Raw genomic sequence first — 230,686 nt, 5'->3', positions numbered from 1 at the left:
TGCCGGTCTTCGGCGGGGCCACGATCAGACCGCGCTGGCCCTTACCGATCGGCGCGACGAGGTCGATGATGCGGGTGGTCAGCACGCCCGGGTCGGTCTCCAGGCGGAGCCGGTCCTGCGGGTACAGCGGCGTCAGCTTGGTGAACTCCGGGCGGCCGCGGCCGTGTTCGGGCGCCATGCCGTTGACGGAGTCGAGGCGGACCAGCGCGTTGAACTTCTCGCGGCGCTCACCCTCCTTGGGCTGACGGACCGCACCGGTGACGTGGTCACCCTTGCGCAGGCCGTTCTTGCGGACCTGGGCGAGGGAGACGTACACGTCGTTGGGACCCGGCAGGTAGCCCGACGTACGGATGAAGGCGTAGTTGTCGAGGATGTCGAGGATGCCCGCGACGGGGATCAGGACATCGTCCTCGGCGAGCTGCGGCTCGGCGATCTCGTCACGGCCACGACGGCCACGACGGTCCCGGTAGCGCCCGCGCCGGCCGCGGCGGCCGCCCTCGAAGTCGTCGTCCTCGTCGACCCGCGGTCCGTTGTCACGCTGCTGCTGACGGTCCTGGCGGCCACCGCCACCGCCCTGCTGCTGACGGTCCGGACGCTGCTGGCCGCCGCCCTGCTGCTCGTCGCCCTTGCCGCGGCGGTCACGGCCGCCCCGGTCGCGGTCACGACGGTCGCGACGGCCCTGACGGCCGTCGGTGCCCTCGGCGGTGTCGGTCCTGGCCTCGCCCTGCGTCTCGGCCTTCGCCTCGGCCTTCGGCTCGCCCTTCGCCTCGGCGGCGACCGTCTCGGGGCTGCCGGCCTCGGCGGTGGCACGGCGACGACGGCGCTCCACGGGGGCGTCCTCGCTGGCCGGCTGGCCGGGAATCTCGATCTGCTGCTGAGCCACGGCCTTCTCGGCGGCGGGCTTCTCGGCCTTCTTCTCGGCCGGAGCGGCGGCGTCCTCGCCCGTACGAGCCTTCGAGGTGCTCCGGCGCTTCGGCTTGGTCTCGGTGGCGGCCTCGGCCTTGGCTGCCGGAGCACCCCCGGCCTGCGCCTCCTTGATGACCTCGATCAGCTGGCTCTTGCGCATGCGCGCGGTGCCCCTGATGCCGAGGCCGGATGCGACCTGCTGCAGCTCGGCCAGCACCATGCCCTCGAGGCCGGTACCGCGGCGCCGCCGGGAGCCGGCACCGGTGGCAGGCGCGGAGGCGTCCGTGGCGGGCGCGGCAGCGGTCTCCTCGACACGTGCGCCCATCAGATCGGTGGTGTCGCTCACGAAGGGTCCTTCCCTGGAGCGGACGTCGGCCTGTCTGGCTCGGCGACCGGTTGTGCTGTCCGACGTTGGTCCTTGCTGTGTGGACCGTGCCGGGGCGGTGGTCCGCCAAAGCGGCGGAAGACATATCTGGTGATGACGATTCCGGGCCCGTGGCACTGAATTGCGGTGTCATCGGCTCGGTCACGCCGGTTCCGGAGCGTGCTCAGCACTGCTCAGCGCATAGCACCCAATGCATGGCACAAAGCAGTTTGGGAGGCTCCCGGAAGAATGGTTGTCCCGGACGGGGACACGAAGCACCTCGCCATGGTGGGGTCGGGTGCAGACTTGAGGTTAACACTACCGGATCCAACAAACATTCCCCCTCTCCAAATCCGGCAACCGTGCGCCGTCAATTGACCCCGACAGGCGCGAGCGGCAACACGCTCGCCCCTTGGGCGTCGAGGTCCAGCCGGTTGGCGGCCCAGCCCTGACCTGCGAGATCGGCGACCTTGTCGGCCGACGCCCGGTCCGCCAGAGCGAGGACTGTGGGGCCCGCGCCGGAAATCACCGCGGGAATTCCGTCCGCGCGCAGACGCTCCACCAGTGCCGCGCTCTCCGGCATCGCCGGGGCCCGGTACTCCTGGTGCAGTCGGTCCTCGGTCGCGGGCAGCAGCAGCTCGGGGCGCCGGGTGAGGGCCTCGACGAGCAGCGCGGCACGGCCCGCGTTGGCGGCGGCGTCGACGTGCGGCACGGTGCGCGGCAGCAGTCCGCGCGCGGTCTCGGTGAGGACCGGCTTTCCCGGTACGAAAACCACCGGAACGATGGAATCGGCGGGATCCATCCTGATGGCACGGGCCGCGCCGGCCTCCATCCAGGAGAGCGTGAAGCCGCCGAGCAGACAGGCCGCGACGTTGTCGGGGTGTCCCTCGATCTCGGTGGCGAGCTCCAGGAGCGCGGTGTCGTCGAGCTTGGTGTCCCCTCCTATGGTGACCGCGCGCGCGGCGACGATGCCGGCGCAGATGGCGGCGGAGGAGGAGCCGAGGCCCCGTCCGTGCGGGATGCGGTTGGCGCAGACGATCTCCAGTCCGCGCGGCTGTCCGCCCAGCAGGTCGAAGGCGGTGCGCAGGGAGCGTACGAGGAGGTGGCTCTCGTCGCGCGGCAGGGTGTCACTGCCCTCACCTGCGATGTCGATGTGCAGCCCGGAGTCGGCCACCCGGACGACCACGTCGTCGTAGAGCCCCAGTGACAGGCCGAGGGCGTCGAAACCCGGGCCGAGGTTGGCACTGGTGGCGGGGACGCGCACCCGGACGGCGGCGGCGCGGAACGCTGGACCGGCCATCGCTCGATGACTCTCCTTGAGCTGCGTGATGTGCGAGATTCTCGATGAACTGCGATACGTACCGAAGACCCGGAGGCCGCAATGACGGCGCGGCACCGCGGCATATGCGGCGGGCGGGTTCGGTACAGCCTATCGAAGGAAGGTTCTGTGGCGACATAGGGCGCACAGGAGGCGCACGATGCGTGTCGTAAGCCCCCTGTGCACCCCCTGTCGGGTTGCCACGAGGGTGACCCCTTCGTCGGGCGGTTTCCGTCGGCTTCTGGCGATTTTCCACCCGTGCCCGAGGGGATCCGCCCGTTTCCCGGGCCTCCCGGCGCCGTTTCGGCGACGACGTGGCGGCTTTACGCCAGGCGGCTTTCCGCCAAGTCGGTCCGCGAGCGCCTTTCGGCCGGTGCACGCACCCGCTTCCGCCCGGTGCGTGCCCCTGCTTCCGGCGGGTGCGCACACCCGCATCGGGCCTGCGCCCGCACCCGACGGCCGGTACGGGCCGGACCACGGCCGGCGGGGGCGGACCAGCAAGGACCGGCCCCCGCGGGCGGGGTCACGCCAGGCCGAGCCGCTCCGCCGCCGTCGCCGCGTCCACGGGGACGGTGACCGGCTGCGGGGCGCCCGCGACGGCCCAGTCGGGGTCCTTGAGGCCGTTGCCGGTGACCGTGCAGACGATCGTCTGGCCGGGGTCGACCATGCCCTGCTCTGCGGCCTTCAGCAGACCGGCGACGGACGCGGCGGACGCGGGCTCCACGAAGACGCCCTCCTGCGCGGCCAACAGCCGGTAGGCGCGCAGGATCTCACGGTCCGTCACCTCGTCGATGAGACCGCCCGACTCGTCCCGGGCCGCCAGCGCGAACTTCCACGAGGCGGGGTTGCCGATGCGGATCGCGGTGGCGATGGTCGACGGGTCCTTGACCACCTCGCCGCGCACGATGGGCGCGGAACCGGAGGCCTGGAAACCCCACATGCGCGGGGTCCGCTGCGCGACGCCGTCGGCGGCGTACTCCGTGTACCCCTTCCAGTACGCGGTGATGTTGCCCGCGTTGCCCACCGGGAGCACATGGATGTCGGGCGCGTCGCCGAGCATGTCCACGATCTCGAAAGCGGCGGTCTTCTGGCCCTCGATACGCACCGGGTTGACCGAATTGACCAGCGCCACCGGGTAGTTGTCGGACAGCGACCGGGCGAGCGTGAGGCAGTCGTCGAAGTTGCCGTCGACCTGGAGGATCTTCGCGCCGTGCACGAGGGCCTGGCCCATCTTGCCGAGCGCGATCTTGCCCTGCGGCACCAGGACGGCGGAGACCATCCCGGCGCGTACCGCGTAGGCCGCGGCGGAGGCGGACGTGTTGCCCGTGGAGGCGCAGATGACGGCCTTCGCGCCCTCCTCCTTCGCCTTCGTGATGGCCATGGTCATACCGCGGTCCTTGAAGGACCCGGTCGGGTTGGCGCCCTCCACCTTGAGGTGGACCTCGCAGCCCGTGCGCTCGGAGAGCACCTGCGCGGGCACGAGCGGCGTACCGCCCTCACGGAGCGTCACGACCGGCGTGCTGTCGGATACCGGCAGCCGGTCCCGGTACTCCTCGATGATTCCGCGCCACTGGTGGGTCATTGCTGGTTACTCTCCTTCAACCCGCATGATGCTGGCGACACCCCGCACGGTGTCGAGGCTGCGCAGCGCCTCGACGGTCCCGGTGAGGGACGCGTCGGACGCACGGTGGGTGACGACGACGAGGGAGGCCTCGCCGTCCTTGCCCTGCTGGCGAACCGTATCGATCGACACACCGTGCTCGGCGAAGACGGTGGCGACCTGGGCGAGAACACCCGGCTTGTCGGCCACATCGAGGCTGATGTGGTAGCGGGTGACGACGTCGCCCATGGGCGAGACCGGCAGCGCGGCGTATGCGGACTCACCCGGTCCGGTCGCGCCGTTGAGCTTGTTGCGGCACACGGCGACCAGGTCGCCGAGGACCGCGGAGGCCGTGGGGGCGCCGCCCGCACCCGGCCCGTAGAACATGAGCTGCCCGGCCGCGTCGGACTCGACGAACACGGCGTTGTACGCGCCGCGCACGGAGGCGAGGGGGTGACTCAGCGGAATCATCGCGGGGTGCACGCGCGCGGTGACCGACCCGCCGTCGGCGGCCCGCTCGCAGATGGCGAGCAGCTTGATGGTGCAGCCCATCTCCTTCGCCGAGGCGAAGTCCGCGGCGGTGACCTCGGTCATGCCCTCGCGGTAGACGTCGTCGAGGCGCACGCGCGTGTGGAAGGCGATCCCGGCGAGGATGGCGGCCTTGGCGGCCGCGTCGAACCCCTCGACGTCGGCGGTCGGGTCGGCCTCGGCGTACCCGAGCGCGGTGGCCTCGTCGAGGGCCTCCTGGTAGCCGGCGCCGGTGGAGTCCATCTTGTCGAGGATGAAGTTCGTCGTGCCGTTGACGATGCCCATCACGCGGTTGATCTTGTCGCCGGCGAGGGACTCGCGCAGCGGGCGGATCAGCGGGATGGCACCGGCGACGGCGGCCTCGTAGTAGAGGTCCCTGCCGTGCTCGTCGGCCGCGGCGTGCAGAGCCGCGCCGTCCTGGGCGAGGAGCGCCTTGTTCGCGGAGACGACGGAGGCACCGTGCTCGAAGGCGGTGGTGATGAGCGTACGGGCGGGCTCGATGCCGCCGATGACCTCGACGACGACGTCGAGGTCCCCGCGTTTGACGAGCGCGGTGGCGTCCGTGGTGACCAGCTCGGGCGCGATGCCCTCCCGGACCTTCGAGGGGCGCCGGACGGCGACACCCGCGAGCTCGACCGGGGCTCCGATCCTGGCGGCGAGATCGTCGGCGTGCGTCGTCATGATGCGCGCCACCTCTGAGCCGACAACCCCACAGCCCAGCAGCGCCACCTTCAGCGGACGCGTACGCATCATCCGACCTCGTTTCCTCATACCGTTCTCGGTTCGACCAGTCTCACTCACCGGACTGGAGTTTCTATCCATCGTCCGGATCGTGAGACGTCTATTTCATTTTTCCGGCGGCGGACCGCAGGAGATCTTCCGCCGCAGGTCAAGCTTCTCAGCCGGCGTCCCCCGATGTCGGCCGAGTTCCCGGACAGGCCACCGCTCGGCCGACATCACCGACACCGGTTCGAACGCCGCTCAGCCCACGTCGAGGCGCAGCAGGTCCTCCTCCGTCTCGCGCCGCACGATCACCCGGGCCGCCCCGTCCTGCACGGCGACGACCGGCGGGCGCAGCGCGTGGTTGTAGTTGCTGGCCATGGAACGGCAGTACGCCCCGGTCGCCGGCACCGCGATGAGATCGCCCGGAGCCAGGTCGGAGGGCAGGAAGGCGTCCTTCACGACGATGTCGCCGCTCTCGCAGTGCTTGCCGACGACACGGGCGAGCATCGGGTCGGCGTCCGAGGTGCGCGACACCAGCGCGACGCTGTACTCGGCGTCGTACAGCGCCGTACGGATGTTGTCGGACATGCCCCCGTCCACCGAGACGTACGTACGCAGCCCGTCGAGGGGCTTGATCGTGCCGACCTCGTAGAGCGTGAAGGCGGTCGGGCCCACGATCGCCCGGCCCGGCTCCACCGAGATCCGAGGCGTCTGAAGCCTCGCGGCCTCGCACTCCCGCGTCACGATCTCGCTCAGCGCCTTGGCGATCTCGTGCGGCTCGCGCGGGTCGTCCTCACTGGTGTACGCGATACCGAGACCGCCGCCGAGGTCGATCTCGGGCAGCTCGATGCCGTGCTCGTCACGGACGGCGGCGAGCAGCCCCACCACGCGCCGGGCCGCGACCTCGAAGCCCGCCATGTCGAAGATCTGCGAACCGATGTGGCTGTGGATCCCGACGAGTTCCAGGCCGTCCAGATTCAGGGCCCGGCGCACCGCCTCCGCGGCCTGCCCGTCGGCGAGCGCGATGCCGAACTTCTGGTCCTCGTGCGCCGTGGCGATGAACTCGTGGGTGTGCGCCTCGACGCCCACGGTGACACGGATCTGCACCCGCTGCCGCTTGCCGAGCGACTGCGCCATGTGCGAGACCCGCACGATCTCCTGGAAGGAGTCGAGGACGATGCGCCCGACCCCGGCCTCGATCGCCGCGCGGATCTCGGTCTCCGACTTGTTGTTGCCGTGGAAGGCGATGCGGTCGGCGGGCATGCCGGCCGAGAGCGCGGTGGCCAGCTCGCCGCCCGAGCACACGTCGAGGTTGAGGCCCTCCTCGTGCAGCCAGCGCACGACGGCACGCGACAGGAAGGCCTTCCCCGCGTAGAAGACGTCGGCGTCGTGCCCGAACGCGGTACGCCAGGCACGGGCGCGCTCCCGGAAGTCGGCCTCGTCCAGGAAGTAGGCGGGCGTGCCGAACTCCTCGGCGAGCCGGGTGACTTCGATACCGCCGACACTGACGACCCCGTCGGCCGTACGGGTCACGGTGTGGGACCAGACCTTCGGGTCGAGGGCGTTGAGGTCGGCGGGCGGCGCGGTGTAGTGGCCCTCGGGAAGCACATCGGCGTGACGGGGCCCGGCGGGGTGTGCGGAACGGCTCATCTCAGGTGTCGGCTTTCTGCGGTGTCTGAGGCAGTCAGAGGTGGTCGGGTGCGCTGATGCCGAGCAGGGACAGGCCGCCGGCCAGCACCGTCCCGGCGGCGTCGGCGAGCGCCAGCCGGGCGCGGTGGGCGGCCATGGGTTTCTCGTCGCCGAGCGGCAGCACGGTGTGCTGGACGGCGAGCAGGGCATCGGCGGTGACGACGAGGTGCCGGGCGAGCCGGTCGGGGGTGCGGTCGGTCGCGGCGACGCGCAGGGCGTGCGGGTACTCGGCGAGGGCGCCGAGCAGGTCCCCGGCCCGGTCCAGGTCGTGTACGTCGCCGGGGGCGCCGGTGTAGCCGAGCGCCGCGGCGTTGCGAAGCAGGGCCCGGGTGCGGGCGTGGGCGTAACGGACCCGGAAGAGAGGGTTGCTCTCGCGCTGGACGAGGTGGTCCGCGCTGATCCGGGGCCGGTCGTGCGGTGCCGGGTGCAGCAGGGCCCAGCGGGCGGCGTCCGCACCGAGCGGAGCGGGGTCCTCCGGGGCGGGCACGGGGCGCAGGTTCACCGGGGCGGCGTGGTGGTGCACCTCGGCGTGCCGCACCTCGGCGCGACCGGTCGGGGTGCCGACGGCGTGACCGTTCTGGGTGGCGATGACACGGCCGCCCTGGGGGGCGACGCCACGACCATCCTGGGCGGCGATGACACGACCGCCCTGGGGGGCGACGCCACGACCGTCCGGGGTGCCGGCGATCCGTGCCCGGTCCTCCGGTGCGGGCACCGGTCGCAGGTTCACCCGCTCGACGTGGCGTACCTCGGCGCGACCGCCCTGGGTGGCGACGATCCGCACCAGCGCGTCGGCGACGACCTCGGCACGGGTGTCGAACGGCACGCGCAGCTCGACGACCTGTCCGGCGAGGGCGTCACCGTGTCCGTACTCGGCGCCCCGTGCCAGCACGTCCGCCACCAGGGCGGCGGAGGCCTCGCGGCCGAGGCTGATGTTCAGGAAACCGGGCCCGGTGATCTCGACGCCCGCGACGCCGGGCGCGCCGCCGATGTGCGGCCGCAGGATCTCGGCGACCTGCCGCGCGGGCCGCCCGGCGGGCCGCGCGAGCTGCAACGCGACGTTGGTCGCGTAGTCCCCGCACCCCCCGGGCCCCGGCACCGTCACCACGACCCGTGCGGGCACGGCCACATTCAGCTCCCCCGAATCGACAGCACGCCGCACCGCGCACAGCACGGTCCGGGACAGCTCGACGGGGGTCACGGGACAAGCGTATGGGAGGAGGGGGGTGGGGAGGCTAATGGGTTTGGGGTGGGGTCCGGGATGTGGACGGGGTGGGGGTTAGGGGTCGGGGGTGGGGGTGGGGGTCGGGTGCGGTCTCGGGGTGGGGGCGGGTGCCCGCGGCGGGGCGGGGGCTGTGCCCGGCGGGGGTATCGGTGTGGTCGTGGGGCGAGGAGGCTGAGGGCCTGCAGCGGCTGGGGCTGGCGCCGGGATCTTGGCTCTACGGGCAGGCTGGTGGGGCTGGGGTCCTCGGTTGACCGGAGCCACCGCAGCCACCGCAGCCACGGGAGCCACGGGAGCTACGGGAGCTACGGGAGCTACGGGAGCTACCGACGACGATCAGGACGACGGCGCTGATCAGGTGAGGGTGCCGAGCAGGAAGAGCGGCACTGATCAGGGCGGGACGCTGATCAGAACAACAGGCGCCCTCGGTCAGTGCCCGGCGCGTCCGGCGCGCTCGGTTTCGTCGAGGCCGAGGCCGGCGTCGGGCCCGCTGCCCGTCCCGAAGGCGTCGTCGAAGCGACGCCCGCCGAAGGGATCCGCGTCGAAAGAGGAGTCCTCGAAGGACGGGTCGGGTGAGGCGCCCTCACGACCACCGCCCGCAGTCCCCTCGTGGCTCCCCACACTCATGGCACGCTCGCGGTCGGGCTCACGTCGGTCCATCAACTGCCGGACGACCCGTACGAGTTCGGAGGGTTCGAACGGCTTCGCGAGGAAGGCGTCGACGCCGACGTCGAGGCCGCTGTCGACCTCGTGCTGGGTGCAGGCGCTCACGATGGCGAGGGGCACGTTCCGCGTGCGCGGGTCGGCACGGAGACGGGCGGCGGTCCGGAGTCCGTCGAGCCGGGGCATCACGACGTCGAGGGTGACGACATCGGGCTGCACCTGATGGATGACGTCCAGGCATTCGGCACCGTCGGCCGCGGTCACGACCTCGAGACCCTCCAGTTCGAGGTTGACCCTGATCAGCTGCCGGATGACCTTGTTGTCGTCCACAACAAGCACCCGGCCGGACGCGCCTGGCACAACTCGAGAGTAGGTCCGCGCCCACCGCCGCGTCCGGGTTTTCCCGACTTCCACCCCTGCGGGACCCGCACCGCTCCCCCAGCCAGCCCTCCCGGACACCCCCGGCCTGCCCACCCGACCCCTCACAACACGACGCCTCCGACCACCAAAACCCGTGGCAATCACCCCCGAAAGAGCTGGTAGGGTTCTACCCGTCGCCGCGAACACCGCGCCCGACACGCCCCCGTAGCTCAGGGGATAGAGCAACGGCCTCCGGAGCCGTGTGCGCAGGTTCGAATCCTGCCGGGGGCACCCTGTATGAGGTGCCCAAAGACCCCGTCACCAGCGGAAACGCTGAGGCCGGGGTCTTCGCGTATGTGCAGACGAGTGCAGCCCGAAGCGGCTTCATGTCAGGGTCTATGGACGAGGCGTGGACGGGATCTTGAGGCATTGCCGCAGGTGAGCCCCGCCAAAGCAACGCGACCCCGGACGAGCGCGGGGCCGCATCGCGAAGCGGTATCGGCCCCCCTTGAGTCTGTCCCGTCAATAATCTCGCGGCTGACCCCAGGCCCAGCCTCGCCCCACCGCGTCGCCACCCTCGCACCGCAGTGCGGCAACCAGCCTGGTGAACTGCCGCGGGCCGAGCCCGGTGAACGGGGTTGTCCAGGGCGACTCCGGCACCGTGATCACGCCAGCCATCCCAAGATCGTGGCATCAATCTTCACTGAGCTTCTTCAGCATTGCCGCTCCAGGGTGAGGATGGCTTTGGCGATTGACGTCATGCGGTTTGGGCTGCATCGGGATCTGCGGAAGATCCGCCAGGACTTCAGTCGTGCGACGCCGCGTTCGACCGATGCCCGTGTCGCGGCCAGGGCTCGGTTGACGGTCTTCTCGGTGAGGGTGAGTTCTTGCAGGGGTCTGCGTTTGATGCCCGTGGTCAGCCAAGGGCCGCCGCCCTGGTAGGCGAGGTCGGCCAGGACGGGAACGCCCTGGCGCTCGCAGATGCGGATGATCCGGTGTGTACGGGCAGCGGTCAGGTCGTGAGCTCGGCCCGGCAGGGCGGGTGACAGCCACAGCAGCCGGCCGTCCGGGTCGGTGACCACCTACACGTTCACTCCGTGTCGGCGGTGCTTGGCCGAGTAGTCGGCCCGTCCGTCGCCGATCCGGTCGCACTCGGCGAGCGTGCCGTCCAGCAGGACGAAGTCCACATCGGCCTCGCGCAGGACCTTCAGCAGACCTGGCGCTCGTTCGGCGAGCAGGTGGATGACTGCGCTGGTGTAGGCGTGAGCGGTGGACTCGCTGATCCCGAACCCAGCAGCGATCTTCGCCAGGGTCGTGTGTTCGCGCAGGTACACCACCAGTGCCACCGTCGCGCGTTGGGACGGGCGGAGCTTGCACCGCCGGTCACCCTCGCGGGTGACGAGAAGCATGGTGACCCACTCCACGAGCGCATGGGGCAGGTCGAGTGCGGCAGGATAGATGACCAACGAGGCCCCCGAGCAGCGTGGTTGAGACGTCAGACATCTCGATCAACAGCTCGGGGGCCTCGCTCGTTGCGGTTCATCGACCGTCACCTGATCGGTGGCCAGCTCGAAGAACCTCACCGACTGCAAGATCTGTCAGAGCGGTCGCCCCAGGGGCAGCAGGGCATCCTCTGGCAGACCGTCCTTCAGGAGCGGGAAGCTTCTCTCGGGGTCCTGAAGGACGCCGCCGCCGTCCCCCGGCAGCGGGTGCGGGACGACGGCTGAGCGGCCTCCGGACGAACAGCGCGCCGATCGGGCCGCGGACGGCGCGTCCGCGGCCCGATCGCCATGTCACCGTCAGGCCGACGGCCGGCAGGGCGAGCTGAGGTAGCAGGTGCCGCAGGAGGTGTAGCCACCGACCACATGGCAGATCTGCCGGTAGTAGAAGCTGTTGCGCTGGCTGCAGTAGCAGATCTTCTCGAAGGTGGTGTCCGCCTGGGCCACGGCCTTGGGCACGAGCCTGCCCAGAATCTTGTCGCCCATCGTCCCCATGAATCCCATCACTGCCGTTTCCTTTCGAGTACGCACTGCCGGAAGAAGCAGATTCGACCGTAGCAACGGCAGATACGGCGCTTCGTACAGTTCGGATACAGCGAGCGGAAGAGACCGGTCCGCAAACCGTGTCCAGCGAACCGCCCGATACACCCATAGCCACCCAACTTCCACGCGAATTGCAAAGGGGGCGAACAGGGCGCGACGCACCCCCGGGTTTCCCGCGAGGGCAAGAAGAAATACATTGACAGGCAATACGGCGGGCGGGCACGATCACACCGACCGGCGGAACCCACGGGGGGTGTCTGTGCCTGTTCTGTTGATTGCCGTTGGGTTCCTTGTCGGCCTCGCCGGCGCCGTCCTTGCCGCGCTCCGCATACGCGGCCGATACACCGTGGTCACCGTGGAAGGCACCAGCATGGCGCCGACGCTTTCGCCCGGCGACCGGGTGGTGGTGGAACGCCGCACCGTCGACCAGGTGCGGACCGGGGACATCGTCGTACTGCAGCCCCCGCGAAGGACGGGCGACTACGAACCGCTGAGCGACCGCGCATGGAACATCAAGCGGGCCGCCGCGCTTCCCGGGGACCGTATTCCGGAAGGAATACCGGGAGGCGGAGACCTCACCGAGGTCCCGGACGGGCGGCTGGTGGTGCTCGGCGATAATCCGGACAGTATTGATTCCCGTCATCGGGGATTTTTCGAGGCCGACCGGATCATGGGCGTAGCGGTCCGCCGACTGGGCGGCAGTGCTTTGTAAAAATCACATACCGGGGGACAGCCACAAGCATGACCGTCGAGTTCCGGGCCCTCGGCCCGCTGGAAATCGTGGACGGTGGCCAGACCGTCCGTATAGCCGCTGACAAACAGCGCACCATTCTCGCGATGCTGGTCGCCCACCGGGGCGGCGTCGTCTCCGTGCCCGCCCTCGTGGAAGAACTCTGGGGCGGCACCCCGCCCCGGTCGGCGGTGCCCAATCTGCGCACGTATGTGATGCAGTTGCGCCGGCTCCTGCCGCCCGCCGCGGACGGCACGCACCCCCGGCTGATCACGTCCCGCTCCGGCTACGCGCTCCGGACGGACGACGGCGAGACCGACATCGCCCGCTTCGAGGCCCTCGTCGAGCGGGCACGGCAGGCGGCGGCCGGGCACGACCTGGCGGGGGCCACCCGCGCACTGGGCGGCGCCCTGGCACTCTGGCACGGGGCGCCACTGGAGAACGTCGTCAAAGGACCCGCCCTGGAGGGCATCGCGGCGGACCTCACCCAGCGGTACCTGAGCGCGATCGAGGCACAGGCGGACGTGGAACTCGCGCGCGGTACCGGGGCGGCCGTGGTCGACACCCTGCGCCGGGCCGTGCGCCGGCATCCCCTGCGCGAACGGCTGCGCAGCCGCCTGATGCTCGCCCTGCACCACAGCGGCGACACGGCCGGCGCGCTCGCCGCCTTCACCGACGCCCGCGAAACGCTGCGCAACGAACTCGGCCTGGACCCGGGGCCGGAGCTGTGCCGCACCCAACAGGCCGTGCTGCGCCGGGAACCGGATCCGATGTCCGTCCCGGAGGTCACCGCTCTGACGACGGCGCGGCCCGCGCACCCGGCCACCGGTACGGTGCCGCGCCAGCTCCCCCGGGCTCCCGGGCCGTTCACCGGACGGGCGCACGAGACGTCCCTGGTGCGGGACGCCCTGCGCACCCGGGACGGGACGACCGCCGGGGCGCCGGTCGTGGTACTGCACGGGCCGGCCGGACGCGGGAAGTCGGCGCTGGCCCTGCACGTCGCCCACCGGGCCGCCGCGGACTACCCCGACGGCCAGCTCTACGTCGATCTCGACAGCCCGCGGGCCGGCGCCGGCCCCCTGACCCCGGTCACCGTGCTGCGCCACTTCCTCCGCTCGCTCGGCATGCCCAGGGCGGACGTGCCGACCGCCCTCTCCGAGGTCTCGGCCTACTACCAGTCCATGGTCGCGGGCCGGCGCGTCCTCGTGGTCGTCGACAACGCCTTCCACCGCGGCCAAGTCCTTCCGCTGCTGCCCGCAGGCCCGGGGTGCGCGGTGCTGGTCACGAGCCGGAGCGTCCTGCCCGCGCTGGACGCGGTGCATGTGCCGGTGGACCCCCTGGACGAAACGAACTCCGTCCGCCTGCTGTCCCTGCTGGCCGGGGACCCGCGCGTCACCGCGGAGCCCCGGGCGGCGCGGGAGATCGCACGGCTCTGCCACGGAAACCCCCTCGCGCTCAGCATCGCGGGCGCCCGCTGCGCCGGCCGCCCGCAGGGGAGCCTCGCCGGACTCGCCGCCCGGCTGCGCGACCCGGCGCGCACTCTCGACGAATTACGGGTCGCCGACCTGACGATGCGCTCGTCGTACGCCAGGAGCTACCGGGAGCTGTCGGCCCACGACCCCGAACACCGCGCCGCCGCACGGGCGTTCCGCCGGCTGTGCACCCTCGAGGCGCCCTTCAGCGCGACGCGCGCCGCCGAGGCCATCGGCGCCGCCCTGCCGGCCACCGAGCGGGCCCTGGACTGCCTGGTGACCGTCGGGCTGCTCACTCCGGTGGCGCGCGAGGGGTTCCGGATGCCTGATCTCGCGGGCCTGTACGCGAGAGAGCTCGCCGCCCGCGACCAGGTCCGCTACAGGGAGCCGGTGCTCAGCCGATCGGCGATATGACCGCGTGCGACGGCTCCGCCGCCGGTGCCCCGGGCCGGTCCGCCACGTCCGGACGAGCCGGTGCGTCCGGGGCCTGCGGTGCGTCCGGGGCGTCCACGGCCTCGGGTGCGTCCGGGGCGCGATAGCCCTCGGCCTGGATGGCGAACAGACGCGCGTACTCGCCCTCCCCGGCCATGAGCTGCTCGTGCGTTCCCCTTTCCACGATCCGGCCGCCCTCCAGCACGACGATCGCGTCCGCCTCTCGGACCGCGCCGAGCCGGTGGGAGACGAGCAGGCTGGTGCGCCCCGCCCGGTGTTTGCGCAGCCGGGCGTGGATCTCCGCCTCCGCCTGGGCGTCCAGGCCGGCACTGGGCTCGTCCAGGATCAGCAGGTCCCGGTCGTCGCGCAGCAGGGTGCGGGCGAGCGCCAGCCGCTGCCACTGGCCGCCGGAGAGCACGACCCCGGACTGCGGGTCGTCCTCGGCCTGGTCGGCGAATATGCGGCTGAGCATGGTGTCGTAGCCACGGGGCAGCCGCTCCACGGTGCCGTCGGCATCGGCGAGCCGGGCGGCCTCGCGCAGTCGCGGGCGGTCGTCGAGCGCCTGGAGTTCCCCGACGCCGATGTTCTCCGCCGCCGTCAGGTCGTAACACATGTAGTCCTGGAACAACACGCCTATACGACGGCGCAGTTCGGCCGGCGGCACGTCGCGGATGTCCACTCCGTCCCAGTAGATCGCCCCTTGGGTCGGATCGTAGAAACGGCAGAGCAGTTTGATCAGGGTGCTTTTCCCCGCGCCGTTCAGCCCGACGAGGGCGACCGCGGTTCCGTGCGGGACGGTCAGGTCGACGCCCTGGAGAATCCACGGATGGTCCTCGGCGTACCGGAACCAGACGCCGCGCAGTTCGATGCCCCGGCGCAGGGCCGGCAGTCGCCCCGAAGGGTCCGCCGACGGCAGGTCGTCGGGGAGCGACATCACCTTGTCGTGGTACCCGAAGACGAGCAGCGCCTCGTGCGCCATCGCGACGTTGTCCACCAGACCGGTCAGGGCGGCCTGGGTACCGGCCACGGCGGCGACGAACGCCGTCACGTCGCCCACGCTCAGGGCCCCGGTCGTGGCGGCCCGCACCGCCCACACGAGTCCCAGTCCCGCGACCACCGTGGACAGCAGCGCGAGGAGGGACTGCGTCCGCGCCTCCTGGCGGTCGAGCCGCTGTTCGCCCTCCTGCCGGATCGCGAGCTCCGTGAGCATGCGCCCCTTGAGGAAGTCGCCGAGGCCGAACAGCCGGGTCTCCATCGCGCTGCGGACGTCGGTGAGAAGCAGCGAGTAGAAGACCTGGCGGCGGACCGCGGGGGAGACTCCCGCGAGCATGCCGACCCTGCGCCGGGACAGGGAGAGCCGCGCGAGGAGCGCGGGGACGGCGGCCACCGTGACGAGTGCGGCCATCGACGGGCTCAGCAGCGCCAGCGTCCCGAGCAGGCTCACGAGCGTGATGACGTTGCGCGCGGTGTCGAACAGGCCCGTGGTGACGGGGCCGAGCCCGCCCCCGGACGCCTGCATGGCCATGTTGAGGTCGTTACGGAACCCGGGGTTCTCGAACCGGGACAGCCCCTGGAGCCGGTTGACGGCGCCGTACAGGCGGTCCTGCATCAAGCGGTCCAGCCGGCGGCCCAGTTCGTTCTGCAGGTAACCGCTCAGGTGCGGCAGCACACCGGCCGCGAGGCCCACGGCGGCCAGGCCCGCCGCCAACTCCAGCATGTGTTCCGGTCGTCCGCCGGCCAGGTCGTCCACGACGAGTTTCGTCAGCCATGCCGTGGCGGTGGGCAGCAGGCCGAGGACGACGGTGACGAGCGAGTACGCCAGCGCGTGCCACGGTCCCGCCCGCCAGCACATCGACCAGGCGACCCCGAGGTGCCGCACGGTCCGCCTCGGCCCCGCCGTGACCGCCCGCCCGGCGGGCCCGGCCTGCGGTCCGTTCTCCACGCTCACGCCGCCGGGGCCGGCTCGGGCAGCTCGGCCAGCTCGGTGGACGCCTGCACCACGGAGCCCTCCCCGTCGACCAGGACGAAGGTGGGGAAGGCCTGGATGCCCATGTCGTCGGCCACGGCGTGGGCGTCCTCACCCCGGATCACCGCCGCGTCCGGACCCACCGCGGCGACCAGCTCGTCGGCGCGCGCCCCGTCGCCCGACACCACCGCCAGCGCCCCGTACCGGCGGGCCCGGACGGCGAACTTCGGCGCGTGGTCGTGGCAGGTGTCGCACTGCGCGTCGAAGAAGGCCACGAGGGTGGCGCCGGATGCCCGGGCGGCTTCCGGAAGCCGGTGGCCCACCAGCATGCCCGGGTCGTACGAGGAGAAGCCGGGCCGACCCGCCAGCCGTTCGAGTTCCGCGGTGTGCTCGCGCAGCCGGCGCAGCACCGCGAAGGTGAGGAGCAGGTCGAACAGGCACAGCACACCGACCAGGACGACGGCGGCAATCAGAAAAGGCATGAAGGGGACCTCACTTGTGGACGGCGCGTGGACGGGCGGCGACCGGGGCTGGCCGGCCGGTGCGGAAGAGGGCGGCCAGGTCGTCGAGCCGGGCGACCAGCAGGGCCGCGACGATCGCCGCGACCGCCGCGACCGCGCCGCCGCCGGCGTGAGCCGGCCATCCGGCAGCGGGCAGCGCGGTCATCACCGCGAAGCCGGCCGCGCCCGTTCCGGCCAGGATCAGGTTGCGGACCACGTGCAGCGGTCCCAGCGGAGTGGCCGATGCTCCGAAGCAACGGCACGGGGCGCGGCGTCCGCCGCGCAGTGCCACCACGATGCCCGCGGTGAAGGCGAGCAGCAGGAGCACCGCGGCCGCCAGCCCCAGGGGCGCCGTTCGCGGGGGCACGAGCAGCAGAAGTACCGCGACTTCTCCGGCGATCACCGCAGCGGCCGCCGCCCTCGACACCTTCCGGGGAAAGAGCCGCAGGTCAGTGATCGACCGGGCGAACGAGGCGAAGGCGGTCCTGCTGCGCACCTTTCCGGCGAGCGCCAGCAGAAAGACACCGAACAAGAGAATCCGGCATGCGAAAGCAACGTAGGTCATGCGCGAAGTCCTCGTATGTGGGGCACGGGAGCGGACGGCCCGGACGCGTGCCAGCGCCGCCCGCCCCGCACTCGTGTTCTGTCAGCAGCCGATGTAGCGGACGTTCTCGCACTTTCCGCACGAGGTCCGTCCGCCCACCACGTGACACAGGCGGTAGATCTTGCGCCAGTCGGCGGTGCAGTAGCAGTACTCCCACCAGCTGGTGTCCGCGGACGCGGACGCCTTCGGCACGAAACGCTCGAGCACCCGGTCGGCGACCTTGCTCAATGACGGCATCATGAGTTCCCCTCCTCCTTTCGGCAGACGGTACGCACGCGCCATAGACCGGCCCGTACAGCGGACATACAGCGGCCGCCGGGCCCGCGCCGGTACGGGAGTCCCGGGCGGGGCCCGGGGCCGGCTCCTCAGCTTCCGGCCGGGGGCGCCTGTCGGCGACGCTTGAATTGTGGTTCTGGATCACTTTCAGTGCAGGAGCCACGGAGGGTCACCGAACCCGTGATCATGAACGGCCTCATGCCGCGAGGAGGACACGCTTGCGCAGGAGGTCGAAGTTGGCGCGGCCGAACATCTGGCGCTTCAGCATCTTGATCTTGTTGTTGTGGCCTTGGACAGCGCCGGAGCTGTAGCGCAGGCTCAGGCCAGCAACGACGGCGTCGAGGTCCTGGCCGAGACCGTTGACGAAACTGTGCAGGGCGGGCAGGTCGTCGGCCTGGACGCGGTCGATCCACTGGCCGAGGTGCCGGCCTTCCCGGTTGTTCATCAACTCGGCGAACGCCCGGATGTGTTGGGCGGTCTGCTCCAGCTCCGGGCAGCGGGCCAGGACGGCTTTGAGTTGCTGGGCCTGGTCGTCGTCGAGGCGGTCGGGGTGCCGGGTGATCCAGCTGGTCACGTCCCGCACCCAGGGATTCCTGCGGGGCGGATCGTCGTGAGGGAAGGCTTCGCGGAGCTTTCGCACGTACTCCTTGACGACGCTCTCGCCGCCTTCGTATCCGCGCTCGCGGAGCTCCTCGAACAGACCGCGGGCCGTGGTGCAGCCCTCGCTCCACCGTTGGTGCAGGTAAGGCTTGTAGGCATCGAGGATGCTCGTGCGGCCCGTCCACCGTCCGACGAGGAGTTCATCCGCGGTCGCCGCGTGGGCGAGGCGGCGGACGGTATTACGTGCCAGTCCCAACTGCCGGGCGATAACGCGCAGTCCGATGCCCTGACCAAGTAGGTCGTGGACGGCCTCGTGCTGATTGCGGACCCGGTCAGAGAGACGGCCGGACCGCCGAGGCCCGGCCGCAGCGCCGGGTGCTGGCTCTGCCACGTCCGGGACCGCGACGGCCTGGGAGCTGTTCTCCTGCGGTTCGCGCAGCAGGGCACGGTGGCGGACGACGGCCTTCTCCGCGGCCTCGGCGAGGTTCTTCCAGATGTGCCACCGGTCCGCGACCTGGATGGCGTTGGGGGCGCCGAGCCGTCCGGCCTCGGCGAAGGCGAGGGAACGGTCGCGGCAGATCACCTCGACACCGGGATGGTCGGCCAGCCACTTGGCCACCGTCGACACGTTCCGGTCGGGCAACAGATCCACCGGGCGCCTGGTCTCGACATCCACCAGCACGGTGGCATAAACATGCCCCTTGCGCAGCGCGAACTCGTCCACCCCGAGCACCCTCGGCGTGTGCGGTGCCGGTTCGGGCAGCGCCCGTATCAGGCGCAGCAGCGTGGAACGGCTCGCCGGAACCGCGAGCGTGTCCACCAGCCGGGCCCCCGCCCGGCCGGCCAGCATCAGCGCCAGTTTCTCCAACACCACCTGCAGACCGGCACTGCGCCGACCATAGCGGAAGGTCAGCCCGCTGACCTGCTCTGCGAAGGTCCCCTGCGGACACGCGCCCTCACCGCAGCGGAACCGACGGACCTGTAACTCGATCACCACCCGGCGGTGCCCGACCGCACTGTCCGCAAGGCGGCGTACATACCGGCTGTGCACCCGCGCGGACCTCACCCCGCAGCCAGAACACCCGGCCCGCTCCGCAGTCGCCCGGGCCCGCACAACCACCAACTCGCCTTCCACCACTACGTTTTCGATCCGAATACCATCGACCCGGTGAAACCACAGGCCCTCAAGGAAGACGTCACCCACGGCCGTTCATGATCACGGGTTCGGTGACCCTCCGTGGCTCCTGCACTGAAAGTGATCCAGAACCACTTTTCAGCCGTCGCCGACATTGGGAGTCGTAGCGGCCCTCGCGCGGCCATCCTCTCGCCAGATTCGCCCACGCAGCCAGCTGGAGACAGCGAACAACCTGGTCACTGTGCCTTGGCTCATGCCTTTTGGGCGGTCTTGAAAACCGACGCTGCTTGAGCAAGAAGGACCACTCTTCGGGCGCCCCTGCATCCGGGGAGCTGCCGGCGGACGGCGATTGTGGCGGGGCCGGGCACAGGGAGGCTCGTAGTAGGCGTTCCGAGAACGGTGAGCTGCGGACTGCTGGGGCATTGCCCTGGATTCGGCGCGCTGTTGACGAGGCACCGGTTGTGCAGATGCGAGCCGGGCAGAATCACCGATGTCGTGAAGGCCGGTGCAGGGGAGTTGTATGCGTGCGGAAACGGTCATTGCCGTTGCGGCGACGGTGATAGCGCTCGGCTCGCTCTGGGTCTCCCATTCGCAAGGCAGGGCAACCCGTCTGCACAACCGGCAGTCGGTCCGGCCCATCTTGCAGATACGGCGCATCCACGAGGACGGCAGGGTTGGGCTCCAGGTGATCAACGCCGGGCTCGGTCCTGCCATTGTCACGGACACAGTGGTCAGGCTGAACGGTGAGGTCGTGGGCAGGTGGGACCGCGACGTCAAGAGCCGAATCTTCGCGGCCTCGGACTGGCCCATGACGTATTCGCTGCGGCAGGGGGCTGTGGTCCTCAATGGTGAGCAGACTTTTCTCGTACGGTACGACTCCGACGTCCCGGACCGACTAGAACGTTTCTGGGACCTCGTCAGCAGTCGTCTGGCGATCGACGTCCATTATGAGTCCGTGTATGGCGGTGAGCGGTTCATTGTCTCGTCGCTGCCCCGGGGTGACCAGGCCCGGTAGTTGGACCCCTGGAAGCCGATCGCGCGCTGAGACCATATCCATAGGCTCTGACAACGGGCCTGCCACTGATCGACCGTTAGGCGCAGTCATTCCGCCTCGCACCACAGCCGCATTAGTTCGAGCGGGGAACAGCGGGGAATCACGGGCGACGGAGGCACCGCCGACGACGCCGCAGTCCAGGCGTTCGACCAGGTCAGCAACCAACCCGGCCGCGAATCACGGTAGCTTCCCCAGCTGACGGCTTCTCTCTGATGACCTGCGCAAGGAGGCCAGCCTCACCGCGCGTGCTGGTCTGCCGCTTCGTCCGGGCTGCGGCGCTGGGGCGCCCGTCCCGCCGAGAGCAGACCACGACTCGGCGAGGCACCCTGCACAGCAGAGAGCCCAGCGCATAAGCCGTCCGGGGAGCGGTGGCGTACGGTGCCACGCTGGCCGGTAGTGGGAGCCTGCTCGAACCGCGAGCGACCTGCCTCTGAGGCAAAGTGGTCAGGAAGCCGACGTGTTGGGGCGGGCCGCCCGCCTTGCTTCATACGGCAGAGTCTCGGTCTGTATCGGCTTCTCCGCCGCGGCCCGATTTAGACGTCGTTTCACTTGGTGAGTCGGCGGTGATTGATGAGGCTGGTGGCGATGGCGGTGAAGGCCAGGAAGTGCTCGGGCTTGCGTTCGTAGCGTCGGTGGAGCCGACGGCATCCGCCGAGCCAGGACATGGTGCGCTCGACCACCCAGCGTAATCAGCTCGGCCAGTACCAGAGCCGCTTCGGGCTGGACGCTGCCAAGGCGCACCACGCCGTCACCCCAGACGTTCACGTTTGCTGTGAGGCCCGGAAGGATCGACTCCAGCTCCAGAGCCCTCCAGCATTATAGGCCGCTCCACCTTTAGTGGTTGGGGGCGGTACCAGGAGAGTGGGTGTAGAAACTGAATCGCGATAGGCGTGGGATCCAGGATCGGTAAGCAACCAAGTCCGGTGGAATGAGTTCCTGCTGTTCCGCCGTAAGACTACTGATCGGCCCATCCAGGAGATCGGCAAGGCCGTGCCGGAAACGGCGGCTTGCAGGTACCTCAATATCGGAAGGAAGCCCCTCACGGAGAAGGCTGACCAGACTATTTGCACCGCCGTCGTGATCGAGAACGCGCGCGTAGAAAGTGCGAGCATATTCAGGGGCTGATACGAGGACGAGTAGGAGGACCTGCACCGCTGAGAAATCTGGAGGGCGGCCTGTCTCTGAGTGGGGACCAGTGAATTTAGGCAGATCGTCATCGGGGATTCCGATTCGGATCAGCCGGTACAGGTTGGTGAGCTTCTTCGCTGCGCGTGGTGTCGGAGTGAGCCCAGCAAAGGAGGCAAGCAGCTCAGCTTCTTCACGCCTCAGCCGCAGGCTGACCGGTTGCAGGTCAAGCCCTGGCTGGCTCTGCTCGGCGACGATCGGTCCCAATTCGTCCAGCAATTGAGTCGAGTAGCCTTCCGGATCCGACGATGCGTTGTCATCCCCTGTTGACATAGGTGCTTGGGGCGGTGTCGGCTCTCGATCCTCGCCAGCAGCTTCATCGTCGGTGTGGGCCGAGAGGAGTTGCCGAGCGTATGTGCGAGCAGTTTCACTGTTGAAAGCTGCGACGGCGAAAGGAATCTGGAAGATCTTGTCCAAGTAATTCAACGGAGTGGCAAGGTCATCGCCTTCATCACCGTCATCGGTACCGAAATACTCTCGATGGTGGGCGCGGAGTGCGCGGAGCAACCAGCGCGGGTCAACTGCAACGACCACAACGAACAGCGGGAGCGACAACATGAGATGAACAGCCTCAAGAACCTCAACGACCCGCGCGGGCGGGCATCTGTCCAAATCATCTACGTAGAGCACAATCCGTTGGAGCGGAGGCTCGCCCGTGGGAGCGTCACGCCACTGACGGTGTGCAGCGTCTAGATCTTCTCCAAGCTGCGCCAAATCGCGGTGCACCTCGCCCAGAAGCCCTCGGCGCTGGCGGTAGCCGCTCGGTCCGGCACGGTCGTTAATGAGTTGCTCGAGTCGATGGGCTGCATCGATCTCGGCAAGCCGCCCGTTGAGAACAGCGGCCTCGGCCTTGAGTACCTCACGACGCTGCTCAGCAGTCGTTCGCAAGCTCTTGGCAGTTCTTTCCGCTTCGGCCCGCCAGTGCCGCAGTCGTGCGAGAGCCACAGCAACCGGGGTCGCGACGATACCAAGCAGACCTCCCAGAGACGCCCACATCGGTTGGCTCCAGCGCATTAGGAGCGCGATCGCCACGAGAACTGCAACCCAGCTGGCAACGACCACCACCCGGGCGCGAGCATCACGCGCCAGGCTCTTACCAACCTCCGCCGCCAGTCTGGCCACGGCGCGCGGACTGCCCCAGCCGCCCACTGACCGCGCGGGGGTTCCTCGAGACTGGTCCAACAGACGATCGAGTCTGTCTTCCTCGTCCGCAAGTTCTCCCCGGCGCTCCCTCAGTCGGTGGCGTTCAGCCTGTTCACCGCCTGCGGTCGTCGCCGAGATTGAGTCAGGGGTGCGCAGTTCTCGGAAGAGGTGTTCGATCATGCCAGTCCACACCTCGCCGTCGCAGTAGTGCCAGGCGTTGAAACTCACCTGGCGCACATGCGCATTGAATGCGCTGTCATTGCCGAGCGATTGGTCGGCAAGTTGCTGTACGTGGGAGGCAATCTGCAACATCAGGCTCGATTTTCCCGCCCCCCAAGCGCCCAGTAGGGCAATCGCAAGTGGAGGTTGTGTGCCGCGCGCTCCGATCAATTCAGCGAGCACAGCGGCATCTGCGCCGTCGCCCAGCAGGTCCGACCTACTTGGAGCGTCGCTGCCCAAACCTGCGAGCGGCCGCCCCGCGCCACGCAACCTTCCCAAGCCGCTAGCAACATGCTGGTCCCACCGACGCAACAACTCATGTGCACCCGCTAAAAATTGGACGACCCTGCCCTGACTAGCCTGTTCTACAGCTTGCGCGAGCCGAGGGTCGCTCTCAGCCAAATTCGCGAGAGTCACCAGATCAGTCTCGGTGAACGCGGAGGGCACGTGCACGGTGTGGCCGTCTAGCAAGGCGCGGGCTTGGGCATGGGAGTCATTCGCGCTGCGGATAGAAGGTTGGGCACTCAGAGCGGCAAGATGCGAGGGCCAGACAGTGCCCAGAATCAATACTGGTGCCCTGCTGTGGTCGTAGAGCAGGGAACGCAGTTCAGCCGCAACTCGCTCACCGTGGTCAGATGATGTGCTCAGGTACTCCTGAGTTTCGTCGAGCCAGACCACGGTCCGAGGTCCGACCTGCGAAATTCCCTCCAGAACGGCCTCAGTGCGGGTAGGGGCAAAAGGGTGCCAAAGTCGCCAACTGCTGGGCAGTTGCCTAATCGCTTCCCAGCACGCCCGAGTCTTGCCTGTACACGATTCTCCTACGAGCACCACCAGCTGGCTCACCCCGCCAACAGCATCTGCAACCGTCTGCCGCAGCACAATGTCGTGATCGCGAATGACATAGACGGGCAGAGCTGATACGCCTGCACCGTCAGCCACGAGGCCGGGATCGAATGCCCGATGCACTTGAAGGGCGAATGGATCTGAGATTTCGGCAAGCGGCCTGCCGGCGGGAACTGCCATACGAGCCTTGACCCACAAGCTGCGCACACGTGCCGCCACATCATCGGCGTCCCAGGCCGCCATACGGGCAAGCACGATGGCGGTCGACACGACGTCGACCTGACGGGCTGGAAGGTCCGGTTCGCTGATGGAACGACGGATAGAGTCTCGACCCGGCGCTGCGGCAAGGTGATCGTCGTCTGCTACTGCAGAAGCGATGGCATCGAGAGAAGGCGCGCCTGCCGCCACGTACAGCTCGTAGAGAAGATCTTTCAGCTCCCTCAACGGCCCCGGTCCCAACCGTGGTCGCTGTAGTCCTCGTGCGTGTCTTCTTGGACCGTCCCCCGAGTCGCCACTCATCCGGACCATCCTCCCCCAACTCGTCCTCGGCGGAGCATAGAACGCTTGGATCGAAGACCGCTGGCCCATCTGAGTCTGCACACCACGTGCCGATGCGGTGGTTTCCTCCTCGGCAGCCCCTACTCGAGCTATCCCCCTCTACTTCTAGGGTCTTTGCGATCTTCACGTTGGCGGCTCCCTCCTGGCCACCGATGCAACCGTGATAGCGCCGGTGAATCACTTCAGGCGAGTTACCGACACGAAGTGCCACCTCAGCAATCGGCGCTCCTGCGTTCGACCACCGGATTGGGGACTGGGCGGTCCGACATCGCTGCGGACTCGGCGGCACTACTGCCTCGGAACGGCTTCACGGCTTCCAGGCTTCATCGATCTGGAACCACACGACGGTTCCACCGAAGCGGCTGGGGCCGGCTGCCCAGGAGTCCGCAAGCGCGTCCACCAGGCAGAGACCCCTGCCATGCGCGTCGTTGGCGGCGGGGGTTCGCAGTCGAACGTCCGCCGGGAACCCAGGATTGTGGACGTCGACCCGCAGGGCCTCCCCCAGGCGCGACCACTCCACTCGAACGCGCCACGGCTCTTCGGCCTCCCCGTAGAGAACCGCGTTCGTCACCAGCTCGGAGAGCATCAGGACACAGTCGTCGATCGGGCAGGCCAGGTTGTACGGGGCGGTGAACTTCCGGAACCATCGCCTCGCCCGAGCGACTGACTCGGGCACGGGATAGAGGGTCATCCCCCCGATCGGCGATGCTCCGCCTACCGCGGTTTTGGACTCTTCACGCGGATCCGCCATGAGCGCCACTACTCCCTACCGGTGCCGTCACAGTCGAGACAGCGCCGCTTGGACGTAGCACGGGCGCGAGCGTCAGCGACGGAGAGCGCCAGGGCGGAGCGGGAGCTCACGCGCTTCCAGCCTCGCCCCCGGCACCCACGGCAGACCGCATCCCGCGAGACGTGCCGTAACTCCCCGCACTCCTGGCTCACGCCCATGCCCCTTCCGGTCAAGTGGCCTTAGCCACTTACTGGATAGTGGCATTAGCCACTCGAAGCCACAAGCGGTTCACCGAGAGAAGCGCGACTTTCTAGCTGATCGGGTAGCCCTGCTCGAAGGCCCAACGCCCAGGCGGGTACGTGGCCTCGGCGAACTCGAGAGGCCGATCCTGCATGTCATAGACCACGTGATGGACGATCAAGACAGCCGCACCGGACTCAAGTTCGAGGTCAGCGGCCTCGTCCTCGGTGGCCAGCCGAGCGCACATCCGATCTTCGGCGTAGCTCCCTTGGCGCCCCGTGGCACTCTCGACGTACATGAGCGTCCCCTCCTGAATCCGGTCAGGATCACAGAGCTTGGGGGCCCGCTCACCGACATCAGCGCCGAACCACGAGGTGGAGATGGTGATGGGCCCCGACTCGTTCTTGGTCACACGACGACGATGAACAGCTCGGGCTCCACCCGTCAGACTCAGCGCCTCAGCCACATAGTCGGGGGCCTCCAGCCAACCGGCGGAGGTGATCACCGCGTACTCACCCGGCGTGTAGATCTTGCCGGTCTGCTTGGCGCGGCCGTAGAGCTCCCGGGCACGCCGGTTCACCGCGAGACCGCGCACGTAGGTGCCCGAGCCCTGACGCTTCTCCACCAGCCCCTGGTGGCTGAGGGCTTCCAGCGACCTCGCCGCCGTGGGGCGTGAAACGCTCCAGTCGGCGGCCAGTTGACGCTCCGACGGAACCTCATCACCAGGCCTCAAGTCGCCTCGCAAGATCTGATCGCGGATGTGGTGTGCGATCTGGAGGTACTTGGGCTGGGTCTCTTCGATCTGCGGCATCGGAACCCCTCCCTAAGTGGCTATTACCAGTAGCCACTATAGGGTGAGTGGCCAGCAGCGGACCCCGTACGCTGACGCGGGTGACCCGCTTGACCGTGGCAGCAGGAGGAGGGGGCGACGCAGTCGCCGCCGCAATGCTCGACGCCGCCCTCTATGGGGGTGGAGAGAGTCCGGCGGTGATCCTCACGTACGCGTGGGACCGTCTCCTGATCGATCCGGTGCCAGGACCGCGAGGGCCAGCGAACTTCACTGGTCTACGGCCCCTCACGCGAAGCGTCTGGACCGTCCCGGCCGACGCAAGGCCGGTCGCACCAGCGGGCTCTACGCTCCCCCGACTGGCAGCCGAACTCCCCCAGGCCTTCGCCCTGATCGATCCCCAGCAGGGCGCCGAAGGCATCACACGTCAGCTCGAAGAACTCATCGAGCACCTGGCTCCCGAGTCGATCGACCTCCTGGACGTGGGCGGCGACATCCTCGCCCAGGGTGACGAGCCCACCCTGCGCAGCCCACTGGGTGATGCCCTCACGTTGGCCGCATGCTGCCAAGTCGACGCGCCCGTACGGCTCTTGGTCGCCGGTCCCGGCTTGGACGGAGAGCTCCCGGCCGAGGTTCTGGCCGACCGGATGGGTCCGGCAACCCTGACACTCACAGCGGAGCACGTCGAACCGATCGGCTCCGTCCTGGAGTGGCACCCGTCCGAGGCGACAGCGATGCTGGCCGCCACGGCCCGCGGAGTCCGCGGGCTGTGCGAGGTCAGGGACGCCGGCCTCCCAGTCCCCCTCACCGACGAAGGTCCCACCGTCCACGAAGCGGATCTGGACGACGCCCTCAACCGGAACGAGCTCGCGCGCGCCATCCTCGCGACCGAGACTCTTACCGAGGCGGAGCAATACAGCCGCGAGGTCTGCGGATATTCAGAGATCGACTACGAGCGAAACAAGGCCAGTTGGCTGGGCAGCCAGCCCAAACAGAAGCTCGCCCCGGAAGCAGCACTCCGCCAACTCGCCCAGTTCGAGGCCAAGGCCCGCGGTCGAGGCATCACACACACGACGTTCCGCAGGATCACCGAGGCCCTGGGCCTCAACGGCAAGCAGCGTCAGGACCTGAGAGCTCTCCTGCTCAGCAGCCGGCCGGAGCAGTACGCCGCTCCGCTGTGGCGCATCCCAGCCGAAGAGGTCCAGGTTTCAGTCGATGCTTGACGGGTCGGCGTCAGGTGATGTTTGACGCCGACCCCGGACGATCTTCTGTCAGGCGATCATCAAGATCGACTAGTGAGTTCCCACCCGACAACACGCCTGGGCGCGCGACGAGTGGGAACGCGATCAGTTCCAGAGCGTGCGGTGGTGCGAACGCCACGGACCGTGACCCGGCCCCACGGGCCATGACGGCCATCCAGCGCTCGGGCCGCCAGCGGACGGATTCCCTGTGCCCGGGGCCACGGACGGTGCCGACGGTGCAGCACTCGGGCCGCCACCGGACTGGCTCCCCGTACCCGGAGCCACGGACGGTGCCGACGGCGCAGTACTCGAGCCGCCACCGGACTGGCTCCCCGTACCCGGAGCCTGCGCGCCTCCGCCGGCCCACAGCTCATCGACACGCGCACGCTCGGTGGCGTTCGGCTGGCGGTTGGTACAGGACGGGCCAGGGCCGCCGCCCGACATCAGCTCACTGCACGGCCCGCTGTAGTCGTCCGGCAGGCCCAGCACGTGCCCGGTCTCGTGGGTGACGACGCGGATCGAGTCGTACTGCTGGATCTGCGTGTAGTCGAGGAAGATCTGGCCGCCTCCGTGGCCGTCGGTGGAGGCGTGGGACCCGCGGGGATCGTTGCCCTCGGTGTAGGAGAAGTCGGCGCTGCTCGAACCGCTCGAAGCCTCCTCGAGCTTCACGTTGGACTCGGCGCTGTTCCAGATCTCGGCCGCGCTCGATATCTGCGAACGGAAGCTCGGCGCCTTGGAGGCGTCGTAGTGGAGGGTCACCGCCTGCCCGCTGGGCTGAGCGGCGCTCTTCGCGGCGACCGACTTGAGCACAGCCTCGAAGAACGCCTTGTTGTTCGCAGCCTCCCCAGCCGACCCGTCGTACCCCGCCACGGAGGTATCGCCGGAATCAGAAGGGGTGGCGGCGGGCTGGGCGCTCGCCGGCACCGCCACGGCCAGCGCACTGGAGGCCAGACCCAGGCCGAGAGCGAGGGCGAGGAATCTCGGAGACATTCGGGACGACTTCATGTGTGGGGGGCTCCTACTCACTCGGTGACGCCGAGCGCCACAGCGCGCGGTCGACTCGGCGTGAACACCGGTTCCGAACTGCAGCGACGTCCTGTGGGTCGACATTCTTAGAACGGCCCTACAAGGCACGCAATGGGCCCCACCACTACGCCGCTTCGTAGATCTCAGGACCTCGCCAGGGCCGTACGCGGGCCTCCGGTCCCCACACAGCGACAGGAGGAAAAGCTGTCGCCGCGTCAGAAGCCTTACAGCGCACGGCAGTGGGCGTGCGGGGAGGCTGGGCAGAATTCCCCACACACACCGCAGGATCCACATCCAGCTCAAGACGGACAAATACTCAGATGTACGCAATGCCTCATCTACTAAGTGCACCGGTTGATTCGTAGAGCACTGTGACTGACGTCACGAAATAAATGGCTTCTGATCCTTTTGCGCCCCCGTTGGCCCCGAGTCGCCCACCCCAGGAAGTCACTCTCAGCGCAGGGCGGAGCCCCTCATCCCTGAGCCGCCACCGGTCAGCCCTGATCAGGACGGAAGCCGGGCCCGCCGTGCATCCCAGCGAGCGTCACAGGAAGGGGTCGGCCGGCTCCTCGCCCGCCTCTAGCAGCGCGTCCGCCGCACCCAGCAGCGCCGGGACTTTGAGGCCAGGCTGTCGGCAGCCACACGAACGAGGCCCATGTCCGGGCGTAGGCGCCATAGCCGGGCTGAGGCCCTAAAGCAGCTATCCGCCGGGTTTGATGGCGGACGCCGAAAAGCACCCCCGGACACAGACTCAGCTGAAAGGTCCGCCACATCACGCTCAGTGCCGCCACAGAAGGAGCGAACCTCAGTTGATCAGTACCGGCTCCGGCGCTACGACACTGGTCGAGCATTTGGCCAGTGAACATACCCCTACGGAATGTAGTGGAAGTGGGCTGGCCCAGGGCACGCGAGGTGTCCACGTGACTCAAGACGAAGGGGTCGGCGCAGCCTCGGCGGAGACGGCGCCGTGGCGACGGTTCAGTCGAGGCTGTGCGCGATGGGGTGCAGCGGCTGGTACAGGGGCAATTCACTGCCGCTGGGGAGGCGTACGGCGGTAAGGCGTCCCCACCGCTCTTCGGTCACCTCGCCGGTGAGCTCCGCTCCGCGCTCTGCGAGCTGGGCGCATACGGCGTCCAGGTCATCGCACATCAGGTAGAACTCATGCTTCGGCGCGCCATCGGTGGGGTGCACGGCGACCTCGGCGGGCGGCAGCTTGAAGATCAGCCAGCCATGTCCCGCATCAACGTGGGCGAAGCCGAGGACATCTTTGATAAAGGCCCGGTCGGCCTCAGCGTCCTGGGAGTAGAGGATCACGTGTGCGCCTGTGAGCATGCCCCCGATGCTCGCATGCCCACCGTCAATGTTGATGGCACCGCGCCCGCGCCTGTCAGACGCACACAGCCAAGCCGAGGCAAGGTGCCAACCATCAGTTGGGACCGAGCCGCCAAGCAACTCCCGGGACCGGCCACACTTCCTGCAGCCCAGTGAGTTACAACTTTCCTTACTGGTTCAGGCGGCTCGCTCCGCTCCCCGCGCGCGGCCCGGCCCCCGGCCGGGCCTGCGCTCCTGTCTCCGCCCCACTCCAGCCCGGTCGGCGCCCGTGCCGCGCCCTGAGCAATCAGCTGGCTGTGTCCAGAGAAGAGGTACATCGTCGCTGGGGCGGTCGGCTCCGCGATTTTATCGAGCCACTCTGGCGCGGGCCTCGAAGAACACGGCCCCAACGACCTGCCTTACCGGGCAAATCCACAGACTTCCCGACGCGCCGGAGCTCGCGGGGCGTGATCACTCGCGCCAAAGCAGCTCCAAGCCAAAATCACACTGCCGACCTGAAATACCTGGAGATATGCCAGAGGTCACGAGAGCCATTTCTTAATTGCGCCGACCTGACGATTACTTGGACTCCCGACACTACGCAGCCTCTTAATCGTCCAAATCGCATAGATGGACTTGACCTCATCCGCCGACAAAGGGCGGCCCAAATTGCCGGAAAACAGAAGGGACTTTGCGATGTAGTCAAGGTGCGTTCGCGAAATTGAAAGATCTTCCGAGTTCAACTCACGAGCCCTACGAGTCATCTCGTTGAGGCGTCCAATATCGTTTGTTGTTTCATCAGCCCAGTTGATCCTTTGCGACGCTTCAGCAAGCTGCCTATAGGCCGCATTCAAGCGATTCGAATCAAGTAGCGGGAAAGATCGATCGACATCCCTGAGGACCATTGCCGCAGGCGGAACCCCGGGCGGCGTTGAAGCTTTGGAAGTCTCACCGCTCCGATAGTCTCCAGGAAGAACGTAAGAGGGGGGCTCATCCGTCACCCTGACGTTCGGAATTGACTCCTTGAGGAAGCTCTTAAAATTCCCGAGGCCGAACCATCCTTGACTCACCTCTTGACCGAATTTCCTGCTCAATTCCCATGCCAGGCTCGCTAGGTCCATTGGCCTCTGAAGCTGTGTCACACGGTTGCGAAGATACTCCGATGCTGCATCCCGGATAGCGGGCTGAAATGCGAATACATCCGGACTCCCAGCGGTCGAAGCGGCTACAGGAATTTCCGGCGAAGTTTCAATGTCCTTCGTGGACAGACGGTCTAGCTCCTGCCTTAGATCCTGCGCAATGTCGTCAACCGCAGCCAGCAGGTCAGCCATCCGTCGGCTCAGTGTTTTAACGAGTGCAGGAGGCGTACTCCCGGGTTTATACGTATCCTCGTGGGTCAGCTCACCCCAACCATCTTGAAGCAGGGTTCGAATCTGTAGTTCACATGTAATTACCTTTCGCTTCAATCCGGCCGGCACCGACGTACACAGGTTTATGTGAATCGCGCGATAGCCGCTTGGTTTCGGCTGCTCTAGGTAATCGCGAAAAGAATCATCCTGCTGCTCCAGTACGGGCTCCTGACCCGCTTGAAAAACCCTTAGAGCTCTTACGAGATCGACTACACGCTGAACATCAGATTTATTATTACAGGTAACCCTCAAACCAACCAGATCATCAATTACTTCAGGAACCTCCTCCAGAGATTTAACCCTGTCTTTATACTTGGCAAGCTCAAGCTTCTTCCAGGCCCTCTCCTTCCCCTTTACTCGCCCGGGCGATACCTTTAGTCGAACTCGCTCAATTTCTGGCAGCTCTCCATCCAAGTGTTCACTCAAAGCTCGCGAGGCAGAGTCTTTCGCCGGTTCAAGATACTTCCTGGAATAGACATCAAACCACTCACTGAACTCTTCGTATGTGAAAGGCAGCCCGCTCACCGATCCCCCTTGCGCAGAATTCTGTCACGAAGATTGCACGGACTGTAAGAGTATGGGAAGAGCCTGCCGCGTCACCACAACTTCGGAAACATCCACCTTCATAGGCTGACAGCGGTTTGCTACTGCCGAGTAGGGACACGGATGATACGGCGAGGTAGTGATGCGGGAACGGAACAAGCGACGTCGCGGCGAGCGCGAGGGCTGTGCGGCACCGACCACATATCGCGTAGGCCATCGTTGTCGCCGTACTGGCGGTCCCAGACTCGGCCGGCACCTCCCAGGAGACGGAGACAGAGTGTCGAAAGCCGCGCGGCCTTATCGCTGCCTGGTCGTGCCCTTGCCTGAGGAGACACCACTGCCGCACCGCAACCACACAAGATCGTGCGGGGAACGGCGGGGAATCACAGTGAAAGTGAAAGGGCGCAGTCCGAAGAGGCTCCAGATCCAGTCATCCGCCCAGGTCAACGTTCGAACCAGCTGCAGATGATCGCCGCTTCCCAAGCTCATGGTCCTGAGGAGGCGGATCCTGAGGGCCAACGGCCAGCCGACGCCGCTTGCTGTGGTCGACGACAACACAGCGTGGCTTAGGTCGGCGGGGGTGCAGCGAGGCATACGCGAGCGTGGTCGGATGGCGCCCCCGCCATCGTGGCTGACTGCCGTCGGCCGAGGTTCAAGCAGGGCGCATCGAAGGTGCTGGTGTCAGCTGACCGCGCCGAAGGCGAGCCGTCTCTGGGCCGCCCTGGGTGGCTCGACGACGGCCAAGGACGACCACTAGGCGCACGAGTCCACTGCTCCTGAGCAGCGGAAACGCAGGTCAGTAAGATCCCCAACAAAACTCAGGGCTATAAGACACCTAGGTTGTGTCTTGCAGCGCACGTACGTTCGCTGAGCCCCGGCAGCGGGGCGGGTGGTCCGTTCATCGGCATGCGAGCAGCCCCAAAGGTCCCCATTCCGCGCGGACATGAAGGTGTGCTGGGCAGAAAGGCACTTTCGTCGTATGAGCAACCAGAGTCCAGGCAGGCGACCGCCGAGGAGGTGCCGCCGCACGGATCCAGAAGGCCGCGCTCGTCACCCACATCCAGCGGACGTTCATCAGTGATCAGGGGAGGCCTGTGAAGACGGCGGACACACGGTGCCCGCCGTCTTCACGATCGGAGGAAGATCCAAAGGCGTCTGCCCCACGATGCTGCTACTAGCCGATCCAGCCGGATGTGGCTGTCGCGGCTCTTCGCCTTGCCGGGCCCGCACGGGATGTCTCAGAACACCCGGACCTACGGCTAATGGCTCCCGTACCATCGGTTTTGGGTGGGGGCCTGTCGTGTGCAACGAACCGAGCGCGCGGTGGGGCGTCTCCCAAATGGGGGGGGTGCTTGCCCGCTCGGTACCGCTGGGTTCCCGGGACAACTGCACTCCGAGAAATGCTCGTAACGGGGAAGCAGGGCTGGAACCACCCATGACGTACGACATCGCGGCCCCTGAGCCCGCGGGAATGGTGGCATCGCTCAGCTCCCTGGGGTACTCACTGCCGGCAGCCGTCGCGGACCTCGTAGATAACAGCATCTCGGTAGAAGCCCAGAACATCGACGTCGAGTTCGCCTGGGCAGGACGTGACTCATGGATCGCGGTGGTCGACGACGGCTGGGGCATGACCGCTGAAGAGCTCGTCACGGCGATGACCGTGGCCGCTCGCGGGCCCTCGACGTCGCGCTCCTCCACGGATCTGGGCCGCTTCGGCGTCGGCCTGAAGTCGGCCTCGTTCTCGCAGTCGAGGCAACTCACCGTGGCTACCGCCAAGGCTGGTTGTGAATGGCACACACGGACCTGGGACCTAGACGTCGTCGAGGCGTCCGGCGAGTGGCGATTGCTCCATGGAGCCGACGGCGAAACGACAGCGGTGTTGGACAGGGTCCGGAGTGCCGCCGGTCACGGCACGATCGTGCTCTGGCGCCGGCTCAACGGCTACCACGGCGGCGACGTCACCGAGGGCGACGAAGGCACCCAGAAGCAGTTTTACGCCGAGGCGGCCCGCACGGAGTCGCACCTCGGAATGGTCTTCGCCCGCTTCCTCACTGGGAGCCGACGCCGGAATCTGCAAGTGTCCGGGACCCCGGTGCAACCCTGGGATCCGTTCATGGGCAACCACCCCTCGGTACAGCGGCTCCCCACCGAAGAACTGCTGCTCGATGGACATCCCGTACGGGTCGAGGCGTTCATCCTCCCCAGTGCCCACCGGCTCACCCCCGAGGAGTACGCCAGAGCCGCAGGACCACAGGGCTGGCTCGACCAGCAGGGGTTCTACGTCTACCGCAGGAACCGTCTGATCCTGGCGGGTGACTGGCTGGGCCACCGTGGGATGCGCCGTGAGGAGAAGTACAACCTGGCTCGCATCGCAGTCGACATCCCAGCCGAGACGGACGCCGAGTGGGGCGTCGATGTGAGGAAGTCGAGCGTCGTCCCGCCCGTCGGTCTCCGCCCACACCTGAACCGCATCGCGCGGCAGGCGCGGGCAAGGGCCGCGGATGTGCTGCGACATCGAGGACAGGTCGCTGCGCGTACACATGGTGATCCTCTGTCCTACGCCTGGACCGTGCGTCGGCCTGACGGCAGGGTCACCTGCAGGATCAACCGCAACCACCCACTGGTTCAGGCCGCGCTGAGACCCAGCGCCAACAGCACAGCCGACGTACGTGCGTTGATCCGTCTCTTGGAGGAAACAGTGCCGGTCGCCGCTCTCCGAGTAATGCACGAAACGGACACCAGCGACGATCCTGAACCGTTCGGTGGACCTGGGCCCGCCGATGAGGCCGCGATCGAGGTCGCACAGCGCATCTACGAGTCGCTGGTCTCCGGCGGCCGCTCACCGGCTGCCGCACGCGACAGGTTGCGGACCATGCCACCCTTCGACCAACTACGGGGCTTCTGGAGCCGGTAGAGCCATTATCGGTGGTCGACTCTACTCCCCTCGATACCGTCCTAGTCCAGCTGGAGGTCCCACGTGACAGCCGTACCCGACGACCCCATCGCCAAGGCCAAGCGCTTGGTTCTCGGGTTTCTGCCACAGGACCGTCAGCCGAAGACGGAGGAGGTACAGAACGCGGTCAACGCCATCTTCGGGATGCTGGCCGCACAGGGTGAATCCCTGGACCGGGACCAGCTGGCCAAGGAGATCGAGGCCATGACCGCCGTGTTCCAGGAGCGGTCCTCAGGCCTCACGGACTCCAAGGGCCATGAGCCCTGGCTGCCGGAGGCGAAGAACGACCGTGATTGGGACTTCTGGGAGCGCTATCGGCGCTACCTCGAGGACGTGGTGAGCCTTCCGCCCTGGGTCGTGAGGCGGCTGGACCAGAGTTCCGACGAGGTGTTGAGCCAGCTGGAGGATCCACGCCGCCCGGGTTCCTGGAGCCGCAAGGGGCTAGTAATCGGCCAGGTTCAGTCGGGCAAGACCGGTCAGTACATCGGGCTCGCCGCAAAGGCGGTGGACGCTGGCTACCGGCTCATCGTGGTGCTTGCCGGCATCCACGACGACCTCCGCAGCCAGACACAGCTGCGGATCGACGAGGGACTCCTGGGGTTCGACACCCAGCACTACAGGCGGTCCAACGAGGTCGGAAAGTCCCGACTCATCGGCGCAGGACGGATGCCCTTCGCGAAGAAGCTCGACATCGCCTCACCGACGAACAGCACCGCGAAGGGGGACTTCGGCAAGAAGACGGCTTCCCACACCAACTTCCCGCTGGGCAGCTTCCCAGTGGTGCTCGTCGTGAAGAAGCACTGGAAGCTTCTCGAGTACGTGCGTAATTGGGTGATCGACGTTCATGGGACAGAGGACGAGAACGGCAAGAAGGTCGTGAAGGATCTTCCCTTGCTCGTCATCGACGACGAGGCCGACAACGCCTCGATCGACACGACCAAGGACGACGACGCAGACCCGACTAAGACCAACGCCGCTATACGTGACCTCGTCAACGTCTTCGACCAATCCGCTTACGTCGGATACACGGCCACGCCGTTCGCCAACATCTACATCAATCCGGAGGCGAACAACGAGAAGGTCGGGCAGGATCTCTTTCCGGCGAGCTTCATCCGCAGCCTCCCCTCGCCCTCCAACTACCTTGGCCCCGAGCGGGTCTTCGGCCTCCAGGTCGACGACGATGACGAAGAGGACACGCCGCCTCTGCCGCTGGTGCGCCACGTGAGGGACGCCGAGGTCTGGCTTCCCGCCAAGCACAAGGCGGGCCACGTTCCCCGCGCCGAGCTGCCTAGGTCCCTGCGCGAGGCGATCTCCTCGTTCGTGCTAGCTTGCGCGGCTCGGCGGGCCAGGAGACAGACGAAGGTGCACAACTCGATGCTGGTGCACGTCACCCGCTTCACCTCGGTGCAGGGGCTGGTGCGGGACCAAGTCGACGACCACCTGCGTCTCTTGGTCGACACACTCAGGGACCGGTACGGCAAGGGCCCCGCGCTCCGCGAGGAACTCCGGGCGCTCTGGGAGCGGGAATTCGTCCCCACCACGGAACATTTCCCTACCGACGAGGCCGAACGCCTCACGTGGGATCAGGTTTCAGCGGGACTCCTGGACGCCATCCGGAAGATCCAGGTCAAAGCGGTAAACGGCACGTCCAAGGACGCACTCGACTACTACCTGAACCGCAAGGACGGTCTCTCCGTGATCGCCGTCGGAGGGCAGAAACTCTCCCGCGGCCTCACCCTGGAAGGTCTGACGGTCAGCTACTACCTGCGCTGGTCGAAGTCATACGACGCCCTTCTCCAGATGGGTCGGTGGTTCGGGTACCGGCCGCATCACGAGGACCTGTGCCGTCTGTACACGACCCCCGAGCTCCAAGCCGCTTACGTGGAGGTTACCGCCGCCACTGACGAACTGCGCCGGGAAGTCGAGGAGATGGCCACACTCGGTCTCGAGCCGACGGCGTTCGGGCTGAAGGTACGGTCCTCGTCACTGGGGCTGACAGTGACCGCACCCAACAAGATGCGCAAGGGCAAGAAGATCCTCCTCAGCTACTCCGGCGAAGGGCCGGAAACCGTGATCTTCAAGCTCGCCGACCGGACCGTCGCTCACAACTTCAGGATCCTTGAGGACCTCGTCCGACGACTCGACAGCGCCGAGGGGCTCAAGATGACACCCAAGGGCGGCAACGTGCAGTGGGAGGGTGTCGCTCCCGAGCTGGTCTCGGGGTTCCTTTCCGACTACGAGACCGACCCCATGGCGCAGCGGGTCCGGCCAAGGCTCATTGCGAAGTACATCGACCAGTGCGCGAAGGTGAAGGAGCTGACCGACTGGACGGTGGTTCTGGTCAGCAGCACGACGTCGAAGTGGCCCAAGGAGATCGCCGGACACACCGTCGGCTCCGTGAAGCGAGCCGCCCTCAAGGACGACTTCGTGAGCGAGGGCAGATACACGATCCGCCGGGTCATCAGCCCTCAGGACGAGCTGATCGGCCTCGACAAGATCCAGGTAGGGAGGGCACGCGAAGCCGCTCGAAAGGCTGCGGAGGAGGCGGAGAAGGCAGCACCCCCGCAGAACCCGTCGGGCGCGTACATCCGGCGGCAGCGTCGCCCCGAACAGGGCCTGTTGTTGATCTACCCCGTCATGCCCGTCGATTCCGATGGCATCGCGGCGTCGACCACGCCTCTCGTGGGCTTCCAGGTGAGCTTCCCTCACTCGAAACACCAGTCCAAGACCGAGTACGTTGCCAACTCCGTCTGGCTCCAAGAGGACATTTTCTCGATCGTCGAGGAGGACGGGGCGTGACCGTGACGGAGGAGGCATGGCACGAGCTGGAGAGCCCCCAGGAGACCCCGGGACGGTCCAGTCTCCGCCTGCATCCGGAATCCCCTCTCGACATCTTCCTCACCGTTTCCCATCCCGGTAGGCAGCGCATGCTCGTGCTGAGGACCGACGCCCGCTCGGCGGACCCCGTCATACGGTCGGTGGGCCGTCTCCCGCGAGCCGCTGGCATCGAGATGAACCTGAGTGCTGTGTCCCGCTTGGAGTACGAACTCCAGGTAGTCCTGACCACGAACGAGCTCCGAGAGGTCTTCAACCCTCTCGTGGCCGACGTCGCCGACACTGTCAGAGCCGCTTCGGCGGCCCCGGAGGCTCTGATTGCCGCCGTGGAGAGGTTCGGTAGGTGGCAGGACCTACTGCGCACCGTTAGCCGGGACGGGCTGAGCGCCGAGGCGCGCCGCGGTCTCCACGGGGAGCTGTTGGTGCTAAATAACATACTCATGGCCTCGCCATCCCAGTCCGAGGCCGTCGAGGCATGGACCGGTCCCACGGGGAGCAACCAGGACTTCCAACTGCCCGAGGTGGCAATCGAGACCAAGGCCAGCATCGCGAAGCGCCCCCGCAGCATCCGCATCGCGAGCGAGAGACAGCTAGATGACACGGGCACCCCTGCTCTGCTGCTCACGCTCGCGCTGCTCGACGAACGACGCGGCGGATCTGGAGAGAGCCTGAACCAGCAGGTGGACGAGATACGGCGGCAGCTGGCGAACCCCGCCGCCCGTGCCCGCTTCGACGGTCTGCTTATCCAGGCCGGGTACCTCCCCGGGCATCGCGATCTGTACGACGAGCCTCGCTACACCCTCCGCGAGCTTCGGTTCTGGCATGTACGGGAAGGCTTCCCCAGGCTGGTCGAGTCGGACTTGCCGGAGGGCGTCGGCGATTGCACGTACCACGTGAGCGCGTCGGGCCTGGACGCTTACCGTGCCACGGCCGACGAGGTGAAGAAACTGATCGGGGGATCCCATGGCTGAGCTCGACCTGACCGAGTTCTCGCGGAGCCTCGTCGCCGACGTCCAGGCGACGGCTGACGCCGAGGGGACGACCACCCCGGAGGCGTTCACACGGCGGGTCTTCGAGGACTTGGAGCAGGCCGGCGTCGTGTCCAACACCTTCACCGCCTACCACAAGATGCACGGCCACGAGGTACACGGTTACGGCATCGGAGAGTCAGGCGAGTCCCTGGACCTGTTCGTGACGGACTTCCAGCTGGCACCGCTGGAGACAAAGCTCACGAAGGCACAGACCGAGACGTCCTTCCGACGGCTTCTGGCGTTCGTACAGCGTTGCCGGGACGGGCTGCAGCAGCACATCGACGAGTCGTTCGACGTGTACGACATGTGTGCCGCGGTCGAGAAGGCCCTCACCGAGGTACAGCGGATCAGGCTCTTCCTGCTCAGCAACCGGGTGAGCACCTCGACCGAGGTCCCGGTTTCGCATTTCGACGGCCTCCCGGTGACCCACGAGGTGTGGGACCTGGCGCGACTTCACCGTCACGCGACGTCCGGCGCCCTCGGCGAGCCCATCATGGTGCCCTTCAGCCCTCCGCTTCCCTGTGTCTCCGCACCGAGTTCGGAAGAGGACCACTCCGTGGTCCTGGCAGTCATACCCGGGGAGATGCTCGCCGAGCTATACGCGGAGTACGGCACCCGGCTCCTCGAGCTCAACGTCCGCTCCTTCCTCCAGACCCGCGGAGCGGTCAACCGGGGTATCCGGGAGACCCTGCTGCACGCACCGGGCAGGTTCCTGGCCTACAACAACGGAATCACCGCGACCGCGTCGCAGGTCGACTTCGTGAGGGGCCCGGACGGCGAGCCCACCCACATCTCCGGGGTGCACGGCCTCCAGATCGTGAACGGCGGCCAGACAACCGCCTCGCTCCACTACGCGCTGAGCCGCGACAAGGCGGACTTGTCCCACGTCCGGGTCCAGATGAAGCTGACGGAGGTGGCACCGCAGCGGCTCGCGGAGATCGTCCCGAAGATCTCGGAGTACTCGAACACGCAGAACCGGGTGACCCAGGTCGACTTCAGCTCCAACCACGACTATCACGTGGACATGCAACGGATCACCCGCTCCCTGTGGGCGCCGGCGACGGACGGCAGCGGCCAGGAGACCCACTGGTTCTACGAGCGTGCGCGCGGCCAGTACACAGACGAGCTGGCGAAGGTCCGCACGCCCGCCAGGCAACGGCAGTTCAAGAAGCTGAACCCGACGAAGCAGAAATTCACGAAGGCGGACCTCGCCAAGTTCGTCCACTCCTGGAACCAGCTGCCGTACCACGTGAGTCGTGGAGCGCAGAAGAACTTCGTCGAGTTCATGTTCAACATCGACAAGGCGCCGCCTCGAGTCGACGTTCAGTACTGCCAGCGGGTGATCGCAATGGCCATCCTGTTCAAGGCGGTAGACCGGATCGCCGCCATCCACGGAGCAGGAAGCCACAAAAGCGTGATCACCACGTACACCGTGGCTCGCCTGTCCCTGGGGACGGACCGCCGGATCGATCTAGACTGGATCTGGCGAGAGCAGGGCGTCTCACCGGTGCTAGAGGCCGCGATCCACGATCTGTGTCCCCGCATCATGCGGGCGGTGACCTCTCCGCTCGAGGGGAATCACGTGGGCGAGTGGGCCAAAAAGGTAGCGTGCTGGGACGCCGTGTCCCGGGTGCCCTGGACGCCTCCTCGCGCTCTGACGACGGAGCTGCTCGACCATTCGCTCGACGAGGCGGCACTCGCCGGCGGTACCGGAGCTGAGGAGGGAGCGGGCGAGGAGGCAGCCCTGATCCACGCCGACGAGTGGTACGCGATCGAGCGTTGGGCCAAGGAGACCCGCAACCTCGAGCCCTGGCAGCGCCAGCTGGCCCAGTTCGTCGGAAGGCGTCTCGAACTGGAGCAGGAGGTTCCTGAGACGCAGGCCGTCCAGGCCCTGCACGCCCGTACCGAGGCGCTGCGGCTGGGGTTCACGCCCCACCCGTAGCGCGTGGTCCGCACGCACCTTGGGCGCGAACCACCGACATGTCAAAGGGCAGTTCGCCAAGATAGAGGCATGATTCCCGAGTTCGATGTGGACATCCGTCGCGACTACGATCTGGAAACGCTACGTACTGGCCTGAGCGTAGAAGACGTGGCCAGGGGCTTCACGGATCACCACGGGTACGAATGCCTAGGGCTCCCGAGGTGGGAAGAGGCCTCAGTATGCCTGACGGAGGAGGCCGCCCTCCTGGAACGGGCGGGGAGGTCTGACGTGCCCGACGGGGTGCCGGCGATCCTTGACGAGTTGCAAGACGCCGATGACGTCGGCTACGCAGAACTGATGGCGTACACGTTCCACTGGAACGACGTCGGGGTGGCGGGCCTCAGTCTGGCGCTCAGCGCCGCCCGGATCGCCACCTTCTACTCCTGCTCGAGTGGGCTCGACAAGCGTCATCACGCCGAGTATCCAACGGTCGGCGCTGTGCCCGATCATGAACGCGCTGGCCTACTCGCCAGGCTGATCGAAGAAAACGGCTGCGGCGTCGATCAGAAGTTCGGGCGATGGTACATCTACGGGAACTCCATCAAAGACATGCACGGCCTCGGTAGGGCAGTGCTGGCTGCGCGTGATGCCTTCGATGCGCTGCCCCAGCCACCGTGGACCGAAGGGCTCGCTGAGTTACTCGAGGAGCTCGCAGACGAGTAGAGCCGCTGGCAGCCTTTGCGACCTTTGCAGCGGGGGCTGGCCAATTCGGCGGACAGCGACTCGGACTTGACGAGGCGGTCCCAAGACGCAAACCCCAAAGCCCTGCATGCCCGCGCCGAGGTACTACCGCTGCGATTCAGCCTCGTCCGGGTGTGCGACGCTCAGGCTCACGAGCCTGAGCGGGCGCCAGGGTCTGGCTTTGTGTCTCGCTCAACGCGTGGGTGAACAGGTCACCCGAGGCTTCGTCTCGTCCAGCGCAGTACCTGCTCAGGGGGCACTCGTCGCAGAGCGGCTCCTTCGCACGGCACAGGGTGGTCCCGATCAGGCGCAGCGCCGCCATGCGCAAAGGCGCATCCTCCCCGGCGCCAACCAGCTTCACTAGGTCCACCCGGCCGTCGCTGAGCTTGTTCGTCCGGTCCGAGTCGCTATCGTTCAGACGAGCAGCGACCCTCAGCGCCCCCTGTCCCACCCAGAGGAGATCCTCACCGGTCAGAAGTCGGTAGAGAGTCCGTTCAGCCGGCTTCATCTCCAGATGTGCGGGGATGCTTTCCGGGTTCTTCCACACAGCCGACTTAGCCACCACGGCCGCCAGTCGGTCGACCCGAGCACGCGCGGCCGTACTGGGAGCCGCCTCGATGAGGGACGAGAAGGCGGTCTTGGTCAGGATCCTGCATTCCTTGACGACCTCGGCCATCGCCTCGATCTGGTCGGGCCGCAGCTTCGTACCGGAGAGTATGGCCACGACCGCCGCGGAGAGCGGGGACATCCCCTCACCCGGCAGCTGGTACCAGGCGCCCGTGTCGCGCTGGTGCTCCGCCCATGCGGTCAGGTCCCTGCGCACCGTGCGCCAGTGCGGCTTGAGCACAACTCCGTCACGCTGTTTCTCGTCCGAGGGCAGCAGCGCTTCCGCGGCGGCTTGGCCGAGCAGGGGCGGTACGGCGTTGCCGATCTGCCGGAAAGCGTCACTGCGGGTCCCGGCGAACCGGAACCGGTCAGGGAACGTCTGAACCCGTGCCGCCTCGCGGACGGTCAGCGTGCGGTTCTGTTCCGGGTGGATGTACCAGTAACCGTCCTTGGCGATGTGTGCCGTGATCGACCTGCTCAGATCACCCCAGTCAAGCTTCTTGTACTTATCCGTGAACTGTTCGGCGCTGTACCGCTGGAGCTTCGGGTCGATGTCCGAGTACAGCGTCTTGGAGTCCATCTCAGAGAAGATCTCCAAGTCGTCCTCCCTGACCCGACGGGTCATGTGGTCCCAGACGTGGTCCTTCGGTGCGCGCTTCCGCATCTCTGCAGCGAAGGCAGGCAAGTCTTCAGGCTCGCTGTAGGGCCACTCACGCTGCCCGACACGTTCCGTGGCCACGACGGGCAGTTCCGGCAGGTCACCGATGGCGTCTCGCAGCGTGGTGCGTTCTTTCACCTCGGGACGCCACTGGAACCTCTCCACATCGTTCCGCGCCAGAAGGATCAGCCGCTTGCGGTGCTGGGGCACTCCATAGCGCCACGCGTCCACGAGCCGCACTTGCGTCGCGTAACCGAGCTCCTCCAACTGCTGCTCGATCGTGCGAACCACGAAGAAGTCGTCACCAAGCCCCATGTCGGGCACGTTCTCCATGAGCACCACGCGCGGCCGTATCCGCTTCACGACGTCGAGGTAGGCGCTCCACAGTTCCTTGCGGCGGTCATGGGGGTCACGCCCATGATGCTCGACAAGGCTGCGGATCTTGCTCCGCCCTGCCCTGCTGAACGGCTGGCACGGAGGCCCTCCGGCTACTAGGTCGATCTTGGCCGGTGCCAGCAGGTCCACGAGCCTGTCTCGCTCGTCGGGATTTCCGAGGTCCATGTGGAGGCTCATGCCGGGGAAGTTCGCGGCGTGCGTCTCCAGAGCTCGCTCGTCGAAATCGACCGAGGCCGCAACGGTCCAACCGGCCCGTTGGAGCCCAAGGCTCAGCCCGCCGGCTCCAGAGAAGAGGTCGACCGCGAGCCGTTTTCCACTACCGAACCCTTCGAGCCACTTGGTGAACCCCTCGGGCTTGCAGCTGTTTTTGTTCGGCTTGAGCTTCAGATAGTCGCTCCGCTCGAGAGGTACGCCGTAGTACTGCTTCGCCACAGCACGAACCTCCACACCAACGAGACGACAAGAACGAGCACCAGGAGATCACGGACGCGCTGGTGGAGGCAAGGATTCCGGCCATGGGGACACCGAGGAAACCGGTGATCACCTGACGCGTTCCCCCAGGTGCCTGCGCCGATCCGCGAGGCTCCCAGGCCCTGGCCCCGAAACGGTGTTCTGGTGCAGTCTGAGGCGGTCAATGATAAGCGATGACACAGACAAGATCACGAGGCGGCTCCTGTCCTCCTTCACGTCACACACGGAGAACGACGGAGCCGGCCGGGAAGACACACTCAGGTGTTCGCCTCCCACAGCTCCTTCAGCCGTCCTAGCCGACTCCAACAAGGATATGGCGTGGATCACTTCGGCCGCGGATAGAATCGCCCCCCACCCACTTACTGGTGGGGCCGACTGACGATCACCAGGAGCGGGAGCACGGGTGGAGTCCGAGGACGCGAAGGCGTATCTCCGGCCACGGGCGCGACTGATGAGCACCCTGGGCGAGGAACTGATCAGTAACGAGCGAGTCGCTCTCACCGAACTCGTGAAGAACGCCTACGACGCCGACGCAAGTCTCGTAGTGATCCGTTTCGAAGCTCCCCTCGAGGAGGGCGCGGGTTCCATCGAGGTCTGGGACGACGGCCATGGCATGTCCCCGGAAACGGTTCGCGGAACCTGGCTGGACATCGCCACTCCCCATCGGCACCGGACACCCCGCAGCGAGAAGCTGGGGCGCAGGGTCTTGGGGGCCAAGGGCATCGGGCGGTTCTCCGCCGCCAAGCTGGCGCACGTGACGTCGGTCACCACGCGTCGCAGTGGCGGAGAGGAGGTGGCCCTACGCATCGACTGGGGTGACTTCGCCCAGGAGGACGCCTACCTCGACCAGGTACCCATCGAGTGCATGGTGGGGTCTCCTGAGGTCTTCACGGTCGACGGGAAGTCTCAGGAGTTGTTAGACGGTGCCATACGGGAGTTGCACGCGGGTGGTAACTGCACGTCGCCCGCCCCATCCGCTCCCACGGATCCTGAGATCGGCGAAGGCCCGCACGGAACCGTCGTACGTCTCGAAGGGCTGCGCCAGAACTGGGACGTCGATTCCATCCAGGCCCTGAAGAGGACCCTCTCCAGGCTGCTCCCTCCCCCGCCTCCCACTGAGCTCCAAGTGTCAGACCAGCCTGAGTTCGCGATCTATGTGAAGACTCCGCCAGGCGAACTGCAACACCTCTCAGGATTCGTCAGCGCGAGCGAGGCTCTGGCCCATCCCCACTACCAACTGATCGGGACCGTCGACGAGGGCGGCTTCGCCCGCCTAACTCTTCGTGCGGCAGAAGACGTTCCCGAGGTCTTCGTCGAACGGAGCCTCCGTCAAGACCAGAAGCGACCTAGCTGCGGCCCTATCAAGCTCGACATCCGCGCATGGGACCTGGACAGCCGATCACTTCTACAGCTCCTCAAACTGGACTTCGGCGCCCGCAACATCTCGGAGATCCGAAGCCTCATCCGGGCCAACAGCGGAGTGACCCTGTACCGCGACGGATTCCGCGTCCAGCCCTTCGGCGAGCCCGAGTTCGACTGGTTGCGGTTCGATCAGCGACGGGTCAACAACCCCACCCTCCGTCTGTCGAACAACCAAGTCGTCGGCTTTGTCTACATCACAGCAGACGGGAATCCACTCCTCCAAGACCGCTCCCACCGTGAGGGACTGATCGACACACCGGAGTACGAGGAACTTAAGACCCTCATACACCACGCTGTGACCGAGATGGAAACCTGGCGGTACAAGCTCCGGCGCCCTGCGTCCCCTGCCGGTCCGATAGACGAGCCGTTTGTGGTGTCGGCCGGGGGTCGTGGACACGGCGTCTTTGAGACCTTCGACCTCGGCCCACTCCGTGACGTCGTCGCCCGGCGCCACCCTGACGACGCAGTCCTCGGCCGCGCCCTCGACGAGGCCACCGAGACGATCAACGAGGGCGTACGCAAGGTCCAGGAGATCCTCTCCCAGTTCTCCCGGCTTGCCACCCTCGGTACTCTCGTGGACGTGGTCCTGCATGACGGCCGCACCGCCCTGTCCCACATCGCCTTCGTGCTGAGAAGCCTCAAGAAGTTGGTGGAGAGGACGCGGGACCAGGACGCGGACCTTTCCGCGGCGCTCGAGAAGACCCACACCGACTTCAGTGCGCAGGAAAAGGCCCTTGACCGGTTGTTCACCCGTATCGAACCGCTGAGCGGGAGACGCCGTGGGCGACCACGGGAGATCTCACTGCACGAGACCATCGCCGAGGCGGTCTCCGTCCACGAGGCGGACATCAGGCGTCAGGGCATCACCGTCACGATCGGTGGAGACGACGTAAGGGTGACGGCTGAGCCAGGTGACATCACCCAGGTGATCATCAACCTCGTTGGTAACTCCGTCTACTGGCTGTCCACCGTTTCCGAGGAAGCCGAACGCTCCATCCTGATCGAGACCGAGCGCACCGCCGAAGGCGAGGTCGACATCAACGTGAGTGACAGCGGGCCGGGGGTCCGTGAGGAGATCAAGGACCTGATCTTCGACACTTACTTCAGCGACAAGCCCGACGGGATTGGTCTCGGGCTAAGCATCGCCGGAAGCGTCGTCAAAGACTTCTATGACGGCGACCTGTACCTAGTGCCTCCGGGACGACTACCCGGGGCATGTTTCAAGGCGCGTCTGCGAAGGAGAGTCGGGTGACCACAGGGGCGGGGGCGTTCCGCCTGCTCATCGTCGATGACGAGCAGGAGATAGCGGAGAGGCTCGAGTCGATGCTGGGGGAGGACCTCGTCGACCTGGGAACCATCGCCTTCGAGATCGAGCAGGACTTCGACGAGGCGGAACGAAGACTCAGTAACGAGCAGTTCGACCTGGTCATCCTCGATGTCAGGGACTCGTCACAGGGCGGCGCGGCCCATGCCATCGAGGGACGGGGACGGGAGCTGTACGAGCGGATCAAGAAGACCCGTTGGATCCCGGTCATCTTCTTCACGGGCGTGCCAGAGCAGGTACGACATCTCACGGCACCCCCGCTCGTCGAGGTTGTCGCCAAGAATAGGCTCGAACAAATCACCGAAGCAGTCCGTGCCGGCCTCAACTCAGGCGTGCCGTCACTGACCCGTCGCCTCGGCGAACTCGTCGACCAGCAGATGCGCTCGTTCCTTCGAGACGTCATCGCGCCCCAGTGGGAGCAGATGGCGGAAGGCGACCAGAGGGAGATCGCACCCGTCTTGGTCCACCGGCTCGCCGCATGGCTCAAGGAGAACGCGATCCAGGAGCTGGATGGCGTTCTTGCGACTTCCGGAGGCGTTGCGGTCGGTCACTCGTCAGCCGCTCGGGTGTATCTCAAACCGCCCGTGACGCGTCATCTCACCGCTGCCGATCTGCTTCGTGATCCAGACGGACAGTGGTGGCTCGTGCTCACTCCTGCCTGTGACCTGTACGAGGACCCGCCGAATGTTGCCAAGCCAAGGACGGCAAAGGCTGGATACGTGCGGCTGGCCAAGGCCGACTTCGTGAGCGAATCCCCCCTCGCCGTCGCCTCACAGGCGAGTGGTTTGAGCAAGGACAGGGACGCTTTCAAAGCCGCCTTCGGCCCTGACCACAACAGGTTTCGAGCCCTTCCCAAGTACCTTGACATCCCAGACCTGATGGTCGACTTCGAGAACATCAGGTCTGTCCAGCTCAAGGATCTCAGGATCTGGCTCAGCGAGGAAGGCGACTGGACCAGGATCGCGACGCTCGACAGTCCGTTCGCCGAGGCAATGTTGACAGGGCACAGCCGTGCCGTTGGCCGTATCGGCACCCCGGACATCAACTGGCAGGGGCTGCACGAGGAACTCGGAATCGGCAAGGGAAAGAAGCAGACAGAAGCACAGCCTGCAGTGCCATCGACCCACGGGACTGCCCGAGAGCCTCTGAATGAACAGATTCCCTCACCTAGTGCCGCCCCGATGGAGCGGGACGGACAAGAGGTGTGACGCGGCGCCACCTGTCGTGACTCCTTGACAACGGTCTAAGGCCTCGCCCGCAGCGCTGGAATGAGCGGACCGTGCAGTGTGTGTCGGATTGTGCGGGGAGCCGCTCCCCCATAGGTCACACGCCCAACTCTCCCTAGATCAGTCGAGCTTCCCGAGCTAAGAGCACCTATGATCGCGCCGCGAATGGGGGTGTACGTCTTGACGGATGTCGCAGGTGGTAAGGCTTGGTCCTTCCTCGTCGCTGGTGAGGAGCGACAATTCCAAGGAAACGACGGCTACGAGGACATAGCCGAGGAGTGCTACAGCTACGACTCCACCGTAGGCAACCACCGACGGGTGAAGTCTGGCGACTTGGTGGTCGTCCGGAACAGCCACGAGGCCCTGGGCATCGGCTACATCGAGGAGCTGGAGACAGTACCGCATCAGGAAAAACTACGGAGTCGCTGTCCAACCTGCCGGAGTACTAACTTCAAAGTGCGGACCACGGAGAAGCCTCGCTTCCGGTGTAGCCCGTGTGGCACCAAATTCGACCAGCCAGAGGAAGAACTCATACGGGTTACCACCTTCCGGGCTCACTATGGAGGGTCGTGGCAGCCCTTGGAGGGTTGCCTCGACAAGATTCAGCTGGCTGAACTCAGTCTGAGCCGGTCCGATCAGCAATCGATCAAGGCGATGGACGTGGAACGAACCCTGGCTGCCATTGCTGCACGTGGTGTCCGCCTCCCGCCTCAGCAGGGCCCAGCGAAACCAAACCGCCAACATCCAATGGAACTGCCCGGCGGTCGCCGACGCACGACAATGGCCGCTAGGCATGGTCAAAATGCATTCCGTAGAGCTCTCGTTCGCCAATACGGGATGATATGTGCCGTCACTGGACCTACCCCAGCAGAAGCTCTTGAAGCTGCACATATAAGGCCATTCGCCAGCACTGAGCGGCATCGAGTTGAGGAAGGACTATTGTTGAGGGCCGACATCCATCGTCTCTTCGACAGCGGTCTACTGACCTTCAGTACCGACCTCGAGGCGTGTATCGCCCCAAGCCTCTTCGGCCATCCAACGTATAAGGCATTGCAGGGCAGCCGAATGCACCTTCCAACGGACGCCGTTCTTGATCGAGACGCGGTCAAAGAGCATCACAGCATGACTACCTCTACTTGGTGACGGGGCCCCGTCCCTTCAATGGCTTTTCTGAAGCAGATTCAGCAAGGCAAGCCCTGCCAGCTAGCGGGCCAGTTGTGGACGAGTTCCGACCCATCCCGGGTACTTACTTCGCTGACCAGCGAGGCTCCACAAGGGGCGATCGGCCCCCGGAACCTTCAACACTGTCACGGTGACCAAAGACCGGTGCTCACACGTCTCTACGCCATCTCGCGAACCTCGCACGCAGGCACACGGTCCAGCCAGAGGAGTGGGTCATGAATACTGTTCAGGCAAGGCTTTGGCGCTTTGGGGTGATTCCTGGAGCAGACGGGGCCGAGGTTGAGGCCGAAGAAATTGGCAGGGGATCCTTGCCCGTCGATCTCGCTCGACTCGTACACATCAACGCCCTAGCGTGCGATAGTTACAAGGTAGTCGACCACCGAGTGATCGAACACGAGGCCCGGATTCTAACTAGCTACCTAGCAGGTAGAGGCGCCCATAGCCCCCTCACGGTCGACTACCCTGCCTTTCGTGCCAGCTCTCTGCATATCCGGCGTCTCGTCAGCGAGTGTTCGGGGCTAGGCGTAATGACGGCCAGTAGCAAGGCGTTGTTTAGGTGGAGGAACAGATCCGGAGCACTGCACAGCTTTGACGTCCTTCCCGGCCACCTTGTTCCAAGGTACGGGAGCGCCGGCGTCAGGCCGGACCTACTGTTCCACGCGCCGGGCGGGCCGATCGCTGGGGAGGCTCGCGGTCGCCACCGCACAGCGAAGAAGAAAATATTCCCAGACAACCCAGATAGTCAGCAGAAGAACCGTCTGCTTCAACTCGCAGAATGGTCCGTTAACAAGCAAGACCATCCTTACTTCATGAGTTGGGTCTGGATTAGCCGGTCGGGGGTCGCTGCCGACATCTTCGTACCATGGATCGACGATCGTCATGGCGCTTCATTACGCGTTAACCTCGATTGGCTTCAGGAGCCCGGACGTAAGCGCTGGTATATTCGCACTGCAGAGCACCGGTCGCGGCGTGACACCCAGCCAATGAACCGTGAGGAAGACCTGGAGCAAGCACGGATGTTCGCCGCGCCTCCGGTCGCCATCGCAGGAGCAATCGAGCGAACAAGGACGGAATTGCAGGCTACGGTGAAGAAACTTTACGAAACGGCACCTCCGCCAAGCCGAACCCTGCGGGGCGTGAGCGTCCGCGGAGAGTGGAAGCCCGCAGATTCGCTGGGCACACCGACCCATGAAATTTTTGTAGGCATTTTGGCTGAACAGCTGCCAACAACTCAGCTGAGCCGTGACGAGATGAACAGAGAAGATAACGGCGTAATCGCAGCCCACCTCGAAGGGCGGCTCTTCACTGCCATTCGTCCAGTCGATAGTGATTACGCCAGCTGGGAATGGTTTGAGGAAAACCTAGTTGACTAGCCAGGGCGGAGATCAGCGGCCGTGCGAGTACCTGCCGCCAGCGTATTCCCAGTCTGGTCACTGCAGGCTGCGTGGCGTCACAGTAGCGCGGACCACCTGTGGACAAGAGGGCAACGAGTAAGCCGGACCGGCGCTGTGACCAGTAGCAATCCCACAAGCCTCATCGGCCTCCGGAGTCGTTCACCTCGCCCTGCCGGACCGCAGCATCCGTACAAGAGCGAACCTCGCTGAACCCTCCAGCCAGGACGCCGCATCTGGAGGGCAAACGGGCGCACAACGGCTTCCCGCGGGCTCAACGGCAACCAACGCCAGCGAACGTCAAATTGCCTGGTCAGCGACGTAGCTTGACAGCCCCCGCAGGCCATGCCCGAAAGGGCGGCACCCCCGCACAAGGGTGCAAGACCCTGACCAGGGGGACCCCCGGGAACTGAGTGAGGCCAGCTCCGGGCGATGTGAAGCCGAGCGCGCTCCAGCCCTCGGGGACCACAGCCCCGATCCCGGTGCCGGGCTGCATTGGGTCGGCGTAGAGCATGACGTCGTGGGCGCGGCCTGCTGCTGCGACCATCACCGACAGCTTCCGTCCCTGACCCGTCCGGGGCCCCTCCGGACCCCCGGACGACGTGTCAGTTCCAGCCGCGGGACCGTCGGGAGAGCGCTACGGCCGCACCACCGGTCAGCAACAGCGCGCCGGCCGCCCAGACGATCCAGCCGCCGCCGAATCCGGTGTCGGCCAGCGGTCCGGACCCTGCGGAAGGGCCGCCCGAAACGGAGCCGGACGCTCCGGCCGCGCCGCCGGAGCCGGACCCGCCGGGCGTACCGCCGCCCCCCGACCCGCCGGCCGTGCCGCCGCCCGCGGAGCCGCCCTGCGCCAGCCGCAGGGTCAGCGCCGCGCTGTCGTTGGAGGCTTCGGGGTCGAGCCCCTTCATGATCTCCAGCGTGCGGACCTGGCCCGTGGAGACGGCCGGGGTACGGGGGCCGATGGCGACGGTGAACGACAGGACGTGTCTGTCCCCCGGGGCGGGGTCGCCGAAGTAGCACTGGTAGGTGGACCGGCCCATCCGGGGGCCGGGGTCCGACCCGTCGTCCGTGGGCGGCGGCTGGCAGTTGTCCGGGATCTTCGTGGCCTTCGTGCCCGGCGGCAGCTTGACGAGGACCGGGAGGAAGATGTCGTCGTCGAGGAGGTCTTGCACCACCGCCGGCCCCCGGTCGATCACCGTGGCGTGCAGCGTGGCGTGACCGCCGCGCCGCCCGGTGACGGTGTCCCCGGTGACGGCGAAGTCGGCGTGGTTGACGCTGTTGACGTAGGTGGTGAAGTACGGGTCGATGTTCCCGTCGGACGGCATCGCGCCCTTCGGGACCAGGGTCAGCGGGGTTCCGGGGCCGTTCGCCGGGGCGGCGCCGGTCAGCGGGGTGAATTCGTAGAAGATCTTGTCGCGCAGGGCCTCGTCGCCGACCTTGACGCGCAGCGGCGACGACAGCGCGTACTGCCGGCCGGGCTCCACCGGGGTGGGGAAGTCGCACAGGGTCTCGCGCACGATGTGCCCCCCGCGGTCGCCCGCGGGCACGTCGCGGCAGTTGGCCCAGGAGCCCTGGAGGTGCAGCCCGGCCGTGGTGTCGATCCGCAGCTGCACCCCCTTGGCCGCCGGGAGTTGGCCGTTGTTCCACACGTCGAGCGGAAAGGTCAGCGTGTCGCCCGGCACCTGGTGCAGCTGCTCGGCGGACGCGCTCACCTTCAGCTGCGTCTTGCCGTTGGTCAGGGTGAGGTGGTCGCCGGTGACGGTGGCGTCCGACGCCGTGCCGGAGACGGTCACGGTGCCGCTGCTGCCGACGGCCGCACCGGGCTTCGGCACCAGCGTGATGGCGTGGAAGTCCGAGGTGGCGGACGCCAGGTCCAGCGTGCAGAGGTTGCCCTCGCAGTGCTCCGACGGTGCCGGCTCGGCGAAGTCGGCCACTCCGGACAGGTCGACGGTCAGGTGGACGTGGTGTGCCGTGCCCCCGCCGGCCACCTTCCACCGGTAGGACAGGTTCACGCTCGCCGGCTCCGTCCCGATGAAGAGCTCGTGCTCGGCGAACCGGACCGTCATCTCTCGTGCGGCGTCCGCCGTGTCGGCGCGGGCCGGACCCGTGCCGAACACCCCCGCCACCAGCGCCACCGCGCCCGCCGCCGCCGTTGCGACCGCGCGTACCCGTGATCGTCGTGCCATCCGACCGAAACCTTCCCCGTGCGCCGGGAGGTCCCGGCCCGCCGTGCTTCACAGGTGTGACCCGCGAGGCGCGGAAATGGTTGCGGCCGGCCGGGCTCAGGTGTCCGCGCTGCCGGGCACGAGGTGACGTGATCCAGGAGGCCGGACACGGATGATCACAGTCGTCGACCTGTCGCGCTCAGGCTCAATCGCCCACAACACCGTCGGTGACAACCATCGTGCCTATGTGACAACCATCGTGCTGCGGCTCACAAACTGGGCCGCAGTTGGGCGTCCCTGGTGTCCGACTGCACGGCCTAACCCCTGGTCTGAACGAAGGGATACAACACCGTAGCCGCAACTGTCCTACTGTCCGGCGGAATGCTGCGCGTGAGCAGCGCGTGAGTCTCATCGCTGTGGGCGCATTCGTGGGAGAACATGCAGGTCAGCGCCATCAGTGAGCGCGTCATGAGCATGCTCTCCGGAACCGTGTCGGCCGGCTGAGGGAAACGCACGTGCGCTAGGCCTCGTTTGGGTGTGCCGACGCTTGATGTGCCGCATGACCAGGTACGACCGCGCCACAACGTGTCGTCACCGGCGACAGGAGCGCTCAGCACCGCTGCTGATACGGCGCTCAAGCTCGCGAAGCATCAGCCTATTGCGGGAGGTCAAGCGCTGACGCCGCGCCTATGCACAGCATCAGCAGGCACCTCAGACCCGTGTAGCAGCATGGCCTGTTGCGAGTCCCCTGACGTGGAATCCGTAGCGTGCTCGGAGGTCTGGCGAGTTGCCCGGCGCGCGCTCCAACAAGCGTCGCAAGGGCCAAGCGTCTTCTGAGCGCGTCCGCGCCTTGCAAGTCCCGAAGCATCAGGCACGTCTGCGCACGGTTGGACAAGAGAAGCCCGGATCCCTGCCGCAGTAGCGAACTCAGTCGGCTGAGCACGCTAGGTGGCCGCCGCGCACCCCAGTTGGCCCATCCGGTGCTGCCGACGATTCCCGCTCCTTGGTCGAACACCAGGCGCAATATCCATATCCTCCGGCCATGAGACTCTTCCGATCGCGCGCCAAGCGGACGACTGAACCCCCTGTGTCGCGGGCCATGGCCCTGTACAGGGCCGGGCGCTACGCAGAGGCGGTGACCGAGGCCCGCGCCGTGGCCCGGTCGCTGCCACTCGCTGACACGTACGCACCGCTGGCACTGAGCATCACCGCTAACGCGACGGGCGCCCAGGGCCGCCACGCCGACGCTCTCGCCATCTACGACGAAGTGCTGCCGGCCGTCGGAAAGACTTTCGGAGCTGATCACTGGCAGACCCTGAAACTGCGCTCCGACCGCGCCCAGACACTGGCCTCGCTCGGTCGGTACGCCGAGTGTGCGGCAGAGTGCGCGGCCGTCGCTCAGATCGCGAGCCGCGGTACAGGGGAGCTGCAAAACGTAGCAAGGGCCGCCAGCAACGGGCTGGTCTTCGCTCTCAGCGCGCAGGAGCGCCACCCGGAGGCCGAGGCACGCGCCCGCGAGGCCCTGGGCGCCCATCCTGAACCGGACCGGCTGACACTGTCATTGCGGCTCAACCTGGCACGCAGCCTCAACGGCCAAGCCCGCCACGAGGAGGCCCTCGCCGAGGCGGAGCGCGCCCTTGAGCTGCGCCGTAGCCTGCCCGCGGCAGAGAGCCGCCAAGAGACCGGCGCCATCGAACTGGCGGTAGCCACCGCCCTCCTGGGACTGCGCCGCGGCACCGAAGCTCGCCTTCAGGCCGCGGATGCTCACGATGCCTGTCTGGCCTCATTCGGCCCGGACCATCGCCGCACAGTCGAGGCTCAGGCTCTGCTCGACCGAATCGATGGCGCTTGATCGGACGCGCACCGCGACTCCGAACAGGGGTGTCCCAGGTGTCCGACTGACCGGTTATGGCCCTGAACTGCACGGATACCCCGGACAGCCCGATGGACAGCTGTCCGGGCTGTCCCTTCACAGACGGCTGCAACCCCCGGGCAGGTGTTGCAGCCCGTCGGCGGAGCCGACCTCTCAATGGGCGCAGGAGCCGGAGGCCACATCCGACTTCGCACTACCTGCGATACACGAGGGCACCGGACGCCTCCTGGGATCAAGGAACCCGCTGATCAGAGCCGATTCACAAGCCGAACTCCGATTGTGCTCCGGAGCCGTTCTTACACGAGGCGGTGAGGGTGGCGCGACCACGCCCCTGCCCGCAAGCACAAGAGCCCCGGCGCCCCAGAGCAGCAACCCGAGCCGTCCCACCTTCACCTGGACCTCTCCCCACGCGCCCCCGGGCGTCACCAAGGCGAAACCGGTGAGAATCCACGCGAGTTGACGCGCACCGGTTCCAGGCACGTTCGATCGAGGGCACCAAAGGACACCGAGGGACACCGACGGACGAGGAGTCGCCATGGCGCCAGTGATCAGCGGCAGCGATGACATCCGGGCCCTGGCGGCGGGCGCCCTGGCGCGTTGTGGGGTGGAGGTCTCCGCGGTCAAAGGCGATGGCTTGGTTGCGCGTACGCCGGTGACCGGTGCGGAGCTGTTCGGGCTGCGCGGGAACTCCCCCGCGGATGTCGACCGGGCCGTCGAGGTGTGATCGTGCACGAGGTCGTCGCCGACACCGTCGTGGAGCGGCTCGGCGCCGCCTACGGCCGGCTCCCGGTCGGTGACCCGTTCGACGGGGCGACGCTCGTCGGGCCGTTGATCGGCGAGACGGCGTACGACCGGATGCGTCCGCCCTCGGTCGCGCGGTCGAGGAGGGCGGCACCGTGTGCGCGGGCGGCGAGCGGCGGCTCGCGCAGGAGGCGCCGGGTGCCTACTACGTCGGTCCCGCTCTCGTGCGCATGCCGGCGCAGACCCCCGTGGTGCGGGAGGAGACCTTCGCGCCGGTCCTGTACGTCCTCACGTACCGCGATCTCGACGAGGCGATCGCGCCGCACAACGACGTACCGCAGGGGCTGTCGTCGGGAATCTTCACCGGCGACCAGGGCGAGGCCGAGCGGTTCCTCGCGGCGGGCGGCGCTGACTGCGGCATCGTCAACGTGAACATCGGCACGTCGGGCGCCGAGATCGGGGGCGCGTTCGGCGGTGAGAAGGAGACCGGTGGCGGCCGTGAGTCCGGCTCCGACACCTGGCGCGCGTACATGCGCCGGGCGACCAACACCGCGAACTATTCAGGGCGGGTGGCGCTGGCGCAGGGCGTGGGCTTCTCCCGATAGGCTCCAAGTACGGTTTCGGGGAACGGAAATGACAGGGTGTTTGCTGGGTGGACGGTGAGATGTCGCTGCCGTTTACTGCGGTGGTAATTCTCTTTCCGTCGGATCTGCGGGCAGGTGGGGAATTGCAGCCCGCGTCAACATATGTCAGTGGCATATTCCGTGCGGTACTTCGCCATCCCTGGCGGTACGGGAATTGAGTACGCGGCATTCGTGACCTTGCGCACTACCGGGCACGGAAACCTAGGCAACTGGCGAATCATCGTCGACAGTTGATGCCGACATTCCCCCCATGCACCGAAGGCTCCGCCATGCGCGATTCGTCCGACGTCCCCGTACAGCCCCACGCCGTCACCGTCGCCGAAGTGATTCCCGGTGATCTCCTCGCCCTCTCGGAACAAGAGGTGGCGGAGGACACATGGCACGTGGTCATGCACACACTTCCGGAAAACCCGAACACCATCAGGCTCACGCTGCGGCCGCCCCTCGGGGGAATCGATCACGATCAGGTGCTCGAGCGCGGGCACCGGGTGACGGTGGCCTGCCGTCGCATGGACGTCTCCGGAATTCCGCGGATCACGTCGGCCGATCTCACCGAGGTGGAGTTCCGTGACGGCGATCGCGTCACCTCGCTGCGCACCGTCGATCCCCAGGCCGTCGAGGAGTCGTACACCCGCCGGTGGGGCCGTTGGCACCGGGACCTGGAGAGCCGGGCCGAGGAGCCGGTGGCGGACGTCGTGCTGCGCGAGCGCCTCGACGCCGCGGCCCAGGACGGTTGTGTCGTACGGCATTTCCCCCGGCCGCGGCGTGACGCGGCGGGCGGGGGCCTCGCGCCCCGGCGGGTCGTCGTCACCGGCCTGGGGGCCGTCACGCCGCTCGGCATCGGCGTCGAGGAGCTCTGGCAGGGGCTGGTGGAAGGCCGCTGCGGGATACGGGAGCTGGAGGGCGAGGAGTTCGCCGAACTGCCCGTACGGGTGGCGGGCAGCGTCCCCGTCGACCCGGCCGGGCTGCTGCCGCGGCCGCAGGCACGGCGGATGAACCGCGCCGCCCAGCTGGCGGTGCTCGCCGCGCGCGAGGCCTGGCAGAACGCCGGGTTCGACGTGGCCGGCACGGCCGAGAGCGGGCTGGACCCCGAGCGGGTCGGGGTGAGCGTCGGCGCCATTCTCGGCGACGCCTCCGTGCTGGTCGGCGGCGACCGCAAGCTCCGCGACAAGGGACCGCGTGCCGTGTCACCGCTGACCACGCCGATGACGGTGCCCTCGCAGGCCGCGTCCCAGGTGTCGCTCGCGCTGCGGATCACGGGCGAGGCCCGCACGGTGACCAGCGCGTGCGCGTCCGGCACCGAGGCCATCGGGCAGGCCATCGACCGCATCCGGTACGGGCACGTCGACGTGGCCCTGGCCGGCGGCGCGGAGGCCGTGGTCACCCCGGCGATCATGGCCTCGTTCGCGGCGATGCGCGCCCTGTCCACCCATGAGCTCGGCGCCACCAGCCCCTCGCGGCCCTTCGCCAAGGACCGTGACGGCTTCGTCAACGGCGAGGGTGCGGGCTTCCTGCTGCTCGAGTCCGAGGAGCACGCGCGGGCCCGGGGCGCGCGGATCTACTGCGAGGCCGCCGGCTGGGGGCTGTCGGCCGACGCCCACCACATGGCGGCGCCGGACCCTTCGGGCAGTGGTGTCGCGCTCGCGCTGCGCCGGGCGGTGCGGGACGCGGGCGCCCACGCGGTGGACGTCGTGCACGTCAACGCCCATGCCACCGCCACCACCGACGGCGACCTCGCCGAGGCGAGCGCCCTGCGTGCCGTACTGGGCGGGGACGTCCCGGTGACCGCGCTCAAGGGGCACCTCGGTCATCTCCAGGGCGCGGCGGGCGGGGTGGAGGCGGTGGCCACCGTGCTCACGCTCCATCACGGCCTGATCCCGCCGACCATCGGCTGCGAGGAGCAGGACGACGCCATCGAACTGGACGTGGTGACCAAGGCTCCGCGCGCCCTTCCGGCCCTCGGTGACCTGGCGCTCAGCAACTCCTTCGGGTTCGGCGGCCACAACGCGGTACTGGCCCTGCGCCGTACGGCCTGACCCCGGGGCCCGCCGGTCCCGCTGGATCCATCGGCCCTTTCGAACCCCTCGGACCCGTCTACGAGGGCGGGCGCTCGGGCGCATGGGGCGCCCACCTGCGAGGACGGGTCCTCCGGCATACGGGGCCGGTCGCTCCGGAGAGGCTCACGCTCCGGCCCGCCGGGCCACGGGAGCAAGTGCCCCGGGCCTCTGGAACGGGCCCCGTGGCAACGGTCTCCACTGGGCCTCGGCAGCCCAAGGCCGGTCTCCGAGCAGCTCCATCCGCGGCGCGTCCGCCGAGGTCACCGACCCCGCCCTCAGGCGGAAGCCCGCTTGCGCCCCGTCGTCTTCTTCGCGGCCGTCTTCTTGGCGGCGGTCTTCTTGGCCGTCGCCTCCTTGCCGGTGCTCTTGGCGGTCTTGGACGTGCTCTTGGCCGTGCTCTTGGACGCCGTGCCGGACGCCGTCCTCTGGCCGGCCGTCTTCTGGGCCGTCGACTTGTGCGCCGCCGACTTCTGGGCCGTGGTCTTCCTGGCCGCCGTCCGCTTCGTCGACGTGGACTTCTTGCCGCCGACCTCCTTGGGGGCCGTACGGGCGGGCTTGCGGCGGGCCGGGAGCGGGGTGACCTCCGCCTCCCCGCCCTCTTGCACCCCGCCCTCTTCCGCCGCGCCCGCTTGCTCCCCGCCCGCTTCCCCGCCCGCCGCCTCGCCTCTCGACTCCTTGGCCGCGCGCACGCTCTTCTCCAGCGCGGCCATCAGGTCCAGCACCTTGCCGCCGCCCGCCTCGCGCTCGGGCACGCTGGGCGTCTCCGCGCCGGACGCCTTGGCGGTGATGAGTTCCTCGACGGCCTCGCGGTAGTCGTCGTGCAGGTCGTCGAGGTCGACCTCGCCGAGGGTGTCCATCAGCGCGTCGGCGAGGTCCAGTTCCTGCTCGCGGACGGTGACGCCGGTGTCCGGGGCGACCTCGTCCGTGGCGCGGATCTCGTCCGGCCAGAGCAGGCCGTGCATGGCGATGACGTCGTCGACGACCCGCAGCATGCCCAGCCGCTCGCGCCCGCGCAGGGCGAACTTGGCGATGGCGACCTTGTTGCTGCGCTTCAGGGCCTCGCGCAGCAGGGTGTAGGGCTTGGCGGCGGGCACGCCGTTGGCGGAGAGGTAGTACGCGGTGTCCATCTGGAGCGGGTCGATCCGGTCGGCCGGCACGAAGGCGACGATCTCGATGGTGCGGGCGGTGGGGATCGGCAGCGAGGCCAGGTCCTCGTCCGTGATCGGGATGAGCGTGCCGTCGGCGTCCTCGTACGCCTTGCCGATCTCCGGGGTCGTGACCTCGCGGTCCTCCAGTTCGCAGACCTTGCGGTAGCGGATCCTGCCGCCGTCGTCGGTGTGGATCTGGCGGAAGGAGATCGAGTGGCTCTCCGTGGCGTTCACGAGCTTGATGGGGATGCTGACCAGGCCGAAGGAGATGGCGCCGTTCCAGATGGATCGCACGTGCGGCATCCTTCCGATCGATATCCGATATCAGCCGGTTTCGTGGGATTCTCATCGTATGACGCCGATCACGGAGGTGGAGGGGCGAAGGCTCGCGCTCAGCAACCTGGAGAAGGTCCTCTATCCCGCCACCGGCTTCACCAAGGGCGAGGTGCTGCACTACTGCGCGACGGTGGCGGACGCCCTGCTCCCGCACCTGCGCGACCGGCCGGTGTCCTTCCTGCGCTATCCGGACGGGCCCGAGGGACAGGTCTTCTTCACCAAGAACGTGCCGCCGGGTACGCCCGGCTGGGTCACGACCGCCGAGGTGCCGCGCATCGAGGGGCCCGCCCGCATGGTCCTGGTCCAGGACCTCGCCTCCCTGATGTGGGCGGCGAACCTGGTGACCGAGTTCCACACGCCGCAGTGGACCATCGGCACGCCCGGGATCGCCGACCGGCTGGTCCTCGACCTGGACCCGGGGGCGCCGGCGACGGTGGTCGAGTGCTGCGAGGTGGCCCTGTGGCTGCGGGAGCGGCTGGGCGCGGACGGGATCGAGGCGTACGCGAAGACGTCCGGGGCGAAGGGGCTGCATCTGCTCGCCCCGGTCGCGCCGACGCCGTCCGAGGACGTCAGCGCGTACGCGAAGGGACTCGCCGTCGAGGCCGAGCGGGCGATGCCGGGGCGGGTCACGCACCGTATGACGAAGAACCTGCGGCCGGGGAAGGTGTTCGTCGACTTCAGCCAGAACGCGGCGCGCAAGACCACGGCGACGCCGTACACGCTGCGGGCGCGGCCCGAGCCCACCGTGTCCACGCCGGTGACGTGGGACGAGGTCGCGTCCTGCACGCGGGCGTCACAGCTCGCCTTCCTCGCTCCGGACGTCGTGCCGAGGCTGGAGCGGTACGGGGATCTGCTGGCGCCCCTGTTTGAGGCGGGGCGGGCGGCCGCCCTGCCGTGACGGCCCGGGGTGGCGCCTCGCATGGCCGTGGGCGGCGCTTTCGCATGGCCCGGGGTGGTGCCTCGCACGGCCCGGGACGGCTCCTCGCCCTCGCTGCCCTAGACGCGCAGCCATGTGTGGCGGTCGCGGGCCATGGCGTGGAGGGCCTCGACGTCGGCCGGCTTCAGGACGCCGCCGAGGCGGGCCAGGTTCGGCAGGTCGGTGTCCAGGAGGATGCGGATCTCCCGCGGTGGTGCCACGACGTCCAGGGTGGCGGGGCCCGCCACGGCCAGCACGGGGTGGACCTCGGCGGTCAGCGCGTACGCGGCGCGGTCGGCGTCCGCGCGGAGCCGGCGCAGCAGCGGACGCGGTTCGTGGCGGCCGACGGTGACCATGGGGTCGGTGACGAGGACGCGCTGTTTGCGCGCGTAGAGGGTGTGCACGGCGAAGATGCCGGCCGGGCCGACGACCAGGTGGTGGATGCGTTCGCCGCCGGGCAGGGGCACGGAGTGGAGGGTGTGCCACCCCGCGCCCTCCATGCGGTCCAGGGCCTCGCCGACCGTCTGCTCGGCGGCGAGCGCGCGGCGCCGCGGGTCGGGCCGCAGGCGGCGTGGCGGGCCGGGGTCGCGGTCGAGGGCGACCACCAGGGCCTCGCCGGGCCGGTTGGGCGCGAGGTCGTCGTCGGGGTGGAGGGTCAGCCGGGCCAGTTCGGCCGGGGTCGGGACGGGCGGCGGGCCCACGGTCACGGGGCCGGACAAAAACGGGCCGAGCGCGTCGAGCACGTCCTCGCGTCGGTCCTCGCTGAGCAGGTTGACCCGGGCCGTCTCGCGGTCGTACCAGGCGACGTTCCTGCCGTCCGTCAGGCACACGTACAGCCGCTCCTGACCGTGCCGCCAGGTCGGTACGACGCGCAGTCCCTTCATGCACCATCACCCCTTGACCATGGGAACAGGCGGGGTGCTCCAGGGGCAAGAACCCGGATACCTTTGTGGACAGCTGGGGAGTTGGGTGGGAGGCGCCGTTGCGGACCCGCAGGACACAACCCGATGTACCGGCTCCGGACAGCCCGTGGAGCGAGATCGTGCCCGGCCTGTGGATGGGCGGGCACGCGTTCGCGGGCCGCGCCGGGCAGCCGGAATTCGCCGTCGTGCACGACGAGTTCGACCTTGTGCTCACGCTGCTGCGACTGCCGGGGCACGGGCCGGACCCGGGGGTGGAGCACCATGTATGGCCGATTCCGGACGGCCCCCTCGACGGTACGCAGCTGGCGGGCGTGATCCGGCTCGCGCAGGCGGCGGACGATGCGCTGGAGGCGGGGCGCCGGGTCCTGGTCCGCTGCTACCACGGTTACAACCGTTCGGGACTGGTCGTGGCGCACGCGCTCGTCCTGGCCGGGCACACCACCGACGAGGCGATCCGTCTGATACGGAGCCGGCGCTCGCCCTGGGCACTGCACAACGAGCTCTTCGAGGAGTACCTGCGCGCCGGGCTCGCCACCGCCCGGCTCCTGGAGGAGCTCGCGGAGCCGTGAGCCGGCGGGAGGCTCGCACGCGACCGCACCCACGGGGCACCCTCGGGGATCGCGCGTGGCCCGGCCGGGAGGGTGAACCCGATGCCGCCACCGGACGGGCACACCGCCTGGCAGGAGCGCGCGGCCCGCAGGGCAGCGGGCACAGTCCGCGGGAGGACGGGTGCGGCCCGCGGGAGGACGGGCGCGACCCGTCAGGACTCGGCGGGAGCGGCCCGGCAGAGCTCGGCGGGCACGGCCCGCGGGACGGCGGGCGCGACCCCGCGAGTGAACAAAAAGGACTTCCATACGAATAAGGTGTATACGGCGATCGATCTCTCCGCGCCGTGTCCGCACACCCGTCGCGAACCGGCCGCGGACGGTCACCGCTTCGACGACATCGTTCTCCATGCCGACCCCGTGCCGGAGCGCCTGCGGGCCGGGGTGGCCCGGACGCGGGAGTGCAGTGATCCACAGCCGCCGTGCGCGCACGGCCCTCGGTGCCGCCGCCGCGACCGCCCTGCTGGTGGCGGCAGCGGCCGGCTGCGGCGACTCCGGTGACCTGCGCGGCGCGGGCGCGACGCCCACCGCCGTCGGCCCGACCCGGCTGTGGCCCGAGCTGCCGCCGGCCTCCACGCCCGCCATCGACTACGGGGAGGCCGACACCGAGACGGTCAAGGGGATCACGGCGCCCGGCGACGACATCCACAAGGTGGACCCGCTCGCCGTGGTGCGCGCGGAGGTCGCCGCGCACCCGGCCGAGTACAACGGTCCGCACGCGGCGTACGCGCAGACGGCCGACCGGCTGAAGGACTGCGGCAAGAAGGGCGCGACCGGCGAGAAGTGCCCGGTCCTGCAGGCGTACTACCGCGATCTGACCGGCGACGGCAAGGACGACATGGTGCTCGGCATCCGCTTCCCCGCGGACCAGCTCGCGGTGCGCGTCTACACGTTCCTGGACCACAGGCTGGTGCAGGTGATGGGGACCTCGGACAGGGTGGTCAGCGTGGAGCTCGCGGGCCGCGAGGTGATCATCCGCTCGCCGTCGACGCTGCCGGGCTACGAGTTCCGCACGGTCTGGAGCTGGGATCCGCACCAGAACGCGATGCTCGCGACGCGCGACGAGATCCTCCGCGTCGGGCCTCCCTCCGGGACCGTCATCACTACGCCCTCAGCCACTCCCACACGCTCAGCCACCCCCACGCCGTCCGCCGCGCCTCCGGCCCCGCCGTCCGCGTCGGCGCCGTCGTCCTCGCCGTCCGGGTCGGCACGCACGCCCGTACCGTCCGCGAGGGCCTCATGAGGCGGCCCCTCCTGCGGCTGCCGCGCTGGACCGCCACCCTCACCTGGAAGGCAGCCGCCTTCATCACGGTGATCTGCTGCGGACTGGCCGCGCTCCTCGGGATCCTCGTGCACGTCTCGGTGACCAACCAGACGGTCGGCGAGGCACGCGGGCGCGCGCTCGACCGGCTCGACGACGTGACGGCCGCGTACGAGGCGGGCGACCGGCTGCCGCCCGGCGCGGGCGTCGACCCGCCCGGACTGCCGGTCACCCTGCGCGCGCTGGCGGCGGGCGGCAAGCGCGGCACGATGGTCGCCGACCGGGCCGCACACCCCACCATGTGGGCGGCCGGGCCCGCGGACGGGGGACGCGCGCTCGCCGTCCAGTACGACTACGCGCAGGGCGCCCACACCATCGAGACCCTGGACCGGTCGATCGTGTGGTCGTCGGCGCTGGCGATCGGCGCGACGCTGCTGGTGGGCGCGTTCGCGGTGACGCGGGTGACGCGACGGCTGCACGCGACGGCCCTGGTGGCGCGGCGGATCAGCGCGGGTGATCTGGACGCCCGCGTCAACGACCCGTGCGCGCAGGACCCCACGCGCCCGCAGGACGAGGTGGCCGCCGTCGCGGGGGCCCTCGACACCATGGCGTCGTCGCTCCAGAGCAAGCTGCTGAGCGAGCAGCGCTTCACCGCCGACGTGGCGCACGAACTGCGCACCCCGCTGACCGGGCTGCACGCGGCGGCCGAACTGCTGCCGCCGGGACGGCCGACGGAGCTGGTGCGCGACCGGGTGGCGGCACTGCGCACGCTGACCGAGGACCTGCTGGAGATCTCCCGTCTGGACGCGCGCAGCGAACGCCTCGACCTGGACTCGGAGCAGCTCGCCCCGTTGGCCGAGCGGGTGGTGCGCGCGTCCGGGACGGACACCGAGGTCAGGGTCGTACGGGACGCGCGGGTGGAGACCGACCGGCGGCGGCTGGAGCGGGTGCTCGGCAATCTCGTGGTGAACGCGCACAACCACGGCGCGGGCCCGGTGGTGCTGACGGTCGACGGGCCGGTCGTCACGGTGCGGGACCACGGCGAGGGCTATCCGGACTACCTGGTGGACCACGGGCCGCAGCGCTTCCGCACGGAGGGCGGGGCGAAGGGACACGGGCTCGGGCTGACGATCGCGTTGGGCCAGTCCGAGGTGCTGGGCGCCCGGCTGCTGTTCGCCAACGCGCCCGACGGCGGCGCGGTCGCGACGCTGATGCTCCCTCAGTCCGGTCCCGTCTGAGTGCCGCACCCGTGCCGGGCCCGGCGGACGACCGTACGGAGCAGCCCGGGCCGCTCCCGGTCCCCGATGGCTCAGCGTGACCTGCGTGCGCCCGACTCCGCTCCTAATGTGGCGATAAGTCAGATCCGCGCCTACTCGGAGGAGTCCCCCATGTTCCTGCGGTCCACGTGCAGCAGGCTCGGCATAGCGGTCGCCGCCGCGAGCCTCTTCGCCCTCGCCGGAGCCGGCCCCGCTCTCGCCGACGAGGCGACGGTCTCGGGGCTCGACGTCGCCGGCAGCCTGGAGGCCGGTGCCGACTTCGACACGGGCATCGGGCGCAGCATCGGCTTCGACGACGAGTTCGGCTTCGGGTTCAGCGGCATCGACGCGGGGTTCGTGACCCGGGGCAGGGTCGACGCCCCTCGCGGGCTGGCGCTGCGCAGCGACCCGTTCCGCGGCGGGCGGCTGATCCGTATCGCCCGGCACGGCGAGCCGGTCGGGATCTTCTGCAGGACCAATGGCGAGCCGGTCGACGGCGACACGCTCTGGTACCTGCTCGCCGACGGCACCTGGTCCTGGGCTCCGGCCCGTTCCATCGAGACCTTCGGCGTCACGCCCCCGTGGTGCTGAGGTCCGGCTCACCGGTGTACCTCACCGGGATCGCACCCCGTGAGGTACACCGGAACAGCCCGTTTATCACTACATAACGGGACATCAGGTTCACCGCTTGCTACGTTCCGGACATGATCCAGCCCGGACTGCCCGGAACGACCGTGGTGGCGGACCCGCCCGCCCCGGCCGTACGCCTGCCCCGGCGCCGTGGCATCGAGTTCACCCTCATCGTCGTAGCCGTCCTGCTCTGCGTGTGCGGCTACTGCGCCGTGGGTCTCGCACGGAACGGCACCGTCCCGCCCGGCGCCGCCGGATACGGCGCCGGGCTCGGCGTGCTCGCCCTCCTCGCGCACGTGGCCGTGCGGTTCCGGGCGCCGTACGCCGATCCGCTGCTGCTCCCCATCGCCGTCCTCCTCAACGGTCTCGGACTGGTCCTCATCTACCGGCTCGACCTCGACACCCCGGCCGACCAGGCCGCCCCCATCCAGCTGATCTGGTCGACGCTGGGCGTCGCGTTCTTCATCGCGGCCGTGCTCTTCCTGCGCGACCACCGGGTGCTCCAGCGGTACACGTACGTCTCCGTGGTCGCCGCGCTGGGCCTGCTGACGCTGCCGATCTTCTTCCCGGCGGTGAACGGCGCCCGCATCTGGATCAGGATCGCCGGATTCTCCATCCAGCCGGGCGAGTTCGCGAAGGTGCTGCTGGCGGTGTTCTTCGCCGGATACCTCGCCGCCAACCGCAACGCGCTCGCCTACGCCGGCCGCCGGATCTGGCGGTTCGAGCGGCTCCAGCTGCCGACCGGCCGGGTGCTCGGACCGATCGTCGCGATCTGGCTGCTGAGCGTCGGCGTGCTGGTGCTGGAGCGGGACCTGGGGACGTCCCTGCTGTTCTTCGGACTGTTCGTGATCCTGCTGTACGTCGCCACCGGCCGCACCGGCTGGATCGCCGTCGGGCTGCTGCTGGCCTGCGCCGGCGCGATGGCCGTCGGCCGCCTCGAACCGCATGTGCACGGCCGGGTGCAGGACTGGATGCACCCCTTCGCCTCGATCGAGGCGGGCCAGGGGCCCAACCAACTCGCCCAGTCCCTCTTCTCGTTCGCCGCCGGAGGGGTGACCGGTACCGGTCTGGGGCTCGGCCACTCCATCCTGATCGGCTTCGCCGCCAAGTCGGACTTCATCCTGGCGACCGCGGGCGAGGAGCTGGGGCTGGCCGGCCTGTCGGCGATCTTCCTGCTCTACGCCCTGCTCGTGGAGCGCGGCTACCGGGCGGGCCTCGCGCTGCGCGACCCGTTCGGGCGGCTCCTCGCGATCGGCCTGGCGTCGATCGTCGCGCTCCAGGTGTTCGTGATCGCGGGCGGGGTGACCGGCCTGATCCCGCTGACCGGGATGGCGATGCCCTTCCTCGCGCAGGGCGGCTCCTCGGTCGTCACCAACTGGATCATCGTGGCGCTGCTGATCCGGATCAGCGACGTGGCCCGCAGCCAGTACGACGGGACGGCGGCGCCGTGAACGGCCGGGAGGTCGCGCCATGACCAAGTACATCCGCCGGGCCGCCGGACTGTGTGCCGTGCTGCTCGTCGCGCTCCTCGTGAACGCCGCCCGCGTCCAGGTCTTCCTGGCCTCGTCCTACGACGACAACGTGGCGAACCGCCGTCAGGCGATCGCACGCTACGAGCAGCCGCGCGGGGACATCCTCGTCGACGGCAGGACGATCACCGGTTCCGCGGACACGGGCGAGCAGCTGCGCTACGAACGGACGTACACGGACGGCCCGTTGTACGCGCCCGTCACCGGCTTCGCCTCCCAGCTGTACGGGACGACGTTCCTGGAGAACGCGGGAGACGAGATCCTCTCCGGCACCGACCCGATGCTCGCCCCGCTCCCCCTGTGGAACGACGTCACCCGCGCCCAGAACCCCGGCGGGAAGATCGTCACCACCCTGAACTCGGCGGCGCAACGGGCGGCGTACGACGGGCTCGCCGGGCGCCGGGGCGCGGTCGCCGCGGTCGAGCCGGCCACGGGGAAGATCCTCGCGCTGGTGTCCACGCCGTCGTACGACCCCGCGGAGCTGTCCGGGACGGGACCGGCGGCGACGCGGGCCTGGAACCGGCTGAACGACGCGCCGAGCAAGCCGATGCTCAACCGGGCGATCCGGCAGACCTATCCGCCCGGGTCCACGTTCAAGGTGGTGACCGCAGCCGCGGCGCTGGACGCGGGCGTGGTGAGGGACCTCGACGCGCCGACCGAGTCGCCCGACCCCTACCGGCTCCCCGGCACGACGACCTCGCTCACCAATGAGGTCGACGGCTGCCAGAACGCCTCCGTGCGGTACGCCTTCGAATGGTCCTGCAACTCGGTCTTCGCGAAGCTGGGAGTGGACATCGGCCTCGGCGACATGACGCGCACGGCGACGGACTTCGGCTTCAACGACCGGAAGCTGAAGATCCCGTTCTCCGTCTCGCCGAGCAACTTCGACCTCACGCTCGACAGGGCGCAGCTGGCGCTCTCCTCCATCGGGCAGTTCGACACCCGGGCGACTCCCCTCCAGATGGCGATGATCTCGTCGGCCGTCGCGGGCGGCGGCTCCGTCAAGGCGCCGTACCTGGTGGAGCGGACGACCACACAGGGGGGCCGCACGATCGCCACGACCGGGCAGCGGACCCTCCACCAGGCGATGAGCCCGGCGACCGCGCGGCAGATGCGCGAGCTGATGACCGACGTCGTGCGCGAGGGCACCGGCAGGAACGCCGCCATCCCCGGCGCCACCGTCGGCGGCAAGACCGGCACCGCCCAGCACGGGATCGGCAACTCCGGGGTGCCGTACGCCTGGTTCATCTCCTGGGCGCAGGCCGAGGGCTCGCTGGAGCCGGCGGTGGCCGTCGCGGTCGTCGTCGAGGACGCGGCCGCCGACCGCGGGGAGATCAGCGGCGGCGGGAACGCGGGGCCGATCGCCAAGGCGGTGATGAAGGCGGTGCTCGGGTTCTGAGACGGGGGTGTCGTCCGGCGCCCAGCCGACCTAACGTTCGGTCATGACTCGGTCCACTGCCGCGCACGAGCTCGCCCAGGTGAACATCGCCCGTCTCAAAGCCCCTTTGGACTCGCCTCAGTTGAAGGACTTCGTGGAGGCGCTCGACCCCGTGAACGCCGTCGCGGACGCGGCGGACGGCTTCGTCTGGCGGCTGCAGAGCGAGTCGGGCAACGCGACGGACGTCCCCGTGTTCGGGGACGACTGGATGATCGTCAACATGTCCACCTGGCGCGACACGAACGCGCTGACCGCGTTCATGTACCAGGGGCAGCACCGTGAGCTGCTGGCCCGCCGCCGCGAGTGGTTCGAACGCCTCGACGAGGCGATGACGGCGCTGTGGTGGGTCCCGGCGGGCCACCGGCCGACCGTGCGGGAGGCCGAGGGCCGTCTTCTCCACCTGCGTGAACACGGGCCGACGGCGCACGCGTTCACCCTGCGGACGTCGTTCCCTGCGCAGGGCTAGGGAGTTTCGTTCGTATCGGGCCGGCCGGGACCGGCCCGGTCCGGCCGGTCAGGACCGCCCGCCCTGCTCGATGGCGTCCGCCACCTCGGCGACGCGTTCCTTCTCCTCCTCGGCGAACCGCCGCGCGTCCAGCTGTTCGGCGATCTCCTCGTCCTGGGCCATCAGCAGGTCCAGGTTGGAGTCGCCCATCTCGAATACGCCCATGTCGACGTAGGCCTGCTGGAGGCGCTTGCCCCACAGGCCGATGTCCTTGACGCAGGGGACGATGCGGCTGAAGAGCAGCCGGCGGAACAGGTGCAGGAACTCCGACTGCTCGCTGTACTCCTCGGCCTCGGCCCTCGGGATGCCGAAGTTCTCCAGGACCTCGGTGCCGCGCAGCCGGTCCCGCATCAGGTAGCAGCCCTCGATGACGAACTCCTCGCGCTCGCGCAGTTCGGCGTCGGAGAGCTGCCGGTAGTGGTCGCGCAGGGCCATGCGGCCGAAGGCGACGTGGCGGGCCTCGTCCTGCATGACGTAGGCGAGGATCTGCTGCGGCAGCGGCTTGTCGGTGGTGTCGCGGATCATGCCGAAGGCGGCGAGGGCCAGCCCCTCGATCAGGACCTGCATCCCGAGGTACGGCATGTCCCAGCGGGAGTCGCGGAGGGTGTCGCCGAGGAGTGCCTGGAGGTTGTCGTTGATCGGGTAGAGCATGCCGATCTTCTCGTGCAGGAAGCGCGCGTAGATCTCCGCGTGCCGGGCCTCGTCCATCGTCTGCGTGGCCGAGTAGAACTTGGCGTCGAGGTCGGGGACCGATTCGACGATGCGCGCCGCGCAGACCATCGCGCCCTGTTCGCCGTGCAGGAACTGACTGAACTGCCAGGAGGCGTAGTGCATGCGCAGTTCGCCCTTGTCCCGGTCGGTGAGCTTCGCCCAGTACGGGGTTCCGTACAGCGTCATCGACTCGTCGGGGGTGCCCAGCGGGTCGTGCGGGTCGACCTCCAGCGCCCAGTCGATGCGCTTCTGGCCGTCCCACTGCTTGTCCTTGCCCTTCTGGTAGAGGGCGAGCAGCCGGTCGCGACCGTCGTCGTACTCCCAGCTGAAACGTGCCGCCCCGGAGGCCGGAACTTCCCAGTGGGGATCCCCCGCGTCCTTCGCGTACAGCTCATGAGTGGACATACATCGCAGGCTCACACGGGGTAGACGCGTCGTCAACAAGTCGCGCGCAAGGGATTGACGAGCTTGCTGACAAGCAGTCTCATAAGACGTGACCGCCGGTAACTCCTGTAGATCCCGTACGACGAGGTGGGAACAGTCATGACGACGGTGACGGAAGACGCACTCGATGGTCTCCGCGACGCGCTCGGTCGGCTCAAGGACCGGGAACAGGTGGCCGAGCGGCTGCTCGACTCTTCCGCCAAGCACTCCTTCGATCCGGACAAGGAGCTGGACTGGGAGGCGCCCTTCGAGGAGGGCAAGTGGTTCTGGCCCCCGGAGCTGGTGTCCCTGTACGACACCCCGCTGTGGCGGCGGATGAGCGAGGAGCAGCGGATCGCGCTCTCGCAGCACGAGGCCGCGGCCCTGGCGTCGCTGGGGATCTGGTTCGAGATCATCCTCATGCAGCTGCTGGTGCGGCACATCTACGACAAGGCGGCGACGAGCGCGCACGTGCGCTACGCGCTGACCGAGATCGAGGACGAGTGCCGGCACTCGAAGATGTTCGCCCGGCTGATCACGCGCGGTGGAACGCCGTACTACCCGGTCAGCCGCGCCCATCAGAACCTCGGGCGGCTCTTCAAGACCATCTCGACCACGCCCGGGTCCTTCACGGCCACGCTGCTCGGCGAGGAGATCCTCGACTGGATGCAGCGGCTGACCTTCCCGGACGAGCGGGTGCAGACCCTCATCCGCGGCGTCACCCGCATCCACGTGGTCGAGGAGGCCCGGCACGTGCGGTACGCGCGGGAGGAGCTGCGGCGGCAGATGGTGACCGCCCCGCGCTGGTCCCAGGAGTTCACGCGGCTCACCTCCGGCGAGTTCGCGCGCGTCTTCTCGGTCGCCTTCGTCAATCCCGAGGTCTACACGAACGTCGGGCTCGACAAGCGCGAGGCGTTGGCCCAGGTCAAGGCCAGTGGCCACCGCCGCGAGGTGATGCAGACCGGCGCCAAGCGGCTGACGGACTTCCTCGACGACATCGGCGTGCTGCGGGGCGCCGGACGCCGGCTGTGGAAGTCGTCCGGCCTGCTGGCCTGACGCCCGTCCGCCCGGCGTACGGGCGCCCGCCCGGGCGGCCACGGGCCTGTACGCCCGCGCCGGCGCCCCGGCCCGGGGTGGTCGCGGGCGCGTGAGGGCCGTCCGTCGCTGTCCGGTTACGCTGCCGGACATGACCTCGCAGGCGCCCACCCCCGCATACCGTCGGCTCAGCGTCGAGGAACGGCGCAGCCAGCTCCTCGACGCGGCGCTGTCGCTGTTCGCCCAGCGAGCGCCCGAGGAGGTCTCGCTGGACGACGTGGCGGAGGCGGCCGGGGTGTCCCGGCCCTTGGTGTACCGGTACTTCCCCGGCGGCAAGCAGCAGCTGTACGAGGCCGCCCTGCGGTCCGCCGCGGAGGAGCTGGAGCAGTGTTTCGCGGAGCCGCCGCAGGGGCCGCTCACCCAGCGGCTCGGGCGGGCCCTCGACCGCTATCTCGCCTTCGTCGACGAGCACGACGCCGGGTTCAGCGCCCTGCTCCAGGGCGGCAGCGTCGTGGAGACCTCGCGGACCACCGCCATCGTGGACGGGGTGCGCCGGGCCGCCGCCCAGCACATCCTCGACCATCTGGCCGTCCGCGACCCCGGGCCGCGGCTGCGCATGACCGTGCGGATGTGGATCACCGCCGTGGAGGCCGCCTCGCTGATCTGGCTCGACGAGGACAAGGAGCCGCCGCTCGACGAGCTGCGGGACTGGCTCGTGGAGCAGTTCGTCGCGACGCTCGCGGCGGGTGCGGGCAGGGACGCGCAGACCGCGGCGGTGGTGAAGGCGGCGCTGGCCATGGAGACGGCGGACGGTGCGGTGGGCTCGCTGGCCCGCCGCGTGGTCCCGGTGCTCGGGGACGCCGCGCACCTGCTGTGACGCGCGTACCGCCGCGGCCGGGGCTCATGGGCCGGTGCCACCGCGACGTTTGTGACACTGGGGACGTGAAGAGCCAAGACACCCCCTTCGTGGGCGGCCCCCTCGACGGGCGGGTGCTGCCGATCCTGCTCGGGCCGACCGGACATCCGCCGAAGACCTACCGGGTCCCGGTGCCGGACAAGGACGGCGGCCCGCCCACCGTGCTCGTCTACCGGCGCGTGGAAGCGGGGCGCAGCAAGCGGCTCGGACTGCACCAGGGCTGGAAGTACGAGTACGACCCCGAGGGGAAACGGGGACGCGGGCCGGTCTGGCCGTGGTCCAGGAACAAGGGCGGGACCACGTCCGGGGCCGGGGGCGGAAGCGGGGAGACGGCCGGCGGCGCCACGCCGGGCCCCCACGCCGACGAGTGACCTTCTTGGGCCGAAGCGGCCAGTCTGCGCGCGATCGGGATGCGCTCGTCCCATCCTGCCGGTGCGAGGTGGAGGTACCACCCCGGCACCGGAGGTGATGACGTGTCAGGAAGGCTTCTGCGTCTGGTCTGTACGGCGGCGGTCGCGGCCGGGACGCTGCTCGCGCCCACCCCGGCGGTGGCCGTCCCGGAACCGGGCCCGGGTACGGGCGCCCAGGCGGGTGGCTCCGGACAGCGCTCCGTCGCCCAGCTGCTGACGGACCTTCAGCGGCTGTACCGGGACGCGGAACGCGCCACCGAGACGTACAACGCGACCGAGGAGAAGCTGAAGAAGCAGCGCGCCGAGGTCACCCGGCTCGACGCCGACCTCGCGCAGGCCCGCCTGTCCCTGCACGACAGCCGCGGGGAGGCGGGGCGGCTGGCCCGCCAGCAGTACCAGGGCAGCGGCGAGATCTCCTCGTACGTGCGGCTGCTGCTCGCCCGCGATCCGCAGCACGCCCTCGACCAGGGCCACGTACTCGGGCAGCTGTCGCTGGAGCGCGCCGAGACGGTGCGGCGGGTGACCGGGAGCGAGCGGCGCACGGAGACGCTGGCGCTTGCGGCCCGCAAGGCGCTCGACACCCAACTCGGCCTCGCCGAACGGCAGAAGAAGGACCAGGACGATGTGCACAAGCGGCTCGACGCGGTGCAGGACGTGCTGGCCTCGCTGACGGCCGATCAGCTCGCCGAACTCGACCGGTTCGAGAAGTCGGGCGTGGCCGAGGCACAGAAGAAGTTCCTGGCCTCGGGCTCGCTCAGCAGCGCGAAGCCGCCGTCGCGGGAGGGCGAGAAGGCGGTGCGGTACGCCGTGCGGCAGATCGGGAAGCCGTACGTGTGGGGCGCCGAGGGCCCGAAGTCGTACGACTGCTCGGGGCTGACCTCGCAGGCGTGGGTCCACGCCGGGGACCCCATCCCCCGGACCAGCCAGGAGCAATGGGCGCGGCTGCCGCGGATCCCGCTGAGCGAGCTGCGCCCCGGCGACCTGGTGATCTACTTCCCCGAGGCCACCCATGTCGCCCTCTACCTGGGCGACGGCATGGTGGTGCAGGCGCCGCGCCCGGGAACCAACGTGAAGGTGTCACCGATCGCGGCGAACCCGCTGCTCGGCGCGGTCCGCCCGGACCCCGCCGGGAAGCCCCTGCGGCACTACACCCCGCCGAAGCTGCCGGCACCGGCAACGAAGGGCTCGGACACGGGCAACAACAGGTCGTTGTAGCCCACGACCGACGATCGGGCGACTCCGGCGACCGACGCCAGGGTCGCCTCGGACCGTGGGCGCGAAGGCGCGCGCCCACGGCCCTGTAGGCCGTTCACCGGCAAGATGTCCCCAACAGGAGACTCATTGCGGGCCGTGGGCCGCCTATCGCGCACATTGGGCCAAAAGTGGACACGGCACCCACCCCTCGTTAGGCTCGAATGACGAACGCCACGCCCGAAGAAGCACGGGGCACACAAGGAAGTTGGCGTTGAAATCCGGAGTCAACCGGTTCACCAATGACATTCAGCGTCATCCAGCGCGATGCAACGCTGCGGCCTGCGTCTTACGTAGCCCGACACTCTCGACAAAGCTGTCTGAATTCAGTACGGGAGTCTGAAATGCGGAATTTCAGCAGCATCAGAAGAAAGGCACTCGGCCCCGTCGCGGTCGTGGCCTCGCTGACGCTCGCCGCTTCCCTGGCAACAATCGGCACAGCGCATGCCGCCGTGAAGGTCACCGTCACCGGAACCGTGAGCTGCGCCAAATTCCCTGGTTCAGCACCGCAGACGGTGACCATCACCCCCAAGAAGGGGGCCGCCGACTCGGACGAACCGCCTGGCGAGGCCAAGGTCGAGAAGTACACCGTCAGCCTCGGAGGCATTCCGAAGGGCGGCACGGTCGGCACCGCCAAGGTTGTCTGCGTCGACGATGAAGGCGACACGAACACGTACAAGGTCGGCAACATCCCGATCAAGAAGCCCGCGAACGGCTCCCTGACCGTCAACCTCGCATGACCTGATCAAGACTCGACCCAGACTCGGAAGCCCCCGGACGCAAGGTCCAGGGGCTCTGAGTCTCGTACGTGACGGGTCACGCCGGCCGTCCGTGGGCCGTCCGAGCGTGACCGGCGGCAACCGGCAGCGAACGGCCGGGTCGCCGGTCAGGCGGATGTCACGCCCCGGCGACCGACGCCAGGTACGCCTCCGCCTTCTCCGGCTCGAAGAAGAAGTTCTCGAAGTCGGCCGGGTTGTCGAAGCCGTTGGCGAAACGGTCCGCCACCGGCTGGAGCTGACCGGCCGCGCCGATGAGGTTCAGGACGTGCTCCGGCGGCACGCCCAGCATCGCGTTGGTCCACTTCGTGACGTGCTGGGCGGTGTCCCAGTAACGGTCGAAGGTCGCCTGCATCCACTCCTCGTCGAAGGGCTTGTCACCCTGTTCGAGGATCGAAGCGAGGTACGCGGCCGCGCACTTGGAGGCCGAGTTGGAGCCCTGGCCGGTGATCGGGTCGTTCGCCACGACGACGTCGGCGACGCCCAGCACCAGGCCGCCGCCGGGCAGCCGGCCGATCGGGTTGCGCACGGTCGGGGCGTAGCGCCCGGACAGCGTGCCGTTCGCGTCGGTCAGTTCGACCTTGGTGGCGCGCGCGTACTCCCAGGGCGTGAACCGCTCCATGAGTTCCAGGGTCAGGGAGAGGTGCTCGGCGGGGTCCTTGACGCCGTTGAAGGCGTCGAGCGGGCCACCGGGTATGCCCTCCCAGAAGAGGATGTCGGCGCGGCCGGAGGTGGTCAGGGTCGGCATCACGAAGAGCTCGCCGACGCCCGGGACCAGGTTGCAGCGGACCGCGTCGAAGTCCGGGTGCTCGGGGCGCGGGCCCAGACCGTGGACGTAGGCGACGGCGAGGGCGCGCTGCGGCTCGCTGAACGGGGAGCGCGAGGCGTCACGGCCGAACATCGACACCAGCTCGCCCTTGCCGGCCGAGACCAGCACCAGGTCGTAGGTGCGGGAGAAGTAGTCGAGGTCGGAGACCGCGGCGCCGTGGATGACCAGCTGGCCGCCGCGCTGGGCGAACGTCTCCATCCAGCCGGCCATCTTGACCCGCTGGTCGACCGACTGGGCGTACCCGTCGAGCTTGCCCACCCAGTCGATCGCGCGCTGCGAGGGGCCCGGGTCGAAGGAGCCGGGGGCGGCGACCGAGACGCCGAGCCCTTCGATCTTCGGGGCCTGGGACTCCCAGAAGTTCAGCTGGAGATCGCGCTCGTGCTGCAGGGCCGTGTCGAACATGCACTGCGTCGACATGACACGGCCGGTCCGGATCTCGTCCGCCGTCCGGTTCGACATCAGGGTGACCTCGTACCCGTGCGACTGGAGGCCGAGGGCGAGCTGGAGTCCGGACTGACCGGCTCCGACGACGAGTATCTTCCGCATGCGGCTTGTTTCTCCTAGGACCTAGGCGTCCCTATTCGGGGCTTACTTCGAGCGCGTGGCCGACCAGGGCCAGCAGGGTCTCCACGACCGAGATCCGGCGACGCGCGTCCATGATCATGACAGGTATGTGCGGAGGCACCGTGAGGGCCTCGCGCACGTCCTCGGGCTCGAACCGCTCGCTGCCGTCGAAGTGGTTGACGGCGACGACGTACGGCAGTCCGCAGCTCTCGAAGTAGTCCAGTGCGGGGAAGCAGTCCGACAGGCGACGGGTGTCGGCGAGGACCACCGCGCCGATCGCGCCGCGCACCAGGTCGTCCCACATGAACCAGAACCGCTGCTGACCCGGCGTACCGAAGAGGTAGAGCACCAGGTCGTCGTCGAGCGTGATACGGCCGAAGTCCATGGCCACGGTGGTGGTCAGTTTGTCCGGCGTACCGGTGAGGTCGTCGGTTTCCTCACTGGCCTGTGTCATCAGCGCCTCCGTCTGGAGGGGCTGGATCTCGGAGACCGCGGTGACCAGCGTGGTCTTGCCCACGCCGAAGCCGCCCGCGACGACGATCTTGGTGGCGATCGGGGCGCGGGTGCGGTCCGTCTGCCAGGCCTGCAGATTCTCCTCTTCGTCGAGGAGAGGGGCGACGCCAGGGGCGGCGTCAGAGACGACGGAGTCCACTCAGCACCCTTTCCAGCAGAGCGCGGTCCGGCTGTCCCGGGCCGTGACCTGTTCCGTACACGCGGATCTTTCCCTGGTCCGCCAGGTCGCTCAGGAGGACCCGGACCACGCCGAGCGGCATCCTGAGGAGGGCGGCGATCTCGGCCACCGTCCGCATCCGGCGGCAGAGTTCGACGATGGCACGCATCTCGGGCATCACCCGGTGCGCGGGCCGGCCGTCGGTGAGTTCCTTGCGCTCCTCAGGAGCTTCCAGCGCCGCCACGAACGTTTCGACGAGCAGGACGTGCCCGAAGCGGGTCCGGCCGCCCGTGAGCGAATAGGGCCGTACGCGGGCGGGCTTGCGATCGCCGCCGCGCACCGGGAGCCGGGCGGCGGCGGACGAACTGCTCGACGTACTCATCGGGTACTCCCCATCGAGTCGGACTCAAGGGATTTTCGGAGTTCACTGCGCAGTTCGGGGGTCAGCACATGTCCGGCACGGCCCACGAAGAGCGCCATGTGGTACGCCACCACGCTCATGTCGCAGTCCGGCGAACCGTGCACCCCGAGCAGCGAACCGTCGCTGATCGACATGACGAAGACGCTGCCCTCGTCCATCGCGACCATCGTCTGCTTCACCCCGCCGGCGTCCATCAGCTTGGCGGCGCCGATGGTGAGGCTGCCGATGCCGGAGACGATGGTGGCGAGGTCCGCGGAGGATCCCTTGGGGCCGCTGGGGCGCTCCGTGTCCGCCGTCCGGGCCTCGGCGTTCCTGCCGGGGTCGGAGGAGAGCAGCAGCAGACCGTCGGAGGAGACGACCGCGACCGACAGGAGTCCCGGCACCTCCTCGACGAGGTTCGTCAGCAGCCAGTGCAGATTGCGGGCCTCACTGCTCAGGCCGAAGGTACTGGGCGCGGTCAACTGCTTGCCTCCTCGACGGTGCCCCCCGATGTTTCTGCGTCTCGCGCGTTGAGCGTCTGTGGCGCGTCGGTCTCCGTGGTGCGTTCGGCGATCTCCGCCTCCACGTCGCGGCGGCCCTCGACGGCGCCCCGGTGGAAGCCGCCGAGCCTGCGCCGCAGTGCCTCGGCGTCCACACCCCCGGTACGCGGGCGCGGGGCCGGGGCGGGCGCGGAGATCTTCGGCGTCCGCTTGGGCAGGCCCTTGTCGGTGATCCGCGGGGTCTCGTCCGGGACCCGCTCGTGGGTGTCCGGGCCTATGGCGTACGGGTCCGGGGCTGCCTCGGCGGTTCCGTCCGCGTCCTCGGCGGTGCCGGCGGGGCCGGTGAACCGGGGGGCCGTTCCCGTGGTCCGGGAGGTCTCCGCCCGGGGCTCGGACACCGGCTCGGACACCGGCTCGGTCTCCGGCTCGGGTGCCATCGGACCGGGCTCCGGCGCGAGGGCCGCGGTCTCCGGCGCTCCGGTCCCGGGCGTGGCCGGTCCGGGCGTGGCCGGTTCCGGCGCCGCCGGTTCGGCCGGGGGGAACGGGAGCAGGAGCTCCATCGTGGTCTCGGGTGCCGACGTGTCCGCGAAGTCCGCCTCGGGCGCGGTCCGGGGCTCGGCCTCGCGCCGGGGTCCGGGCACGCGGTGCGGCTCGGCGGCGGCCGGCGCCTCGGGTGCCTGCTCCGGCTCCGGCGTCCGCTCCGGCTCCGGAGCGACGGCGTCCTGCGACAGGTCGGTGGCCCGCAGCAGGTCGGTGTCCTGCATCCGGCCGGTGTCCTGGGGCTGATCGGTGTCCTCGGGCCTGGGTTCGGTGTCGGCCTCGCGGACGGCCGCCTGGGCCGCGGCGATCAGCGGGTCCTCGTCCCCGGCGGGGTCCGAGGCAGTGAGCGCCGCACGCCCCCGCAGCACGTTGGAGTTGGCCTCGGCGTCCGCTCCGGGGAGGGTCACCGAGGGGGCGCCCCCGACGTGCCGTGCGGTCGTGGGGACGGCCGCGGAGGGCGCGGCGGCGAGCAGTGCCTTCGGGAGGACGGCCACGGCGGCGACGCCGCCCTGCTTCTGCTCGCGCAGCTGCACCCGCACGCCGTGCCGGTGCGCGAGCCGCGCCACCACGTACAGGCCGAGTCCGAGGCCCTCGCCGCTCTCCTGGTCGTACGTGTCCTCGGGGTCGAAGGCGGCGAGGCGGTCGTTGAGCTGGGTCATCCGCTCCGACGTCATGCCGATGCCCTCGTCCTGCACGGAGAGCATCACCTCGCCGCTCTCCAGGAGCCAGCCGGAGACCTCGACGGGGAGGTCGGGCGGCGTGAACGACGTCGCGTTCTCCAGGAGTTCGGCCAGCAGGTGACTCATGTCGTCGGCGGCGAAACCGGCGATGTGGGCGTGCGGCGGCAGCGCGGCGATCCGGACACGCTCGTAGCGCTCGATCTCGCTGACCGCGGCACGGACGACGTCGACGAGCGGGACCGGGCCCGCGTGGTGCTGGACGTGCTCGGCGCCCGCGAGGACCAGCAGGTTCTCGCTGTGCCGCCGCATGACGGTGGCGAAGTGGTCCAGCTTGAAGAGCGTGGAGAGGCGGTCCGGGTCCTGCTCGCGGTCCTCCAGGCCCTCGATGACGCCGAGTTGACGCTCGACGAGGCCGAGCGTGCGCAGCGCGAGGTTGACGAAGGTGCCGTGGATGGTGCCGCGCACCTGCTCCAGGTGGGTGGCGGCCTCGGCGAGTTCGCCGCGCAGCCGGTCGCGTTCGTCGGCCATCAGCTGGCGCTGGCCGATGAGGTGCTTGCGGTCGCCCTCGAGGGTGGCGAGTCGCTCGTGGAGTCCGGACGCGTGCGCGTGCAGCGCGTTGACGGAGCGGACCACCTGGGCGAACTCGTCGTTGCGGCCGGTGAACTTGACCGGTTCCTCGGTGCCCGGGTCGGCGGCGAGCCGGGCGGAGCCCAGACGCAGCACGGCCAGCGGGCGGGTCAGCGAGCGGGCCATGGCCATCGAGACGCCGACCGCGACGAGCAGCAGCGTGCCGATCAGCGCGATACGGATCTCCAGCGCGGTGACGTCGTCGTCACGCAGCTGTTCGAGGTCCTCGGTGCGGTGCTCGTTGAGGGAGGCCTCCGCGCCGCGCATCAGCTCGATACGGGCGGACAGCGCGGCGTCCAGCTTCTTCACGGACGTGTCGAGTTCGGCGCCGGACAGCGTCGGCTGGTCGGTCAGGCGCGCGAGGTACCGGTCGGCGGTGCCGACGTCGGGTCCGGTGACCGTGGAGTCGTAGGAGGCCTTGGCGCTCTTCGGCGCCGTCTCCCGGAAGTCCGCGAGGGCCGCGTCCGAGCGGAGGCGGGCCTGCTGGGCCGCCGCGCTCAGCGCGTCCCGCTGCTTGGTGTCGGCGGCCGACGACGTGCTGGTCGTGGTCGGCAGACCGGTGGCCGGATCGATGACCGTCTGCGTGGAGCGCGGGACACCGAGGGCCGCGAGGAGCAGGCCCCGGGCGGCGGCGGACTGCTGGACCGCGGAGTCGAGTTCGGCGAGGGCGTGCGCGCCGGAGCCCGCGCGAGGCGGCAGCTGGTCGGCCAGGTCCTCGGCGAGGGCGTGGAGTTCGGTGATGGCGGCGGAGTACGCCTGGTGCGCTTCGAGGGCGGTGCTCTTGCCGGTGAGCGCGGACCTGCGCAGGGCGGAGATGCCGTCGAGGTCCTTCAGGAGGGTCGCGGGCGCGTCCTCGTCCGCCCGCAGCTCCTCGACCTGCCGGTCGACCCGGGCGCTGCGCTGCTCCGAGGGCGCCTTGTCCTTCGGCCGGCCCGCGGCGACGTAGGAGGTGACCTCGTCGCGCTCGTCGGCCAGCGAGTGCGCGAGGGTCAGCGCCTGCTGGGTCCGCTGGGCGAGCGTCACGAGGTTCTGGGAGTCGTTCAGTTGCTCGGAGGCGGCGAGCACGGTCGGGGCTCCCGCGCCGGCGATGGCAGCCGCGACGACCGCCACGGCGACGATCAGCCGGTTGCGTACGTGGGCGCGCCTCCCCCGGCCCGCCGAGTCGGCGCCGTCGCCGGTGGCGGCCCCTGCCGATGGGCCCGCGGGCCCCGAGGGCCCGGTGGCCGTCTGCTTGCCTGTGCGCCTCGGCCGCGTCTTCTGCACCGGTGCTCGCATTCCTGACTCGTTAACCCATGGGCCCGGGTGACATCCCGTCAACTGCGGCGTCCGCCCGGTACGGCCCCGACCCTCCCAGTGCCGGTGGGCAGTGGTCCCGCATCATCTGACCCGCCACTCGAAGGAGTGAACCCCGGACGGGAGTTGGCGGGCAAGTTCCTCCGGCGCCCGCCGACGCCTCGTGCGGCGGGCCGGTTGGACGTCGGCGACGCCCTTTGGCAGTATTCGCCGCCACGCATTCCCGGAGTCGATCATTCCATGCCAAACCCGGCGCCTGAACTGCTGGTCCGCAGGTGTTCGGCAACCGATGTCGCCCTTTCATGGGCCTTGTGAAGGGCTCGTGCAGACTGGCTGGATGCGCACTGAACTCGTCTCGGAGCCGGGCGACCCGGGCCGCCCCAATGAGGACTTCGCATCGGTCGGACTTCCCGCCTCGGGACAAGGGGGTTCACTGGTCGTCCTCGACGGAGTGACACCTCCCCAGGGGGAGTACGGCTGTCTGCATTCCGTCTCCTGGTTCTCCGCCCGGCTCGGCGGCGCCCTGACCGAACTGTCCGTTTCGCTCAGGGATTTGACCCTGAGCGAGGTCCTGTCGTGTGCCATTCGGAGGGTGGCCGAGACCCATGCCGACACATGTGACCTTTCTCACCCGCGCACGCCCCAGGCAACCGTGGTCCTCGCCCGGTGGTCCGCGACCGAGGTGGAGTACCTGGTCCTCTCGGACTCGGCCCTGCTGGTGGAGTCCCACGCCGGCGAGGTGACGGCGCTGCTGGACGACCGGTTGTCCCGCCTGCCGCGCGCCTCCCTCGCCACGGACACCGTCGCCGACGCGACCGTGCGCAACAAGGAGGGCGGCTTCTTCACGGCGGCCGCGGATCCTTCGGTGGCCTCCCGCGCGGTGACGGGCACACTGCCGCGGGACTCCGTCCGCGCCCTGGCCGCACTCACGGACGGCGCCACCCGCTGGACGGAGAAGTTCCGCGCGGGCGGCTGGCCCGAACTGCTCGGCCTCGTGCGGAAGGAGGGCGCGCAGGCCCTCGTCGACCGCGTACGGGCCCTGGAGGCCGCGGACGCGAAGGAGCGGGTGCATCTGCGCCGCAGCAAGACGCACGACGACGCGACGGTCGTGTACGTGGAGCTGTGAGCGGGGCCGGGCGGGCCCGCGGGCGGGGTGCGGGGCCCGGGCCAGGCCGGACCGCGGGCGGGGTGCGGGCCCCGGGCCGACCCGGGACAGCCCTCAGCGCTGCTCCATGCCCGTGTTCAGCTGGTGCAGCAGACGGGCGAGTTCGGCGACCTCGCGGGGGTCCCAGTCCGCGAGCTGGCGGACGTAGCGCGCCCGGCGGGCCTCGCGGACCTTGCGGAAGCGTTCCCGCCCCTCGTCGGTGAGGTGGACGAGCCAGGCGCGGCCGTCGGCGGGGTCCGGCTCGCGGCCGACCAGGCCGAGGTCTTCGAGGGCCCGGAGCTGCCGCGACATCGTGGCCTTGCCGACGCCGATGTACGCGGCGAGTTCCGTGGCGCGCTGCCGGCCGCACTCCTCCAGCCGGAACAGCAGCCCGTACGCCGAGGACTCCAGGTCGGGATGGACCTCCCGGGCCATCTCGCCGGAGGAGGCGCGGGCGCGCCGCAGGAACACCGTCAACTCGCGTTCCAGTGCCGGGAATTCCTGGTCCACACCACTTCCCGACGCCGCGGATTCGACACGCTGCCCGCCGCCGTTTCCGTTGTCGTGCACGTCAGCACCCCTGACCCGGTTTCCCGATCCTGAAAGTTTCCGCCAGAACTCGCCATTGCCGCAGCTCCGTCAGTATTTCGCAGGCGTAGACCAACGGCAGCCTCCGGCCCCTCTTCCCACGCCGCGCTCTACGTGCGTAGCTTCTTTACCAGGCACTTACTGGCATGCGCACGCCACTCCAGGTCGACGAAGACCTGACTCCCCAGTGCCACGGCGGCGCGCATGCCCGCGCACTCCCCCCACCGAGCTCCACCGAGCCCTTCGGAGGCACGCACATGCCCGTGCACAGATCCGGAACGGCCCACCGCCTGCGTCTGCTCGCGGTAGGAATCCTGCTCGCCGCGTTCTCCTCGCTCAGCACACTCCCCTCGTCCGCCGCCGACACCCCGGCGCGGGGCACCGCCCGTATGGGCATGGGTGTCGTCGCGCACGACGGCCAGGGCGGCACCCCCAACAGCGGCGACGCCACCCAGACCGAAGGCGTCGACGTCTCCGGCCATCAGGGCAACGTCGCCTGGTCGACCCTGTGGAACAGCGGGGTCAAGTGGGCCTACACCAAGGCGACCGAGGGGACGTACTACACGAACCCGTACTTCGCCCAGCAGTACAACGGCTCGTACAACATCGGCATGATCCGCGGCGCGTACCACTTCGCGACCCCCGACACGACGACCGGCGCCACCCAGGCCAACTACTTCGTCGACCACGGCGGCGGCTGGTCCCGTGACGGCAAGACGCTCCCCGGTGTCCTCGACATCGAGTGGAACCCGTACGGCGCCGCCTGCTACGGCAAGACGCAGAGCGCGATGGTCAGCTGGATCAGCAGCTTCCTCGCCCAGTACAAGGCCCGCACCGGCCGGGACGCCGTGATCTACACGGCCACCAGCTGGTGGGTCGACTGCACCGGCAACTACGGCGGCTTCGCCTCGGCGAACCCGCTGTGGATCGCCCGGTACGCCTCCGCGCCGGGCACCCTGCCGGCGGGCTGGTCCTACTACACGATGTGGCAGTACACGTCGTCCGGACCGACGGTGGGCGACCACGACAAGTTCAACGGAGCGCTCGACCGGGTGCAGGCACTCGCCAACGGCTGACACCGCGGGCGGACATGGGGAAGGCCCGGGCTCCCTCACGGACCCGGGCCTTCCCGTACCGGACGCACCGGCGGCGGCCGTCACGCCACCACCGGTGCCTCCGGGGTCATGCCGCGAGCGGTACCCGCGGGCTCGCGCCGTTCGTCGCCGGGGCGAGGGCCAGTTCGAGGACCTGGCGGACGTCCGTGACGGCGTGGACGTCGAGCTTCTCCAGGACCTCGGCCGGGACGTCGTCCAGGTCGGCCTCGTTGCGCTTCGGGATGATCACCGTGGTGACACCCGCCCGGTGCGCGGCGAGCAGCTTCTGCTTCACGCCGCCGATCGGCAGCACCCGACCGGTCAGGGAGACCTCACCGGTCATCGCCACGTCCGTGCGGACCAGCCGGCCCGACAGGAGGGACGCCAGCGCCGTCGTCATGGTGACGCCCGCGCTCGGCCCGTCCTTGGGGACCGCGCCCGCCGGGAAGTGGATGTGCACACCCCGGTCCTTCAGGTCGCCGACCGGCAGTTCCAGCTCGGCGCCGTGGCTGCGCAGGAAGGACAGCGCGATCTGCGCCGACTCCTTCATCACGTCGCCCAGCTGACCGGTCAGCGTCAGCCCGGCCGCGCCCGTCTCCGGGTCGGCGAGCGACGCCTCCACGAACAGCACGTCGCCGCCGGCGCCCGTGACGGCCAGACCGGTCGCCACGCCGGGCACCGCGGTGCGGCGCTCCGCCGGGTCCTGAGCGGACTCGGGCACGTGGTGCGGCCGTCCGATGAGACCGCGCAGGTCCGCCTCGGTCACCGTGAACGGCAGCTCGCGCTCACCCAGTTCGTGCTGGGCCGCGACCTTGCGCAGCAGCCGCGCGACGGCCCGCTCCATGTTGCGCACGCCCGCTTCCCGCGTGTACTCGCCGGCCAGCTTGCGCAGCGCACCCTCGTCGAGGGCGACCTCGTCCGGCTTGAGACCGGCCCGCTCCAGCTGGCGCGGGAGCAGGTGGTCCCGGGCGATGACGACCTTCTCGTCCTCGGTGTAGCCGTCGAGGCGGACCAGCTCCATACGGTCGAGCAGGGCCTCCGGGATGGCTTCGAGCACGTTGGCCGTGGCCAGGAACACCACGTCGCTGAGGTCGAGTTCGACCTCCAGGTAGTGGTCGCGGAAGGTGTGGTTCTGTGCCGGGTCGAGCACTTCGAGCAGGGCCGCGGCCGGGTCGCCGCGGAAGTCCGACCCCACCTTGTCGATCTCGTCCAGCAGGACCACCGGGTTCATGGACCCGGCCTCCTTGATGGCACGGACGACACGGCCGGGCAGCGCTCCGACGTAGGTACGCCGGTGGCCGCGGATCTCCGCCTCGTCCCGGACGCCGCCGAGGGCGACACGGACGAACTTGCGGCCCATCGCGTGCGCGACGGACTCGCCGAGCGAGGTCTTGCCGACGCCGGGCGGGCCGACGAGGGCGAGCACGGCACCGCCGCGACGTCCGCCGACCACTCCGAGACCGCGCTCGGAGCGCCGCTTGCGCACGGCGAGGTACTCGGTGATCCGCTCCTTCACGTCCTCCAGACCGGCGTGCTCGGCGTCCAGCAGCGCCTTCGCGCCCTGGATGTCGTACTGGTCCTCGGTCCGCTCGTTCCACGGCAGCTCGAGGACGGTGTCGAGCCAGGTCCTGATCCAGCTGCCCTCGGGCGACTGGTCACTGGACCGCTCCAGCTTCTCGACCTCCTTGAGCGCGGCCTCACGGACGTTCTCCGGAAGATCGGCGGCCTCGACGCGGGCACGGTAGTCGTCGGACTCGTCCTCGGCGGACTCGCCCTTCAGGTCGCGCAGCTCCTTGCGCACGGCCTCCAGCTGGCGCCGCAGCAGGAACTCGCGCTGCTGCTTGTCCACGCCCTCCTGCACGTCCTTGGCGATGGACTCGGCGACATCCTGCTCTGCGAGGTGCTCGCGGAGCTGCTCGGTGGCCAGCTTCAGCCGGGCGACCGGGTCGGCGGTCTCCAGCAGCTCCACCTTCTGTTCGATGGACAGGAACGGGGAGTAACCGGAATTGTCGGCAAGGGCGGAAACATCGTCGATCTGCTGTACGCGGTCCACGACCTGCCAGGCGCCGCGCTTGCGCAGCCAGCTGGTGGCGAGGGCCTTGTATTCCTTGACCAGGTCGGCGACCCGGCCGGGCAGGGGCTCGGGCAAGGTCTCGTCGACCCGGGTGCCCTCCACCCACAGTGCGGCACCGGGGCCCGTCGTCCCCGCGCCGACCTTCACACGCCCGCGCCCGCGGATCAGCGCGCCCGGGTCGCCGTCGGCCAGGCGGCCGACCTGCTCGACGGTGCCGAGCACGCCGGTGCCCGCGTACGTCCCGTCGATCCGTGGAACCAGCAGCACCTGCGGCTTGCCGGGCGTCGAACGGGCGGCGGCCTGGGCGGCCTCCACCGCGGCGCGTACATCGGTGTCGTTCAGGTCCAGCGGAACCACCATTCCGGGCAGCACAACCTCGTCATCGAGCGGCAGCACGGGCAAGGTGAGCGGTGTGGACGTCGAAGCCATGATCTCCCCTTCGGCAGTCAAGTTGAGCTATGCCGACTCAATGCTGGGCGCGCTCCGATTGTTCCCCGGGTTCCGTTCGCTGTGAGCGATCGCTCATTTCCGGGCCCGGCCCGGGGGCCCGGCGGGGGCCGTTCGTCCGGAGAGTGCCTGGTGAGGCCGGTGGTCGACGCCGGGCGAGGACCATGGTCCCGATCAGGCGAGGGCCGGGGCCGGCGGCACGGGCGCCTCCGGTGCCGCCCGTGCGCGCCGCACCAGGGGCCAGGTGGCGATCCCCACGGCGAGGGCCATCAGGTGCCCCCACTCGGTCATGGGGTCGGTGAAGGCGATCAGGTCCGCGACCAGCATCGCGCCGAAGCCGGTCAGGAGCGGCAGGCGCAGCCACGGGGACAGCAGTCCGGCGAGCGCGCCGGCGCTCGTGGCGACGCCGAAGCTGATGCCGTAGTCGAGGCGGTGCAGAGAGCTGCCGGGCAGGTGGCCGGCCAGGACCGCGAGACCGACGGGCACCTCGGTGGCCAGCGTGGCGGCCATGTGTCCGAGCAGGAAGACACCGGCCGCGCGCAGGCCGCCGGTCCGCCGCTCCAGCGCGGTGAGGACGAGGAGGAAGCCGATCGCGTACGGGGAGGTGATGCCGCCGGCGATCCACAGGGCGCTGGCGATCAGCACGAGCATCGGGTGCACCGCGAGGTGTGCCACGTCCGTGCTGGAGCCCTGGTGCAGCGCGTGCACGAGAGAGGGGTCCGCGTGCCCTGCGGCGACCGAGACGGCCGCCAGGACGACCGCGTACGTGAAGGTGAAGGGCGTACCGGCGGGCGTGGGGAACAGTTCCCGCAGTTCCCAGAGGCGCGGGGCTCGGACCGGTGCCCCAGCCCCGTCGACCGCGGCCTCTGCCGCAGCCGGTTCCGTCGCCGTCGCGGTCGGCGCGTCCCGTCCGGGCGCCCGGGCCGGGACCGGCGCCGACGCCGACGCCGACGCCGCACGGTGGCCGGCGCGCTGGTGGGGCAGGCCGTCGAGCACGTCGCCGAGGGGTGCGCCGGCCTCCGGGTGGGCGAGCGCGGTGTCGGCCCGCTCTGTCGTGCTCCGTTCCACGGCTGTGCTCCGGTCCACGGTGCGGCGCTCCTTCCGTCGCACCCCACCCTTCGCGTCCCGGGCGCCCCTGTCCATGACCGTCGCCACGCGCGGGCCCGCCGACCGCACGCCCCTCGGCGTTCCGCGCGAAGTCCCGGCCCGCGGGGTCACCGGGGCCGACCGCCGGGACCGACCGCCGGACCGGGTGGCCCGCGCCCCGCCGGGACACGTTCGGATGAATCCCGCGGGCGGCCCCGGCGGGCTGCCGCGCCGGAGGGGGCGCCGGCACCCCTCGCCGGAGGGTCCGGCGCCGGGCGTGCCCCGCGGGCACCGCCCCGGATACAAATATTCGGATGCCTGTCCCGGCGGACCTGCCAGGATGGGCGCCATGACCACCTCGTACGACGCTCCTGTAGTCATCGACCGCAGCGAGGGCCCCTACGGCGAGGTCGTGCTGCGGCGACACGGTGCGCTGCTGCAGATCATCGCCAACGGATGCTTCCTGATGGACACGTCCGACGGCCGCTCGGAGCGTCTCCTCGTCGACGCCGCGTACGACGCCCTCGACGGGCGCCGGGATCCGGACGTGCTCATCGGGGGTCTCGGCGTCGGGTTCTCGCTCGCACACGCCGCCGCCGATCCGCGCTGGGGGCGCATCACCGTCGTCGAACGCGAACCCGCCGTCATCGGCTGGCACCGGGCCGGTCCCCTGGGCGAGTTGTCCGCGGCGGCCCTCGCCGACCCGCGCACGGACATCGTCGAGGCCGATCTGCTCACGTACGTCAATGAGACATCCGACACGTACGACGCGCTCTGCCTGGACATCGACAACGGGCCCGACTGGACGGTCACCGAGAGCAACGAGGGGCTGTACGCGAACGCCGGACTGGCAAGCTGCGCAAGGGTTTTGAAGCCCGGCGGAGTGCTCGCGGTCTGGTCGGCCCAGCCCTCTCCGGAATTTGAAGGAACCTTGCGGAATGCCGGGTTCCAACGGGTGCGTACCGAAGAGATCCCGGTTGCCCGGGGCGTTCCGGACGTCGTGCATCTCGCGGTCAGGCCTGGATAGCCGCGGCACGGTGACTGCCCGTACTCTGCTTCCCTGACGCGGATCATTCAAGCGTCAAGCGCAGTCATGGGATCACCCCACGGATTCCGGAAAGCACACCTCAGGGGCGGGCGATGGAGCAGACACACACCTCCCAAAACGGCACGGCGGCGACTCCGGGCGCTCAACGCCGGGTGCTGGTGGTCGAGGACGACCCGACGATCGTCGACGCCATCGCGGCCCGCCTGCGTGCCGAGGGATTCCTGGTGCAAACCGCGGGCGACGGCCCGGCCGCCGTCGACACCGCCGAGGCCTGGCAGCCCGACCTGCTGATCCTCGACATCATGCTGCCCGGCTTCGACGGCCTGGAGGTCTGCCGTCGCGTGCAGGCCCAGCGCCCGGTGCCGGTGCTGATGCTCACCGCGCGCGACGACGAGACGGACATGCTGGTCGGGCTCGGCGTCGGCGCCGACGACTACATGACGAAGCCGTTCTCGATGCGTGAGCTGGCCGCCCGCGTGCACGTCCTGCTGCGGCGGGTCGAGCGCGCCGTGGTCGCGGCGTCGACGCCGCGCAGCGGCATCCTGCGGCTCGGCGAGCTGGAGATCGACCACGCGCAGCGCCGGGTTCGGGTCCGTTCCGAGGACGTGCACCTGACGCCCACCGAGTTCGACCTCCTGGTCTGCCTGGCGAACACCCCGCGCGCGGTACTCTCGCGCGAGCAGCTGCTCGCCGAGGTGTGGGACTGGGCGGACGCTTCCGGGACCCGCACCGTGGACAGCCACATCAAGGCCCTGCGCCGGAAGATCGGCGCCGAGCGGATCCGCACGGTCCACGGTGTCGGCTACGCGCTGGAGACCCCGACTCCCTGAGCCGGGTCGTCGGGACCTTCGAGGGGGCTGATGTGATGAGCGGGCTCGGTCAGCGCGGAGCCGGCCGGCGCGAGTTCGGCCGGCACGAGTTCGAAGAGCGCAGGAGCGTGAGCCCCTGGGGCGGCCTGCGGCCCTTCTCGATCAAGACGAAGCTCGGCACGCTCGTCGTCGTCTCCGTGTTCATCACGACCGGGCTGTCGATGATCGCGGTGCACACCAAGACCGAGCTGCGCTTCATCACGGTCTTCTCGATGATCGCCACGCTGCTGATCACGCAGTTCGTGGCGCATTCGCTCACCGCGCCGCTGGACGAGATGAACGCGGTCGCCCGGTACATCTCGCACGGCGACTACACGCGCCGGGTGAGCGACAACCGCCGCGACGAGCTCGGCGACCTGGCCGAGACGATCAATCTCATGGCCGACGAGCTGGAGGCCCAGGACCGCCAGCGCAAGGAGCTCGTGGCGAACGTCTCGCACGAGCTGCGCACCCCCATCGCGGGTCTGCGCGCCGTCCTGGAGAACGTCGTGGACGGCGTCTCCGCCGCGGACCCCGAGACGATGCGTACGGCCCTGAAGCAGACGGAGCGGCTGGGGCGGCTCGTGGAGACGCTGCTGGACCTGTCGCGGCTGGACAACGGCGTGGTGCCGCTGCACATGCGGCGCTTCGAGGTCTGGCCGTATCTGTCGGGCGTGCTCAAGGAGGCCAACATGGTCTCCTCCGCGCGCGCGGGCATCGCCTCGGGCTCCGGCAGCCACACGCGCACCGACGTGCATCTGCACCTCGACGTGTCCCCGCCCGAGCTGACCGCGCACGCGGACCCGGAGCGGATCCACCAGGTGGTGGCGAATCTCATCGACAACGCGGTCAAGCACAGTCCGCCGCACGGCCGGGTGACGGTCAAGGCGCGGCGCGGCGACTACCCGGAGTCGCTGGCCCTGGAGGTCCTGGACGAGGGTCCGGGCATCCCGAAGTCGGAGTGGCACCGCGTCTTCGAGCGGTTCAACCGGGGCGGGGTGCCCGCGCCGCACGGTCCGGGCAGCGACGGCGGCACGGGACTGGGCCTGGCGATCGCGCGCTGGGCGGTCGATCTGCACGGCGGCCGGATCGGTGTGGCCGAATCTCAGCGGGGTTGCCGGATCCAGGTCACCCTTCCGGGGCTCCCCTCTCTGCCAAGTTGACGTAAAGTTCGAACCGGAGCCGCAAGATCCATCCGTGTCGGCGCTGGCGGACACGTGTGATCAGGCAGAGGGCCGCGTGAGGACTGCCGCGACCCTGAGTCGCCGTACCCATTCCGTACCGGAACCTCGCTTGTTTCCCGCCATTTCCATGCCCGAAACACGCTTTCCGATGTGACTTACACGACGTTGGACGGGCCCGGCCTGACCTTCTCGGCCATGGGGGCGTAGCCTTTATTTCCGCTGTCCATCACCTTGTGAAGCGGAAGAGGGCGGTTGCCGCCGTGTCGCCACAGTCCCCCAGTAACTCGAGCATCTCCACCGACGACCAAGCCGGGAAGAACCCCGCTGCTGCGTTCGGTCCCAATGAGTGGCTCGTCGACGAGATCTATCAGCAGTACCTCCAGGACCCGAATTCGGTAGACCGTGCCTGGTGGGACTTCTTCGCCGACTACAAGCCGGGGGCGGCTGCCGCCTCGGCTCCGGCGGGTACTGCGGCCGCGGGGGCCGCAGGGACCACGATCACGCCGGCTCCGGCCGCTCCCGCGGCCCCTGCCGCGCCCGCCGCCGCCGCGCCCGCGGCTCCGGCCAGGACCGCTCCGGCGGCTCCCGCGCCCGCTCCCGCGGCCCCGAAGCCCGCGGCCGCCGCCCCGGCTCCCGCGAAGGCCGCCGCCAAGCCGAAGGCCGCCGAGGCCACCGCGGCCGCCGGAGGCCCCGAGCTCGTCACGCTGCGCGGCCCCGCCGCCGCGGTCGCGAAGAACATGAACGCGTCCCTGGAGCTGCCCACGGCCACGTCCGTGCGCGCGGTCCCGGTGAAGCTGCTCTTCGACAACCGCATCGTGATCAACAACCACCTGAAGCGTGCCCGGGGCGGGAAGATCTCCTTCACCCACCTCATCGGCTACGCGATGGTGCAGGCCATCAAGGCCATGCCGTCGATGAACTACTCCTTCGCGGAGAAGGACGGCAAGCCGACCCTGGTCAAGCCGGAGCACGTCAACTTCGGTCTCGCCATCGACCTGGTGAAGCCCAACGGCGACCGCCAGCTCGTCGTCGCCGGCATCAAGAAGGCCGAGACGCTGAACTTCTTCGAGTTCTGGCAGGCCTACGAGGACATCGTCCGCCGCGCCCGTGACGGCAAGCTGACGATGGACGACTTCACCGGTGTCACGGTCTCCCTGACCAACCCCGGCGGCCTCGGCACCGTCCACTCCGTGCCGCGTCTGATGCCCGGACAGTCGGTCATCATGGGCGTCGGCTCCATGGACTACCCGGCGGAGTTCCAGGGCACCTCCCAGGACACCCTGAACAAGCTCGGCATCTCGAAGGTCATGACGCTCACGTCGACCTACGACCACCGGGTGATCCAGGGTGCCGCCTCCGGCGAGTTCCTGCGCATCGTCGCGAACCTACTGCTCGGCGAGAACGGCTTCTTCGACGAGATCTTCGAGTCGCTGCGGATCCCCTACGAGCCGGTCCGCTGGCTCAAGGACATCGACGCCAGCCACGACGACGACGTCACCAAGGCCGCCCGTGTCTTCGAGCTGATCCACTCCTACCGGGTCCGCGGCCATGTCATGGCCGACACCGACCCGCTGGAGTACAAGCAGCGCAAGCACCCCGACCTGGACATCACCGAGCACGGGCTCACCCTGTGGGACCTGGAGCGCGAGTTCGCCGTCGGCGGCTTCTCCGGCAAGTCGATGATGAAGCTGCGCGACATCCTCGGTGTGCTGCGCGACTCGTACTGCCGCACCACCGGCATCGAGTTCATGCACATCCAGGACCCGAAGCAGCGCAAGTGGATCCAGGACCGCGTGGAGCGCCCGCACGCCAAGCCCGAGCGCGAGGAGCAGCTGCGCATCCTGCGCCGGCTGAACTCCGCCGAGGCGTTCGAGACGTTCCTGCAGACCAAGTACGTCGGCCAGAAGCGGTTCTCCCTGGAGGGCGGCGAGTCCGTCATCCCGCTGCTCGACGCGGTGATCGACTCCGCGGCCGAGTCGCGCCTGGACGAGGTCGTCATCGGCATGGCCCACCGCGGCCGCCTGAACGTCCTCGCGAACATCGTCGGCAAGTCGTACGCGCAGATCTTCCGCGAGTTCGAGGGCAACCTCGACCCGAAGTCGATGCACGGCTCCGGCGACGTGAAGTACCACCTGGGCGCCCGGGGCACCTTCACCGGCCTGGACGGCGAGCAGATCGCCGTCTCGCTGGCCGCGAACCCGTCCCACCTGGAGACGGTCGACCCGGTCATCGAGGGCATCACCCGCGCCAAGCAGGACATCATCAACAAGGGCGGCACGGACTTCACGGTCCTGCCGGTCGCCCTGCACGGTGACGCGGCCTTCGCCGGCCAGGGTGTGGTCGCCGAGACGCTCAACATGTCGCAGCTGCGCGGCTACCGCACGGGCGGCACGGTCCACATCGTCATCAACAACCAGGTCGGCTTCACCGCCGCCCCGGAGTCGTCGCGCTCGTCCATGTACGCCACCGACGTGGCCCGCATGATCGAGGCGCCGATCTTCCACGTGAACGGCGACGACCCCGAGGCCGTCGTCCGCGTCGCTCGCCTGGCCTTCGAGTTCCGCCAGGCGTTCAACAAGGACGTCGTCATCGACCTGATCTGCTACCGCCGCCGCGGACACAACGAGTCCGACAACCCGGCGTTCACGCAGCCGCTGATGTACGACCTGATCGACAAGAAGCGCTCGGTGCGCAAGCTCTACACCGAGTCCCTGATCGGTCGCGGCGACATCACGCTGGAAGAGGCCGAGCAGGCGCTGCAGGACTTCCAGGGCCAGCTGGAGAAGGTCTTCACCGAGGTCCGCGAGGCGATCTCGGCCCCGGCCGAGGCGCACGTGCCCGACCCGCAGGCCGAGTTCCCGGTGGCCGTGCAGACCGCGGTCTCCCAGGAGATCGTGAAGCGGATCGCCGAGTCCCAGGTCAACATCCCCGACCACGTCACGGTCCACCCGCGTCTGCTGCCGCAGCTCCAGCGCCGGGCCGCGATGATCGAGGACGACACGATCGACTGGGGCATGGGCGAGACCCTCGCCATCGGTTCGCTGCTCCTGGAGGGCACCCCGGTCCGCCTGTCGGGCCAGGACTCCCGCCGCGGCACCTTCGGCCAGCGCCACGCGGTGCTGATCGACCGGGTCACCGGCGAGGACTTCACCCCGCTCCAGTACCTGTCCGACGAGCAGGCCCGCCTGAACGTCTACGACTCGCTGCTCTCCGAGTACGCGGTCATGGGCTTCGAGTACGGCTACTCGCTGGCCCGCCCGGACGCGCTGGTCATGTGGGAGGCGCAGTTCGGCGACTTCGTCAACGGCGCGCAGACCGTCGTCGACGAGTACATCTCGGCCGCCGAGCAGAAGTGGGGCCAGACGTCCGGCGTCACCCTGCTGCTCCCGCACGGCTACGAGGGCCAGGGCCCGGACCACTCCTCGGCCCGCATCGAGCGCTTCCTGCAGCTGTGCGCGCAGAACAACATGACGGTCGCCCAGCCGACCCTGCCGTCGAACTACTTCCACCTCCTGCGGTGGCAGGTGCACAACCCGCACCACAAGCCGCTGGTGGTCTTCACCCCGAAGTCGATGCTGCGTCTCAAGGCCGCCGCGTCGAAGACGGAGGAGTTCACCACGGGCGCCTTCCGCCCCGTCATCGGCGACGACTCGGTCGACGCCTCGGCGGTCCGCAAGGTCGTCTTCTGCGCCGGCAAGCTGTACTACGACCTCGAGGCCGAGCGGAAGAAGCGCGGCGTCACGGACACGGCGATCATCCGCATCGAGCGCCTGTACCCGCTGCCGGGTGCCGAGCTCCAGGCGGAGGTCAACAAGTACCCGAACGCCGAGAAGTACCTGTGGGCCCAGGAGGAGCCGGCGAACCAGGGTGCCTGGCCGTTCATCGCGCTCAACCTGATCGACCACCTCGACCTGGCGGTCGGCGCGGACGTCCCGCACGGCGAGCGCCTGCGCCGGATCTCGCGTCCGCACTCCTCCTCCCCCGCCGTCGGTTCCGCGAAGCGGCACCAGGCGGAGCAGGAGCAGCTGGTCCGTGAGGTGTACGAGGCCTAGTCCTCGGAGCACGACAGCCCGAAGGGCCCGGTGCCCGATCCCCGTCCGCGGGGTTCGGCACCGGGCCCTTCGGGCTTTTCGCGCGCGGTCGCGGCCATCGGCCGCCGGGCGTCCCGGGGAGCCGCCCCGGCACACATGCGGAAGCAGCCCACCCTCTTGACAAGAAACTTGACTGAGGATGACCGCGACTGTTGAAATTGATGCATCGGGAAGTCGGTCGAGGAGACAGGACAGCGATGGGGGACGACAGCACAGTCGGCATCATCCTGGCCGGCGGCCGGGGGGAGAGGGCGAAGCCCATCACCCTGCAGTCCGCCGACTACATCCGCAGCAAGGCACTCATCCCGTTCGCCGGCAGACCGCTCATCGAGTGGATCGTCGAGTCCTGCCGTGACCAGGGCATCCGTTGCTTCTACGTAGTGGCGCAGGGAGCGGAGAACCGCAGTCAGATCAAGCTCGTCCTCGGCCACGGCGAGCGCTACGGCGTGGAGATCGACTACTCGCGGGCCCGCTTCGACCAGTACAACGTGGGCTCCGGAGCGGCCACGCTGCACAATCTGGAGCAATGGAACCTGACCGGCTCCGCGCTTGTCATGCCGGTTGACTCGCTGTTCGACTACTCGCTCGACGACCTGCGGGCCACCCACGAGGCGACCGACGCGGTGGTCACCGTGGCGGCCGTCCCCCGCACCCCGGAGGAGATCGCGGGGAAGTACGGCGTCATGCGGACCACCCGCGACGGCCTCGTCTCGGGGTTCCTGGAGAAGCCCCGACTGGGCCGCATCCACGAGGAGTTCGCCGGCGCCGGCCTTCCGTGGGCGTCGTCCACGCTGCCCACCAACGCCGGGATGTACCTGATCGACTGCGCCCGGCTGCGGCTCGCCGCGCGCACCCCCGAGCTGATCCGGCTCGCCCAGCAGCGTCTGGACTGGGGGCACGACCTGCTGCCCTGGCTGGTGGGTCACGATCAGCCGGTGGCGGTCGAACCCATCGCCCGCCTGGGCGACCTGGGCAGCATCGGCGACTACCTCGGCACGCTCGGCGAGGCCCTCAACGGCCTCTACCCGTACCTGAACCGCGCACTCGGCGACCCGCTCAGCGAGAAGCCGCGCTACTGGATCCACGAGACGAGCCTGCGCACCAAGGACAGCGTGAGCGGGACGACCCTCGCCCAGAAGATCGCCGAGGGCAGCGTCGTCCTCGGCCCCGGGGTGCGCATCGGCCGGCACGCCGAGATCGGCACCGGCGTCCACCTCCAGTACACGGACATCGGCGACGGTGTCGACGTCGCCGAGGGCGTACGGCTGGACCGGACCGTCATCGGGGACGGAGCCGTCATCGGCCCGCACGCGCACATCAGCGACTCCTACGTCGGCCCGATGGTCCAGGTGCAGTCGGACCGCCGTGCCCCGGTCCGGCTGGAACAGCACAGCGCGGTCGGGGACGGCGCGCACCTGTGGCCGGGCACCCGGCTGTCCGGGGTCAGTGTCTATCCGCGGCTGCGCGTCCCCGCCCTGTCGGGGGTGCCCGCCGGCACCCAGCTCACCAGCTCGGACGACGTGTTGCAGTGGATATGAAGCCTGCTCGGGAGAGTTCCGTGAAGAGTCCCATCGCCGTCATCGGCGGCACCGGCAGCGTGGGCCGGCTCGTCACACGCGAGCTGATGGCGCGGGGTGAGACCATCCGCGTCATCGGCCGCAGCACCCTGCGCGCCCACCGTCATCTGCCGCCCCTGGCCCAGTACTTCCTTGCCGACCTACGGCGGCCCGAGACCCTGCGCACCCCGCTGCACGGCTGCGGCGCCGTCGTCTACGCCGTGGAGCCGGGCCCCGACGCCCCGGGGGACTCCATGGAGACCGGGGTGGTCAACACGCTGGACGTGCTGCGGAGCGGGGCCGTCCCCGGGAGACCGCGGTTCGTCCTGCTCAGCCGTGCGGGCGAGGCCGCGGTGCGCGCGTCGGGGCTGCCCTGCACGGTGGTGCGGCCCGGCCGGCTCACCGGGCAGGACCTCGCCGAGGCCTGCGTCGAAGCCGTGTACAGCCCTGCCGTCTGAGAGTTCCGACCGGCCCGGTTCACCCCGGGCGTCACGCGACCAGCGCGACCGACCATCCGCACACCAGCGAGGCAGATGACCAGGGGTGACTCGACATCCCTGTCATGAGACCGGGGAGAGATCATGACCGAGGCGCCGGACATCACAGCAGGACGTCCGCAGCCGCTGGGCAGCACCGTGGACGCGGACGGCGTCAACTTCTCCGTCTTCTCGGAGCACGCGACACGTGTCGACCTGCTGCTCTTCGACCACTGCGACGACCCCGAGCCCTCCCGCACCGTCCAGCTCCACGCGGAGACCCACCGCAGCTTCCACTTCTGGCACTGCCACGTCGGCGGCATCGGCGCGGGGCAGGTCTACGCGTACCGCATGGACGGCCCCCATGACACGAGCAGGTCGGGCGCGCGGTTCGACCACCGCAAGGTGCTGCTGGACCCGTACGCCCGCGCCAACATCAACAGCCGCTGGGACCGCACCGCCGCCATCGGCCTGGAGGACAACGTCGCGCACTCCATGCGCAGTCTGGTCGTCGACCTCGACGACTACGACTGGGAGGGCGACCGGCCGCTGCGGCTGCCGATGGCGGAGACCGTCCTGTACGAGATGCACGTGCGCGGTCTGACCGCGTCGTCGACCTCGCGCGTGGCGAGCCCCGGCACCTTCTCCGCGGTCGTCGAGAAGATCCCGTACCTGAAGGAACTGGGCATCACCGCGGTCGAGTTGCTGCCCGTCTTCGACTTCGACGAGACGCAGGTGCTGCGCGTCGGCCCGGACGGCGAACGGCTGCCCAACTACTGGGGCTACGACCCCTACGGCTTCTTCGCGCCGCACACCGGCTACTGCACCTCGCCCCATCTGAACACGCACATCAGCGAGTTCAGGGACATGGTGAAGGCCTTCCACAAGGCGGGCATCGAGGTCATCCTCGACGTCGTCTTCAACCACACCAGTGAGGGCAACGAGTTCGGCCCGACCATCAGTTTCCGCGGCCAGGCCAACGAGGCGTACTACCACCTGTGGCCGCAGGACCGCAGCCACTACATGGACTTCACGGGCTGCGGCAACGCCGTCAACGCCAACCATCCCTTCGTCTCCAAGTTCATCGTCGAGTCCCTGGAGTACTGGGTCACCGAGCATCACGTCGACGGCTTCCGCTTCGACCTGGCCTCCGAACTGTCCCGCGGCGACAAGGGCTACGAGATGGCCGTGCCGCCCGTGCTGTGGGCGATCGAGCTGTCGAAGGTGCTCGCCGAGACGAAGATCATCGCGGAGCCCTGGGACGGCGGCGGGCTCTATCAGGTGGGCCGGTTCCCCGGGAAGCGCTGGTCCCAGTGGAACGGACCGTTCCGCGACGACGTGCGCCGCTTCGTCCGCGGCGACGCCGGACTCGTCGGAGAGGTCGCCAAACGGCTCGGCGGCTCGGAGGACCTCTTCGGCCCGCAGAACGAACTGCCCACCAACAGCATCAACTTCATCACCTGCCATGACGGCTTCACGCTCAACGACCTGGTGTCGTACGACCACAAGCACAACTACGCCAACGGAGAGGCCGAGGCCGACGGCGCGAACGAGAACTTCAGCTGGAACTGCGGGGTCGAGGGCCCCAGCGAGGAACACGACGTCGAGCGGCTGCGGGTACGGCAGATCAAGAACCTGCTGTCCGTGCTGATGCTGAGCCGCGGTGTGCCGATGCTGCTGGCCGGCGACGAGTTCCGCAACAGTCAGGGCGGCAACAACAACGCCTACTGCCAGGACAACGCGACGTCCTGGCTGGACTGGGACCAGGCCGAGAAGGAGCAGGAGACCAAGGACTTCACCCGCCGGATCATCGAGCTGCGCCGGCGCTACCGCACCTTCCGCGAGGCCCGGTTCTTCAACGGGCACCTCAACGCGCGACGGCTGCCCGACGTCACCTGGCACGGCACCCGGCTGGAGCAGCCCGGCTGGGAGGACACCAACGCCCGGGTGCTGGCGTGCACGCTCGGCGGGTTCGAGGGCGATCCCGACCTGCATCTGGTCCTGAACATGTACCACCTGGGGCTGGACTTCGAGCTGCCCCTGATACGCGGCCACCGGTGGCACCGCGTCCTCGACACGGCCTGCCGCGGACCGCACGACGTCCTCGCGGAGGGCCGGGAGGAGCCGGTCGACGGCCACTCCCTGCACGCGCACGGCCGCAGTGTCGTCCTCCTCGTGTCCCTGCCGGACGACACGGACGGCTCCCGGTGACGACCTGAGGGGGTGCCCCCGGCGGCGGTTCCTCAGCCGCCAGGGGCACCCTTCACCCAGCCGACCTTGGCGAAGTCGATGTCGCCGAGTCCCGGGACGCCGAAGTTGGCGAGGCCCTTGCGCACGGCCATCACCTGGGGGCGCTGGTAGAGCTCGACGTCGTGGCCGAGCCGCCATATCTCGGCGTCGGCCTGGTTGTAGAGCTGGGTGGCGCGGGTCCGGTCCAGGGTGCCGGCGGCCTGCTTGAGCAGGTGGTCCAGCTTGGCGTCGGAGACCCGCCCGTAGTTCAGGTAGGCCTGGTCGCCCTGGGGCTGCTGGTAGATCGACACGGTGGAGCTGGGGTAGACGAGCCCGGTGAAGCGGAAGATCACCATGTCGAAGTTGCCGGTGAACAGGTACTTCGGGCCGTAGTCGTTGGCGGGCACCTTGATGATGTCCACCCTGATGCCCACTTGGGCGAGCATCTGCTGGACCAGCTGGGCGAGGTCGAGTCCGAGGCGGTTGGTGGCGTTGCTCAGCACGAACCGCAGCCGCAGTTCCTTGCCGTCCTTGACCCGTGGCCGGCCCTCGCCCCGGTTCTTCCAGCCCGCCCGGTCCAGGATGCGCCCGGCCTCCGCCAGGTCGTACTTGCCCCACGGCGCGGAGTGGTCGACGTAGCCGGGCTGGTTGGTCATGAAGATGTGGTTGCCGAGCAGCGGGACGCCGACGGGCAGCCCTTCGGCGGCGACGTCCGCGAGGGCCTGCCGGTTCACGGCCCGCTGGACCGCGTGCCGGACGTCGATGTCGGCCAGCGGACCGCCGGCGCCGTTGAGGGACACATGGACCTCGTCCCAGGCGGAACCGATCCTGATGTCGCTGTTCTTGGCGCCCTTGAGCTTCCCGTAGTCCTCCGTGGTCGCCGCGTTGACCGCGTCGATCTCTCCGTTGAGGTAGGCCTGCTGGGCGGCGGCGGGCAGCAGCGTACGGAAGATGACCTTGTCGAGCCGCGGCGGCGTGCCCCACCAGTGCGGATCGGGCACCGCGGTGACGGTCTGCTCCGTGCGGTCGATCGACGCGATCCTGAAGGGGCCCGCGGTGACCGGGATCCGGTTGACCCAGCCCTTGTTGAACTGCTCCGGGGTGCCGATGGCGGAGGCCGGGAAGAGCGGTGTGAACAGCCGCTGCCAGTCGGCGTACGGGGTGCGGAAGACCACCTTCACCTCGTGCGGTCCCTCCCCCTCCCGCACCTCCTTGATCCGGTCGTACCCGGACGGATCGGCGATGTCGTACCGTTCGTCGCCGGTGCCGAGGGCTCGCCACTGGGCCTGGAAGTCCGTCGCGGACAGCGGCCTTCCGTCGGACCAGCGGGCCTTGGGGTTCAGCCGGTAGGTGACGGTCTGCGGCGAGGTGGAGGTGAGGGCCGCGGAGGTGAGGTAGTCCGGGTTGGCGTGCGGGACGCCCTTCGCGTCGAGGTGGAAGAGGACCGGTTCCACCAGGCTGTCGATCTGTGCGACCTGGTCGAGTGCGCCACTGGTCTGATTGAAGTTGTACTGCGTCGCCCACTGCGGGTTCGCCAGGGTGAAGGTGCCGCCTGCGCGCAGCTCGCTCGCGGGGCGGGCGTTGATGTCCTGGGTGCCGAATTCGACCGGCTTCGACGGGGTCCCTCCGTCGGGATGCGCTCCTCCGGAGGACGTACATCCCGCCAGCAGCACCGTCATCGCCAGACCGAACGCGAGCCACACCCGACGCAAACGCCCCACACCAGCTCCTTCACTGACATTGAGGTGAACTGGGCGAACTGATCTACGATTTACGCGCGGAGACCATAGCATTGCCGAGTGTCACACCGGTGAAGCCCATGACCCCCACTGACCATGAGGAGTCGCATGGTCGGCCGCCTGTCCCAGCGTCTCATCCACAGCGCCATCCTGCTCGCGGTCTCGGCCCTTCTCTCGTACCTCGTCAGCTCCGCCGCACTCGACCCGCGGGCCTACTTCGCGGACCGTCAGCCGCCGCCTCCCGCGGCCTCCGTCGACCGCGAACTCGCCTCTGTGGGGCTCGACGAACGGGAGCCGGTCCTGCACCGGTTCGCGCACTGGTCCTGGCACGCACTCCACGGCGATCTGGGGCGAACCATCGACGGGGACTCGGTCAACGACGAGTTCGGCCGCCGGGTGGGTGTCTCGGCACGGCTGCTGCTCATCGGCACGCTCGTCGGCACCGGACTCGGCGTCCTCGCGGGTGTGTGGGCCGCGGTGCGCAGAAGCCGGCTGCCGGACCGGATGCTGACGGTCTTCTCCTTCCTCGTCCTCTCGGTGCCCACCTTCGTGCTGGCGCTGCTGCTCAAGGACGGCGCGCTCCAGCTGAACCAGGCCGTGGGCCATACGGTCATCCGCTACACGGGAGAGAGCACCCCGGGACGCTCCGGCGGTCTCCTCTCCCATCTCCAGGACAGGGTGGGCCACTTGGTGCTGCCGACGGCCACGGTCGCGCTCGGCTCGATCGCGTCCTACAGCCGCTACCAGCGAGGGGCCACCCTGGACGTGCTGGGCTCCGACCACCTGCGTACGGCCCAGGCCAAGGGACTCACCCCCGGCCGGGCCCTGCTGCGACACGGGCTGCGGACCTCGCTCATCCCGATGACGACCTTCTTCTCCTTCGGGTTCCTGACCCTGTTCACCGGTTCGGTCTTCGCCGAGCAGATCTTCGGCTGGCCCGGCATGGGCAGCTGGTTCATGGACGCGGCGCAGAAGGGCGACGTCAACTCGGTCGTCGCGGTCAATCTGTTCGCCTCCGTGGCGGTCCTGCTCGCGGGCCTGGTCGCCGACGTCCTGCTCGTCGTGCTCGACCCGAGGGTGCGACGCGGGTGACGCCGGGACTGCGCGGCCTGGCGCACTCACCGCGTGCCGTCGCCGGCGCGGTGCTGATCGTCGCCCTCTTCCTGCTCGCCTTCGTGGGTCCTCACCTGACCTCCTGGAGCCACACCGACGTGGACTACGGCGCGCTGCGGTCCGCACCGAGCGCGCGGCACTGGTTCGGCACCAGCCGGATCGGCCAGGACGTCTTCGCGCAGACGGTCCGCGGGCTGCAGAAGTCGCTGCTCATCGGTCTGTTCGTGGCCCTGTTCAGTACGGGGCTGGCCGCGGCGGTCGGCACCTGCGCGGGGTATTTCGGCGGCTGGACGGACCGCCTCCTGATGTTCCTGGTCGACCTGCTCCTGGTGATCCCCGGCTTCCTGGTCCTGGTCGTGGTGGCGCCGGCCCTGCGCGACGCGGGCTGGATGGCCATCGTGGGGCTGCTCGCCGCGCTGGGCTGGATGCTCACGGCGCGGGCCGTGCGCGCCATGACGCTCTCGCTGAAGGAACGCCCCTACGTCGTCGCCGCACGGCACATGGGCGTCCGGCCCTTCCTGATCATCCGGCGCCATGTCGTGCCGCACATGGCGTCCTTCCTGATCACCCACGCGACCATCGCGGTGGCCGGCGCGGTGATCAGCGAGACGGGCCTTTCCTACTTCGGCTTCGGGGTGCAGCCGCCGGACGTCTCCCTGGGCACGCTGATCGCCGACAGCACGGACGTGGCCCTCACCTATCCGTGGATGTTCTTCTTCCCGACCGGTCTGCTGCTCTGCTTCGTCCTCGCCGTGAACCTCGTGGGCGAGGCACTGCGTGACGCGCTCGACCCGGTGGCGGTCCGCGCGGAGGTACGCGCATGACGGGGGGCGCGATACTCGAAGTCCGTGACCTGCACGTCTCGTTGCCGGGCGGGCGCCGGTCCGCGCCCGTTCCGGTCGTCCGCGGTGTGAGCCTGACCCTGCGCGCCGGCGAGGTCCTCGGCATCGTCGGGGAGTCGGGGGCCGGCAAGACCATGACGGCGCTCTCGCTGCTCGGGCTGACCCCGCCCGGTGCCGTCGTCCGCGGCTCGGTCCGGCTGCTCGGCACCGAACTCGTCGGGCTCCCCGTCCGGGAGCTGGCGCAGCAGCGCGGGCGCCGGATCGCCATGGTGTTCCAGGATCCGCTGACCGCCTTCACCCCGGTGCGGCGCGTCGGGGACCAGATCGGCGAGGCGCTCCGCATCCACCAACGGCCCCGGCCCACCCGGGAGTCGGCCCTGCGCCGAGCCGTCGGGCTGCTGGAGAGCGTGGGGGTGCCCGAGCCGGACCGGGCCGCCCGCGCGTACCCGCACGAGCTGTCCGGCGGCCTGCGCCAGCGGGCCATGATCGCGATGGCCGTCGCCAACCGCCCCGACGTCATCGTCGCGGACGAACCCACCAGCGCCCTCGATGTCACCGTGCAGGCGCAGGTGCTCGACGCCCTCGCGGTGGCCCGCAAGGCGACGGGCGCCGCACTGCTCCTGGTCAGCCACGATCTGGGGGTGATCGCGGGCGCGGCCGACCGGGTCGCGGTCATGTACGCGGGACGCATCGTGGAGTCGGCGCCGGTGGACGACCTGTTCGCCCGCCCCCGGATGCCCTACACCCTCGGCCTGATCGGCTCGGTCCCCCGGCTGGACGACGTGGGGACGCTGACCCCGGTCCCCGGCACGCCCCCCGCGCCCGGCGCCGCACCGCCGGGCTGTTCCTTCGCGCCGAGGTGCCCGATCGCGGACGCGCGCTGCGAACAGGCGGAGCCCCCGCTCGCCCGCGTGGCCGAGGCGGCCGCCGTGCCGGAACCGGCGGCCGGGGGCGGGCATCTGGCCGCCTGCTTCCACACCGCGACGACCGCCCGGCACACCGCGCAGGAGCTGTTCCCCCCGTCGGTGCTGACCGACCGGTCCGGCGGGCCGGTCGCCGGGGCCGGACCGGGGTCCGGCGGGGCCAAGGCGGCGGTTGCCGGAGCGAAGGCGACGGCCCCGGGACTGAGACCCGGGGCGGACCAGGTACTGCGCATCACCGGGCTCAGCAAGAGCTACCCGCTCCCCCACCGGTCCGGGCTGCGACTGCGCCGCAGGCCCGCGGACGCCCTGCACGCCGTGGAGCGGGCGGACCTGGACGTCCGGCGCGGCGAGACAGTCGCCTTGGTGGGCGAGTCGGGCGCCGGCAAGTCCACCACCCTGTCCGAGGTCATCGCATTCGCGGCACCCGAGGCGGGCCGCATCGAGATACTCGGCCACGACACGGCCCACCTGCGCCGGGGGGACGTACGGCGGCTGCGCGGCCGCGTCCAGCTGGTCCTCCAGGACCCCATGGCCGCCCTCGACCCGCGGATGACGGTGGGCGCCATCATCGCCGAACCGCTGCTCGCCCAGCGGACCGACAAGGCGCGGGCCGCCGCCCGCACACCGGAGCTGCTCCGGCAGGTCGGCCTGGACCCCTCCGCCGCCGGACGCTATCCCCACGAGTTCTCCGGCGGCCAGCGCCAGCGCATCGCCTTCGCCCGCGCCCTGGCCGTCGAGCCGGAACTGCTGCTCCTCGACGAGCCGGTCTCCGCGCTCGACGTCTCCGTGCAGGCCGGCATCCTCGACCTGCTGCGCCGGCTGCAGCGGGAACTCGGCCCGGCCTGCCTCTTCGTCACGCACGATCTGGCGGTCGTCCGACAGATCGCGGACCGGCTGGTGGTGATGTACGGAGGCCGCACCATCGAATCCGGGGGCGTCAACGAGGTGTTCACCCGGCCCCGGCACCCGTACACCAAGGCCCTGTTGTCCGCGGTCCCGCTGCCCGACCCGCGTGCCGAACGGGCCCGGCAGCGAATCATCCTGCCCGGTGACCCGCCCAGGGCCGGGGAACGCACGGCCGGCTGCCTGTTCCGTGCGCGCTGCCCGGTGTACCAGGCGGCGGCGCCCGAAGCGCGTGCCCTGTGCGAGCGGGAGACGCCCGAGCCGGCCGGCCGGAGCGCCGACGACCCGCACGTGGCCGCCTGCCATTTCCCCCACCCGGACGTCAAAGTGCCCCTCCGACACCGGCCGGCGTCGAAGGGGCATCTCTGAAGCATCCGGCGGGGCGCCTGGCCGGCGCCCCTGGTCACCGTGCGGAGAGGACGTCCTGGTAGACCTCCATCGTCCGCTCGGCGGCGCGGTCCCACGAGAACTCCTCGACCGCCCGCGCCCGGCCCGCTGTCCCCAAGGCAGCGGCCCGTACGGGATCGTCGAGCAGTTCACCGATCGCCGCGGCCAGTCCGGCCGCGAACTTCTCCGGATCCCGTGGCTCGCCCGAGGCATCGGAATGTGCCTCGAAACCGACCAGCGTTCCGGTCGTCCCGTCGTCGACGACCTCCGGGATCCCGCCTACGGCGGACGCCACCACGGGCGTACCGCACGCCATCGCCTCCAGGTTCACGATGCCCATCGGCTCGTACAGCGAAGGGCACACGAACACGGTGGCGTGGGTCAGCAGTTGTCGTACCGACGTCGTGTCCAGCATCCCGTCGATGCGGATCACGCCGTCCCGTTCCCTGCGCAGTTCCTCTACGAGCGCCGCCACCTCGGCGGCGATCTCCGGTGTGTCCGGCCGGCCGCAGCACAGCACGAGCTGGGTGTCCGGCGGCAGGTCGAACGCCGCACGCAACAGGTGCGGCAACCCCTTCTGCCGGGTGACCCTCCCCACGAACAACACCGTCGGCCTGTCCTCGGCGATCCCGAAGCGGCGGAGCGCCTCGGTGCCGTGATCGGCTCTGCACTCCCTTGTGTCGATGCCGTTGTGGATCACCCGGACCCGCGCCGGCGACACCTCCGGGTAGACCCGGAGGATGTCCTCCCGCATCGCGGCGGAGACCGCGACGACCTGGTCGGCAGACTCGACGGCGGTGCGCTCCATCCAGCACGAGAGCGCGTACCCGCCGCCCAACTGCTCGGCCTTCCAGGGGCGTAGTGGTTCCAGGCTGTGCATCGTCACGACGTGCGGTACCCCGTGCAGCAGTCCCGCGAGATGGCCGGCCATGTTGGCGTACCACGTGTGGCTGTGCACGACTCCCGTACCGGCACAGTCACCCGCCATCGCCAGGTCGGCCCCGAGGAACTTCAGCGCCCCGTCGGCGTAGGCGAGTTCCTCGGGTGGTCCATACGCTTCCACGTCCTGTGCCGTCCTGGGGGCTCCCAGGCATCGCACCCTCACATCGGTGAGCCTGCGCAGGCTCCTGGTCAGTTCGGTGACGTGGACACCCGCTCCGCCGTAGATTTCGGGCGGGTATTCGCGGGTGAGGATGTCCACACGGGGCCGCGACGCGGTCGTCAGCAGCAACCCGAAGCACCGCCGACGCCTTGCGGTGTGTACGACGTCTCCACGGACTCGGCCTTCCCGTGCGACCCAGCGGCCATTATCCCTAATGCGCTGAAAAGAATCCCGACTACGAAAGTCAAGGCCGCGACGAGCAGAAAGATCCGTCCCCTCATTACTTCACCTCTCGAAAATCACGCGGTGAATTGACTCCATGAGTCAAGTTCAAATTACTCGCTCAGTCAAGTCTTGATTTGGCAAAAGATGATCTTTGACTGGAATCGGAATACCTACATCCACTTCGAATGGTCACCCCCGCTTTGCCCGGGAGTCCTCCGAGTTAATTGTCAAATGCAAACCTTCTTGGTCTGTTGACTTTTTGACAGAGGGTGGTCAAGCTGGTAACTTAGCTTTGTAATCTGGACTGTGATAGCTCCGGAAGGAGTCCAGGTGGACTACACCGAGGCGCACGCCCCCACAGGCCTTGGCGATCGCATAAGGACGCTCCGCACGAGGCATGGACTAAAACAGCAGGACCTGGCTTCCCAGGACGTGTCGATCAGCTACATCTCCTTGATCGAAGCCGGGAAGCGCACTCCGTCGGACGGCGTGCTGGCCACCATCGCGGCCAAACTCGGGAGCTCCGTCGAATACCTCCGCACCGGCCGAAATGGTGAGGAACTCGGCGAGACGCACCTCAAGCTGGCCTTCGGCGAGATGGCCCTGCGCAACGGTGCCAACGGCGAGGCTCTGCAAACCTTCAGCGAGGTGCTGGCGCGCCGCTCCGCCCTGGACGCTGCGGCGGTCCGCCGCGCCCTGATCGGACAGGCCACCGCGCTCGAGAAGCTCGACCGCCTGGAAGCCGCGATCCCGATCCTCGACGACGTGTTCAACGACTCGGCGCTGGCCGCCGGCTCGGACGAGTGGTGCCAGGTCGCCGTCGCCCTGTGCCGGTGCTACCGCAACGCAGGGGACATCGCTGTCAGCATCGAGATCGGCGAGCGGGCTCTGACCAAGCTCGACTCGCTGGGGCTCGACGTGACGATGGATCACATCCAGCTGGGCTCGACACTCATGGCCTCGTACCACATGCGGGGCGACCTCACCCGGGCCCACCTCCTGGGCGAGCGCCTGATCCCGGCCTCCGAAGCGGAGGGCTCCTACGCCGCGCGCGGCGCCGTCTACTGGAACGCCGGGCTCGTCGCCAACTCACGAGGCAGGCTGAACGAGGCGCTCGCGCTCGTCGAACGGGCCCTGGCGATGATGGCCGAGGGCGACAACCAGCGCCATGTCGCCTCGCTCAAGATGAACTTCGGCTTCCTGCTGCTGCAGAGCGGCCACCCCGATCCCGACCGGGCCAAGGGCATGCTCGAATCCGCCCAGCAGTCCCTCGCCGAGGTCGGCAACGCCGACGAACTCGCCCGCTGCGAGATCCTCCTTGCCGACGCGGAGAAGGCTCGCGGCCAGTGGGACGAGGCGCTGGCCCACGCGGAGCGCGCACTCGGGCTGCTCGGCACCGAGCCGCGCGTCCTGTCGGCCGCCGCACGGGCGACGCTCGCCGAGGTCCACTTCCTGCGACAGGACGCCGACCGGGCACTCCCCTACCTTCGGGCGGCCGCCCGGCATCTGCATCACTTCCCCCCGTCCCGGGAGACCGCCCTCAACTGGCGCTACATCGGCGACCTGTGGCAGCGCCACGGCGGGGACGTCAAGGAAGCGCTCAAGGCCTACGACATGGCGCTCTCCTCGGCGGGTATGGCCCGCACCCCCCACATCCAGGCGTCCCTCGCCGACGACCGGGGATAGCGGCCGTCCCGCACCGGCCCGCAACACCCCTTGCGTCACTGCTCACGACCGGCTCCCCCGCCGCCGTCCGAAGAGGCGGGCGACAGCCACATCACCCCGAGCGGCGGCAGCGTCAGCGCCGCGCTCCGCGCCTGCCCGTGCCAGGGCAGCGGCTCCGTCCGGATCACCCCGCCGTTGCGTACGCCGGTTCCGCCGTACGCGACGGCGTCGGTGTTGAGGGCCTCCCGCCACGGGCCGGCCTCCGGCAGCCCGACGCGGTAGCCCGTGCGCACCACCGGGGAGAAGTTGCAGACGGCCACCAGCGAGCGCCCCTCCGCGTCACGGCGGACGAACGACAGGACGTTGGCCTCCGCGTGGGACCCGTCGATCCAGGCGAAGCCGTCCGGTGAGGTGTCCAGTTCCCACAGGGCGGGGGTTGCCGCGTAGACCCGGTTCAGGTCGCGGACCAGGGACTGGACGCCGCGGTGGTCGTCGTGCGCGGGCCAGTCCTCGTCCAGCAGCCACCACTGCGGGCCCGCGTCGTGGTCGAACTCGGCGCCCTGGCCGAACTCTTGTCCCATAAACAGGAGTTGCTTTCCGGGGTGGGCCCACATGAATGCCAGACAGGCCCGCAGATTCGCCCGCTGCTGCCACCAGTCCCCCGGCATCTTGGCCACCATGGCGCGTTTGCCGTGCACGACTTCGTCGTGGGAGAGCGGCAGCAGATACCGCTCGCTATAGGCATAGACCATGGCGAAGGTCATGTCGCCGTGATGATGGACCCGGTGCACAGGGTCACGTTCCAGATAGCCGAGCGTGTCGTGCATCCAGCCGAGGTTCCATTTCAGATCGAAGCCGAGTCCGCCGAATCCGTCGGCTCCGACGTCGAAAGTGGGCCGGGTCACTCCCGGCCAGGCGGTGGACTCCTCGGCGATCGTGAGGGCGCCCGGCACCCGGCGGCGGACGGTGTCGGTCAGCTCCTGGAGGAAGGCGACCGCGGCAAGGTTCTCCCTGCCCCCGCGCTCGTTGGGGGCCCAGCCGCCCTCCGGGCGCGAGTAGTCGAGGTAGAGCATGGAGGCGACCGCGTCCACCCGCAGCGCGTCGATGTGGAACTCGGAACACCAGTAGACCGCGTTCGCCACAAGGAAATTGCGGACCTCGCGGCGGCCGTAGTCGAATTCGAGGGTGCCCCAGTCCGGATGATTCGCGCGCCGCGGGTCGGAGGGTTCGTAGAGGTGCTCTCCGTCGAATCGGGAGAGGGCGAAGTCGTCCCGGGGGAAATGCGCGGGGACCCAGTCGGCGACGACTCCGATTCCGGCTGTGTGAAGCGCATTCACCAGATGCCGGAAATCGTCGGGGCCGCCCATCCGCGCGGTGGGGGCGTAGAAACCGGAGACCTGATATCCCCAGGAGCCGCCGAAAGGGTGCTCCATCACGGGCATGAACTCGACATGGGTGAATCCCATGTCGGCGAGATAGGCGGGGAGTTCCTCGGCGAGTTGCCGGTAGGTGCGTCCGGGGCGCCAGGACGGCAGGTGCACCTCGTACACGGACATCGGGGTGAGCCGGCAGTCCTGCCCGCCGCGGCTCGCCATCCACTCCGCGTCCGTCCACTCGTACGTGGAGGTGTGGACGACGGACGCCGTGGCCGGCGGGCACTCGGCGGCGCGGGCCAGCGGATCGGCCTTCTGGATCAGCCGTCCGTCGCGGGTGCGGATCTCGTACTTGTACCGGGTGCCGGCGCCCACCGCGGGTACGAACAGCTCCCAGACCCCGCTGGACCCGAGTGAGCGCATGGGGTGGGCCACGCCGTCCCAGCCGTTGAAGTCACCGACGACGCGCACCCCTTGGGCGTTCGGCGCCCAGACGGCGAAGGCGGTGCCCGTGACGCCGTCGAGGGTCAGCACCCGGGCGCCGAGGACACGCCACAGCTCCTCGTGGCGGCCCTCGGAGATGAGGTGCAGGTCGAGCTCGCCGAGGGTGGGCAGGAACCGGTAGCCGTCGTCGTGCGCCTCCTCGCCCTCCCCGTACGTCACCAGCAGGCGGTAGCGCGGGATCTCGGCGATCGGCAGCCTGCCGGTGAACAGCCCCGCCGACTGGTGGACCAGGTCGATCCGGGCGCCGCGGTCGGTGAGCACGGCGACGGCGCCGGCGAGCGGACGGAGCACGCGTACGACGACGCCGGAGCCGTCCTCGGCCCGGTGGGCGCCGAGGACCGCGTGCGGGGCGTGGTGCGCCCCGGCGAGCAGCCGGTCGAGCTCGGCGTCGGCCATCCGTGTCCCGGCGAGCCCGGGTCCGGCGGTGAGGGCGTCGGCGTCCCGTGTCTGCAGCAACGGTGGGGGTCCTCTCGTTGTCGGTGGCTACCGGTACCGGTCGGGGCGTGGCGCCGGGCCGGTGCCGGGCGAACCGTCGGATCGGCGTGACTTCCGTGCGGGGGGTCCTCCAGGGCGGCCCGGGTCGGGCGACGCGGCACTCAGCCGCGCACTCCGGCGAGACGGTGGACGGCGGTGAGCGGGATGCCGAGCCAGTCCGGGCGGTGCCTGGCCTCGTACACCGCCTCGTACACCGCCTTGTCGGCCTCGAACGCGCGCAGCGGCACCGGGTGGCAGCGCGGGTCGGCGCCCCCGGCACCGGCGTATCCGGCGACGAACGCGCGCCGGTTGCGGATCGCCCAGGCCTCCGCGCGGCGGGCGTGCCGCAGGCGGAGAGCCGGGGTCCGGTCGGCGGACCGTTTCAGCGCGGTGGCGAGGCCGGTCTGCGCGGCGTAGTCGAAGGAACGCAGCATCCCGGCGACGTCCCGCAGGACGGGCTGGGGCTCGGCGCGCTCGGCGGCGGAGCGGTCCGGCTCGCCCTCGAAGTCGATCAGGCGCCAGCCGTCCGCCGTGGGCAGCACCTGCCCCAGGTGCAGATCGCCATGGACGCGCTGGGCGATGACAGGGCAGCCGCGTCCCGCGTGGCGGGCGTAGTCGTCGTAGAGGGCGCCGATCCGGCCGCGGTAGCGGTCGAGGGCGGGCACCTCCTCGGCGGCCAGCCTCAGCCGCTGCTTCATCAGCCGGGCCTCCTCGGCCACCTCCTCCGGCGTGACCCTGGTCCGCGGGAAGGCGTCGGCGAGCACGGCGTGCACCTCGGCGACGGCCTCGCCGAGGGCGCGGGCGTGCGCCGTGAAGCCGCCGGTGGCGGGGGCCGCGCCGTCCCGCCCCTCCAGGCAGTCGCCGACCCGGCGCAGGGCGGTCTGCCACCCGTCCGCCTCGACGGGCAGGAACTCCTCGAACATGCCGAGGACCAGGCCTTCGCCGCCGGGGGCGCCGGTGTACAGCGTGCCGTGCAGCGCGGGGGTACGGGCGCAGTGCCGCTCGGTGAGGGCACGCAGGGCCTCCACCTCCAGGTGCGGCCCCGGCTCGGGACGCCGGTAGATCTTGAACAGCAGCCGGTCGCCGTACACCACCGCGCTGTTGCTCTGGTCGGCGGACAGCGGGCGGGGCACCAGACCGACGGGCAGGGGGTGCGCGGAGGTGCGCTCCAGGCGGGGGCCGTCGCGTCGGCCGCGGACGGCGAGGGAGCGCAGCAGCACCCCCATCAGCGCGGCGTCCTCCGTGGCCTCGTACAGCGTCCAGCCCTGCCAGCGGCCCTCGGGCACGGTGGCGATGGCCGCGCCCGCGAGGCGTGCCGGCAGCGCGGGGCGCAGGCCGAGGAAGAGCTGGTAGAGCTGTTCGGTGCCGTCCGGCCGCGGGACGCCGAGCACGGCGTGCACGAGGACGGGCGCCTCGTCGTGGACGACCGAGACCACGACGGGCCTGACGGCGGCCGGGTCCCCGCCGCCGGCGCCGAACCAGCGGCGGGTGCGCAGCCACGGAGTCAGCGCGGGCAGCAGGGGTTCGAGCACGGGCTCCGCGACGGCGACGGTCATGACGCCTCCCCGGATCCGGCCGGGACCAGCAGGTGGGCGGGCGTCAGCCCGGGTTCCAGGCGTACGTAGGTGTGGCGGCCCCAGCTGTGGATCTCGCCGGTGAGTTCGTCGCGCACCTTCAGCGAGCCGTCCTCGGGCAGGCCGAGCGCGGCGAGGTCCACGTCGACGGTGGTCTCGCACATGCGGTGCGGATCGAGGTTGACGACGACGATCACGGTGTCGGTGTCGCCGTCGGGCCGCACCACCTGCTTGGAGTAGGCGATCACCTGGTCGTGGCCGGTGGGGTGGAAGCGCAGGTTGCGCAGTTCCTGCAGGGCGGGGTGGGCGCGGCGCAGCTGGTTGAGGCGGGTGATGAGCGGGGTGATGGTGCGTCCCCCGGCCTCGGCCGCGGCCCAGTCGCGCGGGCGCAGTTCGTACTTCTCGGAATGCCGGTAGTCCTCGGTGCCGCCCCTCAGCACGTCGTTCTCGCACAGCTCGAACCCGGCGTAGACGCCCCAGGTGGGCGCGAGGGTCGCGGCGAGCACCGCACGGGCCTCGAACGCGGGCCGGCCGCCGTCCTGGAGGTAGGCGTGCAGGATGTCCGGGGTGTTGACGAACAGGTTGGGGCGCAGGAAGTCGGAGCTCTCGTGGGCGAGTTCGGTCGCGTACGCGGTGAGCTCCCGCTTGTCGTTCTTCCACGTGAAGTAGGTGTACGACTGCTGGAATCCGGCCTGGGCGAGGGCGTGCACCATGGCCCGGCGGGTGAACGCCTCGGACAGGAACACCACGTCGGGGTCGGTCAGCGCGATGTCGCCGATGACCCGTTCCCAGAAGGCGACCGGCTTCGTGTGCGGGTTGTCGACGCGGAAGATGCGCACGCCCTGGTCCATCCAGTGGCGCAGCAGCCGCAGCGTCTCCTCGACCAGCCCCTCGAAGTCCGTGTCGAAGGAGAGGGGATGGATGTCCTCGTACTTCTTCGGCGGGTTCTCGGCCGGGGCGAGGGTGCCGTCCGCGCGCTGGGTGAACCACTCGGGGTGCTCGGCCAGCCAGGGATGGTCGGGCGAGCACTGCAGCGCGAAGTCGAGGGCGATCTCCAGGCCCAGCTCCCCCGCCCGGGCGACGAACCGGCGGAAGCCGTCGAGGGTTCCGAGGTCCGGGTGCACGGCGTCGTGCCCGCCCCGGGCCGAGCCGATGGCCCAGGGCGAGCCCACGTCGTCGGGCCCGGCGGTGAGCGTGTTGTCCGGCCCCTTGCGGTGCGTGTGCCCGATGGGGTGGATGGGCGGCAGATACACCACGTCGAAGCCCATGGCGGCGATCGCGGGCAGCCGCCGGGTGGCGGTCTCGAAGGTGCCGCTCACCGGGGGCGCGCCGGGCCGCAGCACGGCGCCCTCCGAGCGCGGGAACATCTCGTACCAGGAGCCGACCAGGGCGCGCCGCCGCTCGACGAGCAGGGGCAACGGCCGGGAGACGGTGACCAGTTCGCGCAGTGGGTGGCTCTCCAGCGCGGCGACCACCTCACGGCCGGTGGTCGCTTCGAGCCGGCGGGGGGAGGGGCTCGCTTCGTCGCGGAGCGCTCCGGCCACTGCCGTCACCGCCTCCCGGCGGTCCTTGTCCGGGATGCCGAGGGCGGCCCGCTCGTGCAGCAGGGCCCCCTCCGCGAGCATCAGCTCGACGTCGACCCCGGCGGGAATCTTCAGATGTGCGTCACGACGCCAGGTGGTGATCGGGTCGGCCCAGGCCTCGACGGTGTACGTCCACAGTCCGGTGCGGCCCGCCCCGACGACGACCGTGGCCTCCCAGCGGTCGGAGTCGGCGTCCACGAGGGTCATCGGGGTCCAGGGGCCCCGGCGGCCGGCCGGGTCGTAGAGGACCACGTTGGCGCCGACCGCGCCGGCGCCCTCACGGAAGACGGTGGCACTGATGGTGAGGGTCTCGCCGCGCACCGCCTTGGCGGGCACCTGCCCGCCGCGCACCTGGGGGCGGATGTCCCTGATCGGGATGCGTTCCCGTGTCGTCGGGTGGGCGTGCGAGGGCACGATGGCGGTCATGTCCCGCTCCTCACCGGTGTCCGGCGCCCCGGGACGCCCGGCCTCTCCTTGCTCGCGAGGAGGTCGATGATGGTGCGGGCGAACACGTGACAGTGCTGGCCGGTGCGCGCGGTGACCAGGTCGTCGTGGACGACGACGTCCTCGTCGACGTACTCGCCGCCCATGTTGCGCAGGTCGCCGAGGAGGTTGTTGTGGACGACGGCGCGCCGCCCGCGCACCAGGGAGGGCAGCGGCGCGGTGAGCCACATGCCGTGGCAGATGATGCCCTTGACGATGGCCGGGTCCTGGAAGGCGCGGCGCAGGAATGCGGACGCGGGCGGCAGTTTGTCCGGGTCCTCGGTGTAGCGGAGCCGGTCGGAGACCATCCCCGAGGGGACGATCACGGCGGAGAACTCCTTGAGGGCGAACTCGTCGATGTCCTCGAAGGACTCGGAGACCTCGAAGGGCATCCGGTGCTCATGTCCCTGGAAGGTCATCGAGTCCTGGCCCCAGAGCCGGGACAGGAAGTGGACCTCGGCGCCCTCCTCCGGGAAGCGGAACTGGTAGTAGAGAATCTCGGGCTCGTAGAAGTCGCTCTCCATCAGGACGGCGATCTTGTGGCCGGAAAGCCGCACGGCTAGTCCCTCCCCCTGCCGGTGACCAGGTCGATCAGGAACGGCCCGTCGGTGCCCAGCGCCTCGGCGACGGCCGCCTCGACCTGATCGGGCTTCTCGACACGCACGGCGGGTACGCCGAGCGAGCGGGCGAGTCCGACGAAGTCGATCGCGGGCTGCGAGAGGTCGAAGATCTCCGGCTGCTCGTGCGCGTCGATGGACTGCGACTTCCAGTACTCCTCGATGTTGAGTTCGAGGAGCTTGTAGCTGCTGTTGTTGCAGATGACGAACTTGGCGCCGATGCCGTGGCGGGCCGCCGTCCACAGCGCCTGGATGGTGTACATGGATCCGCCGTCGCCGGTGAAGCCCACGACCGTACGGTCCGGGTGCGCGAGCCGGGCGCCGAGCGCGCCGGGGATGCCCACGCCCAGGGAGCCGCCGCGGGTCTGGAACCAGTGGCCGGGGCGGTTGGGCGGTAGGTGCCGCGAGATGTCGGGCGAGGCGGTCAGCGCCTCGTCGAACACCATGGTGTCCTCGGGGAGCCGGCGGGCGAGTTCGCGCAGGAACGCCGTGGTCGGCAGGGCGGTGGGGGCCAGTTCGCCGTCGTCGGGGCGGCGGGCGTCCGCGATCTGCCGCTCCCGCTCGGCGGTCCTGCGGCGCAGCCACTCCCCGGCGCGTGCGCGGCCCGCGTCGTCCATGCGGGTGCCGAGCGCACGGGTGAGTGCCGCGAGGGTCCGCCGCGGGTCGGCCACCAGGCCGAGGTCGACGGGGAAGTTCTTCGCGATCGCGTCCGTGTCCAGGTCGATGTGGACGACCGGGGCGCCGTCGGCGAAGACCCCGTCGAGCAGCGGGTAGACCTCGGGCAGCGTGTACGTGCCGACGACGAGCACGGCGTCGGCCGCGGCGGTGACGCGCCTGCTGGACTCGCCGAACATGTGGCCCAACTGGCCCGCGTAGGCGGGGTGTTCGGCCGGCAGGTTGACCTCTGCCCAGTCCGCGCCCCACACCTCGGCGCCCCATGTCTCGGCGAGGTCGCCGAGTTCCTTCTCGGCCCCGGCGAAGTGGACGCCGTCGCCGGCGATGACGATCGGCCGCTCCGCGCCGGCGAGCAGCCCCGCGGCCCGGTCGAGCGTCTCCGCGTCGGGGACGCTGTCCGTGACCGGGTACGACGTCGGTACGGCCGCCTCGGAGGTGTCGCGGTCCATCACGTCGGCGGGCAGCACCACGAGGACGGGCCCGTACGGCGGTGTGGCGGCCACCTTGAAGGCGCGGCGCAGGACGCGCAGCGTGGACTCGGGGTCGACGACCCGGGTGGCCCACTTGGTGACCGGCTCCGCCATGCCGACCAGGTCGGCGGCCATCTGCGCCTCCATGGCCTCGTAGCGCAGGCCCGACTCGCCGACGAGCACCACCAGCGGGGCGTGTCCGCGCATCGCCTGGTAGAGCATGCCGATGCCGTTGCCGAGGCCGACGCCGGTGTGCAGCTGGCAGACGGTGGGCGTGCGGGTGGCCCGTGCGTGGCCGTCCGCCATGCCGACGGCGGTGGCCTCCTGCAGCGCGAGGACGTATTCGAGTTCTGGGAAGTTGCGCAACTCGTCGAGGAAACCCTGCTCGACCGTGCCGGGGTTTCCGAACATGTACCGGACCCCGTCGGCCCGCAGCTGTTCGAGGATCGCGACCCGCGCGGGCCTGCTGACCATGATGCGTCCACCTCTCGATCGACTGTGCCTTCCGGAGGTCCCCCGGACCCCCGGCCGTGCCCGGTCCGTCAGCCGGCGGCCCTGAAACCCCACTGACGCAGGCCGTTCTCCAGCACCTCGACGACCTTCTCGCCGGTCAGGTACGAGTCGGGCGTCGAACGGCCGGTGATGAACGGGTAGTCGACGATGACGGAGGTCGTCCTGCCGAAGTTGCCGTGGAAGGCGCCGTCGGGGCCGGTCGCGTCGCGCAGGATGTACTCCAGCGGGTACGGCGGCGGGCCGATCACGAAGTCGGTGCCCATGAAGCCGGTGCCGTCCTTGTAGTCGTACTCGATGCAGTGCCCGGTGACGTGCTTGCCGCGGATGATGGAGCGGCGGTCCTCCTGGTCGCGGGCGAAGGCCAGCGCGGCCACTCCGTAGCACTCGGCGGCGATCGGCAGGTCGAGGGCGTGGAAGGCGAGAATCAGGTCGTGGACCCGCCAGTTGTTGGCGAGGTCGACGATCGGGCCGCTGCCGCCGACGACGAGCAGCGCGTCGTAGCGGCCCGCGATCTGCTCGCGGATCTGCTCCAGGCGGGTGTTGTACGCCTCCCAGTCCCGCAGGAAGTACGGCTTGCTGCGGTAGGGGCGGTCGGGCAGCCAGGACGACAGGTCGAGCGGGTCGTCGAGGCGGGAGGAGCTGTCGATGGCCCGGACCTTCGCCGCCATCTCGGGCGTCGTGACCGAGCGGCCGAGGGGCGGGTCGATGTAGTCGGGGTCCATGCTCGGCGGCAGCGCCACGGGGCGCTTTCCGGTCGGCGTGGCGAAACTGACGTGGTACCCGGCCTTGTCGAAGGTCTCCAGAGGGCCGATCAACTCTTCGCCCCAGTATCCGTATTCGGACAGGACGACGAGGATGCGCTTGCTCATGGGGATGTCCTCTCGTTCGGTTCGGTCCGCGAACCGTCGAACTCATGTCTACGTTCCGCGGGTTCGGGCCGACCACGAGTGGCTGATGTGATGGGTCCATATCGGCAAGTGGCCGGAAACACTTCCGCACATCGGGCATTCCTCCGGTGCCGGCCGGGCGGGGCGCGGTCCCGGTGGCCGGCGGGCCGGTGCCCGGAAGGGCGTCGACCGGTTCCGCCGCAGGTCGGGGTGTGTTCCGGTGCGGGCCGGAGCGGCCTTCCGCGCGGGTCGCGGCCGGGTCCCGGCGACATGTGCGGTGCGGTTCGCGGGCGGCCCGGGCCGAGATCAGCCTGTCTCCGCCCCGACTTGGCGATGTACGCCCGCTGTCGCCCGGGAGCCCGGTCGCGCCGGTCCCCGGGGCCAAGGATGAGAACCGGCTGTGCGCCGACGGACGAGGAGCGTCCGTGCGCCGCCCGAACCGTGCGCCGACCGAAAGGATCCCCAGCCATGCCCGACACCCCGAGCACGGACCTGAGCCCCCGCGAGGTCCTGGAGGCCTACCACCGAGCGATCGTCGCGGCGGACGCGGACGCCGTCGCCGAGCTGTACGCGGTCGACGCAGTCCACGAGTTCCCGTTCCTGTTCCCCGGGGTCACCGACTACCACGGCCGCGAAGAGGTCCGGGCCGGCTACCGGGCCGCCTGGGAGCAGAGCCCGGCGCGGACGGAGAAGGTCGTCGAGGTCGCCGTCCACGAGGGCAAGGACCGCGAACTCGTCATCGCGGAGCGCTTCTTCGAGGGGACGATCTCGACGACGGGCGAGTCCTTCCTCGTCCCCAGCATCCTGGTCCTGCGGGTCCGGGACGGCCGGATCGTCCACGCCCGCGACTACATGGACGGCCTCGGCACCGCCAAGGCCATGGGCGCCCTGGAGTACGTGGTGAGCGCGCTGGGCGCGAACGCCTGACGGCCCACCCGCACCGCAGAACCCCCCACCCGCACCGGGCGGCACCGGAAACACGCCGCCCGGTGCACACGTGTGCGCGCCCTCCGGGGGCTCCGCCCTCAGACCCCCGGAACGGCCTGGACGGCCTCGTCCTCGAGCGCCGGACGGGCTGAAATCAGCCCCTCCGGCGTGTGAGGAGCGGGGTCCGGGGCGGAGCCCCGGGTACGGGACGGGCAGGGGCGGAGGGGGCGAGGAACGACCGTTCCCGGGTGGGCCGGCGCATGCGAAGGCCCCCGCCGTCGGGGGGAGGAGATGACGGCGGGGGCAGGGGGGCGGCCACGTTCGGTGTGACGTGGGCCCGCGACTCGCTAGGAGGCGGCCCCCGAGGCGTGCTGTTCGTCGACCGCGGTCTCGATGACCCGCGCGGCGGGCGCACTCTGCGCGGCCTGCCGCGTACGCGTCGCCAGCCAGCCGATCACCGCACCCGCGACGATCATCGCGGCGGCCACGAGGAAGCCGAGCCGGAACCCGGCGGTGAGCGCGGAGTCGTCCACCGGCCCGTCCGCGATCCGGTCGCTCCGCCAGTTCGCCACGGAGGCGAGGATGGCGAGCCCCAGGGCGCCACCGATCTGCTGGGACATGTTGATCATGCCGCCGGCGATGCCGGAGCGCTCCGGGTCGACACCCGACACGGAGGACACCACGAGCGCCGTGAAGGCGAACCCGCTGCCGACCGCGAGCAGGAGCCCGGGGCCGAGGATGCTCCGGAGGAAGGAGCCGTCCGTCGACAGCTGGGCGAACCACAGGAAGGACACGGCGGTCAGGCCGAGCCCGATGACGAGGATGGTGAAGATGTGCAGCTTGCCCATGAGCCGGCCGACGACCACCTGCGACGTGATCACCTGGCCCACCGCGATCGGCAGGAAGCACAGCCCGGCCGCGATCGGACCGTAGTCCAGCACGCGTTGGACGTAGATGGTGACGAAGAAGGTCATGGCCACGGCGCCGGCCGAGAACATCAGCATGATGACGTTCGCGGCGCTGAGCCCCCGCACCCGGAAGATGCTGAAGTCGACCACGGGCTCGGGCACATTGAGCTCGGTGACCACGAAGACGGCGAGCAGGACCACCGCGGCGGCCAGTGCCACGCCCGCGCGCCCGTCCCAGCCGTGCTCACCGATCCGCACGAACCCGTAGATCAGCGCGGACAGACCGGCCGTCACGCTGATCGCGCCGAGCAGGTCGAAGTGGCGTGCGTTGCCGCTGCGTTCGGCCTCGGTGAGCAGGCGTACGCCGACCAGCGCGCCGCCCAGCGTCAGGGGCACGTTGATCCAGAAGACCCACTCCCAGCCGAAGGCGTCGGTCAGCACACCGCCGAGCACCACGCCGGCCGCGCCACCGGCGGCGGCGACGGCGCCCCACAGGGCCATCGCCCGGTTGCGCTCACGCTCCTCCGGGAAGGTCACGACGACCAGGGAGAGGGCCGCGGGCGACATCAGCGCACCGCCCAGACCCTGTGCCGCACGCGCCGCCACCAACTGGCCGCTGGTGTCGGCGAAACCGCAGGCGAAGGAGGCGAGGCCGAACAGGGTCAGGCCGAGCAGGAAGACCCGCTTGCGGCCGAACAGGTCGGCCGCACGCCCGCCCAGGAGCAGGAAGCCGCCGAATGTCAGCATGTAGGCGTCGACAACCCACTGCAGACCGTCCTGGGTGAACCCCAGCGGGGCTTGCATCGACGGCAGTGCGATGTTGACGACGCTGATGTCCAGGATTACCACGAACTGCGCTATGGCCAGCAGGGTGAAGACACCCCAGCGCCGGTCGATTACCGATTTCACGGCTGTCATACGCTCCTCGAATTCTGAACTCTGCCCCGTGGGGACCGAGCCGCCTTCCGTCACACCCCTTCGGGCAGCAACGGCTCCACGTTCGGGTCCCAGACGACCGAGATGTTGAAGTGCAGGTGCCGGATCTTCAGGAACATCCGGGAATAGAGAGCGACGAACATCTCGGGACCCCGGGCCGTCGTGATGTCACCCAGGTCGAAAATGGTGTCCTCGCCCCAGCCGAACTGGCCGAGCAGGGAGGCGACTTCGTCCTTGGCGGCCTTGTCGTTGCCGCTCACGAAGACGTTGTGGTGTCCGGACAGCACCTTCGGATTCACCATGATGTCGCAGTTCATGGTGTTGAGCGTCTTCACCACCCGCGCCGTCGGGAAACGGCGCTGGATGCGCTCGCCGAGGCTGTCGTCGTTGAGAATGCCGAGCGAGGGCGGCTCCACCTCACTGGTGATGACCAGCGGGTTCGCCACATCCATGATGGTCTTGCCGGCGAGATTCTCCTCGCCGGCCGCCTCCAGCACGTCGAGCGAGATGATGCCCCGGGTGGCGTTCACGACGACGGAGCCGAAGGCGGCGGCGTCGGCGAACGTACCGCCACTGGCCGACTCGCCGTTCTCCTCGACCCAGTTCAGCAGATTCTCGTTGTCCGAGGTCCGCGACCCCAGACGCACTTCATGTCCGACTTCCACAAGGCGAGAAGCTATGGCCTTTCCGACCATTCCGGTGCCCAATACGCCGATGCGCATGCGATGCATCCTTCCGGTTGTCCGGCATACGAAGGCGATATCGCCCGCTCTTATTGCTAGCACCGGAAATGCGGGCCCGTCCGCGGCCGTGGCCGCCGTGCGGGAACTGCGTCAAGTCGCCGCCGGTGCTTCGTGATGACGCCCTCCGCGGGCCGCGGCGCACCGCCCGCGGTGGTGTGCCGTGCGGGCACCGCCGGGCGCCGCGACCTGACGCAGTGCGGCCGCCTCGCGCGGTGCTACGCGTGTCACGGCAGCTCAGGCGTCTAGCATGCGGCCGAGTTCTACACAGGAGGACAGACATGCTCTATCAACTGCTGGGGCAGACGGGGCTACGGGTGTCTGAACTGTTCCTCGGCGCCATGACGTTCCACGGACGGGACCGCGACGGTAATGCGCACATGGAATACGAACGTATCGTCGAAGCCTATGCGCAGGCCGGCGGAAATGTCATCGACACCGCGGTGAACTATGGCGAAGGGGAAAGCGAGGAAATTCTCGGGGAATTACTGAAGAAGGACCGGGACCGATTCGTACTGTCCACCAAGTACACGCTCTACCGCGACGCCTCGGACCCCAACGCCTCCGGAAATCACCGGAAGAACCTGAGGCTGTCCCTCGAAACGAGCCTCCGCCGGCTGCGGACGGACTACATCGACCTCTACTGGGTGCACATCTGGGACCCGAACACCCCGATCGAGGAGACGATGCGCGCCCTCGACGACGTGGTGCGCTCGGGGAAGGTCCTCTACCTCGGCATCTCCGACACCCCCGCCTGGGTGGTGGCGCGGGCCAACACACTGGCGGAGCAGCACGGCTGGACCCCGTTCTCGGCGGTCCAGGTGCCGTACAACCTGCTCAACCGGGACGTCGAGCGCGAGGTGCTGCCGATGGCGGAGGCGACCGGGCTGTCCGTCGCGGGCTGGGGCCCGCTGGCCAGCGGCGCCCTGTCCGGCAAGTACACCCGGCCCGACCGCAGGCCGACCGGACCGACCCGCATGTCGGCGCAGGACATGAGTCCGCGCGACCGTGCCGTCGCGGAGGCCGTCGCCGAGGTCGCGGACGAACTGGACGCCACGCCCTCCCAGGTGGCGATCGCCTGGACGCGCGCGCGGTACCGGGCGGTGCATCCGATCGTGGGCGTCCGCACCCTCGACCAGCTCACCGACAACCTGGGCGCCGCCGGCCTGTCGCTCTCCGCGGAGCAGCTGACCCGGCTGGAGGCGCCGACGGAGTTCAGCCGCGGGTTCCCGCTCGACTTCATCGAGCAGACGGCCCAGTGGGTCTACGGCTCGGTGGGGCACCGGGTCGTCCCGCGCGGTCGCTGACACCCGGGCCCGCACGCGGGGCCGACGCACACGCGACGGTGGGCCGGGAGGCACTTGCCTCCCGGCCCACCGTCGTCCGGTCGCGGCCCGCGTCGCGGGCCGCGGCCGGGCGGCTCAGGCGAAGAACTCGTTGTACTCGGTGGTGCCGCTGCCGAAGATCGCGCCGCGACCCTCGACGATCTTGCCGTCGCGCCAGCGCATGACGTGCACCACGTCGATGTCGAGCTTGCGGGACGTGTCACCGGCGCGCGTGGCGGTGTTGTGCGTCAGGTCGACGCTGGTGTCGCCGAGCACGAGGGTGGCCGAACGCTCCATCACGAAGGAGTTGTCGGCGAGCGCGCCCACCTCGCCCATGAAGGAGAGGAAGTTGTCGAGGCCCTGCTTGAGGCCCGAGACCGGCGCCTCACCGGGAACCAGCCACGTCATGTCGGCATCCCAGTACGTGTCGATCTCGGCACGGTCGCCGCTCGCCAGCGCCGCGTAGGCGGCGACCACGCGCGCCTCGTCGAGACGGTGGGCGATCTGCTCGTTGGAGATGGCCTTGCCGCCGGCCACCATCTCCGCGTCCGCGACGACACCGCCGATGGACCAGGAGCCGGGCTTCACTTCCCGGATGAGGGAGAAGATGTTCGGCTTGGTGATCTCGCCGAAGACGTCGACGACCACGTTCGCGAGCCGGGTGATGACATCCGACTTCTGGTCGTCGTCGGCGAATCCCTCGACCAGGGTGAGCTCGATGATGGGCATGTGTGTCTCCTGTCTGGGTTCCGACCTAAGGGTGCGGGCCTGCTACTTGGCCCACCTGTCCGGAATGGGGGCCAAGTCGTAAGCGGCCCAGAAGAAGTTGTCGGCCGCGTACTGGTCGCTCATGTAGACCTGGACTTCCGCGATGCGCCCGTCGCGAATGCGGTAGTGCGTGCAGTTCAGCGCGTCCAGCACGGCGCCCCGGGATTCGCCGTATCCGCGGTGCACCTCGACCACGGTGTCGTCGCCCCAGGCGTCGATCTGAACGATGTCGACCTTGATTCCCGAATTGACGAGACCGCCGAAGAAGGCGATGACCTCGTCCGGTCCGTTCTTGACCCCACCGACCGGATTGCGTCCGGGCAGCGTCCATACGAGGTCCGCCGCGAAGACTTCTTCCTTCAGGAGGCTCAGGTCCCCGGTGTTGAAGAGCTCATACATCCGCTCGACCAGCGCCACATTCCGCTTGGCCGGCTCATCGTCGTGCGGCACAGCTTCTCCCTTCGGCACTGCGGTTTTCTCCCGTTCAGCAGTGAACTTCCGAAGGCGTACGGTCCGCGACAACTTGAAAGTGCTTGCCCCACACTTCTGGGAGTCGACCTGGTATTCGACAGTGCGCACCACAAAGGCCCGCACCCCTTCCACCAGGGGTACGGGCCTTCGGCGGGCGTGCGGTGACGCTCAGGTCGACTGGGGTTCGAAGTCCCAGTAGGGCCGGTTGCGGGAGCGCGCCGAAATGGTGTGGACGTGCTGGTCCCCGAGGGTGGCGGCCAGGTCGGCGAGGGCCTCCTGCTCGATCTTCTCGGCCTGCCGGCGCTCCCTGAGGGCGCGCAGGTCGGCGGCGAGGGCGATGCGCGCGGACAGCGTCAGGGGGTGGGTGCGGCCGAGCGTCTCGCCGGCCTGGGTGACCGCGATCTGGCTGAGCGCGGCGGCGCCCTCGGGGTCACCCACGAGGTTGCGCAGCGCGGCGGCGTTGATGGCGCAGCCCAGCGTCCAGGGATGGGCCTCCCCCACCGCGGCGGTCATGTCGGCCAGCGACTGTTCGATGAGGACATGGGCGTGGTCCCGCTCGCCGACACTGCGCAGCACCAGGGCGTGGTTGGCGCGCACCCCGGCGATGTAGGGGTGGCCCTCGGCGAGCATCACCTCGTAGCGGGCGACGACGGACTCGCCTAGCTCCCGGGCCTGGTCGATGTCGCCGTGCTCGCGGGCGAAGCAGCTGGTGGTGGTCGCGAAGCGCAGTGTCTGCGGGTCGGTCTCGCCCAGGACGCGCTCGCAGCGTTCCAGGACGCGGCTGAGCATGGGTCCGGCGGTGGCCCGGTCGCCGCTGCGGTAGTGGCACAGGGCGAGGTTGTGCTCGGCGTCCAGGGTCTGCGGCCGGTCGGCGCCCATGACGATGCGGTTCTCCCGCATGTTCTTGGTCTGGATCGACGCCGCCTCGGCGTAGCGGCCGAGCAGCCGCAGGTCGGTGGCGTACGAGTTCTCCGAGTTGAGCGTCCAGGGGTGGCGGGCGCGCAGCAGCAGTCTGCGTGCCTCCAGCGTCCGCCGGTCGGTGTCGAGGGCCTCCTGGTACCGGCCGAGAAGGCGCAGCGAGACCGCGAGATTGTTCTGGGCGCCGAGGGTGCGGGAGTCCTGTTCGCCGAGGAGGTCCCGGTAGGTCACCAGGAGCCGCTGGGAGAGCGCCAGGGCCTCGTCGTACCGGGCGAGGCCGCGCAGGTCGGCGGCGAGGCCGCTGACGGCGCGGGAGTGGTCGAGGTCCTGCTCGCCGCGCTGCTCGCGCAGATGGTCGACGGCGGCACGCTCGATGGCCTCGGTGCGCTGGTAGTCGCCGACCGCGCGGAGCAGGTTGGCGTAGTGGTGGGTGAGCTCCCAGATCCTCGGGTGGTTTTCGCCGAGCAGTCTGCGCCAGGCCTTGAGTGCGCGTTCGCCGAGCTTGATGCCCGCGCGGTACTCGCCCGAGATGTACATGTAGCGCAGGCAGTTGAAGACCAGCGTCTGCACGGCCGGGTCCTTGCTCTGCAGGACGTCCGCGTACTTCAGGTGCGGGACGATCTCCGCGTAGCCGGGCCACAGCCGGGTGTCGGTGGGCCGTCGGGGGTCGGCCGCGGCCAGGGCCCGCCGCACCACCTCGATGAACTCGGCGCGGTCCTCGTCGGGCATGTCCTTGTGGACGATCTGGTGGACCATGCGGTGCAGGTAGAGGGACTCGCCGGAGGAGGAGGTCTCGTCGCCGGCGGACTCGTGGGACTCCAGGCGGACGACGGAGTACTGGCGGAGCTGGTTGATCGCCTTGTTCCACAGGAGCGGGTCGTTGAGGAGGCCGGCGATCTGTTCGGGCAGCTCGTCGTGCGGCATCTCCTTCAGCAGCCGCACGGGGATGAATCCGGGTGCGAAGAAGGTGCACAGGCGCAGCAGGTCCACGGACTCCGGGACGGTGTCGCGGAGCTTGTTCAGCAGTATCGACCAGGCGGTCTGGAAGGCGACCGGGAAGTCGGTCGAGATCTTGACGACGTCCTGGTCGATGCCGCCTTCGAGAAGGCCGATGTACTCCTCGACGGAGAGCGCCGAGTCGTTGAGCCAGCCGGCGGTCTGGTCGAGCAGGAGGGGCAGGTCCTCCAGTGCCTCGGCGAGCTGGTCGGCCTCGGCCTCCGAGAGCCGCGGGGCGCGCCGGCGGATGAAGGCGACCGACTCGTCGCGGCCGTAGACCGGGACCTCCAGCAGTCGGCTGTTGTGCTCGCTCCACTCGGGGTTGCGCGAGGTGATCAGGACGTGTCCGGGACCGTTGGGCACCAGGTCCCAGATCTGGTCCGGTTCGTCGGCGCCGTCCAGGATGAGCAGCCAGCGCGCGTACGGGTCGCCGCGGCGCAGCGAGTCCCGCACGGCGCGCAGCCGCTCGCCGTACTCGGCGCCGGTGCTCAGCCCCAACTGGGGTGCCAGTTCGGCCAGTCGGCGCCGGTAGGTGACGCGTTTCTCGGCGTTGACCCACCACACGACGTCGTACTCGGAACCGAAGCGGTAGACATACTCGGCCGCCAGCTGTGTCTTGCCCACGCCGGACATGCCGTGCAGGGTGACCACGCCCGCGCCCGGCTCGGCGCCCTGGAGCAGGTGGTAGGCGTCGTTCAGGAGCGGCTCACGGCCGGTGAAGCGGGTGTTGCGGCGCGGTACTCCGCCCCACACCTCGGGCATGGCCGCGGGGAAGCGGGGGCCCTGGCGGGCGCCGTCGGCGGGGACCGGGAGCGGGTCGGCGGGCAGGTCGAGACGGTCCAGGACGCGCCGCTCGGCCTCATCGGCACCCATGTTGTTCAGCTCGACCGCGCCGAGGACGGCGGCGGCGGCGGGCAGGGTGCTGTTGGTGACGGAGACGGCCGCGAACCGGGCCGGATCGGGGGCGACGACCTCGCGCAGGGCGGTGTTCCACTCCTCGTGGGTGCGCGGGCCCAGCTGGAAGTACCACTCGCTGACGATGACGAGGATGCGGCCCTGGGCCAGCATCAGGTCGCGCAGCAGGTCCACGAGCGCGACTTCGGCCGGTGAGTCCCAACGCTGGTACACGACGCGATGGCCGCGCCGCTCCAGGCGGTCCCCGATCCAGGCCGCCCAGGCCCGGTTGAAACCGGCGAAGCTGATCGTGACGGTCTGCTTCGCGGCCCCCCTCTCGGTTGGCCCGACCGGCGTACGAGCTCCAGACATGCAGCGGCCTCCCCGCGTGATTTTAGAACCTGAGCCCGGCAACAACCAGTGGCCTGCCACCAGTAGCTGCTGCCGTGGTTCGTTTCCTCAAACGCGACGATCTTCGCGCAAGGATCTTGAAACGGCTGGCATCCGGGATTATTCGGCGGGTGCATGGCGCTGCGTCCACAGGGCGCGCGCCGCCCGGACGTACGCCGCCGCCCGTGCGGCCTGGCCCCGGGGTGCGGGGCACTCGGCCAGTCGTTCGTACACCCGGACCATCTGGTTCACGAACCTGCGTCCCGGCTCGGTGAGATCGCCCGACCCGACCAGCGTCGGCAGGGCGGCTCCGACCTGCTCCTGATAACGCGCGTGCTGGGCCCAGGCGGCGTCCCGGTCGGCCGGGCGGTCGGCGGCGAGGGCGCGGCGCTGGAAGAAGTCGGCCAGCGCGAGATGGGAGTAGGTGCCCTGCAACAGGCCGTCGTACGGCCGCGGATCGGACCGCCACGGCGCGAAGTAGCGTGCGCTCGGACCTGCGTGATGGAGCGTCAGCATGTCCGTGAGCGCGGCGAGCTTGGTGTGCTGCACCTCGTGGACGAGGGTGGCGGCCAGTGCGGTGGGCCCGGCTGGGGTGCTGCTGAGCACGGCGCCGAAGGCCTCGCGCCGGGTGACGCTGCAACTGCCGCCGGGGCGCCCGCCGGGCAGCGAGCCGGGCGGCGCGGACAGCGGGACCAGACAGCGCAGCAGGGACACGGCCTCCGCGAGCCGCTGCGTGCCGCCGAGCCCGAGGGCGGACGCGGTACCCGACCAGGCGTGCAGCCAGTGCTTGCGTTCCTCGTCGTCGAGCGTCACCGGGCCGCTGAGCGTGTGGGGGCGGGGTCCGCCGCGTGCGGTGCGGTAGGGGTCGAGGTCGTCCAGGGGGACGGGCGCGGAGCCCGGGAGCAGACCGGGGAGCGCGTGCGCGGGGGTCCAGGCGGCGGCGTCGGACCACGCTCCGACACCGGTCTGGAGGCGCACGACCACGTCCGCCGCACCGGCCCTGCGGAACGTCAGACGCCCGCGGCGGTGCACCACGTCCACCGGGGTGTCCCCCGAGGTGGTCGTGCGCAGCGCGCCGAGCGAGGGCAGGGTGAGCACGCCGTCGAGTGCGGTCAGCCGTACCGCGAAGGCGATGCCGGCCCGCGTGGCCGCGGCGGCGGCCAGTGCCCCGAAGTGGGCGAGCCCGCAGGCCAGTTCACGCGCGTCGCGGTCCGTGCGCGGCCCCGGCGGGGTACCCAGTCCGCTCAGGCAGTGCCGGGCCCACGGGCCCACGAACGGATGCAGCAGGAGGGCTCGGACGGAGGACAACGGCGGGGCGGCGAGGGCGGAGACGGCCTCGGCCGCGCCACGCACCACGGCGTCCGCGTGCGCGACCGGATCCGCGTGCGCCGCGGGCTCCGCGTGCACGACGGGATCCAGGTACGGTGCGGGGTCCGGGGGCAGCCCAGGGTGTCCGTACGTCCCGACGGCGCCCCGCGTCCCGCGATCGCCGTGCAGCCCATGGTCGTCCTGCGTCCCGCGATCGCCGTACGCCCCGAGGTCACCCCGCGTGCCGAGATCGCCATGCGTCCCGGCGTACCCGTCCGGCGCCCGTTCGGAGGACAACGGGCCCCGGTGCGCCCGGCCCGGCCGTTCCACCCGGTCGGCCTCCTCCAGGAGCGCCCAGTCGTCCCGCAGCCGGGCCCGTGCCGCGGCGGAGCAGACCGCAGGGCCGGCCGCCTCCGCCGCGTCGAGCACCGCCCGCAGCAACAGCAGCCGTCGCGTGTGCTGGTCGCGGACGAGGAGTCCCAGGGTCTCGGGGCCGCCTTCGGTGCGGCCGAGTTCGGTCAGGGCCCGCTCCGGGACCGCCGGCAGGATCACGGGATGCCTCCTTCGCGAGAGGCGGGGACGGGCGCGGCCCCGGCGAGCCTCTCCGCCACGTGGCGGATGAAGCGCTGGAGGTCGGCGCAGTAGACGGAGGGGTTGGCGAAGCCGTGGCCGGCCCGGTATCGATGCGCGTAGTGTCCGCCGCCGCAGACGGAGAGCAGCGGGCAGGCGCGGCAGGTCGTGGCGAGCCCGGCGGAGCCGGCCTGCCGGGCCACCACACCGGGGTGGCGCAGGGCGTCGTCGAAGCTGTGCCGGAAGACGTCGAGGCCCGTCTCGGCCGCTCCTTCGTAGCAGGACTTCAGTGAGTCGACCTGCTCGATCGACCCGTCGGTCTCCACCACCACGGCGTCGAAGGGGGCCAGGCCCAGCGACTCGGTGGCGGCGGGCAGCCCGAGCAGCAGCGCGACGCACTCCTCGAAGAGACGTACCCGTGTCTCCCGGCGTCCGGCTCCCCACCAGCGGTCGAAGACGGCGCACAGCCAGTCCCCGTACGGGGTTCCGGTGCCGTCCCTGCCCGGTGGCGGGGCGGACCAGTTGCCGTGCGGCAGCAGCAGGTCCAGAGCCGGTGGCCGCAGCGCGAGCAGGGACTCGTAGACCTCGACGGGGTCGGTCGTGGGGTCCACGACGGTGAGGATGCCGGCGTACGCCTCGGGGTGGCGGTCGGCGATCAGGCGGGCGCCGCGCGCGGCGGCGGGCCAGGACGGGCGCCCCGCGCGGTCGGTGCGCAGCGCGTTGTGGGCGGGCAGGCCGCCGTCCAGGCTGATTCCGACCCGGATGCCGTGCCGGGCAAGGACGGCGAGCCGCGGCTCGTCGAGCAGGGTGGCGTTCGTCTGGACGGTGGCGTGGACGGCGCAGGCGCCCGGAACACGGGTCCGCACGAGATCGGTGAAGCGTGCGAGCGTGTCCACGCCCGCGAGCAGCGGTTCGCCGCCGTGCAGCACCAGGGAGACGGCCGTGGCCCGGTGGGCGCGGGCGTGTTCGCCGATGCGTCCCGCGGTCCGCTCCAGCACGGCGGCCGGGGCGGCGGCGGGGCGGGTGCGCCAGCCGCGGTCGGGGCCTTCGTAGAGGTAGCAGTAGCGGCAGGCGAGGTTGCAGCGGCCGTGCATCTTCACGATGAACTGCCGGAAGGGGAACGGCGGTTCATGAGCACTCACGCGGCCGCGCGGGACCGGGGAGCGCGCCGGCGGCCCGGCGGACGCCACCTGCGCCGTGACGGCTGCGGGGGTCGGAGCAACGGTCGGTGTCGAAGTACCGGCGGGGGGCGGAGCACCGGTCGGCGTCGAAGTACCGGCCGGGGCCGGAGCACCGGCCGGCGTCGATGTACCGACGGGGGGCGGAGCACCGGTCGGTGTCGAAGCACCGGCGGGGGCCGGAGCCCCCGTGTGGGGCGGAGGTGTGGCAGGGGCCGGAGGATCGGTGGGTGTCGTCGGGATCACGGAGGTCACCTCGTCAGACACTCCGGCACCCCCATGCTGTCCGGCCCGCGGCTTCGACCGTACGGTCCGTGCCACGGGCCCCTGCCCGTACGGAGCGCCGTCCCCGGCGGTCCGTACGGGGCGCCATTCCCTGGCAGGGGCCCGACACAAACGCGGCACGTTGGAACTTGTCCGGTTCAACCACGGCGCCGACCGGAACTGACGCTTAATGAGCGAAGATTGACCGCTTTTCGCTCGGCTCACCAGCCTCGCTCGACCGTCAGAACGCGTTGTTGAACCCCCACAGCATCTCGCTCGGCTGCCCGGCCCGGTCCCTCAGCTCCGTCAGCACCTCGGCCAGCACCGGGTGCTGGATCGTCCTGAGATCGGCGAGGTCCAGCTCCAGCAGGTCCGGCAGTTCCTCCGGAGCCGGCCGGTCCGCCAGACCGGGCAGCCGCTCCGCGGCGACGTCGGAATCCAGTGCTTCGTCCCGTGCACCCATGTCCTCCCCCTCATCCTCACTCGCCCCGGCGGCCGCCGGTACGCGCTCCCTCACTCCAGCTCGGCCAGTCGCTGAGCCGTCTGCCGGGCCGTCGGCTCGCCCGTGCTCACGGCGCCGTCCGGCAGCCGGGACCACTCGCTCCTGGCGGCCCGGTAGGCCTCACGCGCGGCACGCGGACGCGCCGCCGCCTCGTAGGACATACCCCGCCAGTGGTGCGCCTGCGCGCCCAGCTCCACGGCCTCCTGGCGCCGCCGGTCCGTCTCCGCGTCCTCCTCGGCCTCGCGCGCCGACTCCGCCGCCGCGCGGAAGGCGTCGATGGCCTCGTCGAGCCGCGCCGGCCGGCCGAGGCTCTGGTACGCCTCGAACTGCGCCTGCCCGAGCTCCAGCCAGCAACGCGCGGCCGTCAGCGGTTCGCCGGCCTCCAGGGCCGCGAGCCCGAAGAGGTGCTCGGCCTCCCTCAGGTCCACCCGGTCGCCGCGGACCCGGTAGCGCAGCATCAGGGCACGGCCCAGGAGCAGCAGGCGGTGCGCCAGTTCCGCGCTGCCCGCCGGGGTCTCGGTCCGGCAGTCCCGCAGCACCCGGATGGCCCGGGAGAGCGTCTCCCGGGTGCCGTCGCTGTCGTCCAGCACGGCGCGGCGCAGCAGCGCCTCGCCCCATTCGGCGAGCACGTCCGCGTGCGCGAGGGCGTCCCGGGGCACACCGCGCGCGGCGTGCTCGAACCGCTCCGCGGCGTCCTGGAGTTCGCGCGGGTCGCCCGACTCGCCGTAGCGCGCGACCTTGATGCGCCCGGCGCGGACGGCCAGTTGTGCGCGCAGCCCCTGTTCACGGGTCAGGCCCAGCGCCTCGTCGACATGGGCCTGCGCGTCCTCCAGCGCGCCGCCCGACTTCAGGAGCGCGTCGACCAGGTCGAGGAGCACGCGGACGCGTTCGCGCGGGGTCTCGGCCCCGGCCGGCCGGTCGCCCCCGGGCCCCGCCTCCAGGGCGGCCCGCAGGGAGCGCGCGCCCTGCTCCGCGTACAGCCTGGCCTGTTCGTGGTCGGCCGTGGCCCGCGACAGGTGCAGCAGCACACGGCCGTGCGCCAGCGGGAGTTCGGGCGGCCGGTGGCGCCGGTCCGGCCAGGCGTCCGCGAACGCCTCCAGCATCCCGACCGCGCCCTGGAGCAAGGCGCTGTCGCCGCCGAGGCGCCACTGGGCCTCCAGCGCCCGCACCCGCTCCAGGGTGAGCCGCAGCGCCTCCGCGGCGTCCAGTCCGGGCGCCGCGCAGGCCACCGCGTACTCGCGGTCGGCGCGGCGCAGCAGGTCGAGCGCGCCGCGCCGGTCGCCGCGCCGCCTGCGGTCGGTGGCGGCGGCGTGCAGCACCCGCGCCAGGACCGCCCGCTCGCGCAGGGCCCGTGGGTGCGCGACGGCCCGCTCGGCGGCGGTCTCCGCCTCGCGCAGCAGCTCGGCGCCGCCCTGCACCTCCCACAGCCGCAGCAGGCAGTTGGCGTACTCGGCCCACAGCTCCGGGTCGGCGCCGGCGGGCCGTTCGTGCTCGGTGGCGCCGCGCAGGAACTGCACCGCGTCGATGAGGTCCTGCACCATCCCGTCCGTGTCGAACTGCTCGACGAGGGTGCGGGCCCGGATCACCGCCGTGTGTGTGGGCCGCTCGTCCGCCAGGTCCGCTCGCCCCCGGCCGCCGTACAGCGCGAACTGCTCGGGCAGCGGCATGAACCGCTCCAGGACCCGGGCGGCGACCTCCGCGAAGGGCTGCGGGACCAGCGTGGCGCCGCCGTTGTCGCCGTTGTCCCCGTGGCCGCCCGGATATCCGGTGCCCGGCGCGTAGGGCCGTCCGGAGCCGGCGTCGCCGAGCTGCGCCAGCGCGAGGGCCGGGAAGTTCGGGCCGCCCTTGCCGAAGCGGTACTCGATGTACTCCGAGCAGTGTTTGAGCACCAGCATGGCCTCGTCGCGGCCCAGCGGCGACAGCAGCGCCTCCTGCACGCCGGGCGCGAACTCGTACCACTGGGTGCCGTCCGCGCCGTGCTCCTCGGCCTTGGCACGCGACACCAGGCCGCTGAGCAGCACCTCGGCCAGCTCGGACGGCCCGGAGTCGGGCAGCATGGTCCGCTGCACCAGCTGCATCACCGGCAGGCTGAGCGGCGCCGCGGCCAGATAGCCGGCGAGGCGCCCGGCCGCCTTCGAGGCGTTCGAGCGGAACCGGCTGACCAGTTCGAGGGCGGACAGCCGGCGGCCGGGGCGGGCGGCCCGGGCGGGCGGATGGTCGTGGCGCACCCAGCCGACGGCTCCGGCCACGGGTCCCGCGCCCGCCCCGGACAGCAGGCGGGCCCAGGCGCCGAGCGCGGCGGGCTCGGGCGGCAGGACGGGCACGGGGAGCGCCCCGGCACGGGCCTCGGGCGGGCTGCCGGCCGGCAGCCGGACCCTGAGCGTCGCGGCGCCCGCGAGGGCCTCGCCGCGCGTCAGGTCCCCGTACGAGACGGGCAGCCGGGTGCGGTTCCACATGCGCTGCGGCAGGGGCTGGAGCACGGCGGCGGGGCCCAGCCGGGACAGGTGGTGCAGCAGCCGGTGGGCGTGCCCGCTGTGCCACAGGGGGCCCGCGCAGTCACTGACCAGGAGAGTGATCCGGCGGCCGGTGGGATCGCTGAGCCGGTCGGCGGAGTGCAGGGGGGCCGCGCCGGGCTCGGCGCTGCGGCTGACGGCGGGCTCGCCGTCCGGCCCCTGGTGCAGATGACTGACCTCTATGTCCCAGAAGGCGCCCAACTGGCCGAAAACCTGCTCCAGTTCGGCGAACATCCGGTCCCAGACACGCATCGACGAGGAGGCGTCCATCACCAGCTGGAGCGCCGCGTCGGCCCGGGTCACACCGCGGAACACCGGCAGGACGAGTCCGCCGGCCCGCGCGCTCAGCTCCGCCGTCGCCGTCTCGTCGAGGACCGTGCGCAGCGGCGGTGCCGCGGTGCGGTATCCCTGCAAGGGGCGTAATGCGCGCTGGAGTTCGAGCGGGGAGGGGAACGCGGGGGCCGCCGGGACCCCGACCGGGAGCACCGTCACCCGGCCCTGTCCGTACCCCCGGGGCGCGCCGTCCCGGGGCACCGGGTAGAGCGCGACGCGCCGGTCCGCGCTCTCGTCCTGCGGCGGTGGCGCGGGCCGGTCGTCCGTCACGGGCGGGACGGCATCGCGCGGGTCCGCGCGTTCCGGCACCGGGTCGCGCCCCGTCCCCGGCGTCGTACCGGTGGGCGCGCCTCGGCCCGCCGGCGGTTCGGCGGCGTCGGTGGGACGCGCCCAGCGGGCGAGCCACAGCGTGTCGCAGAGCTGTCCGGCGTCCGGGTCGAGGCCGATCTGCCGCATCCTGGCGACCAGTTCGGCGATCGGATCACCGCCGGAGGCCGTCGCGGGTCCACCGGAGCCGGACGGTCCGGCGGGTCCGGACGGCGTGGCGGGCCCGGACGGGCCGGCAGAGTCGGCGGGCCCGGACGGGCCGTCGGGTCCGGGGGGTACGGCAGGCACGGCGGGCTCGGGCCCGTGGCGCGCCGCGGCATCAGGCATCAGCGCTTCACCTCGGACGGTCGAGTCGCTGGATGAGGAGATCCGCGAGCCGGTCACGACTGGGCGGTGCCGCCGCGTCGGTGAGGTAGATGGCGTTCAACAACTGGTCGGCCGCGACGAGTTCGCTGCGCGAGCGCTCCAGGAAGTGGGTGATGAGGTCGTCCCCGGCCCGCGCGGCCTCGTCGCCCAGGTGCGCGCGTACGAAGGTGGCGAGCCGTTTGTGGTCGGGCCGGCCCAGTTCGAGGTGGATGCAGCGGCGCATCAGCGGGGCGGGGAAATCGCGCTCGCCATTGCTGGTGAGCACGACGAAGGGAAAGGCACGGCAGCGCACCCGGCCGTCGCGCACCTTCGCCTTGGTGCCGTCCGCGGTGAGCACCTCGGCCTCGCCGCCGGGCAGCCGGTCGGCGACGCGCTCCAGCTCGGGGATGGCGAACTCGCCCTCCTCCAGCACGTTCAGAAGGTCGTTGGGCAGGTCGATGTCGCTCTTGTCGAGCTCGTCGATGAGCAGCACCCGCGGGGTGTCGGAGGGGAGCAGCGCGGTGCCGAGCGGACCGAGACGGATGTAGCTGCCGATGCCCTCGACGGAGCCCGGCGCCCCGGGAGTGGCCGGATCGCTGCCCAGCGGTGCGGCGATCTGGACGTCCTGGAGCCGGGCGATCGCGTCGTAGTGGTACAGCCCGTCCTGGAGGCTGGACCGGCTGACGATCGGCCAGCGCAGCACGTTGCCCAGGCCCAGTTCGTACGCCACCGAGTGCGCGAGGGTGCTCTTGCCCGCCCCGGGGCTGCCGGTGACCAGCAGCGGGCGGCGCAGGTAGAGCGCCGCGTTGATCATTTCGAGTTCCTCGGCGCCGGGCCGGTGCAGTTCGGCCAGGTGCCGGTGCGCACCGAGCCTGCGGTCCTCGGAGCCGTCGCCGTCGCTCCCGGCCGTGTCCCGGCTCGCGAAGTCCCGCCACGGAGGCGGTGCGGGGAGACGGGCCAGGCCGTCATGGGGTTCGCCGGCGCCTCGGTAGATGAGCCACTCACTGGATTCGGTCATTGCCCAGTCCTCGTCGTCACTCGACCCCCCACGACAGCCGTCGATCGTGCTTCACCGTATCGACCCTCGGTGACCGCCGTAAGAGCCCGGAAGGGGCTCCTGACGGTGACTCGGTGCGGCCCTGGCCCGGTTCCTCCGGCGGTCACGGTCACGGCGCCTCCAACAGGTCACCGGTCCCCGGCAGCGGCCGGCGCGGATCGTCATAGAACAGGGCGATTCCGTCGGCCCAGAAGGTCTCCGGCTTGCCCGCCCGCAGTCCGGCGCGCAGCGCGTGCACCAGCTCCGGGAGCCGGTCCGCGCTGCCCGCACCGGCCACGGTGTCCCCGGCCCTTCGGTGGAACTCACCGCACACTGCGTCGGGTTGGCCCCGCCAGCGCCGCCACAGGGCGACTCCGTACCCGCCGTGCACGATCCGCACGAGCGCCCCGGGGTCGCCGTCGAAGCGGTGGTCGCCGTAGCGGCACAGCACGGGGATCGTCCGGTGCGGCAGCCCGCGCAGCCACTCGCCGGGCGGCACGGGTACCCGCAACCCGTCCTCGCAGTCGAGGACTTCGGCCCGTGCGCCGTAGGCATGGATCCACCGCCATCTGGCCTCCCGCTCCTCCTGCTCGTCGTCCGGGGCGGATTCCTTCCCGCCGACCGCGAAGAGTGCGTCTCCGTCGGGCAGTTGTTCGCGGTCGGCGCAGCGCACGACGACGGGCCGGTGGGCGCCGAGCGGAGGCTCGTCCGGGCCGAGCTCCCAGGCGTCGACGTCGAGACCGAGCAGCAGATGGGGCAGCGCGACCTGGAGGTCCGCGGGCCGCCCCGGTTCGTCGCACTGGCGGAACGCCTCCGCGAGCGGCTGCGCGAGGACACCGGGCAGATCCTCCAGCGGGACCCGCTCGCCGTCGCGCAGCCGCGCCACCTCACCGGTCGGGTGGCCCACCGAGACGTGCCAGTCGCAGCGGCCCGGTTCCCAGCCGAGCTGCTCCAGTTCGAGCAGGACGAACATGCGGGGCGCGCGATCGGCCGCATGCGCCGCCGCGCGCGCCGCCCGTGCATCGGCCGGGGACGGGTCGTGCCGCGGCACCTGGAGCCGCTCGATCCACTGCTGGCTCAGGCGCCGCCGGTACGCCGGACCCGGGCGGCCCTCCGCGATCTGCCGCACCCACTCCCACAGCGCCCGCTCGGCTGCCTGGGTGCCGGGGGTGACGAAGGGACGCTCGGCGGACATGGCCCGCATCGCGTAGTCGAGGACGAGTTCCAGGGCGCCGTCCTGTCGCGAGCTCTCGTACAGCGCGCCCAAGGCGTCGCGCCAGCCGCGCGGCGCCGGATGCGGGATCGCGGCCCGGCCGCCGAGGAGCGATTCGAGCAGACCGAGCAGGGAGCGGGTGCTGACCGGGGGCGGCAGGTCGGCCAGCCTGCCGAGCAGCTGGGTCCGCTCCTCCGGGCTGAGCGCCCGTCCGGGCCGCGCACCGAGCTCGTTCTGCACGTCGGCCCAGGTGCTGCGGGCGGTGTCGGGGTGCCGCTGCCGGTCACGGTGGTAGCGGTCGTGGGCGTGGAAGACGGCCTGATAGACGTCGTCGTGCTCGGCCGGCACCTCGTCCGCCGGCACGGGCAGGGACCGTAACTGCTCCACTCCCGTGCAGGTGCCGCCGAGGCCGCGGTCCGCCTGGGACTTCAGGACACCCACGACCTCCCCGCGCGCGAGATCGACGACCGGCCCGCCGGAGACGCCGGGCGGCAGCACGTCGCCGCCCAGCCGGATCTGCTCGTCGTCCGACCAGCCGCCGAGGGTCCCCTGGACCTTGCACGTCCCGCTGAGCCGGCGCAGCTCGCCGCCGACCACGGACCAGCCCGAGTAGAGGACGACCGCCTCCTCGTAGTACGCGGCGGGCCGCTCGGTGACATAGGCGCAGTCGTGGTCCACCGGCTCGCGCAGCCGCACGAGCGCGAGGTCCGGGGCCGGCCACGTGCCGCGGACGGGACGCTCGGCGTGCTCCGGGAGGGCCGCCGCGACCTCGCCCGCCACGGCGGACGTACCCCGGCCCGGCCCCGTCTCGTAGACCACCGTCACCTCGCCCCCCTCGCCGCTCCGAGCCACGTGCGCGCAGGTCAGAACCCAGTTCGGAGCGAGGAAGAAGCCGCTCCCGAGGAACGTGCCGGGTTCGTCCAGGGCATACCCGGAGCCCGCGCGATGGATGCGCACCGTGGCCGCCATGACGAGATCACGCAGCGCACGGTGAGCGTTCCCGGGGCCGCCCGGTGCGCCCGGGGCGTGCCCGTCCGTCATGCCCCGCCCCCGGCGGCGGAGTCACCGGGGCCGCCGTGCGCCGGGGCGCCGGGGGACGCGCCCGCGTGCGGGCCGGCCGTCCCGTCCGCCCGGGCGGTCGCGTCGGCAGCCGTGGTGCGTGTGTCGCCCCCGGTGCCGTCGAGGTCCGGCGGGCCGCCGTTCCACGTGAGCGTCACCGTGATCCCGGCCTTGGCCTCCCCGTCGGCGAGCAGGCCGACCACCTTGCCGGCCTTCGCCGTCAGTTCGATCCCGAACTCCACGCTGACCTCGTCCGGCCGCACGGCGCGCAGCGGCGCGGCCAGCGAACGCGCGACTCCCGTGATCACCGACTGCAGGCTCTCGACCTGCGCCTCGATCCGCTCACCGAACCCGGTGTCCGTGAACGACAGCTCGCCCGAAGAGAGCTCCAGCTCCTCCGCCCCCGAGATCCGTGCCCACACCGGTGTCCCGTCCGGCAACTCGATCCGTGCGATCCGGGTCACTGCGTCACCCATGGCATCCCCCGTTCCCCCACGCCCCCGTGGTACCGCCGACCTTGCAGGCTAGCCGCAGGGGAGCGCCCACGACAGAGGACCTCCGCGCGCCGCCCGCCCCACCTATCCTTTTCCCAGCGTTGCACTTCACTTTCACCGACGGAGCACCATCCATGTACTTCACCGACCGTGGCATCGAGGAACTTGAGAAGCGGCGCGGCGAGGAAGAGGTCACCTTCGAGTGGCTCGCCGAGCAGCTGCGCACGTTCGTCGACCTCAACCCGGACTTCGAGGTGCCCGTGGAGCGGCTGGCGACCTGGCTGGCACGACTGGACGACGAGGACGACGAGGAGTAGGCGGGAGGTTCCTCAGGCCCTGCCCCGGGCGCGGGACGGCGGCGCCGCCCACGGCGCCTGCGGCCCCGCCTGTGCCGCCTGTGCCGCCTGTGGGAACGGGGCCCGCCGCCCGAAGAGACGGCGGACCCCGCCTTTCACCGCTGGGTCCACCAGACGAGGCCGGTCACCACGGCCGCGCCGAGCGCGGACGTCAGGCCCTGGACCAGACCGTGACCGGCGGTGCGGCCCAAGGACCGCAGACCGCTTCGTCGCTTCGCCCGGAGGCCTCGTCCGGCGTGGGACGACGGCGAGGTGTCCGTCGGACGCCCGTGAACCGGGCAGATCGACGTGTCTTCCGGGTCACTCGTAGCATCGGGTGGGCAACCCATGGTTCTCTCCCTGATCGGTGGAGCTGTCGGGCTACGCACGCGGCCCCCTGTGAGCGCAGGGGGCCGCACTCGTCTCCTCCTCCCTTCGTCGGAGCGTCGGACCACGCGTGACGGCACCTGTGAGCGCAGGGCCGCAGCGAAAGAGACTCGACATCCCTTTCCTGCAAGGCCGTTGCCGTCTGCGGGACCGTACCGGGCGATCGGACACGACTGTCAGGTGTTGCACGGGGCCCTCCAGCAGGTGTCCGGCGTCGGGCAGCGGCGGGTACGGGTCGTCGTAGAACAGGGCGATGCCGTGGGCCCGGAAAGTCAGCGCCCGGCCTTCCCACCGGTGGAATTCCCCGCACACGGCATCGGGCCGGCCCCGTCACGGCACGACCCGGGGCCGCCCTGAACGATGTGTGCGACAAGGCACTCCCCTCTGGTCGTCGTGAAGCCGGTCGCCCCGGCGGCAGAGCACCGGCACCGTGCCGCGGATCCGCAGAGACAGGTCGGACCCCGGTTCGGAGCGATGAAGAAGCCACTTCCGAGGAACGTGCCGGGTTCGACCAGGGGCATACCCGGAGCCCGCGCGACGGGTGCGCACCGTGGCCGCCATGACGCGATCGCACAGCGCACCGTGACGGGTCCCGAGGCCGCTCTGTGCGCCCCCGGCGAACCCGCTGGCGCATCGCCGGCTCCGCGGGCGTGTGGGCCCGGCCCGCAGCGCCTCCTCCGCGGGCCTGTGGCCGCGGCCACGCCGGGACGTGTGGTTCGCCGCGTCAGTCGAAGGCGCGCAGCCGGTCGTAGGCCAGGCCGAGACCGCCGTGGACCGTCAGGAGCGCTCCCGCGGCGATCCACCCGGCGCTTCGCCGCCGTACGCCCCAGGCGGTGAGCGGGAGGCCGGCGCCGACTTCGGCGGAGGCCAGGACACGTGCCCTCGTGCCGCGGAACCAGGACCCCAGGACTCCGTCCTCCGACGTGCCCGGTTCCGCGTGCACGGCCGCGATCCGACGGTCCCACTCCGTCTGCTCGGCCCCGGGCAGGATGCGGGCCACCTCACGGAGCCGGTCCAGGGGCACCCCCGGGCCGAGCCCGGCGGGGAGCACCATTCCCGTGCGGGTGAGGACGGCGAGGAGCACGCGCACGCGCGCGTGCCCGTCGGCACCGGGGTCGGGCTTCGTCAGGTGCTCCAGGTCCTGCATGTCGAGCACCGGGTCCAGGCCGAGCCGGGCGGCGAAGGTGCGCATCGCCTCGTCCTCGCCGACCGGGGTGCCGTCCGCCAGCCATTCGTAGCCGACGGGACGGCGGAACCCGGAGGCCAGGGTGCAGCCGCTGCGGTCGGCGTCCCACCACAGGGCCAGTACGGGCCAGGGGGTGCTGACGGCCAGGGCCGCGGCCCACCCGGCGAGAACCCGGTCGACGGATTCGGCGCCGTGCCGCCAGGGACCGCCCTCCGGCACCAGCACGCTCCACTCGGGTCCGGCGCCGGCGAACAGTATCCGCTCGTGCAGCAGCCGGGCGGCGGGACCGACGGACGCGGGGTGCGCACGGCACAGGAGCAGGGCACCGGGACCTCGGGCCGAGGGCCCACCGGACGCAGTCGACATAGTCACATTTTAGGGCGATTTGCCTGCTCCAAACCGCACTTGATACCCGGAACGGGTGTCTTGACTTTCGCGATCCGCGATATATCGTGAATGGCAGAAGACGCGATATGGCGCGTCGCGTTCGGGCTCGCGTGGGGGTCCGGCCCGGTCGAGGAGGTCTGCACCATGTCCGAGTGGTCCGTCGCAGAGCCGCAGAAGCTCTCCTTCGACGACCCGGTGACGGCACTGCACGTGCGCGTCGTCAACGGAACGGTGAACGTCGTGGGCACCGACGAGGGTTCCGCCCGCCTGGAGGTCTCCGATCTGGAGGGCCCGCCGATACGGGTGACCCAGCAGGACGGCACCCTCACCGTGGCGTACGAGGACCTTCCTTGGAAGGGCTTCCTCAAATGGCTCGACCGCCAGGGGTGGCGTCGTGACGTGGTGGTCTCGCTCGCCGTCCCGAGCGACACCCGGGTCGAGGTCGGGGTGGTGGGCGCGGCCGCCGTGGTCTCCGGGATGGACGGGCGCGTCGAGGTGAAGGGCGTCACCGGCGACACGACGCTCGTCCGCGTCGCCGGGCCCGTGCGCGTGGACACGGTGTCCGGGAATCTGGAGGCGCAGGCCGTCACGGGCGACCTCCGTTTCAATTCCGTCTCCGGCGACCTGACCGTGGTCGAGGGCTCCGGGGCCTCCGTGCGCGCCGACTCGGTGAGCGGCTCGATGATCGTGGATCTCGACCCCACGGGCACCCCGACGAACGTCCAGCTGACGAACGTCTCGGGCGAGATCGCCATCCGCCTCCCGCACCCGGCGGACGCGGAGGTGGAGGCGAACACCGCGAGCGGCACCGTCTCCAACGCCTTCGAGGACCTCAGGGTCAGCGGGCAGTGGGGCGCCAAGAAGATCACCGGCAGGCTCGGCGCCGGCAATGGCAGGCTGAAGGCGATCACCGCCTCCGGCTCCATCGCACTGCTGCGCAGGCCACCGGCCGAGGACGATCCGTACGACGACGGCCCGGAGCCGCTCGACGACACCCCGGTCGAGGTCCCCGCGGACACCGTGGCCCAGCCCCCGGCCGGCGGAGCCGCCGGGACCGACGACCCGGCCGACGGCACGGCGACCGACGACACCGCAGCCGATGACGCCGCTCCGACGCCCGGCACCGCCCCGTCCGACGCATCGACCGACGCATCGACCGACGCATCGACCGACGCCTCGACTGCCGACAAGGACGCATCGACCGACAAGAAGGTGCTCTGACATGCCTCCCGTCTTCGCCCACGGCCGTCTGCGCCTCTACCTCCTCAAGCTGCTGGACGAGGCCCCGCGCCACGGGTACGAGGTGATCCGGCTCCTGGAGGAGCGCTTCCAGGGGCTGTACGCGCCGTCGGCCGGCACCGTGTACCCGCGGCTGGCCAAGCTGGAGGCGGAGGGGCTGGTCACCCACACCACCGAGGGCGGCCGCAAGGTGTACGCGATCACGGACGCCGGCCGCGCCGAACTGGCCGACCGCAGCGGCGAACTGGCCGATCTGGAGCTGGAGATCCGCGAGTCGGTGGCGGAGCTGGCGGCGGAGATCCGCGCCGACGTCCGGGGCGCCGCGGGCGACCTGCGCCGCGAGATGAGGGCGGCGGCCACGGAGGCCAGGCGGGGCCCGAAGGGCGGCGGGGCGAAGGAACGCGACGGCTCCGCGGGCGACTTCGGCGGCATCGGCGACTTCCAGGACAAGGAGTCGTGGCGGGCGGCGAAGGAGGAGATGCGACGCGTCCGCCAGGAGTGGAAGGAACAGGCCCGCCGCGCCAAGGACGAGAGCCGCCGCGCCCGCGACGAGGCCCAGCGCGCCCGCCGCCAGGCCAAGGAGGCCCAGGAGAGGGCCCGCGCCCAGGCGCAGGAGGAGATGCAGCGCATGGCGAAGCGGGTCCAGGAGCAGGTCCAGGACCATTTCGCCCGGGGCGACTGGCCCACGGGCGTGCGTGAGGGCCTGAGTGAACTGGCCAAGGAGTTCGGCGAGTTCGGCAAGAACTTCGGCAAGGACTTCGGCTTCGGCCGCACCCCGTCCGGGGCGCCCACGGATCCGGAGTACACGGACACCCCGAAGGACTTCCCCGCCGGCTACGAACCTTCGTGGGCCCACGAGGAGTCCACCGGCAACCCCGCCCGCGACCTCGACCGCCTGCTGGACCGCTTCCGCGACGACATCCGCGACGCCTCCCGCGACCACGGGGTCACGGAGGAGCAACTGCGGGAGGCCCGCCGCCACCTGTCGACGGCGGCGGCCCACATCGGTGCGGCGCTGCGGGGGCCGCTCGCCTCCGACGAGCGCTGACCTCGGGACCAGCGCCGTGCCCCGGTCCTCGACATTGCGGACCGCCAACGCCCGAGGCGGGCAGGACCGTCGACCCCGGGGTCCGCGCCGCCGGGGCCTGGCGGGATGGCCCGGCCCGGCGGGTCGGGACTTCCCGCCCCGCTCGACCCGAGGCGGACCAGGGTCACCGGACCCTGGACAGTCGACCCCCGAGGCGGGCAGGACCGTCGACCCCGGGGTCCGCGCCGCCGGGGCCTGGCGAGATGGCCCGGCCCGGCGGGTCGGGACTTCTCGCCCCGCACGGCCCGAGGCGGCCCAGAGCGGACCAGGGTCACCGGAGCCGCACGCGCCCCAAGCCCCTCCAGCCACCCAAGCCGCGCGGGCTGACGGCCGCCAAGCCGCCAAGCCAGGCTGCCGGACGCGGCACCCCAGGTCCTCGGGCCCCGGGTCCGCGGGGCCCCGGCACTCCTCCGCCCCGGCCCCGTCCGAGCCATCCAAGGCACGGAGTGTCCGCTCCGCTGGAATCGATGCCCGTTCCACCGTCTCCGCGTCGCGCGGGAGCGGACCCGGCACGGCGGCCTGACGCGGGGACCGGGCAAGCGGTGGGCCGCCTCGGTCGCGGAGGCGCTCTACGCCCCCGGACCTCACCCCGCCTCGGCCGCGCCTCCGTCGCCGTACAGCACCCGCGTCACCGTCTCGTACGTCACCCCGTGGTCGGCGAGGACCTCCGCGGCGACACCGCCTCGCGCGGTGAGTGCCATGAGCAGGTGCTCGTCACCGATGTGCCGGTCCCGGCGGGCATGGGCCATCCTCAGGGACTGCACCAGCACCCCCTTGGCCTCCGGCGCGAAAGGCCGCCGTCGCGTCCGCCGCCCGTCCCCGGACTTGGCCCCCGCTCCGGATCCCGGCCCCAACGCACCTTCCCCGTGGGCCTCCTCGACCCGGGAGACGATCTCCGACAGATCGATACCGAGCCCGGACAGGGCTTCGGCGTCGGCACGGGACAGGCCACCGCGACGGCGCACCTCGGCGAGGTCGCGCTCGACCGAGTCCCGGCGGTCGGCGAGACCGAGCGCGGCCAGGGCGAAGGAGCCCCGGCTGCCCTCCCGGTCGAGGAGCGCGAGCAGCATGTGCTCCTCCGCCACGGTGTCGGCGCCCGTCCTCTCGGAGTGCAGCACCGCCCCCTCGACGACGGCACGCGCATCCTTCGTGAACCGCTCGAACATCACTGCCTCCCGTACTTCTTGTGCACGGCCTGCCTGCTCACTCCGAGTTCCGCAGCGATCTCCTGCCAGGACCAGCCCTGATTGCGCGCACTGCGCACCTGTACCGCCTCCAGCTGCTCCAGCAGCCTCCGCAGCGCGGAGACGGCCCGCAGCCCGATCCGCGGATCGCGATCACCCGCGCGCTCGGCGAGATCTGTTGCTTCGGTCATGATGTCAACTTACGTTGACACGCCCGCTCATGTCAACCATGGTTGACACATGCCGACGGCCGGCCCGGGAACCCGGACCGGCCGTGAAGGAAGCGCGAGAGAAGAGAAGACGTCAGCCGTTCGTCAGCACGATCTTCCCGAACTGGTCGCCCGACGCGAGGCGTTCGAACCCTTCGCGGGCACGGTCGAGCGGAAACACCTCGTCGATGACGGGACGCACACCGGTCGCGGCACAGAAGGACAGCAGGTCCTCCAGCTCGTCCTTGGTGCCCATCGTGGAACCGACGACCTTGAGTTCGAGGAAGAAGATGCGCGTCAGCTCGGCGTGGGACGGCCGGTCGCCGCTGGTGGCGCCCGAGATGACCAGGCTGCCGCCGGGGCGCAGCGACTTCACCGAGTGGGACCAGGTGGCCGCGCCGACCGTCTCGATGACGGCGTCCACGCGCTGCGGGAGCCGCGCGCCGGACTCGAAGGCCTCGACGGCTCCCAGCTCGACGGCGCGCTTCCGCTTGGCCTCGTCCCGGCTGGTGGCGAACATCCGCAGCCCCGCGGCCTTCCCGAGCACGATCGCGGCGGTGGCCACGCCGCCGCCCGCGCCCTGCACGAGCACGGAGTCGCCGGGCCGCACCCCGGCGTTGGTGAAGAGCATGCGGTACGCCGTCAGCCAGGCGGTCGGCAGACAGGCGGCCTCCTCGAAGGACAGTTCCTTGGGCTTCGGGAGGACGTTCCACGTCGGGACGGAGACCTGCTCGGCGAAGGTGCCCTGGTAGCGCTCGGTGAGGATGGAACGGGGCTCGTCGGGGCCGACCCCGTGTCCGCTCTGGCCGATGACGGAGTGCAGCACGACCTCGTTGCCGTCCTCGTCGACTCCGGCGGCGTCACAGCCGAGGATCATCGGCAGCTTGTCCTCGGCCAGGCCGACCCCGCGCAGGGACCACAGGTCGTGGTGGTTCAGCGAGGCGGCCCGCACGTTCACGGTGGTCCAGCCCGGCCTCTTCTCCGGGGCCGGGCGCTCCCCCAACTCCAGGCCGCTCAGCGGCTGGTCACGGTCGATTCGGGCGGCATAGGCAGCGAACATGACCTTGACGATAGGCTCCGCCCCCGCCGCACGGAACCATGTCCCGGTGTGACACAGGTCCCGCCACGCCCGGCGGCCCGCTCCCCGGCGTGTTTCGCCCCCTCCGCCCCTTCCCGTCCCGTACCCGGGGCTCCGCCCCGGACCCCGCCCCTCACACGCCGGAGGGGCTGATTTCAGCCCGTCCGGCGCTTGAGGACGAGGCCGTCCAGGCCGATCGGGGGTCTGGGGGCGGAGCCCCCTGGGACACGGGACGGGCAGGGGCGGAGGGGGCGAAACACCACCCGCCCGGACCAACCCCGGACACAGAGCCCTACCGGACCGACCCGCCTCCGGGAAAGGAAACCGACCGGCCCCCGGGAAAGGAAAGGGCCCCGCCGGGACAACCCGGCGGGGCCGCAGCGCACGCAACCGCGTCAGCGGCGACGCGCCCCGTCAGCGTCGAGCCACACCCTCGGCCCGCGCGGCCGCGGCAACCGCCGCGGTGACCGCCGGAGCGACCCGCTCGTCGAACGGCGAGGGGATCACGTAGTCGGCGGAGAGGTCGTCCCCGACGACCGCGGCCAGCGCATCGGCCGCCGCGATCTTCATTCCCTCGGTGATCCGGGACGCCCGCACCTGGAGCGCTCCGGCGAAGATCCCGGGGAAGGCCAGCACGTTGTTGATCTGGTTCGGGAAGTCCGACCGCCCGGTCGCGACGACGGCCGCGTACTTGTGGGCGATGTCGGGGTGCACCTCGGGATTCGGGTTGGCCATGGCGAAGACGAACGCGCCCTCGGCCATCGAGGCCACCGCCGGCTCCGGCACCGTACCGCCGGAGACGCCGATGAAGACGTCGGCGCCCGCCAGGGCGGACTCCAGCGACCCGGTGATCCCGGCCTTGTTGGTGATCTCCGCCAGCTCACGCTTGACGTCCGTCAGGTCGTCCCGGTCGCGCGACACGACACCCTTGCGGTCCGCGACGGCGACGTCGCCGAGCCCCGCCTCCAGCAGGAACTTGGCGATCGCGACCCCGGCCGCACCGGCGCCGGAGATCACCGCACGCAGGTCGCCGAGCGAGCGCCCGGTCAGCTTCGCGGCGTTCCGCAGGGCCGCGAGGGTGACCACCGCGGTCCCGTGCTGGTCGTCGTGGAAGACGGGAATGTCCAGCCGCTCCTGGAGCTTCCGCTCGATCTCGAAGCACCGCGGTGCCGAGATGTCCTCCAGGTTGACTCCGCCGAAGGAGGGCGCGAGCCGGGCCACGGTCTCGACGATCTCGTCGACGCCCGTGCAGTCGAGCGCGATCGGGACGGCGTCCACGCCGCCGAACTGCTTGAAAAGAATCGCCTTGCCCTCCATGACCGGGAGGGAGGCCTCGGGACCGATGTCCCCGAGACCCAGGACAGCCGTACCGTCCGTCACGACGGCGACGACGGACGACTTCCAGGTGTAGTCATGGACGAGTTCGGGCTGCTCGGCGATCGCGCTGCACACTTTCGCGACGCCGGGCGTGTACGCCAGGGACAGGTCGTCCTTGTCACGGACGGGCACGGTGGCCTGCACGGCCATCTTGCCGCCGCGGTGCAGCGCGAATGCGGGATCGAAGGAATCGAGGGGCTCGGCCCCTCCGTCCTGATCCGTATTGCTGTCGCTGCGAGGATTGACGATCTCCGCTGCCACTTTGTTTTACCCCTTAAATCTTCATGGGTTGAGGGTGACCACTCCTGGTTGAGGGGTGGGCGGGCACCGCGCAGACCCTGCCGCCGTGATTGCGTACGGGCCGTGCGCGACGGGCGCGCCGCACACGCGCCCTGAGCCCCGGATGAGGGGTGTAAAGAACCTTCTTACCCGACTGACAGTGCCGCCGACGAGTCCATAACGTGAAGGTCACACGACGGTGACATGACTCATGGCCAGATGCATTGACAAGTCCGGACATGCACTCATGTTGTCGCGAGCGCGGAGTAACGGTCGCCCGCATCGCGGGATACACCGAAGATCTTCCGGCCGGAATGAAAGATTCCCGCACAAGATCCGGCATCGGTGTACCGGTCGGTAGCGGTTCGGGGGTCACCCGTTATCCGATTTTGACATAGCGAGTTCCCTGAATCGCGCGGTCCGAATGGCAAGATGCGGTCATCACACGAGGTCGCGACACCCGAAGGTGTGTGTTCTCGTCGACCTATCGGCTACTCCCTCATCCGCCGGAGGAACCCACCATGACCGCAAGCTCCACCCGTCGTACGACCGCGAAGTCCCGGATAGCAGCGGTCGGTGCGATCGCGGTCGCTGGCGCCCTGATCCTCACCGGCTGCGGTGACCAGACCGACAAGGGCGGCAGCTCCTCGGAGACCGCCAAGTCGAACAGCGCTCCGCTGTTCTCCAAGCTGCCGAAGAAGATCCAGGACGCGGGGGTCATCAAGGTCGGCACGAACGCCGAGTACGCCCCCATGGAGTCGACCGAGGGCGGCAAGATCGTCGGCGTCGACCCCGACCTGGCGGACGCCCTGAGCAAGCAGCTCGGCGTGAAGTTCGAGTTCACCTCCGGCTCCTTCGACGGCCTGATCACGGCCGTCAACTCCGGCCGCTACGACATCGCGATGTCGTCCATCACGGACAACAAGCAGCGCCAGGAGGGCCTGGACGACAAGGGCAAGAAGCTCGGCGAGGGCGTCGACTTCGTCGACTACTTCGTCGCCGGTACGGCCATCTACGTGAAGAAGGGCAACCCGGAGAACATCCAGGGGCTCGAGGACCTGTGCGGCCGGACCGCCGCCGTCCAGCGGGGCACCACGTACGAGAAGGCCCTCCAGGACCAGTCCAAGAAGTGCAAGGACGCGGGCAAGAAGGCCATCAGCATCGAGTCGTTCGAGAACGACACCGAGGCCCAGACCCGTGTGAAGTCCGGCGGTGCCGTGGCCGGCATCAACGACTACCCGGTCGCGGTCGACCTGGCCCGCAAGGCGGACGGCGGCAACGCCTTCGAGGTGATCAACAAGCAGTACGACGCCGGCCCGTTCGGCATCGTCCTCAGCAAGAAGAACACCGAGCTGCGCGACGTCCTGAAGGAAGCCGTCGACGCGATCATCAAGGACGGCTCGTACAAGAAGGTCCTGGAGAAGTGGGGCGCGCAGTCGGGCGCGATCGACCAGTCCGCGATCAACGGCGGCAAGTGAGCCGAGCGCACCACTGAAGGGCAGTCACGTGACTGACAATCTCGACAAGTCCCCCGCGGACACTCCGCCCTCGGGGCCGACGTTCTCCAAGACGTCGGTGCCCGCGGGCGGCCCGGAGGCCATCAAGGCGATCCCCGTGCGGCACTACGGCCGGTGGGTCAGCGCCGTCATCGTGGTCGCGCTCCTGGTGGCGCTCGGGTACGCGTTCTCGCAGGGCAACATCCAGTGGCACACGGTCGGCGACCAGCTCTTCGAGTCCAGCGTCGTCAAGGGCGCGGGCCGGACGCTGCTGATCAGCGTGCTCGCCATGATCGTGGGTGTGCTGCTGGGCATCCTCCTCGCGGTGATGCGGCTCTCGAAGAACCCGGTGACCAGCAGCGTCGCCTGGCTGTACATCTGGTTCTTCCGCGGCACCCCGGTCTACGTCCAGCTGCTGCTGTGGTTCAACCTGGCGCTGATCTTCCCGGTCCTCAATCTCGGTCCGATCTACAAGAACGAGATGACGGACGTCATGACCCCGTTCATGTGCGCCCTGCTGGGCCTCGGCCTGAACGAGGCCGCGTACATGGCGGAGATCTGCCGCGCCGGCCTGCTGGCCGTCGACGAGGGTCAGACGGAGGCCGCGCACGCGCTGGGCATGAGCCACGCCAAGACGCTGCGCCGGATCGTGATCCCGCAGGCCATGCGCGTGATCGTGCCGCCCACGGGCAACGAGTTCATCAACATGCTGAAGACCTCGTCGCTGGTGTACGCGGTCACCTACAACGAGCTGCTGCGTTCGACGTCGGCGATCGGTTCCACCAGTTACGCCGTGATGGAGATGCTCTTCGTGGCCTCCATCTGGTACCTGGCGATGACCAGCGTGTTCAGCGTCTTCCAGTACTACCTGGAGCGCTACTACGCCCGCGGTTCCAGCCGCAGCCTGCCGCCGACGATCTTCGAGAAGATCAAGGCGAACCTGTTCTCGAAGGGCAGCCCGAGGGGAGCCGTGTGATGACCGCCATGGTGAAGGCCGAGGGCGTCCACAAGTCCTTCGGCCTGGTCGAAGTCCTCAAGGGCATCGACCTGGAGGTGAATTCCGGCGAGGTGTTCTGCCTCATCGGCCCGTCCGGGTCCGGCAAGTCCACCTTCCTCAGGTGCATCAACCACCTGGAGAAGATCAACGCCGGTCGCCTGTACGTCGACGGGGAGCTGGTCGGCTACCGCCAGAAGGGCGACAAGCTGTACGAGCTCAAGGACAGCGAGGTGGCCCTGAAGCGCCGGGACATCGGCATGGTCTTCCAGCGCTTCAACCTGTTCCCGCACATGACGGCCGTCGAGAACGTCATGGAGGCTCCCATCCAGGTGAAGGGCGCCAAGAAGTCGGACACGCACCACCGGGCGATGGAGCTCCTGGACCGGGTGGGTCTGTCCGACAAGGCGGGCAACTACCCCTCGCAGCTGTCCGGCGGTCAGCAGCAGCGTGTGGCGATCGCCCGCGCGCTGGCGATGGACCCGAAGCTGATGCTCTTCGACGAGCCGACCTCGGCACTCGACCCGGAGCTGGTCGGCGATGTCCTCGACGTCATGCGCGACCTCGCCGAGTCCGGCATGACGATGGTGGTCGTCACGCACGAGATGGGCTTCGCCCGTGAGGTCGGCGACTCGCTGGTCTTCATGGACGGCGGCGTGGTGGTCGAGTCCGGCCACCCGCGTGACGTCCTGACGGACCCGCAGCACGAGCGCACCAAGTCGTTCCTGTCGAAGGTCCTCTGACCTCGGCGTTCGATACCGCGAGAGCACGAGAAGGGGCGGTACGGGAGTCTCCCGTACCGCCCCTTCTCCGTGTCCGCCCTCCCCCCGTGTCCGCCCTTCTTCGTTCCGCCCGGCTACGGCAGCAGCTTCGGGTTCAGCGTCAGCTTGCGCAGCTGGTCCCGGTCCAGCGGCGGTGTCTTGAGCAGCGGGCCGAGCTGGCCCTTGCCCTGGAAGCCGCCGTTGGCGCGCACGTGCAGGACCCTGCCGTCGCTCAGCTGGAGGGTCGCGACGAACTCCGGGCCCCAGGTCGGATAGGAGTAGGTGCCGGGATCCGGCGCGCCCGTCCGGTGGATGCCCAGCACGTTCCCGTTCGGGAGCTTCTCGCTGGTGCAGTCCACGGTGCCGTCGCGGGGCGAGTCCTTGCAGGGGTCCTGGAGCCCCAGGCCGCCCGTCTTGGCCTCGACCTCCTTGGCCGTGGACAGGTGGACGCTGATGTAGCCGACTCCGCCGTCCCGGCTGATGGCGTAGTCCCCGTCGTACGGCCCGACGGGCTTGGGCAGCGGGGCCTTCGGCACCTGCTTGACCAGCCGCAGCAGCGAGACCTCGCTGATCCTGCCGGTCCCGGCGGGCAGCAGCTTCGCGAACCGGCCCGCCCTGGAGGTGAGCTCGCCGGCGGTGGGCCGGCCGGCCACGCTCGTCTCCCGGCCCCGGTCGTCGAGCAGTCCCGGTCCGAGGAGCAGTGCCGCCGCCACGGCCGCGGCGGTGACGCCGGTCGTCGCCGCCCGGCGCCGCCACCGCAGCCGGGAGGCCTGTGCGAAGACGGTCTCGCTGTCGCGGCCGTGCGGCGTCCGGACGTCGTCCACGGCCCGTCCGAGCAGTTCCCGGACGCGCTCCGTCTCCATCTCCTGAAGATTCATACGTATTCCTCCCGCACCGCGGCCCGCAGCGCCGCGAGTCCCCTGGCCGTGTGGCTCTTGACCGTGCTCTCCCGCATCCCGAGCAGCTGGGCCGTGGCGGCCACGCTCAGGTCCTCCCAGTAGCGCAGCACCAGTACGGCGCGCTGCTTGGGCGCGAGCTGCGCGAGGGCGGCCCGCACCACGAGTCCGGTGTCGCTGTCGACCGACAGGTCCGCGATGTCCGGCACGTCGCCGTACGCCTGCTCGCGCCGCCAGAAGCGGCGGCGCGCGGAGATGAAGGTGTTGACCAGCGTTCTGCGCGCATAGGCCTCGAGGTTGTCGAGGCGGCCGTGCCGGCGCGCACCGAGGACGACCTTCACCAGGGTCGTCTGGACGAGGTCCTCGGCCTCGTCCCGGTTTCCGCACAGCAGATAGGCGCTGCGGAACAGCGCCGTCCGTCTGCCCTCCACGAAGGCGTGCAGAGCGGCTTCCTCGCCGCGCGTCATCCTGCCCCCTTCCCCGGCCCGCGGTCGCGGGCCGTCTCACCCTTCCAGTGCGGTGGGCTCCTGCGGGGGTTGCAGAAGAGGCGGTACGGATTTTCCGTACCGCCTCTCGATCGGCGTGCTGCTGCGGCTACTTGACCGCGAGGACCAGCGCGTCCGAGGGGGAGCGCCAGACCGTCCGGGCCTCCCCGAAGCCCTGCGCGCGCAGGGCGCGCGCGTGCCAGTCGGCGGACGGGGTGTCGCCGTCGGCGTGCTCGCCGTAGATCTCGAAGCGCCGGGCGGTGGGGCCGGCGAGGACGGGGTCGGCGGCGGCCAGCTCCCACCATTCGGCCCAGTCGAGGGCGCCGTCCTTCTTGGCCTGATCCATGCGGGCGTGCCGCTGGGCGCGCTCGGCCGCGTTGATCCTGGGGGTCGTCTCGTCGATCATGTGGTCGGCGTTCATGAAGACACCGCCGTCGCGGACGAGTCCCGCGATCCGACCGTAGAGGGCCGCGAGGGGTTCGCTGTGCAGCCAGTGCAGGGCCGTCGCGGTCAGGACGGCGTCGTACGAGTCGTACGGCAGCAGGGACACCCAGTCCGGGTCCTTGAGGTCGGCCGTGACGAAGGAGACCCGGTCGTCGCCCGCGAAGGTGCCCTCGGCGATGGCGAGCAGGGCGGGGTCGAGGTCGACTCCGGTGCTGACGGCCTTCGGGAAGCGGGCGAGCAGCCGGGCGGTGATGGTGCCGGTGCCGCAGGCCAGGTCGAGGACGCGCGGCTCGGGACCGACGAGGGCCTCGACCATGTCGAGCATGACCCGGAAGCGCTCCTCGCGGTCCGGCATGTACCACTCCTGCTGCCGGTCCCAGCTCGTCTGCCAGGCTGCCCAGTCGGTTCCCGGTGTGGTTCCGGTCGTGGTGGTCATGGAGTCCCCTTCTTCGCCGCGCCTCGTAATACCCTGGAAGCACGATCAGCTGTTACCCAACCGCAGACATGACGATAGAGCGCGCCCGTAAGGACTACAAGTGGAACTGGCCTATTACTCGGATTACGCCGTCCGTCTCGTCAACAGCGAGGAACCGGCCCGGGGCAAGGACGCGCTGACCTCGGTCGAGGCGGTCCGCGACCTCTTCGAGGGCAACTCCTCGGCCGCGCGCCGTGCCACGGACGCGGACGTCACCCGCTTCCGCTCCGTACGGGCGCGGCTGCGCGGAGTCTTCGAGGCGGCGGACGGCGGCGACGAGACCCTCGCCGTCGACCTGCTGAACTCACTCCTCCTGGAGTTCCCGGTGAGCCCCCAGATCTCCGGCCACGACCACCGGGACGACGACGGCCGCCCGCTGTGGCACATGCACCTGGCGGACCACCCGTCGAACGCGACCGCGGGCTACGCGGCGATCGCCGCGATGGGGCTCGCCTTCCACCTCACCGAGTACGGCGTCGACCGGCTGGGCCTGTGCGAGGCGGCGCCCTGCCGCAATGCCTACCTGGACACCTCGACCAACCGCTCGCGGCGCTACTGCTCGGACCGCTGCGCGACCCGCGCCAATGTCGCGGCCTACCGGGCCCGCAAGCGCCTGGAGGCGGACCGGTCCGACAGCACGGGCCTGGCCGCGCCCCACACCCAGCGCGCCAGCGCGACCGGCGAGCGCTGACCCCGCTTCAGCGGCCGGTAGCGGAACCACACCTTCCCGAGGACGAGTTCCTCGGGGACGGTTCCGTAGTCGGTGCTGTCCCCGCCCGCGAAGGCGTTGTCCCCGAGCACCCACCAGCCGCCCTCGCGCCGCTCCGCGGCCCGTTTGACGACCAGCAGGTCCTGCTGGAACGGATGGCGCAGGACGACGACGTCGCCGGCCCTGACCCGCGCCCCCCACTGCACGACGAGCCGGTCCCCGTGCTGGAGCGTGGGCACCATGGACGGTCCCGTCACCTCGGCCGCGCCGAACGGCAAGACGGCCCTCCCACGCTCGGTCTCCTGCGACAGCTCCGGCATCACCGGCACCTCCCCGGTCCTATCCTCCACCAGTCCCAGTTTCACCCTGGACTTTTGTCCTAAGCCCATGGGGGCACTCGCGAAAACCCGTCTTCCACGGAGTAATGTCCCACCTGAGAAGACGATCACGAGGAAGGACAGCTCAATGCTCTCCCGCCTGTTTGCCCCCAAGGTCAAGGTCAGCGCACACTGCGACCTGCCCTGCGGTGTGTACGACCCGGCCCAGGCCCGCATCGAGGCGGAGTCGGTGAAGGCCGTCCAGGAAAAGATGGCCGGCAACGACGACCCGCACTTCCAGGCTCGCGCCACCGTCATCAAGGAGCAGCGCGCCGAGCTCGCCAAGCACCACGTGTCGGTGCTCTGGAGCGACTACTTCAAGCCCCCGCACTTCGAGAAGTACCCGGAGCTGCACCAGCTGGTCAACGACACCCTGAAGGCCCTCTCGGCCGCCAAGGCGTCCACCGACCCGGCGACGGGCCAGAAGGCGCTGGACTACATCGCCCAGATCGACAAGATCTTCTGGGAGACCAAGAAGGCCTGATCCCGGATCACCTCCTTCTGCGCCGCGGTTCCGACACCGCAGCGTCTCCCGACCGCACCCGGTCCGTACAGGGCGCCGAGCACGGCGTCCGCCACGGGCCGGGTGCGGTCGTCATGTCACAGCCAGCCGCGCTCCTTCGCCCGCAGGGCGGCCTGGAAGCGGGTGGTGGCACCCAGCCGGGTCATCAGATCGGCCACGTGTGCGCGGTACTTGCGCAAGGACATGTTCAGCGCGCGGGCGGCGGTCTCGTCCTTGTCGTGCTCGGCCAGCGCGCGCAGGACCCGCGCTTCCGCCGCGCTGAGACCGAGCCCGTCGAGGTCCGCGGCCCGTTCCCACAGTTTCTCGAACAGCGCGACGAGCGCGGCCACGATCCCGGGCTGGCGGATCATCAGCGCGTCGGTGTCCGACCGGCCGGGTTCGAGCAGCACGAAGGCGACCCGCCGGTCGATGACGAGCAGCGGCAGGAACGGCTCGGCCGTGACGCGGTGCAGATCGCCCAGGCCGTGCAAGTGCCGGGCGTAGGCCAGCTCTTCGGGCAGGTCGAGGGCCGCCGCGCCGACCAGGGTCCGGCTGACCAGACCGTCGGCGAGCCGACGGCGGTAGCGGCGGGTGGCCTCCTCGGAGTGGTGCCGGCCGCGCGGCAGGGGCTTGGCGTTCATCGTCTCGGCCCGGTCGCGCATCGCGTCGATGCGCCGGTTCACGCCCGCGCTGTCCTCGATGCGTTCGACGAGTTCGACGGGGCGGCCGCGGCGGGCCTCCTCGGCCAGATCGCGCACCACGTCGAAGGCCGCGTCCAGGCGGGCCAGTTCGCGCGACGTGCGCTCCACCTGTCGGCGGACGAGCAGGTCCACGGTGGCGGCGGGCGGCAGCGGGGCCAGGGAGCCGTCGATCACGCCCAGCGTCCGCAGCTCGTCGAGGACCGCGGCGAGGCGGGGCAGGCCGAGTTCCGCCCGGGCCTCGTCGGGGTCGGCGTGCGGTGTACGCAGGAGATAGCGGTAGACCCGCTCCTGATCATGCGTCAGCCCGAGGCTCTCCAGGCCCATCGGTCCCCCCGTCCCGTGCAGCTTCCTGCACCGAGTCTTGCAGCTTCTCCCCGTGCCGAGGCGCACATGTGACCGAGAAGCTGAGGGCCCGGGTCCGACCGAACCCGGGTCGCACAAGCACAGGGGGACCATCGTCATGGGCTACATCCGCAGCTTCGTCCCGTGGATCGCCGTGGCCGCGCTCACCGGCACGGTCGACATCCGCGTCGCCGCGCTCACCGGCCTCGTCCTGGCCGCCGGACTCGTCGCGGTCCAGCGCCGCGCGGGCCGCGGCTGGGACGCCCAGGTGATCGAGGGAAGCGCCGTCGTGTTCTTCGCCGCCTACACCGTCGCCGCGTGCGTCGCGCCCGGCTCGTCCGCCGTCGTCCATTACGGCCCGCCGCTCTCCTCGCTCTGGCTCGCGGTCACCGCCTGGGCCTCGCTCGCGATCGGCCGCCCCTTCACGCTCGGCATCGCCCGCACCCAGGTGTCCGAGAACCGGTGGAACAGCCCGCTCTTCCTGCACGTCAACCGTGTCATCACCGTCGTATGGGCCACGGCTTTCACCCTCTGCGGCATCGGCGGGGCGCTGCTGTGGCACTACCGGCCGGAGGCGGACACGGCCCGCACCCTGCTCACGGTCGCCGCGTTCGTCCTCCCCGTCCTGTTCACGGTGCGCTTCCCCGACATCGCTCGCGCCCGTCACGCGGCGTCGCGCGACGCGCTCGCCGAGTGACCGAGCCGGCCGGGCCCGTCCCGGCCGGCGGCCTCCCCCGCTTCACCGGACGCGGCGGTCCCTGAGAGAGTGCGTTCGAGAAAGCACGATGAACGCCGAGGAGTCCCCCATGCCGTCCGCGCGCCCCCGCGTCCTGTTCGTCAGTGACCTGGCCTATCCGGCCAAGGGCCGCCGCTACTGCGACGAGGACATCTTCCTCACCTCCCGGCTGCGCGAGGAGTTCGACGTCGCCCTGTGCCATCCGCTGGACGCGGAGCGGCTGATGCACGGTTTCGACGTGGTGGTCGTGCGCAACAGCGGGCCGGTGCTGAACTACCAGGAGCAGTACGACGCGTTTCGCGCCCGGGCGGTGGCGGACGGTGTGCGCGTGTTCAACGAGCTCTCCGGCAAGGGCGACATGGCGGGCAAGCGGTACCTGCTCGATCTGACGGCCGCCGGGTACCCGGTCATCCCCACCGTCGACCGTGCCGAGGACCTGGGCCTGCTGCCCGTCGCCGGCCAGTATGTGGTGAAGCCCAAGCTGGGCGCGGACTCGATAGGCCTGGAGTTCGTCCCGCGCGAGCAGCTCGCCGGGCGCGCGTACGGCGACGTCCTCGTCCAGCCCCGTATCGACTTCCGCTACGAGGTGTCCTTCTACTTCGTCGACCGCACCTTCCACTACGCCCTGTACGCCCCCGACCCGGACCGGCGGTGGGCCCTGGAGCCGTACGAGCCGACCGCGGCCGACCGTGAGTTCGCCCAGCGGTTCGTCGACTGGAACGACATCGACCACGGCATCCAGCGCGTGGACGCCTGCCGTGCCCCCGGCGGTGAACTGCTCCTCGTGGAGCTGGAGGACCTCAACCCGTACCTCTCCCTGGACGTGCTCTCGCCCGGCGTCCGGGACTCGTTCGTCGCGAGCGTGAAAACCTCGTTGCACGGGCTGATCGCGCGGGAGACGGTACGAACCGTACCGGCCGACCGAGAGGGAGCGCCCCGATGACCGAACCGATCCGGTGGACCTACGCCTTCGTCGACCGGCCGCTGAAGGAGTCCGGCACCGCCCACGACTTCTGGACCGCCGTCACGGGGACGCGGTTGTCCGGACCGCGCGGCGACCGGGACGAGTTCGTCACGCTGCTGCACGACGGGGCGGACGCGTGCGTGAAGATGCAGGGCGTCGAGGACGGCGACGGGGGCGCGCACCTCGACCTGGCCGTCGAGGACGTGACCGCGCTGGTGCGGTCGGCGCGGCGCCTGGGTGCCGAGGTTGTCGCCGGGCACGAGGGATGGACCGTACTGCGCTCGCCCGGCGGGCAGTCGTTCTGCGTGGTGCCCTGGCAGGGTGAGTCGACGCGCCCGCCGGTGGTCGAGGTCCCGGGCGGCGGGGCGACCAGCCGCCTCGACCAGGTGTGCCTGGACCTGGCGCCGTCCGTGTACGACGCCGAGGTGGCCTTCTGGGGCGAGCTGACCGGCTGGGTGTCCCGGCCCGGCGCATTCCCGGAGTTCCACGTGGTCGGGCCGCCCTCGACGCTGCCGTTCCGCATCCTCCTGCAACGCCTGGGCGACGAACGTCCCGCGTCCGCCCACCACGACATCGCGTGCTCGGACGTCGACGCGGTCCGGGCCCACCACGAGAGTCTCGGTGCCGCCCTCGTCGCGCGCGGCGCCCACTGGAACGTCATGCGGGACCCTGCCGGCGGCACGTACTGCCTGACGCCCCGGGATCCCGCGACGGGCAGCCTCCCCTAGGCCGTCCCCGCGGTCTGCGGGTCCCAGGTCTCCACGTCCACGACGGCCTCCACCGGGATGGGTCCGTAGACGTGCGGGAACTCCTCACCCCCGGGCTTCATCGCCTCGTGGCGCACCGGCGCGCCGACCCGCTCGGCGTCGATGACGAGGACGACGAGCTCGTCGGGACCGGCGTAGGAGCCGTAGAGGAAGGAGGCCACGCCCGGGAGTTGGCGGCGTGTGGAGCAGTGGATGAATCCCTCCTCGCCGAGGGTGCGGCCGCGCGTGGACATCTCGTACGTGCCGGACGCGCGGGCCGCGTCCCACAGGGAGCGCTCGGTGATGTGCAGCAGAGGTTCAGGCATGCGCCCACGCTACGGTCCCCCGTCCGCGGCCCGCACACGGACCGTGCCCGCTCCCTAAGGGCGCGAGGCGTTCGGGGGCGCCGGCTCCTCGGCACGGTCGTCCGGTCCCTGTTCCGGCCGGTCGCCGGCCGTTCGGTCGGCCCGCTCGCCGGACGCGTCGTCCGGTGTGCGGCCCGGCGCGTCGGCCGGCTGGTGGACGGGGTGCCGGCCGCGCTCGGCGGGCCCTGCCTCGCACTCGGGGTTGTGGCAGGGGCCGGGGCCCCACACGGGGACCCAGGCGCCCAGGGTCTTGTGGCGTCGCACTACGGTGTCGACCGGCTGCCCGCAGGAGGGGCAGACGTGCTCGTCGGTGCCCATGACCCCAGGGTATTGCGGTGACGGCCTCAGCGCTTCCTGCTGTACGTCCGCACGAGCACACCGTTGTCGAAGGTGCGCACCGAGTCGAGCGCGAACTCGGCGACGTCGAACCCGGACCCGAACATCGGCATGCCCGAGCCGAGCACCACGGGGTAGGTCTTGATGACGAGCTCGTCGACCTCGTCGATCAGGGCTCCGGCGAGCTGCGAGCCGCCGCAGAGGTAGATCCCGAGTTCGCCGTCCTCGGCCTTGAGTTCGCGGACCTTCCCGAGGACGTCGTCCCCGACGACCGTCACGTTCGGGTCGGGCGACTCGTCGAGGCCGCGCGAGGCGACGTATTCGCGCAGATGGGCGTACGGGCTGGTCACGCCGATGTCCAGCGCCAGGTCGTAGCTGACGCGGCCCTGGATCACCGTGTCGAAGCGGCGGTTGGCCAGATCGTCGATGCCGAGCGCCTGCCGGCCGTGGGTCGCCAGGGTCTCCGGGTACTCCGCCTTGAGGAAGTCGAAGTACTCCTCGTCGACGAACGGCATGAAGAACTGCCAGTCCCCCTTCGGGTCTGCGATGAAGCCGTCGATCGAGCAGGCGATGAAGTACGTGAGCTTGCGCAAGCGGGTCTCTTTTCGTGGACGACGCGTTGGGGTGGTCCGGCCACCTCTGCCGAACCACTCCAGTTATAGTGCTTCACCTGTAGTGGTTACAAGGGGATTCCCGGAGGACGTCCAGATGGCAAGGAACCCGGAGCGCAGGGCCGCCCTCGTCGACGCGGCCGTGGCGGTGCTGGCACGCGAGGGGGCGCGCGGGCTGACGTTCCGCGCCGTGGACAGTGAGGCCGCCGTGCCGGTGGGGACCTCGTCGAACTACTTCACCGACCGGGACGACCTGCTGAACCAGGTCGACGCCCACCTCCACACGCGCCTCGCCCCCGACCCGGCGGTGCTCGCCGAACTGCTCACCAGACCGAAGGACCGCTCACTGGTGCTGGAGTTCATGCGGGACCTGCTGGCCCGCGCCACCGGCGACCGCACGGGCTACCTGGCCCTGTTCGAGATGCGCCTGGAGGCCACCCGCCGCCCCGCCCTGCGGGCCTCGTACACCGAGTCGGTGCGCGGCGACCTGGAGCAGGGCATGGCGTTCCACCGGGCGGCGGGGCTGCCCGGCGGCGACGAGACCGTGACGGTGCTCTACCTGGCCGTGCTCGGGCTGCTCCTGGAGCAGCTGACCCTGCCGGGTGTCCTGGACGGGGTGCTGCCGGGTGTCGCCGTCCCGGACGAGCTGCTGGAACGGATCGTGGCGACGATCGTGCCGGAGGCCTGACGCCTCAGGCCTGCGGCTCGCGCCACATGGGCCACATCTGCGGCCCGTTCGGCAGGTCGAGCGGGCTGCCCTCCAAGGCGAACCCGAGCCGCTCGTACAGCGCCCGGCTGCGTGCGCTGCTCGCCTCCAGATACGCGGGCAGGCCCTCCCGGTCACAGCGGTCGAGGACGGACCGGATCAGCGTCGTACCGAGTCCCTCGCCCTGCCGTTCCGGTGCCACGGCGATCATCCACAGATATTCGTGGGCGCGGCCCGCGGGGTGGATGTCCGCGGTCAGCCGGCCGATCAGCTCGACGCGTTCGTTGCCCGGGTCGACGGCCTCGCGCAGCTGCGCCGGACCGTCCTCGTCCGTGTCTCCCCCACCGTGGTCACCGGCGGGGACGGACAGCCACAAGGCGCACGCGGTGCCGTCCTCGGCCAGGTCCACCCGGCCCTCGGCGAGCACGGCGTCGAGGAAGGCGGCCATCAGTTTGTGGTGCGTCGCACGGCGGTCCGCCTCGTCCGGGAAGACCCAGCCGCTGACCGGATCGTCCTGGAAGGCCTCGTCCAGCAGCCGGACGACCAGCTCTCTGTCGCCCTCGTCCGCCGCCCGGATCGCCACGCCCATGTCCCGCCCCGCCCTTCGCCCCAACTCACCTTGATCGTATGGCCGTTGCAGCCTAGTCGGTCCCCGTGGAGGGCAGGCACCGGAGGTCACGCGGCGGGGACGACGAAAGTGGGGCGGAGCCCGCACACCGTGGGGATGTGCGGGACCCGCCCCGTCCGGAGCCCGGCGCCGTACGGAGGTCAGGTGCCGTACGGAACCGGGCCCCGGGGCCTGTGGCCGGCGCGCGGGCCGGACGACCTGCGCGCCGCTCCGGTCAGTTGCTGCGCCGCGTGACGAACTCCGCCAGCGCGAGGAGGCCGCCCGCCGCCTCCGGGTCCGGGATCGCCCGGGACAGCTCGTGCATCGCGCGGGACATCCGGTCGGCCGCCTGGACCTGCGCCCAGTCACGGCCGCCCGCCCGCTCGACGGCCAGCACCGTGCGCTCCATCTCCCCCGCGTCTCCTTCCCCGTACGGCACCGCGTACAACGCGGCCAGTTCGTCCGCCGCCGGGGTCCCCGAACCGAGCGCGGCGACCACGGGCAGGGACTTCTTGCGGGCGATGAGGTCCGCCCCGGCCGGTTTGCCGGTGCGGCTCGGGTCCCCCCAGATCCCGATCACGTCGTCGATCAGCTGGAAGGCGAGCCCGGCCTCCCTGCCGAACGCGTCCAGCGCCGCGACGTCCTCGTCGTCCGCCCCCGCGTAGAGCGCGCCGACCGCGCAGGCACAGCCGATCAGGGCTCCCGTCTTGGCCTCGGCCATGACCAGGCAGTCGTCGAGGGTGACCTCGTCCGGGCCCAGCTTCTCCATGGCCGTGTCCGCCTGCTGGCCCGCGCACAGCTCGACGACACAGGCGGCGAGCCGGGCGGCGGCCGCCGAGGACGCCGGATGCGGGTCCTCGGCGAGCAGCTGCTGGGCCAGCGCCTGGAGCGCGTCGCCCGCGAGGATCGCGTCGGCGTCACCGAACACGGTCCACGCCGTGGGACGGTGCCTGCGGGTGGTGTCCCGGTCCATGACGTCGTCGTGCAGCAGCGTGAAGTTGTGGACCAGCTCCACGGCCGCCGCGGCCCGCACGGCCGCACCGTGCCGCCCGCCGAGCGCCCTGACCGCGGCCAGCACGAGCGCGGGCCGGATCGCCTTGCCCGCGTTGCCCGCCGCCGGGGTGCCGTCCGCGTGCTCCCAGCCGAAGTGGTACAGCGCGACCCGGCGCATGGAGCCGGGCAGTGTGTCGATCGCCCTGCGCAGCTCGGGGTCGACGGACGCCCGCGCGCGCTCCAGGATGCCCGCTGCCTCCTGTCCGTCGAGCGGACCCGGTGGGGCCTGCCGGTCCATGGGCCTCCCGGTGGGGCTCCGCCTTTCCAGGATCTCGGCCGGGCCCTGCTTCGTGTCCGTCATGAATTCACCCATGGGACCGCCTCGGAGGGTCTGCGGACAGTGGCATTTCCACGGCTGGCGGGCGCGCGCCCCCTCGTGCACCCGCCCCGCGGGACGGGGACACGACGCCCGGCATGCGGTGACGTCACCGCCAGCGGCCGATCTCTACGTTCTCCAGGATGCCGAGGGCATCCGGCACGAGGACGGCGGCGGAGTAGTACGCCGTCACCAGGTAGGAGATGACCGCCTGTTCGTTGATGCCCATGAAGCGCACCGACAGGCTCGGCTCGATCTCGTCCGGGATGCCCGACTGCTGGAGGCCGATCACACCCTGCTCGGCCTCGCCCGTACGCATGGCGATGATCGAGGTCGTACGGGTGTCGCTGACCGGGATCTTGTTGCACGGGAAGATCGGCACCCCGCGCCAGGTCGGGATGCGGTTGCCCGCCATCTCGACGGTCTCCGGGACCAGACCGCGCTTGTTGAGCTCGCGTCCGAATGCGGAGATCGCGCGCGGGTGCGCGAGGAACAGCTTGGTGCCGCGCCGCCGGCTGAGCAGTTCGTCGAGGTCGTCGGGGCTGGGCACGCCGTCGTGCGGCTGCAACCGCTGGTCGTACTCGCAGTTGTTGAGCAGTCCGAACTCCCTGTTGTTGATGAGCTCGTGCTCCTGACGCTCCTTCAACGCCTCGACGGTGAGCCGCAACTGCTGCTCGGTCTGATTCATGGGCTGGTTGTAGAGGTCGGCCACACGCGTGTGCAGGCGCAGCACGGTCTGGGCGATGCTCAGTTCGTACTCGCGCGGCGCCGCTTCGTAGTCCACGAAGGTGCCGGGGATGTCCGGCTCGCCGGTGTGGCCCGCCGCGAGGTCGATCTCCTTCTCGCCGTACTTGTTGGTGCGCTGCGCCGGAATGGAGCGCAGGCTCTGGAGATGGTCGCGCAGGGATTCGGCGCGCTCCGCGACCTGTTCGAGGTCCTGGCGGGGCAGGGTGAGCACGGTGACCGAGGTGACCGCGCGAGCCGTGTACTCCCAGATCGCGTCCGGGTCGATGAGCGCCTGCTCGCCGAAGTAGGCGCCGTCGGCGAGGACACCGAGGACCGCGTCGTCCCCGTAGGGACCGGTGCCGATCTTCTCGACCCTGCCGTGCGCCAGCAGGAACACCTCGTCGGCCTGGCTGCCGAACGAGGCGAGCACTTCGCCGGGTGCGAACTCCCGCTGCCGGCAGCGCTGGGCGAGCTCGCCCAGTACTTCCTGATCCTCGAACGACCTCAGCACGGACAGCTCGCCGAGCTCCGCCGGGATGACCTCGACCCGGTCGCCGGTCTTCACGAACGTCACGCGGCCGTCGCCCACGGAGTAGCTGAGCCGCCGGTTGACTCGGTACGTGCCACCCTGCACGTTCACCCACGGAAGCATGCGCAGCAGCCAGCGGGAGCTGATCTCCTGCATCTGGGGTGCGGACTTGGTGGTGGTGGCCAGGTTCCGCGCGGCGGATGTGCCGAGGCTCTGCTGCGGCTTGCCCTGCTGCGCGCGGACCTCTTCGCCTACCGACATGAATTGCCCTCCCGGTCGTGCACTGATCTGCGCGGACCAGCCTTCCATCACGGAGCGTGCCGGTGCTATTACACGAATGAGGGGGAATGGATCACGGGGCGATTGGGCAACGGCCGCGATTCTGTCCAGGGAACTCCAAGATCCGGCCAACCGTTTGACCCAGCGACGGACAACGAAGGGAGACGGCAGTGGCAGGCTTCCTGGACCGCGCCAAGGAACAGGCGCAGCGCGGCCTCACACAGGGCAAGCAGAAGATCGACGAGGTGCAGGCGCAGCGCGCCGGCAGCGACCTCTTGAAGAAGCTCGGCGCGGCGTATTTCGCGGAGCGGCGCGGCAGCGGCACCCCCGAGGCGACCCAGCAGGCCCTCCAGGCCCTGGAGAGCCACATCGCCGCGCACGGGGACGCGTTCCTGCACTCCTGAGCAGCCCGGCCGGATCTCGCGGTCCCGGCGGCCACCGGACCGGCCGTTCGGCGGTCCGCCGGGCCGGTGGGGCGGTCCACCCGGCCGCCCGATCCACCGGTTCCACCGCTTCCGTCCCGCATGTCCGGATCGGCTCGCACGCTGTGCGAACGAGTAGTACCGGCCACCTTGTTGCGGGTACAAGCTGCGGTACGAGACGGCCGCGAAAGGTGGCCGCCGCGCAGCACGAAGGAGGCGGCCGTGGCCCCACCCATGTCCGCGCGTACTTTCCTGGACCGGCTCAGGGACGAAGGCGTCACGGTCGTCGAGGTCGGCGACTGGGAACATCACAACCGCAACCACAAGGGCCCGTGGGGCCCGGTGCACGGCGTGATGATCCACCACACGGTGACCTCCGGGAGCGAGCGCACCGTCGAAATCTGCCGCAAGGGCCACTCGGAACTGCCCGGGCCGCTGTGCCACGGCGTCATCACCAAGGACGGCGTCGTCCACCTGGTCGGCTACGGACGCGCCAACCACGCGGGCCTGGGCGACGACGACGTCCTGCGGGCGGTGATCGCGGAGAAGGCGCTCCCCCACGACAACGAGGCGAACACCGACGGCAACCGCCACTTCTACGGCTTCGAGTGCGAGAACCTCGGCGACGGGAAGGACCCGTGGCCCGAGGCACAGCTGGAGGCCGTCGAGCGGGTCTCCGCCGCGATCTGCCGCCACCACGGCTGGACGGAACGCTCGGTCATCGGCCATCTCGAATGGCAGCCGGGCAAGATCGACCCGCGGGGCTTCACGATGCGATCCATGCGGGAGCGCATCCGCGACCGCCTGAAGTGACGGGACGCCCGCCGCCCCGGACCGGCGGCGGGCGCGGGCGCCGACGCGTCGTCCGGTTCCCCCGGTCACGCCGAGCGCCCGCGGCCCTGTCCGGTCCGGCCGGGGCGGCCGTGGCGCAGCGGCCCAGGGCGATCCGGAGGGTCCGGGGCCGAGGGGAGCCGGGCGGCCCGGGCCGGGGTTGGCGGCAGTGGTGACCGGCGTGCGGCGACAGCCCGTTCGGACCGGGTGCGGGACCCGGGCCTCGGGATCCGACAGCGGTGAACCGTCGCGTCGGCCGGAGGGGAAACAGCCGAGTGGCCCCCGTCGGCCGGCGGGGGCCTGGCCGACAGCGGGGACCGTGCGGTGCTGTCTGCCCAGGGGCGACGAGACGGGCGTACGTCACCGGGGGCACCGTAGCGGGCCGTTCAGCCGCGGGGCGGTGGCGCTTCAGCCGTGGGGCAGTAGCGCTTCCGTCGCGGGGCGGCATCGCTGCAGCCCCGGGACGGTGGCGCTCTCCGTGAGCCCAGCCCGCGCCCGCTCCGGACACATGTCCGACAATGGGCGGATGACCAGCCCCGACGTCCAGGACGCCGCCGGCGACCCCGAGCCTCCCTCCGACGGGGCGGCCGGCACCGCCGTGCTGCGGCCGCGGCTGCCGTCGCCGCTGGTGGAGGCCCGGGACGAGCGGTTCGCGCGCCACGGCGTCCGGCTGCTGCTCAAGCGGGACGATCTGATCCACCCGGAGCTCGTCGGCAACAAGTGGCGCAAGCTGACCCCGAACCTGGAGGCGGCGGCGGGCCGCACGGTGGTCACCTTCGGCGGTGCGTACTCGAACCATCTGCGGGCCACGGCCGCCGCCGGCCGTCTCCTCGGCATCCGGACGCTCGGCGTGGTCCGCGGCCAGGAGCTCGCCGAACGCCCGCTCAACCCCTCGCTCGCCCGGTGCGCGGCAGACGGCATGCGCCTGCACTTTGTCGACAGACGGACGTACCGCGCCAAGGGGGAGCCGGAGACGCTGGCCGCGATCCTGCGGGCGGTGGAGGCCGAGGACGCGTACGTGGTGCCCGAGGGCGGCAGCAACTCCCCCGCCGTGCGCGGATGCCAGGAACTCGGCCGCGAGCTGGGCGACGCGGCCGACGTGGTCGCCGTCGCCTGCGGCACCGGCGGGACCCTCGCCGGCCTCGCCGCCGGACTCGCCCCCGGCCGCCGCGCCCTCGGCATCCCGGTCCTGAAGGGCGGCTTCCTGGACGCCGACGTGCTGGCCCTCCAGCAGGCCGCGTTCGGCGCCCGCCGCGGGCTGTGGTCCCTGGACGACCGCTTCCACTTCGGCGGCTACGCCCGCACCACTCCTGAACTCGACGCGTTCGCCGAGGACTTCGAGGACCGGCACGGGCTGCCCGTCGAACGTCTCTATGTCGCTAAGATGCTGTATGGGCTCGCCGTCCTGGCCCGGGAGGGCACCTTCACGCGGGGGACGACGGTAGCGGCCGTGATCACGGGAGCACCGTTGCAGGCGTAGCGAATCAAGCGGGGAGCGCGTGTCGACTTCAGAGCATGGTCAGGCCTTCGGCAACCTCTTCGCGACCGGGCCGACACGCCCTCCGGCAGGGTGGCGAACTCTCACCTGGGACGCATTACGGGTCCAGCAGTCCACACAGCCGCTGGCCGCGTACTTCGACGGCATGGAGCCGGACTGGCAGACGGTTCTGCGCCCGGAGCTCCCCGCTCTCGCACTGGCGTCCAAGGCCATCAACGCGACGCAGGAGAGGATTTCGGATCGAACCTGGGGGATGACGCTGTTGCGCGCCCCGAGCGGAGAAGGGAAATCCACGGCACTGAGGCAACTGGTGGCGGTGCTGCTCGCCGGATCATCCGTCTCGGAAGTGCTGTGGTGCGACGACCTCGGCAGCGAACTCACCGTCGACTCCGTCCGGACGCTGCTCTCCCAGGGGCACGCGGACATCGTGCTGGCCGCGGACAGGGCGGAGACACTCATCCGGGACCTGGACGCCGTCATCAACCAGGTGTCCGTCCCCGCCGGCAAAACCTTGCAACTGCTGTTGGCCGCCCGCGACACCGACTGGACACGCGCGCGCCGGAACGCGGGCTTCAAGCTCGATCCGGTACAGCAGTGGCAGGCGCGTATGCCGATCGCCTGTCCCGACCGCGGGGAGGGCGTTCCGCTCGGCGACGCCCAGCTCATCGTGCAGGCCTGGGTCGCGTGTACTGGCGCACTTCCGCCGCGTCTGCGCGGCCGCAGTCGCGAGCAGGCGGCCCGGGAACTGCGGGCGGCAAGTCTGCGTCAGGGCCGCGGCGGCGCGCTACTGGGTGCCCTACTGGATCTCAGGTTCGGCGCCGCCGGACTGCGGGCCCATCTCGCTTCGCTGCTCACCCGTCTCCAGGCGACAGAAATCGGTGCCGACAAAACGCTGGCGAGTGTGCTCCTGATTCTTGCCACCGCCGAAGAAGCGGGAACCGACGGGATTGCGCGGGAGATCCTGGCGGAATTTGCCGAGATCTCGGAGAGTCAGCTGCGAACGCAGATCGAGGGCCCGCTGGGCCGAGAGGCGGTCACCGGCAACGGCGGGTACGTCGTACACATTCGTCATCCGAAGATCGCGCGCAGCATCCTCGAAATCGCACTCTCCGATGAAAGCTCCCTGGCCCTGGAATCGGACCTGGACGCGCTGATCGACGCGACCGTACGAGTCGGCGACAGATCGGTCTACCTGACCGGGTACGGCCAGATGTTCGACATCGGCCGCCGCCTGCTCAATGAGGGAAAGCTCTCTTCAGAGTTCACACCGCGGGTGAAAAGCGTTGCGGTCGGCAGGTGCCGGAAGGCCGTACGCGCGCAGCCGCGCATGCTGAGCAACCGAATCGCCCTGTCCACCGTGCTCCGTGAAACCGATCAGGTGGAGTTGGCCGAGGAAGAGGTGTGGAGACCGATCCTCGACTCCCTGGCTGACCAGAGATCCTGGGCCGACTGGCGGAAGTACGTCCGCGGGGCCTGGCACGAACTCGCCACGGCGCTGGGGAGCGCGACGCGCTACGCGGAAGGCGTGGGCGCGGCCGCGATCTCGCTCGCGGACCGCGTCAGCCCCGCCCCCATCACCAGCGGACGCATTGCCATCTCCCTCAACCAGCTGGCCCTCAACGCGAAATCTCTCTACGCCATGTCCCACAGCGAGGAGCTCCTGACCGTGGTGGGAGCAGTCGACTCCTGCCTGCGCGAGCTGTTCCCCGAGGAGACCAAGGCGGTGGGCTATCTGAAGACCTACTGCCGAGATCTCGGAATTTCACCGAAGCCGTTCGGAGAAGCGGCTCAACTCGTCGAATCCGTCCAGGCAGCCACCCTGGTCGCTCGCACGCACTACCTGGATGATTCCGATCTCGATCTAAGCGTGGAGGATCTACGGTTCTCCGAACTGGAGAGGATCCTGAGGAGACATGCCGCCGCGATCCGGTGAGGTCACCGTGCGAATCATGGCGATCTGCGCCCTGACGGCCCTCGGAACTCTCACCTTCCTCGGTCTTGCCTGTGGCCAGGCTGCCGCCCGGGCCGCCTCGCCCAGCCCGAATTCCACGGCCACCCCCATCACTGTTGTCGTACGCGACACTTCCAGTAAGGCGGGTGGCTTCTCCATCAAGGATCTCTTCATTCCGCTGGGAACGTTCCTCGGCGCCGTCGTCGGAGCCGGCGGTGCCGCAGGGGTTGCAGCCATCAGCGTGCGCGCCCAGGACCGAAAGGCGCGTGACGAGACCTCCGACCGCAGGACCGAGGCCGAGCACGACCGGGCCTACCAGCGCCTCGCTTCTCTGGCCACGCTCGCGGAAGAAGCATTTCAGCAGATCATCAAGGTTTCCCGGACCGGTCCCGAAGCCTGGTCGACCGCCGGCGCGGATACGGAGCGCACGGCCCTGCGGCTCATGCAAGTCCGGGTCTTGACCGCGAGTCGCACCATCCCCGACGAGATCATCGGCCGTCGGGCGCGGGACTTCGTCGCCCGGACCGGCGACGTGTTGCTCGCGGCCACCCGGCAGGCGGCCGAACCGCACTTCGCCGAAGTCGGGACATCATTCGACGCTCTGCTCCTCAGCATCGCGGAAGCACAGGTCGGACCGTCCTGAGATCCGGGCCTCCGCAGCTTCGGAACAGTGCTCACGCCGTCTCGCGGTAGGCCGCCGCCTCCTCCAGGTCGAGCCGGCGCAGCAGCGTGCGCAGCATCTCGTCGTCGATGAAGCGGAGGTCGCGCAGCTTCACGAAGACCTCGCGCTCGGCGCCGATCATCTCCCGGGACAGCCGCCGGTAGGTGTCGTCGGCCGACTCGCCGGTCACCGGGTTGACGGCGCCGAGCCGCTCCCAGACGGCGTTGCGGCGGTGCTCCATGACTCCGCGCAGCCGGTCGGCGAGGGGCGGCGGCAGCGCGTTGCGCTCGTCGGTGAGCAGGTCGTCGAGCCGCTGCTCGGCGGCCCGGGACGCCTGCGCCTGCGCGTTGGCCTCGGCGAGCGTCTCGGCCTGGACGTCGCGGCCCGGCAGCTTCAGCAGGCGGATCAGCGGCGGCAGGGTCAGTCCCTGCACGACCAGCGTCCCGATGACCGTCGTGAAGGTCAGGAACAGGATCAGGTTGCGGTCGGGAAAGTCCTCGCCGCCGTGGACGGTGAGCGGGATCGAGAAGGCGATGGCGAGCGAGACCACACCGCGCATGCCGGCCCAGCCGATGATGAAGGGGCCCTTCCAAGTGGGGTTGTCCTCGCGCTTCCTGATCCGCGCGGACAACAGCCGGGGCAGGAACGTCGCCGGGTACACCCACACGAACCGCGCCGCGACCACCACCAGGAAGACGGCGACCGCGTACCAGGCGGCGCTCGTGCCCTCGTACTGCCCGAGCCCCTTGAGGACGACCGGCAGCTGGAGTCCGATCAGCGCGAACACCGCCGACTCCAGGACGAACGCGACCATCTTCCACACGGCCTCCTCCTGGAGCCGCGTCGCGAAGTCCACCTCCCAGGCACGGTGCCCGAGGTAGAGGGCGACGACCACCACCGCGAGCACACCGGAGGCCTTCAGCTGCTCGGCGACCCCGTACGCGACGAAGGGGATCAACAGGGACAGCGTGTTCTGGAGCAGCGCCTCCTTCATGTGGGTGCGCAGCCAGTGGATCGGGATCATCAGGACGAGCCCGACGGCCACACCGCCGACCGCCGCGATCAGGAACTCGCGGATGCCGCCCGCCCACGTCGCGCCCTCGCCGATCGCGGCGGCGAGGGCCACCTTGTAGGCGGTGATCGCGGTCGCGTCGTTCACCAGGGACTCGCCCTGCAGGATGGTGGTGATCCGCGAGGGCAGGCCCACGCGCCGCGCCACCGCCGTCGCGGCGACCGCGTCCGGGGGCGCGACCACCGCGCCGAGGACGAGCGCCGCGGTCAGCGGCAGGCTCGGCACGATCAGGTACGCGGCCCAGCCGACCACGAGGGTGGCGAAGAGGACGTAGCCGACGGACAGCAGCGCGACGGGCCGCAGTTGTGCCCTCAGGTCGAGGTACGAGCTGTCGGTGGCCGCCGTGTACAGCAGCGGGGGCAGCACCAGCGGCAGCACGACCTCGGGATCGAGTTCGTAGACGGGCACTTTCGGGATGTACGCGAAGACCAGGCCCGCCGCGACGAGCAGGAGCGGCGCGGGCACCGGTGTGCGGCGAGCCGCCCCGGCGACCGCGGCGCTTCCCGCGACCAGCAACAGCAATGGCAAAACGTGCATCGTCTTTCCGCCCGCCCTCGTTTTCGCGCGGCGTGCCGCACACCCGACGTAACCTGGCAATCATGAAACAGTGCACGCACGCCGAAGCGCTGCCGCACCCCGAACCCCAGCCCCTCAGCGAGACGTGCCTGGAGTGCCTCGCGGCCGGCACGCACCCGGTACAGCTGCGCCTGTGCCTGGAGTGCGGGCACCTCGGCTGCTGCGACTCCTCTCCGCTGCAACACGCGACGGAGCACTTCAAGACCTCCGGGCATTCGATCATGCGCACGTTCGAGCTCGGGGAGAACTGGCGTTGGTGCTTCGTCGACCACGTACTCGTATGACACGACGCAGGCATACTGGAACAGCCCGCGGATCGCATACACGTGTGACCGGCGATCCGGACGGTTCGACCGTCTGACGCTTGGGTACGTCAACCCGGCGCGCGCTCTTCCTAATTGGGCCCGCAGACCCCTAGCCACTGTCCGTACTCATAGGCTTACTATGAGTGACAGCAAGGGGCGGGGTCCCCAGGACAGGACACTTGGGAGCGCGGTAGCGTCACGGCTGAACGACATAGCGCGTTACCCGGGGGGCGACCCTCGGCCCCCGAAAGAGCTTGTACCACCATGGAGGTGAGGGTGTCCCAGATCGCAGGCGAGCCCGCGACGAAGGACTTCGTGGAAGTCCGGCTGCCGGCCGCGGGTGCCTACCTGTCGGTGCTGCGTACGGCCACGGCCGGGCTCGCGGCCCGTTTGGACTTCACCCTCGACGAGATCGAGGACCTGCGTATCGCGGTGGACGAGGCCTGCGCGATCCTGCTGCAACAGGCCGTCCCCGGCTCGGTGCTCAGCTGCGTCTTCCGGCTCATCGACGACTCGCTGGAGGTGACGGTCTCCGCGCCGACCACCGACGGTCACGCTCCGTCACGGGACACCTTCGCCTGGACCGTCCTCTCGGCGCTCGCGGGCAAGGTCGACTCCTCCGTCGCCGAGGACAAGACCGTGTCGATCAGCCTCTACAAACAGCGCGGCGCGGGACCCGGGCCGGCGTGAGGAACGGGGACGGGCCGGTGCGGGACGAAGAGCGCGGCACACGGGAGCTTCCGGCCGGGCGCGTCGACGGCCTCGACGGGCCGCGGCGGACGGCGGACGGCGTCGACGGCATTCCCGAGCAGGCCCGGCCGCATCCGGAGGACGGCGCCTCACCGGTCGTCGCGCAGGCCGCGGCGGAACCGCGGACCGACGAGGACGAACGGGAGGAGCTCTCCGGCCGGGGCGATGGACAACGGGATCCGGAGGGTGCCGCGCTGAGCACGTCCTCGGGAGGGCGGCGGCTGGTGACGGGCGGGACTATGAGCGAGCACGAGCGACACGACAAACCAGGGGCACACAGCGTGCAGGGCGCGCAGCACGGGCCGAGCGCCCAGCACATCGAGCACGACCCTCAGGACCGCAGCGGTGCACGGGCGATGTTCGTCGAGCTGCGCAAGCTCAAAGAGGGCAGCGCCGAGTACGCGGAGCTGCGCAACCAGCTCGTCCGCATGCACCTCCCGCTCGTGGAGCATCTCGCCCGCCGCTTCCGCAATCGCGGCGAGCCGCTGGACGACCTGACGCAGGTCGCCACCATCGGCCTGATCAAGTCGGTCGACCGCTTCGACCCCGAGCGCGGCGTCGAGTTCTCGACGTACGCGACGCCGACGGTCGTCGGCGAGATCAAGCGGCACTTCCGCGACAAGGGCTGGGCGGTCCGCGTCCCGCGCCGTCTCCAGGAGCTGCGGCTGGCGCTGACCACGGCGACCGCGGAGCTCTCGCAGCTGCACGGCCGCTCCCCCACGGTCCACGAGCTGGCCGAGAAGCTCGCGATCTCCGAGGAAGAGGTACTGGAGGGCCTGGAGTCCGCCAACGCCTACTCGACGTTGTCCCTGGACGTGCCCGACACGGACGACGAGTCGCCGGCCGTCGCGGACACCCTGGGCGCCGAGGACGAGGCGCTGGAGGGCGTCGAGTACCGCGAGTCCCTCAAGCCGCTGCTGGAGGATCTGCCGCCGCGGGAGAAGCGCATCCTGCTCCTCCGTTTCTTCGGGAACATGACGCAGTCGCAGATCGCCCAGGAGGTCGGCATCTCCCAGATGCACGTGTCACGGCTGCTGGCCCGCACCCTGGCCCAGCTGCGGGAGAAGCTCCTCGTCGAGGAGTGAGCCGGCCCCGGCCGACCCCTTCCTCCCCGCGCGGCACCCCCGCGCCGCCGGCCTCGTGGGAGACCTCCGCGCCGCCGGCCCTGCGGGACGGCTCCGCATCGTCGACGCGGCGGGACCGATCCACGCCACCGGCCTGTGGGACCGATCCACGCCACTGGCTCCGCGGGACCGCTCCGCGCCCACCGGTCACCCCGGTCCGGCGGACACGTCCCCGGTCGCCCCGGCCTCACCGGACAATTCGGCGCCCCACCGGGCGCTTCCGGTCCGCGCGGGTCCCACGCACCGACCGGTCACCTCCGGTCTCATCGGGACCCACCACCGGCCCCTTCCGGTCCCACAGAGTCACCGCAGTCGGTCACGACCGGCCACAACCGACCACGTCCCGTCCGACCAGCGCGCCCACGGTCGCTTCCGGTCCCACCGGACACGACCCGGACACCTCTCGCACCGGGTGAAGACCTCCGCGCCTGCCCGGGCCCCGCGCACGGACCGGTCACCCCCGATCGCACCGGATCCCGCGACGGAACCGACCTGCGGCACAGCTGCGCCGACTCGGTCGGCACACGCATCCCGACCGGCCGCTGCCGGTCGCACCGCATCCCAGGACGGGTCCGCCCGGTGACACAGCTGGGCCAATCCTGTCGGCATACGCATCCGTACCGGTCGCTCCGGGTCGCACCGGATCCCTCGACGGAACCGACCGGTGGCACAGCTGCGCCGACTCGGTCGGCACACGCATCCCGACCGGTCACTGCCGGTCACACCGCATCCCGCGACGGAACCGACGAGTGGCACAGGTCCACCGACCCGGTCGGCTACGCAGCCTCACCGTCGCTCCCGGTCCCGTCGGCCGCCTCGGCCCCGGGCGGAGGCCTGCTACAGCCCCCGTCGGCCGGCGCCCCGGGCGGTCACTTCTGGTCGGGCGCTTCGGCGCCGGGCCCTCGGATGCCGAGGGCCTTCGTCGTCTCCGGGTTCAGCAGCAGCACCAGGCCCACGATCGCGACGACCGCCAGGGCGATGCCGCCCGGGATCGCGACGCTGTCGGCCTGGAGCAGGGTGTAGGCCACGGGCAGCGACAGGATCTGGGTGATCAGCGCCGGGCCCCGGCTCCAGGAGCGGCGCAGCAGCAGTCCGCGCGCCGCCAGCAGGGGCAGCAGCGCCAGCACGATCAGCGTGACGCCGCCGGTGACGGCCTGCCCCCGGCTGTCCGGGCTGCCCGTGAAACCCCGGACGAGCACGTACACGCCCCCCGCGACGAGGGCGAGGCCCTCCAGCGCGGCCAGCGCCGCCGCGGCGGTCAGCCGCGCGGGGCGGGGCTCCGCGGCGGGGTCGTGCGAAGTGGTGGGGTTCTGCTCAGCGCTCACCCCTGAAGGGTAGCCGTCGGCGATGCGGCGGCCGGGGCGCGGGGGCCGCGCCGGAGGGCGTCCGACGTGCGCAGGCTCACGGTGCGATCTCTTACCCGATCCCTACCTCGCTCTGGGCCCGGTACCCCCCAGTAGGTACGCTGCAACCCATGCGTGCACTTCTCGTCGTCAATCCGGCAGCAACCACCACGAGTGCGCGCACGCGCGACGTGTTGATCCACGCGCTCGCCAGCGAGATGAAGCTGGAGGCGGTCACCACCGAGTACCGCGGGCACGCCCGGGACCTCGGTCGGCAGGCCGCGGAGAGCGAGGACATAGACCTGGTCGTCGCCCTCGGCGGCGACGGCACGGTCAACGAGGTCGTGAACGGACTGCTCCACGACGGCCCGGCCCCGGAGCGGTTGCCCGGCTTCGCGGTGGTCCCCGGCGGCTCCACCAACGTCTTCGCCCGTGCCCTCGGCCTGCCGAACGACGCGGTGGAGGCGACCGGCGCCCTGCTCGACGCGCTGCGCGAGAACCGTGAGCGCACGGTCGGCCTGGGTCTCGCCTCGGGCACTCCCGGCACGGAGGACGAAGCCGTGCCGTCCCGCTGGTTCACCTTCTGCGCCGGGCTCGGCTTCGACGCGGGGGTGGTCGGGCGCGTCGAACAGCAGCGCGAGCGCGGCAAGCGCTCCACCCATGCGCTGTATCTCCGCCAGGTGATGCGCCAGTTTCTGGACGAACCTCACCGCCGGCACGGAACGATCACGCTGGAGCGCCCCGGCGTGGACCCGGTGACCGATCTGGTCCTGTCCATCATCTGCAACACCTCGCCGTGGACGTTTCTCGGCAATCGTCCGGTGTACGCCTCGCCTAAGGCTTCGTTCGATACCGGACTCGACGTACTCGGCCTCAGCCGCATGTCGACGGCCGCGGTTGCCCGGTATGCCACACAGTTGCTCACTTCGTCCCCCGAGCGCGGCCCCCATGGCAAGCACGCTGTCTCCCTGCACGACTTGACAGACTTCACCTTGCATTCGAAGGTCCCGCTGCCCCTCCAGATGGACGGTGACCACCTGGGGCTGCGAACAAGCGTGACGTTCACAGGCGTACGCCGTGCACTGCGTGTGATTGTGTGAGTAGAAGGGGCCAAAGTCCTTTCACTCGAACGTTTAGGCCAGGATCCACCCCATGGAAGTACGGCTGTGACCTAGTCGACACCGAGGAATCAAAAAAAACTTTCCGGAAGGGGTTGTATCCGCCGCTGAGGTTTGCGAGTCTCTACGTGGCGATCGGGACGGCCCGCAACATCGGCCCCACAGAGAGCCAGAACCCCTCCTCAAATCACAGGACCACGTCAGGGCAACCTGGCAGTCGGCCCTTCACTTGTTGAGGGATTCGTGAAAGCGTTCACATTCACAAGCAACTTGCATGTAATACCAAGGAGAGGTAGCAGCCATGGACTGGCGTCACAACGCCGTTTGCCGCGAGGAAGACCCCGAGCTCTTCTTCCCCATCGGCAACACCGGTCCTGCGCTGCTGCAGATCGAGGAAGCCAAGGCCGTCTGCCGCCGCTGCCCCGTCATGGAGCAGTGCCTGCAGTGGGCGCTCGAGTCCGGCCAGGACTCCGGCGTCTGGGGTGGCCTCAGCGAGGACGAGCGCCGTGCCATGAAGCGTCGCGCCGCCCGCAACCGGGCCCGTCAGGCCTCCGCCTGACACCCCACCCCGCACGAGCCTGAGCTTGGCGGCGCGTACAGCGAGTACGCATCTCCCGCCCCCGAGCCGCAGCGCGCAGTACCCCCGATGCGCATTTGAGCAACGAGCTTTCGGCCCCGGATCACCTGGTGATCCGGGGCTCATTGCTGTTTGCGACCGTGTGGATTGCTCCAGCGCCGCGCATGCCGGGCGCAGATCGAACCGCCCCCGCCCGGCCGGGCCGGCCAGGAGCGACTACTTGTGGCCCCGCACCGGAATGTCCAGGATCACCTGGGTGCCGCGCTCCGGGGCCGCCACCATGTCGAAGGTGCCGCCCAACTCGCCCTCCACCAGCGTCCGTACGATCTGCAGGCCGAGGTTGCCCGAACGGTGCGGGTCGAAGTCGTCGGGCAGGCCCACCCCGTCGTCCTGCACCGTGACCAGCAGTCGGGCCTCCTTGCTGGTGCCGCCGCGCACCGCGGAGACCTCGACGGTGCCCCGGTCGCCCTCGCGGAAGCCGTGCTCCAGCGCGTTCTGCAGGATCTCCGTGAGGACCATCGACAGCGGGGTCGCGACCTCGGCGTCCAGGATCCCGAAGCGGCCGGTGCGCCGTCCGGTGACCTTGCCGGGCGAGATCTCCGCGACCATGGCGAGCACCCGGTCCGCGATCTCGTCGAACTCCACGCGCTCGTCCAGATTCTGAGAGAGCGTCTCATGCACGATCGCAATCGAACCGACTCGGCGCACGGCCTCCTCCAGCGCCTCGCGGCCCCGGTCCGACTCGATGCGCCGGGCCTGCAGGCGCAGCAGCGCCGCCACGGTCTGGAGGTTGTTCTTCACCCGGTGATGGATCTCCCGGATGGTCGCGTCCTTGGTGATCAACTCACGCTCGCGGCGCCGCAGTTCGGTGACGTCGCGGAGCAGGACGAGAGAGCCGACCCGGGTTCCCTTGGGCTTGAGCGGGATGGCGCGCAGCTGGATCACGCCGTCGTTGCTCTCGATCTCGAACTCGCGGGGCGCCCAGCCGCTGGCGACCTTGGACAGCGCCTCGTCCACCGGGCCGCGGGACGGAGCCAGTTCGGAGGTGGTCACGCCGAGGTTGTGCCCCACGAGGTCGGAGGCCAGACCGAGGCGGTGGTAGGCCGACAGCGCGTTCGGTGAGGCGTACTGGACGATGCCGTCCGCGTCGAGCCTGATCAGCCCGTCGCCCACCCGTGGGGAGGCGTCCATGTCGACCTGCTGGTCGGGGAACGGGAACGTGCCCGCGGCGATCATCTGCGCCAGGTCGGAGGCGCTCTGGAGATACGTCAGCTCCAGCCGGCTCGGGGTGCGCACCGTGAGCAGGTTGGTGTTGCGGGCGATGACGCCGAGGACGCGCCCCTCACGCCGTACCGGAATGGACTCGACGCGTACCGGGACCTCTTCGCGCCACTCGGGATCGCCCTCGCGCACGATCCGGCCCTCGTCGAGCGCGGCGTCCAGCATGGGCCGGCGGCCGCGCGGGACGAGGTGGCCGACCATGTCGTCCTGGTACGAGGTGGGGCCGGTGTTGGGCCGCATCTGGGCGACGGAGACATAGCGGGTGCCGTCACGCGTGGGAACCCACAGCACGAGGTCGGCGAAGGAGAGGTCGGAGAGCAACTGCCACTCCGAGACCAGCAGGTGCAGCCACTCGAGATCGGAGTCACCGAGGGCGGTGTGCTGGCGTACGAGGTCGTTCATGGAGGGCACGTGTGCGAGCGTACCCGGCGGATGCGGCAGGCCTCGAAAACGGCCGTCCCGGGGCTCCTGCGGCGGCCTCGGAGGGCCTCGGAGACACCCGCGGGCCGCGGCGCCTGGGAGGGACCCTCAACCCTCCCGGCACCGCAGCCCGGAGCAACAACGGCCGCGGGGTGTGCGGTCCCGGTCGGCCGAAGAGAGGACCCGGTGCAGTCAGGGCAGAGAGCGCCGGTTCCTCGGTCCGCCTTCCTGTGCGGGGAAGACGGAGGCTTGTTCAGTCGCACCATCATTGTGGACTAGACCATGCTGCCGCGTCCATGCTCCTGCGCCCGCATGCGTTCTGTCCATGCGCCGGCAGGTGTTCACCGTTGTCTGTTTATCCAACATGCAGCACTGTCCATCACGCAGACTAACCCGCTTCGGTTCGTGAACGGGCCGGATTGGCCGATGAATCGGGCCAGACCGCCATGGCGAGCGCGGCGAGGGCCTCCAACTGCTCCCTCGTGGCGCCGTCACGGGCCTGCTGCGACATGCCCTGGACGATCGCGCCGGTGTGCCGGGCGAGCGCGGCGGCGTCGGTTCCGGCGGGCAGCTCGCCCGCGGCGATGCCCGCCTTCATACGACTCTCGAACGCGGCGATGTTCGCGTTGCGCCGCTCGCGCAGGTCCTCCTCGACCTCCGGGGACGTGCAGTTGGTGGCGGCGTGGATGACCAGACAGCCGTGCGGGCGGCCCGGAGCGGTGTACTCCGCCGCGGCCTCGCGCAGCATCCGCTCGACCGCGGCACGGGCGGTGGGCTCCTCGGCCAGCGCGCGCTCGCCGAAGGACCCGTACCGCGTGCCGTACACGCGGACGACCTCGTCGAAGAGGGACCGCTTGTCGCCGAAGGCCGCGTAAAGGCTCGGGGCGCCGATGCCCATGACCCGGGTGAGGTCGGAGACGGACGTCGCCTCGTACCCGTGCTCCCAGAACGCCAGGATCGCCTTCTCCAGCGCGGTCTCGCGGTCGAAGGAGCGGGGCCGGCCGCGCTGCTTGGTCACGGCCTCGGCGCCCGTGCGCGCGGTGGTTCCGGACTCGGTCTGCTGCCTGCTCACCATGGGGTGGATTTTATAGCGGGTACTAGAGAAATGTCGTCGGGTCGTTGTACGGTTTTTTCTGTAGCGATCACTAGGCAAATGCGGAGGGGGCGTCGACATGGGTGTGCTCGCGGGCAGGACGGCACTCGTCACGGGTGGCGGCAGGGGCATCGGGCGGGGCATCGCCGAGCGGCTCGGGCGGGACGGCGCACGGGTGGCCGTGCACTACGGCAGCAATGAGGCGGCGGCGGACGAGACGGTCGCGGCGATCGAGGCCTCGGGCGGCTCGGCGTTCACGATCGGCGTGGAGCTGGGGCCGCCGGGCGACGCCCAGGCGCTGTGGGAGGCCTTCGACCGGCAGGCGGACCGCCTGGACATCCTGGTGAACAACGCGGCGATCGGCACGTCGCAGCCCTTCGGCGCGATCGACGAGCGGGAGTACGACCGGGTCTTCGCGGTGAACGTGCGAGCGCCCCACTTCATCACCAAGTACGGCGCCTCCCGTCTGCGCGACGGCGGCAGGGTCGTCAACATATCGTCGGGACTCGCTCGCAACGCGGTGATGCCGGACAAGATGGCGTACGCGATGACGAAGAGCGCCCTGGACGTCTTCACGCGCGACCTGTCCAAGGTCCTCGGCCCCCGCGGCATCACCGTGAACTCGGTGGCGCCCGGCATCATCGACACCGACGTCAATGCCGACTGGCTGCGGGCCGACGACGCGGCCTGGGCGGGCGCCGCCGCACTGTCCGCCCTCGGCCGGGTGGGCACCCCGGCCGACGTCGCGGACGTGGTGGCCTTCCTCGTCTCGGACGACGGGCGCTGGGTGACCGGGGCCTGGCTGGACGCGACAGGGGGTTCGCTGACGTAGTGCCGGGGCGGGGGCGCCGACCTGGTGCGGCGACGGCAGGTCGTGCCGATGCGGGGCACCTCTGTCAGTGGGTCTCCGTCACCTTCGCCAGGGCACGCGGCGCGTCCGGGTCCTGGCCGCGGGCGATGGTGACCTCGTAGGCCAGCAGCTGGAGCGGGAGGATCTCCAGCATCGGCTGCACCTCTTCGGCGACGCCCTCGGTGGGCAGCACGAAACCGGCCGAGGCCTGTTCCACCTGGGCCCGCGGGCCGACGACGACGAGGTCGGCGCCGCGTCCGCGCAGACGGTCGAGGACGGGCTGGAGCGCCTCACCGCCGCGGCCGTCGGTGACCACCGCGATCACCGGGGAGATGTTGTCGACCATGGCGAGGGGGCCGTGCAGGAGATCGGCACCGGAGTAGGACAGCGCGGGAATGTAGCTGGTCTCCATCAGCTTCAGGGCGGCTTCCTTGGCGGTGGGATAGCCGTAGCCGCGGGAGGTGATCACCATGCGCCCGGCGAACCGGTAGCGGGAGGCGAGGGCCCTGACTTCGTCCTGGCGGGCGAGGAGTCCCGCGGCCAGCTCGGGCAGCACCTGCGCGGCCGCACCGTCCCCGCCGCGCAGACCTTCGGCGAAGAGATAGAGCGCGAGAAGGGAGGCCGTGTACGTCTTGGTCGCGGGGAGGGCCTTCTCCGGCCCGGCCATGATGTCGATGTGGTACTCGGAGACGGCGGCGAGCGGCGAGTCCGGGTTGTTGGTCACCGCGAGGGTGATCGCACCTGCCTCGCGGGCGGCCCGGGTCGAGGCGACGAGGTCGGGCGAGCCACCGGACTGACTGACGGTGATCACCAGGACGTCACTGAGGTCGGGCCGTGCGCCGTACGCCGTGATCGTGGACATCGAGGTGAGTCCGCAGGGCATGCCGAGACGGATCTCCAGAAGGTACTTGGCGTACAGGGCCGCGTTGTCGGAGGTGCCGCGCGCGGCGAGCAGGACGAAGCGCGGCGAGCGGGAGGCGACCTGCCGGGCCACGTCCTGGATCCGCGGCGCGCCCGTGTCGAGGAGCCGGCGCATCACGTCGGGCTGCTCGGCCATCTCACGGGCCATGATCCGGCCGGGGCGGTCGCCCTGGGATTCCGGGGGCGTGGCGGTCATGGCGCCTCCTCGTGAGTCGGTGTGCGGGTTCCATTGCACTCCCGGGAGCGGGGCCACGCGCGTCCGGGCAGGGGTGGTGGTGTGAACGGGAGCGGACATGTCCGGTGGGGGGCGGGGGTGTCCGGGCGGGTTCTCCGGGGGCGACGTGAGGCGGGGCCTCTGCTAGATTGGTCTATACCACATGTGTCCCCTTTCGGGTTCCGGTTGAGTCCCCTGAGTCCCCTCTCCAGATCGGCAGGCCCAGCGTGGAAGTTGTCATCGTCCCGGACGCCAAGGCGGGCGGCGAGCTGATCGCCGAAGCCATGGCCGAGCTGCTCCGTCGCAAGCCCGACGCCCTGCTCGGCGTGGCCACCGGCTCGACCCCGCTGCCCATCTACGAGGCGCTGGCGGCCAAGGTGGGCTCCGGCGCCGTGGACGCCTCGCGGGCGCGGATCGCGCAGCTCGACGAGTACGTGGGACTGCCGGCCGAGCACCCCGAGTCGTACCGTTCGGTGCTCCGTCGCGAGGTGCTGGAGCCGCTGGGTCTCGGCATGGACGCGTTCATGGGCCCGGACGGCACCGCCGCGGACGTGCAGGCCGCGTGCGAGGCGTACGACAAGGCGCTGGCGTCGGCCGGCGGGGTCGACCTCCAGCTCCTCGGGATCGGCACGGACGGGCACATCGGGTTCAACGAGCCGTGTTCCTCGCTCGCCTCACGGACCCGGATCAAGACGCTGACCGAGCAGACCCGGGTCGACAACGCCCGGTTCTTCGAGGGCGACATCGAGCAGGTCCCGCACCACGTGATCACCCAGGGCATCGGCACGATCCTGGAGGCACGGCACCTGGTGCTGCTCGCGACCGGCGAGGGCAAGGCGGACGCGGTGGCCGCGACGGTCGAGGGACCGGTGGCCGCGGTGTGCCCGGCGTCCGCGTTGCAACTCCACCCGCACGCGACCGTCGTCGTGGACGAGGCCGCCGCCTCCAAGCTGAAGCTCGCGGACTACTTCCGGCACACCTTCGCCAACAAGCCCGACTGGCAGGGGATCTAAGGGTGATCTAAGGGCTGTCCTGTGATCCCCGGTGGACCGCCGCGCGGCGTCGCATGCGGTGCATCGCAAGGCGGTGGGGTCCCCCCGTCGAAGGCAGGGGGCGGCCGTCCTCGTACTGGGCGTATTCGGGCGCCCCTCCAACGCGGCGAGGTGCCGTAGAGCTGTCGTCGTGCGGCGGTCCACCGGAGATCACGGGACAGCCCTGAGGCTCCGCCGCCGAGCGGATCGCACCGGACCACGAGGTCCGGCACACCCACCTGCTCTCTCCTGCCCCCTGCGCTGCCGGTACCGACGGGTCTCCGGCCGACGGGTCTCCGGCCGACGGGTCTCCGGCCGACGGGTCTCCGGCCGACGCGCCGTCCGCCCGTGCCGTCCGCCCGTGCCGGTGCTGGTCCCCGCGCCGTCCGCCCGTGCCGCCGCTGCTGCCGGTGCCGGTCCCCGCGCCGTCCGCCCGTGCCGGCACCGCTGCCCGTACCGTCGCCGGTGCCGACGGCTCGCGGCCGGTCGGTGCGGGGACGACCGCACGGAAGCGTTCGCACCGCGCCGTCCACGCGAAGGCGATCCCCCACAGGCGTGCACACGAAGGCGCCGGGTGCTCCTCCCCCGAGAGCACCCGGCGCCTTCGCACGTCGTGGGTCATGCCCCGGCGACGACCTCCGCCGCCGCCTGGCCGCACACGCGCGCCGCACCGTGGGTGGCGATGTGCAGGGCGCCCCGGGGCGCGGCCTGGGGCACTCCCATCTCCACGACAACGGTGTCAGGGCGGGCGGCGAGCAGTGCGTCCAGGGCGCCCGCCATCCACGGGTGACGGTGTTCGTCGCGCACGACGGCGACGATGCGGCGGGTTCCCGCGGCTTCGAGGGCGGCGGGGCCCGCGCCCTCACCGGTGAAGCTGCCCGTCTCGGTCCCCGGAAGCAGCCGGGCCAGCTCCGCGGCCACGCCCCAGGGGGTCTCGTCACCGACGGCGATGTTCGCGACCGGGGTGAGAGCGGCGACGTACGGGGGCTCGGTGAGCGGCGCGTAGGCCTCGGAGTGGGTGACCGTGAGCGCGCGGCGGGCGGCGACCAGGCCGATGTCGGCCCGTTCCTCCGTGTCCGCGGCTGCCGCCTCGCGTGCGGCGGCGGCCGTCCAGCCGGCCAGCGCCCGCACCCGGGCGGCGGCGTCGGCGAGCCTCTCCTCGGGGAGGTCACCGCTGCGGACCGCCGCGACGAGGGCGTCGCGGAGGCGGCACACGGTCTCGTCGTCGGCGAGTCCCCCGCCGACGCAGATCGCGTCGGCGCCGGCGGCGATGGCGAGGACGCTGCCGCGTTCGATGCCGTACGTCGCGGCGATGGCCTGCATCTCCATGCCGTCGGTGACGATGAGCCCCTCGTAGCCGAGTTCCTCGCGGAGCAGGCCCGTGAGGATGCGGCGGGACAGGGTGGCGGGCCGGTCGGGGTCCAGCGCCGGGACGAGGATGTGCGCGCTCATCACGGCCCGGGTGCCCGCGGTGATCGCGGCGCGGAACGGGGCGAGTTCACGGGACTGGAGCACGTCGAGCCCGGCGTCGATGCGCGGCAGCGCGTGGTGCGAGTCGACGGCCGTGTCGCCGTGTCCCGGGAAGTGCTTGGTGCAGGCCGCGACGCCGGCGGACTGGAGTCCGGTGACGTAGGCGGCCGTGTGCCGGGACACCAGGTCGGTGTCGGCGCCGAAGGACCGTACGCCGATGACCGGGTTGTCCGGGTTGGAGTTGACGTCCGCGGACGGCGCCCAGTTGAGGTTCACCCCGCAGGCGGCCAGGCGGCGGCCGAGTTCGCGGGCGACGTCCCGGGTGAGCGCGACGTCGTCCACCGCCCCGAGCGCGTGGTTCCCGGGGAAGGAGGACCCGGTGCGCACCTCAAGGCGGGTGACGTCGCCGCCCTCCTCGTCGATGGCGACGAGGACGTCGTCGCGCTCCGCGCGCAACTGGGCGGTCAGGGCGGACAGTTGCTCGGGCGAGGCGATGTTGCGGCCGAACAGGCCGACCGAGGCGAGGCCTTCGCCCAGGCGGCGGAGCAGCCAGTCGGGGGCCGTGGTGCCCGTGAAGCCGGGCTGGAGGACGGTCAGGGCGTCGCGTGTCGGACCGTCCTGGGCCGAATTGGACGCGGTGGTACCACTGGCGAGTGTCGTCATCGGGTGGCGTTATCCCTTCACGGCGCCCGCGGTCAGCCCCGCGGCCATCTTGCGCTGGACGATGAGGAACAGGACGACGATCGGCACGGCCATCATCGTGGAACCGGCCATCATCGGGGCGTATTCGGTGCCGTGCTTGGTGGTGAAGTTGCCGAGCCAGACGGTGGCCGTCTGGTTCTTCTGGCTCATCAGCATGAGGGCGTAGAGGTACTCGTTCCACGCCTGGATGAACCCGTACACGGACGTGGCGACCATGCCGGGGGCGAGGAGCGGGAAGACCACGCGGACGAAGGCGCCCGTGCGGCTGCAGCCGTCGACCATGGCCGCCTCCTCCAGCTCCTTCGGGATGTTGACGATGAAGCCGCGCAGCGTCCAGACCGTGAACGGGAGGATGAAGGTCAGGTACGTGATGATCAGGCCGGAGAGCTTGTCGTACTGGTCGAGGTCGTTCAGCAGCAGGAAGACCGGAATGATCATGGCGACCAGCGGGACCATCTGGACGGCGAGGATGCCGACGATCACGATCTTCCGGCCGCGGAAGGCGAAGCGGGAGATGGCGAGTGCGGCGAGCAGGCCGACGGCGACGCCGATCACGACCACCGCCAGGGAGACGATCAGGCTGCGGCCGACCGGTCCCCAGAAGTCGGCGATGTCGAGGGCGCGCCGGAAGTTGTCGAGCGTGAGGCCGGTGGGCAGCAGGCTCGGATCGGGATCGATGGCGTCCTTGGCGGGCTTGAACGCGGTGTTCAGCATCCAGTAGACGGGGAATCCCGCGGTGACGAAGACGAGCAGTCCGAGCAGGTTCCAGCCGGCCTTGGACTTGCGGGCCTTGCTGGGCCCGGAGCCCTCGCGCTGCGGGGAGGACGTACGTCCCGGGGTGGCGACGGCGCTCATTCGACCTCTCCGATCTTCAGCATCTGACGCATGTACACGGCCACCACGCCGAGCAGGATCAACACGGTGAGCAGGGCGATCGCCGATCCCTGCGCGTAGTCGTTGACGACGAACGCGCGGTCGTAGGAGTAGGTGGTGAGCAGCTGGAACTCGGCCTCCGGGTGGCCGCCGCGCATGACGAAGACCTGCGGGAAGACGCCCATGTCCCAGATGACGGAGAGCGTCGTGAGCATCACGACGATGGGCTTGAGGATCGGCAGCGTGACGTACCGGAAGACGCCCCAGGAGCCCGCCCCGTCGAGGCGTGCGGCCTCCTCCAGCTCCTTCGGCACCTGGGTGAGCCCGGCGCTGAGCGTGATGACGACGAACGGCACCGCGCCCCAGACCACCAGCAGCATGATCACGGCGAGTCCCTGCGGACCGCTCGCGAACCAGTTGTGGCCGATCATGTCGACGCCGGGCAGCCTGCTGAGCAGCGCGTTGAAGATGCCGTAGTCGGAGTCGAAGAGCCACTTGAAGACGGTGGTGGCCACGATGATCGGCATGCCCCAGCTGGCCACCAGCGCGATGTTGATGAGCGTCTTCACCCAGCCCGAGACCCGCTGGAGCAGCAGGGCGATCAGCATGCCGACGACCATCGTGAAGATGACGGACTCGGCCGCGAAGACGAACGTCCGGACGACCACCGCCCAGAACTCGCCGTCCCCGAGCACCTTGCTGAAGTTGTCGAAGCCGACCGACTCGGCGGGCTGGAAGCCCCACAGCTGGGACTGTCCGAACTTCTGGAAGGACAGCGTGACCAGGCGGACGAGCGGATAGCCGAGGACGAGCGCGAGGATCAGCAGACAGGGCGCGAGCAGCATCCAGGGAAGCGCGGCTCCACCCGGGCTCCGCCGCGCGCGTGGCGCTTTCGCGACGGCTGGTGGCGGTGCCTGCCGCGGGGGCGGCACCTTGGCAGGGGTGGTCGTGTCTGCGGCACTCATCGCGCGCTCCTCAGCGGTCCCTCTGGTCGTACGTAAGCAGAGCCCCGCACGGCCGTGCCGTACGGAAGGCAGGGCCCCGCCCCTCCGTGGCGGAGGACCGACGGGGCCCTGCTCTCAGGTCACTTGGTGTTGATGACCTTGTCGATCGCGGCGTCCGCGTCCTTCGCGGCGGCCTCGACCGACTTCTTGCCGGTGCCGATGCTCTGCAGCATGGTCTGCAGGACCTGAGCCTTCTCGACCTGGCCCCAGCCCGGCGCCATCGGGACGAACCAGTTGGACTCGGCCGCGGTGGCCGGGACCTCCGTCTTCGGGTCGCTCTTCAGCGTCGCGAGGTCGGTCTTGTTGTTGGGCAGGTTGCCCTTGCCCATCAGGCCCTTCTGGCCCTTGGCGCCGGTGAAGGCGTTGATCCACTCGCCGGCGACGGCCTGCGCGTCGGACTTCACCGGAACGGCGAGGTCGGAGCCGCCGAGGAACACCGGGAGGTTCTTGCCGGACGGGCCGGGCATCACGAAGTTCTCGAGGTTGCCCTTGAGCTTGCCGGTCTTGTCGCTCTTCGGGTCCTCCGCGGTCGCGCCCTCCCAGGCGGCGCCGAAGATCATGCCGGACTTGCCCTGGCCGTAGACGATGTAGCGGTCGGACTCGTCCTTGGTCTTGTCGCCGTGCATGTACTTGTCGACGACGTTCTTGAACTCGGTGAGGCCCTTGATCGACTCGGGCGAGGAGAGGTTGGCCTTCCACTGGCCGCCCTCCTCCTTGGCGATGGAGCCGCCGGCGTCGTAGACGAAGGACATCGCGGCGTACCAGTCGCGGGTGGGCTGGTACCAGGCGTTGAACTTGTTGCCCTCCTTCTTCTGGATCTTGTCCAGGGCGGAGGTGAGCTCCTTGTACGTCTTCGGCGCGGTCTTCACGCCGACCGAGGCGGCGAGGTCCTTGCGCCAGTTGCCGACGCGGCCACCGGCGTAGTACGGCACGCCGTAGGTCTTGCCCTCGTACGTGACGGAGGCCTTGAGGCCGTCCAGCCAGGCGTCCGAGTTCTCGAACTTGCTCGCGTCCAGGGGAGCGAAGGCGCCCTTGACCATGTAGCCGAGCATCTCGGTGTTGCCCATCTCGACGACGTCGGGGGCCTTGTCGGTGGCCAGGACCGCGTCGAGCTTGGTGTTCTTGTCCGGCCAGCCGTAGTATTCGTGGTTGATCTTGATGCCGGGGTGCTTGGCCTTGACGGCCGCGTCGGCGGCCTTGACCAGCTCGGGCCAGTTGTTCTGCGCGTCGACGGTGAGCCAGACGGTCAGCTCCTTGGCGTCCGCGCCCTTGTCCGACCCCCCGGACTTGTTGTCACTGTCCCCGCATGCCGCGATGGAGACCATCATGCCCGCGATACCGATCGCGGCTATCAGCTTGCGCTTCACGCCACCCTCCTCAGGGATGCCACAAACCCCCCTGCCTCCCCGCGGTGACATACGCCGTACCGCCCGTGGGGCCGGGACTGGACCAATGGTGTAGACCAGTACGGGGAGCTTGGCCTAGACCTAGGGGGGTGTCAAGACATTCGCGAGCACCCCGACCGTCCGTTATGGGACCTACATATGCAGGGACCTTTAACTAGGTAATCGGCATATCGGGCAGGAGTGTTCAAGCGTCCGGCCCGGTGCCCCGACTGGACCACGCGCGCACGGCGCACGGGTCGCACGTCCGTGATGGACTAGACCAACGGGTGAGCCGACGGTATATAGAGGGGATCACGGAAGGTGCGGGGGGTACTCGCACATGAAGCCGTGCCACGATGTGAGCCGTGGCCGATGCGTAGGTCGGCCGCTTCGGCATCCGGAGCCGGGAAGGCAGAGCATGAGCACCGACGTCAGCAGTGCGGAGAACGAGGGTGGCGCGCCCATCCGTACCGCGCGCGTGCCCAAGTACTACCGCCTGAAGAAGCACCTGCTCGACATGACGGAGACCCTGCCGCCCGGTACGCCGGTACCGCCCGAGCGCACCCTCGCCGCAGAGTTCGACACCTCGCGCACCACCGTGCGGCAGGCCCTTCAGGAACTGGTCGTCGAGGGCCGCCTCGAACGCATCCAGGGCAAGGGCACCTTCGTCGCCAAGCCGAAGGTCTCCCAGGCGCTCCAACTCACCTCGTACACCGAGGACATGCGCGCGCAGGGCCTCGAACCCACCTCGCAGCTCCTGGACATCGGCTACATCACCGCCGACGAGACGCTCGCCGGCCTGCTCGACATCTCGGCCGGCGGCCGGGTGCTGCGCATCGAACGGCTGCGCCTGGCGAGCGGCGAGCCGATGGCGATCGAGACGACCCACCTGTCCGCGAAGCGCTTCCCCGCGCTGCGCAGGTCGCTCGTCAAGTACACCTCCCTCTACACCGCGCTCGCCGAGGTGTACGACGTCCATCTCGCCGAGGCCGAGGAGACCATCGAGACCTCGCTGGCCACCCCGCGCGAGGCGGGGCTGCTCGGCACCGACGTCGGCCTGCCCATGCTGATGCTCTCCCGTCACTCGCTCGACAAGCAGGGCGAACCGGTGGAGTGGGTGCGCTCGGTGTACCGGGGCGACCGGTACAAGTTCGTGGCCCGCCTCAAGCGGCCCCAGGACTAGGAGGTCCCGGCCGGCGGCGCCGGCACGGGCCTGCGCACCCCGTCGGGAGCGGCGTCCGGGACGCCGCTCCGGGTGTTGTCGAGTTGACGGGGCGTCGCGGTCTCATTGCTGTTGGGGACCGATATGCGGACGAGGGGTTCCGCTTTGCTGACGCCGTCGCCTAGATTGCCTGCGCGTTACACAGGTGATCAGCGAGGGGACGGAGTCGCCGTATGTCAGATGTGCCTGAAGTGAAACCACCGGTGGTCACACCGGTTCGCGTGGTGATCGCCCTGTGTCTGCTCGCGCCGTTCGTGGCGATGCTGTGGGTCGGCTCCTACGCCAAGGCCGACCCGGCCTTCATAGGCATCCCGTTCTTCTACTGGTACCAGATGGCGTGGGTGCTCATCTCGACGGCGCTCACGATGGTCGCGTACCAGCTGTGGCGGCGTGACCAGCGGGCCCGCGCCTCCGCCGCCACCCGCACTTCCACCAAGGGCGCCCCGGCCTCCGCCGAGGGTGCCGGAGCATCCGCCGAGGGGAGTGCCGGAGCATGAAGGACGGCGTCAACGGCGTCGCACTCGGCGTCTTCATCTTCTTCTTCCTGGCCGTCACGGTCATAGGGTTCCTGGCCGCGCGCTGGCGCAAGGCCGACAACGAGCACAGCCTCGACGAATGGGGCCTGGGCGGACGGTCGTTCGGAACCTGGATCACCTGGTTCCTGCTCGGCGGCGACCTGTACACCGCGTACACGTTCGTGGCCGTACCGGCCGCCATCTACGCGGCGGGCGCGGCCGGCTTCTTCGCCGTGCCGTACACGATCCTGGTCTACCCGCTGATCTTCACCTTCCTGCCGCGCCTGTGGTCGGTGTCCCACAAGCACGGATACGTGACGACGTCGGACTTCGTGCGCGGCCGCTTCGGCTCCAAGGGTCTGTCCCTGGCCGTGGCGATCACCGGCATCCTGGCGACCATGCCGTACATCGCGCTCCAGCTGGTCGGCATCCAGGCCGTCCTGGACGTGATGGGCGTGGGCGGCGGTGACAACACCAACTGGTTCGTCAAGGACCTTCCGCTGCTCATCGCCTTCGGCGTGCTGGCCGCCTACACCTACTCCTCGGGCCTGCGCGCCCCCGCCCTGATCGCGTTCGTGAAGGACACCCTGATCTACATCGTGATCGCGGTGGCCATCATCTACATCCCGATCAAGCTGGGCGGATTCGACGAGATCTTCAAGGCGGCGGGCGACAAGTACTCCGCGGCCGGCGCGGGCGGGCTCGTGCCTCCCGAGGCGGGCCAGTGGACCTACGCCACGCTCGCGCTCGGCTCGGCGCTCGCGCTGTTCATGTACCCGCACTCGATCACGGCGACGCTGTCCAGCCGCAGCCGCGAGGTGATCCGCCGCAACACCACGATCCTCCCGCTGTACTCGCTGATGCTGGGCCTGCTCGCGCTGCTCGGGTTCATGGCGATCGCGGCCGGGGTGAAGGTCACCAACGGCCAGCTCGCGATCCCGCAGCTGTTCGAGAACATGTTCCCGGACTGGTTCGCGGGTGTGGCCTTCGCGGCCATCGGTATCGGCGCGCTGGTCCCCGCGGCCATCATGTCGATCGCCGCCGCGAACCTCTTCACGCGCAACATCTACAAGGACTTCATCAAGCCGGACGCCACTCCGCAGCAGGAGACCAAGGTCTCCAAGCTGGTCTCGCTGCTGGTGAAGGTGGGCGCGCTGGTCTTCGTCCTCACCATGGACAAGACGGTCGCCATCAACTTCCAGCTCCTGGGCGGCATCTGGATCCTGCAGACCTTCCCGGCCCTGGTCGGCGGCCTGTTCACCCGCTGGTTCCACCGCTGGGCGCTCCTCGTCGGCTGGGCCGTGGGCATGCTCTACGGCACGATCGCCGCGTACGGGGTGGCCTCGCCGACGCAGAAGCACTTCGGCGGCAGCGCCAAGGAGATCCCCGGCATCGGGGAGATCGGCTACATCGGCTTCACGGCGTTCACCCTGAACGTGGTCGTGACGGTCGTCCTCACGTTCGCGCTGCGTGCGTTCAAGGCCCCGGACGGCGTCGACGAGACGTCCGCCGAGGACTACACGGCGGACGCGGGCGACCCGGGGGTCGAGGTGGAGCTGCCGGTGGCGGCCCACTGACCCAGCGGTTCCACACTCCGCGGCGCCCCTCGGTCAGGGGGGCGCCGCGGTCTTTTCCCGCCCCCCGGAAATTCGGCGGTCCTCCCCCGCGATCTCCCACAGACTGTGCGCATGGACACAGTCATCCGCGTCGCGCGTCCCGAGGAGTACCCGGGCCTCGGCGAGATCACCGCCCAGGCCTATCTCCGCGACGGACTGCTCGACTTCGGGGAGAGCGACGCATATCTGGGAGAGCTGCGGGACGTGGCCAAGCGCGCCGCCGCGGCCGACGTGCTCGTCGCGGTCGAACGCGAGTCCACGCCCGGCACGCAGCGACTGCTCGGCGGGGTGACCTTCGTGCCGCGCGGCGGCGCCATGGCCGACATCGCCCGCCCCGGTGAGGCCGAGATCCGCATGCTCGCGGTCGCCCGCGAGGCACGCGGCCGGGGTGCCGGGGAGGCACTAGTCCGCGCCTGCGTCGACCGCGCCCGGGCCACGGAGGGCTGCGTACGCATCGTGCTGTCCACCCAGCACTCCATGCACGCCGCCCACCGGATCTACGAGCGCCTCGGCTTCACCCGCACCCCGGGCCGCGACTGGAACCCGATCCCGGAGCTGGACGACATCCGGCTGCTCACCTACGAACTGACGCTCTGACAGCTCTTCAGCCACCCTCCGAAGCCGACACGACACAACATGTGGGGGTGGTCCCGCAGCCCGGCACAAGATGTATGCTCATGCTCGCTGTCGCCGCAGGGGAATCCGGTGCGAATCCGGAACTGTCCCGCAACGGTGTACTTGTGTGTGTTCGCGTATCCGCCTGCACGCGCTGGCTTCAGTCCGAGGACCTGCCGACAGCGCACCCCGGCCGTCCGGCCCGGGTGCCGACGACGTCCGGGCCTCGCGGAATGGGCCGGTGGACGCGGTGCGCTGCCCTCCGGCCGGCGCCCCCGTGTGCCTCCGTGCCTCCCGACAGGCCCCGTGCCGAGCGAGGGAGAGCCCCACGTGACCATCGCGCCAGCCGATCCGGCTTCAGCGTCCGCGCAGCAGGCCCCGGTGGAGACGGACGGTCCCGGTACCGCGCTGCTGCGGATCCTGACCGATCTCACCGCCGACCTCCCCGACGCCGACCCCGGCCGGGTCGCGGCCGCCGCGCTGCGCGGCCGGTCCGCCCGGGCCGACGAGGCGGAGCTGCGTGAGCTGGCCACCGAGGCGGCGGCGGGACTCATCTCCGAGGACCCCGCGTACTCGCGGCTGGCCGCCCGGCTGCTGACGATCAGCATCGCGGCCGAGGCCGCCTCGCAGGGCGTCGCGTCCTTCTCCGAGTCGGTCGCCGTCGGCCACCGCGAGGGTCTTGTCGCGGACCGCACGGCGGAGTTCGTCCGCCTGCACACGGCCCGCCTCGACGCGCTCGTCGACGTCGAGGGCGACGACCGCTTCGGCTACTTCGGCCTGCGCACCCTGCACAGCCGCTATCTGCTCCGCCACCCGATCACCCGCCGGGTGATCGAGACGCCCCAGCACTTCATGCTCCGGGTGGCGTCGGGTCTCGCCGAGGACGACACGATCCGCTCCGTGGACGAAGTCGCCGCGCTCTACCGGCTGATGAGCCGCCTCGACTACCTGCCCTCCTCCCCCACGCTCTTCAACTCCGGTACGCGGCACCCGCAGATGTCGTCCTGCTACCTCCTCGACTCCCCGCTGGACGAGCTCGACTCCATCTACGACCGCTACCACCAGGTGGCCCGGCTCTCGAAGCACGCGGGCGGCATCGGGCTGTCGTACTCCCGCATCCGCTCGCGCGGTTCGCTGATCCGCGGCACGAACGGGCACTCCAACGGCATCGTCCCGTTCCTGAAGACCCTCGACGCCTCGGTCGCCGCGGTGAACCAGGGCGGCCGGCGCAAGGGCGCCGCGGCCGTCTACCTGGAGACCTGGCACTCCGACATCGAGGAGTTCCTGGAGCTGCGCGACAACACCGGTGAGGACGCCCGGCGCACGCACAACCTGAACCTGGCGCACTGGATCCCGGACGAGTTCATGCGCCGGGTGAACGAGAACGGTGACTGGTCGCTGTTCTCCCCGGCCGACGTGCCGGAGCTGGTCGACCTGTGGGGCGACGAGTTCGACGCCGCGTACCGCAAGGCCGAGGAGGCCGGGCTCGCCCGCAAGACCATCCCGGCCCGCGACCTGTACGGCCGGATGATGCGCACCCTCGCGCAGACCGGCAACGGCTGGATGACCTTCAAGGACGCCGCCAACCGGGCCGCCAACCAGACCGCCGAGCCGGGCCACACCGTCCACTCCTCGAACCTGTGCACCGAGATCCTGGAGGTCACGGACGACGGGGAGACGGCGGTCTGCAACCTCGGTTCGGTCAACCTCGGCGCCTTCGTGAGCAACGGCGACATCGACTGGGAGCGGCTGGACGAGACCGTCCGCACGGCCGTGACGTTCCTGGACCGGGTCGTCGACATCAACTTCTACCCGACCGAGCAGGCGGGCCGCTCCAACGCCAGGTGGCGCCCGGTGGGCCTCGGCGCGATGGGCCTCCAGGACGTCTTCTTCAAGCTGCGGCTGCCCTTCGACTCGGCCGAGGCGAAGGCGCTGTCCACCCGGATCGCCGAGCGCATCATGCTCGCCGCGTACGAGGCCTCCGCGGACCTCGCCGAGCGCAACGGCCCGCTGCCGGCCTGGGAGAAGACCCGTACGGCGCGCGGTGTGCTGCACCCCGACCACTTCGACGCCGAGCTGACCTGGCCGGAGCGCTGGGCGGCACTGCGGGAACGCATCGCCGCCGTCGGCATGCGCAACGCGCTGCTGCTGGCCATCGCGCCCACCGCCACCATCGCGTCCATCGCGGGCGTGTACGAGTGCATCGAGCCGCAGGTCTCCAACCTGTTCAAGCGCGAGACGCTCTCCGGCGAGTTCCTCCAGGTCAACTCCTACCTGGTCGCCGACCTCAAGGAACTCGGCGTCTGGGACGCGCGCACCCGCGAGGCGCTGCGCGACTCCAGCGGCTCCGTGCAGGACTTCGCGTGGATCCCCGCCGAGGTCCGGGCGCTGTACCGCACGGCGTGGGAGATCCCGCAGCGCGGCCTGATCGACATGGCCGCGGCGCGCACCCCGTTCCTGGACCAGTCGCAGTCGCTGAACCTGTTCATGGAGACGCCGACGATCGGCAAGCTCTCCTCGATGTACGCGTACGCCTGGAAGCAGGGGCTCAAGACGACGTACTACCTGCGCTCGCGTCCGGCGACCCGCATCGCCCGCGCGGCCCAGGCGCAGGCGCAGCCTGAGAAGACCATCCCCGTCCAGCAGGTGGCCGACCCCGACGCCGTCGCCTGCTCCCTTGAGAACCCCGAGTCCTGCGAGGCCTGCCAGTGACCACCGCCCCGAACACCGAGAAGAGCCTGCTCGACCCCGGCTTCGAGCTGACTCTGCGCCCGATGCGCTACCCCGACTTCTACGAGCGCTACCGGGACGCCATCAAGAACACCTGGACCGTCGAGGAGGTCGACCTCCACTCGGACGTCGCCGACCTCGCGAAGCTGTCCCCGGCGGAGCAGCACCTGATCGGCCGTCTGGTCGCCTTCTTCGCGACGGGCGACTCGATCGTGGCGAACAACCTGGTGCTGACGCTGTACAAGCACATCAACTCCCCGGAGGCGCGGCTCTACCTGAGCCGGCAGCTCTTCGAGGAGGCGGTCCACGTCCAGTTCTATCTGACGCTGCTGGACACCTATCTGCCCGACCCGGAGGACCGGACCGCCGCCTTCGCGGCCGTGGAGAACATCCCCTCCATCCGCGAGAAGGCCGAGTTCTGCTTCAAGTGGATGGACTCGGTCGAGAAGCTGGACCGGCTGGAGAGCAGGGCGGACCGCCGCCGCTTCCTGCTCAACCTCATCTGCTTCGCGGCGTGCATCGAGGGGCTCTTCTTCTACGGAGCCTTCGCCTACGTCTACTGGTTCCGCAGCCGCGGCCTGCTGCACGGCCTCGCGACCGGCACCAACTGGGTGTTCCGCGACGAGACGATGCACATGTCGTTCGCCTTCGAGGTGGTCGACACGGTCCGCAAGGAGGAGCCGGACCTGTTCGACGACCAGCTGGAGCAGCAGGTGACGGACATGCTGCGGGAGGCCGTCGAGGCCGAGCTGCAGTTCGCCCGCGACCTGTGCGGTGACGGTCTGCCGGGCATGAACACCGACTCGATGCGCCAGTACCTGGAGTGCGTCGCCGACCAGCGGCTCTCCCGGCTGGGCTTCGCTCCTGTGTACGGCTCGGAGAACCCGTTCTCCTTCATGGAGCTCCAGGGCGTGCAGGAGCTGACCAACTTCTTCGAGCGGCGGCCGTCCGCGTACCAGGTCGCCGTGGAGGGCACCGTCGACCTCGACGAGGACTTCTGACGGGTGCACCGTGGGCGACGCCGGGCCGCTTGTGCGGCCCGGCGTCGTCGTGTCGTGCCCACCCCGCGGCGCGCAGCCGGACCGGCGGGGCCCTCACCACGGCGCTGTGTCGCGCGTACGGCAGGGCCGACGGGGCCCGGCCGTGGCGCCGCGTCCGGAAAGCGAGGGGATCCTGTGGCGCGGGTGGCACGTCCAAGCGGCAAGGAGGTCATCTCATGCGCCGAACGACCCAGAACCGGATGCCGGCCCTCGCCGCGCTGGCACTGCTCCTCGCGGGCTGCGGCACGCAGGGCGGGGGCGAAGCGGGCGGCAGCGGCACCGTGTCACCCGCCCCCACCACCCCGAAGGGCTGCGCCGCGGCACGGGCGGAGCTCGCCGCCACCGACACCGGCCGTACGTTCTGCCTGTCCGTGGGCGAGGTGATCCGGATCGGGCTGGACGGCACGTCCGCGCGGCCGTGGGCGCCCGTCAAGGCCGGCGGCAGCGGTCTGGAGGCCACCAACAGCGGTGTCGTCCTCCAGGCCGGTGACGCGTCCTCCGCGTTCAAGGCCGTCTCGACGGGTACGGTGCGGCTCACCTCGTCCCGCCCGCTGTGCCCGAGCGATCCGGCCCGGATCTCGTGCGACGGGCTTCAGGAGTGGGCGGTCACGGTGGTGGTGACGAAGCCCTGAGTCCGTGCGGAGCGCTCACCGCCCGCGGGGGGCAGGGCCCCGCGCCCGGGGTGGTGGGCCTCCGCGCGGGAGCGTGCCTCCCTCAGCTGCCGGTCCACGCGCCGCTCGTGGGCGAGACCGATCAGCGACGGGAAGGCCACCGCCACGAAGATCCCCAGGACGGTCAGGATTCCGACGAAGTTGTCCATGAGTGCGTTCATGGACACTAGTGTCGCGCCGTTCACTCCTTACCGTCAGTGGCAGTACTGCCGCACACCCTCGAATTACTGCCACTTCCACGGCACACTGGGGCGCATGCTGAAGAACGTGGCGGCCATCCTGCTCGACGGTGTGCATCCCTTCGAACTCGGCGTGGTCTGCGAGGTGTTCGGGCTCGACCGCAGCGACGACGGCCTGCCCGTCTACGACTTCGCCGTCGCCTCGGCCGAGGGCCCGGACCTGGGCACGCATGTCGCGGGCCTCACCCTGTCCACCCCCTACGGCCTCGACCGGGTCGACGAGGCCGACCTCGTCGTCGTCCCGGCCGGCGAGAACTACATCGGCCGGGAGTACCCGCCCGCCCTGCTGGCGACCCTGCGCCGGGCCGTGGACCGCGGAGCCCGCGTCCTCAGCGTCTGTTCCGGGGTCTTCACTCTCGGCGCGGCCGGGCTCCTCGACGGACGGCGGTGCAGCGTGCACTGGCGGCAGGCGGAGGAGCTCGCCCGCCGCCATCCCCGGGCGATCGTCGAACCCGACGTGCTGTACGTCGACGAGGACCCGGTGCTCACCTCCGCCGGCACCGCCGCGGGCATCGACGCCTGTCTCCACCTGGTCCGCAAGGAGCAGGGCCCGGAGGTCGCCAACGCCATCGCCCGGCGGATGGTGGTGCCCCCGCACCGCGACGGCGGTCAGGCCCAGTACATCGAGCGCCCGCTGCCCCGCTCCCCGGGCGACACGATCGGCGACGTGCTGGCCTGGATGGAGCGGCATCTCTCCGAGGACGTGACCGTCGAACAGCTCGCGGCCCGAGCCCACTTGGCCCCGCGCACCTTCGCGCGCCGCTTCCAGCAGGAGACGGGCACCACCCCGTACCGCTGGATCCTGCGCCAACGTGTGCTGCTGGCACAGGAGTTGCTGGAGGCCACGGACGAGACGATGGATGCGATCGCGAGCCGGACCGGGTTCGGCAACGCGGCGGCCCTGCGCCATCAGTTCGTCCGGAGCCTGGGCACCACCCCGCAGACGTACCGGCGCACCTTCAGGGGCCCGCGGGCGGCCTGAAGATGCGCCGGTGGGCGCGCGGGATCAGCGCGGACGTGCCGTGAGCAGCAGCTTGTGCGGGCGCAGGGTGATGCCGACACGGGTCGTGTCATTGGACCCGGACACCTGCTCGTAGCGCCAGCGGGACGCCACGGTCGCGGTGATCAGGGTGAGCTGCGCCATCGAGAAGTGGTCGCTCGGGCACTTCCGGTTGCCCAGGCTGAACGGGCGCATCGCGTACTTCGGGATGTCCTTGGACCGTTCCGGAAGCCAGCGCTCGGGATCGAAATCCAGGTGCCGCCGGTACGAGCGGGGGTCGCGCTGGATCGCGTACGGGCTGTAGACGATGTCGGCACCGGCCGGAATGCGATAGCCGCCGAGCTCGGTTTCGGTCACCGCCCGCCGCGTCAATATCCATACGGCGGGGCACAACCGCATGGCCTCGACGACGACATTGTTCGTGTGGGACAGCTTCCGGACGTCGTTGAATCCGACGGGCCGGTCCCCCACGACGGATTTGACCTCTGCGGCCACCTTGTCCGCCTGTTCCGGATGTTCCGCGAGGACCTGGAGGAGCCACATGATCGTGGATGCGATGGTTTCGCTGCCGGGCGTGAGTATCGCGACGACTTGGTCGTGGATCTCCTGTTCGTCGATGAGGTCGCCGTTGTCGTCCTTCGCTTCCAGCAATGCCGTCAGCAAATCGTCCGGCTTTTGACCAGATGACCGTCGTTCGTCGATGATCTCGTCGACGAGGTCATGCAAATCAGCCAATGCGTGGTCGAATTTACGCAATGGCGGAAGGGGCAGCCGATAGAGCGGCCCCGCCGGGATGACCATGCGCCGGTACATACCGCGGAAGACGGTCGTGAGCGCGATGCTCAGCCGCTCCGCACGCTCGTCCATGAACTTGCCGCGCAGCAGGCAGCGGGCCGCGATCCGGACGGCGACACGGAACGACTCCGAGGTGCAGTCGACCGTCGTCCCCGGCTCCCAGCGGGCCGCGAACGCACGTGCCTCCTCCTCCATGATCGGCCCGTACTCGGGGATGATGTCGGCCCGGAACGCCGGCTGTATGGTGCGCCGTTGGCGCCGGTGCTGCGGCCCGTTGGCGGTCGCGACGCCCTTCTTGCCCAGCAGTCCTTCGAGGGACTCCCACAGCGGGCCGCCGATCTCGTAGTCGGGGTCGAGCGCCAGCGCACCGGTGAGGGCGGGGGTGGTGACGGCGTACACCGTCTTGGGACCCAGCTTGAGCCGGACGACATCGCCGTGGTCGCGCAGCTGGGCCAGGAAGCCCAGCGGGTCGCGGACCAGTTTCCAGCCGTGGCCGAGCCCCGGCACACCGCCGCCCGCGAGGGGCGGGACGGACAGCTCCGGCGCACGGGGGGCCGGAGTCCGCGGGCGTGCCGCCCGGTCGGGCGCGGCCGAGAGCTCGGGGGATGACTCGACGGTCATTTCTCACCTGCCGCTTCATTGTTGACGTACGGGGGTGTGGAGCGGTCGTCCCAGTTGTCGACCATGTACCGGCCCGACTCGTGGTGGAACCAGTACACGGAGCTGAACCAGTTCCGCATATTTCCGATGCACGCCCTGACGGCGACGCCCGTCACCTTTTCCTCCACGGTGCCGTCCATGAGGGAGTCGGCGAACCGTAATGCGTCCCGTTCGGCGACAAGGAATTCATTGATGCATTCCTCGACGCGCCGCCTTATTTCCGTGACCGCCTCTTCGAGTGTCAGCCCGTCGTGATGAATGAGGCTGATTCCGAGATTGTGGACCTCGTCACCCGCTATTTCCTTGGGAAGCGAACACAGATCGTTGTACCAGGCGGCAAATTCCTGACTGAGCAGTGCCGCACGCTCATAGGCCGGGTGTTTCCTCACGGCGACGGGAAGTTCGCACTGCGCGCTGGGCTCCAGCAGATCGGTCCAGATCCAGTGCGCGAATGTCAGTCGGCGTAGTTCCAGGTATGCGTCGACCGTGGGGACGGTGCCGGACGTACGGTTGCGGAATTCTCGGTCGTACGCCTCGATCACCGCGTGGAAGTGGAGTGCGAACCGTTCGTTCCACTTCTTGCCGAGGAACGAGTACAGACGCACCATGCTGTCCGCGAACCCCGCGACCAGGGGATCGGGGTGGTGCAGGTGGTCCCCGGGGGAGTCGAGGGCCGCGTGGAGCCGGAACCTGAGCCTGCGCCAGGCGTCGGTCCGGCCGTGGATGACGTCCCGATCGTGGCGGTCGTCCCAGACGAAGAACCAGGCGCTGTAGTCCGCTATCGCCTGCATGACGTCGTCGGGGGCGCCTATGTAGTAGCCCGCCATGAGGTCCGTGTAGCACAAGCCGTCGGCATATTCCTCGACCTTGTCCGCCGGCATGAGCCGTTTTTCGAGGAGCCAAGCCCTGGTCTTCTCCTGGAGCCTGGGCCAATACGGGTGGAGTTGACGGGGAAACTCTGACTCGATCACCGGAAGAGAGAGCGCTGGTGGAACCGCGACCGCTGTCGGTGTCGATGAAGTGCCGTGTGAGAAAGCATGCACGAACAAACCCCTCTCAGCCGCCTGTTGGCGGTACGCCCCTCCCTGTGCCGGGCGTGCGCCGTTGCGTATCCCCGCCTTCCCATTCAGCACCACAACTGACCGTTCTGGGAACGGATTTGCTTCACTCACTACCCCACGGTGCCGAGAATCTCCCCTTGTGTGACTGAATATGGATCACTAGAGGAGCACAAGGGATCGAACGTGCGACGCACACACGAACGGCGCCTGGTCAGGAAGGTTCCCTGACCAGGCGCCGTTCGAGAGGGCTCACGAGAGGCCGTGAGTCCCACCTGTCATTTTCTGTCTCAGTCGTTCGCGAGGGCGGGCGCCGCGTGGCTCGGCCGCTCCCGGGAGGGTCGCCGGACCGCTCAGTCGTTCGCCACGATCGGGTAGCGGGGCTCGTTCTCGGCCATCTGCCGCAGCGCGTCCTTGCGCTCACGCTTGGAGAGACGGTCGATGTACAGGTAGCCGTACAGGTGATCCGTCTCGTGCTGGAGGCAGCGGGCGAAGTAGCCGGTGCCCCGCACCTTGACCGGGTTGCCCTTCTCGTCCTGCCCGGTGACCTCGGCGTAGTCGGGGCGGGCGAGCGGCGCGTACGCGGTCGGCACCGAGAGGCAGCCCTCGTTGCTGTCGTCCAGACGGCGCAGCTCGGCGGGCAGTTCGACCAGCACGGGGTTGCAGACGACCCCGACGTGCCGCTTGCCCTCGTCGTCCATGCAGTCGTACACGAAGACCTTCAGGTCCACGCCGATCTGGTTCGCGGCAAGGCCGACGCCCTCGGCGGTGCGCTGGCTGGCGAACATGTCCGCGACCAGCTGGTCCAGCTCCGCGCCGAACTCCGTGACGTCCTTGCACTCCTTGTGGAGCACGGGATTCCCGACGACCGTGATCGGCCGCGAGGTCCCGCGCTCGCGGTAGGCCGTCTCGCGCTCCTCGCAGTCCTCGGTGTCGATGACGAAGCCGTCGTCGTCCACGGGGAGCACGCCCGCGTGCTGCTGATCGGTGTCCTGCTGCGCCATGACGACGTACGCCTTCCTCAAACCTTGGGAAATTCTGCGAGTACAGCCTACGGGGAGCGACCGGGTGACTTCCCGGCGATCCCGCGGGACGGTCGCAGCCCGGCCGGCGTCCGCGGCCCTCGGACCGGCGCGCTCAGCAGACCTCTTCCAGGTCCCGCCAGTCCCGGGAGTCGGGGCTGTCGGCCACCCAGCCGTCCAGCAGACCGCGCACCAGCGAGGCCGGCGCCGCGAGACCGCACTCCCGCTCGGGCACCCACAGCTGCCCGTCGGTGCGGTGACCGAGCGGCCCCGGGTGGCCCGGTTCGCTGTGGTCGTGCGGGTCCAGGTGCTCGCCGTCACCCTCGTCGGACGGCATCCGCGACTCGGAGCACATCCGGCACAGCAGCCGTACGGAGGACGACCAGTCCTCGGCGGCGAAGCCCGCGTCCGCCGCGAGCTGCTCCAGCGCGTCACGGTCGTCCTCGGTGGCGGCCTCCAGGAGGACCACCCAGGTGGGGACGGGCGAGGGCGCCCACAGCTCGATCTCGTCGAAGACCGGATAGGCGTGTCCGGCGGCCGTGGTCCGCTCCCCGTGGGGAACCCCGTCGTGCAGCACGACCTCGCCCCAGCGCCGTCCGGAGGACGGCAGCGGAATGGACAGCACCTCCACGCGGGCGGGGTCGAGCCGCCGCCCCCACACCACCTCGGCCTCCCCCTCGGGGGACAGTCGTACGGCAGCGCTGCCGAGGTCCATGCCCACCGGCTCCCCGGAGACCGCGGCGCCGCCCGGCACCCGCAGCCCGTACGCCTGCCAGGCGCGCCGGGCCAGCGGCCAGTCCTGAAGCGCGGTGGCCGCGATGCCCACGTTCCACCAGTCGGGCGCCCCGGTCTCCCGGTCGAGCAGCGCGACGGCCCGCAGGCCCGCCGCCCGTGCCTGTTCCCAGTCGTGCCGGAACTTGTGCAGCAGAGCCAGGTTGAACCAGGACTCGGAGAGCCACGGCTCCAGGTCCGCGGCGCGTGTCAGCAGCGCGCCCGCGTCCTCGTACCGGCCGTCGCCGATCAGCGTGAACGCACGGTCGGTGGCCTGCCGCCATGAGGCGGAGGGCCGGTGCCGTCCCTTGCCGAAGATCCTCACGATTCCCGCCTGCCAGTTCCTCGCGTTTCCCGCCTGCTGGTCCTTCGAAGAGTCCCTTGAAGACAGTGCAGCCCCGGGCTGGCCCGTGCCCCCGAACACCCTCTTCCTCGCATCCAACCACGTACCGTCGGACAGGCGCTCATTACCCATGGGTTACCCCGCCCGGGGCGAGGTCAGACCGGCCGTCGGTGCCCGGTCGCCGATCCGGTCCGAGGCTCTCACCCGTCGGCCCCGTTCTGCGACAGCACCCTGGCCAGCGACTCCACCACTTCCGGCTGGTAGTCGTGGGCCGTGGCCAGCCGGAGTCTCTCCAGCGCGGCCAGCGGCCCTCCGGGTCCTGCTTCCCTGGCCATCTCCTCGTATGCGTTCACGGTCCGGACGATCCGCGCGGACATCGGCTGCTCCCGGTACGGGTCGGCCTGCCGCTCCACGACCACGGCGACCTCGGCGTCCACTCCGGTCTGGCGGACGACGGCCCCGCCCAGCAGCGCGATGCGCCGCTGCTCGTCCGCGGACAGCGCTGCGGTGGCCCCGGCGGGAACGGGGTCGACGAGGCTGAGCTGGCCGATGTCGTGCATGAGTGCCGCGTACTCCAGCACCACGAGATCGGGCGCGGTGAGGCCCAGCTCCCGGCCGACGGCCCGGCTGAGGGCCGCCACCCGGCGTGCGTGCCCCACGGGCGTGTACCCGGCGATCTCGGTCGCCCGTGCCAGGGAGGCGATGGTCTGCCGGTAGGTGACCCGCACGGCCGCGTACCGGCGGAAGGAGAGCTGGGTGAGCAGCAGGGGGAGCGAGAAGACGGGCAGGGCCCACAGTCCGACCACGGCGACCGCCAGCGACATCACGGCCCCGGTCGCGCAGACCGCCGACCCGATGCCGAGCGTGGCCCGCAGTTCGTCCCGCAGCAGCGGCCCGAACGGCCACCGGGCGCGCGAGTGCGCCATCGCCGCCGTGAGGACGGCGTCGCACAGCGCGGTGAGCACCAGCAGGGCGACCAGGAGCACCGCGTACGCCGGACCGCCCCACTCCAGCAACCTGCCCTGGTTGTACAGGGGTTGGAAGCAGACGGCGGCGAAGGAGACGGTCAGCACCCGCCGGGTGAGGTGATCCGTGGTGGGCGCGTGGCCCCTGGCCACGTGCGGCACGCTGCCGAGCAGGGTGGCGGCCGACACCACGGCGACGACCTGGAGGGCACCGTGCTCGCTGGGCCGTCCCGCCTGCTCTCCGAGCAGGGCGTACGACAGGGCCGCGGCGGCACCGAGCGGCGCGGACTCGCGTTCCTCGGTGCCGCTCCAGCGGGTGAGTTCCCCGAGGGTCACGAGGAGGCCGAAGGCGAGAGCGGTGCCCCGGTCGTCGAGCCCGTTCCACAGCGTGGAGGCGAGGGCGGCGAGCCCGAGCAGGGCGGCACCCGTGCGGGCGACGGCGCTGAACGAGGCTGTGCCCGAACGGGTGAGGGCGGGCGCCGGGAGCGGCCGGGACAGGCTCACGGGCCTCTCCCGATCCCGATGTCCTCGGGGCCGCCCCGGACACCGTCCACCTGCGCCGCACCGTCCCCCGGCCCGGCGCCGGACGCCGCACCCGCGGAGGGTCGCCGGTTCACACCCGGGCCGCACTCCGGCCCACCGCCGGCACCGGGTGACTCCTCACTCACGGGCGGGCCGCCCCCTTCGGCATCACCCGCCCACGGACCGACCCGCCGGGCCCCGGCCGCACGCGAACCGTCCAGCGCGGTACCGGCCGCACGCGAACCGCCGGACCGGGGTTCGGTCGCGCCAGGGCCGCCGGCCTGCGGTTCGTCGGCATGCGAGCCACCCGACCGCCTGCCGTTCACCCGCGTGCCGTCCGCCCGGGACTCGGCCGTACGTGGGCCACCGGCCCGGGCGTCGGTCGCCCGAAGCCCATCCGGCGGCGTGCCGTTCACCGGCGGACCGTCCGCCCGGGACTCGGCCGTACGTGGGCCACCGGCCCGGGCGTCGGTCGCCCGAAGCCCATCCGGCCGCGTGCCGTTCACCGGCGGACCGTCCGCCCGAGGGCCGGCCGTACCCGAGTCACCCGCCCGGGGCTGGGCGACGCGCGCGCCACCGGCCGGGGATGCAGTGACACGCGGACCGTCCGACCGCGTCCCGTTCGCCCCCGGACCGTCCGACCGCGCCCTGTTCACCCCCGGACCGTCCGACCGGGTACCGGCCTCACGCGGACCGTCCGCCCGGCTGTCGCCCGTACGCGGGCCGTCCGTCCGGAGGTCGGTCGCGCGCGTGGCGGCGGGGCCTGCGTCGGGTGCGGGCGGGCCGGGCGGGCGGGAGCCGTTCGGGCAGGGGCCGCCGGGTGCGGGGACCTGGTGGACCCCTGCTTCCCGCGGGCCCGCCGGGGCGCCGGCCGGTGACGCGGTGTCCGCGGTGACCACGGGATGCCAGCCGTGCCGGGAGAGCGCCCGCACGAGCGCCCGCACCATCCCGGGGTCGAACTGCGCTCCCGCGCACCGCTCCAGTTCCTCCAGCGCGGCGGGCACCGGCCGGGCTCGCCGGTAGGAGCGGGTGGACGTCATGGCGTCGAAGGCGTCCGCGACGGCCACGACCCGCGCGAACTCGGGAATCTGCGCCCCGACCAGGCCGTACGGGTATCCGCTTCCGTCGAGCCGCTCGTGGTGGTGGAGGATCGCCGACCGGGCCTCCCCGAGGAACCCGATGCCCCGCACCATCTCGTGCCCGTACTCGGGATGCAGTTCGATCACCCGCCGCTCCTCGGGGGTGAGCGGGCCGTCCTTGCGCAACAGCCGCGTCGGGACGCCCAGTTTGCCGACGTCGTGGAGGATGCCGGCGAACCGGAGGACCTCGACGCGCCGGTCGTCCATGTCCAGTTCGCGCGCGATCATCATGGCCGCCTGGCCGACCCGTTCGCTGTGCCCGCGGGTGTAGCCGTCCTTGATGTCGACGGCCTGGACGAGCGCGCGGATGGTGGCCTGATGGGCGGCCCGCTCCCGGTGGTACTGGGCGAACACCCAGCAGGACACGTACATCGGCAGCAGCACGAGCAGCGCGGCGACGGGCCCGTACGGGCTGCGCCACAGGACCGCCATCATCAGCCCGGCGAGCCCGTGCACGCCGACCGGTGCGAGGGAGCGTGCGAACAGCCCGCGCCAGGCGGTGCGCGCCGGCACCCGTTCGGCGAGTGCCAGGATGCCGCCGTCGAGGACGGTCAGGACGAGGCAGAAGGTGAGCACCGCCGCCCCGGCGGGGAGCAGGGCGTACGGGAAGTCGGGCGCGAGGACCGCGTCCCGGCCGCCCAGCACCCCGTGCACACGGGAGGCCGCCCAGACCGCGACGGCGAGTTGAGAGGCGCGCCAGACGCGGCGCAGCCACCGAGGGCGTTGTTCGACCCGGGTGAGCAGGGCGCCGGGCACGGCGACCAGCGCGGCGGCGGGCGGCGGCAGCAGAAAGGCCCCGGCCAGCAGCACGGGGAGAAACGTGCCCATTCCCGGCGGGGCATCGCGGCCATGGGCGGATCCGGAGGCGCGCCGGAGCGGGATCCGCTCGCACCCGGCGTAGAGCAGGGCCATCAGCGCGACGATCCACCACGGGGCGCGCAGGTCGGGCAGCGGAGCCAGACAGGCAAGGGCCGCGAGGGCGACACACGCCACGTAGACGCGGGCCCACGCCTGGACCGACCCCATCTCCTCGCCCCCTCCCCGGCTTCCGGCACCGGAGCCTAGGGCGGTGGGGACTGCACGGGGACGCGTATGAACGAATCCGCGGGCTCGGAGCCCGCGGATTAGCACGTTCGGGTGATTGGTGGACGATCTCCGTGAGGAGGCGACGCCGCGCCGGGAGTCAGGACTCCTGCGGCGTCGCGGTCACGTCGTGCTCGGGCACGGCCTGCCCGGAGCGGATCAGGTCGATGCGGCCCATGACCTTGGCGCGCAGGTCCGTCGGCACGTCGTCATGGCCGCAGCACCGCTTGACCAGCTTCTTCACGGCCTGCTCGAGGCCGTACTTCTCCAGGCACGGGGAGCACTCCTCGAAGTGCACCTCGAACTTGGTGCAGTCCGCGTCCGGCATCTCATGGTCGAGGAACTCGTACAGATGGTCGAGTACCTCACTGCAATCCGTCTCGTGCGGCTCTCCGCAGCTCATGAGCCCGAGCCTTTCGCTTCGTTCGACTCTCCGGCGCCGGCCGGAACCAGCCCGCGGTCACGCGCGTAGTCCTCAAGCATGCCGCGCAATTGGCGACGGCCCCGGTGGAGCCGGGACATCACCGTACCGATGGGTGTCCCCATGATGTCCGCGATCTCCTTGTACGCAAAGCCCTCTACGTCAGCGAGATAGACGGCGATGCGGAATTCCTCGGGGATCGCCTGCAGCGCCTCCTTGACGTCCGAGTCGGGCAGGTGGTCCAGCGCCTGCGACTCGGCGGAGCGCAGTCCCGTCGACATGTGCGACTCGGCACGTGCGAGCTGCCAGTCCTCGATCTCCTCGGCCGCGCTGCGCTGAGGTTCGCGCTGCTTCTTGCGGTACGAGTTGATGAAGGTGTTGGTGAGAATGCGGTAGAGCCACGCCTTGAGGTTGGTCCCCTCGCGGAACTGGTGGAAGGACGCGTACGCCTTCGCGTACGTCTCCTGCACCAGGTCCTCGGCGTCGGCCGGATTGCGCGTCATACGCAGGGCGGCCGAGTACATCTGGTCGAGGAATTCGAGCGCGTCCCGCTCGAAGCGCGCGGCGCGCTCGGCGGACGACTCCGTGCTCGTGCCCTGGCCCTCGGGCTGCTCCGCCTGGCCGTGTTCGGTCCCTGCGTCGGTCCCAGTGACCGGACCCACCTCCTCAAGCGATGTCGTGAGACCGAGACCGGTCCCACTGGAATCGGAGGATAGACGAACATCAGGCCCACCCGCCGCCCGAATAGGGGCGTTCTTACCCGCGTGCAGCACCGTCCAGTCCAGGTCAGCGCTGCTGCGACGGCTCGGGCAGATGGTCGAACCCATGCGGCGGACTTCCTCTCCTCGGAACGGTCAGCACGGTTCGTGCTGTCTGCTCCACACAACAGTTGTCCGCCGCCCGGCATTCCCGTGCGTCACCCGAGTGACGCGGTCCACTTCGCGACACCGTCGGTGATGACCTTCAGCGCCTCGTCCTGGCCGAGCGGGGCCCGTTTCGGCACCGCGAAGCCGTGATCGCCGTACGGCACCTCGATCAGCTCGTACGGGCCCTCGGGGAACTCCTCCGGCTTCCCGAACGGATCGTTGCCGCCCTGGACGACGAGCGTGGGCACCCCGGCGCCGAGCAGTTCGTCGGCGCGGGACTTCTCCGGCTTGCCCGGCGGATGCAGCGGGAAGCTGAGGGCCAGCACGGCGGCGGCGCCCAGTTCCGTCGCGGTCCGGCAGGCGACGCGGGCGCCGGCGCTGCGTCCCCCGGCGATCACCGGCAGGCCCGGCCGCACCAGTGCCGGCCACAGTCCGCGCCACCCCACGTCCAGCGTCTTCGGCGCGGGCGCGAGCTTCTTGCCCGCCACCCGCCAGGGCTGCTCGACGAGCGCGACGCTCACGCCGTGCGCGGGCAGCGCCGCGGCCAGCGCACGGAGGTCGCGCGCCTCGATGCCGCCGCCCGCGCCGTGACTCGCGGCGAGGACGATCCGCGGCTTCGCGGCCCGGTGCCAGGTGATCCGGGCCGTACCGGCGTCGGTGTCGATCGTCTCGGTGGTCACGGTGGTCTCGTTCGCCCCGGTCGTCTCGGTCGTCTCGGTCGTCTCAGTCGTCCCGGTGGTCTCAGTGGTCCCAGTGGTCTCGGTCACGTCAGAAGAGTGTGCCCTCTTCGGGGCCCTCCAGCTCCTTCAGCAGCTCCGGGCCGTTGTTGCGGACGTTGCTGACGGCCGTGGAGACGGGGTAGGCGCGCATCAGTCCGGCGGGCGGCGGCGCGAGCAGTCCACGGAGATCCTCGGCGTCCGTGCGGGCGGGGTCGAGCCAGGAGTCCCAGCGGTCCGGGGTCAGCATCAGGGGCATCCGGGGGTGGATGTCCGCCAGCGCGTACGGCCCGTCGGCGGGCGCGACCGCCAGGGGTGTGGTCTCCGCCTCCGTCGTGATCACGGAGCACGTCACCCACCAGGCCTGCGGGTGGTCGTCGGGGAGCGTCCTGTCGCGCCAGAACTCGTACAGCCCGGCCATCGCGAAGACCGAACCGTCCGCCGGCGTGACGAAGTACGGCTGCTTGCGCGGACGCTTCTTCTTGCCCTCGACCTCCAGCTCGCGCTCGGCCGCCGCGGTGACCCACTCGTAGTAGCCGTCGGCGGGGATGATGCAGCGCCGGGCCGCGAAGGCACGGCGGTACGAGGGCTTCTCGTGCACCGTCTCCGCGCGTGCGTTGATCATGCGGGCGCCGCCCTCGGGCGTCTTGGCCCAGGACGGTACGAGTCCCCACTTGAGCCGGCGCAGCTGGCGAACCGGCTTCGGGCTGTCCGCGTCCTTGAGAGGACGGTCGAGAACCGCGTACACCTCCTTCGTCGGGGCGACGTTGTAGTCGGGAGCCAGGGTCTCCTCGGGCTCCCACTTCTCGACCTCAAAGATTCCTGCGAGATCCTCGGGCCTGCGACTCGCTGCATACCGTCCGCACATACGTGCCACACTGCCAGATTCCGCGACACCACAGGGAGCCACCGCAGACAATGGACAGCACCGCATCCACCTCGCTGGCGAGCCTCTGGGACCAGGTCTTCGGCAGTCAGCCGGACCCCGACCTGTGGGTGGTGATCGCCACTCTGGTCGCCGCCCTCGCGGTGATCGTCCCGCACGGCGTCTGGCGGGTGTCCCGGAACGCCATCACCATCGCCCACGAGGGCGGCCACGGTCTGGTGGCCCTGCTCACGGGGCGCAGCCTCAGCGGTATCCGGCTGCACTCCGACACCAGCGGCCTGACGGTGAGCCGGGGCAAGCCCACCGGGCTCGGCATGATCCTCACCGCCGCCGCGGGCTACACCGCTCCCCCGCTGCTCGGCCTGGGCGGCGCCGCGCTGCTCGCCGCGGGTCACATCACCGCGCTGCTGTGGCTGGCCACGGCCCTGCTCGTGGCCATGCTGGTGATGATCCGGAACGCGTACGGGGCGCTCACCGTGATCGCCACCGGCGGCACCTTCCTGCTGGTGTCCTGGCTGGCGGGACCACAGGTGCAGGCGGCGTTCGCGTACGCGGTGGTGTGGTTCCTGCTGCTCGGCGGTGTCCGGCCCGCCTTCGAGCTCCAGGCCAAGCGGCGCCGGGGCGGGGCGGGCGACTCCGACGCGGACCAGCTGTCGCGGCTCACGCACGTGCCGGCCGGGATGTGGCTGTTCCTCTTCCACGCGGTGTCGCTGTGCTCGCTGATAGGCGGCGGGCGGTGGCTGCTGGAGGTGTGACGGCCGGGCCACCGTCCGGGCGTGCGGGCGTGGACGTGCGCGTGGGGTCGTGAGCGTGCGCGCGGGCGTGGCGCCGCGTGAGAGCGCGGGACGTCGTGCGGACCGGGAAGTGCGCCACTTTCGCGCCGGAGTGAGCAAGAGGCGGCGCCGCACTTGACACAGCACGCGCCCGGGCACGCATCCGAGGGCTGTTTCGCTCATGTTTCGCCGCTTTTGATCAAGATTTCCATCCATCGCCAGCCACTAAAGTGGGGCGCATGACCGTGAACCCCGCCCACACCGCCCTCTGGCCCGCCCCGCACGCGAGCGGAGCCGTCGATGCGACGGTCCACGTGCCGGGGTCCAAGTCGGTCACCAACCGCGCTCTCGTGCTGGCCGCGCTGGCCTCCGAGCCGGGCTGGCTGCGCCGCCCGCTGCGCTCCCGCGACACCCTGCTGATGGCGGGCGCCCTGCGCGCGATGGGCGTGGGCATCGAGGAGACGGTGGCCTCCAGCTCCACGGTCGCCGCGGGCCCGGACTCCTCCGGCGAGGCCTGGCGGGTCATCCCCTCGGGCCTGCGCGGCCCGGCCACGGTCGACGTCGGCAACGCGGGCACCGTGATGCGGTTCCTCCCGCCGGTCGCCGCGCTCGCCGACGGCCCCATCCGTTTCGACGGCGACCCGCGTTCGTACGAGCGCCCGTTGAACGGCGTGATCGACGCCCTGCGCCTGCTCGGCGCCCGCATCGACGACGACGCGCGCGGCGCGCTGCCGCTGACCGTGTACGGCGGCGGCGCCCTGGACGGCGGCCCGGTGGAGATCGACGCGTCCTCCTCGTCGCAGTTCGTCTCCGCCCTGCTGCTCTCCGGCCCGCGCTTCAACCAGGGGGTGGAGGTGCGGCACGTCGGCTCCACCCTGCCCTCCATGCCGCACATCCGGATGACCGTGGACATGCTGCGCGCGGTCGGCGCCCAGGTGGACACCCCGGAGTCGGGCGGCGAGCCGAACGTCTGGCGGGTCACGCCGGGCGCACTGCTCGGCCGCGACCTGATCATCGAGCCGGACCTGTCGAACGCTCAGCCGTTCCTGGCCGCCGCCCTGGTGACCGGCGGCAAGGTCGTCATCCCCGACTGGCCCGTGCGCACCACCCAGCCGGGCGACCGGCTGCGGGAGATCTTCACCGAGATGGGCGGCTCCTGCGAACTGACCCACATCGGACTCGAGTTCACCGGTTCGGGTGCGATCCACGGCATCGATGTGGACCTGGGCGAGGTCGGCGAGCTGACCCCCGGCATCGCGGCGGTCGCGGCGCTCGCCGACTCGCCCTCCACGCTGCGCGGCGTCGCCCACCTGCGTCTGCACGAGACGGACCGGCTGGCCGCGCTCACCAAGGAGATCAACGAACTCGGGGGCGACGTCACCGAGACCGCCGACGGCCTCCACATCCGCCCGCGCCCCCTGCACGGCGGCGTCTTCCACACCTACGACGACCACCGCATGGCCACCGCGGGCGCGATCATCGGTCTGGCGGTGGAAGGCGTGCGGATCGAGAACGTGGCGACGACGGCGAAGACCCTGCCGGACTTCCCCGAGCTGTGGACCGGGATGCTCGGGAACTGACGGGCGGACCGGGATCATGCGCCGTTACGGCAAGCACACCGACGAGGACGACATCCGCGCGCGCCCCAACCGCAAGGGCAACCGTCCGCGTACGAACATCCGCCCCAAGCACGAGGACGCGGCCGAGGGCATGGTCCTCACCGTCGACCGGGGGCGTCTCACCTGCCTCGTCGAGGACCGCGTGGTGCTGGCGATGAAGGCCCGCGAGCTGGGCCGCAAGGCCGCCGTCGTCGGTGACCGGGTCGCCCTGGTCGGCGACCTGTCCGGCAAGAAGGACACGCTCGCCCGCATCGTCCGCATCGAGCCGCGCGACTCGGTCCTGCGCCGCACGGCCGACGACGACGATCCGTACGAGCGGGTGGTCGTGGCCAACGCCGACCAGCTCGCCATCGTGACCGCGCTCGCCGACCCGGAACCGCGCCCCCGGCTGATCGACCGCTGTCTCGTCGCGGCGTTCGACGGTGGTCTGGAACCGCTGCTGGTGATGACCAAGTCGGACCTCGCCCCGCCGGACGAACTCCTGGAGCTGTACGGCGCGTTGGACATCCCGTACGTCGTCACCAGCCGTGAGGAGCTGGAGAACGGCGACGCGGCGGACCGGGTCCGCGAACAGCTGGACGGCAGGATCACCGCCTTCGTGGGGCACTCCGGCGTCGGCAAGACGACCCTGGTGAACGCCCTCGTCCCGGCCGACCGGCGGCGTACGACAGGACACGTGAACGCGGTGACCGGCCGCGGCCGGCACACCACCACCTCCGCGCTGGCGCTGCCGCTCTCGGACGACGAGGGCTGGGTCATCGACACCCCGGGCGTCCGTTCCTTCGGTCTGCACCACGTCGACCCGTCCCGGGTCATCCACGCCTTCCCCGATCTCGAACCGGGCACCGAGGGCTGTCCGCGCGCGTGCAGCCACGACGAGCCGGACTGCGCGCTGGACCAGTGGGTGGCGGACGGCCACGCGGACCCGCAGCGGCTGTACTCCCTGCGCCGTCTGCTGGCGACGCGGGAGCGCCGCGAGGGAGACTGACCAGGAGGGCCGCGGCGGCCGTGGCCAGGTGTCCCGAGGGGCGATCTGACCTCGGCGGTGTTTGCGTCCGCGGCCCGTCGGTAAGGGTTTGGCCGGTCGGCAAATGCATAATCGCACCGAGCGACCCGGAGAGGTTCAGGCAAACCCCACGCCGCCCGGCACGCACCGCGTCCGGGGCCGCCGGCCGGGTCCGACCCAGACGAAGCAGTCGACGTGCGGACGCGGGAGGAAAAGAAATGGCGTGGCTGCTGGTCGTTGTGGCGGGACTGCTCGAAACCGGCTTCGCCGTCTGTCTGAAGCTCTCGCACGGCTTCACCAGACTCTGGCCGACGGTCGCCTTCTGCGTCTTCGCGCTCGGCAGCTTCGGCCTGCTGACCCTCTCCCTGAAGAAGCTGGACGTCGGTCCCGCGTACGCGGTGTGGACCGGCATCGGCGCGGCGGGCACCGCGATCTACGGCATGATCTTCCTCGGCGACCTGGTGTCGACCCTCAAGATCGTCTCGATCAGCCTCGTCATCATCGGGGTCATCGGGCTGCAACTGTCCGGATCGGCCCACTAAGGGCTGTCCCGCGGTGCCGCCGGGCACCGCGACACGGGCCGCGGCCCGCAGGCTCCGCCGACCCCGCCGTCCCGCGGACGCGTCCCTCCCGTGCGGACCGCTCAGATGCCCAGCCGGTGGGACGGGGCCAGCGCGGTCTTCACCAGGTCGGTGACCCCGCCGTCGCCGGGCGGTGCCGCCACGCAGGACAGGGCCAGACGGACGACGAGTTCACAGGAGCGGGCCACCTCCGCCGTGTCCGCCGGAGAGGCGGCGAGCGCCGCCACGGCACGGTCGCGCACCAGCGCCACGAAGTCCACGGGCGAGGGCAGCGGCCCGTCGGCCCGTCGCTGCGCGGGCACCGCGGACGACGAGGGCACCGCCGACAGCGTCGGCGCGGGCAGCCGCTCGCTCCAGCACCCCGTGAGCATCGCCCGCACGAGCGCGTTGCTCCGCGCGGCCGAAGCGGTCCACTCGGCGGTCGCGACGAGCCGGTCCCGCGCGTCGGTGTGCCCCGCCAGCGCCCGCTCGACGCCGGCGAGATAGGCGTCCGCCTCCCGCCGTACGAGGGCCCGCGCGAGCCCCTCCTTGCTCCCGAACTCGTTGTACAGCGTCTGGCGCGACACCCCGGCCACGGCGGCCACATCGACCATCCGCACCGCGGACCATGCGCGACGCGCCAACGCCGTGTACGCGGCGTCCAAGAGGGAATCCCGCGCTGCAGGCATCATCGCCTCCCTGGGGCGAGCGGGTCTGCAGCTCAGATTTGACGCGCACAAAGGCACTGTCAAGGGTTCGCGGCGGCCCCGAGGGGCGCGCATCGTCCGGCACGCGCACCGGCCGGGGCGCGCGAGCCGCACGGGTGCCGCGGCGCCGGAGGCCACCGGCCGGTCGAGGTCGGCCCGCGCCGGGTGCCCGCCCGCCGGCCGGTGCCGCAATGATCCTCGGCCCGTGTAGCCCCGGCCTGACGCGGGCAGATACGGTTCGGTCATGCCCGACTATCTCGATGACCTGCGTCTCGCCCATGTCCTCGCGGACGCCGCCGACGCCGCGACGATGGACCGGTTCAAAGCCCTCGACCTCAAGGTCGAGACCAAGCCGGACATGACGCCGGTGAGCGAGGCGGACAAGGCCGCCGAGGAGCTCATCCGTGGTCAGCTCCAGCGGGCGAGGCCACGCGACGCGGTCCTCGGCGAGGAGTACGGCATCGAGGGCACGGGCCCGCGCCGCTGGGTCGTCGACCCGATCGACGGCACCAAGAACTACGTGCGCGGCGTGCCCGTCTGGGCGACGCTGATCTCTCTGATGGAGGCGGGCGAGGGCGGCTTCCAGCCCGTCGTCGGCCTGGTCTCCGCGCCCGCGCTGGGCCGCCGCTGGTGGGCGGCGAAGGGGCACGGCGCGTTCACCGGCCGCAGTCTGTCCTCCGCGTCCCGGCTCCAGGTCTCCCGCGTCTCGCGCATGGCCGACGCCTCGTTCGCGTACTCGTCACTGAGCGGCTGGGAGGAGCAGGGCCGCCTCGACGGCTTCCTCGACCTCACCCGGGCGGTCTGGCGCACCCGCGGATACGGCGACTTCTGGCCGTACATGATGGTCGCCGAGGGTTCGGTGGACATCTGCGCCGAACCGGAGCTGTCGCTCTGGGACATGGCGGCGAACGCGATCGTCGTGACCGAGGCGGGCGGCTCGTTCACCGGCCTCGACGGCCGTCCGGGCCCGCACAGCGGCAACGCGGCCGCGTCGAACGGCGTCCTGCACGACGAACTGCTGGGGTACTTGAACCAGCGGTACTGAACCGGGACTCCTGCGCACACTCCCCGGGCGCCCCGAACTCGCCGCACGCGCCCTCTTGTTGACCCTCTCTTTAACTGCCACCCTGAGAATCCCCCCACTTGTGAATTTGTGAATCCGCTCGCAAGCGCGAGGGATTCGTAGGAGGTGGCTCCGTCCATGCTCGTCCGCGACGCCATGAGCACGGTGGTCCTCACCATCGGCCCGGCACACACCCTCCGCCAGGCGGCCCGTCTGATGTCCGCACGCCGCGTCGGCGCGGCCGTGGTCCTCGACGAGGACTCCTCCGGCCTCGGGATCCTCACCGAGCGCGACATCCTCAACTCCCTCGCCCACGACCAGAATCCGGACGCCGAGACCGCGGGCACCCACACCACCACCGACGTCGTCTTCGCCGCACCCGCCTGGACGCTGGAGGAAGCCGCGTCGGCGATGGCCCACGGCGGCTTCCGCCATCTGATCGTGCTGGACGACAGCGGCCCGGTCGGCATCGTCTCGGTCCGCGACATCATCCGCTGCTGGGCCCCGGCGCGACAGCAGGTGCCCGCCTGACCCGCACTCCCCCGTCCCCGCTCATGCCGGCGGGCCGGCCCCCTCGGGTCACCGAGGAGATCCGGCCCGCCGCCTACGACAAGCGTTCCCTTGCTGGTGGTCAGCCGCGCAGGGCCTGGACCGCGGCCTCCAGCCGCTTGCCGAAGTCGCCGTCCGCCCGACGGAAGTTGTCGATCGCGCGCTCGGCGATGTCGTCGCGCGAGACCTTGGCGATGAAGCCGGCCAGGTTCTCGACGAGCCGGCCCTTCTCGTCCTCGGACATCAGACGGTAGAGGTTGCCCGCCTGCACGAAGTCGTCGTCCTCGGCGTGCACGGGGGCGGCATGGTTGCCGGTTCCGCCGGTCACCGGGGTGGACTGCCACAGCGGCCGGTCCGTCTGGAACGGTCCGCCGAAGCTGTTGGGCTCGTAGTTCTTCCCGCCGCCGTGGCGGCCGTCGTACAGGAAGCCGTCACGGGAGTTGGTCCGCGCCTCGGTGGCGTGCGGGCGGTTCACCGGCAGGTGGTCGGCGTTGATGCCGACGCGGTAGCGGTGGGCGTCGCCGTACGCGAACAGACGGCCCTGGAGCATCTTGTCGGGCGAGGGGCCGATGCCCGGCACGAAGTGCGCGGGGCTGAAGATCGACTGCTCGACCTCGGCGAAGACGTTCTGCGGGTTGCGGTTGAGCTCCAGCCTGCCGATCTCGATCGGCGGGTAGTCCTCGTGCGGCCACACCTTGGTGAGGTCGAACGGATTGAAGCGGTACGTCGCCGCGTCCGCCGCCGGCATGATCTGCACCTGCACGGTCCAGGTCGGGAAGTCGCCGCGCTCGATGGACTCGCGCAGGTCGCGCTGGTGGGAGTCGGGGTCCTCACCGGCGAGCCGGTTGGCCTCGGCCTGGGTGAGGTTCTTGATGCCCTGGTCGGTCTTGAAGTGGTACTTGACCCAGAAGACCTCGCCGGCCTCGTTGTTCCACTGGTACGTGTGCGAGCCGTAGCCGTTCATGTGACGGTACGAGGCCGGGATGCCGCGGTCGCCGAACAGCCAGGTCACCTGGTGCGTGGACTCGGGGGACAGCCCCCAGAAGTCCCACACGTTGTCCGCCTCCTGCGAGCCGGTGTACGGGTCGCGCTTCTGCGTATGGATGAAGTCGGGGAACTTGATGGCGTCCTTGATGAAGAACACCGGGGTGTTGTTGCCGACGAGGTCGTAGTTGCCCTCTTCGGTGTAGAACTTCAGCGCCCAGCCGCGCGGGTCGCGGACCGCGTCCGCCGCGCCCAGGTTGCCGGCCACGGTCGAGAAGCGCAGGAAGGTCTCCGTCTGCTTGCCGACCTCGGAGAGGAACGCGGCACGCGTGTACCGGGTGACGTCGGCGGTGACCGTGAAGGTGCCGTAGGCGCCCGCGCCCCGGGCGTGCACGACGCGCTCCGGGATGCGCTCACGGTTGAAGTGCGCGAGCTTCTCCAGCAGGAGCTGGTCCTGGACGAGGACGGGGCCGCCGACGCCCGCGGTCTCGCTGTTCTGGTTGTCGGCCACCGGCGCGCCGGCCTCCGTCGTAAGCGGTCCCTGCGTCACGTGCGCCTCCTGCGTCGTTCCAGGCCAATCCTGTCCATTGGCCGACTTCGATCTCGACCCTACAATAGACATTGTCTAAGTCAAGTCAGCATCCAAAGTCACACCTATTCGTGAACTGGTCTCCTTGCTGATACGCTGACTCTCATGAGTGACCTGCTGGAACGGCTGCGCGGACGCGGATGGCGGATGACCGCGCAGCGACGTGTCGTGGCCGAGGTCCTCGACGGCGATCACGTCCATCTGACGGCCGACGAGGTGCATGCGCGGGCCGTTGCCAAGCTGCCCGAGATCTCCCGGGCGACCGTCTACAACACGCTGGGTGAGCTGGTCTCGCTCGGCGAGGTGCTGGAAGTCGCCACGGACAAGCGCGCCAAGCGGTACGACCCGAACGCGCACCGCCCGCACCACCACCTGGTCTGCGCCCGCTGCGGCGCGATCCGCGACGTGCATCCGGGCGGCAATCCGCTCGCCGACCTTCCGGACTCGGAGCGCTTCGGCTTCACCGTCTCGGACGTCGAGGTGACGTACCGCGGCGTCTGCCCGAACTGCGCGGCGGCCTAGAACGCATCCGAAGGCCCCGGCACCTGTGACAGGTGCCGGGGCCTTCGGCTTGCCTCCGGACCGCTCCCCCCGCCCTGCGCCGCTCCCGCGCCCCTGCGCCGCCCCGGTCGGCGCCTGCGCCGTTCCTGTCGACCCGGCCCGGAACGCACCGAAGGCCCGGAACCAATGGTTCCGGGCCTTCGACCTTCAGTAGCGGGGACAGGATTTGAACCTGCGACCTCTGGGTTATGAGCCCAGCGAGCTACCGAGCTGCTCCACCCCGCGTCGGTGAACTGAACATTACGTCAACCATGTGGACCAGCGCAAATCGCTTTGAACGCGCGCCACGAAGCCCCTCGCGCCGAGCGCCCCCCGGTCCGTCCTGCGCGGGTACGGGGGGGGCGGCGCAGCACCGTGACACCCAGCCCGTCCGGCGCTCGAGGACGAGGCCGTCCACGCCGAAGCGGGGGTCCCGGGGGCGGCAGCCCCCGATACGGGACGGGCAGGGTCGGCGAGGGCGAGACCCGGCCGCCCCCGACCGCCCAGTGCCGACAAGGGCGGCGGAGCGAGAAACGGCCCTCAGCTCTTCGGCACCGACCCCACCCACGACTCGCGCAGCGTCAGGCGGACAGCTCCTGCCGCAGGGCGTCCCGCAACCGGGCCGCCCGCTCGGCCACCTCCGCCGGCCCCAGCGAGACCGCCCGGTCGGCCCACCGCTGCCCCTCGGCCAGCTCGCCGCGCCGCGCGTACACGAGGGCGAGCCGGAGCGCCGCCCGCCCGTGCCCCGCGTCGGCCGCCCGGGTCCACCACAGCGCGGCCTCCGGCTCGCTCCCCTCACGGGCGAGCAGCAGCCCGAGGTTGAACGCGCCGTTCCGCGACCCGGCCTCCGCCGCGGACCGGTACCACCGGGCCGCCTCCACCACGTCCCCGCGCGCGGCGGCCAGCATGCCCACCCGCACCTGCGCCCGGCGATGCCCCTGGGACGCCGCCCGCTCGTACCACTCCTCGCACTCGCTCTTCTCCTGCGTGGGCTCGCCCAGCTCATGGGCGGGCGCCGGCGGCCGGCGCGCGTCGAGCACGGCGGCGAGCCGGTACGCGGCCTCCGCGCTGCCACCGCCCGCCGCGCACCGCAGGTGCCGTTCGGCGTCCCGCTCGTCGCCCTCCCGCAGCCGCGCGATGGCGACCTGGAGCGCGGCCTCGGTGTGGCCCGCGGCGGCGGCGCGCTCGTACCAGCGCAGCGCGGCGGTGTCGTCGTCCTCCGTGCTCCGCCCGGCGTGCAGGATCCCGAGGTTGAACGCGGCGTCGACGCTGCCGGCCTCCGCGGCCTTGGAGAACCACGGCTCGGCCCCCGCGGCGTCGCCGACCTGGAGCAACAGGATCGCCAGCGCGTTCGCCGCCTCGCGGTGCCCCGCGTACGCGGCGCGCCGGTACCACTGCTCGGCCTGTCCGGTCCGGCCCTGCTCGGCGCAGAGCAGCCCCAGGTTGTACGCCCCGTTCACGTCGCCCGCGTCCATGGCGGCGCGGTACCACCGCTCGGCGGTCTGCGTCTCGCCGCGCTCGGCGTGCAGCGCGCCGAGAGCGTTCGCGGCGTTGCCGTCGCCGTCCTGCGCGGCGCGCAGCCACCACACGGCGGCGCTCTCCGTGTCACCGGCGTCACGGAGCAGGAAGCCGAGCGCGCAGGCGGCCCGCGCCTCGCCGTCCTTCGCGGACGTCAGGTACCAGCGCCCGGCCTCCTTGAGGTCGCCGCGCTTCTCCAGGATCGCTCCGAGGTGCAGCGCGGCCCGTCGGTGGCCGCGCGCGGCGGCCTGCCGGTACCACTGCTCGGCCTCCTCGCCGGCCGCGCCGATGACACCGATGACACCGTTGTCGGCGCCGTTCTCGCCCGCGTCGGCGGCCTTCCGGTCAAGCGTTCGGGCCAGTCGGTAGGCGGCCTCGCGGTGTCCTCGCTCGGCGGCGGCGCGCATCCACTGCTCGGCGCCGACGTCGCTGCGGTGCTCCAGCAGATCGGCGAGCGCGTACGCGCCGAGGGCGTGCCCCTGCTCGGCGGACTGACGCAGCCAGTACTCGGCCGCGGGCTCGTCGCCACGCTCGCGGTGGTGCCGGCCGAGCGCGTGCGCGGCGGCGGCGGACCCGGCGACGGCGGCGATCCGCCACCATCCGGCGGCCTCTTCGGGATATCCGCGCTGGTGCAGGAGGACGCCGAGGTTGTTGGCGGCGGCACGGTCACCGGCCGCGGTGGCGGCGCGCAGCTGGGGTTCGGCTCCGTCGAGATCGCCGCGGCGCAGCAGCATCGCGCCGAGGACGCTCATCGCCTCGACGTCGCCGCTCTCGGCGGCGAGCCGTCGGCGTGCCTCCTCGGCGGCCTCGCCGGCCTCGTCCCGGTCGGAAGGCTGCGTGAGATCCGCAGGCTGCTCAAAGTCGGCAGGCTGCGCAAATCGCCCCGTATCCAACAGAGTTGCCTTGTCCCCCATAACGTCCATCGTCGCACCACCTGCAACCTGGGTACACCTGGTATACCGCAGCCAGTGAGGTCACTTCAGCGTTTTGTCGACATGCCCACAGAGAGACAAGTCAAACACAGTTTTCCCAACTCCCCACGCAAGAAGCAGCACTTCGCACGAGACACCAGGTCACCGCGGGTGGCTCGGCGTGGCGTGACACACGTCGAGGGCCCGGATCCTGATCAGGATCCGGGCCCTCGACTTCAGTAGCGGGGACAGGATTTGAACCTGCGACCTCTGGGTTATGAGCCCAGCGAGCTACCGAGCTGCTCCACCCCGCGCCGTTGTGGAACAACCGTATCACGGCGCGGGGTGGGCCTTCGGTCAGCCGCCGCCCGAGCTCTTGTCGCTGCTCTTGTCGGCGTTGTCGCTGCTCTTGTCCGCGTTGTTGCCGCTGCCGCCCGTGGTCTTGTCGACCTTCGACTGGGCGTCCTCGGCCCGCTTCAACGCGTCCTCAAGATCCTTCTGCGCCTCGCCGTACGACTGCCAGTCGCCCTTCTTCAGGGCTTCCTGGCCCTTGTCGAAGGCCTTCTGCGCGTCGTTCAACGCCTCCTGGACCGTCGGATTGTTCGACGTGGGCGGTTTCGTGGTGCCCTCGTTCTCCGGTGGCACGGTCGAACTGTTCGCTCCGAAGACCTTGTTGAGGGCCTCACCGAGCGTGTTCTCGAAGGCGGTGCTGCCTCCGTACGTGACCAGCACCTTGCGCAGCAGTGGGTACTTGAGGTCACCACCGCGTACGTAGACGGGCTCCACATAGAGGAGTCCGCCGTCGAGCGGAACGGTCAGCAGATTGCCGTACTCGACTTCCGAGTCGCCGCCTCTGAGGAGTCTGATGGACTCGGCGATGGACGGCTCGGAGTTGAACTGGCTCTGTACCCGCTTGGGTCCGTCGACGGTTCTGCCGGTGGGCAGCTTCAGGATGGTGATCTTGCCGTAATCGCCGGTGCCCGCCTCGGCGTTGACGGACATGAACGCGCTCAGGTTGTCCCGGCCGTTCGGTGTCATCGTCGTCGTCAGCGAGAAGGCCTGGGACGTCTGGCCCGGCAGCTTCATGCTCAGGTAGTACGGCGGCACGGCGTCGCCCGACTTGTTGGTCGGGTCGTCCGGGATCTGCCACACCTCACTGCCGCTGAGGAACGTCTGCGCGTCCTTCACGTGGTAGCGGGTGAGCAGTTCGCGCTGGACCTTGAACAGGTCCTGCGGGTACCGCAGATGAGCCATCAGCGACGGCGAGATCGAGTCCTTGGACTCCACCGTGTTCGGGAACGCCTTCATCCAGGTCTTCAGGACCGGGTCCTTGGTGTCCCACTGGTAGAGCTTGACCTGACCGGTGTACGCGTCGACGGTCGCCTTCACCGAGTTGCGGATGTAGTTGACCTGGTTCTGCTGGGCCACCACCGCACGCTGGTTGTTGGCCGCCGTCAGCGAGTCCGCCGTCGTGTCACCGAGGGTGGTGCGGGAGGCGTACGGATAGCCGTTCGTGGTCGTGTACGCGTCGACGATCCACTGGATCTTCCCGTCGACGACCGCCGGGTAGGCGTCGCCGTCGATGGTCAGCCACGGGGCCACCGCCTCGACCCGCTCCTTGGGCGTGCGGTTGTAGAGGATCCGCGAACCGTCACCGATCGCGCCCGAGTAGAGGATCTGCGGCTCGCCGAACGCCACGGCGTACGCGGCGCGGTTGACCGCGCTGGACAGGCTGACCCCGCTCTTCCCCTTGTAGCTGGTGGTCTTCTCACCGCTGTCGTCGGAGTAGTCGATCTCCTTCTGGGGACCGCCGACGATCGAGTACTGGGTGGTCTTCTCGCCGTAGTAGATCTGCTGCTGGTACTGGCCCAGGTCTCCCCGGGACGGCAGGTTGTACTCGGTGAAGACGGGCCGGCCCTCGGAGTCGGCCTCGGTGCCCTTGGCCGCGACCACGCCGTATCCGTGCGTGTAACGGAAGTGGTCGTTGATCCAGTTGCTCTTCGGGATGCCCTGGAGGTTGAGCTCGCGCAGCCCGATGACCGTGTCCTGGTCCTTGCCGTCCTTGCTGTAGCGGTCCACGTCCAGGTTCGACGGGAAGCCGTAGTAGTTGCGGACCTGCTGGAGCTGCTGGAAGGTCGGCGACACCACGTTCGGGTCCATGAGGCGGATGCTCGCGGCATTGTCCGCGTCGTCGCGCAGCTTGGCCTTGTCCTTGGTGGTGCTGGTGCCCGGGTACTCCGTCACGTCGGTGCCGTCGATCCCGTACGCCTCACGCGTCGCCTTGAGGTTCTTCTCGACGTACGGCGCTTCCTTGGCCTGCTCGTTCGGCTGGACCTGGAACTTCTGGACGATCGCCGGGTACAGGCCGCCGATGAGGATCGCCGAGAGCACCATCAGGCCGAAGCCGATCACGGGCAGCTGCCAGGTGCGCCGCCACAGGGTGGCGAAGAAGAGCAGCGCGCAGATGACGGCGATGCAGAACAGGATCGTCTTGGCGGGCAGGTACGCGTTCGCGTCGACGTACCTGAGGCCCGTCCAGTTGCCCGTGGCCTTGAAGTCGCTGGACTTCACGGCCAGCCCGTACCGGTCGAGCCAGTAGGCGACGGCCTTCAGCGCGACGAAGATGCCGAGGAGCACGGACAGGTGCCCGGTGGCAGCGGCTGTGGCGCGGGCCCCCGGGCTGGTGATCCGCAGCCCGCCGTACAGGTAGTGCGTGAGCGCGGCCGCGATCAGCGAGAGCACGGCGGCGGCGAAGCCGAAGCCGAGCAGGAAGCGGTACCAGGGCAGGTCGAAGGCGTAGAAGGAGACGTCCAGGTGGAACTGGGGGTCCTTCTGGTTGAAGGGCACCCCGTTCACCCACATCAGCCAGGTGCGCCACTGGCCCGAGGCGGACGCGCCGGCGATCAGCCCGACCAGCGAGGTGATCGCGAGGAGCAGCCACCGCTTGTAGGGGGCGATGCCCATGCGGTAGCGGTCGAGGCTCTGCTGCTCCATCGACATGGCACTCAGCGGCGGGCGCATCTTGTGCGCGAGCCAGATGTTCACCCCGACCGCGGCCGCCATCAGCAGGCCGAAGACGAAGAACAGTCCGATCTTGGTCCACAGGGTGGTCGTGAAGACCGACGAGTAGTGAACCGACCGGTACCAGAGCCAGTCCGTCCAGAACCCCGCGAACATGACGAAGGCCATGGCCAGCACGGCCAGCACGCCCAGTGTCATGAGCAGGGTCCGGACACGCCGGGAGGGTCGGCCCACTCTGATCCGTGGCCCCGTCGGGCCTCCGCCGCGGTCCGGCATCTGGAAAGCCAAGGTGCGCACCTCGAAGTCGCTGTTGATCCGTCAGGCCCCCGTGATGGTGGACCGTCCGCAAGGCTCCGTGATCGTGGGGCCTCATCTATGCAACTTACTCACGCTTTACTCGGTTCCCGGATTCGGGTACGAACGAGGCAGGATTGTGACCATGTCCAACACTCCCATGGCAGCGACCCCCCTCACCCGGGCCGTACTCGAGATCGACGAGTACGCCTCGGGCCTCGGCTGGGACCAGCCCGCTCGCCTCTTCGCCCTCGTAGACACCGCACGGCTGCGGACCCAGGAACCCGGTCTCGCCGCCCAGCTCGGCCTGGCGGACGAGCAGCAGGAGACCTCCGGTCTCACACCGATCGAGCAGGACGAGATCCCTGCCGGCAAGCCGCTGGACGAGTTCCTCGGCACCATCGCGTGGCCGGACGCCGTCATCGGCTGCGCGCTCACCGTGGAGCGGCTGATGCTGCCGCCGTCGGCCGAGGCCTCCGTCCCGGAAGGTCTCAGCGAGAAGAAGCTCGCCCGCTGGGTCGCCGAGCACCCGGACCGCCAGGAGGTCCGGATGACCGTCGGTGTGCTGCGTGACGGCACCCGCGACTCCGCGCTCCGGCTGCGCGAGAAGGACGCCGCGACCGAGGTGCTCACGGGTTCGGACCTGGTGCCGGGGCTGGCCGAGGCACTCTCGGCGACGTTCGCGGACTGACCGTCGCGGCGCGGGGGCGGCCCGGCCGCGAGGTGCGCCCCCGTGCGGGGACGAGGGCGGGGTGCGCCCGCGTGCGGGGACGAGTGGCTGTGGCCAGGCTCAGCCCTTGGCGGAGCACTTCGGCAGGGCGGCGGTGTTGCCGGACTTGATGTCCTTGAGGGCGTTCAGCGCGTCGTCGATGGTGTCGACCTTGACGAGCGTGAGGCCCGCGGGGGTGTCCTTGGCGGCGGCCGCGCAGTTGTCCTTGGGCGTCAGGAAGTACTCGGCACCCTTCTGGCGCGCGCCGACCGTCTTCATCTCGATGCCGCCGATCGGGCCGACCTTGCCGTTGTCGTCGATGGTGCCGGTACCGGCCACGAACTTCCCGCCCGTGAGGTTGCCGGGGGTCAGCTTGTCGACGATGCCGAGCGAGAACATCAGACCAGCACTCGGTCCGCCGACGTCGGCGAGCTTGATGTCGATGGTGAACGGGAACGTGTGGTCGGTCCCGGCCGAGATCCCGACGATCGCGCGCTGCGTCCCGCCGTCGTCGGACTTGGCCGTGGTGATCGTCACGTCCTTCGCCCCCGTCGCCGTCCGGTTCTCCTTCTCGGCGGCGGCCTGCTCCTTGGCGGGCACGATCGTGAAGACGACCTTCTCGCCGGGCTTGTGCTCGGTGACCAGCTTCGCGACGTCCTCGGGCGCCTTCACCGCGGTGCCGTCGACGGCCTTGATCACGTCACCGGCGTGCAGCCGGCCCTCGGCCGGTGAGCCCTTGAGGACGGTGGAGACGATCACCCAGGACTTCACCGGGATGTCCAGTTCCTTGAGCGCCGCCACCTTGGCGCTCTCCTGGGACTCGCTGAACTCCTCGGCGTTCTCCTGCGTCGACTGCTCCTCGGTCTTGCCGTCCGGGTAGAGCGTGTCGTGCGGCACGACCTTGTTGTCGTGCGCCAGCCAGCCGTAGACGGCCTCGACGAGGTTCATGTTGTAGTCGGCGCTGGTGACGCGGACCGTCGTCATGTTCAGGTGGCCGGTGGCCGGATACGTCTTGCGTCCGGAGATCTGCAGCACCGGCTCGCCGTCGTGCTCGCCCAGCGTGTTCACCGTCGGACCCGGGGACATCTCCGAGTACGGCACTTTGATGAACACCCCCGCGCACAGGAGCGCGATCAGGATGAGTGTCGAGGCGAGCATCGTCGCGGTGCGGCGTGGCATGGAACGACAGTACGGGACGGTGCTGTAAGCGCACCGTCGGGGCCGTCCGTCCGGGGGCGCGGAGCGGCGGGATCAGTGGGCGTCGGAGTGCGACTTCTCCTTGGCCTCGGCCCGGACCTCGGTCCGCTCCATGGCCTCGCGGAAGCGCGTGTATCCCGCGAGCTCGACACCGTCCCCGGCCGTCTTGCGATTCCGGCCGGCCCAACTGCCCCACAGTCCGGCACCGACCGCAGCCACAAGCGGAATCAGCAACCAGGCAAGCGCCGCCATGTCGACCTCCCAACCCCATGAGCGACCGCAACTGACTGATCAGCAGATTAACCATCCGCAGTGCTAACGCTCACGGCAGGGGGCGAGTTACGCAACCGGAGGCCCCAGGGCCACCCGGTCGGCCCTCAGCAGGCGCCGACCCACTCCTCCGTGCCGTCGGAGAACTTCTGGTGCTTCCAGATCGGCACGTCGTGCTTCAGGTCGTCGATGAGCTTGCGACACGCCTCGAAGGCCTCGCCCCGGTGCGGGCAGGAGACGGCGACGACGACCGCGAGGTCCCCCACCTTCAGGTCCCCGACACGATGGACGGCGGCCAGCGCCCGCACCGGATACTCGGCGACCACCTTCTCGGCGATCCGCCGCATCTCCGCCTCGGCGCTGGGATGACACGAATACCCCAGCTCGTCGACGTCGGCACCCCCGTCGTGATTCCGCACGGTCCCGACGAACAGCGCCGTCCCGCCGGCGGCGTCGTCCCCCACCGCCTTGAAGACCTCGTCCAGCGACAGCGGCGTCTCCCGGATGGCGATCAGCCTGATCGCGTCCTGCGCCGCCTGCTCACCGGGATGGTCGTTCGTGGATGCCATGAGCCCATCGTGCCCCACACCACTGACAACGAGAAATAGACCATTCCCCCGGCACACGCGCGTGCCCCTTTGGAGCCTCCTACAGAACGGACGCACCGGTGGGACCCCGCCCAGCTCCGCGCGGGGGGACTGTCAGCCCGTCCGGCGTTTGAGGACGAGGCCGTCCAGGCCGATGCGGGGGTCTGGGGGCGGCAGCCCCCAGGACAACGGGACGGGCAGGGGCGGAGGGGGCGAAAACCCGCGCGCGCGACACCCACCGCCGGATGCCGAGCCGAAGCCCCCGGCCGGACGGGGAGACCTTCGGCCGGACGGGAAGCCCCCCGGCCGGACGGCGACGGCTCCCCCAGGGAAAGCCCGGCGGGAACAGCCACCCCTGATGGAAGCAGCCACCCGGTGGAAAGAGAGCCCGGCGCCCGACGGCCCCCTCAGATACGCCGCCGAGCCTTCCGCGCCCGCCGCACCAACGCAGCCGTACCCAGCAGCGCAACCGTCGCCCCCGCGGCCCCCGCCGCCGTCGCGTCCTTGCGCCCCAGCCGCCGCCCCGCCACGGTGTGCCGCCCGGAGACCTCCTCCAGCAGCTCCGCGAGAACCTCCTCGTTGGTCCACTGCGGCCGCCACCCGGCGTCGTGCAGCCGGCTCCCGCTGATCACCCACGGATACATCGTGTACGCGAGGTCTCCCGCGGGCGAAGGGGTGAGCCCGATCCGGTGAAGTCGCGCGGCCGCCCCGAGCGCCACGGCGGACGGCAGCTCCATCCGCCGGATCCCGCTGAGCTCCTCGACCTCCTCCTGCTCCAGCCATCCGTCGCACCCGACGGCGAGCTCCCCCTCGACCTTCTCGACGACGGCGTACTCCAGGGCACTGCACAGGTCCTCGACGTGGCAGAACTGCCAGGCGGGCCGCGACCCGGCCACCACGAGCAGTCTCGGCGACTCGAAATACCTGGTCAGCGCGGTGTCCGTACCGCCGACGAGGACGGCGGGCCGCACCACCGTGACGTTGAGACCGGGATGCGCGCGGGGCGCCCGCCGGGCGAGCCGCTCGATCTCCAGGAGGTCGCCGACACCCGTGGCCTCGGCCGTCGCCCGCAGTTCCGCGTCCTCGGACAGGGGCAGCTCGTTGTCGGGCAGCGCCCCGTAGACCATCGCAGAGGTGCACAGCACCACCCGGTGGACCCCGGCCGCGGCGGCGGCGGTCAGGACGGTCTGCGTCCCCCGGACGTTGTAGGCGGTCCGGGCGGCCGCGTCCGTCTCCAGATCGAGGTCGAGCGCCAGATGCACCACGACGTCCGCCCCGCGCAGCTTCTCGGCGATCGCCGGGTCCCGCACGTCGAGGATGTGCCACTGGGCCGCCGCGCACTCGCCGCGCCGCTCGTCGATCGCGATGACCTGCTTGATCTCCTCACTGGCGGCGAGCCGCTCGGTGAGCAGGGCTCCCACGCCGGCCGCGGCGCCGGTGACCGCGACGACGGGGCCGCGCGAGGCGGGGCTGGTTGAGTGGTTTCGCGCTGCGCGAACCTGCGGATCTGGGGAACTCACCGGGCGTCTCCAGCGGTTGTCTTCAGTAACGGACGCGCAGGACGCGTCCGTACCAGGTGGCATCCATCCTGCCGCAGGCCGAGAGTCGGCGAAGCACTGAGGCCCGATCGGGCTGTGGTGTCTACGCTGGGTGGTGTTGTGGGCAGCCGCCGTCGGGAAGAACCGGCGGCCTTACCAGCCGAGGAACCCCGTGAGTGACACCCCATTCGGATTCGGCCTTCCGCCGGAGGAGCCGGAGAACGGCGACGAGGGCAAGAAGAAGGACCAGCAGGGCGGCGGTGCTCAGGGACCGTTCGGCTTCGGGCTGCCCGGAGCCGGTGGCCCCGGCGCCGACAATCCGCTCGCAGCCATGTTCGGCTCCATGAACCCCAATGACCTGGGCGCCGCGTTCCAGCAGCTGGGCCAGATGCTCTCGTACGAGGGCGGCCCGGTGAACTGGGACATGGCCAAGCAGATCGCCCGCCAGACGGTCGCCCAGGGCACGTCCGACGGCACCAAGGACTCGAGCATCGGCCCCTCCGAGCGCTCCGCGGTCCAGGAGTCCGTGCGCCTCGCCGACCTGTGGCTGGACGACGCGACATCCCTGCCCTCGGGTGCCGGGACCGCGGTGGCCTGGAGCCGCGCGGAGTGGGTCGAGGCGACCCTTCCGGTGTGGAAGGAGCTCGTCGACCCGGTCGCCGAGCGCGTCGGCGCGGCCATGGGCGACGTCCTGCCCGAGGAGATGCAGGCCATGGCGGGCCCGCTCATCGGCATGATGCGCTCCATGGGCGGCGCCATGTTCGGCACGCAGATCGGGCAGGCCGTGGGCGTGCTCGCGGGCGAGGTCGTCGGCTCGACGGACATCGGTCTGCCGCTCGGCCCGGCCGGCAAGGCCGCGCTGCTGCCGCTGAACATCGAATCGTTCGGCAAGGACCTGGGCATCCCCCAGGAGGAGGTACGCCTGTATCTCGCTCTGCGCGAGGCGGCCCACCAGCGTCTCTTTGCTCACGTGCCGTGGCTGCGCTCGCACCTGTTCGGCGCCGTCGAGGGCTACGCGCGCGGGATCAAGGTCGACACCGCCAAGCTGGAGGACGTGGTCGGCCAGTTCGACCCGCAGAACCCGGAGGAGCTCCAGCAGGCGCTCCAGCAGGGCATGTTCCAGCCGGAGGACACTCCGGAGCAGAAGGCCGCGCTGGCCCGCCTGGAGACGGCGCTGGCACTCGTCGAGGGCTGGGTGGACGCGGTCGTGCACTCGGCCGCGAAGCCGCGCCTGGCGTCCGCGGACGCGCTGCGGGAGACCCTGCGCCGCCGTCGCGCCACCGGCGGTCCCGCGGAGCAGACGTTCGCCACGCTGATCGGTCTGGAGCTGCGTCCGCGCCGTCTGCGCGACGCCTCGCGGCTGTGGGCCTCGCTCACGGACGCGCGCGGTGTCGACGGCCGTGACGGCCTGTGGGCCCACCCGGACATGCTGCCGACGGCGTCCGACCTGGACGACCCGGACGGCTTCGTGCACCGCGAGCAGCTGGACTTCTCCGAGCTCGACAAGATGCTCGGCGAGGCGGCCGGCGGCTCCGGCAAGACGGACCTCAGCAAGGACGACGCCCCCGAGGACGACGACAAGGGTGACGGCGCCGAGTGAGCCTGCACGACGACGCGGTCCTCGTCCTGAAGGACTACGAGGGCCAGGAAGAACTGCGCCAGACCTATCTGGACCATCTGGCGGCGCATCCGGACGGGATGTGGAAGGCCTGCCGGGACGGGCACATCACGGCGAGTGCCCTGGTGATCGACCCGGAGCAGGGGCGTGTGCTGCTGACGCTCCACAAGAAGCTGCGCATGTGGCTCCAGATGGGTGGTCACTGCGAGCCGGTCGACGAGACCCTGGCGTCGGCCGCGCTGCGTGAGGGCACCGAGGAGTCGGGCGTCCCGGGGCTGACGCTGCTGCCCGGCGGCCCCGTGCGCCTGGACCGGCATCACACGCCGTGCGCCTGGCACCTCGACGTGCAGTACGCGGCACTCGCTCCGTCCGGGGCCGTGGAGGCGATCAGCGACGAGTCCCTGGACCTGCGCTGGTTCGCCTACGACGAGGTCGCGGACGTGGCCGACGAGTCGGTGGTCCGTCTGGTGGAGGCCACGCGCACCCGCCTGTGACCTCGAGCAACGTGTAAGGGGCGACCGCCTCGGCGGTCGCCCCTTACGTTTGCCTGCTGGACGGTCGAAGCCGAATCGTCGCCCGGACGGTCGGCCGCCATCTTCGGATCCGGAGCTGCCGGCCCGTACGGTCGGATCCGGGCCCCTGCCGTGGGCGGTCGGATCCGGGACCGTCATTCGATGGTCAGCTCCAGGCGTTGCCCTGGTTCTGCGCGTGCGCGCCGTGCTGCCCCATGCCGTACTGGGCGCGCAGGCCCTGGCCGATCACGGCGTTCTGCGGCGGCAGCAGCTCGCTGGGCTGCACCAGCGCGTACCCCTGTCCCATGAAGCTGAGCTCCCAGCCCTCGCCGGTGTTGCCGCGGCGCCGCCACACACCGGAGGAGTGCGTCTGCGCCTGCATCTGCACCCGCAGACCGGTGGACCACGCCACGATGGCGTCGGCGTCGCAGTTGACGTACCGGTCGGGCGTGACCTGCATCAGCAGCGGCATCCCCGAGGTCATCAGCGCGACCTTGCCGCGTCCCGTGATGTTGAGCTGGTACTTGCCGGAGCCGGAGATGCCGTACTGGCTGTCGACGGCGATGACCTCGTGGTGCAGCGAGGAGTCCATCGCGAGGACGTAGCTGCTGTCGACCGTGAGGCCTTCCTGGTCCACGTCCATGACGTGCACGTGCTGGGCGAGATTGGCCAGGTAGACCGTCCCCTGCCCGTGACAGCGCATCAGGTCCAGGCCCTCACCGGTGTAGGCGCGGGCCCGGTGCTGGCTGTTGTTCTGGTACTCGGCGTCGAACTCGACGAGCCCCTGGTACGCGACCATCGTGCCCTTGCGGGCGAGGATGTCGTCGTGGCCCTCCAGGACGACCCGCAGCATCTGCGAGTTCTGCAGGCTGTAGCGGTCCTGGGTCTGCTGCTCGTTGTAGCCGAAAAGCGAGCTCTGCATGGTGTCCTGCTCCCCCTCAGCCCCGGACTCGGAGGCGGTCGGTGCTGTCCTCGCTGGGCTGGACGACGACGATGCCCGTCCCGGAGAACGCCATCTGGTACGCCTCGCCGCTGCCGCGTCCGATCAGCGACTGTGCCTTGAAGCTGCGCTTGCCCTTCACCTTGAGGTTCGGGGACCAGGCCACGAGCGCGTCCGGGTCGACGTACGTCTCGTCCTCACCACCGCCGCAGTCGACGACGATCGGCTTGCCCCGGGAGGTCAGCGCGACCCAGCCCTGGCCGGAGATCTTGGTGTTCCACAGGCCCTGCCCGGCGAACTTGGCGAGCCCCTTCACCCGCTCGACACCCCACTGGAGGTGGGCGTCGAAGGCGAGCAGGTTCGTGGCGTTGACGGAGATCGCGTCCCCGTTGAGGTTGATGACGACCACGTTCGCCCCGTAGTCGGCGAGGTAGAGCAGGCCGTCACCCGAGCACTTCATGAGGGGTGCGCCCTCGCCGGTGACCCAGTCGCGCGCGATCTGGCGTACGGCGGGCGGATTGGGCTCGTACTGGACGAACCCTTCGTAGGCGACCATCGACCCCACGCGCGCGAGGAGGTCGTTTCCGGTCTGCATGGCGACCTTCAGCATGTGGTTGCCGTGGTTCTCCATGCGGGCGGACACGGGTGCAGGGGCGAAGCCCGCGAGTGGCTGGTTCATGACGGGCTCCCTCAGACCTCGTACGGCTGGACGACGATGAAATTGCCGGGCGCGCCGCGGAACTGGAGGTTCACGCTCTCGCCGGTGTCTCCGGGGTACGCGTTCCGGCGCATCCGCACCTGGCTGGAGACGACCACCTGGGAGGCCGCGGACCATGCGACGACAGCGTTGCAGTCGGCGAACGTCGTCGGCGTCACGGGCAGCACCACGGGAGCGCCGTGCGTCTTCACGACGATCGTGCCGGTGCCCTGGAACTGCATCGTGAACAGCGCGCCACCGGGGATGCCGTGCCCCTCGATGCGGCGTACTTCGTACTGGAGGGCCTCGTCGAAGGCGAGGACGTTCTCCGCGGAGACGCAGATCGCGTCGCCCTGGAGCTCGATGGGGTGCAGCATCGTGGAGTTCTCGGCGAGGAACACCTGGCCCTGGCCGGTACAGCGCATCAGCTGCATCTCCTGGCCGGTCGCGTTGCCCACGATCCGGCCGGCGAACCCGGCGCCCTTGTAGCTGAAGTCGACCTTGCCCTGGTAGAGCACCATGCTGCCCTGGCGGGCGAGCACCGGCTGGCCGCCGACACCGAGGTCGACCCGGACGAGTTTCTTGTTCTGCTGCGTCCACCGCTGGCCGGTGGGCGTCTCCTTGAAGGCGCCGAGTGCCGCCGCCACACCGGCACCGCCCTGCGGGGCGCCCTGGGGCACACCGTACGGGGAGGGGGCCCCGGGCTGGCCGGGCACCTGACCGTAGCCGGGGGGCGCGGTCGGGGGCTGCTGACCGTAACCAGGAGGCGCGGAGGGCGGCTGCTGCCCATAGCCGGGAGGCATCGGGGCCGTCTGGCCGGGGGGCTGCTGGCCGTAGCCCGGGGGCGGGCCGGGCTGCCCCGGCGGCTGTGCGTACGGCGCGGGGCCGGGCGGGTGCACAGTGCCGCCCGGCGGGGGGCTCAGGGGCGCAATGATGGTCGGCGCGGCGTGCACCGGAGGCGCGCTGGGCGTCGGTGCGGGGGGCGGCGTGGCTCCCGGCGGCGGGGCGAAACCCGCGGCGGGCTGCGGCCCGGGGGCCGGAACCGGGGCGGGAGCGGCCGGGGCGCCGAACGCGGGAGGCGCGGTGGCCTGGGCCGGCGGGGCGAAGGACGGAGCGGCCCCGCTCTGCGGCTGCGGCGCGGCGGGCTCCTCCTCGGCTACCTCGCCGCCGAAGTTCTTCAGCAGCGCGTCGAGGCCGCCGTCGAACCCCTGGCCGACCGCGGCGAAGCGCCAGACGTCCTTCAAATAGAAGTCGCCCAGCATCACGGCACGCTCCGTGGAGAACTCCGCGCCGCTGAACGAGTACCGGGCCACCTCCTCGCCGCCCGCGACGATTCGGAGGTATCCGGGGGCGATCTGCGACATCTGTCCGGAGCCGTCGATGGTCGCCGTGAAGGACAGCTTCTGGATCTGCGCCGGGATCCTGTCGAGGGTGACACGGAAGGACTCGGTGTCGCCCGACTGGGCACCCAGAAGCTGGATCGACTCCTCGGGGGACTTCGGCTGGTTGAAGAAGACGAAGTACCGGTCGTCCGAGAGCCGTTCGTCGGCGTCCAGACCGAAACAACTGATGTCGAAGGTCAGTCCGGGGCCGGTGATCTGCACACCTACGTACAGATCGGTGCCCGCGGTGAGGTCACTGATCCTGGCCTTGTGGCCGCGTTGGAATTCCCTGGCCATGCGTAACGACCGTCCCCCATCCCGAATACGAGTGCGTCGCGTCAGGCTAACGGCAAACTCCGGGAGTGGACGAAGCCGGTACAGACCCGGTACACAATCGCCCCTCGGGACGCGGGTGAACCGCCCCTACTCCTCGCGCGCGGCCGGCGAATGGGGCAACCGGTCGGCGGCGACCACACCTTCGAGATATCCGCGGGCACGCTCGGTGCGCGGATAGGCCTCCAGGAGCTGCCAGAAACGCGGCCCGTGTCCTGGTACGAGCAGATGGGCGAGCTCGTGGAGGAGGACGTAGTCGACGACGTACTCGGGCATGCCCTGGAGCCGGTGCGACAGGCGGATGCTGCCCTCCGACGGGGTGCACGAGCCCCAGCGGGTGTTCTGATTGGTGACCCAGCGCACCGACTTGGCACGGGCCCGGCCGTCGAAGTACTGCTCCGACAGGCGCTCGGCACGCTCGGCGAGCTCGGTGTCCCCGAGGAGCCGCTTGCTCTCCTGGGCGGCCAGCTTGTCGAGCATGACGGTCACCCAGCGCTGTTCCTCCGCCTCGGACATACGGGCGGGGATGAGCACGACGGTGCGATCGCCCTCGCGGTACGCGGAGACCGTTCTGCGCCGTCGCGTGCTCCTTCGGACCTCGATCGCGCTCGCCACCGAGCCGCTCGGCGGCGGGCTCGTCGTGCTGCGCTGTGGTTTTCCGGCGCGGTGCAGTGGGTCGGCGGGCACGCCACGACGTTACCCGCTGCACATGGGGGAAGTCCCGCCCCCGGGACGGTTCGATGCTGATCCGCACCCCGAGCGCTTGATTTGTACGACTGACGCCGCCGCCTGTGGACAACTTTCGGCACGGGTCGTCACGGACGGGCATGCTGGCACTCGGTCGGCGGCGTGAGAGGCACACCGCCGGCGGCACACGAGGACGCTCTACGGGCTACGGGGGTAGGTCATGCATCCGATCGTGAAGCCCGCGCTGCGGCGCGGCTGGCGGGATCTCGACACCGTGCAGTTCGGGATGGCACCGGCGCACGCGATGGTGCTGGGCCCGATGGACACGGCGACGGCCGGCTTCCTCGATCTGCTGGACGGGACACGCGGTCTGCCACTCCTGCGTGAGCAGGGACGCGGCATCGGACTGCCCGAGGACCGTGTGGACGAGCTGGTGGACCGGCTGGCCCGGTCCGGCCTGCTGGACGACGCGACCGGCGGCGGTCCGGCCGCGGACGCCCTGCGCGAGAAGAGGGACGTCCTGGACCGGCTGCGGCCGGACCTCGCTTCCCTGTCCCTCGTCTCACCGGATCCGGGCGACGCCATCAGGCGCCTCGCCACCCGTCGCTCCCTGCGGGTGCAGGTGCGGGGGGCCGGACGCGTGGGAGTGGTCCTCGCCTCTCTTCTCGCGGGCGCGGGCGTGGGCGAGGTCGAGGTGCGCGACGTCGGGTGCGTCGAGCCGTGGGACGTGGCGCCCGGCGGGCTGCCCGCCGACTCCGTCGGCGAGCGCCGCGAGGACGCCGCACGCCGCGCCACGCGCCGAGCCGCACCCGACCGCCCGCCCCGGATGTCCGCCAAGCGGAAACAGAAGGAGAGAGGAAGAGCGAGGGGTGCGGAGCCACAGCGGGCCCCCGCGCTGGCCCTGGTCGTCCTCGCTCCGCGGGACGGCGTCGCCGTCCACGCCCCCGATCCCGCCGCGGCGGAGCCACTGATCGCCTCGGGAACACCCCATCTATATGCGGGTGTCGTCGAAGGCACCGGGGTCGTCGGCCCCTTGGTGCTGCCCGGCGAGACAGCGTGCGCCGGCTGTCTCGACCAGGGGCGAGCGGACCGGGATCCGACCTGGCCCCGCATGGTCGCGCAGTGGCGCTCGGGGCAGTCGCAGCGGGTGCCCGCCTGCGACCTGGCCCTGGCGGCCGGTGTCGCCGGACTGGCCGCGGGGCACGTACTCGCCTTCCTGGACGGGGAGTTGCCCTCCAGTGCGGGGGCGCG

General features: G+C 70.2%; 185 protein-coding genes, 3 tRNA genes, 6 pseudogenes and 1 riboswitch (2 of these 195 running past the window's edge). Of the genes and pseudogenes, 89 read left to right on the top strand and 105 right to left on the bottom strand.

Features of this window, described 5'->3' with window-relative positions:
• The 7 genes from rho to ACSYGO_RS31105 form a co-directional block, all read right to left on the bottom strand.
• On the bottom strand, positions 1-1,252 hold the 5' portion of the coding sequence (gene rho / locus ACSYGO_RS31135) for a transcription termination factor Rho (protein WP_432174577.1). Its footprint begins 737 nt before the window's first position; the window shows 1,252 of its 1,989 coding nt (coding positions 1-1,252); it begins with the start codon at positions 1,250-1,252; its stop codon lies beyond the left edge, outside the window.
• 388 nt (positions 1,253-1,640) lie between these two features.
• Positions 1,641-2,570: a homoserine kinase gene (gene thrB, locus ACSYGO_RS31130; protein WP_345650251.1), complete on the bottom strand. Its 930-nt coding sequence runs from the start codon at positions 2,568-2,570 to the stop codon at positions 1,641-1,643.
• A gap of 541 nt (positions 2,571-3,111) precedes the next feature.
• A complete protein-coding gene (thrC, locus tag ACSYGO_RS31125; RefSeq protein WP_426682085.1) occupies positions 3,112-4,170 on the bottom strand; it encodes a threonine synthase in 1,059 nt (352 codons plus the stop codon).
• Positions 4,171-4,176: 6 nt separating this feature from the next.
• The gene (locus tag ACSYGO_RS31120) at positions 4,177-5,469 is read right to left on the bottom strand and encodes a homoserine dehydrogenase (protein ID WP_345650257.1); all 1,293 of its coding nucleotides are present in this window, start codon (positions 5,467-5,469) and stop codon (positions 4,177-4,179) included.
• A gap of 228 nt (positions 5,470-5,697) precedes the next feature.
• Positions 5,698-7,089 (bottom strand): diaminopimelate decarboxylase, encoded by a 1,392-nt coding sequence (gene lysA / locus ACSYGO_RS31115; RefSeq protein WP_426682084.1) that lies wholly within the window; start codon positions 7,087-7,089, stop codon positions 5,698-5,700.
• A 34-nt stretch (positions 7,090-7,123) separates the two neighbouring features.
• A complete protein-coding gene (nrtL, locus tag ACSYGO_RS31110) occupies positions 7,124-8,329 on the bottom strand; it encodes an ArgS-related anticodon-binding protein NrtL (RefSeq protein WP_460388456.1) in 1,206 nt (401 codons plus the stop codon).
• 450 nt (positions 8,330-8,779) lie between these two features.
• Positions 8,780-9,427, bottom strand: coding sequence for a response regulator (locus tag ACSYGO_RS31105; RefSeq protein WP_460388454.1), 648 nt, complete (start codon positions 9,425-9,427; stop codon positions 8,780-8,782).
• Positions 9,428-9,592: 165 nt separating this feature from the next.
• On the opposite strand from ACSYGO_RS31105, the gene ACSYGO_RS31100 reads away from it, so the two are divergent.
• Positions 9,593-9,664: transfer RNA gene (locus ACSYGO_RS31100), tRNA-Arg, on the top strand.
• Positions 9,665-9,916: 252 nt separating this feature from the next.
• On the opposite strand, the pseudogene ACSYGO_RS31095 reads toward ACSYGO_RS31100, so the two are convergent.
• From ACSYGO_RS31095 to ACSYGO_RS31085, 3 genes and pseudogenes are all read right to left on the bottom strand, one after another.
• Positions 9,917-10,051, bottom strand: a pseudogene (locus ACSYGO_RS31095) (IS5/IS1182 family transposase); the annotation flags it as partial.
• A 35-nt stretch (positions 10,052-10,086) separates the two neighbouring features.
• Positions 10,087-10,839 (bottom strand): annotated as a pseudogene (locus ACSYGO_RS31090) (transposase).
• A 333-nt stretch (positions 10,840-11,172) separates the two neighbouring features.
• Complete coding sequence (locus tag ACSYGO_RS31085; protein WP_263212631.1) at positions 11,173-11,376, bottom strand: hypothetical protein; 204 nt, start codon at positions 11,374-11,376, stop codon at positions 11,173-11,175.
• Between the two features lie 298 nt (positions 11,377-11,674).
• Between ACSYGO_RS31085 and ACSYGO_RS31080 the strand changes: the two genes are divergently transcribed.
• Both ACSYGO_RS31080 and ACSYGO_RS31075 read left to right on the top strand, forming a co-directional pair.
• Positions 11,675-12,127, top strand: coding sequence for a S26 family signal peptidase (locus ACSYGO_RS31080; protein ID WP_263212629.1), 453 nt, complete (start codon positions 11,675-11,677; stop codon positions 12,125-12,127).
• A 29-nt stretch (positions 12,128-12,156) separates the two neighbouring features.
• Positions 12,157-14,031 carry an AfsR/SARP family transcriptional regulator gene (locus ACSYGO_RS31075; RefSeq protein WP_460388452.1) on the top strand — a complete coding sequence of 625 codons (1,875 nt, stop codon included), beginning with the start codon at positions 12,157-12,159 and terminating at the stop codon, positions 14,029-14,031.
• Here ACSYGO_RS31075 and ACSYGO_RS31070 read toward each other — a convergent pair.
• The 5 genes from ACSYGO_RS31070 to ACSYGO_RS31050 all read right to left on the bottom strand — a co-directional run bounded on the left by ACSYGO_RS31070 (position 14,012) and on the right by ACSYGO_RS31050 (position 19,199).
• Positions 14,012-15,991, bottom strand: a complete 1,980-nt coding sequence (locus ACSYGO_RS31070) for an ABC transporter ATP-binding protein (RefSeq protein WP_460388450.1) — start codon at positions 15,989-15,991, stop codon at positions 14,012-14,014. The two genes, ACSYGO_RS31075 and ACSYGO_RS31070, sit on opposite strands and share 20 nt — an antisense overlap.
• A gap of 2 nt (positions 15,992-15,993) precedes the next feature.
• Positions 15,994-16,497 (bottom strand): TlpA family protein disulfide reductase, encoded by a 504-nt coding sequence (locus ACSYGO_RS31065; RefSeq protein WP_031104389.1) that lies wholly within the window; start codon positions 16,495-16,497, stop codon positions 15,994-15,996.
• Positions 16,498-16,507: 10 nt separating this feature from the next.
• A complete protein-coding gene (locus ACSYGO_RS31060; RefSeq protein ID WP_051853465.1) occupies positions 16,508-17,080 on the bottom strand; it encodes a MauE/DoxX family redox-associated membrane protein in 573 nt (190 codons plus the stop codon).
• Between the two features lie 81 nt (positions 17,081-17,161).
• Complete coding sequence (locus tag ACSYGO_RS31055; RefSeq protein WP_031104392.1) at positions 17,162-17,359, bottom strand: hypothetical protein; 198 nt, start codon at positions 17,357-17,359, stop codon at positions 17,162-17,164.
• Between the two features lie 232 nt (positions 17,360-17,591).
• On the bottom strand, positions 17,592-19,199 hold the full coding sequence (locus tag ACSYGO_RS31050; protein ID WP_460388448.1) for an ISL3 family transposase: 1,608 nt from the start codon (positions 19,197-19,199) through the stop codon (positions 17,592-17,594).
• A 451-nt stretch (positions 19,200-19,650) separates the two neighbouring features.
• Between ACSYGO_RS31050 and ACSYGO_RS31045 the strand changes: the two genes are divergently transcribed.
• Complete coding sequence (locus tag ACSYGO_RS31045; protein WP_460388446.1) at positions 19,651-20,145, top strand: hypothetical protein; 495 nt, start codon at positions 19,651-19,653, stop codon at positions 20,143-20,145.
• 584 nt (positions 20,146-20,729) lie between these two features.
• Here the strand turns inward: ACSYGO_RS31045 and ACSYGO_RS31040 are convergent.
• The 4 genes and pseudogenes from ACSYGO_RS31040 to ACSYGO_RS31025 all read right to left on the bottom strand — a co-directional run.
• Positions 20,730-20,870, bottom strand: a pseudogene (locus ACSYGO_RS31040) (transposase); the annotation flags it as partial.
• A 148-nt stretch (positions 20,871-21,018) separates the two neighbouring features.
• Positions 21,019-24,018 carry a P-loop NTPase fold protein gene (locus ACSYGO_RS31035; RefSeq protein ID WP_460388444.1) on the bottom strand — a complete coding sequence of 1,000 codons (3,000 nt, stop codon included), beginning with the start codon at positions 24,016-24,018 and terminating at the stop codon, positions 21,019-21,021.
• 421 nt (positions 24,019-24,439) lie between these two features.
• Positions 24,440-24,883: an ATP-binding protein gene (locus ACSYGO_RS31030; RefSeq protein ID WP_460388442.1), complete on the bottom strand. Its 444-nt coding sequence runs from the start codon at positions 24,881-24,883 to the stop codon at positions 24,440-24,442.
• 289 nt (positions 24,884-25,172) lie between these two features.
• A complete protein-coding gene (locus ACSYGO_RS31025; protein WP_460388440.1) occupies positions 25,173-25,913 on the bottom strand; it encodes a GntR family transcriptional regulator in 741 nt (246 codons plus the stop codon).
• Between the two features lie 80 nt (positions 25,914-25,993).
• Between ACSYGO_RS31025 and ACSYGO_RS31020 the strand changes: the two genes are divergently transcribed.
• Positions 25,994-27,112: a DUF1152 domain-containing protein gene (locus ACSYGO_RS31020; RefSeq protein ID WP_460388438.1), complete on the top strand. Its 1,119-nt coding sequence runs from the start codon at positions 25,994-25,996 to the stop codon at positions 27,110-27,112.
• 360 nt (positions 27,113-27,472) lie between these two features.
• On the opposite strand, the pseudogene snpA reads toward ACSYGO_RS31020, so the two are convergent.
• From snpA to ACSYGO_RS31005, 3 genes and pseudogenes are all read right to left on the bottom strand, one after another.
• Positions 27,473-28,135: pseudogene (snpA, locus tag ACSYGO_RS31015) on the bottom strand (snapalysin); the annotation flags it as partial.
• 999 nt (positions 28,136-29,134) lie between these two features.
• Positions 29,135-29,488 (bottom strand): VOC family protein, encoded by a 354-nt coding sequence (locus tag ACSYGO_RS31010; protein ID WP_460388436.1) that lies wholly within the window; start codon positions 29,486-29,488, stop codon positions 29,135-29,137.
• A 521-nt stretch (positions 29,489-30,009) separates the two neighbouring features.
• On the bottom strand, positions 30,010-31,401 hold the full coding sequence (locus ACSYGO_RS31005) for a GTP pyrophosphokinase (protein WP_460388434.1): 1,392 nt from the start codon (positions 31,399-31,401) through the stop codon (positions 30,010-30,012).
• A 1,453-nt stretch (positions 31,402-32,854) separates the two neighbouring features.
• Here ACSYGO_RS31005 and ACSYGO_RS31000 point away from each other — a divergent pair.
• From ACSYGO_RS31000 to ACSYGO_RS30980, 5 genes are all read left to right on the top strand, one after another.
• On the top strand, positions 32,855-34,333 hold the full coding sequence (locus tag ACSYGO_RS31000) for an ATP-binding protein (protein WP_460388432.1): 1,479 nt from the start codon (positions 32,855-32,857) through the stop codon (positions 34,331-34,333).
• Positions 34,334-34,396: 63 nt separating this feature from the next.
• Complete coding sequence (locus tag ACSYGO_RS30995) at positions 34,397-37,171, top strand: Z1 domain-containing protein (RefSeq protein WP_460388430.1); 2,775 nt, start codon at positions 34,397-34,399, stop codon at positions 37,169-37,171.
• Positions 37,168-38,178, top strand: coding sequence for a PD-(D/E)XK motif protein (locus tag ACSYGO_RS30990; RefSeq protein ID WP_460388428.1), 1,011 nt, complete (start codon positions 37,168-37,170; stop codon positions 38,176-38,178). The genes ACSYGO_RS30995 and ACSYGO_RS30990 overlap by 4 nt, the downstream gene beginning before the upstream one ends.
• Positions 38,171-40,180, top strand: coding sequence for an AIPR family protein (locus tag ACSYGO_RS30985; RefSeq protein ID WP_460388426.1), 2,010 nt, complete (start codon positions 38,171-38,173; stop codon positions 40,178-40,180). Before ACSYGO_RS30990 ends, ACSYGO_RS30985 begins: the two co-directional genes overlap by 8 nt.
• Positions 40,181-40,249: 69 nt before the next feature.
• Complete coding sequence (locus ACSYGO_RS30980; protein ID WP_460388424.1) at positions 40,250-40,882, top strand: hypothetical protein; 633 nt, start codon at positions 40,250-40,252, stop codon at positions 40,880-40,882.
• 136 nt (positions 40,883-41,018) lie between these two features.
• Here ACSYGO_RS30980 and ACSYGO_RS30975 read toward each other — a convergent pair whose 3' ends face one another.
• Positions 41,019-42,992, bottom strand: a complete 1,974-nt coding sequence (locus ACSYGO_RS30975) for a DNA cytosine methyltransferase (protein ID WP_460388422.1) — start codon at positions 42,990-42,992, stop codon at positions 41,019-41,021.
• 442 nt (positions 42,993-43,434) lie between these two features.
• Here ACSYGO_RS30975 and ACSYGO_RS30970 point away from each other — a divergent pair, with 442 nt between their 5' ends.
• From ACSYGO_RS30970 to ACSYGO_RS30955, 4 genes are all read left to right on the top strand, one after another.
• Positions 43,435-45,705, top strand: coding sequence for a sensor histidine kinase (locus tag ACSYGO_RS30970; protein ID WP_460388420.1), 2,271 nt, complete (start codon positions 43,435-43,437; stop codon positions 45,703-45,705).
• Entirely contained in the window at positions 45,702-46,985 is a 1,284-nt protein-coding gene (locus ACSYGO_RS30965) for a response regulator (protein WP_460388418.1), read from the top strand. Before ACSYGO_RS30970 ends, ACSYGO_RS30965 begins: the two co-directional genes overlap by 4 nt.
• A 183-nt stretch (positions 46,986-47,168) precedes the next feature.
• A complete protein-coding gene (locus ACSYGO_RS30960; RefSeq protein WP_460388416.1) occupies positions 47,169-48,146 on the top strand; it encodes an HNH endonuclease in 978 nt (325 codons plus the stop codon).
• Between the two features lie 848 nt (positions 48,147-48,994).
• The gene (locus ACSYGO_RS30955; RefSeq protein ID WP_460388414.1) at positions 48,995-49,558 is read left to right on the top strand and encodes a hypothetical protein; all 564 of its coding nucleotides are present in this window, start codon (positions 48,995-48,997) and stop codon (positions 49,556-49,558) included.
• A 623-nt stretch (positions 49,559-50,181) separates the two neighbouring features.
• Here ACSYGO_RS30955 and ACSYGO_RS30950 read toward each other — a convergent pair.
• Positions 50,182-51,762 (bottom strand): COG1470 family protein, encoded by a 1,581-nt coding sequence (locus tag ACSYGO_RS30950; RefSeq protein ID WP_460388412.1) that lies wholly within the window; start codon positions 51,760-51,762, stop codon positions 50,182-50,184.
• A gap of 1,114 nt (positions 51,763-52,876) precedes the next feature.
• Between ACSYGO_RS30950 and ACSYGO_RS30945 the strand changes: the two genes are divergently transcribed.
• From ACSYGO_RS30945 to ACSYGO_RS30930, 4 genes and pseudogenes are all read left to right on the top strand, one after another.
• Positions 52,877-53,593, top strand: a complete 717-nt coding sequence (locus tag ACSYGO_RS30945; RefSeq protein ID WP_432187666.1) for a tetratricopeptide repeat protein — start codon at positions 52,877-52,879, stop codon at positions 53,591-53,593.
• 556 nt (positions 53,594-54,149) lie between these two features.
• Positions 54,150-54,338, top strand: coding sequence for a hypothetical protein (locus ACSYGO_RS30940; protein ID WP_432187733.1), 189 nt, complete (start codon positions 54,150-54,152; stop codon positions 54,336-54,338).
• Positions 54,329-54,960: pseudogene (locus ACSYGO_RS30935) on the top strand (aldehyde dehydrogenase family protein); the annotation flags it as partial. The gene ACSYGO_RS30940 and the pseudogene ACSYGO_RS30935, both read left to right, overlap by 10 nt.
• Positions 54,961-55,268: 308 nt before the next feature.
• Positions 55,269-57,035 carry a beta-ketoacyl-[acyl-carrier-protein] synthase family protein gene (locus ACSYGO_RS30930; protein ID WP_460388411.1) on the top strand — a complete coding sequence of 589 codons (1,767 nt, stop codon included), beginning with the start codon at positions 55,269-55,271 and terminating at the stop codon, positions 57,033-57,035.
• A gap of 296 nt (positions 57,036-57,331) precedes the next feature.
• On the opposite strand, the gene ku is transcribed toward ACSYGO_RS30930, so the two are convergent.
• Positions 57,332-58,498: a non-homologous end joining protein Ku gene (gene ku, locus ACSYGO_RS30925; protein ID WP_460388409.1), complete on the bottom strand. Its 1,167-nt coding sequence runs from the start codon at positions 58,496-58,498 to the stop codon at positions 57,332-57,334.
• A 58-nt stretch (positions 58,499-58,556) separates the two neighbouring features.
• Here ku and ligD point away from each other — a divergent pair, with 58 nt between their 5' ends.
• Positions 58,557-59,438 carry a non-homologous end-joining DNA ligase gene (gene ligD / locus ACSYGO_RS30920; RefSeq protein ID WP_426679671.1) on the top strand — a complete coding sequence of 294 codons (882 nt, stop codon included), beginning with the start codon at positions 58,557-58,559 and terminating at the stop codon, positions 59,436-59,438.
• Positions 59,439-59,536: 98 nt separating this feature from the next.
• Here the strand turns inward: ligD and ACSYGO_RS30915 are convergent, their stop codons facing one another.
• Positions 59,537-60,340, bottom strand: a complete 804-nt coding sequence (locus tag ACSYGO_RS30915; protein ID WP_460388407.1) for a nuclease-related domain-containing protein — start codon at positions 60,338-60,340, stop codon at positions 59,537-59,539.
• A 98-nt stretch (positions 60,341-60,438) separates the two neighbouring features.
• On the opposite strand from ACSYGO_RS30915, the gene ACSYGO_RS30910 reads away from it, so the two are divergent.
• From ACSYGO_RS30910 to ACSYGO_RS30880, 7 genes are all read left to right on the top strand, one after another.
• Positions 60,439-60,948, top strand: coding sequence for a protein-tyrosine phosphatase family protein (locus tag ACSYGO_RS30910; protein ID WP_426679673.1), 510 nt, complete (start codon positions 60,439-60,441; stop codon positions 60,946-60,948).
• Positions 60,949-61,390: 442 nt separating this feature from the next.
• A complete protein-coding gene (locus ACSYGO_RS30905; protein ID WP_460388406.1) occupies positions 61,391-62,227 on the top strand; it encodes a hypothetical protein in 837 nt (278 codons plus the stop codon).
• Positions 62,224-63,483, top strand: coding sequence for an ATP-binding protein (locus ACSYGO_RS30900; protein WP_426679675.1), 1,260 nt, complete (start codon positions 62,224-62,226; stop codon positions 63,481-63,483). The genes ACSYGO_RS30905 and ACSYGO_RS30900 overlap by 4 nt, the downstream gene beginning before the upstream one ends.
• 108 nt (positions 63,484-63,591) lie before the next feature.
• Positions 63,592-64,092: an SH3 domain-containing protein gene (locus ACSYGO_RS30895; protein WP_426679676.1), complete on the top strand. Its 501-nt coding sequence runs from the start codon at positions 63,592-63,594 to the stop codon at positions 64,090-64,092.
• Positions 64,093-64,205: 113 nt separating this feature from the next.
• Positions 64,206-65,582, top strand: coding sequence for an FtsW/RodA/SpoVE family cell cycle protein (locus ACSYGO_RS30890; RefSeq protein ID WP_345650391.1), 1,377 nt, complete (start codon positions 64,206-64,208; stop codon positions 65,580-65,582).
• Positions 65,583-65,601: 19 nt separating this feature from the next.
• Positions 65,602-67,059 carry a penicillin-binding transpeptidase domain-containing protein gene (locus tag ACSYGO_RS30885; protein ID WP_432174540.1) on the top strand — a complete coding sequence of 486 codons (1,458 nt, stop codon included), beginning with the start codon at positions 65,602-65,604 and terminating at the stop codon, positions 67,057-67,059.
• Positions 67,060-67,102: 43 nt separating this feature from the next.
• Positions 67,103-67,564 carry a DUF3291 domain-containing protein gene (locus ACSYGO_RS30880; protein WP_426679678.1) on the top strand — a complete coding sequence of 154 codons (462 nt, stop codon included), beginning with the start codon at positions 67,103-67,105 and terminating at the stop codon, positions 67,562-67,564.
• A gap of 48 nt (positions 67,565-67,612) precedes the next feature.
• Here the strand turns inward: ACSYGO_RS30880 and ACSYGO_RS30875 are convergent, their stop codons facing one another.
• Complete coding sequence (locus tag ACSYGO_RS30875; RefSeq protein WP_460388403.1) at positions 67,613-68,719, bottom strand: ferritin-like domain-containing protein; 1,107 nt, start codon at positions 68,717-68,719, stop codon at positions 67,613-67,615.
• A gap of 138 nt (positions 68,720-68,857) precedes the next feature.
• Between ACSYGO_RS30875 and ACSYGO_RS30870 the strand changes: the two genes are divergently transcribed.
• From ACSYGO_RS30870 to ACSYGO_RS30850, 5 genes are all read left to right on the top strand, one after another.
• Positions 68,858-69,793, top strand: a complete 936-nt coding sequence (locus tag ACSYGO_RS30870) for an AurF N-oxygenase family protein (RefSeq protein ID WP_095936620.1) — start codon at positions 68,858-68,860, stop codon at positions 69,791-69,793.
• 130 nt (positions 69,794-69,923) lie between these two features.
• Positions 69,924-70,649: a TetR/AcrR family transcriptional regulator gene (locus ACSYGO_RS30865; RefSeq protein WP_345650401.1), complete on the top strand. Its 726-nt coding sequence runs from the start codon at positions 69,924-69,926 to the stop codon at positions 70,647-70,649.
• Positions 70,650-70,714: 65 nt separating this feature from the next.
• Positions 70,715-71,059 carry a hypothetical protein gene (locus tag ACSYGO_RS30860; RefSeq protein ID WP_426679680.1) on the top strand — a complete coding sequence of 115 codons (345 nt, stop codon included), beginning with the start codon at positions 70,715-70,717 and terminating at the stop codon, positions 71,057-71,059.
• A gap of 102 nt (positions 71,060-71,161) precedes the next feature.
• Positions 71,162-72,313, top strand: a complete 1,152-nt coding sequence (locus ACSYGO_RS30855; protein ID WP_460388400.1) for a C40 family peptidase — start codon at positions 71,162-71,164, stop codon at positions 72,311-72,313.
• A gap of 431 nt (positions 72,314-72,744) precedes the next feature.
• On the top strand, positions 72,745-73,089 hold the full coding sequence (locus ACSYGO_RS30850) for a hypothetical protein (protein ID WP_432174536.1): 345 nt from the start codon (positions 72,745-72,747) through the stop codon (positions 73,087-73,089).
• 157 nt (positions 73,090-73,246) lie between these two features.
• Here ACSYGO_RS30850 and ACSYGO_RS30845 read toward each other — a convergent pair whose 3' ends face one another.
• Genes ACSYGO_RS30845 through ACSYGO_RS30825 form a run of 5 tightly spaced genes read right to left on the bottom strand, consistent with a single transcriptional unit; the run spans position 73,247 to position 79,210 of the window.
• Positions 73,247-74,500, bottom strand: coding sequence for a styrene monooxygenase/indole monooxygenase family protein (locus ACSYGO_RS30845; RefSeq protein WP_426679685.1), 1,254 nt, complete (start codon positions 74,498-74,500; stop codon positions 73,247-73,249).
• Positions 74,501-74,531: 31 nt separating this feature from the next.
• On the bottom strand, positions 74,532-75,170 hold the full coding sequence (locus ACSYGO_RS30840; RefSeq protein WP_095936613.1) for a GTP-binding protein: 639 nt from the start codon (positions 75,168-75,170) through the stop codon (positions 74,532-74,534).
• Positions 75,151-75,570 carry a DUF742 domain-containing protein gene (locus ACSYGO_RS30835; RefSeq protein ID WP_426679686.1) on the bottom strand — a complete coding sequence of 140 codons (420 nt, stop codon included), beginning with the start codon at positions 75,568-75,570 and terminating at the stop codon, positions 75,151-75,153. The genes ACSYGO_RS30840 and ACSYGO_RS30835 overlap by 20 nt, the downstream gene beginning before the upstream one ends.
• A complete protein-coding gene (locus ACSYGO_RS30830) occupies positions 75,567-76,070 on the bottom strand; it encodes a roadblock/LC7 domain-containing protein (RefSeq protein WP_426679687.1) in 504 nt (167 codons plus the stop codon). Before ACSYGO_RS30830 ends, ACSYGO_RS30835 begins: the two co-directional genes overlap by 4 nt.
• On the bottom strand, positions 76,067-79,210 hold the full coding sequence (locus ACSYGO_RS30825; RefSeq protein ID WP_460388397.1) for a sensor histidine kinase: 3,144 nt from the start codon (positions 79,208-79,210) through the stop codon (positions 76,067-76,069). The genes ACSYGO_RS30830 and ACSYGO_RS30825 overlap by 4 nt, the downstream gene beginning before the upstream one ends.
• A 355-nt stretch (positions 79,211-79,565) precedes the next feature.
• On the opposite strand from ACSYGO_RS30825, the gene ACSYGO_RS30820 reads away from it, so the two are divergent.
• Positions 79,566-80,354: a protein phosphatase 2C domain-containing protein gene (locus ACSYGO_RS30820; protein ID WP_460388395.1), complete on the top strand. Its 789-nt coding sequence runs from the start codon at positions 79,566-79,568 to the stop codon at positions 80,352-80,354.
• Positions 80,355-80,447: 93 nt separating this feature from the next.
• Here ACSYGO_RS30820 and ACSYGO_RS30815 read toward each other — a convergent pair whose 3' ends face one another.
• Positions 80,448-80,942 carry a MarR family winged helix-turn-helix transcriptional regulator gene (locus ACSYGO_RS30815; RefSeq protein WP_345650423.1) on the bottom strand — a complete coding sequence of 165 codons (495 nt, stop codon included), beginning with the start codon at positions 80,940-80,942 and terminating at the stop codon, positions 80,448-80,450.
• Positions 80,943-81,217: 275 nt separating this feature from the next.
• Between ACSYGO_RS30815 and ACSYGO_RS30810 the strand changes: the two genes are divergently transcribed.
• Positions 81,218-82,036, top strand: a complete 819-nt coding sequence (locus ACSYGO_RS30810) for a lysozyme (protein ID WP_095936607.1) — start codon at positions 81,218-81,220, stop codon at positions 82,034-82,036.
• Between the two features lie 106 nt (positions 82,037-82,142).
• Here the strand turns inward: ACSYGO_RS30810 and lon are convergent, their stop codons facing one another.
• On the bottom strand, positions 82,143-84,557 hold the full coding sequence (gene lon / locus ACSYGO_RS30805; protein WP_426679690.1) for an endopeptidase La: 2,415 nt from the start codon (positions 84,555-84,557) through the stop codon (positions 82,143-82,145).
• Between the two features lie 192 nt (positions 84,558-84,749).
• Positions 84,750-85,643 carry a rhomboid-like protein gene (locus ACSYGO_RS30800; RefSeq protein ID WP_460389786.1) on the bottom strand — a complete coding sequence of 298 codons (894 nt, stop codon included), beginning with the start codon at positions 85,641-85,643 and terminating at the stop codon, positions 84,750-84,752.
• A 367-nt stretch (positions 85,644-86,010) separates the two neighbouring features.
• On the opposite strand from ACSYGO_RS30800, the gene ACSYGO_RS30795 reads away from it, so the two are divergent.
• The 7 genes from ACSYGO_RS30795 to glgX all read left to right on the top strand — a co-directional run bounded on the left by ACSYGO_RS30795 (position 86,011) and on the right by glgX (position 97,075).
• Positions 86,011-86,688: a spermine/spermidine synthase domain-containing protein gene (locus ACSYGO_RS30795; protein WP_426679691.1), complete on the top strand. Its 678-nt coding sequence runs from the start codon at positions 86,011-86,013 to the stop codon at positions 86,686-86,688.
• 113 nt (positions 86,689-86,801) lie between these two features.
• Entirely contained in the window at positions 86,802-87,539 is a 738-nt protein-coding gene (locus tag ACSYGO_RS30790; protein ID WP_028802127.1) for a response regulator transcription factor, read from the top strand.
• Between the two features lie 35 nt (positions 87,540-87,574).
• Positions 87,575-88,720, top strand: coding sequence for a HAMP domain-containing sensor histidine kinase (locus tag ACSYGO_RS30785; RefSeq protein ID WP_426679692.1), 1,146 nt, complete (start codon positions 87,575-87,577; stop codon positions 88,718-88,720).
• 281 nt (positions 88,721-89,001) lie between these two features.
• Complete coding sequence (locus ACSYGO_RS30780; protein ID WP_460388392.1) at positions 89,002-92,793, top strand: multifunctional oxoglutarate decarboxylase/oxoglutarate dehydrogenase thiamine pyrophosphate-binding subunit/dihydrolipoyllysine-residue succinyltransferase subunit; 3,792 nt, start codon at positions 89,002-89,004, stop codon at positions 92,791-92,793.
• Positions 92,794-93,029: 236 nt separating this feature from the next.
• Positions 93,030-94,370, top strand: coding sequence for a sugar phosphate nucleotidyltransferase (locus tag ACSYGO_RS30775; RefSeq protein WP_426679694.1), 1,341 nt, complete (start codon positions 93,030-93,032; stop codon positions 94,368-94,370).
• A gap of 20 nt (positions 94,371-94,390) precedes the next feature.
• Complete coding sequence (locus ACSYGO_RS30770) at positions 94,391-94,846, top strand: SDR family oxidoreductase (protein ID WP_426679695.1); 456 nt, start codon at positions 94,391-94,393, stop codon at positions 94,844-94,846.
• A gap of 123 nt (positions 94,847-94,969) precedes the next feature.
• Entirely contained in the window at positions 94,970-97,075 is a 2,106-nt protein-coding gene (glgX, locus tag ACSYGO_RS30765) for a glycogen debranching protein GlgX (protein WP_460388391.1), read from the top strand.
• A gap of 32 nt (positions 97,076-97,107) precedes the next feature.
• Here the strand turns inward: glgX and ACSYGO_RS30760 are convergent, their stop codons facing one another.
• The gene (locus tag ACSYGO_RS30760) at positions 97,108-98,814 is read right to left on the bottom strand and encodes an ABC transporter family substrate-binding protein (protein ID WP_460388390.1); all 1,707 of its coding nucleotides are present in this window, start codon (positions 98,812-98,814) and stop codon (positions 97,108-97,110) included.
• A 126-nt stretch (positions 98,815-98,940) separates the two neighbouring features.
• Between ACSYGO_RS30760 and ACSYGO_RS30755 the strand changes: the two genes are divergently transcribed.
• The 3 genes from ACSYGO_RS30755 to ACSYGO_RS30745 are packed head-to-tail and all read left to right on the top strand — an operon-like array spanning position 98,941 to position 102,982.
• Positions 98,941-99,924 (top strand): ABC transporter permease, encoded by a 984-nt coding sequence (locus ACSYGO_RS30755; RefSeq protein ID WP_426679698.1) that lies wholly within the window; start codon positions 98,941-98,943, stop codon positions 99,922-99,924.
• Complete coding sequence (locus tag ACSYGO_RS30750) at positions 99,921-100,769, top strand: ABC transporter permease (protein WP_426679699.1); 849 nt, start codon at positions 99,921-99,923, stop codon at positions 100,767-100,769. The genes ACSYGO_RS30755 and ACSYGO_RS30750 overlap by 4 nt, the downstream gene beginning before the upstream one ends.
• Positions 100,766-102,982 carry an ABC transporter ATP-binding protein gene (locus ACSYGO_RS30745; protein WP_460388388.1) on the top strand — a complete coding sequence of 739 codons (2,217 nt, stop codon included), beginning with the start codon at positions 100,766-100,768 and terminating at the stop codon, positions 102,980-102,982. Before ACSYGO_RS30750 ends, ACSYGO_RS30745 begins: the two co-directional genes overlap by 4 nt.
• 34 nt (positions 102,983-103,016) lie before the next feature.
• On the opposite strand, the gene glgA is transcribed toward ACSYGO_RS30745, so the two are convergent.
• Positions 103,017-104,231 (bottom strand): glycogen synthase, encoded by a 1,215-nt coding sequence (glgA, locus tag ACSYGO_RS30740; protein ID WP_460388386.1) that lies wholly within the window; start codon positions 104,229-104,231, stop codon positions 103,017-103,019.
• Between the two features lie 402 nt (positions 104,232-104,633).
• Between glgA and ACSYGO_RS30735 the strand changes: the two genes are divergently transcribed.
• The gene (locus tag ACSYGO_RS30735) at positions 104,634-106,013 is read left to right on the top strand and encodes a helix-turn-helix domain-containing protein (RefSeq protein ID WP_432174528.1); all 1,380 of its coding nucleotides are present in this window, start codon (positions 104,634-104,636) and stop codon (positions 106,011-106,013) included.
• A gap of 35 nt (positions 106,014-106,048) precedes the next feature.
• Here ACSYGO_RS30735 and glgB read toward each other — a convergent pair whose 3' ends face one another.
• The 6 genes from glgB to ACSYGO_RS30705 form a co-directional block, all read right to left on the bottom strand.
• Positions 106,049-108,265 carry a 1,4-alpha-glucan branching protein GlgB gene (glgB, locus tag ACSYGO_RS30730; RefSeq protein ID WP_460389785.1) on the bottom strand — a complete coding sequence of 739 codons (2,217 nt, stop codon included), beginning with the start codon at positions 108,263-108,265 and terminating at the stop codon, positions 106,049-106,051.
• A 200-nt stretch (positions 108,266-108,465) separates the two neighbouring features.
• On the bottom strand, positions 108,466-109,899 hold the full coding sequence (locus ACSYGO_RS30725; protein WP_426679702.1) for a maltokinase N-terminal cap-like domain-containing protein: 1,434 nt from the start codon (positions 109,897-109,899) through the stop codon (positions 108,466-108,468).
• Positions 109,896-111,926, bottom strand: coding sequence for an alpha-1,4-glucan--maltose-1-phosphate maltosyltransferase (locus ACSYGO_RS30720; RefSeq protein WP_432174526.1), 2,031 nt, complete (start codon positions 111,924-111,926; stop codon positions 109,896-109,898). The genes ACSYGO_RS30725 and ACSYGO_RS30720 overlap by 4 nt, the downstream gene beginning before the upstream one ends.
• Positions 111,923-112,540, bottom strand: a complete 618-nt coding sequence (locus tag ACSYGO_RS30715; protein ID WP_051370795.1) for a DJ-1/PfpI family protein — start codon at positions 112,538-112,540, stop codon at positions 111,923-111,925. Before ACSYGO_RS30715 ends, ACSYGO_RS30720 begins: the two co-directional genes overlap by 4 nt.
• Positions 112,541-112,542: 2 nt before the next feature.
• Complete coding sequence (locus ACSYGO_RS30710; protein ID WP_432174525.1) at positions 112,543-114,219, bottom strand: thiamine pyrophosphate-binding protein; 1,677 nt, start codon at positions 114,217-114,219, stop codon at positions 112,543-112,545.
• A 68-nt stretch (positions 114,220-114,287) separates the two neighbouring features.
• On the bottom strand, positions 114,288-115,127 hold the full coding sequence (locus ACSYGO_RS30705) for a type 1 glutamine amidotransferase domain-containing protein (protein ID WP_028802113.1): 840 nt from the start codon (positions 115,125-115,127) through the stop codon (positions 114,288-114,290).
• Positions 115,128-115,613: 486 nt separating this feature from the next.
• Here ACSYGO_RS30705 and ACSYGO_RS30700 point away from each other — a divergent pair, with 486 nt between their 5' ends.
• Entirely contained in the window at positions 115,614-116,072 is a 459-nt protein-coding gene (locus tag ACSYGO_RS30700) for a nuclear transport factor 2 family protein (RefSeq protein WP_095936591.1), read from the top strand.
• Positions 116,073-116,419: 347 nt separating this feature from the next.
• Here ACSYGO_RS30700 and ACSYGO_RS30695 read toward each other — a convergent pair whose 3' ends face one another.
• Positions 116,420-117,889 (bottom strand): MFS transporter, encoded by a 1,470-nt coding sequence (locus ACSYGO_RS30695; protein ID WP_426679706.1) that lies wholly within the window; start codon positions 117,887-117,889, stop codon positions 116,420-116,422.
• Positions 117,890-117,948: 59 nt separating this feature from the next.
• Entirely contained in the window at positions 117,949-118,638 is a 690-nt protein-coding gene (locus ACSYGO_RS30690; RefSeq protein ID WP_359489728.1) for an NADPH-dependent F420 reductase, read from the bottom strand.
• A 299-nt stretch (positions 118,639-118,937) separates the two neighbouring features.
• Between ACSYGO_RS30690 and ACSYGO_RS30685 the strand changes: the two genes are divergently transcribed.
• Positions 118,938-119,963, top strand: coding sequence for an aldo/keto reductase (locus ACSYGO_RS30685; RefSeq protein WP_432174524.1), 1,026 nt, complete (start codon positions 118,938-118,940; stop codon positions 119,961-119,963).
• A 114-nt stretch (positions 119,964-120,077) separates the two neighbouring features.
• Here ACSYGO_RS30685 and ACSYGO_RS30680 read toward each other — a convergent pair whose 3' ends face one another.
• From ACSYGO_RS30680 to ACSYGO_RS30635, 10 genes are all read right to left on the bottom strand, one after another.
• Complete coding sequence (locus ACSYGO_RS30680; protein WP_435233792.1) at positions 120,078-120,710, bottom strand: nuclear transport factor 2 family protein; 633 nt, start codon at positions 120,708-120,710, stop codon at positions 120,078-120,080.
• A gap of 42 nt (positions 120,711-120,752) precedes the next feature.
• A complete protein-coding gene (locus ACSYGO_RS30675; RefSeq protein ID WP_095936587.1) occupies positions 120,753-121,199 on the bottom strand; it encodes a nuclear transport factor 2 family protein in 447 nt (148 codons plus the stop codon).
• 189 nt (positions 121,200-121,388) lie between these two features.
• Positions 121,389-124,400, bottom strand: coding sequence for an FxSxx-COOH system tetratricopeptide repeat protein (fxsT, locus tag ACSYGO_RS30670; RefSeq protein WP_460388381.1), 3,012 nt, complete (start codon positions 124,398-124,400; stop codon positions 121,389-121,391).
• 138 nt (positions 124,401-124,538) lie between these two features.
• On the bottom strand, positions 124,539-126,275 hold the full coding sequence (locus ACSYGO_RS30665; RefSeq protein WP_460389784.1) for an aKG-HExxH-type peptide beta-hydroxylase: 1,737 nt from the start codon (positions 126,273-126,275) through the stop codon (positions 124,539-124,541).
• Positions 126,275-127,390 carry an FxsB family cyclophane-forming radical SAM/SPASM peptide maturase gene (locus ACSYGO_RS30660; RefSeq protein ID WP_460389783.1) on the bottom strand — a complete coding sequence of 372 codons (1,116 nt, stop codon included), beginning with the start codon at positions 127,388-127,390 and terminating at the stop codon, positions 126,275-126,277. Before ACSYGO_RS30660 ends, ACSYGO_RS30665 begins: the two co-directional genes overlap by 1 nt.
• Positions 127,391-127,979: 589 nt before the next feature.
• Positions 127,980-128,201, bottom strand: a complete 222-nt coding sequence (gene fxsA / locus ACSYGO_RS30655) for an FxSxx-COOH cyclophane-containing RiPP peptide (RefSeq protein WP_037764743.1) — start codon at positions 128,199-128,201, stop codon at positions 127,980-127,982.
• Between the two features lie 50 nt (positions 128,202-128,251).
• Positions 128,252-131,740: an SAV_2336 N-terminal domain-related protein gene (locus ACSYGO_RS30650; RefSeq protein WP_460388380.1), complete on the bottom strand. Its 3,489-nt coding sequence runs from the start codon at positions 131,738-131,740 to the stop codon at positions 128,252-128,254.
• 7 nt (positions 131,741-131,747) lie between these two features.
• Positions 131,748-132,776 carry an AAA family ATPase gene (locus ACSYGO_RS30645; RefSeq protein WP_095936584.1) on the bottom strand — a complete coding sequence of 343 codons (1,029 nt, stop codon included), beginning with the start codon at positions 132,774-132,776 and terminating at the stop codon, positions 131,748-131,750.
• 148 nt (positions 132,777-132,924) lie between these two features.
• The gene (locus ACSYGO_RS30640) at positions 132,925-135,048 is read right to left on the bottom strand and encodes a VMAP-C domain-containing protein (RefSeq protein ID WP_432175693.1); all 2,124 of its coding nucleotides are present in this window, start codon (positions 135,046-135,048) and stop codon (positions 132,925-132,927) included.
• The gene (locus ACSYGO_RS30635) at positions 135,045-135,542 is read right to left on the bottom strand and encodes a CU044_2847 family protein (RefSeq protein ID WP_426679717.1); all 498 of its coding nucleotides are present in this window, start codon (positions 135,540-135,542) and stop codon (positions 135,045-135,047) included. The genes ACSYGO_RS30640 and ACSYGO_RS30635 overlap by 4 nt, the downstream gene beginning before the upstream one ends.
• Positions 135,543-135,694: 152 nt before the next feature.
• On the opposite strand from ACSYGO_RS30635, the gene ACSYGO_RS30630 reads away from it, so the two are divergent.
• Positions 135,695-135,877 carry a DUF6104 family protein gene (locus ACSYGO_RS30630; RefSeq protein ID WP_005312030.1) on the top strand — a complete coding sequence of 61 codons (183 nt, stop codon included), beginning with the start codon at positions 135,695-135,697 and terminating at the stop codon, positions 135,875-135,877.
• Positions 135,878-137,006: 1,129 nt separating this feature from the next.
• Here the strand turns inward: ACSYGO_RS30630 and ACSYGO_RS30625 are convergent.
• Positions 137,007-137,834, bottom strand: coding sequence for a hypothetical protein (locus tag ACSYGO_RS30625; protein ID WP_460388378.1), 828 nt, complete (start codon positions 137,832-137,834; stop codon positions 137,007-137,009).
• Between the two features lie 165 nt (positions 137,835-137,999).
• On the opposite strand from ACSYGO_RS30625, the gene ACSYGO_RS30620 reads away from it, so the two are divergent.
• Together ACSYGO_RS30620 and ACSYGO_RS30615 are read left to right on the top strand one after the other, a co-directional pair.
• Positions 138,000-139,076 carry a DUF4097 family beta strand repeat-containing protein gene (locus ACSYGO_RS30620; protein ID WP_460389782.1) on the top strand — a complete coding sequence of 359 codons (1,077 nt, stop codon included), beginning with the start codon at positions 138,000-138,002 and terminating at the stop codon, positions 139,074-139,076.
• Position 139,077: 1 nt separating this feature from the next.
• The gene (locus ACSYGO_RS30615) at positions 139,078-140,142 is read left to right on the top strand and encodes a PadR family transcriptional regulator (protein ID WP_432175695.1); all 1,065 of its coding nucleotides are present in this window, start codon (positions 139,078-139,080) and stop codon (positions 140,140-140,142) included.
• 623 nt (positions 140,143-140,765) lie between these two features.
• Here the strand turns inward: ACSYGO_RS30615 and ACSYGO_RS30610 are convergent.
• The 4 genes from ACSYGO_RS30610 to ACSYGO_RS30595 all read right to left on the bottom strand — a co-directional run bounded on the left by ACSYGO_RS30610 (position 140,766) and on the right by ACSYGO_RS30595 (position 144,290).
• Complete coding sequence (locus ACSYGO_RS30610) at positions 140,766-141,347, bottom strand: Clp protease N-terminal domain-containing protein (RefSeq protein WP_426679720.1); 582 nt, start codon at positions 141,345-141,347, stop codon at positions 140,766-140,768.
• Positions 141,347-141,556, bottom strand: coding sequence for a helix-turn-helix domain-containing protein (locus ACSYGO_RS30605; RefSeq protein WP_010984411.1), 210 nt, complete (start codon positions 141,554-141,556; stop codon positions 141,347-141,349). Before ACSYGO_RS30605 ends, ACSYGO_RS30610 begins: the two co-directional genes overlap by 1 nt.
• A 112-nt stretch (positions 141,557-141,668) precedes the next feature.
• Positions 141,669-142,634 (bottom strand): zinc-binding dehydrogenase, encoded by a 966-nt coding sequence (locus tag ACSYGO_RS30600; RefSeq protein ID WP_426679721.1) that lies wholly within the window; start codon positions 142,632-142,634, stop codon positions 141,669-141,671.
• Positions 142,635-143,066: 432 nt separating this feature from the next.
• On the bottom strand, positions 143,067-144,290 hold the full coding sequence (locus tag ACSYGO_RS30595) for an NAD(P)-dependent malic enzyme (protein ID WP_359489701.1): 1,224 nt from the start codon (positions 144,288-144,290) through the stop codon (positions 143,067-143,069).
• A 539-nt stretch (positions 144,291-144,829) separates the two neighbouring features.
• Between ACSYGO_RS30595 and ACSYGO_RS30590 the strand changes: the two genes are divergently transcribed.
• From ACSYGO_RS30590 to ACSYGO_RS30580, 3 genes are read left to right on the top strand one after another with little or no spacing between them, the layout of a single operon-like run.
• Positions 144,830-145,786, top strand: coding sequence for an ABC transporter substrate-binding protein (locus ACSYGO_RS30590; RefSeq protein ID WP_426679722.1), 957 nt, complete (start codon positions 144,830-144,832; stop codon positions 145,784-145,786).
• A gap of 28 nt (positions 145,787-145,814) precedes the next feature.
• Positions 145,815-146,780 carry an amino acid ABC transporter permease gene (locus ACSYGO_RS30585; protein WP_426679723.1) on the top strand — a complete coding sequence of 322 codons (966 nt, stop codon included), beginning with the start codon at positions 145,815-145,817 and terminating at the stop codon, positions 146,778-146,780.
• Positions 146,780-147,541, top strand: a complete 762-nt coding sequence (locus ACSYGO_RS30580; protein ID WP_426679724.1) for an amino acid ABC transporter ATP-binding protein — start codon at positions 146,780-146,782, stop codon at positions 147,539-147,541. The genes ACSYGO_RS30585 and ACSYGO_RS30580 overlap by 1 nt, the downstream gene beginning before the upstream one ends.
• Positions 147,542-147,654: 113 nt before the next feature.
• On the opposite strand, the gene ACSYGO_RS30575 is transcribed toward ACSYGO_RS30580, so the two are convergent.
• The 3 genes from ACSYGO_RS30575 to ACSYGO_RS30565 all read right to left on the bottom strand — a co-directional run bounded on the left by ACSYGO_RS30575 (position 147,655) and on the right by ACSYGO_RS30565 (position 149,820).
• The gene (locus tag ACSYGO_RS30575; RefSeq protein WP_460388375.1) at positions 147,655-148,437 is read right to left on the bottom strand and encodes a hypothetical protein; all 783 of its coding nucleotides are present in this window, start codon (positions 148,435-148,437) and stop codon (positions 147,655-147,657) included.
• A complete protein-coding gene (locus ACSYGO_RS30570; RefSeq protein WP_435223656.1) occupies positions 148,434-148,922 on the bottom strand; it encodes a sigma-70 family RNA polymerase sigma factor in 489 nt (162 codons plus the stop codon). The genes ACSYGO_RS30575 and ACSYGO_RS30570 overlap by 4 nt, the downstream gene beginning before the upstream one ends.
• Positions 148,923-149,049: 127 nt before the next feature.
• Complete coding sequence (locus ACSYGO_RS30565; RefSeq protein ID WP_426679727.1) at positions 149,050-149,820, bottom strand: class I SAM-dependent methyltransferase; 771 nt, start codon at positions 149,818-149,820, stop codon at positions 149,050-149,052.
• A gap of 100 nt (positions 149,821-149,920) precedes the next feature.
• Between ACSYGO_RS30565 and ACSYGO_RS30560 the strand changes: the two genes are divergently transcribed.
• Positions 149,921-150,550, top strand: coding sequence for a CGNR zinc finger domain-containing protein (locus ACSYGO_RS30560; RefSeq protein ID WP_426679728.1), 630 nt, complete (start codon positions 149,921-149,923; stop codon positions 150,548-150,550).
• On the opposite strand, the gene sodX is transcribed toward ACSYGO_RS30560, so the two are convergent.
• Positions 150,454-150,888, bottom strand: a complete 435-nt coding sequence (sodX, locus tag ACSYGO_RS30555; protein ID WP_426679801.1) for a nickel-type superoxide dismutase maturation protease — start codon at positions 150,886-150,888, stop codon at positions 150,454-150,456. The two genes, ACSYGO_RS30560 and sodX, sit on opposite strands and share 97 nt — an antisense overlap.
• A 145-nt stretch (positions 150,889-151,033) precedes the next feature.
• On the opposite strand from sodX, the gene sodN reads away from it, so the two are divergent.
• On the top strand, positions 151,034-151,429 hold the full coding sequence (sodN, locus tag ACSYGO_RS30550) for a superoxide dismutase, Ni (RefSeq protein WP_004983535.1): 396 nt from the start codon (positions 151,034-151,036) through the stop codon (positions 151,427-151,429).
• Between the two features lie 116 nt (positions 151,430-151,545).
• Here sodN and ACSYGO_RS30545 read toward each other — a convergent pair whose 3' ends face one another.
• Positions 151,546-152,472 carry a hypothetical protein gene (locus ACSYGO_RS30545; protein WP_426679729.1) on the bottom strand — a complete coding sequence of 309 codons (927 nt, stop codon included), beginning with the start codon at positions 152,470-152,472 and terminating at the stop codon, positions 151,546-151,548.
• 136 nt (positions 152,473-152,608) lie between these two features.
• Here ACSYGO_RS30545 and ACSYGO_RS30540 point away from each other — a divergent pair, with 136 nt between their 5' ends.
• The 3 genes from ACSYGO_RS30540 (at position 152,609) to ACSYGO_RS30530 (ending at position 154,918) form a co-directional block, all read left to right on the top strand.
• Positions 152,609-153,187: a hypothetical protein gene (locus ACSYGO_RS30540; RefSeq protein ID WP_426679730.1), complete on the top strand. Its 579-nt coding sequence runs from the start codon at positions 152,609-152,611 to the stop codon at positions 153,185-153,187.
• A gap of 109 nt (positions 153,188-153,296) precedes the next feature.
• A complete protein-coding gene (locus ACSYGO_RS30535; protein ID WP_426679731.1) occupies positions 153,297-154,169 on the top strand; it encodes an ATP-grasp domain-containing protein in 873 nt (290 codons plus the stop codon).
• Positions 154,166-154,918 (top strand): VOC family protein, encoded by a 753-nt coding sequence (locus ACSYGO_RS30530; RefSeq protein ID WP_460388373.1) that lies wholly within the window; start codon positions 154,166-154,168, stop codon positions 154,916-154,918. Before ACSYGO_RS30535 ends, ACSYGO_RS30530 begins: the two co-directional genes overlap by 4 nt.
• On the opposite strand, the gene ACSYGO_RS30525 is transcribed toward ACSYGO_RS30530, so the two are convergent.
• From ACSYGO_RS30525 to ACSYGO_RS30515, 3 genes are read right to left on the bottom strand one after another with little or no spacing between them, the layout of a single operon-like run.
• Positions 154,915-155,262 (bottom strand): DUF952 domain-containing protein, encoded by a 348-nt coding sequence (locus ACSYGO_RS30525; RefSeq protein WP_426679733.1) that lies wholly within the window; start codon positions 155,260-155,262, stop codon positions 154,915-154,917. The genes ACSYGO_RS30530 and ACSYGO_RS30525 overlap by 4 nt on opposite strands.
• A gap of 54 nt (positions 155,263-155,316) precedes the next feature.
• The gene (locus ACSYGO_RS30520; RefSeq protein ID WP_460388371.1) at positions 155,317-155,619 is read right to left on the bottom strand and encodes a hypothetical protein; all 303 of its coding nucleotides are present in this window, start codon (positions 155,617-155,619) and stop codon (positions 155,317-155,319) included.
• Positions 155,620-155,645: 26 nt separating this feature from the next.
• Complete coding sequence (locus ACSYGO_RS30515) at positions 155,646-156,230, bottom strand: dihydrofolate reductase family protein (protein ID WP_432175702.1); 585 nt, start codon at positions 156,228-156,230, stop codon at positions 155,646-155,648.
• Between the two features lie 115 nt (positions 156,231-156,345).
• On the opposite strand from ACSYGO_RS30515, the gene ACSYGO_RS30510 reads away from it, so the two are divergent.
• Positions 156,346-156,936, top strand: a complete 591-nt coding sequence (locus ACSYGO_RS30510) for a TetR/AcrR family transcriptional regulator (protein ID WP_426679736.1) — start codon at positions 156,346-156,348, stop codon at positions 156,934-156,936.
• A 4-nt stretch (positions 156,937-156,940) separates the two neighbouring features.
• Here the strand turns inward: ACSYGO_RS30510 and ACSYGO_RS30505 are convergent, their stop codons facing one another.
• From ACSYGO_RS30505 to ACSYGO_RS30495, 3 genes are all read right to left on the bottom strand, one after another.
• Positions 156,941-157,543 carry a GNAT family N-acetyltransferase gene (locus ACSYGO_RS30505; protein WP_460388369.1) on the bottom strand — a complete coding sequence of 201 codons (603 nt, stop codon included), beginning with the start codon at positions 157,541-157,543 and terminating at the stop codon, positions 156,941-156,943.
• A gap of 253 nt (positions 157,544-157,796) precedes the next feature.
• Positions 157,797-158,927, bottom strand: coding sequence for a family 2 encapsulin nanocompartment cargo protein polyprenyl transferase (locus tag ACSYGO_RS30500; RefSeq protein WP_460388367.1), 1,131 nt, complete (start codon positions 158,925-158,927; stop codon positions 157,797-157,799).
• A 112-nt stretch (positions 158,928-159,039) separates the two neighbouring features.
• Entirely contained in the window at positions 159,040-160,446 is a 1,407-nt protein-coding gene (locus ACSYGO_RS30495) for a family 2B encapsulin nanocompartment shell protein (RefSeq protein WP_426679739.1), read from the bottom strand.
• Positions 160,447-160,634: 188 nt separating this feature from the next.
• Between ACSYGO_RS30495 and ACSYGO_RS30490 the strand changes: the two genes are divergently transcribed.
• The 5 genes from ACSYGO_RS30490 (at position 160,635) to ACSYGO_RS30470 (ending at position 165,809) form a co-directional block, all read left to right on the top strand.
• The gene (locus ACSYGO_RS30490; RefSeq protein ID WP_426679740.1) at positions 160,635-160,868 is read left to right on the top strand and encodes a hypothetical protein; all 234 of its coding nucleotides are present in this window, start codon (positions 160,635-160,637) and stop codon (positions 160,866-160,868) included.
• Positions 160,869-161,108: 240 nt separating this feature from the next.
• On the top strand, positions 161,109-161,699 hold the full coding sequence (locus tag ACSYGO_RS30485; protein WP_345650593.1) for an N-acetylmuramoyl-L-alanine amidase: 591 nt from the start codon (positions 161,109-161,111) through the stop codon (positions 161,697-161,699).
• Positions 161,700-162,243: 544 nt separating this feature from the next.
• A complete protein-coding gene (locus tag ACSYGO_RS30480) occupies positions 162,244-163,197 on the top strand; it encodes a 1-aminocyclopropane-1-carboxylate deaminase/D-cysteine desulfhydrase (RefSeq protein ID WP_460388365.1) in 954 nt (317 codons plus the stop codon).
• 19 nt (positions 163,198-163,216) lie between these two features.
• Complete coding sequence (locus ACSYGO_RS30475) at positions 163,217-165,148, top strand: P-loop NTPase (RefSeq protein WP_426679742.1); 1,932 nt, start codon at positions 163,217-163,219, stop codon at positions 165,146-165,148.
• Positions 165,149-165,164: 16 nt separating this feature from the next.
• On the top strand, positions 165,165-165,809 hold the full coding sequence (locus tag ACSYGO_RS30470; protein WP_432175706.1) for a hypothetical protein: 645 nt from the start codon (positions 165,165-165,167) through the stop codon (positions 165,807-165,809).
• 31 nt (positions 165,810-165,840) lie between these two features.
• On the opposite strand, the gene ACSYGO_RS30465 is transcribed toward ACSYGO_RS30470, so the two are convergent.
• Positions 165,841-167,436: a Na+/H+ antiporter gene (locus ACSYGO_RS30465; protein ID WP_426679744.1), complete on the bottom strand. Its 1,596-nt coding sequence runs from the start codon at positions 167,434-167,436 to the stop codon at positions 165,841-165,843.
• A gap of 62 nt (positions 167,437-167,498) precedes the next feature.
• Here ACSYGO_RS30465 and ACSYGO_RS30460 point away from each other — a divergent pair, with 62 nt between their 5' ends.
• The 3 genes from ACSYGO_RS30460 to ACSYGO_RS30450 all read left to right on the top strand — a co-directional run bounded on the left by ACSYGO_RS30460 (position 167,499) and on the right by ACSYGO_RS30450 (position 169,615).
• Complete coding sequence (locus tag ACSYGO_RS30460) at positions 167,499-167,759, top strand: UBP-type zinc finger domain-containing protein (protein WP_426679745.1); 261 nt, start codon at positions 167,499-167,501, stop codon at positions 167,757-167,759.
• Between the two features lie 297 nt (positions 167,760-168,056).
• Positions 168,057-168,470, top strand: coding sequence for an ATP-binding protein (locus ACSYGO_RS30455; protein ID WP_028802066.1), 414 nt, complete (start codon positions 168,057-168,059; stop codon positions 168,468-168,470).
• Positions 168,467-169,615 carry an RNA polymerase sigma factor SigF gene (locus ACSYGO_RS30450; protein WP_426679746.1) on the top strand — a complete coding sequence of 383 codons (1,149 nt, stop codon included), beginning with the start codon at positions 168,467-168,469 and terminating at the stop codon, positions 169,613-169,615. The genes ACSYGO_RS30455 and ACSYGO_RS30450 overlap by 4 nt, the downstream gene beginning before the upstream one ends.
• A 908-nt stretch (positions 169,616-170,523) precedes the next feature.
• On the opposite strand, the gene ACSYGO_RS30445 is transcribed toward ACSYGO_RS30450, so the two are convergent.
• Positions 170,524-170,979, bottom strand: a complete 456-nt coding sequence (locus ACSYGO_RS30445) for a hypothetical protein (RefSeq protein WP_426679747.1) — start codon at positions 170,977-170,979, stop codon at positions 170,524-170,526.
• A 149-nt stretch (positions 170,980-171,128) separates the two neighbouring features.
• Here ACSYGO_RS30445 and ACSYGO_RS30440 point away from each other — a divergent pair, with 149 nt between their 5' ends.
• Positions 171,129-172,097: a diacylglycerol/lipid kinase family protein gene (locus tag ACSYGO_RS30440; RefSeq protein WP_426679748.1), complete on the top strand. Its 969-nt coding sequence runs from the start codon at positions 171,129-171,131 to the stop codon at positions 172,095-172,097.
• Positions 172,098-172,416: 319 nt separating this feature from the next.
• Positions 172,417-172,674 carry a WhiB family transcriptional regulator gene (locus ACSYGO_RS30435; protein ID WP_016639615.1) on the top strand — a complete coding sequence of 86 codons (258 nt, stop codon included), beginning with the start codon at positions 172,417-172,419 and terminating at the stop codon, positions 172,672-172,674.
• 234 nt (positions 172,675-172,908) lie between these two features.
• On the opposite strand, the gene ACSYGO_RS30430 is transcribed toward ACSYGO_RS30435, so the two are convergent.
• Together ACSYGO_RS30430 and ACSYGO_RS30425 are read right to left on the bottom strand one after the other, a co-directional pair.
• A complete protein-coding gene (locus ACSYGO_RS30430; RefSeq protein ID WP_460389781.1) occupies positions 172,909-174,375 on the bottom strand; it encodes a sensor histidine kinase in 1,467 nt (488 codons plus the stop codon).
• A 406-nt stretch (positions 174,376-174,781) separates the two neighbouring features.
• Positions 174,782-175,468, bottom strand: a complete 687-nt coding sequence (locus tag ACSYGO_RS30425; RefSeq protein ID WP_359489651.1) for a TetR/AcrR family transcriptional regulator — start codon at positions 175,466-175,468, stop codon at positions 174,782-174,784.
• A 97-nt stretch (positions 175,469-175,565) separates the two neighbouring features.
• Here ACSYGO_RS30425 and ACSYGO_RS30420 point away from each other — a divergent pair, with 97 nt between their 5' ends.
• The gene (locus ACSYGO_RS30420) at positions 175,566-176,318 is read left to right on the top strand and encodes an SDR family oxidoreductase (RefSeq protein ID WP_432189718.1); all 753 of its coding nucleotides are present in this window, start codon (positions 175,566-175,568) and stop codon (positions 176,316-176,318) included.
• 64 nt (positions 176,319-176,382) lie between these two features.
• Here ACSYGO_RS30420 and ACSYGO_RS30415 read toward each other — a convergent pair whose 3' ends face one another.
• Entirely contained in the window at positions 176,383-177,453 is a 1,071-nt protein-coding gene (locus tag ACSYGO_RS30415) for an SIS domain-containing protein (protein ID WP_460388361.1), read from the bottom strand.
• A gap of 245 nt (positions 177,454-177,698) precedes the next feature.
• Here ACSYGO_RS30415 and nagB point away from each other — a divergent pair, with 245 nt between their 5' ends.
• Positions 177,699-178,484 carry a glucosamine-6-phosphate deaminase gene (gene nagB / locus ACSYGO_RS30410; RefSeq protein WP_095936548.1) on the top strand — a complete coding sequence of 262 codons (786 nt, stop codon included), beginning with the start codon at positions 177,699-177,701 and terminating at the stop codon, positions 178,482-178,484.
• Between the two features lie 636 nt (positions 178,485-179,120).
• Here nagB and ACSYGO_RS30405 read toward each other — a convergent pair.
• The 4 genes from ACSYGO_RS30405 to ACSYGO_RS30390 form a co-directional block, all read right to left on the bottom strand.
• Entirely contained in the window at positions 179,121-180,635 is a 1,515-nt protein-coding gene (locus ACSYGO_RS30405) for a glycoside hydrolase family 3 protein (protein ID WP_426679751.1), read from the bottom strand.
• Between the two features lie 9 nt (positions 180,636-180,644).
• Positions 180,645-181,529: a carbohydrate ABC transporter permease gene (locus ACSYGO_RS30400; RefSeq protein ID WP_426679752.1), complete on the bottom strand. Its 885-nt coding sequence runs from the start codon at positions 181,527-181,529 to the stop codon at positions 180,645-180,647.
• Positions 181,526-182,512 (bottom strand): carbohydrate ABC transporter permease, encoded by a 987-nt coding sequence (locus ACSYGO_RS30395; RefSeq protein WP_460388360.1) that lies wholly within the window; start codon positions 182,510-182,512, stop codon positions 181,526-181,528. The genes ACSYGO_RS30400 and ACSYGO_RS30395 overlap by 4 nt, the downstream gene beginning before the upstream one ends.
• A gap of 119 nt (positions 182,513-182,631) precedes the next feature.
• Positions 182,632-183,918 carry an extracellular solute-binding protein gene (locus ACSYGO_RS30390; protein WP_426679754.1) on the bottom strand — a complete coding sequence of 429 codons (1,287 nt, stop codon included), beginning with the start codon at positions 183,916-183,918 and terminating at the stop codon, positions 182,632-182,634.
• A gap of 436 nt (positions 183,919-184,354) precedes the next feature.
• Between ACSYGO_RS30390 and ACSYGO_RS30385 the strand changes: the two genes are divergently transcribed.
• The 7 genes from ACSYGO_RS30385 to ACSYGO_RS30355 all read left to right on the top strand — a co-directional run bounded on the left by ACSYGO_RS30385 (position 184,355) and on the right by ACSYGO_RS30355 (position 192,306).
• Positions 184,355-185,119, top strand: coding sequence for a GntR family transcriptional regulator (locus ACSYGO_RS30385; protein WP_028802055.1), 765 nt, complete (start codon positions 184,355-184,357; stop codon positions 185,117-185,119).
• A 212-nt stretch (positions 185,120-185,331) separates the two neighbouring features.
• Positions 185,332-185,655, top strand: a complete 324-nt coding sequence (locus ACSYGO_RS30380; protein ID WP_432189722.1) for a DUF3311 domain-containing protein — start codon at positions 185,332-185,334, stop codon at positions 185,653-185,655.
• The gene (gene mctP, locus ACSYGO_RS30375) at positions 185,652-187,250 is read left to right on the top strand and encodes a monocarboxylate uptake permease MctP (protein WP_426679756.1); all 1,599 of its coding nucleotides are present in this window, start codon (positions 185,652-185,654) and stop codon (positions 187,248-187,250) included. Before ACSYGO_RS30380 ends, mctP begins: the two co-directional genes overlap by 4 nt.
• A gap of 111 nt (positions 187,251-187,361) precedes the next feature.
• Complete coding sequence (locus ACSYGO_RS30370) at positions 187,362-187,886, top strand: GNAT family N-acetyltransferase (protein WP_426679757.1); 525 nt, start codon at positions 187,362-187,364, stop codon at positions 187,884-187,886.
• Between the two features lie 74 nt (positions 187,887-187,960).
• Positions 187,961-188,099: riboswitch (cobalamin riboswitch) on the top strand.
• A gap of 135 nt (positions 188,100-188,234) precedes the next feature.
• The gene (locus ACSYGO_RS30365) at positions 188,235-190,616 is read left to right on the top strand and encodes a ribonucleoside-diphosphate reductase subunit alpha (RefSeq protein ID WP_460388357.1); all 2,382 of its coding nucleotides are present in this window, start codon (positions 188,235-188,237) and stop codon (positions 190,614-190,616) included.
• Positions 190,617-190,678: 62 nt separating this feature from the next.
• Positions 190,679-191,635: a ribonucleotide-diphosphate reductase subunit beta gene (locus tag ACSYGO_RS30360; RefSeq protein ID WP_373557590.1), complete on the top strand. Its 957-nt coding sequence runs from the start codon at positions 190,679-190,681 to the stop codon at positions 191,633-191,635.
• 215 nt (positions 191,636-191,850) lie between these two features.
• Positions 191,851-192,306, top strand: coding sequence for a hypothetical protein (locus ACSYGO_RS30355; protein WP_426679759.1), 456 nt, complete (start codon positions 191,851-191,853; stop codon positions 192,304-192,306).
• On the opposite strand, the gene ACSYGO_RS30350 is transcribed toward ACSYGO_RS30355, so the two are convergent.
• Positions 192,267-192,506 (bottom strand): hypothetical protein, encoded by a 240-nt coding sequence (locus ACSYGO_RS30350; protein WP_426679760.1) that lies wholly within the window; start codon positions 192,504-192,506, stop codon positions 192,267-192,269. The genes ACSYGO_RS30355 and ACSYGO_RS30350 overlap by 40 nt on opposite strands.
• A gap of 94 nt (positions 192,507-192,600) precedes the next feature.
• Here ACSYGO_RS30350 and ACSYGO_RS30345 point away from each other — a divergent pair, with 94 nt between their 5' ends.
• A complete protein-coding gene (locus ACSYGO_RS30345) occupies positions 192,601-193,566 on the top strand; it encodes a GlxA family transcriptional regulator (RefSeq protein ID WP_426679761.1) in 966 nt (321 codons plus the stop codon).
• A 24-nt stretch (positions 193,567-193,590) separates the two neighbouring features.
• Here the strand turns inward: ACSYGO_RS30345 and ACSYGO_RS30340 are convergent, their stop codons facing one another.
• The 10 genes and pseudogenes from ACSYGO_RS30340 to ACSYGO_RS30295 form a co-directional block, all read right to left on the bottom strand.
• Positions 193,591-195,000, bottom strand: coding sequence for a bifunctional albaflavenone monooxygenase/terpene synthase (locus ACSYGO_RS30340; protein WP_460388354.1), 1,410 nt, complete (start codon positions 194,998-195,000; stop codon positions 193,591-193,593).
• Complete coding sequence (gene cyc1, locus ACSYGO_RS30335; RefSeq protein ID WP_426679803.1) at positions 194,997-196,082, bottom strand: epi-isozizaene synthase; 1,086 nt, start codon at positions 196,080-196,082, stop codon at positions 194,997-194,999. The genes ACSYGO_RS30340 and cyc1 overlap by 4 nt, the downstream gene beginning before the upstream one ends.
• A gap of 368 nt (positions 196,083-196,450) precedes the next feature.
• Positions 196,451-197,101, bottom strand: a complete 651-nt coding sequence (gene def / locus ACSYGO_RS30330) for a peptide deformylase (RefSeq protein WP_095936535.1) — start codon at positions 197,099-197,101, stop codon at positions 196,451-196,453.
• A 133-nt stretch (positions 197,102-197,234) separates the two neighbouring features.
• Positions 197,235-198,215, bottom strand: coding sequence for a tetratricopeptide repeat protein (locus ACSYGO_RS30325; RefSeq protein ID WP_028802046.1), 981 nt, complete (start codon positions 198,213-198,215; stop codon positions 197,235-197,237).
• Between the two features lie 218 nt (positions 198,216-198,433).
• Positions 198,434-199,615, bottom strand: a complete 1,182-nt coding sequence (locus ACSYGO_RS30320) for an HD-GYP domain-containing protein (RefSeq protein ID WP_426679804.1) — start codon at positions 199,613-199,615, stop codon at positions 198,434-198,436.
• Positions 199,616-200,571: 956 nt separating this feature from the next.
• Positions 200,572-201,885: pseudogene (locus ACSYGO_RS30315) on the bottom strand (HD-GYP domain-containing protein); the annotation flags it as partial.
• 157 nt (positions 201,886-202,042) lie between these two features.
• Positions 202,043-202,345 carry a mycothiol system anti-sigma-R factor gene (gene rsrA, locus ACSYGO_RS30310; protein ID WP_028802045.1) on the bottom strand — a complete coding sequence of 101 codons (303 nt, stop codon included), beginning with the start codon at positions 202,343-202,345 and terminating at the stop codon, positions 202,043-202,045.
• Positions 202,342-203,025, bottom strand: a complete 684-nt coding sequence (gene sigR / locus ACSYGO_RS30305) for an RNA polymerase sigma factor SigR (protein ID WP_426679763.1) — start codon at positions 203,023-203,025, stop codon at positions 202,342-202,344. The genes rsrA and sigR overlap by 4 nt, the downstream gene beginning before the upstream one ends.
• Positions 203,026-203,279: 254 nt before the next feature.
• A complete protein-coding gene (locus ACSYGO_RS30300; RefSeq protein ID WP_426679805.1) occupies positions 203,280-203,909 on the bottom strand; it encodes an alpha/beta hydrolase family protein in 630 nt (209 codons plus the stop codon).
• Positions 203,910-203,997: 88 nt separating this feature from the next.
• Positions 203,998-204,813: an SOS response-associated peptidase gene (locus tag ACSYGO_RS30295; RefSeq protein ID WP_426679764.1), complete on the bottom strand. Its 816-nt coding sequence runs from the start codon at positions 204,811-204,813 to the stop codon at positions 203,998-204,000.
• 50 nt (positions 204,814-204,863) lie between these two features.
• Between ACSYGO_RS30295 and ACSYGO_RS30290 the strand changes: the two genes are divergently transcribed.
• From ACSYGO_RS30290 to ACSYGO_RS30275, 4 genes are all read left to right on the top strand, one after another.
• On the top strand, positions 204,864-205,586 hold the full coding sequence (locus ACSYGO_RS30290; RefSeq protein WP_359489611.1) for a M50 family metallopeptidase: 723 nt from the start codon (positions 204,864-204,866) through the stop codon (positions 205,584-205,586).
• Between the two features lie 257 nt (positions 205,587-205,843).
• Positions 205,844-207,184, top strand: coding sequence for a 3-phosphoshikimate 1-carboxyvinyltransferase (aroA, locus tag ACSYGO_RS30285; RefSeq protein WP_426679765.1), 1,341 nt, complete (start codon positions 205,844-205,846; stop codon positions 207,182-207,184).
• Between the two features lie 16 nt (positions 207,185-207,200).
• The gene (rsgA, locus tag ACSYGO_RS30280; protein ID WP_426679766.1) at positions 207,201-208,211 is read left to right on the top strand and encodes a ribosome small subunit-dependent GTPase A; all 1,011 of its coding nucleotides are present in this window, start codon (positions 207,201-207,203) and stop codon (positions 208,209-208,211) included.
• A 236-nt stretch (positions 208,212-208,447) separates the two neighbouring features.
• The gene (locus ACSYGO_RS30275) at positions 208,448-208,771 is read left to right on the top strand and encodes a DMT family transporter (protein WP_028802038.1); all 324 of its coding nucleotides are present in this window, start codon (positions 208,448-208,450) and stop codon (positions 208,769-208,771) included.
• Positions 208,772-208,872: 101 nt separating this feature from the next.
• On the opposite strand, the gene ACSYGO_RS30270 is transcribed toward ACSYGO_RS30275, so the two are convergent.
• Positions 208,873-209,478 (bottom strand): TetR/AcrR family transcriptional regulator, encoded by a 606-nt coding sequence (locus ACSYGO_RS30270; RefSeq protein ID WP_095936745.1) that lies wholly within the window; start codon positions 209,476-209,478, stop codon positions 208,873-208,875.
• 262 nt (positions 209,479-209,740) lie between these two features.
• On the opposite strand from ACSYGO_RS30270, the gene hisN reads away from it, so the two are divergent.
• The gene (hisN, locus tag ACSYGO_RS30265; RefSeq protein ID WP_426679767.1) at positions 209,741-210,541 is read left to right on the top strand and encodes a histidinol-phosphatase; all 801 of its coding nucleotides are present in this window, start codon (positions 209,741-209,743) and stop codon (positions 210,539-210,541) included.
• A gap of 156 nt (positions 210,542-210,697) precedes the next feature.
• On the top strand, positions 210,698-211,090 hold the full coding sequence (locus tag ACSYGO_RS30260; protein ID WP_028802035.1) for a CBS domain-containing protein: 393 nt from the start codon (positions 210,698-210,700) through the stop codon (positions 211,088-211,090).
• Between the two features lie 100 nt (positions 211,091-211,190).
• Here the strand turns inward: ACSYGO_RS30260 and ACSYGO_RS30255 are convergent, their stop codons facing one another.
• Entirely contained in the window at positions 211,191-212,714 is a 1,524-nt protein-coding gene (locus ACSYGO_RS30255) for a catalase (protein WP_435223612.1), read from the bottom strand.
• Between the two features lie 72 nt (positions 212,715-212,786).
• Here ACSYGO_RS30255 and ACSYGO_RS30250 point away from each other — a divergent pair, with 72 nt between their 5' ends.
• Positions 212,787-213,203 carry a Fur family transcriptional regulator gene (locus ACSYGO_RS30250; protein WP_426679769.1) on the top strand — a complete coding sequence of 139 codons (417 nt, stop codon included), beginning with the start codon at positions 212,787-212,789 and terminating at the stop codon, positions 213,201-213,203.
• Positions 213,204-213,393: 190 nt separating this feature from the next.
• Here ACSYGO_RS30250 and ACSYGO_RS30245 read toward each other — a convergent pair.
• The 4 genes from ACSYGO_RS30245 to ACSYGO_RS30230 all read right to left on the bottom strand — a co-directional run bounded on the left by ACSYGO_RS30245 (position 213,394) and on the right by ACSYGO_RS30230 (position 218,947).
• Positions 213,394-213,467 (bottom strand) — tRNA-Met (locus ACSYGO_RS30245).
• 335 nt (positions 213,468-213,802) lie between these two features.
• Positions 213,803-215,662, bottom strand: a complete 1,860-nt coding sequence (locus ACSYGO_RS30240; protein WP_460388349.1) for a tetratricopeptide repeat protein — start codon at positions 215,660-215,662, stop codon at positions 213,803-213,805.
• A gap of 228 nt (positions 215,663-215,890) precedes the next feature.
• Positions 215,891-215,964, bottom strand: a tRNA-Met gene (locus ACSYGO_RS30235).
• A gap of 43 nt (positions 215,965-216,007) precedes the next feature.
• Complete coding sequence (locus ACSYGO_RS30230; protein ID WP_426679806.1) at positions 216,008-218,947, bottom strand: UPF0182 family membrane protein; 2,940 nt, start codon at positions 218,945-218,947, stop codon at positions 216,008-216,010.
• Between the two features lie 163 nt (positions 218,948-219,110).
• On the opposite strand from ACSYGO_RS30230, the gene ACSYGO_RS30225 reads away from it, so the two are divergent.
• Complete coding sequence (locus tag ACSYGO_RS30225; protein ID WP_426679771.1) at positions 219,111-219,656, top strand: PPA1309 family protein; 546 nt, start codon at positions 219,111-219,113, stop codon at positions 219,654-219,656.
• A gap of 99 nt (positions 219,657-219,755) precedes the next feature.
• Here ACSYGO_RS30225 and ACSYGO_RS30220 read toward each other — a convergent pair whose 3' ends face one another.
• The 4 genes from ACSYGO_RS30220 to ACSYGO_RS30205 all read right to left on the bottom strand — a co-directional run bounded on the left by ACSYGO_RS30220 (position 219,756) and on the right by ACSYGO_RS30205 (position 223,248).
• Positions 219,756-220,853, bottom strand: coding sequence for a YlbL family protein (locus tag ACSYGO_RS30220; protein WP_426679772.1), 1,098 nt, complete (start codon positions 220,851-220,853; stop codon positions 219,756-219,758).
• Between the two features lie 72 nt (positions 220,854-220,925).
• Positions 220,926-221,123 (bottom strand): hypothetical protein, encoded by a 198-nt coding sequence (locus ACSYGO_RS30215; RefSeq protein WP_095936520.1) that lies wholly within the window; start codon positions 221,121-221,123, stop codon positions 220,926-220,928.
• A gap of 125 nt (positions 221,124-221,248) precedes the next feature.
• Positions 221,249-221,710 carry a molybdenum cofactor biosynthesis protein MoaE gene (locus ACSYGO_RS30210; protein ID WP_028802028.1) on the bottom strand — a complete coding sequence of 154 codons (462 nt, stop codon included), beginning with the start codon at positions 221,708-221,710 and terminating at the stop codon, positions 221,249-221,251.
• Positions 221,711-222,135: 425 nt separating this feature from the next.
• Positions 222,136-223,248, bottom strand: coding sequence for an SDR family oxidoreductase (locus tag ACSYGO_RS30205; RefSeq protein ID WP_432174208.1), 1,113 nt, complete (start codon positions 223,246-223,248; stop codon positions 222,136-222,138).
• Positions 223,249-223,438: 190 nt separating this feature from the next.
• On the opposite strand from ACSYGO_RS30205, the gene ACSYGO_RS30200 reads away from it, so the two are divergent.
• Entirely contained in the window at positions 223,439-224,866 is a 1,428-nt protein-coding gene (locus ACSYGO_RS30200; protein WP_426679774.1) for a zinc-dependent metalloprotease, read from the top strand.
• Positions 224,863-225,378 (top strand): NUDIX hydrolase, encoded by a 516-nt coding sequence (locus ACSYGO_RS30195; RefSeq protein ID WP_432174207.1) that lies wholly within the window; start codon positions 224,863-224,865, stop codon positions 225,376-225,378. Before ACSYGO_RS30200 ends, ACSYGO_RS30195 begins: the two co-directional genes overlap by 4 nt.
• Positions 225,379-225,562: 184 nt before the next feature.
• Here ACSYGO_RS30195 and ACSYGO_RS30190 read toward each other — a convergent pair whose 3' ends face one another.
• From ACSYGO_RS30190 to ACSYGO_RS30175, 4 genes are all read right to left on the bottom strand, one after another.
• The gene (locus ACSYGO_RS30190; protein WP_028802024.1) at positions 225,563-226,318 is read right to left on the bottom strand and encodes an AIM24 family protein; all 756 of its coding nucleotides are present in this window, start codon (positions 226,316-226,318) and stop codon (positions 225,563-225,565) included.
• A 16-nt stretch (positions 226,319-226,334) separates the two neighbouring features.
• Complete coding sequence (locus ACSYGO_RS30185) at positions 226,335-227,015, bottom strand: AIM24 family protein (RefSeq protein WP_345650745.1); 681 nt, start codon at positions 227,013-227,015, stop codon at positions 226,335-226,337.
• Between the two features lie 11 nt (positions 227,016-227,026).
• On the bottom strand, positions 227,027-228,712 hold the full coding sequence (locus ACSYGO_RS30180; protein ID WP_460388346.1) for a TerD family protein: 1,686 nt from the start codon (positions 228,710-228,712) through the stop codon (positions 227,027-227,029).
• Positions 228,713-228,838: 126 nt separating this feature from the next.
• Entirely contained in the window at positions 228,839-229,435 is a 597-nt protein-coding gene (locus ACSYGO_RS30175) for a M48 metallopeptidase family protein (protein WP_426679777.1), read from the bottom strand.
• A gap of 220 nt (positions 229,436-229,655) precedes the next feature.
• Here ACSYGO_RS30175 and ACSYGO_RS30170 point away from each other — a divergent pair, with 220 nt between their 5' ends.
• Positions 229,656-230,686, top strand: the 5' portion of a protein-coding gene (locus ACSYGO_RS30170) for a ThiF family adenylyltransferase (RefSeq protein ID WP_432174204.1). 190 nt of this gene lie beyond the right edge of the window; the window shows 1,031 of its 1,221 coding nt (coding positions 1-1,031); the start codon lies at positions 229,656-229,658; the stop codon falls past the right edge of the window.

It is taken from the genome of Streptomyces krungchingensis (assembly GCF_054729265.1).
This window is presented reverse-complemented; position numbering and strand designations above follow the sequence as displayed.

Excerpts from the sequence above, each read along its gene's own strand:
- thrB (WP_345650251.1), bottom strand. The coding sequence starts at position 2,570 with ATGGCCGGTCCAGCGTTCCGCGCCGCCGCCGTCCGGGTGCGCGTCCCC.
- thrC (WP_426682085.1), bottom strand. The coding sequence starts at position 4,170 with ATGACCCACCAGTGGCGCGGAATCATCGAGGAGTACCGGGACCGGCTG.
- ACSYGO_RS31120 (WP_345650257.1), bottom strand. The coding sequence starts at position 5,469 with ATGATGCGTACGCGTCCGCTGAAGGTGGCGCTGCTGGGCTGTGGGGTT.
- lysA (WP_426682084.1), bottom strand. The coding sequence starts at position 7,089 with ATGAGCCGTTCCGCACACCCCGCCGGGCCCCGTCACGCCGATGTGCTT.
- ACSYGO_RS31085 (WP_263212631.1), bottom strand. The coding sequence starts at position 11,376 with ATGGGATTCATGGGGACGATGGGCGACAAGATTCTGGGCAGGCTCGTG.
- ACSYGO_RS31075 (WP_460388452.1), top strand. The coding sequence starts at position 12,157 with ATGACCGTCGAGTTCCGGGCCCTCGGCCCGCTGGAAATCGTGGACGGT.
- ACSYGO_RS31065 (WP_031104389.1), bottom strand. The coding sequence starts at position 16,497 with ATGCCTTTTCTGATTGCCGCCGTCGTCCTGGTCGGTGTGCTGTGCCTG.
- ACSYGO_RS31060 (WP_051853465.1), bottom strand. The coding sequence starts at position 17,080 with ATGACCTACGTTGCTTTCGCATGCCGGATTCTCTTGTTCGGTGTCTTT.
- ACSYGO_RS31055 (WP_031104392.1), bottom strand. The coding sequence starts at position 17,359 with ATGATGCCGTCATTGAGCAAGGTCGCCGACCGGGTGCTCGAGCGTTTC.
- ACSYGO_RS31045 (WP_460388446.1), top strand. The coding sequence starts at position 19,651 with ATGCGTGCGGAAACGGTCATTGCCGTTGCGGCGACGGTGATAGCGCTC.
- ACSYGO_RS31030 (WP_460388442.1), bottom strand. The coding sequence starts at position 24,883 with ATGGCGGATCCGCGTGAAGAGTCCAAAACCGCGGTAGGCGGAGCATCG.
- ACSYGO_RS31025 (WP_460388440.1), bottom strand. The coding sequence starts at position 25,913 with ATGCCGCAGATCGAAGAGACCCAGCCCAAGTACCTCCAGATCGCACAC.
- ACSYGO_RS31010 (WP_460388436.1), bottom strand. The coding sequence starts at position 29,488 with ATGCTCACAGGCGCACACGTGATCCTCTACTCCCAGGACGCTGAGGCC.
- ACSYGO_RS31000 (WP_460388432.1), top strand. The coding sequence starts at position 32,855 with ATGACGTACGACATCGCGGCCCCTGAGCCCGCGGGAATGGTGGCATCG.
- ACSYGO_RS30985 (WP_460388426.1), top strand. The coding sequence starts at position 38,171 with ATGGCTGAGCTCGACCTGACCGAGTTCTCGCGGAGCCTCGTCGCCGAC.
- ACSYGO_RS30980 (WP_460388424.1), top strand. The coding sequence starts at position 40,250 with ATGATTCCCGAGTTCGATGTGGACATCCGTCGCGACTACGATCTGGAA.
- ACSYGO_RS30960 (WP_460388416.1), top strand. The coding sequence starts at position 47,169 with ATGGGGGTGTACGTCTTGACGGATGTCGCAGGTGGTAAGGCTTGGTCC.
- ACSYGO_RS30955 (WP_460388414.1), top strand. The coding sequence starts at position 48,995 with ATGAGTTGGGTCTGGATTAGCCGGTCGGGGGTCGCTGCCGACATCTTC.
- ACSYGO_RS30950 (WP_460388412.1), bottom strand. The coding sequence starts at position 51,762 with ATGGCACGACGATCACGGGTACGCGCGGTCGCAACGGCGGCGGCGGGC.
- ACSYGO_RS30940 (WP_432187733.1), top strand. The coding sequence starts at position 54,150 with ATGGCGCCAGTGATCAGCGGCAGCGATGACATCCGGGCCCTGGCGGCG.
- ACSYGO_RS30930 (WP_460388411.1), top strand. The coding sequence starts at position 55,269 with ATGCGCGATTCGTCCGACGTCCCCGTACAGCCCCACGCCGTCACCGTC.
- ligD (WP_426679671.1), top strand. The coding sequence starts at position 58,557 with ATGACGCCGATCACGGAGGTGGAGGGGCGAAGGCTCGCGCTCAGCAAC.
- ACSYGO_RS30915 (WP_460388407.1), bottom strand. The coding sequence starts at position 60,340 with ATGAAGGGACTGCGCGTCGTACCGACCTGGCGGCACGGTCAGGAGCGG.
- ACSYGO_RS30900 (WP_426679675.1), top strand. The coding sequence starts at position 62,224 with ATGAGGCGGCCCCTCCTGCGGCTGCCGCGCTGGACCGCCACCCTCACC.
- ACSYGO_RS30890 (WP_345650391.1), top strand. The coding sequence starts at position 64,206 with ATGATCCAGCCCGGACTGCCCGGAACGACCGTGGTGGCGGACCCGCCC.
- ACSYGO_RS30885 (WP_432174540.1), top strand. The coding sequence starts at position 65,602 with ATGACCAAGTACATCCGCCGGGCCGCCGGACTGTGTGCCGTGCTGCTC.
- ACSYGO_RS30880 (WP_426679678.1), top strand. The coding sequence starts at position 67,103 with ATGACTCGGTCCACTGCCGCGCACGAGCTCGCCCAGGTGAACATCGCC.
- ACSYGO_RS30875 (WP_460388403.1), bottom strand. The coding sequence starts at position 68,719 with ATGTCCACTCATGAGCTGTACGCGAAGGACGCGGGGGATCCCCACTGG.
- ACSYGO_RS30870 (WP_095936620.1), top strand. The coding sequence starts at position 68,858 with ATGACGACGGTGACGGAAGACGCACTCGATGGTCTCCGCGACGCGCTC.
- ACSYGO_RS30865 (WP_345650401.1), top strand. The coding sequence starts at position 69,924 with ATGACCTCGCAGGCGCCCACCCCCGCATACCGTCGGCTCAGCGTCGAG.
- ACSYGO_RS30845 (WP_426679685.1), bottom strand. The coding sequence starts at position 74,500 with ATGCGGAAGATACTCGTCGTCGGAGCCGGTCAGTCCGGACTCCAGCTC.
- ACSYGO_RS30835 (WP_426679686.1), bottom strand. The coding sequence starts at position 75,570 with ATGAGTACGTCGAGCAGTTCGTCCGCCGCCGCCCGGCTCCCGGTGCGC.
- ACSYGO_RS30825 (WP_460388397.1), bottom strand. The coding sequence starts at position 79,210 with ATGCGAGCACCGGTGCAGAAGACGCGGCCGAGGCGCACAGGCAAGCAG.
- ACSYGO_RS30820 (WP_460388395.1), top strand. The coding sequence starts at position 79,566 with ATGCGCACTGAACTCGTCTCGGAGCCGGGCGACCCGGGCCGCCCCAAT.
- ACSYGO_RS30810 (WP_095936607.1), top strand. The coding sequence starts at position 81,218 with ATGCCCGTGCACAGATCCGGAACGGCCCACCGCCTGCGTCTGCTCGCG.
- lon (WP_426679690.1), bottom strand. The coding sequence starts at position 84,557 with ATGGCTTCGACGTCCACACCGCTCACCTTGCCCGTGCTGCCGCTCGAT.
- ACSYGO_RS30795 (WP_426679691.1), top strand. The coding sequence starts at position 86,011 with ATGACCACCTCGTACGACGCTCCTGTAGTCATCGACCGCAGCGAGGGC.
- ACSYGO_RS30790 (WP_028802127.1), top strand. The coding sequence starts at position 86,802 with ATGGAGCAGACACACACCTCCCAAAACGGCACGGCGGCGACTCCGGGC.
- ACSYGO_RS30785 (WP_426679692.1), top strand. The coding sequence starts at position 87,575 with ATGAGCGGGCTCGGTCAGCGCGGAGCCGGCCGGCGCGAGTTCGGCCGG.
- ACSYGO_RS30775 (WP_426679694.1), top strand. The coding sequence starts at position 93,030 with ATGGGGGACGACAGCACAGTCGGCATCATCCTGGCCGGCGGCCGGGGG.
- glgX (WP_460388391.1), top strand. The coding sequence starts at position 94,970 with ATGACCGAGGCGCCGGACATCACAGCAGGACGTCCGCAGCCGCTGGGC.
- ACSYGO_RS30755 (WP_426679698.1), top strand. The coding sequence starts at position 98,941 with ATGGTCGGCCGCCTGTCCCAGCGTCTCATCCACAGCGCCATCCTGCTC.
- ACSYGO_RS30745 (WP_460388388.1), top strand. The coding sequence starts at position 100,766 with ATGACGGGGGGCGCGATACTCGAAGTCCGTGACCTGCACGTCTCGTTG.
- glgB (WP_460389785.1), bottom strand. The coding sequence starts at position 108,265 with ATGGCCGACGCCGAGCTCGACCGGCTGCTCGCCGGGGCGCACCACGCC.
- ACSYGO_RS30725 (WP_426679702.1), bottom strand. The coding sequence starts at position 109,899 with ATGACCGTCGCCGTCGCGGAGCCCGTGCTCGAACCCCTGCTGCCCGCG.
- ACSYGO_RS30720 (WP_432174526.1), bottom strand. The coding sequence starts at position 111,926 with ATGACCGCCATCGTGCCCTCGCACGCCCACCCGACGACACGGGAACGC.
- ACSYGO_RS30710 (WP_432174525.1), bottom strand. The coding sequence starts at position 114,219 with ATGGTCAGCAGGCCCGCGCGGGTCGCGATCCTCGAACAGCTGCGGGCC.
- ACSYGO_RS30705 (WP_028802113.1), bottom strand. The coding sequence starts at position 115,127 with ATGAGCAAGCGCATCCTCGTCGTCCTGTCCGAATACGGATACTGGGGC.
- ACSYGO_RS30700 (WP_095936591.1), top strand. The coding sequence starts at position 115,614 with ATGCCCGACACCCCGAGCACGGACCTGAGCCCCCGCGAGGTCCTGGAG.
- ACSYGO_RS30690 (WP_359489728.1), bottom strand. The coding sequence starts at position 118,638 with ATGCGCATCGGCGTATTGGGCACCGGAATGGTCGGAAAGGCCATAGCT.
- ACSYGO_RS30685 (WP_432174524.1), top strand. The coding sequence starts at position 118,938 with ATGCTCTATCAACTGCTGGGGCAGACGGGGCTACGGGTGTCTGAACTG.
- ACSYGO_RS30680 (WP_435233792.1), bottom strand. The coding sequence starts at position 120,710 with ATGCCCATCATCGAGCTCACCCTGGTCGAGGGATTCGCCGACGACGAC.
- fxsT (WP_460388381.1), bottom strand. The coding sequence starts at position 124,400 with ATGTCTGGAGCTCGTACGCCGGTCGGGCCAACCGAGAGGGGGGCCGCG.
- ACSYGO_RS30660 (WP_460389783.1), bottom strand. The coding sequence starts at position 127,390 with ATGCACGGCCGCTGCAACCTCGCCTGCCGCTACTGCTACCTCTACGAA.
- fxsA (WP_037764743.1), bottom strand. The coding sequence starts at position 128,201 with ATGGGTGCACGGGACGAAGCACTGGATTCCGACGTCGCCGCGGAGCGG.
- ACSYGO_RS30650 (WP_460388380.1), bottom strand. The coding sequence starts at position 131,740 with ATGCCTGATGCCGCGGCGCGCCACGGGCCCGAGCCCGCCGTGCCTGCC.
- ACSYGO_RS30645 (WP_095936584.1), bottom strand. The coding sequence starts at position 132,776 with ATGACCGAATCCAGTGAGTGGCTCATCTACCGAGGCGCCGGCGAACCC.
- ACSYGO_RS30640 (WP_432175693.1), bottom strand. The coding sequence starts at position 135,048 with ATGACGGACGGGCACGCCCCGGGCGCACCGGGCGGCCCCGGGAACGCT.
- ACSYGO_RS30635 (WP_426679717.1), bottom strand. The coding sequence starts at position 135,542 with ATGGGTGACGCAGTGACCCGGATCGCACGGATCGAGTTGCCGGACGGG.
- ACSYGO_RS30630 (WP_005312030.1), top strand. The coding sequence starts at position 135,695 with ATGTACTTCACCGACCGTGGCATCGAGGAACTTGAGAAGCGGCGCGGC.
- ACSYGO_RS30625 (WP_460388378.1), bottom strand. The coding sequence starts at position 137,834 with ATGTCGACTGCGTCCGGTGGGCCCTCGGCCCGAGGTCCCGGTGCCCTG.
- ACSYGO_RS30620 (WP_460389782.1), top strand. The coding sequence starts at position 138,000 with ATGTCCGAGTGGTCCGTCGCAGAGCCGCAGAAGCTCTCCTTCGACGAC.
- ACSYGO_RS30615 (WP_432175695.1), top strand. The coding sequence starts at position 139,078 with ATGCCTCCCGTCTTCGCCCACGGCCGTCTGCGCCTCTACCTCCTCAAG.
- ACSYGO_RS30610 (WP_426679720.1), bottom strand. The coding sequence starts at position 141,347 with ATGTTCGAGCGGTTCACGAAGGATGCGCGTGCCGTCGTCGAGGGGGCG.
- ACSYGO_RS30605 (WP_010984411.1), bottom strand. The coding sequence starts at position 141,556 with ATGACCGAAGCAACAGATCTCGCCGAGCGCGCGGGTGATCGCGATCCG.
- ACSYGO_RS30600 (WP_426679721.1), bottom strand. The coding sequence starts at position 142,634 with ATGTTCGCTGCCTATGCCGCCCGAATCGACCGTGACCAGCCGCTGAGC.
- ACSYGO_RS30590 (WP_426679722.1), top strand. The coding sequence starts at position 144,830 with ATGACCGCAAGCTCCACCCGTCGTACGACCGCGAAGTCCCGGATAGCA.
- ACSYGO_RS30580 (WP_426679724.1), top strand. The coding sequence starts at position 146,780 with ATGACCGCCATGGTGAAGGCCGAGGGCGTCCACAAGTCCTTCGGCCTG.
- ACSYGO_RS30575 (WP_460388375.1), bottom strand. The coding sequence starts at position 148,437 with ATGAATCTTCAGGAGATGGAGACGGAGCGCGTCCGGGAACTGCTCGGA.
- ACSYGO_RS30570 (WP_435223656.1), bottom strand. The coding sequence starts at position 148,922 with ATGACGCGCGGCGAGGAAGCCGCTCTGCACGCCTTCGTGGAGGGCAGA.
- ACSYGO_RS30565 (WP_426679727.1), bottom strand. The coding sequence starts at position 149,820 with ATGACCACCACGACCGGAACCACACCGGGAACCGACTGGGCAGCCTGG.
- sodX (WP_426679801.1), bottom strand. The coding sequence starts at position 150,888 with ATGCCGGAGCTGTCGCAGGAGACCGAGCGTGGGAGGGCCGTCTTGCCG.
- sodN (WP_004983535.1), top strand. The coding sequence starts at position 151,034 with ATGCTCTCCCGCCTGTTTGCCCCCAAGGTCAAGGTCAGCGCACACTGC.
- ACSYGO_RS30545 (WP_426679729.1), bottom strand. The coding sequence starts at position 152,472 with ATGGGCCTGGAGAGCCTCGGGCTGACGCATGATCAGGAGCGGGTCTAC.
- ACSYGO_RS30540 (WP_426679730.1), top strand. The coding sequence starts at position 152,609 with ATGGGCTACATCCGCAGCTTCGTCCCGTGGATCGCCGTGGCCGCGCTC.
- ACSYGO_RS30535 (WP_426679731.1), top strand. The coding sequence starts at position 153,297 with ATGCCGTCCGCGCGCCCCCGCGTCCTGTTCGTCAGTGACCTGGCCTAT.
- ACSYGO_RS30530 (WP_460388373.1), top strand. The coding sequence starts at position 154,166 with ATGACCGAACCGATCCGGTGGACCTACGCCTTCGTCGACCGGCCGCTG.
- ACSYGO_RS30525 (WP_426679733.1), bottom strand. The coding sequence starts at position 155,262 with ATGCCTGAACCTCTGCTGCACATCACCGAGCGCTCCCTGTGGGACGCG.
- ACSYGO_RS30520 (WP_460388371.1), bottom strand. The coding sequence starts at position 155,619 with ATGGGCACCGACGAGCACGTCTGCCCCTCCTGCGGGCAGCCGGTCGAC.
- ACSYGO_RS30510 (WP_426679736.1), top strand. The coding sequence starts at position 156,346 with ATGGCAAGGAACCCGGAGCGCAGGGCCGCCCTCGTCGACGCGGCCGTG.
- ACSYGO_RS30505 (WP_460388369.1), bottom strand. The coding sequence starts at position 157,543 with ATGGGCGTGGCGATCCGGGCGGCGGACGAGGGCGACAGAGAGCTGGTC.
- ACSYGO_RS30500 (WP_460388367.1), bottom strand. The coding sequence starts at position 158,927 with ATGGGTGAATTCATGACGGACACGAAGCAGGGCCCGGCCGAGATCCTG.
- ACSYGO_RS30495 (WP_426679739.1), bottom strand. The coding sequence starts at position 160,446 with ATGTCGGTAGGCGAAGAGGTCCGCGCGCAGCAGGGCAAGCCGCAGCAG.
- ACSYGO_RS30480 (WP_460388365.1), top strand. The coding sequence starts at position 162,244 with ATGACCAGCCCCGACGTCCAGGACGCCGCCGGCGACCCCGAGCCTCCC.
- ACSYGO_RS30470 (WP_432175706.1), top strand. The coding sequence starts at position 165,165 with ATGGCGATCTGCGCCCTGACGGCCCTCGGAACTCTCACCTTCCTCGGT.
- ACSYGO_RS30465 (WP_426679744.1), bottom strand. The coding sequence starts at position 167,436 with ATGCACGTTTTGCCATTGCTGTTGCTGGTCGCGGGAAGCGCCGCGGTC.
- ACSYGO_RS30460 (WP_426679745.1), top strand. The coding sequence starts at position 167,499 with ATGAAACAGTGCACGCACGCCGAAGCGCTGCCGCACCCCGAACCCCAG.
- ACSYGO_RS30440 (WP_426679748.1), top strand. The coding sequence starts at position 171,129 with ATGCGTGCACTTCTCGTCGTCAATCCGGCAGCAACCACCACGAGTGCG.
- ACSYGO_RS30435 (WP_016639615.1), top strand. The coding sequence starts at position 172,417 with ATGGACTGGCGTCACAACGCCGTTTGCCGCGAGGAAGACCCCGAGCTC.
- ACSYGO_RS30430 (WP_460389781.1), bottom strand. The coding sequence starts at position 174,375 with ATGAACGACCTCGTACGCCAGCACACCGCCCTCGGTGACTCCGATCTC.
- ACSYGO_RS30425 (WP_359489651.1), bottom strand. The coding sequence starts at position 175,468 with ATGGTGAGCAGGCAGCAGACCGAGTCCGGAACCACCGCGCGCACGGGC.
- ACSYGO_RS30420 (WP_432189718.1), top strand. The coding sequence starts at position 175,566 with ATGGGTGTGCTCGCGGGCAGGACGGCACTCGTCACGGGTGGCGGCAGG.
- ACSYGO_RS30415 (WP_460388361.1), bottom strand. The coding sequence starts at position 177,453 with ATGACCGCCACGCCCCCGGAATCCCAGGGCGACCGCCCCGGCCGGATC.
- ACSYGO_RS30405 (WP_426679751.1), bottom strand. The coding sequence starts at position 180,635 with ATGACGACACTCGCCAGTGGTACCACCGCGTCCAATTCGGCCCAGGAC.
- ACSYGO_RS30400 (WP_426679752.1), bottom strand. The coding sequence starts at position 181,529 with ATGAGCGCCGTCGCCACCCCGGGACGTACGTCCTCCCCGCAGCGCGAG.
- ACSYGO_RS30395 (WP_460388360.1), bottom strand. The coding sequence starts at position 182,512 with ATGAGTGCCGCAGACACGACCACCCCTGCCAAGGTGCCGCCCCCGCGG.
- ACSYGO_RS30385 (WP_028802055.1), top strand. The coding sequence starts at position 184,355 with ATGAGCACCGACGTCAGCAGTGCGGAGAACGAGGGTGGCGCGCCCATC.
- ACSYGO_RS30380 (WP_432189722.1), top strand. The coding sequence starts at position 185,332 with ATGTCAGATGTGCCTGAAGTGAAACCACCGGTGGTCACACCGGTTCGC.
- mctP (WP_426679756.1), top strand. The coding sequence starts at position 185,652 with ATGAAGGACGGCGTCAACGGCGTCGCACTCGGCGTCTTCATCTTCTTC.
- ACSYGO_RS30370 (WP_426679757.1), top strand. The coding sequence starts at position 187,362 with ATGGACACAGTCATCCGCGTCGCGCGTCCCGAGGAGTACCCGGGCCTC.
- ACSYGO_RS30360 (WP_373557590.1), top strand. The coding sequence starts at position 190,679 with ATGCGCTACCCCGACTTCTACGAGCGCTACCGGGACGCCATCAAGAAC.
- ACSYGO_RS30355 (WP_426679759.1), top strand. The coding sequence starts at position 191,851 with ATGCGCCGAACGACCCAGAACCGGATGCCGGCCCTCGCCGCGCTGGCA.
- ACSYGO_RS30350 (WP_426679760.1), bottom strand. The coding sequence starts at position 192,506 with ATGAACGCACTCATGGACAACTTCGTCGGAATCCTGACCGTCCTGGGG.
- ACSYGO_RS30345 (WP_426679761.1), top strand. The coding sequence starts at position 192,601 with ATGCTGAAGAACGTGGCGGCCATCCTGCTCGACGGTGTGCATCCCTTC.
- ACSYGO_RS30340 (WP_460388354.1), bottom strand. The coding sequence starts at position 195,000 with ATGACCGTCGAGTCATCCCCCGAGCTCTCGGCCGCGCCCGACCGGGCG.
- def (WP_095936535.1), bottom strand. The coding sequence starts at position 197,101 with ATGGCGCAGCAGGACACCGATCAGCAGCACGCGGGCGTGCTCCCCGTG.
- rsrA (WP_028802045.1), bottom strand. The coding sequence starts at position 202,345 with ATGAGCTGCGGAGAGCCGCACGAGACGGATTGCAGTGAGGTACTCGAC.
- ACSYGO_RS30295 (WP_426679764.1), bottom strand. The coding sequence starts at position 204,813 with ATGTGCGGACGGTATGCAGCGAGTCGCAGGCCCGAGGATCTCGCAGGA.
- ACSYGO_RS30290 (WP_359489611.1), top strand. The coding sequence starts at position 204,864 with ATGGACAGCACCGCATCCACCTCGCTGGCGAGCCTCTGGGACCAGGTC.
- aroA (WP_426679765.1), top strand. The coding sequence starts at position 205,844 with ATGACCGTGAACCCCGCCCACACCGCCCTCTGGCCCGCCCCGCACGCG.
- rsgA (WP_426679766.1), top strand. The coding sequence starts at position 207,201 with ATGCGCCGTTACGGCAAGCACACCGACGAGGACGACATCCGCGCGCGC.
- ACSYGO_RS30275 (WP_028802038.1), top strand. The coding sequence starts at position 208,448 with ATGGCGTGGCTGCTGGTCGTTGTGGCGGGACTGCTCGAAACCGGCTTC.
- ACSYGO_RS30270 (WP_095936745.1), bottom strand. The coding sequence starts at position 209,478 with ATGCCTGCAGCGCGGGATTCCCTCTTGGACGCCGCGTACACGGCGTTG.
- hisN (WP_426679767.1), top strand. The coding sequence starts at position 209,741 with ATGCCCGACTATCTCGATGACCTGCGTCTCGCCCATGTCCTCGCGGAC.
- ACSYGO_RS30260 (WP_028802035.1), top strand. The coding sequence starts at position 210,698 with ATGCTCGTCCGCGACGCCATGAGCACGGTGGTCCTCACCATCGGCCCG.
- ACSYGO_RS30255 (WP_435223612.1), bottom strand. The coding sequence starts at position 212,714 with ATGTCTATTGTAGGGTCGAGATCGAAGTCGGCCAATGGACAGGATTGG.
- ACSYGO_RS30250 (WP_426679769.1), top strand. The coding sequence starts at position 212,787 with ATGAGTGACCTGCTGGAACGGCTGCGCGGACGCGGATGGCGGATGACC.
- ACSYGO_RS30240 (WP_460388349.1), bottom strand. The coding sequence starts at position 215,662 with ATGGACGTTATGGGGGACAAGGCAACTCTGTTGGATACGGGGCGATTT.
- ACSYGO_RS30230 (WP_426679806.1), bottom strand. The coding sequence starts at position 218,947 with ATGCCGGACCGCGGCGGAGGCCCGACGGGGCCACGGATCAGAGTGGGC.
- ACSYGO_RS30225 (WP_426679771.1), top strand. The coding sequence starts at position 219,111 with ATGTCCAACACTCCCATGGCAGCGACCCCCCTCACCCGGGCCGTACTC.
- ACSYGO_RS30220 (WP_426679772.1), bottom strand. The coding sequence starts at position 220,853 with ATGCCACGCCGCACCGCGACGATGCTCGCCTCGACACTCATCCTGATC.
- ACSYGO_RS30215 (WP_095936520.1), bottom strand. The coding sequence starts at position 221,123 with ATGGCGGCGCTTGCCTGGTTGCTGATTCCGCTTGTGGCTGCGGTCGGT.
- ACSYGO_RS30210 (WP_028802028.1), bottom strand. The coding sequence starts at position 221,710 with ATGGCATCCACGAACGACCATCCCGGTGAGCAGGCGGCGCAGGACGCG.
- ACSYGO_RS30190 (WP_028802024.1), bottom strand. The coding sequence starts at position 226,318 with ATGCAGAGCTCGCTTTTCGGCTACAACGAGCAGCAGACCCAGGACCGC.
- ACSYGO_RS30185 (WP_345650745.1), bottom strand. The coding sequence starts at position 227,015 with ATGAACCAGCCACTCGCGGGCTTCGCCCCTGCACCCGTGTCCGCCCGC.
- ACSYGO_RS30180 (WP_460388346.1), bottom strand. The coding sequence starts at position 228,712 with ATGGCCAGGGAATTCCAACGCGGCCACAAGGCCAGGATCAGTGACCTC.